This window comes from Candidatus Nealsonbacteria bacterium DGGOD1a (assembly GCA_022530585.1).
Taxonomy (GTDB): domain Bacteria; phylum Patescibacteriota; class Minisyncoccia; order Minisyncoccales; family UBA5738; genus UBA5738.
In genome coordinates, this window is the sequence record CP092821.1 from 862,772 (window position 1) to 1,093,457 (window position 230,686).

Consider the following 230,686-nt stretch of genomic DNA (forward strand, 5'->3'; position numbering starts at 1 on the left):
AGTTTCTTGAAATAATTTTTGTTTTCGTCGCCGAAAATCTTGGTGAGTAAAGACATAATTTTCAATTTTCAATTTTCAATTTTTCCGCCAAAGGACGGATCCGCCTCCGGCGGACATTGAATTTCCAATGAACCAATTTCCAAGCAAAACAACTAAAAAATTGGCAGAAAATTGAATATTTAACTATCTAATTTTGATCCTCTTAATTGTAGACCAATTTATAAAAAAAGAAAGACCGGCAAGGTTATCACCGGAAAAAATTAAAAATCAATATTTTCTTTTTTTATATTTACCTCTGCATATGGGGCAAACTTTCTTGCCCCCAACTTTGGGATGCCCATTTTGGCAAACCCAAATAAACTTCCTTTTACTCATCCTCATCCCCCTGTTTTTTTATTAAATGTCTATTCGACCCGGAAGATACACCTTCCGGATACCACTTCTCATCGTCTTGAAGCGGTACCTGATCGCGTCTTAGAAATTCTGTCATTATAGACCACTGCCAGTAGACTAAATTATTTCCGCGCTTTGTCAAGCATTTTTTCTTTGAAGTCCGTGATTTGCCTTTGCAAATCGTCACGCACCGCCACGACGGCTTTTTCCAGATCGTCGGCGCTTTTGGCCGCGCGCAATTTGTTGCGATGAAAAGTTATCAAAACCTCGGCGCGGCAAATATCGCCCTTGCGATGGTGCAAAGTTGTGCGGCCCACTTCAACAACCGCCTCGATTTTGGAAACCAGCGACGGATCGTCGACTTCTTGCAGCAAGTCGAAATATTTTTCCAGCGACCCGATCTTTTCCTCGACAAACTCGCGCAACGACGGCGTCATTTCGATATTCTTGGTTTTAACGATTATATTCATGATTTTATCTGATTTCCTTGAATTGCGAAACGCTTTGCATTTGGGGTCTAACCCTTGCTGCCTGTCCCGAGTATTCCCGAGGGATAATCGCAAGGGTTAGACCCCTTCAAAGCATTTGAATCCAATGGTTTCGCAATTCAAAGGAATTTAATAATTCCGCAATTCAAAACGATTTATAAATGATTATACAAATTAAATACAAATTATCAAAACGGATTATTCCGCTTTTTTATTAAAAATCCGCTTTATTTCGCGGCTTATCGACAACAAAAGAATATTTTAAACAAATATTCTCTTGTTGTTAAGATTGCTTTAATTATTTGTTGGAAATCTTTTTCTTGCTTTTCCGATTCTTTATCTTGGTCTCTTTCGAAGGCCGTTGTTTTTTTCTCTTGGGGACTTGAACCATATTTTTAATTAAAGCTTTTTATTTCCTCCCGTTCGGCTCAAAGAAAACTATCTCTTCTTTGCAACCTTCTTCTTCGCTTTCGGTTTTGCTTTCGGTTTTGCCTTAGCTTTTTTTGCCGCCATGGTTTTTAAAATTATTTTAAAATTACTTCTAAAAATTTTCGACCGTTATTTTTTTGCTCGCGAAATTTTTGTTAAAAAAATTTCGCGACAACTGTTATATTTATTTTTTCATGTCGCGAAACTTTGTCAAGTGTGGATAACTAATCCACGAAAAAATTAACAAATTTTTTCGTAATTTTCAATTAACAATTTTCAATTTTCAAAAATACTTTGCTATCTGTTTGAACATTGACAATTGAGACATTCATTAAAAATTGGAATTTGAAAATTGAAAATTAATTTTGTTTATAGGATTTCAATCTCTTCTTTCATTCCCACGCCGAATTTTTCTTTGGCCGCGGATTTTATTTGCGCGATGATATCTTTGACATTTTGCGCGGTCGCGCCGCCGCGATTCACGATAAAATTGGAATGTTTCTCCGAAACTTGCGCGCCGCCGATCAATTTGCCCTTGAATCCGCAGTCATCGATTATTTTTCCGGCAAAAAATCCCGGCGGGTTGACAAACACCGAACCGGCCGAAGGATATTCCAGCGGTTGAGTGGTCGATTTTTTGGCAAGATATTCATCCATTAACGATTTGATATCTTCTCGATTGCCTTTTGCCAGCGAAATATCCGCCGCCGCGATCACCAAATTTTTGTCGTGTTTAAATGCGCTTTCACGGTAAGAAAAACCGCACTCCGGCTTCCCAAAAACTTTTTCTTTGACGCCTTTCGGCAAAATTTCGATCACCCTCACCTTGCGGACGCATTCGGAAATCTCGCCATGAAACGCGCCCGCGTTGCCCCGGATCGCCCCGCCCGCGGTTCCCGGTATGCCAACCGCCCATTCCATTCCGGTCAGTGAACGCTCCAGCGCGTAACGCGCGAGCGCGGCCAGCGGCGTACCGGCGCCGACGGCAAGCAAAACGCGCGCGCCCTCCTCTTTGACTTCAATCGAATTATTTTCGATTTTTAATACCATGCCCGGATAGCCTTCGTCGGAAAACAAAACATTGCTGCCGCCGCCCAAAACAAAGAACGGGAATTTGTTTTCCCGCGCCGCTTCCACTCCGGCGATTATTTCGTCCGTATCGCCCGCCGCGAACACCACTCGCGCCGGTCCGCCGATGCGATAGGTACAGTATTTATCCAACGGCTCGTTTTTTTTGATCGTCGACATAAAAAAGAATCAATATAAGAGCGTGGAAAAACTATTTTCAGAACGAAATTTTCAGATTTCGAGCGAGAAAAATGAGGAAAGAGAAGGCATACTTGGCTTAAAGTCTGCCGCCGACTGACGAATTTTTCGCAGCCGAAAGATGGAAATTGCAGTTGAAATATAGTTTTTCTACGCTCTCAATATATAAAATTATTCGTTTGAACCCGCGGCTCGGGATTGAATCGCGTTTATTTGCTCCAATATCGTTTTTGACTGGGCATTGTTCGGGTAAAGATCATAGGCCTGCCGGGCCAGGACCGCCGCTTCGTCCGGTTGCGATTGGTAAAGTTTCGTCCGGGCCAAATCCCAATAACTTTGCTGGTTTTTCGGCGACAGTTTTTGGGCTTTTTCCAGCGCGTCCCAAGCCAGAGTTAATTTTGATTTGTCGAATTTCGACCAACTGTTGTAAACCCGTCCCAATTGCAAATATGATTGGAAATCAAGAGGCGATTCCCGGACGCTGTTTTCCAGTTCCCCGGCGATAAATACGAATGTTTCTTCGATTTGCTTTTGGGTGAGCTTGCCGGGAATTCCTTCGGTTTCCATTGCCTGAATCCATTGGCTGGCAAAAAATAATCTTATTTGGTACCTTCCCAATGGCGACGATCCCAGCGCTTCACGATAAAGCTGCATTCTTTGAGGCGATCCCAATATCGAAGAAGCGGCCTGAACGGCGTCATAGCCGGCCATCGCCGGACCCAAAACAAAAAAATTAAAACATATGATGCCCGCTCCCGCCGGCGCCAAAACTTGCCACCATTCAAACGACTGCGGCCAAACTTTTTTTTCTTGCGATCCAAAACGGTGAAGCCACGCGATGAATCCCAAACACATAAACCACATCAAATAACTCGCCACCATATCAAACACGGTCAGGTTTTGCAAAAAATACGCGCCAAGAAGCGCCGTGAACACGCCGGCTTGGACAAAATCAATCTTCCCCGCCAAATAGCCCTTCCACAAAATATACAGCGCGGCGGCGAAAACCAAAAGATAACTCGCCAGACCGATCACTCCCGTTTCATTCAAGGTGTCAAAAATTATATTATGCGCCCGATCATACCAGATCGCCGATGAACACTCGGGAGTTCCCAAACACGGATTGTAATATCGCGCGAACACCAAATTAAAATTTTCCGGCCCCCACCCCAGATAAGGCCGCTCCAAAAATCCCTTCCAGGCGATATCCCAAACCACAATCCGCGCGCGGATCGCGCCTTCGCCGAACTTTGAAGCCACCGCCGAATGAATCGCGCTCCCCTGATTGAAAGAAAAAACCACGATAGCCGTTCCGGCAATTCCCGCGCCGAGCAAAACCAGCAATCCCGCCGCCTTTAACGCGATCTTTTTCCGAGTTGACATCCATAGAATTCCCAAAAAAGCCATTCCCGCCAAAAACGCAAGTTTAACGCCGCGGGCGCCGCTGTCAATGACATCGCGAATCAAACCGTCGCGCGGATATTGAAAATTGCCGTTGACAAGGCTGTTCCAACTGCGGGTGTTTTCAAAGAAAAGGCAAAATACCATTATCAAAAATGCCGCGCCGAAAAAAATTTTTAAATTTTTGTTTTCATCGAATTTTTGCGATAAAAACAAATACAGCGCGATGAAAATATTGAACAAAAGATAAGCGGCCCAGAAAGAATCGTTACCGATAAACCCGCCGCCGCGCGATGTTTCGCGCAGATCAAAGATCGCCTGCACTCCGATAACCAGCGCGACTCCGACGCCGGCGCCGAACAACCGCCGCCAATCTCTTTTTTCAAACACCGACGATATAACGATCATAAACGCGGTTAAATGAGAAAGCATTAAAATCCCGCCCATCCGTTCGAATTTCGACCAAAAACTGGCCGAAAAATCCGCGCCAAAAATCGCGGCGGCGAAAGATACGGCCCAAAACAACAGCGCGGCGGCGATCAACGGATTTTTTAGATCCGGCCGGTACTCCTTCCATCGCCAAGCGAGAGCAACCCAAATAAAAAACACCATTTCGGCCAACGCCATAAAATAAATTCCTTTGGGCCCCACAAACGGAAAATAAAAATTCATGTTCTTTATGAATGGCGTCAGCAACAATAAAAATATTCCCGCTTTTATTGAATTTATAAGATATTTAGGATCCATTTTGGTATGAAATTATAAAAATTACGCGGCCTCTTTAAAAAACAAATCATTGAGATCCAGCCTGGCGATTGCCGTTCCAAACACAGGTTGGAACCAGTGAAGAAAGCGCCTTGCGAATTGGAATTTCGCCGTTTTCGATTGCCGCGGCCAGAGAATCAAGATTCGCGCGCAATCTTGCCTCATCAACGCCGGAGAGCTTGGCAATAAATATTTTTTGGTTCTGGGTGGCCACCACGCCTTCCTCGGCGGTCAACAATTCCTCGAAAAGCTTTTCTCCGGGACGGATACCGATATAAACAATCGGGATATCGACATCGGGTTCGAATCCCGAAAGCCGGATCATTTCCTTGGCCAAATCCAATATCTTGACCGGCTTGCCCATATCCAAAACAAACACTTCCCCGCCCTGCCCCATCGCCCCGGCGCGCATCACCAAAAGGCAAGCCTCGCTGGTCAGCATAAAATATCTCTTCATTTCCGGATCGGTCACTTCCACCGGACCGCCGCGCCGGATTTGTTCGCGAAAAATCGGAATCACGCTTCCGCGGCTTCCCAAAACATTGCCAAACCGCACCGAAACAAACTTGGTCGAGTTACGGCCGTTCAACAACTGGCAAACCATTTCACCGATACGCTTGGTCGCGCCCATCACCGAGGTCGGATTGATGGCCTTGTCAGTGGAAATGAAAATGAATTTCTCGACATTGTTCGCGATCGCCGCTTCGCCCAAAATTTTCGTGCCAAACACATTGTTGCGCACCGCTTCGTCGATATTCTCCTCCATTAACGGCACATGCTTATAGGCCGCGGCGTGAAAAATTATTTGCGGCTTGGACGCGGCAAAAACCTTGCCAACTCTCTCTTTGTTCTGGATATCGGCGACAAATTCTTCAACGGCCAGCCCGGAAAAATATTTTTTCAATTCCGCGTTGATATTAAATATCCCGGTTTCATCCTGATCGAAAATAACCAATTTGGCCGGTTTGAATTTGGCCACTTGCCGGCAAAGCTCGGAACCGATTGATCCGGCCGCGCCGGTGATCATCACCCTTTTGCCGGCAATGAATTTCTCGATCATATCGGTTTCCAAAGATACCGGGTCGCGCTCAAGCAAATCTTCCACTTCGACTTTTCTGATATCCGACAATGAAATGTTTCCGTCTATGATCTCGCTCATCGGCGGCACCACCTTTATTTTCTTTAAACCGGCTTTCTTGGCCATGCGCACCGCCTCCTTAATCAGCTTGGACCCCGACGGCAACGCGATAATTATTTCCTCCACCCCATAATTCGATACGATCCGGGGAATATCTTCCAGTTTGCCCAAAACTTTTATGTCATGAATGATATTGCCCTGCCGCGATTCGTTGTTATCGACAAAACCGATCGCGCGATACCGGCCGGCGGCGGAACTGATAATACTCCGCAACAATTGTTCGCCCGCGTCGCCCGCGCCCGCGATCAGCACCCGGGTCTTTCCCTCGCTTGATTTAGGCTTGAAAATATATGAATAAATCCTCTTGGCGAAACGCAGTCCGCCGCAAAAAATAAAAATAAAGAAACAAGCGATAAAAATCGTCGACCGCGGAAATCCCGAAAAGAACTGGAAGTCCTTGAACGCGTACAACACCGCGGTTTCCAAAAGCAAAGCGGTCCCCGCGGCGCGCGTAAGCGCGACCAGTTCCTGGGTGCTGACATACGACCACAAAAAAGAATACAAACGATTGGCCAAAAACGAGGGCAGATAAAAAATCCAGCCCAAAAACACCAAACGCGCGATCATGACAAAATAGTGCCCCGGAATTTGCGCTTCGAAACGCACCATGAATGCCAGCCAAACCGAAAATGCCACCAGCGCGGCATCGACGGCGAAAAATAAAAACTTTTTATACTTTTGCAACAAGTTGGCCATTTTTTATTAAAATTCCCTCTTTCAAGATTGCTTCTTATTGTCTTGCGCGTAAAAACCTCTGACGCATTTGATCACATAATCGACTTCCGAATCCGTCAATTCCGGGTAGATCGGCAGCCGCACTAATTCCTTGGCGATCTTTTCGGTGACCGGCAGATTAAAATGTTCCAAACCAAGGCCCGGCATTTTATGGTTGGGCGTGGTATCGCGCACCAGCAATTCAACGCCTTTTGTTTCCATATATTTCTTAAACTTCCAGATATCGTCCGTTTTAATAATATATTCCTGATAAATCTGTTTTGGCTGCTGCACCGGCAAAACAACCGGCAAATCCTTCAATCCCTGATTATACCTCATGGCGATTTGGCGGCGGCGCTTCAGCATCCGCGGGTAATATTTTATCTTGATGTTTAAAATCGCGGCCTGAATATTATCCAGTCGGGAATTATACCCCCAATCCATTGTCTTGGGCGCTCTTGGCTGATGGCCCAAAAGCGCGTTCTGGGTGATGTTCCAGTGGTTGCGCAAAAGCAAAAGTTTTTCGTAAACGCTCCTGTCGTTGGTGATGATTCCGCCCGCATCGCCCGCGCCGCCCAAAGTTTTGGGCGAAATGAAACTGAAGCATCCCGTATCGCCGAATGTTCCCGCTTTTTTTTCCCCCAGATATGCGCCCAGCGCCTGGCATGCGTCTTCCACCACCCAAAGATTGTGTTCTTTGGCGATCTTCATGATCCGCGGCATATCGCAAACTTTGCCCGAAAGATGCACCGGCACAATACCCACGGTTTTATCGGTGATTGCCGCTTCAATTTGGTCAACATTCATCAAGCCGTCTTCGCCCACATCAATCAATATCGGCTTGGCGCCCAAATGAACGATTTCCTCAATGGAAGCGATGAAAGTGTGCCCCACGGTGATCACTTCGTCGCCCGGTTTGCATCCCAGCGCCCGATAGGAAATTTTTAACGCGTCCGTGCCCGAATTAACGCCCACCGCATATTTTGCCCCGCAAAAATCCGCCAGATTTTTTTCGAATTTATCGCAATCCTCGCGCAAAATAAAATCCCCTTTCGAAAAACACTTGTCCAGCGCCTTCATTATCTGCGCCTTATGATCCTTATAATACCGGCGGTAACTCGAATTAATAAAATCAACCTTCATTTTTTTAAAATTATATTTTCAATACTTGATTATAAGCACAAAACCAACCAAAAATGAAGCCCGCGCTAAACTTGCGGGGCTTCTTGTCGCAAATTCCGGGAGATAAACCCGCGACAAAAAACTTGACAAATTAAAAATTTAGTCATATTATTTTATCCAGCAAGCTCAAGGAGGGCTTAATTTGAAAATAAAACAAATTTACGATCAAGGCACCGATTCCCGAAAAGAAGATTTATTTGTCGACTTTCCGGGGAAAATAATGGGCGTTCTTGACACCGGCAGCGGCGTTTTTATTCCGCCCACCAAACCGCAAATGTTTTACGGTATGACCGGCGGACAATACACCGGCCAGCTCATTAAGGGCTCGATATTGGCCGGCATAATCACCAAAGAAAATCCACGGTACATCTTGAAATCTGCCAATATTGATCTAGCTTTGGTTTTCCAAGACCATAATCTGAACTTGGAAACGCCGGAAAACAATCCGTTTGCCAGTTATGCCCTCGCCTTTTTCAATAACAATAACATTGAAATAATCCAAGGAGGCGATTGCCAGTTCATCTGGCAAAGCAAGGACGGCTCCGTTGGCTGGACAAAAAACCAAACACTGGTTTATGACCGCGAAAATTTGCGCTTGATCACCGATTTTATGCGCAAACATAACGGCATGCGCAACACGATGTGGCAAGAATTCGGCCCTATCTTAAAAAAACGGCGGCGAGAATACTTCAATTCGTCCATGGGAAAATTTTCTCTACTCAACGGCCAGCCGGATTTTTACAAGTACTGGCAAGCGGTTGAACTCGATGCCGGCAAAATCGAGACACTGATCGGATACACCGACGGCTTCGTAATCCAGGAAAAAACCGCCAATATGGCAAAACTAGCCCCGCAAATTTTGGAAACATGCCAAAATTATGGCTTGCAAACATGGCTTGATGAAACCCATCGAACCGCCAAAGCAAAAGAAAGTGAAACCCACATTCCGCTTCCCGAAGCTACTGCAATCGCCATCGAATTTTGAAGCTCCCAAACTAACCATTTTTGAGCTTTTTTCTTTACGAAAGTTGAAAGTGTGCAATCAAAAATATATTTTCCAAATGTATTTCGTCGAGCGGGGTATGAACCCCGCACGACGACCAAAGGGGGCACCCCTTTGGAATCCTCTTGGTGCACCCCGGGGCAAAGCCCCGAGGTATTGCACTCAATAAATCACCGACATATTCTTCTAAATTTAGCATATGCTAAATTTAGAAGACAAAGGAATTGCAAAATCCAAGCCACTGTTTAAAGTATCCCAACTGTTAACTATGACGACGGAAATCAATTGATGCGGAAATGCCGGCGAAGCGGTGCATCGTCCTCAATTTGGATCGCGGTAATAATTTTCATCTCTTGCGATTCAAGTCCAAAAAAGTCGCGCAGCAATTGCATCTCTTTGGCAAATTCATACGGACAAACCCAAACGCTCTTTTGCAATTGATACAGGCCCAGTTCCTTTATTTTGCCGCGCAGCGCTTCTCTTTTTGTCCCCTGTTTGTTTGCAATATCAAAAATCAGTATCCGCCATTTTCTATCCCATTTTTTCGCGGTCTTTATTTTAAGATCATTAATCTTATACTTGCCTGCTTTTTTCTTTCCTTCATCGGTAAGGTAAATGTACATTTGGTTGCCGCGATAAACAACTTTAACCAAGCCCCTCTTTTTTAGATAATAAAACGCATTATAAAATTTCTTTCCGCTATCCTTATCGTGGCCAAACAATTTTCTGTTACTATAACTGCAAACATCGCGGCGAAAAGCGCTTATCGGCCTTGGCTGCATCGCGAAAAGAAGAAATTCCCCGGTTTCTGCCAAATTTTGTAAAATCGCTTTAACAGTTTCACCTCTGGGATTTTTCATATTTTTAATCTGACTTTTAAAAAAACCGACCCAATAAATATAATTATAACTTATCTTCTAAATTTAGCATATGCTAAATTTAGAAGACATATCAAAAAAGCGGATTGTTTGTCCGGGTAATGGCTCACAATCACCTAAAACAAACCAAAATGTTTGAAAACTTCGAGGATGCCGTTTTGGTCTATGTGGGGGCCGAGGAAATTGCGGTGCGGGTCGTTGGCAATGGCGGTGGCAATGTTTTGTTTCACTTTAGGCAGAGCGTTTTCGAGAGTGGCGCGATAGCCGCAGAGTTTCATAAACTCCCAGTCAACAACGCCGTCGCCCGCGCCCAAAACACTTTCGAAAGATATGCCCAGATGCTTGATAAGCTTAGATAAGCTGGCCACTTTCGACACACCCGAAGGCACAAAAAAACCGTAATAATGATCGGTCAAGAATAAATTGTTTCCCCATAACAGCTCAATCCTTCCATTGAATTCGGTGATAATCTCCGCCATCGCCGTTTCAGCGCTCTTGTTTTTGGAACTGCCCGACATATAAATACTTGAGAGTCTTTGATGCTCTCTTCCAGCGAATCAACCACCTGCGGCAAAGTTTCGATCGAAGCAAACAACAACTTGTTGATTTCATTATCGGTCTGGTTTTTCTAAACATAATATTTTTCTGCGGTGGAAAAATATGTGACAATATTATTTTCAAGCAACCGGCGCGCCAGCCGGCGGCAATCGCTTTGCTTAATGGTTTTGCACTGCAATACATCTTCCGAAAACGGATTTGTTATCAGGCAGCCCATCTCGCCGATATGGAAATTATCCAGTCCGGCGGCTTCAATCACATATTTCATCGCCGGAGTATAAAACGGCCGGCCGGTGCATAAAATTACCGGAATCCCGCTTTCTTTTATGGCTTTAAGCGCGTTGACAATTTCCAAACAAGGCATCGGAAAATTCACCCCGTTTTTAAAACCGACCAAAATACCATCAACATCCAAAACCACTGCTTTAATATTGGAATTCATAAATTAATTTAGCTTAGCACAATCAATAAAAGCCCGGCGATCACACCGGCGATACCAAGCATTTTTTGCTTGGTGAATTCGTCGCCGAAAAGTTTGACCGCCAGCAAGCTCACAATCGCCACGCCGGTTGTCTGGATGGCGTTCACATAGCCCATATTGGGCGCGGCCACAAACGCGTTCCACATCAGCACATTGGCAATTCCCGACGCCAAGCCCAATAAAAACAACAAACCGAATTGTTTTTTATGTTTCAATAACGGCAATTTTTTGCGCCGAATTTCAACGCCCCAAATCGCCACCGCAATGGCTACCGCCCAGAACAAAAATGCGGTTTGGTTGATATCCAAAAACATATTGGCATACTTTACCGCCACCGACCAGCCGGCATAGCAAAAAAACGCGATAAAGGACATCCTGATCCAACGAGAATTATGCAAGATTTTGCCGCCGGATTTTTTGCCTGCAATCAGCAGCTGGCTGGCCAGGATCAGCGCGATACCCGCGATCTTGCGCCAGGACAATTCGCCGCCGAACATAAAAATCGCGGCCAGCGTCGTCAAAACCACATAGCTTTTATTAATCGCTTGGCTGTAACCGGGATTGGGCGCCAGATTCAGGCCGCGCACGCTGGCCGCGTTGCCAAAATAAACGCAAAGACCGGCGAATAAAACCAGCCAAATATCCGCTTTCGCGAAAACATTGAACTCCCCTTCGGGCACCGCGAAAACAAATACCAAAAGCGCCACCGCGTAGGTGGCGAGATTGATCACCGGCGCCGGCACGCCCGCGCGCCAATTATATTTGCTCAAAATACTGGTCGAAGCAAATAGCACTAAACTGATCAAGCTCCCGATTATCCAATTCATAATTTTTACAGACCGGCGAATTTTTTATAATTTTCCTTGCTGATCATTTCCACTTTGGCGTCCGGATAGGCGCGCGAAAACGCCACCGGCACTTTGCCCGGCCGCGATTTCCATTTGAATTCAAAGCCGGCGAGCTTGCCGCCGCGTTCCTCGATCAGATCGATTTCTTGTTTTTGCAATGTGCGCCAAAAATACATATTGGCGCCGCCATCGGTATTATTATCGCTTTTGACGCGTTCGCCGATCATGAAATTTTCCCACAACGCGCCCGCGTCCTGGCGCAAATCCAACGGATTCAAGTTATTGATCAGCGCGTTGCGGATGCCGTTATCGTAAAAATAGATCTTCCGATTGCTTTTGATTTCATTTCGCAAATTGCGCGAGAAAGAAGGCAAACGAAAAACAATAAACGCTTTTTCCAAAATTTGGATATAATCGGCAACCGTTTGCTTGTTGATCTCGATCAATGACGCCAATTCGCCGTATGAAACCTCATTCCCCACTTGCAATGCCAGCGCGCGCAATAATTTTTCCAAAACTTCATGATTTTTTATGTTCCGGTATTCCAAAACATCCTTGTAGACATAACTTTTCGCCAGCGTTTTCAGCGTCTTTATTTTTGCAAAATCGCTCTCAAAAACAACCCCGGGGTACATGCCGAAAATCATTCTGTTTTCCAAAATCCGGTCAATTTCGATTTCCGAATAGATTTCTTTCAATTCGGCGAGTGAAAAAGGATACAAATAAAATTCAATTTTTCGGCCCGTGAGCGGTTCAACAATTTCATTGGACAAATCAAACGACGACGACCCCGTGGCAATGATCTGCATTTGGGGATAATTGTCAACCATCAATTTCAAAGTCAAGCCGATATTGCGCACTCTTTGGGCTTCATCCAAAATAACCAGTTTGTTATCTCCAAAAAACAATTTTAATTCGGTCGAAGTTTTACCAGTGAGGGCATCGCGCACATCCGCTTCGTCGCAATTGAAATAAGCGGTAGCAATTTGTTTTTGGTTTTCCTGGATAAGTTTGACCAAAGTGGTCTTTCCCACTTGCCGCGGGCCGTAAATTACCACAATTTTACCCTTAAAGAGGGTTTTTTCAACTTCTGATTGGATTTTTCGTCTAATTAACATATAATTTGGCTAGTTAACTAACTGAATTATATATTAATTTAGCTAATTGTCAAGCCAGCGGCCAAATTATATGATAATCAAACCATTTTACCCCCTATTTATCAATTAATTTGGCCATAATCAACAGAAGTCGGAAACCTGCGGATAAATAATCAAGATCAAACGGTTTATAATCTTGTTTATAGCCGAATATAGCAAGGAGCCGGCGATGAGTAAGTTTCCAAGATAATGTTTTTCACTTCTTCGGGTTTTGCGGCAAGATAGGTTTTAAAATTGGGCAAATGAGCGAAAACCCGGGATTCTTCGTCTTCAGTGATCAAATTATGGGAAAATCCTAAAAATTTGTATTTCTCGCTCCCCTTCACGCCGATGATCTTCACATTCGCATTGTGCAAGCACACGGCGTTGCGCACCGCTTCAAACGGCCGGAAAGCGACAAAATTTATCATACTGTAAACATAGGGCTTCAAGCCCTCCAGCGCCATGCCCGCGGCAATCGTCATCGTGCTTTGCTCGGTCACGCCCAAATTAAAAAACCGATTTGGAAATTTTTTTTGGAACTCTTCAATGTAATTAAAACCCACATCCGGAATTATCAAAACGATCTTTTCGTCGATTCGCGCCAACTCAATCAAAGCATCGATGAATTCCCGGCGCGTATCCTGTTGTTTGATTATTTCAGCCATTTGTTTTTAATTCTTTTAAAGCCGCCTGGTATTCCTGTTCGGACGGCGCTTTATAATGGTATAAATTCTGCCCTTCCATAAAGCTCACGCCTTTGCCTTTGACGGTTTTGGCAATCGCCACGGTTGGTTTTCCCGCCACCGGTTCATTGATCGCTTTTTCGATTTGGCCAAAATCGTGGCCATCGATCTCGCGAACATTCCAGCCGAACGCCCGCCATTTATCGCCCAGCGGCTCGATATTCAAAATTTCGTCCACGCCGCCCATGGCCTGCAAGCCGTTGCTGTCGACAAACACCAAAAGATTGTCCAAACCGTGCTGGCGCGCGATCAACGCCGATTCCCAAGTGGTGCCGATCTGCATTTCGCCGTCCGACATCACGGCAAAAATTTTCCCGCTTTCTTTTTTTGTTTTTTTGGCCAGCGCGAATCCCACGCCGAACGGTAAACCAAAACCCATCGATCCGCCCGCGGCCGGAATTTCGGGAATTATCGGCTCGGCCAAACCGATGAATTTACTGCCCGGCTGGCAGAAACTATCCAAATCCGCTTCGGTGATCCGCCCCTTTTGCTTGAGAAAATAATAAAGCGATGCCGCCGCCCAGCCCTTGCTCAAAATCACCTTGTCGCGATCCAAGTCAATGTTTTCAAAAATCACCGCCAGCATATCAACACAGCTGTAATTGCTGCCGATATGGCTGGTTTGCGCCTTATAAATCATTTCCAAAACCCTGATTCGGGCATCGTTGGCGATTTTTTTATAGTCCGGTTTATCCATAAATTATTTTTCGCAATTTATTTTTTTAACTTTAACACAAAACCGCGATTTTTAAAAATATTCCCAAAAACAATCAAAAAGAGGGTTGACCCCTGTAAATTCAAACTAGGTTGGGTCTCCGCGAATTCAAGCAACGGATTTTGACAGAAATTCAAGGTCTTCCTGCGGCAAACGCCAATCCAACGCGCCGATGTTTTCAACGATATGCTCGGGCTTGGTGATACCCACAAGCGCCGCGCCATTGGAATTGCGGTCCAAAACCCAGCGAATCGCGGTTTGCGCAGCCGTTTTGGCGTATTTTTTTCCGATATCTCCCGCCCGTTTTGCCAATTCCAAATTTTGTTGAAACTTTTCCCCCTGCCAGTTCGAATACCGGCCGCGGACATCGTCTTTTCCGAATTTGAAATCCCCGGCGATCTTTCCCGACAGCAAACCTTGCGCCAGCGATCCGTAAGTGATTAAAGTGATTTTTCTTTCTTTGCAAAACGGAACCAGTTCGGTTTCGATGCCGCGGTCGATTAAATTATAAGGCGCCTGCGTTGATTCTCCCCGGCCGACTCTTTCGGCCCTCTCTATCAAACCAACCGGAAAATTGGAATAACCGATATGCATAATTTTGCCCTGTTCTTGGCATTTGACCAATGCCGCCATTGTTTCTCCAATGGATGTCGCACCGTCGGGCCAATGAATTTGATACAAAGGAACGCATTCGATTTTCAAACGCCGCAAACTGGCTTCCAGCGCCTCAACGGCGTATTGGGGGCTGATATCTTTAAAAGTTTTGCCGTCCGGGCCGACGCGCACGCCGAATTTCGTGGCGATCACGGCATTCTTGCGGTTTTCGCCCAAGGCCCGGGCCAAAATTTCTTCCGCGTGGCCCCGCCCGTAAACATCGGCTGTGTCAAAAAAATTAATCCCCAAATCCCAGGCCCGGCGCAACGCCGCGATAGAATCAAAATCATTGATCTTGCCCCAGCCGAAACCGCCGATCGCCCAAGTGCCCACGCCCAGACGGCTGATCTTTAAATTTGTTTTTCCCAAATTAACGAATTCCATTTTTTTTCTCTCCCAAGCTTCTCTTTTTTAAAAAAATTACTTTCACGATTTCCCAAAAAGTGAGCCAGATTATTTTGACATCGGTGAAAAACGAACTTTCTTTGGCGTATCTTATGCGCAATTTGTTTTTTTCCGGCTCGATCTTTTCCATATAAATTTTGTCCACATCTTCGCTGCCCAGAATCTGGTCCAAGTTAATGAACGCGATTGACGCATAATCGGTCATTCCGGGCTTGACGCTCAAAATCAGCCTTTCTTCTCCTTCATACAAATCAGTGTATTTTTTAACCTGCGGCCGCGGCCCGACGATGCTCATCTCCCCCTTTAACACATTGAATAATTGGGGCATTTCATCCAGCTTGTATTTGCGCAGCGTCCGGCCGATTTTAATGTTGCGCGGATCATTGTCCGCGGTCGACGGCCCGCCCAGTTTCTCGGCATCGACCACCATGGTGCGAAACTTTAAAATCTTGAATTGTTTGCCGCCCTTTCCCGTGCGCAAGCCGCGGTAAAACACCGGGCCGGGCGAATTCAATTCAATTGCCAGCGCCACGACAATCATTATCGGCGCGAATATGGCCAAACAAACCGCGGAAACAACAATGTCAAACAGCCGTTTCAACATATTTTTTATTCTTTGGGGTCCGACAAAACAAAAATCGTTTGCCACGCCAGCCATTGAATTCCCGGAATCTTCAACAAAACCGCGTCCACGATTTCAAAAAACCCGAGCACCGGCTTGAAAACCGGCGTATGCCGGAACGGTACGGCCAATAAGGCGGCCAGATAAAAAAATTTTATGTCAATTTTACCAAAATTTTTTTTGGCGGCGTAAATCGATTCTTTGGTCAAAATATGGTTTGCCTCCCATTCGGTTCGCAATTTCGGCGTCATTTTGCGGTAAAGCTGGAACACCGGATTATAGGCCAAGGGTTCACCGCAAATGACCTGGCCGCCGGGCTTCAAAACCCGCGCCAATTCCGGATAAACTTTTTTTAAATCAAGATGATGCAAAACTCCGGTACAAACAATATAGTCGAACGAATTGGCGGCAAATGCCATATTCTCCCCGTCCATCACCAAAAAGAGCGGCTTGTTTTCCTGCCCTGATTTCTGCGCCTTTTCGTTGGCGAATTTTATTGAGACATCGGAGATATCAATGCCGGTGATATCGGCTCCCAGCGACGCCAAAGAAACGCTCACATCGCCTTCACCGCAACAAAAATCCAGAAATTTTTTGCCCGGAGCAATCCTTTGCGCCACCCAATTATCAATATGCCGGCGGCTTTTGCGAGTTATTGAATAAAACTTTTTATTATCTGCGGCGGCCTCCGCGTCATCAGCCCGGCGCAACATATTCTTCAAATTGTTCGCGTGCTCCCTCTCTTTGATTTTTCGCTGTTCCATTTTGATATTATTTATTTCGTAAAGATTAATTTTAAAAAACCGTTCATTGATCCCAGCGCGTAAGCCAAATGGCGCGATCCAAACGCGACGGGCATCAAAAACGCGTAGCGCCAATCGCGCTCTTTTACGGAAATTTTAACAGAAAAAAACAAACTAAGCAAAATATAAAACGCGGCCAAAAACCACAAAACCGGCCAAAAACCCGGCCAAAAAAACCCGGCAACCGCGAATAAAACCGCAAATAAAAAACACGAAGCGGGCAAATAGTGCCTTAATCTTAGCGATTCCTTGGTAAATTTGCGCGAAAAGATAACCCATGTGCCGCCGTAAAAATCGTGAATAAAAAAATCTTTAAGGTCGGACCGCGCGTAATAGCGGCAAATAATGTCGGGAGCCAGCAATATTTTACCGCCGGATTTTTTTAATCTGACATTAAATTCCATATCTTGGCCGCGCGTCAATTTTTCATTGAAAAAACCTATTTTGTCGAAAATTTCTTTCCGGTAACAACCGCCAAAAACCGTATCCACCCATTTGGGTTCATTGGACTTCATGCGGAAATGGGAATCGCCCACGCCAAACGGACTGGATAAAGCCCGAACAATCGCCTTGCCCATTATCGTGCCATTTCTCGATAGAGTAATCATGCGGCCACCGACATTATCGGCACCGTATTCATTCAGATAGTAAACACATTTGGACAAATAATCATTTTGATAATCAGCGTGCGCCCCCATTATAGCGACAACTTCCCCCTTGGCACTTTGTATGCCGAGGTTAAAAGCAAATGGAGTGAATATTTTTTCATTATCCAGCATCCGAATCCGGCGGTCTTTTTTTGCGTAACTTTCCAAAATCCGGCGCGTGCCATCCGTACTGGCGCCATCGACAACAATAATCTCAAAACGGCCGCCGGGATAATCCTGCGCCAAAACCGCATCAAGACATTTTGCGATGTGCTTTTCCTCGTTGCGGCAAGGAATTACAATTGTTACCAATGGCAATGTAATTTTGTCCATACCATTACTTTAACCGATAAATCTCCAACCCGGCAACTTTTCCCATGCTGATATCGGGTTTGTTTTTTAAAAATTCAGGCGCGGCGCCGGCGGCCTTCCAAACAATATAATAGTCAATGTCGCAATCAAACAGTTGCGAACGCAAATCTTCCCGGCCAAGTTCGAAATTTGGAATACCGTAATACTGTCCCCGAAACTGAAACGCCAGATAAAGCGACCTTGACCATTCGGCATTGGAAGCGATTTTCCCGTTCACGCCGGAATTTTCCAACTGTAAATACATCCGCCGGTCTTCCCGGCCCGTATCCACGCGGGACACAAGTTTGTATATTGGCATCAGCGTAAAAGAAAAAATGGCAAAAAACAATACCGCCGATTTTATTTTCGGATTCTGTTTTAACCATCCAAAATCATCAACGATTTTCGCCGCCAATACCAACAGCAATATCTGCGCAACCCAGATATAGCGTTCTTCAATATGAATCGGAAGATACCCGGCCGTTAATATCAAGATCGTCAAAACCAAACAAATATGGTCGCGGATAAAAATCTTTCGCGAACCGCTTTTGAAAATTATAACGATCGAAATAACCAGCGCGGCCAGCGCCAACAGCGAAAACCGCCCGTAGATGCCGATGAACGCCTTTCCGGAGTTAGCGATCGCATTAAGCGCGTAATGCCGGATTTTTTCGTCGAACGGTACCTTTTGAGCCACCGGAACCGCGATCAATCCCGGATCATCCCACGCGCTCAACGAATATTCATCCGCCGGCGGCAGAAAGCCAAGATAATCCAGCGGATCTCCCTCCGCGCCCGGACCGTAGGCCGCCAGATTATACGCTCCGGTACGACCGATGGTGAATTCTCCGTATTTGGCGGAGATCAACGCGATCCAAACGCCGCCGATAATCGCGAACGCCATTGTTCCGGCGATAAAATTGCGGAAAATATTTTTTCTTTCCGCAACCGTTTTTGACCGCCAGAAGAAAATCGCGCCAAACAGCGCGAAATGAACAATAAAAAATAAAAAGGCGTAAGTTTTGGCAAGATACGCCAATCCGCCCAAAATGCCGCACCACAACCCGTAATTGTTAGCCATGCAATCCTCGCGGAAAATAAAACTTAAGTAAAAAATTATAATCGCTGACAACAACAAATCCGGCGTGGTCAGCGACACGGCGCAATAAACCGCGATCGGAACCAACGCGGCAATAATCATTTTTTTGGCGCGCCCGGCCAGATCAAAACAATCCAAAAGTTTATTTGACGCGATCAGCAATCCCAAACCGGCCAAAATGCCAACGATCTTCGCCGCGACCATCGCCGGAATCCCAAACGCGATAAAGATCGCGATCAACCAAGAATATAACGGGCTCCAAAAACCGTTGACCGCGGGCCAAAAATTTCCCGCGGCGTATTTTTGCGCGATCGAAAGATAGGCCAGTCCGTCGGTATTCCACTGGTAACGGTAAAAAAAGGCGAACAACAACGCCAGAGACAAATACACCACGGCCGATAAAAACTCAAACTTGTTAATTTTTTTAAAAATCGAAGCCATTGAATTTGTTGGCATTTAATTTTATTTCGCAATCACCTTGGCAATAAATATTTATACAAGCCTTCCATCAGCCGCATTTGGGTTTTGTAATCGTTTCTTTCCATAATCGTGCGGCGGGCGTTTTCTCCGATTTTGGTTGTAATCTCGCGATCGGATAAAATTTTAATGATATTTTCCGCCAACACGGCATAATCTTTAACCGGCGACAAAAAACCGTTCTTGCCGTTTTCGATCCACTTGCCGTTTTCTCCGGAATCGGTAACCGCCGGGGGCAAACCGCAAGCCATCGCCTCGGCCGTACTGCCGGCAATGCCCGAATCCGAAAGCGAAGTGGAAACATAGGCGTTAAAACTGCGAAACCAGCGCGGCAAATCATTGTGCGGAATGAATCCGGCGAAAATCACATTGCTTTCAATCCCCAAATCTTTTGCTTGGCGTTTCAATTCCGCTTCAAGCGACCCCCGGCCGCCGATAACAAATTTGGCGGCGGGAATTTTTTCAATCACGATCGCCGCGGCTTTCAACAAAGCGGGAATATCATAAATCGGCTCAAGACTGCGCACGCTGACAACCGAGGGGCAATTTTCAATACCCAATTTTTTTTGCAGTTCCTTGTCGGCCGGACCCGGACAAAAAATATCGGCCTCAACCCCGAAATTGACAATTTTAATTCTTTGTTCGGGTACTCCCAGCCTGATTATCGCGTCTTTCAAATGAAAAGCGTCGCAGGTCACCAAGTTGGCATCTTTCATTGCCGGCGCGATCAAAAGCCTCATCGCCGGTTTTCGCGCCGCGACCAAAATATCCGACCCCCATGCCGTGATCACCAGAGGATGGAACCCGGCAAGCCAAGCCAATACTCCGTTAACGCCCGCGTAATGAGCGTGCAAAATATCCGGTTTGATCTTTTTAACCAATCGGCGCACCGCCCGCGCGTTGGCGATAATTTTAAAACTTTTGAACCGGCTGTCCTTTATCAGATAAAATCTGACATTGGGCGGCAAAACGCCTTCCGGCTTGGAAGTCGATATCCAATCGATATTATGGCCGTTTTCGGCGAAATAGCTTATCCACCGCAGCGAATGCGGACTGGCCGCGTCGGCAATATAACAAATTTTCATGGTTTCAATTTTTTAAACAAATCAATCGCGGAATCCCGGTACAACCCGATATCGGATTTCCTGGGCAAAATAATTTCAAGAAAACTGTTTTTTGAAATGATCTTATACGCGATCGCCGCGCAAAAAAACATTAAACAATAAGTGGCATCGGCGGCCCAAGCCGCGCCGATTATTCCCCATCGAGATATAAAGAATATATTGAAAATAATACCGGAGAAAAACGCGGCCGCGCTGATATAGCTGACGATTATCTGCCGGCCGCGGCCGCAAATGTCGTTGGAAAGTATTTCCCAGCCGCAGTACGCGACAACTCCAATCAGCAATATCCGAAGCGGCTCCACGGCGTCGGCAAACGATGCCGAATACGCCAGCAAAATCAACGGCCGGGCAATCAGCGCCATAGCCAGAATCGCGGGAAAAATTATGAACATCACCGAACGATAAACCAGCGGCGTGAATTCCTTGAGTTTCTTGGGATCGGTTTCGGAAACCACGCGCGAGATCAAAACCGTGCTCACGGATTTGGCAAAAATCAGCAAACCCTCGGAAAGCGCGGCCGCGATCGAATACAAACCCACGGCCGCCGGATTCAAAAACGCGTTGATCAGAAAAAAGTTGACCCGGGTGCTCAAAAACGAAAAAATATGGGAAGGATAAATCTTTAATCCGTAGCTGAAAACATCTTTGATATAATCCCGATTGAGGCGCCAGTCAATTCCGCCCGCCTCTTTGGCCGTGGCGCGAACAAACAAAATATCGGCAATAAAAAATGACGCCGCGTAGGCCAAAATCGCGGCGCTGATCCCCAAATTTAAAAATTGCGGCAAAACCAGCACCAGCGCCAGAAGAACAAGGCTTTGCGATAATGAAATGCGATTGTACGCCCGGATATTTCCCAATCCGATCAATATATGGGAAAGAAGATTAAATCCCAGCGCCAACGGCACCACCGCGATCGCCAAAACGATATTCAAAAGCGCCATTCCGCCAAAGATACCGCCGAAAAAAATCCCGGCCAGCAGAATTCCGGACACCCCCAGCGCTCCCGCGGCAAGAGAAATAAAAACATTGCCGGCAATCACCTGTCCCAAAGGATATTTGTTCTTGCCAACGCAAAAAACTGTTGCCGTGGTCAATCCGAACAAAACGCAAGTTGTCGCCACGGAAGATAAAACCACCGCCAGCGAATAAACTCCGTTGCCCGCGGGACCAAAAATCCGCGCGATTGATATCGACACCGCGATCGTGCAAACCGCCGACAATATCCGCGTAATCAGGGTCGTTAGAGCGTTGGTTGAGAATGATTCTTTCATTTATGCAATGATTACGGCTGCGTCAAACGGTATTGAGTTGACCGTCGTCCTTGTCTTTTGCCAACATCAAAGCCAATCCCGACGGCATAATCATAAACCAAATCAGAACTATGTCTTCGATTTTCGAAAAAAACAACCAGCATATAATTAAACCTAAAGACGCCAACATCGCGAAACGCCCTCTCGCCTCAACCATGGCTATCAATCTTAATGCCGAAACGAAGAAAACCGCCGCGAATAATATCGCGCCGATAATGCCAATATCGGTCAGCAAACTTCCGAAACCGGTGACGCGCACATAATCCGGCAAGCCGCCAAGCGAGTTATAGACAAAATTCTGGCCCGGCAAAACCGGCAATGAATAATCCGGACTCATCTCAACCGTCGGATGGCCCGCCGCTTTCATAAACGGGGCCAAAACATAATGATGGGAGTTTATACCGTAGCCGAAGAAAAAAGTGTCAACACGCTGGCAGATCGCGTCAATCGATGCCCGAACAATCGCGAGCCGACCGGCATCGCCGGCATAGCTGAAAGTGGCGCTGGCAAACATTTGCGTGACGAAAAGAGCCAATTTTTCCCAATAAAACAACATTACCGAAACGACTCCGATCAAACCGACGGGAATAACTTTGCGCAACCCCAATATTGTCGGTGAAATAATAATATATATGGCAATCGCGCCAAAAACACCGCGCGATTCATAAACATACCCGGCTACCAAAGTAAGAATTAACACCGCCCAACCCAGCCATTGCTTGCCCCCGAATCCTTTTCGCAAATAAAGCAACGCCGCCGGAATCGTTACAATCGCCGGTAGCAACGCACCGTTCGGACCCGCCCATTGAAGGCCCTGCACCGTCAGGCTAAGATACGAAATTCCGAAAAAATATTGAATAATAAATCCGTGCAACAAATACGCGAGAAGGTAAACCGTCCAACTCCATAATATCGCGCGAATCAACACCGATTTTTTAGGTGCCGGCAAATCCGTGTTTGAAGTCAAAAAAGCCGCGGCAATAATTAAAACATAAAAACAAATCCACCTCAAAAGCAATATGTCCTGCCACAGGACCAACCCTCGGATGCTCTGAAAAAGCATATAACCGGCTAAAATAAAAAACAACGCCCAATGGATTTGCTCCAACTTCGTTTGAGATTTTTTAACGATTTTAACTTTTTTTAAAATCAAAGCCAAAACCGCTCCGCCGATAACGGCCGCCGTCAGCAATTCATCAACCAACGCAACGCAATAAGGCGTTTTCGGGATCATTATCAATCCCGCCGTGCCAACAGTAATGCAAACAAAAAATAACCAGAAAAACTTCGGCTTGCGCGCGATAAAAATGAATACGCAAACGGCGATTAACGCGTATATTGCCGGTATGATTTGCCAAATTTCCATTTTTTCCGATTAGTTAATGGTTGCGACCCGCTTGCCGAATTTGACTACTCCTTTCAACGCATTATAAAATCGATAATCGTTGGGAAAATCATTATAATCTCTAGCCGGCAAACGCATAATCGCTTCGAATTCATCCGGCGTTATGCCGAATTTCTTTATCACATATTCCTTGTCCCGGAAACTCATTTTTTTGTCGGCGTAAGGATCCGATTTCAAAAATTCCAACGCATCCGCGCGCGCTATTTGGCCGGCGCAGATGAGCGCCGAAAAATGCGCCCGGCGCTTGTCGATGCCGAATTTTTTGGGCAAAATATAACCTTGATAAAATCTTGTGTAAACCGATTCATAATGCTTTCCGCCATAATCTTTCCATCCAAATTTTTCAACAAGTATCTGTTTGGCCTTTTCTTTATCGTATTCAACATAATTCAAAAGCGGAAAAGCTTTAATACCATCGATTAGAGTCGCGTATGCAAGGTCAACCAAGCTTATGTGAGGAAATGTTTTCAATGCTTTGCCGCCATACATCTTTTGGATACTTTTAATCAGCCGCCAATCAATTTTAAAACGCGCCCAGCCAATGGGCATCACCGCTTCCGTGACGAGGTTGCTGCCGGTGATAATATATTTTATTTTTCGAGCGCGCGCTTCGCGGTAAAGCGTGGCCATAATCGCGTGATCGGTGGGAATTTCGCAATCAACGAGAGACGATTTGAAAAACGACAACTGCAAGTCTTTGAATTCCTCCCAATCAAGCACTTTTGTGTAAAGATCAATATCCATTTTCCTAAGAATTCTCTCGATGTTGTCCACCGCCAATTCGGAATCCCAACCATTGTCCAGATGAACCGCCAAAGGCCTCAAGCCCAACCGCTTGACATGATAAGCGACAAAAGAGCTGTCCACCCCGCCGCTAACGCCAATGATACAATCATAATCTTTGCCTTTCCCGGCGGCCGCGATCTTTTGCGCCACTGCGCGCAATTTTTGCCGCCCCTTTTCGTCATAATGAAGCTCTCGGGCAACGCGCTCAAAATAGCTTTTGCAATTGTTGCAAACGCCCTGTTCGTCAAAAATAATGCCCGGATCGCTGGTATCCATAACGCACCGGGAACAAATTTGGTATTTTCTTTCCTGTGCCATATTACTTATCGGCATTGTCGCCGTTCATTCCAAATCCGGGATGAACCGGATATTTAATCAAAACCGCCCGATTTTTTCCATAAAAAACAAACAGGCTCCCCGCGGCAACCGCGCTGGCGCCCGCCTCCAGCGCCGCCGCGAAATCGGAATTTTTCCCCGCGCCGCCGCAAGCAATCACCGGAATCGAAACCGAACCGCTCACCTTGTTGATGAGCTCAATATCATATCCTACCATAGTACCGTCGCGATCAATAGAGTTGAGCAATATTTCTCCCGCGCCCAGCCGCGCGCATTCCTCGGCCCATTCAACAACTCCCTTTCCGGTTCCTTCCGATCCGCCGCGCGTCATAACTTCATATTTTCCGAAAAAATTTTTTTTGGCGTCAATCGAAACGACCACGCTCTGACTGCCAAAAACCAACGCCGCGTCTTTGATCAAGGCCGGATTTTTAAAGGCGGATGAATTTATCGCCGCCTTTTCCGCGCCCAAAGAAAAAATCTGTTTCATTTGATCCACCGAATCGAGACCGCCGCCGTAACAAAGCGGCATAAAACATTCGTTGGTAATTTCCGAAATTTTTTTGTAATCAACCGGTTTCGCAAGTTTCGCCGCTTCAATATCCAAAAAAACAAGCTCGTCAACTTCTTTTTCGTTGAAAATTTTCACCGCGTTGATCGGATCGCCGATATAAACCGAATCCTTGAATTTTATCGTTTTGACCAGCCCGCCGCCCTTGAGAAGCAGTACCGGAATAATTCTTGTCAACAACATGTTTTTTAGGAGGTTTTCATAGATAATATCCATAAGATTGGTTGCCAGATTTGTTCCGGATTCCGTTTTTTCGACCGAGTGAAATTTGAAATGTAGTATTGGCTACATTAAAAATTTCGCGACCGAGGAAAAACGGAAGACGGGGCGAAGATGCAAGCAGGATGTGGATATTATTTATGAAAACCTCCTTAGTATAATTCGGCGAAATTTTTCAACAAGCGCATCCCGAATTTGTGGCTTTTTTCCGGATGAAATTGGACTCCCAGGATATTACCATATTCAACCGCCGAAACAAAATCATAACCGTGATTCGTCGCCGCAACCGCGTCGCGCGCGTCATCGCATACCAAATGGTAAGAATGAACAAAATAGAACCTTGCTTCTTTTTCGAGTCCCGAAAAAAGCTTGCTTTCTTTTTTCAAATTAACCGTGTTCCAACCCATATGGGGAATCTTTAATTTGCCGTCCCTTAACTCGTCGAAATTAAATTTTACCGTTTTCGCGGCAATCCAACCCAATCCTTTTCTTTTGCCCTCTTCGCTTTCGCGCGTAAACAACTGCATACCCAAGCATATCCCCAAAATTGGAGTCTTTTCTTCAAGCGCCTTCCCGTTAAGAACCTTGGTTAGCCCCGTCCGATCAAGCTGATCCATACCGGCATCAAACGCGCCCACCCCGGGAAGAATCAATTTCTCCGCCGCCGCGATTTCGCCGATATCCGAAGTAACTTTTGCCTCAAAACCGATGTGCTTGAGCATATTGGCCATCGACCGCGGATTTCCCATTCCATAATCAACAATTGTTATCATAAAAACAATTTTTATTTTTTATTTTTTTCAATACTTCCCGGGCGATAATATTTTCCGGATATCCGGTCGGAGTAAAAAAACGTTCCGCGATTTCTTTTCCTTTTTTTATCATTCCCGTTTTATAATTTTTGTCACTTCTTATTTTGTGAATTTCTTTGACGAATTCTCCCGCGGTCTTCACTGGCGATATGCCACAATAACTCACCAAATCCAACACACTTCCCATGTTTGGGCTTTCAATAATTATGTTGGGAATGCCAAGCGCCAAGCATTCAAGAAAGACCGTCGAAATAGTGGTCGCGTGAAGATCGGAAGCAACTAAAAGTTCGTAAAGGTCGATATCGCCGTCGGTAACAAATCTTGCCCGCGGATGGAAAAGAATATTGCCATAAGCCTGCCTCCAATCATCTTCCGCGGGATGAAGTTTTATGCAAATGAATAAATCTTCTTCCGAAATAGCCATAGTCTCTTCCATAATCCGCGCAAATCCTTCTTTCGGCAAATTTTCGCTTGAAACCACCGCCAAAAACGCATTTTCGTCAACTCCCAGCGCTTGGCGCACTTTTTTTCTTATCGCTTCTCTTCCGGACAAAGATTCCCTCATGAATTTTTCCATTCTCATATTCCCGGCGATAACAATATCCTTGGACGAAAACTCATTGCCCGAAGCCAAAATAATGTCTTTATATATCCGTCCATGCGCCATGAATTTTTCCGGAAGAGGCTTGGAAAATACATATTCTTGCGGGATGGAATAAATATATCCCGCATGCGCGTTGGTGATTATCCCGTGCTGCATTTCAATCGCCGGGATGCCCATTTTCTTCGCCGCGAAATTTATTGCCATCATCCCGGAATCATAGCTTGATGTTTCGACAATGACATCCGGCTTAAATTTTTTCAAGAAAAATTTCGCCGCCCATATTTGATACAAAACTTTTGCGTATGACTGGTTTATCAATCCGAAGATTTTATCGGAAATCCAATCCGAAGACGGGTAATCATGGCCAAAATCCGTCTGACGGCAAAGATTGTTGAACTCTTCCCATTGAACAATCACCGGCTTTTTTCTTGATTTCGCAAAATTGAAAATTATTGATACCGCGATGGCGGCATCAAAGAAAAAGGCTTCCTTGCGATGCAAAAATGAATGGAAATCATTGGCCATAAGCGAAGGCATTTCAATAACAATGGCACATTCTTCTAATTTCTGATAAACTGGATCAATGTTAATATCTTCGAACTTGCCATTCTTTGTTTTTTTCAAGTCACCGGAATAAGCAAGCAACCAAACCGGCTTTTTTTTATGGCCAGCGGCAATCATGGCAAAACTTTTTAAAGATCTTAATCCAAACGAAATCGTATTGATGAAATTGCGAACCGGAATCGCGCGATATCTCGAAACTTCTTTTTCGACGGCCGCAGAATTCAATTTTTCCAAAAGAGACAAAAAAAACTTATATCTGACAAACCACCAGATTGGAATGCCGCCGGCTTCAAGGCTGTACGCTCCGCATTTGGCTTCCAACAAATTCAATATTTTCAGAGCTTGAGCGTAGATTGGATCCATTATATTGATTAGACTTATGTCTTATAAAAAATTCACCAAAGATGTGGCGATTATGGCCATGGTACAGCTTTTTTATGCGCTGGAAGGAATAATCATCCTGCCCATTATAACAAAATTAATGGGAGCTGAAAATTACGGCGTTTGGACACAACTCCAAGTCACCATTACCCTCGCCGTTTCCCTTTTAACCTTAGGATTGCCATATACGCTAGTTAGATTCTTGGCCGGAGAAAAAAATAAAAAAAACATTCAAGACGGCATCTGGTCATCGTTGGCATTGGTTTGCGTAATATCCATTATCGCGGCTATTATACTGAATATTTTTCCCGAGCCTGTGTCTTATTTTTTCGGACAAAAAAAAATTTTTGCGGTCTTGCTGGCGGTCATCTTGCTATTCTCCGGTTTAAATGAAATTTTATTCAACATCTTCCGCGCCTTTCAGCAAATCAAGAAGTATGCTTTCTTTTTTATCTTCCAAATATTGGCAGAAATAATTTTGGTTTCTTTAACGCTTTTTTGGACTCACGACATACTAAACGCAATCCTTTCTCTTCTGGCGGCCCGTTTATTGACTTTTTTTATAATGATTTCTTTGGTTATAAAGAAAATCGGCGTGACTATCCCCCGTTTTTTAAGAATAAAAGACTATCTGACTTTCGGATTGCCGCTAATCCCCGGCAATCTTGCGACATGGATCGTTCAATCAAGCAATCGCTATTTAATCGGAATTTTTTTAGGAACCGTTTATGTTGGTTACTATGCACCCGCCAATATGCTCAGCAACGCAATCGCGTTATTCGCCGCTCCGTTAAGTTTCGCGTTACCCGCTAAATTATCCGAGCTTTATGATGGAAACAGGGCTGAAGAAGTCAAAAAATATCTTTTGTGTTCTTTAAAATATTTTCTATTGTTGTGTATTCCATCAGTATTCGGATTATCGGTTTTGTCCCGTCCGATCCTTGATCTTTTTTCAACGCCGGAAATTTCGCAAAATTCTTATTATATAGTTCCGTTTGTCGCGCTTGCCATGTTATTTTCCGGCATCTACGCGATCATTTCGCAGATTATCTCGCTTCTCAAGAAAACCCACATTACAAGCGCGATATGGCTAGCCGCTTCTTTAGCCAATATCGGATTGAATTTTTTATTCATACCCAAAATGGGAATTCTTGGAGCAGCCATAACAACTCTCATCACCTACGCATTGGTGTTGGCCGCGACCAGTTATTATGTTTTACGAAATTTTTCCGTAGAAATTGATTGGAAATTCATCTCAAAAAGCTTCCTGGCGGCGACGATAATGTCTTTTTTTCTAATATATTTTTCCCCCCATACCGCGATCTCGGCAATAATAACAATAGGCGCGGGCGCCCTGATCTATGGAGTTTTAATTATTTCGTTTGGGGGTATTGATAAAAAAGAAATCGACTCGCTAAAAAACATATTTAAACTATAAAATAATTTTCGGCGGAATAAAAAAATACATTGATGTCGGGGTATTAACCCCGCCATCAACCAACGGAAAAATCAAAAAACATTATCGCGCCGAACATAAAATTTTTCCCAAATTATCGCAAACATAATCGATATCGTCTCCCGCCAAATTGTTATAAAAAGGCAATGCAATCGTTGAACCGGAAACCTTCTCGGTAATTGGAAAATCATTTTCGCGGTATGAAAAAAGTTTTGCGTAAAAAGGCTCCATATGGATTGCGGGAAAATAATTGTTGCAAGAAATACCTTCCACCGCCAATCTCTTTATAACCGTGTCCCTTTGTTCTCGGGAAAATAACTTATCGTCAAGTTTGATAACATAAACAAACCAACTCATTTTAGTATCTATGGAAACATAGGGAATTCTCACGCATTTCATATTTTTCAGCCGATCGCTATAACGCCTTGCCACATTTTCCCGTTTTTCCAATATCTCGCCTATTCTGCCGATCTGGGCCACTCCCAGCGCCGCACTCAATTCGCTCATACGGTAATTATATCCAAGCATCGTGTGCGAAAGCCAAGCGCCGCCATCGCTCCGACCTTGATTTCTCATACTCCGGCACAAACACGCGATATTATCGTTATCGGTCAAAACCATACCGCCTTCGGCGGTTGTTATCTGCTTGTTAGGATAAAACGCCATAACGGCGCAATCGCCGAATGATCCCACTTTTTTGTTTTTATATTCCGCGCCGATCGCTTCGCAAGCATCTTCGATCACCGCCAGATTATGTTTTTTGGCGATAAACATAATTTTTTCCATATCGCAAGGATGGCCAAATACATGCACCGGCAATATGGCTTTGGTTTTCGAAGTAATCTTTTCTTCAATTTTTTCCGGGTCTATGCATAAAGTGCGCGGATCGATATCAACAAATACCGGTATGGCTCTTTCAAAAATAACGCAGTTTGCCGACGCAATAAAACTGAAAGGCGTTGTAATCACTTCATCGCCGTCTTTGATACCCAAGCTTCTCACGCATAAGTGCAAACCGCTGGTACCGCTGTTTACCGCTATTGCATGCTTAACGCCGATATAATCGGCAACTTTCTGTTCAAATTCTTTTATCCTGGGCCCAATGCTTAAAGTTGAAGTGGAAAGGACTTGGTTTATCAAATCAATCTCCTTGCGGGTAATATCGGGGTTCGAAAGAGGTATCGTTTTCAAATCCTGAAGCAGCACAACATCAACAATAACATTTTTATCATCAACAATCGGAATCAATTGAATGCCATTTTTTATCATCTTATCCAATATCTGGTCGGCCGGAGTTTGGCGGGTGGATGTTACCATATTGGTGTTCATTATTTCTCCAACCTTGGTCTGTAAATCCTTTCCCGACAACAATGCACGGCGTATGTCGCCATCGGTGATAACCCCAAATAATTTCTTGCCATCGCCAACGACAAAAACGCCCCGGACACCACTTTTATCCAAATTAGCCATTGCCTCCTGAATGGTGCTGTCCTCCTTAATGACGATGGAATCGATATTGGTATTCATATCTTAGCGCCGCTTTATTATTCAACTTACCGGCTTCATCACCCGCGCGGGAATGCCAGCCGCAATCACATTATCCGGAATATCTTCATTCACAAAACTAAAAGCGCCAACGGTGGAATTCTCCCCCACGGTAACACCCGGCATCACCATGGAATGGGATCCTATTTTGCAATTTTTTTTCAGAGTCACCCTTCCTTCCTTGTTGTCAATCGTCGATACGGAATAGATTGAGCAATGCGACCCGACCTGTACCGTTTCACCGATAACAACCCCGTTTTTGGCGTTAATGTAGGTAAATGCCCCGATATCCGAACCAAAACCAAGCGACAAATTATTTTTATGCTGAACAACCCAATTGTATTTCGTGGGTTTGCCTTCCTTAATCTGAGGATATTTCCAATTTTCAAATCTTTGCTCCATATTTTAATTCAGTAAATTATTTTCTTTTGCAATAAGGCTTGATTGATCGGGATATGCGCCAGAACTTGGGCGATTTTCACCCCGGCGAAACCGTTACCGTAAGGACTGCCGCATCTTTTAATTTTTTTTAAAAAAGCCTTATCGGAAAGAACTGTTTTAATTGCTTTGATTATCTCATTTTTTTTACAGACAGTATCAATGATGTTCTCCGACCGTTCCCGGCCTTCCTGCCTTTCTCCAAGATTAATCACCGGCAAATGAAACAACGGTGCTTCAATAATCCCGGAACTTGAGTTGCCGATAAGAACTCTGGAGAACTTCATAAGGCTTAAAAAATCTTTGCGGTCAAGATTTTTAAAAATTTTAATGAACGGATATTTTCGATAATTCTCAATTACTTTTATCATTTTTCTGCCGCCCGCGTCGGAATTCGGATAAATAACCATTGTCTGACAGCCCGTTTCCAGTATCGCTTCCATAGTCTCTTTCATCTGATTTGGAGCATCTTCGCCTGAAGTGGCGGGATGCTGGAGTACCATTAAAACCGGTTGGGAAAAATTCAAACTGTATTTTTTTTCCAGCGTTTCGGGCGCGCACAATTCATCATTTAAAATTTCGTCCAAACCGGGGGCGCCCGCGATAAACACCCGGCTTAAGTTCTCCCCCATTTTTACTATTCTTTGCGCCGATTTTTTAGTGGCGGGAAAATGAATATGAGACAGTTTCGTAATCGCGTGACGGCTTATTTCGTCCACCGTCGAACTGATATCTCCGCCATGTACATGGGCGACAGGAATTCCCGCATATACCCCAACAACCGCCGCTCCCAACATCTCGGCCCGGTCACCCATAATCAATATAATATCGGGTTTTATCCGGCTTATTTTTTTGGACAGTTGATCGATAAACAATCCGATGAATTTTGCCATGGATATGCGATTGTCTTTTTGATATGTCGCCAAAAACCTATGGACTTTGAATCCGTCTTTTTTAATTTCCTTGATCGTGCTCCCGAACTCCTTCATCAAGTGCATTCCAGTGGCGGCAATCTCAACCGAGATTCCCGGGCACCTTTGAACCGAGAAAAGCGTTTCCTTCATCAAACCATAATCCGCCCTCGTTCCGGATATATATAAAATTTTTCTTTTTTCTTTTTCCATACGAGAATTGTTTATTCCGCCAATTATTTTTATTCCAATCATCTGCCCGAAAATAACCGCCGATTATGAGTAATAAATCACTATATCATCTTCCGGTCATTTAACAATAATTAACGCTCGGCAAACCGGCTGGTTAGAAGCGATATCCTCGCCGAGAGTCAGTTTCTTGCCTAGCCTTATAAATGGCTTTTCAATAAATTTATATATGATTATCGAGACCAGAATTGTAACCGCAACGGAAAATGAAATAATAAAAAATGGGTCCACCGGCATAATTTTACCAGTAGCAATCTTGGTAATTTCCAAAATAAATGGATGCAATAAATAAATCGGATACGCCGCCAGGCATATGTTAGTCCACGGCTTTTTAACCGGTTTCGGCAAATCAAAATCGCTTTTCCAAAAAAGAAGCACGGCGGCGATTGAAAAAGCGGAAAAAAATATTCTGTTAATCCCTGTTGTTATCGCGATTGCGTCACCCCTCACATCAACAAAAACAAACAGCAAGACAACCATAGACAAAAATATAAAGTTGATTTCTTTCTTTATTATCAACCCTTTAAGATTATAATAAAGCGCAATTCCGGAAATGAATAGGAAGAGATTATTGAAAGGATTAATATAATTATTCCATTCGTTTACGAGGGTTGATTGGCTATTGATCTGGGAAAAAGAAAAAAATAGCCCGACAATAATAGCAAAAATGAAGAAAATATTTCCGTATAGGAGCTTTCTATTGTAGAGCAAAATAACAACGGGCGTCATCGCGTAATATACCATTTCGTTCCCAATCGACCACGCCCCATCGGATATATAGCGGCTAGGGTCAATAAATCCAAAAAGTGTCGTGAGATTCAGTACGATAGTGTAAAAATCAATCGGTTTTTGATTATAAACGGAAGCGACAACAAAAATGGCAACCGCAATCCACAATACCGGCCAGATGCGAAAAACGCGGCGAACAAGAAAAAAGATTGACGATTTAACGCCTTTTATGTAATCACCGTAAACAAGCGCCAAGCTTAAACCGGACAAAATAAAAAAAATTGAAACCGCATATATGCCAAGTTTTCCCAAAACAGTGCCAATCGGCACCACCGCGAATTCCCACGACACATAATGATACAACATGATCGAAATCGCCATTAAACCGCGCAACCAGTCCAAACTCTCAATTCTGTTGATTGATGGTTGAGTCATTGGAATTATAATCGCCATGCCGCCTCAATTGGAAAAACCGGCGGCATTCTGCCTCATTCGCAGTCGTCGAAGTTCGCAACCCTTGAAAATACTCCGATGAGCCGCGGATTCAAATAGTAAAAAAATCCAAGCCGATCGCGCTTGAATCGCAGATATCTATTCGGCGAATTTATCCCGCGAAATCAATTCGTTCTCGGCAATCGGCGCAACTGTTTTTTTGCCGACAATGCTTTGCAAAAATTTCGGCGCGATTCCCGTACCCGGCCTCTTGATTGCCAACATTCCCTCACCGATGATTTCGCCCGCCGCGATATCGCGGGTCGCGATAATGCTTTTCCGGGCAATTTTAGCGGTTTCCATTTCGCTTGGAGCGGGAATTTTCATCCCGCTTCCCAATGCCGCCTCAATATCCAATCCGAGAATGATATTTTCCGCTGATTCCCCTTGAGCCATCCGCCCCTCTACTCCCCGAATGCCATCAACCAATATCTTCAATTCATCCGGTTCCAAAGATGCTTTGTGGTCCGGTCCGAACATGTTACGGTCTAGCGTGAAATGTTTTTCAATCACGCGCGCACCCAAGGCAACCGCCGCCAGAGAAATGTTAATCTTTTCGGTGTGGTCGGAATAGCCCACCATAATGTCAAGCTCGTTTTGCATTGTCCGTATCGCCCGCAGATTAACTTCGTTAAGAGGCGTAGGGTAATTGGTCGTGCAATGCAAGATAACCAATTGTCGATTGATTGGCAGAATCCAGCCAACCGCTTCTTTGGTTTCCTCCATAGTCGCCATGCCCGTGGCAACGATCATTGGCAAGCCTTTTGATGCTATATACTCCAGTATCGGCTTGTTGGTCAAGTCGCCGCTGCCCACTTTGATTGCCGGGCACAACTCGGCCGCCAAATCAACATCGGCCTTGCACGAATGCGGCGTGGACATGAAAATAATACCGGCACGGTCGCAATAGGCTTTCAATTCGCGGAAATCTTCATAGGATAATTCCAGCCGCTTAAGCATTTCATACTGCGATTCAATCTTACCAATATTCTCTAACTGGTAATCCGCCTGTTTTGCGTCTGGCGTCACGATTTCTTCGGCTTTGAAAGTCTGGAATTTCACCGCGTCAACCCCGGCCCGCTTTGCCGCGTCAACAAGCTTTTTTGCCAAAAGAATATCGCCATTATGGTTCACCCCCGCCTCGGCAATAATAAAACACTGACAATCTTCGCCTATTGATTTATCGCCTATTTTGAAAACAGCCATACGCCTTAAGTTAATCTTTTAAATCCTTGGTGGGCAACTGGCCCTTTCAATAATTTATTCACTTTGTTTTGGTCGACGGCTTTTTTAATCAAAGCGAAAACCTCATCGACATTAACAAGGTACGCGTCCACATCTTTTGGCTTATGACTATAAGTCGCGTAAACGCTTTTGGACGCAAGATACCCCCTTTTCAGCATTTCTTGCGTGAACAGAGTGTGCATCGCTTGATTGTTCTCTCCGTAATCAAAAGAAAAAGTTGCCAACGAAGGAATGTTGAATGTTTTAACGGCCAAACCGTGTTTTTTGGCCGATTTCTGCCAACCGGCAGTTATCCGCTTGCCGATCATGCACAAATGCTTGGGAACTTTGTATTTTTGCATCTTCCTGATCGTGGCCAGCGCGGCAACCGGCCCGATCCTCTCGGTCCAGTAAGTGCTGGAAATGAAAGTGTTTTGCGCCGCGTCCATAACTTTTTTAGTTCCGATTATAGTCGCCATCGGATATCCGTTGCCCATCGCCTTTCCGAGCACCGCGATATCCGGATAAACTTTGGCGAGCATATGAATTCCTCCGACATTCATCCTGAACCCCGAAGTTATTTCATCGAAAATCAAAACAATTCCCTTTTGCGTCGCTATCCGCCGGATCTCCTCCAGAAAACCGACTTGCGGTTCGTGCTCTCTTTGCGGCTCCATCACGATCACGCCGATGTCGTTTTCCCGGACTATTTTTTCCAATTCTTCTATCTTGTTGTAATTAAACGGCAGTATTGTGCCCTTTAAAGCCCGCGGAACTCCGAGAGGCATAAGCCCAGGCATAAGCTGGCCATCCAAATTCTTGCTACCGGCCAAGTTCGCGGAAAGATACCAATCATGCCATCCGTGATAACCGCAAAAAGCGATGGTATCCTTGCCGGTGTGGGCGCGGGCTATCCGCACTGCCACCGCCAGCGCTTCTCCGCCCGTCCGCGCATATCGTACCATCTCCGCCCAAGGATGGAGTTTCAACAGCAATTTGGCCAACTCAACCTCTTCGGGCGAATTCAGGGTGCACATCGAGCCTTCATCAATCGCTTTTTTCACGGCCCGGTTCACATCGCTGTCCGCGTAACCAAGCGCGCAGGTCCCGACGCCCATATGCGACATATCGATAAGCTTATTTCCGTCCAAATCCCAAACTTCTATGCCCTTGGCTTTTTTGAAATAAGAAGGCCATTGGTCGGGCAAAAACATTTCCGATCTTTTCGAAAGCAGCTGATTTCCTCCCGGGATGATTTTTTTGGCTTCATTCCATAAAGCGGTTCCCTTTTTTATTTTTATTTCTTTTTTCATAGCGCTTGTTTTTGTTCTATCCTGTTCAATAATCGCAGAACCTTGATATCGTCTTCGAGCGTATTGGGAAACACACTCCGCCCGCTGACGGCATCGGCGAAAGTTTTCATTTCTTCGATGTACATTTCTTCGGTAATATTTTCGTTGTATCCGAGCGCCGCGGACAATTTTTTATAAGGAATGCTGATCCAGTTTTTTTTATCGGCCTCGTACACCTTCACGCAATCCTCGTCCCACCTCCAGAAAATTTGGGCTTTCTCCAAATTCAATGTCAAGCTCCTCGTCGCGTACCTTGAAACAACATCGATAAGCATGCTCCCGAATTTGTCGCCGAAGTCCATTGCGAAAGCGTAGGTATCGTCGATATCAACGCCCATATCCAGCGTTTTGCCGAAAAATCCGGTGATGTTTTCGGGAAGGCCCAGGATATCGGTGATCCAGGTCAGTTCAAAAGAAACCATTTCCCGGGCGCCGCTGGTTTCTTTTTTGCCAACGTAAAAATTTTTTATGCTCTCGTTGGGATGCCAATCGGGCAAATACTGGCCCAGGTAATAAACAAAATTGGTCACCTTGCCATACTCGCCGCCTTTGACAATTTCTTTGATTTTGGCAATCGCCGGATGAAACCGGAAAGTGCAGGAAGGCGCGATGAAAACTTTATTCTCCCGCGACAACGCGTCCAGCTCTTCCAGCCCCTCGATCAGAACGCTCGCTTCGACAAACGCGGAAATTTTCTTCTCGATCGCCAGTTTGATATATTCATTGTGCTTGTCGGGCGGCGTGGAGATTATAAGCGTATCTGGATTTTGAGCCAGCGCGTCATTCAGGTTTTCGAAAGTTTTAATGCCGTATTTTTCGCCAGCTTCATCGCGCTTCTCGCGGCTGAAATCAAAACCGATAACCTCCCCCGCATTTAAATACTGGAGGTTGCGAATTCTCCTTTTTCCCATTGAGCCCAATCCGATTATTAAAAATTTCATATTGATTTATTATTTAGTTTGTTTTCCATGATCGCCTCATTACATATAAAATCACATAAATCGTCAATCTCGTAATTTTGCCATCTTTCGATAAAATAAGGAATTGTTTTTTTCGTGTAGAATGTGCCGGTTTTTTTTAAAGCGTTTGTTTTCACGATATAAATCACCCCATAAGGGAAATAAGCCTTTGCCAGTTGTTGCCTCTGGTGAAACGCGTGTTTTGTTTTAACGAATGGAATAACGAAATCTTTTTCGATTTTTTTCGCTATCTGGGGTTTTTCAAGCTGGATGGCGCCAAGACTCACCAATGAATCCGCTCTCTCGTAATTTTTAATGAATAATTCGATTGCGTCGTCAATGTCGTTTTTCTTTCTTAAGGGAGATGTTGGCTCCAGTAAAACAATAATATCGAAACATTCTCCCTTTTCCTCGAACCATCCAATTGCATGCACAATCGCATCAAGCGTCGAGGAATTATCTTGAGCCAATTCTTTCGGCCTTAAAAATGGAATATCTGCCCCATATTTCTTTGAAATTACTGCAATTTTTTTGTCATCTGTGCTTACTATCAGTTTGTCTATATATTTGCTTTTTTTTGCATGTTCAATCGTCCAGGCAATAAGGGGCTTCCCCAATAACGGTTTTATATTTTTCCCCGGCAACCCCTTTGATCCGCCGCGCGCAGGAATAATGGCAATTATTTTTTGTTTTTTATCCGCCATATAATTAATCGACAAAAAAACTTTTCATTCCCGAAACAATCGATATATGGTCGGCGCGATCCAATTCGGGATAGATCGGCAAACTCAAAACTTCTTTGGCGGCTTGTTCGGAAACCGGAAAATCTCCTTCTTTAAAACCCAAATAAGCGAATGCCGGCTGTAAATGCAGAGGCGTCGAATAATAAACCATTGTCGGAACGCCTTTTTCTTTCAAATATTTCACCAGCTCGCCGCGGCGGGCCGTCCTGATCGTGTACTGATGAAACACATGCGATCCGTCATCGTTTATCGTTGGCAATCCGACACCGCATCCATCCAAACTTTCGTTATAATATTTCGCGTTGGAAATTCTTTTTTTATTGAATTCATTCAAATGCCGCAACTTAACCCGCGCGATCGCAGCCTGAATCGCGTCCAGCCGGGAATTCGTACCCAAAGCCAAATGCGTATATTTGTCTTCCGGCTTGGCGCCATGCGCGCGCAAAAGCTTGACCCTTTGCGCCAAATCATCGTTATCTGTCAGCGCGAAACCGCCATCGCCGCAAACGCCCAAATTCTTGGTCGGAAAAAGGGAAAAACAGCCGATATCGCCGATCGTCCCGACAAATTTTTCCTTGTATTTGGCGCCCACCGCCTGCGCCGCGTCTTCGATGACAAATAAATTGTGTTTTTTTGCGATTGCCAAAATCCCGTCCATATCCGCGGCTTGGCCGAAAAGATGCACCGGAATTATGGCTTTTGTTTTGGAAGTAATCTTTTTCTCAATTTCGTTTGGATCAATATTGAACCCGTCTTTTTCGATATCCGCGAAAACCGGTGTCGCGCCCGCGATCGCCACCGCTTCGGCCGTGGCAAAATAGGTGAACGCCGGAACAATGATCTCGTCGCCCGCGCCGATCCCCAAAGCTTTTATCGACAAAACCAAAGCGTCGGTACCCGAATTCAATGAGAGCGCGTGTCTGGCGCCGCAAAACTCCGCGATTTCTTTTTCAAAATTTTCCACTTCCGAACCGCCGATAAAAACCCCGCTGTCAAGCGTTTTTAAAACCGCCGCATCAATTTCCGCCTTCAAATTATGATACTGTTTTTTCAGGTCAAAAAAATCCATATTTTTATTGAGTGGGTGCCACCTTAATCCCCTTTTTAGAGTATCCTCGTTTGCAAACCAAGCAAGCCGCTTTGCCATTTTTAAAAACCAATTTATTGCCGCACTCGCACATCCACCCGGCCGGACGCGCCGGCACTCCCATCGCCAATCCGTAATCCGGCACATCGTTGGCCACCACCGCGCCCGCGGCAATAAACGCGTTTTTGCCAATCGTTACCCCGCACACAATCGTGGCGTTGGCGCCGATGGTCGCGCCTTCCTTGACCAAGGTCGGCTTCCACACGCCGTAAGCGGGAAAATCTTTTTTGGGATATTTTGCCCGCGGATGGGGGTCGTTGGTGAATACCGCCGACGGACCGACAAAAACATAATCTTCAAGCGTAACGCCGCCCCAAATATCGGTATTTGATTCGATCTTAACGCCATTCCCGATGTTTGCATCGGCGGCAATTAAGCAATTATGGCCGATCGTGCAATTTTTTCCGATAACCGCGCCGGCCAGCGCTTGGCAATTATGCCATATTCTTGTTCCTTTGCCAATCTTGGCTTGCGGCGACACTTCCGCGGTTTTATGAATGATAGGATCCATATAATTTTTCGATCAGTTCAATCGCCGGCAAGACATCGGCCGGCGTTATGCCTTTGCCTTTTTGCAAATCCCGGTAAACGAATTGGTGCAAATTTTCTTCGGCCAGATTTTCTTTGGCGGAAAAATTCACCGCTTCACCGTTGATGATAAATTCCCGCTTCCACGGTTCGTCGATCTTGGCGTCCACCGACACCCGCCAGTCGCATTCGTAATTCGCGCCTTTGATCGCACCCCGGCCTGTTTTGCCGTCAAAAAAATCCATTCTCGCCTCCAGAGCCGGCCCGAACAGGTACAGCAACAACTCGAAATAATGCGATCCCAACACGAACAGCGGGCCGCCGGATTTTTCCATATCGCCTTTCCAGCCGTCAAAATAATGCCGGTCGCGATACACCAAGATATCGATGTCAACTTTATATTTTTGGTCTTTCGTAATTTCCTTTTCCAGCCGCAAAACTTCGGGATGATAGCGCAGCTGCTGAACCGCGAAGATGTTTTTTCGAGCCGCCATATCTTTCACATCGGCTGATTTTATCGCCAGCGGTTTTTCCGACAACACAATTTTACCCGCGTCGTTGGCCGCGATCGCGATCGGATAATGCAAATGGTTCGGCGTCAAAATTACAACACAATCCGCGTCCGGATTTTTAACGGCTTTTTTCCACTCCTCTCCCCGGCCGTGGGTGATATCGCACACATCAACGATCTCGCCGCCGGTTTGCCGGATCGCCTCGAAATGTTTGCGGAAAATAAAGCCTGTACCGATAACAATGTACTTCATATTTTAGATGGTCTTGGTTATTTGTTTTTCGGCGCCGTCACTCCGAACCAAAAAACATTTTTGTAATCCCGCGATTTTATGGCGTTGCGAGTGTCGGCCACCAAGTTCGCTGATTTCGCCAATTCATCGTAATCAATACCGGAATGGTCGGTTAAAATCAAAACCAAATCGTAATTTTTCAGCGATTCCGGATTGTAATCAATGGATTCCATTTTCACCGGTTCCGTATTTTTTATCAAGTAATTTCCCGGAGCAATCGCGAATTCCCGAACGAACGGATCGTAATAATCGACAACCGCCCCTTTGCGCATCAAATCCGAAATCACTTCGCTCGCCGCGGATTCGCGCGGATCATTGATGTCTTTTTTATAAGCCACGCCAAAAACCAGGATCCGCGAACCCTTGATCGATTTGTTTTTCCGATTCAAAACCGAATTGACAAACGACACCGTGTAATGCGGCATTTGTTCGTTAATCTCGCCGGCCAGTTCGATAAAATGCGCCCAAAAATTATATTCCCGCGCTTTCCACGAAAGATAAAACGGATCCAACGGAATACAGTGCCCACCCACCTTGGGCGACGGGTAAAAGGCTTGGAATCCATAGGGCTTGGTCTTGGCCGCTTCAATCACTTCCCAGATATCAATCCCCATTTTGCCCGCGAGCATCGCCATCTCGTTGATCATCGAGATATTGACCAGACGGTAAGTATTTTCCAAAATTTTGGTCATCTCCGCCGCTCGCGCCGACGACACCGGATGCACATGCTTCAAAAACCGCGAATAGAAACTCGCCGCCAATTTCGTGCATTCCGGCGTGACCCCGCCCACCACCTTGCACACTTCATTGAGCGGCAGCTTGTTGCCCGGATCAATGCGCTCGGGCGCGAACGCCAGATAAAAATCTTTACCGCATTTCAAGCCGTTCTCTTCGAACAACGGCAACAAGACCTCGTCGGTCGTGCCCGGATAGGTCGTGCTTTCCAGAATAATGAGCTGGCCGGGACGCAGATATTTCCCGGCTTCGCGCGAAGAATCCCTGATATAGGAAATATCGGGAATTTTATATTTGTCCAGCGGCGTGGGAACGCAAATAATCACCACATCCGCGTCTTTGACCGGCGAGAAGTCAACCGAGGCCCTAAACTTTCCAGCAGCAATAATTTTTTGCAAATCCGCGTCTTTCACATCCTGGATATACGATTCGCCCCGATTGAGGGAATCAACCCGTTTCTGCTGGATATCCAAACCAAAAACTTGCATTCCGGCATTGGCAATTTCCACCGCGTGCGGCAATCCCACATAACCCATCCCGATAATCGCGACCTTCGCTTTCCCTTGATCGATCAAATCTTGCAGATTCATAATTTTAATTTGATGACAATATCTTGTTGATCTTGGCCTTTGTTGATGAACCCACATAGCCGGTGCCGGTCTTCAATCCCAACGGCGCGAGAATTTCGGCGGCGTATTTTTCCTGAAACCTGACCACGGCCGCCCGCGTGTCGATCGAAAACCGGCCCGTCACCGCGCCGCCCGGATAAATCGAATTTCCTTGCGATTTCAACACTTGCTGGAGGCAGGAAACCTGATTATGGTTCTCAACGCCAAAATATAAATCCGCGGTTATACTCCCGCACGAATAGCCGCCGGAAGGCAAAGCGGTTGCCGAAGCCGCCCGCGCCGCCAATATCGCCGAAACCCGCGCGATCTCTTTTTTTAAGACTTCAATCTGCGCCAGCAATGCCTGGATATTCGCGGCGCCGTTGGCGTCGCTTCCGGCATCCTGCCCCGAAATTACCTTGGGCGAAATTGAAATTTTAAAGGTATAGGATTGCTGATTCCCGGCCGAATCGTCAAACCCGGAGGTTTTCCCAGTCGCGAACGGCATCAGCGTCAGCGACGCGTATTGCCGGCCGAAATCCGATAAATTCAAAACGCCGGTACCGTCGCCGGCGATTTCCATATCTCCCAATTCGCATTCGCCTCCGCCGGCATAACAAAGCAGATAAGGAACGCGGAATTTCGCTTGGGCGGCGGCGGAAAAATCCAGCTTCAAACTGCCGTTGCCGCCCACGATCTTTTGCCAATTTCCGGAAAAGAAATCCGTGTTATACATCACCGTGAGCGACACCCGGTCGGAATTAGGCAAATAATTGATCCGGGGCGCTATGCTGAATGCCTGCAGGTCGGCATATTTGTAGCAGTACCGCGATCCCAAACGGCAATCGTTGGCGGAAAGCGCGATCAGCCAATCGCGAAACACGGCCGTAAAACCAATATCGAATCCGTTCTTTTGCAAAGCATAATCGATTGAAGCGATGCCGGTCTGGTTAGTGTTCATCGAATCGGTCAGAATTTTGATGCCGTACTGATCAACCAGATACTGCATAAACAAATGCGCCGCGCCGTAATTGGCCGGTTTGTTGGCCCACTCCACCAAACTTTTCGAGGAATCCGCCGCGAACGAACGCGTGCGCTGTTCAAAATTGCTTCCCGCGAACGGATTGTCATACCCCAAAATGGTTGACGCGTAATCGGCGCGCGCTTCATTGAGCCAAACATCATCCGCCGCGCCGCGCAAACGATCCTTCTGGTTAAAAGTTATCAAATGGGTGAATTCGTGGGCCAGATATGATTTTGCCAGCGGCGAATCGGCGAACCGGGTGTTAAAATAGATCATCTCGCGCTCGTTCGATAAAGGCGCCTGATATTTTGAATATCCGTCGCCGGTGTTGATATATCCCCCGGCATCTTTCACCATGGGATGGAACAGCACCGTGATCTTGCCGTCGCGATTGACCGACGGATTGACATCGCTGCCGAAAACCGAAGTGAGTTTGGGATAAATATTTTTTGAAAATTCCGCGTCCAAGTTTTTGAAATTCGCGCTATATTCAAGCTTGCCGGCGGAATCCAATCCGTTCCACCATTGTTCGTCGACATAAAAATATATCTTGTCCCCCACCCAAACCAAATCCGACAATATCTTCGTCCGCGCCGCGGAATCATAGGTTTTATCGATATTGAAAGTGTTTCTGTCGCCATAACTGTCGGCCCGAACAAAAACCGGCGCCAGCGCAAACGCCAGACCCACAACCGCCGCGAACAATAGATTCTTTCCGCCTTGCGATATCAATTTCATTTATACGCAAAATTTAATCAAAAAAACAATCGCCTCATAATCCAAGGCTATAATCAATTATATAATACAAAACCCCAAAAAACAAAAGAGCGGGCTCACCCTCTCTCTTTGCAAAAAACTTGGTAAAAACATCATTCACTTTTTGTTTTCGGCATAAAAACCAACAACCCCAACCAAAACAAATTTATTTCCTACCGCACCGGCTTGGGGTCGCTCACGCCATTGGGATCGCAACTGTAGACCACGATATCGCCGCCCGCGCTTGACCAAAGCCAATATCTCCCCGCCGGCAACTCAAATTCAGCATATTTTGTTTCGGAAAGACTGATTGTTTTTACCGTATTGGTAGTAATGTCTCTTTGCGAATCATATTCAGGCAAGGCGGAACTATCACCCATAAAAATAGCTGTAGAACCAGGCGATGATCCCGAAAACCCGCTATGAGGGAATCTCCTTGCGGTAATGTATAATCCCTCTCCATTGGTAGTAAATTCAGCAACTTGACCATTCATTTGATATGGCGAACCAAGCTCAACTTGGCTCTTTGGCTCGCAAGGCAAGGTCTCTAATCCTAGTGGTGCTAAAGGCGTAATTACTCCCTGTTTTAACTGATTAAACATCGCCAACAACACAATCATCGCGACAACCGTCACCACCGCAATTACTATCAGAATAATGCGCAAAACCACCTTTAATTTTTTGTTCATATTTTTTATTTATAGAAACTTTCCAAGTTTTGCGGCCAAAAACTCAACGGCCAAGCGGAATTGTAAAATCTTTGATTGCCGATTTTTTTCATCGGCAATTTTTGCCTGCCGGCCAAGTCGGCGATCCTTGCCGGCAGGACAATCTCAATTTCCATCTCGCCGGTTTTATCAATTTCCAAGCCGAGATTTTCCAGCTCGCCTTGCAGATAGAACCAATTTTTGTTTTTGAGCGCGGCGGCGCAAATTTTGCTGTTGCCGCAGAACTTTTTCTCCGGCGACCAATAGACAATCGCGCGGCTGATTTTCAGATTTTGCGCGGCGGCCAATTTTTCATATTTCCAAAAGATATTGTTTTCTTTGAAACTTAAACTGGCAACGGCAGTTTTACCGCCGGAAAAAATCAATTTTAACTCTATGTTTTTCGCCAAATTGTCTTTTGAAAAATCTCGCGGCAATTCAAATTGCCCGGCAATGGCAAATTCTTGATTTTTATTTTTCGCTTTTTGCCATTTGATGAAAGCGGTTTTGACGGCAAGCGACCGCAAGGATTGGCGCGGCTTTTCAACTTCGGCGCTTGTTTGCAAAACTTCTCCCGTGGTTTGATTTTTTGCCATTGCTTGAAACAGCTCTTGGCCTTCAAAGACCGGCAATTCCACGAAGACCCCGCCGTCTTCGTCGGAAGTCAAATTGCCAAAATTCGCGCCGCCGTAGATAATGTTAATTTTTTCTCCTTCATCAATAGCGATATTGTCAAAATAAACGCCATAACTCTCTCCCGCGCGCGGCAATCCCGGATAATTCACTCGAAATTGCTTGGCGATGCCCACCCCCGCGTCATTCTGGCTTTCCAAAATAATCGTGTGCACGCCGGGGTTCATTTCGGGTAAAAGAATTTCCGTATCAATAATTCCGTTTTCATCGACAATCGCTTCCCCGATTTTTTTCGGCTCGGAAAGAATCATTATCGGAACGATTGCGCCCGGAGCAAAACCGCCCAAGTAGAGACTTATCGTTTGCCCGGGCAAAATACCAATCGGGATATTGTTGATCAAAACTCCATTAACCGCGTCCATTACCGCTTGCCCCGCGGACGGCAAACAATCTTCCGCACCGGTTTTGTTGTGCGCGGCCAGAATATTGCAAGCGATAACATCATAACCTTTGGCATTGGGATGGAATAATCCTTTTGAGCGATCATAGCGTATATTCAAATTTCCATTTGAATAATCAACCAAGTTGGCTAAAATTATTCTCATCTGATCCGTGTTGCTTAAGTAATTTAACAATGAGGTTGATAAATTTTTTACTTGATTAAACGCTGTATTAACATCGCAATCCGCGCCACCGTCAAATACATTCAAGTGAACACCCAAGCATTGCTTCCAAGAATTATACGCCGCCAACAAGTTATCAATCAGCGCGCGGGACTGCGCGTCGCCGTTGCCGTCAAGATTGAGCAGTCGCCTGATTTCGGCGTTAAGGTTGGCTTCTTTGACGCCATTTGCCAACGCGGTTGCGGCATTGGCCGGACAAAGAGCGTTGCCGCCCAAAGAACTTTGCAAACTTGCCAGCTCCAGCCGCGGATTGCTTTGCGCAACCGCAAGCTTTGCTTGATTGATTTTTTCATTGATGGCATTCACTTTCCCGCGGGCATAGCCGATGTCTTCTTTGCGCAAACCCCCGCAATAGGAAAGCGATTTGGTGTTTCGGGGAAGAATGTCGGGATAATCCGCTTGAATCACGCGGGCCTTGGCAAAAGTTTGCAAAATTTTATTTTGCGCCCAAACTTCTTTGGCATAAAGCGCGTTGATCGCGGCATTGCTGTCAAATAAATTATCGTCAATATTCTTGCACGAAGCAAACATATCCACCAAAGTTTTGATCTCCGCCGGAGGATTGGGATATTCCTGTAACGCTTTGCGCAAGATATTGGGCAAAAGACAAGCTTGGATAATTTCTACGAATCCGGCACCGTTACCGCCCATGCCAACGGTAACCAAGTCCACATCAGCAGGAGTTAACCCGGCGTCATTCAGTTTGTTCAATGCTTGTTGAAGCTGTGAATCGGGCGCAATTTGATCGGCGGCCATATCGCCGATCACCGGCGGCTGGCTTCCATTTTCAATCTTTGCGCCGCTGCAGGTTAAATCGATCAAAACAATATCTTCGTCGTTCAATTCGGGATGGAATTTGTTTTTGTTGATTTTGGCATAGTTTTGCAGAGCGCGATGGCAAGAATTGTCGCCGGCAATCAATGTGTCGGTATAGGTGCCTTGCTCGTACCCGCGGGCAAGATATTCTTCGGCGCCCTCAATGGAATTCCCCGCGCCTTCGCCGGATTGGTAGGAATCGCCCAAAGCGACATAGACGAATTTGTCTTTGCCGCCGGCAATCTCGTAATTTTCAAACGGTTGGACCAGCGGGAAACTGTCGGTGTAGCCGCCGATCGGGCAAGCGGCATTGCCAATGCCGTCGCCGTCCGGATCTTCCGTTTGGCATTGGGGCTGGTAATTGCCCGGTTTGCCGCGATAAATTTTGTTTTGATATTTATAGCCAAGCTCTTCTTGCGAATTCCAGTAATTGACATAGTCTTGGTAGGGATACAGCGTGCCGTAGAAATCATTCAGATAGATAATGTTGCCGGCGCTTTGAGTACTCACTCCAGCCGACGAGTTATATTCCGCCGGCAGATTGATGTCATATCCGGTATTGTCGCGGAAGATATTGCGGGTGATTTCGGAATTGCCGGAACCATAGTTCACGATATATATTCCATCCAGATTGGATTCGATGATGTTGTTGCTAATCTTGGCTTCCCAAGCGCCGTAATTCAAGCGGATGCCGGCGCTGTTGGTTGCGCCGCGGATGGTAAAGCCGTTGATTTCAGCCGGACCCGCCGCCGTGATCGCCGACACGGCGGGATCAACGGCTTCGATAACCGTGGCGCCCGGCGCGGCATTTTCAGCTTTTAAAATAATCCTGCCCCCGAAAGCCACATTCTCGCGGTAAACTCCGGGCGCAACCAAAATCGTATCGCCATTACTCGCCGCGATGATCGCGGATTGGATGGTTTGGTATTCGCTATCCGGCGCAACGGTGAATGTTGCGGCAAAAACCGAATCCGAAAACGAAAGAGACAAAACGCTAACTATAAAAACCAATACACGCTTTTTTAAATTAAGCATCATATTAAATGATTATAATTATGATTTTATTGATGCGCATATTACAAATTACCAACAAAATTATTTCATTTTATCAACCTCGACAAAAAATTCAAGTTTAAGTTTGCGCAAGGTCGCACCTTGCAAGCTTGCAAGGTGCGACCTTGCGCAACTATTCCCTTGGGATTACCGCGGTAATGACCCCTTGTTCTTGATCCAGCTCTCGGTAAATTCCTTAACCGTTCTCATTCCTTTTCCAATATCATCGGATTTGGCAAAAACTTTCAATAGAAAATCTCTTGCCGTAACCGATGGAAAATTTTTAATTCCGATACTGTCCAAATAACTCGACCATTTGTAATTATTTAAAAATTCAATCGCGGCCTTCAAGTCCTTAACTCCCTCCGTCTTCCAATCCGCGTCGACAAGTTCAACCGGATTTGAAAATACATATTCCGCCAAATGAATGAATTGATTGTTGTCGCCGGCATGGACCGCTTTGAACCTGCCTTGGAACAACGCACCCATCCCTTTTCTTTCGTATCTGTCATTAAAATAACCCGTATAACTGTTGCTTAACTTTTTCATAAAAAGAGACACTCCATCGTTGACAAGCGGCCGTAAAATCAAATGATAATGATTCGGCATCAAAACAAACGCAATAATGTCAACCAGCAGTTCCCTTTTATGGTTTGACAAGGTCGCACCTTGCAAGCTTGCAAGGTGCGACCTTGTCAAACTTTTTTTCCGGCGATCTTGAATCCTTTGGGCCATTCTCACAAAATTGCGGTCATTGCATTCATAAAGAGAAAAAATAAAACGGTAATAATCGGAGTCATCCATAAAAACAATTCTTTTCTCTACGCCGCGGTTAAAGGTATGGTAAACTTCGCCGACAATAAATTCCCGTTTTGAATTTGGCATAAATTTATAATAACTAAATTATATCTAAGCCGAAAAAGTTGCGCAAGGTCGCACCTTGCAAGCTTGCAAGGTGCGACCTTGCGCAACTTTGTTTTGCTGGACGGCGTTGACAATATGGATTAGGGAAAACAAAAAGCCTCTTCGATTAGGAAGAGGCTTTTTGCTACGCCCGCCGCCGCGCAAGGCTTTGGCAAGGCACGCCCGTCCACAAGAAAGGCGATTTGGAAACTGCTATTGAAGGTACACCGCCGGGCTGATCCAAGTGGATTCTCCGTTCATGTAAGACGAGGAAGCACTAACAGGAGCAGCTGAAGTGTGGCCCCACGCAATACCCTTAATCCTTATGTCGTATGTACCCGGACCGCCACGAGTAACAGATGAGTTGGTGGTATTGGCAGTCACCGCAAAGTTTGCCGACGTTCCCGCCGCAATCTTATAGGTTGTGCCCACGGCAACAGTGCCGGACGGTTGGACAAAATTAACATCAGTCAGACGATAATGAGTACCACTCATAACAGTCTCAACGATGAAAGGATCAGTGGTGCTGGCAGTAATATACACATCACCCGTTACGGCCGCAACCTGGATATTGAAGGTCGCAGTCAGAGTTGAGCTGGCACCCGAGTACGAACCCTGCGTGTTGTCTGTGGTGATGCTGGCCAAAGTAAACACCGGGCCCTCGCCATAGACATACGCCGCATTGCTCGTCGCGGTACCAGTGCCGGTAAAGGCGGCACCGTTCGTTTTGGAACCAGAGATACTGGTACCGGTCACGGTAACAATATATGTGTATCCATCTTCAGTCGCGGTCGGAGATGTAACCGTCAACTGATCGTCAACTTTGATCGACAAAGTTTTGGTGGTATCTTTGGGAACCGTGTAGTTCAAATCAGAGAAAGTGGCGTTTCCACTCGTGGAACCAGGAGTTGCCGTTCCAATAACGGTACCGCTGTCATCAACCAAGTAAACCGTATCAGGAATCTGATTTGTTCCGGTTGTGCTCGCGAACATGATGTCGGTAACCGTTTCAATCAACATATCATCCTTGGTCGCTTTCACATCGAATGACATCAATTGCGCGCCAACGATATCTCCGTTGGAATCAGCAACGACATTGCGTTTTTTCGGCGAATTGGCGTTCAAGCTCACGGTCAGCGTGGCGCTTCCGGTTTGCGAAGCATTGACGCTGAAAGTCCGGTAATTGCCTGTCGTCCAAGCCGCCGCGTTGGCTAAACCGCCGTATTGATTCAAACCGGCCTGGTCAACCGCGCGCACGCTCGTCGCCGAAGGAGTGCCGATAATAATGTTCTGCTTGCTTCCCGCGGTCGTTACAAACAAACCGCTCGAAATGCCAGGCAAAACATCAACTTTGACGGTCAACACTTTGCTGGTATTCACCGGCACAACCACTTTGCTGGTAAATCCGGCAAGAGTGATCTGATAGTCGCTGGCCGACACTTTGGAAACCGTGGTGGAATTCAAAGCGCTGGTCGCAATTTCGGTGTCCCCATCATACAAATACACATTGGTAAAGTATGAATAAGGTTGAGAATTGAATCTCAAGGTAACGCGCTGGACATCAACATCCGAACCGGTAGCCTTGACTTTCAAACCCATCACCGCGACTTTGCTGTCGCCTTCATACGCCTTCACGCCATCGGCCGGGCTCGGATTGAGCGAAACCGTGATCGCGCCTTCCGTGCCGGTCTGGGTCACGCCAGAACCAGTGCTTGATCCTGTCGCGCAAGATTCGCCGGTCGTGGGGCTATAACCGGTGGTCGAAGTGCAACCAGCCGGCAAATTGCTGACGGTCGCGCAAGATTCGCCGGTGGTCACGCTGTAACCGGTGGTCGAAGTGCAACCAGCCGGCAAGCCACCGGTTGTTCCGGTTGTTCCGGTTGTTCCTCCGGTTGTTCCGACGGTACCCGCCAACATCGCGTTCAATTTCGCGCGAGTCGACGCACCGACGAATCCGGTTCCCGCGGTCAAACCGACCGGGGTCAAAACTTCCGCGGCATATTTGTTCTGGAACGCAACCACCGCGGTTTTGGTCAAACCGCCAAAATAAGTGGTTTCAAATCCCGCCGAACCAACACCTGTCGCCGCGACTCTGGTGTTAGTATCGGAATTCAACAAGGCTTGCAAACATTTGACATCGTTCCCGGTGGAACCAAGAGTCAAATTATTCGAAAAAGTGATACCCGTGCAAGCGGCGACATTCGTGTTCACTACGCCGCTGGCAGTCGTTCCTGACGAGGTGCCGCCCAATTGGCCCATCAAACCCGACAATTGGGATTGAAGAGCGGCAATCTGGGCCGCCAATTCTTCCGCGGTGGCCGCCTGCGCGTTGGACGCGACAGTCGTTCCCGCGATCGCCAAGGCAATCATGCCCGCGATTAATTTCTTGCTATTCATTGTTTATTTATTGTTTTTTACTAAGGTTTTTTAAACCTTTTTTAACTTCGGTCGCGTCAACCTTTGAATCCTCCCAGCCAAAGCTTTAAAGCTGTGAGCATCGCGACTGCTTAATCCTTTGTCCCTCCTTTCGTCGGGACGCGGGAGGGGTTTGAAAATCTTGATCAAGATTTTCAAACCCCTCCCGAAGCTTTTTTGTTATTACTTATTCAACGAACTGTTAAGATAGTAGTCAATTGCCTGGCCGTAATTGCTTTCGTCATAAAGTTTCTTAACTTGCGCCAGATCATTGGCCTGTTCTTCGGACAACACCGTGCCTTTCCTGAAATAATCAATCAGCGAGCCAACAATCTCCTGATCGGACGCGGCCTCGGAAACATCGCCGGTACTGGTGGAATTCTGTTCCAATCCCAGCACCCCGTAAACCTGTCTCTCTTTTTCGTCAATATCTTTCATCGCCAAACCGGCTTCTTTCACGATCGCGCCCGCGTTGGCCGGATTTTGCTTGACCATTGACGCCACTTCTTTCTTTGCCGCGGCCTTGGCGGTTTTGTATTCATAGAACGCCGCCGGCAAATTCTTTAATAAATTCTTTTGCGAGATCACATCAATCTCCTCAAGCCGTTTGGCCGCGAGCAACAAATTGGCCGCCGGATTTTTGTCCTGGCCGGTGGCAATCGCCATTCCCTTTTCGGTGGCCTTTTTTAACGCGTACAGCGGCTGGCCCGGCAACGCGCTTTGCGATGCCGCCACGGTTCCGCCCGCCAATCCCGCGATCAATAACCCGGCAAACGCCGCGCGATATTGAAAAACGAAATTTGACGCCAATGAAAGAAGCGACTGTTTATGTCCTATCGCTTCCTGTCCTAGAATCCGCGCCTTGCTCAAAACCGCCCAGTCCGCATCGGGTTTGATCTCCCTTAAAGTTCTTATTTGATTGATCAATTCTTTTTCGCCGTTCATAGGTTTTTTGAGCCTGATAAAGTTATGACGCAAAACCTTAAAAAATGTTACAGTGGGACAAGTTTTACAAGGTCGCACCTTGCACGATTGCAATCGTGCAAGGTGCGACCTTGTAAAACTTCTTAAGACAATTTAGTTCGCAGTTCTTTCATTGCCCGATGGAGCAAAACCCGGGTGGCTTCTTCAGAGCGATCCAGAAGGTGGGACACCTCCTTGATCGGCATATCTTCAAGGTAACGCCAGATGATGGCGTTTTGGTAATCTTCGTTCAAATCCACCATGGCTTTGCGCACGGTTTCCATATCCGAAGCCAGAACCGCTCGCTGTTCCAGATCAACCTTGGTATCAGCCAGCTGGCTCTCGACCAGCTCCGGCGAAACCGTTTGAATCTTGGCTTTGGCGCGGTAATGGTCGATCACCAAATTTTTGGCGATTTTGTACAGAAAAGCCCGCGGGTTTTTAATTTCATTCGGATTTGTTTTATAACTCTCCCATCCTTTGGCGAAAGTTTCCGAAGTCAAATCCTGCGCGATTTCCTTTGAATTCACGCGCAAAAAGACAAACCGGTAGATTTTTTCCACATGGTCGTCATATATCCGGCTGAATTTTCCCTGAATTTTATCCATAATTATCAAACAGCATAATTACCGCTTGTTTTATAAAGCGGCTTAATCAATCGTGTCCTATCAAATATATCACAATTCCCGACAAAAAACAAGCTAAAAGCTATTGACAAATCGGCGACACACTGATCTAATTTTATGAAATGTTGATCTTTAATTTATAGGCCGTAGTGTTGCGTTCGCCTGTTCTTTCGATCAACCCCTGTTTTAACATTGAACGGAAATCGCGGCGGATGGTTCTCTTGCTGATGGCCGGGAAAATTTTGAGAATTTCCCAAACCTGCGCGCTGCCGTTTTCCTTCAAAAATTCGGCAATCCGATTCTGGCGCGCGATCTGGCCGCTGGTTAATCCGCCCCTGTCGTCTTCATCGTCATCGTCATCGCTCTCGTTTTCTTCCTCGGACGGACTTTTGATTCCCCTTGCCGCCTTTGAAACCGAAACGACTTCAACCGTTTCCCCTTTTGCCGTAACGCCGGTTTGCGGTTCGTTTGCGGGATTATCCGTTGCCGACAAAACCGATTCGGGTACAATCATCGGCGCCGCCGACTGCCGAAGCTCCACGCTCTTCGGCAAAGGACAAATTATTCGGGCGTCCATTCTTCCCGCGGCCACCGACTCGAAATCCGCGGCCGCGGCTTTTGATTCGCCGTTTTGCGATTTTTCTCCTCCCAAGACATTTCTCGCTTCTTGACGCGACATTTCAATTTCATCCAAGGCCGGAACGATTCGCGCGTAATCGTTTTTCAGCTCGTTAATCTTTGCCGGCGAAACCCAATCCTGCGAAACCGCAATCTGGAAATAATCGTCCATCACCTCCAAAAGCCGCTTCAAATCATCCAAATAACCGTTATTTTCCATAACAAATTTGGCGATGATATCATCGGCGATCTCCCGCATCTTATAGCGCAGCGGCTCGCGCGCGGGAAAAAGAACGGTCAACCGGTAAACATCTTTGGCAAGTGTCGTAAGAGTATTTTTGTCCATAGAAATATTCCCCCCGTACATATTGTTATCTTGGATTGCGAAACCATTAAATTCAAATACCGTTGAAGGTCTAACCCTTGCGATTACGCAAGGGACAGACCCCAAAAGCCAAGCGCGACGCAATGCTCAAAGCATTGCAGTAGCAATGCTTTGAGCATTGCAAAAATATCCAACCGCGCAAACCGAGTATATTATTACTTTTACACTGTTTTTAAAATTTGTCCAAAACGGAAATCAATCAGTTTTCAACTCCGGGAGTTCCGCCCGGAACCGCGCTCGTTTTCCAGAATAAACTCGGCAGGCGCGCCATGGTTTTTTTGACCGCGTTATCCCCCGCCGGCCATTTGGCTGCGGCAAGAACCGAATCGCGCAACCGGCAATCCGCGTCAAAAAGATACAGCGCTTCATTCGAGTTCCCCAGACCGCCGGAATAGATTTTATCCGCGGTAATTCCAACAACCGATTCGTCATCGGTTCTTTCCAATAAATACAAACCTCCGACCGGTAAAATTTCACCTTCGCCGAACGAAATTTTTATTTTCCGGTTTTTATTCTGCAATTGCCAGCCGGAAATATCCAAATCCCGGCCGGAAACATTTTTCAATTCCATCCATTCGTCGCTGTAACTTTGCGCGGTTCCCATCCACGCCACTTCATTGATGATAATCTCTTTTTCCGGCGCCGGTTTTCCGGAAACTTCGCACCATTGAATCACCGGCTTTGCCGCCTTAACGGTCTTGGTTTTATCCGATCCCGTTTCCAATGTACCGGTTGAATTCGCGATCCGCGGCTTAATTTCGACCCATTGGCCGCCCGCGCCGAAAACCCGGCTCATATCCGCTCCCAGCGCCGCAAAACCAATCCCCTGCCGCGCCCAAATCAAGCCGCCCGCCAATAATCCGGCGGCCAATAATCCGACAATAACAATATATTTCTTCTCAACATAAAAAATCATTATTCCATTATACCAACCTCATTGATTTTAACAAAAAAACCGCAACCGCGGCCTTTTTCTCCAACCACAAAAAGAATCATCGCGCCCGCCGTTTTTCGGAACCCTGCGAGCGCGACGGCGCGAACACGAGGAATCCCGCCGCGGCGGGATATCCATGTTCCGAAAAACGGCGGGCGCGATGATTCGCCGCCTCTATAACCCGCTCAATTCCCTGATCTTGGAAATCGGGATCACCGACACCTTGCCGGATTTATCGATATCGCAAATGCCCATAATGTTGCCTTCGATATCAAACGCGGGCGCGCCCAGCGCCTCGGCTTTTTCATAGATATTGGTGTTTATCGCGTCGGGCGTAAAATCGCGGACCAATCCTTCATTGACAAAATTATCTCCCGATGCCAACATCCCGGCCAAAAAGACCCTTTCTCCCGGGTCGAGATCGTCCACCCGGTAGAACCCGGCCGTGGACCAATTGGCATTTTCCAATTTCAAAATCACCAAGTTGAGCGCCTTGTCCCTTTTTAACACCTCGAATGACGCGGTTTTTCCGGCCGCGGTTATTTTCGCGGTCGCGCCCGCGGGAAACAAATCGTTGGGCAAAACCGCCAAACCGTCCGAGGTCAAAATCACGCCGGAACCATAGCTTGCCGCGCCCTTGGCGCCGGTGACTTTAACGCCGATCACCGCCCCGAAAACCTTGGCCGCCGCGTCTTTGAGCGCTTTGTTTTCCTGAATGGTCGTGATTTTGTTTTCGGTAACGCGCACCGGCGGCAAGTTCTCCCCGTTATCCCGGTTGAAAGGCAACAGTCCCGCGCAATACGAAAACGCCAGCAAACCGCCCAGCGCCCCGCTCATCACCACCGCCGCCACCGCGGCCACTATCGTCGTCAATCGTTTGATTATCATAATATTTTTTCCTTTTTTACCTCAAAAAACAGAATCGCGCAATCGTTGTTTGTCGCAGCATATGCGCGATGTCTCCCCATTTTGCGAATTTACGCAATAAAGAACGCGCATCGGAAAAAATCAGACTTGGGCGTGCCAAAAAGAGAAACCTCGCAGATTCGCAAATATGGGAGGACATCGCGCATGAGCCCGCTGCAACAAACAACGATTGCGCGATCCGTACCGCTACGCCTCCACTTTCGCCGCCTTGCGCGTTTTGATGTTCCTGACCGGCGAGTTTACGACAATCTCGTTGTTTTGGGCGTCCACCAAAACATTATCGCCGTCTTTAACCGTTCCGGAAACGATTTTCAACGCCAGCGCGTCCAAAACCAGCTTCTGAATCACGCGGCGCAACGGCCGGGCGCCCAAATTGGAATCAAACCCGCGCTGGGCCAGCATTTCTTTGGCCGCGGCGGTTATTGTCATACGGATGTTCTTTGAATGCAAGCGCTTGTCGACTTTTTGCAATTCCAAATCAACGATTTTGGTTATTTCCTCTTTGCCAAGATAATTGAAAATCACGATCTCATCGACCCGATTTAAAAATTCCGGGCGGAAAGCCTCCTTTAAAACCGCCATCACCTTATCGTGAGTTTTTTCCTTGGTGATGTCTTCGGCGGATTGCATCGAAAATCCCAGCGACGCTTCCCGGGCGATGATATCCGACCCGATATTGGAGGTCATAATCAGAATCGCGTTTTTGAATGACGCCGTGCGGCCCTTGGCATCGGTCAAGCGGCCGTCTTCCAATATCTGCAACAAGATATTGAACACTTCCGGATGAGCTTTTTCGATTTCATCCAAAAGAACCACCGAATAAGGCCGGCGCCGGATCTTTTCGGTCAACTGTCCGCCTTCTTCGTAACCGACATAGCCCGGCGGCGAACCGACAATCCGGGAAACCGTGTGCTTTTCCATGTACTCGGACATATCCATCCGAATCAAAGCATTCTCGTCGTTGAACAGAAATTCGGCCAAAGCCTTGGCGGTTTCGGTCTTGCCCACGCCCGTCGGCCCCAAAAACATAAACGAACCCAACGGCCGGTTTTCTTCCGAAATTCCGGCGCGCGCCCGGCGAATGGCATTGGAAATCGCCGTAATCGCGGCCTCCTGGCCGATCACCCGGCGTTTTAAAATATCCTCCAAATTTTGCAATTTGCGCGCTTCTTCCTCCATCAAGCGCATCACCGGAATCCCGGTCCAGCGGGAAACCACCTTGGCCACATCTTCCTCGGTCACCTTTTCTTTGAGAATCGGCCGATCTTTCTGAAACCGCGCCAATTTTTTTTCGGCGCCTTTCAATTCCTTTATCAACTGGGGAATCTGGCCGTATTTCAACTCCGCCACGCGCTGCAAATTGGCGTGAGACTCCTCCCGCTCGATTTCAAACCGATAATCTTCCAATTGTTTTTTCAAAACTTTGATTTTGCTGATGGTTTCCTTTTCCGAATGCCACTTGGCTTCCAATGATTTTGACTTCTCGTCAAGATCGGCCAATTCGCGGTTAATCGCTTTCAATCGCCGAAAAGTATTTTCATCGCGATCGTTTTTAATCGCTTCGTATTCCACCCGCAAATGCTGGAGTTCTTTGCGCATTTTTTCCACTTCCGTGGGTTCGGATTCAATATCCAAACGCAGAGAGCTCATCGCTTCGTCCATCAGATCGACCGCCTTGTCCGGCAAAAACCGGTCGGAAATGTAACGCGCGGCCAAATCGACGCACGCTTCCAGGCCTTTTTCGTCGATCTTCACGCCGTGGTGCAATTCGTATTTTTCCTTCAAGCCAAGCAGAATCAATTTGGCATCCTCGACCGACGGCTCGGCCACGAACACCGGCTGGAACCGGCGTTCCAAAGCCGGATCTTTTTCGATATATTTTTGAAATTCTTTCAAAGTCGTGGCGCCAATGGCTTTCAATTCCCCGCGCGCCAGCGCCGGCTTCAACAAATTCGACGCGTCAATCGTGCCATCGGCCGCGCCCGCGCCCACCAGCGTGTGCAATTCATCAATAAAGAAAATATAGCGGCCCGCGGCGCGATCCATTTCGCGCAACAGCGCCTTGACGCGGTCTTCAAACTCCCCGCGGTATTTCGTGCCCGCAATCAACGCGCCCAAATCAAGCGAAATGATTTCTTTGTCGCGCAGGCTTTCGGGCGCCGCGCCCGAAACGATGCGCTGGGCCAAACCCTCGATAATGGCCGTTTTGCCAACGCCCGCTTCGCCGATGAGCACCGGATTGTTTTTGGTGCGGCGGCTCAACACTTGCATCAAGCGCCGAATCTCGTTTTCGCGGCCGATCACCGGGTCCAGCTTGCCCTGCCGCGCCAATGTGGTTAAATTGCGCGTGTATTTTTCAATAACCTGATATTTCGATTCCGGTTCCGGATCGGTAATGCGCTGGCCGCCGCGAACCTTCATCAATTCTTTAAGAACAGCCTCATAATCCAATTCGCCGGTTTCCGGCGTCGCGAAACCCCCGTCGGAATGAATGAATTCGGCTTTGTCCAGAATTTCCTTGGCCTTGGTTTGCGTGCTCAAAAGCGCCAGAAAAAGATGCTCCACCGAAATGAATTCATCGCCCATTTTGTTGGCCTCCTCGCGGGCTTTGTCCAAAACTTTGGCCATATCCTGCGTCAGATAAAACTGGCCGAACGCCTGCGGGCTGGCGATTACGGGCAATTTGACCAAACCCGAAACCGCCCGGCGCTTCATATTCTCGGCGTCGACCGCCAAACGCTCCAATAAATTGAGAATCAAACTTTTGTCCTGCGACAACAGAGACACCAGCAAATGCAAAGCATCGATCTGCTGCTGGTTTTTTTCGCGCGCCAAATCCTGCGCGTATAGGATCGCCTCTTGAGCCTTGTGGGTAAAATTAGCCGCTGAATTCATACCTTTAAAAACAATTTTCAATTTTCAATTTCCAATTTTCATTGAATTTTCAATGAAACAATTTCCAATTTTCAAACAGATAAAAATTTGTTCAAAAATCAGATATTGGAAATTTAACAGAAATTTAAAATTAGAAATTCTTGGCTCACTGGTTTTCGCTCCGGTCGCCCAATACAACATCCGTGTTTATCTGGTCGGCGCCCCGTTGAACCTTCAAAGTCACTTTATCACCCGGATTATATTTTGCAATGATTTGAGCGAGCGGATTGGTCTGGGCGATCTTCTCGTTGTTTATTTCAAGAATTATATCCTGGTCTTTCAACCCGGCTTTCTGCGCGGGCGATCCGGCGACCACCGAAGCGATTTTGCTTTTGCCATCGGAATCGCCGGTCGTAATCCAGGCGCCGTAATCCACCGGCAGCTTATTCTCTTCTTGAATCCGGCTATCGACGGCTGTGTAGTAAATCCCAAGATACGGATATGTGATCTTGCCCGTATTTTTCACCTGGTCGATATCGCGCTTGGCCACATTCACGGGAAGAACAAATCCGATGTTCTGGGCGCCGCTGGCCGTGGCCGTGTTAACGCCGATAACTTCACCTTTCAAATTCAATAACGGGCCGCCGGAATTGCCTTCGTTGATCGCCGCGTCGGTCTGAATCAAGTTATCCAAAGTTTCGCTGGTTCCGCCGCCGCCCGCGGTAATGGATCGTTGCAACCCCGAAATCACTCCCACCGAAACCGTGTTGTTGAATTCTCCCAGCGCGTTGCCGATGGCGATCACGCTTTGTCCGATCTGCAAATTAGACGAATCGCCCAATTTTACCGCGGGAAATTTTTGGCCTTCGGCACCGGTTATTTTAACCACCGCCACATCCTGGGTCGGATCAAGCGCCAAAACCTTGGCCGGATATTTTTTGCCGTCGGTGGTAATCGCGGTGTATTCGGCGCTCGAATCGTTCACCACATGTTTATTGGTTATGGCCATCCCGTCTTCGCTCACGATAAATCCCGAGCCCGCGCCCACCTCCCGGCTTTGAGTGCCTTTCTGGCGCATCTGCGGCACTTGGAAATTGCCCCAAAATCCGAACGGATCAAAATCGTTTGACGGCGCCGAATAATATTGTTCGTAAACCGGCACATCCTTGGTAATTATGATCGATACCACCGCCGGCGAATAATCTTTAACCACTTTAATCACCGCGTCCTCCTGGGTCGTCTGCGGCTCGTATATAATCTTATTCCCGCCATCGGACGGCAAAGCGGTTCTTTGTTCCGATTCCGGCAATGAAAATCTTTTTATCAAATCTTCTATTTGGCCGTGATAAAACGCGCCCAAGCCAAAACCGACAGCCAGCGCGAGGATCACGATAATCGCGATGATTAAGCTTCTTTTCTTTCCCTCCGGCTTGTTTTCAACCGCCTGCGTCGGCTCCATTGTTTTATTCTCGGTTGAATTAAGATCATACATTGACATAATCTTAATAATTTTCAATTTTCAAACTCCAATTTTTGCGCCTCGGGCGCAAAAATTCATTGAAAATTGATAATTGAAAATTGTTTTGTTACATAGCTCTATTCCCAAAGTTTCTTCGCTTCTTCCCAAAATTGCGGTTGATCGCGCTTTTCCTTCATCCAATACCACCACTCCGACCCCCATAAATAGAATGTGTCAAAGCCGGTGTTTTTGGCGAATTCGATATTGTTTTTGAATTGTTTGATGTCCATGGTCTTGGCATCGCTGTCGCCGCCATCGTAAAGCTGATTGGCCGCCCACGGTTCGGCCTGCAATTCGCCGCAAATAACTCGCTTTTTAAAAACCAAACCGATAATTTTGGATTTCACCCAATAAAACGCCGGCGGGATCGGATAGGTAATATAGGTTTTTATTTCATGAAAATACACCCGGCGGTACATGGTTACCGCAACGGTATCACCGATCATGGCGGCGTTGAACCACCACGAACCCTCCCCGCTATCCGATATTACAACACGACGCTTTTGCTCGTCAAGAGACCGCGCCAGCGCCGCTTCTTTTTTTAAAAAATCTTTGTCGATCCACGGACAATCGCCGAATTGAAACAGCGGTTCGTTTTCAACCTGCCAAGAATCCACCGCGGAATTACCGCGATAATGCAACACCAGCGCTTCCAGCATCGCCAATATCTTTTCCTGTTGCCGTTCCTTGCCGATGTTCTTGGCCCATTCGGGCACATGGCATTCGGGCCAGCGCGGCGTTTTCATGCCGATGGCCAGCATAACTTTGGCGTTATGGAGCTTTGCCTGTTCCATCTGCCAATCAAGATCGGAAAAATCATAAACGCCATCCTGCGGCTCGATCAAATCCCAGTGCGCCGCGATCTTTAAATTCTTGACTTTCAAATCATCCAACAGCGCCAAATAGGCCTCTTCCCAGTCCAACCCCATATCCTTGGCATGTTTTTGCGAAAACGCCGCCCCCCAAGTAATGTTTTTTGCCATAGCCGCTTTATACATATACAAAAACCCGATCGCCAAGGCTAATGAAATTATTACCAGCCATAAAACAATTTTCTTTCGCATTAGTATATTATACCAAATTTTTCCCATAAAAAAATTTGGCAATTAAAGAAAATGTCCATACATCGGATGTCTGGACATTTTAAACCGCGCCGAATTTAGGCGCGGGTTTAGTCTTTTCCCAAAAGATAAACGCTAAACATTATTCCAATCGTCGTAACTGATTTCGGCTTGTTTAAGAATTTCTTTAAGTAACGGCACGCCGATAGCATCGCTTCCGTGCGGCGACGGAATACTGACTTTCAAAGTTCCTTTTTTCATAAAGCGATGCTTTCCTCCGCTTAGCGGGCCTTCAAATCCCAATTTCTTGAACTTTTTTATCAAAATTCGGCCAGAAACGGGATTAAGCATATTGTTTTGTCAGAACTCGCTTTGTTTTAACTGACGGCGTTAATCCGGGGATTGAATCGCCATCGGTCAATTTCAACAATATCCATTCTTCCAGCACTTCTTGCAATCCCTGCCGGCAAATTTCCAATGTTTTTCCATCCGCCCAAACTCCTTTAAGGCCAGGAATTTCGCCAAAATAAGTTCCATCTTCCAAAATCTTATAGGAAGCTTTTTTAAATTGTGATTCTATGTATTGGGTAATCATATTGTTTATCAAATTGTTTTTTGATTATACAATTGGCCGGCGAATAGTCAATTCAACGCGAAAATGGCCAGGCCGAGCATTATCAAGGCGATGGCGGCGGCTTTTTGGACAACGGCGCCGGAATCGACTTTTTCCTTGAGAACGCCGGGAAGAAAAATCGAGATTATCGTTGAAAGAACGAACAGTGAAATATATTGTATCCCGGCCATGGCGTTGATCACCGGCACGCTGGCTTGAGGAGCAAGCGACACCGCCAGACTTTGAAGCAAAAACGCGGCGCCTCCCGCGATCTGCCCGATGAAAAACAGAAAATTGGGCCGGGCGGCTTTTTTGACGCTGTGGCGGCCAAACACGGTTTTGCGCACATCGCCGGACAAAAGGAAAGTCAGCGCCGCGGCCACGGATCCAAAAGCCACCAGCAAAAACCCGCCCAAAAAAGCCAACCGCAGATAAACCAATTTTGACAACACCACCGATGACGCAAAAAGCAATGATGCCATGCCGATCCACAAAAAACCGCTCCTTTTGAAAGAAATTCCCTTGGCCATGATCAGCCAACTGCCGGCGATCAGCAAAAAAAATCCCGCCATTTCTTTCAACTCCAGCACCGCCTTCCCTCCCGAAACCAGCGCGGTCAAAAAAAATCCGAAAATCGGCACCAAACTGCCGATGATCGGCACCACGCGCGACGCTTCAAACCGCCTTAGCGCGGAAAGATAAAAATAAGAACCGTATATCTGCGCCGCGCCCGCGGCAACGCCAATCAAAAAAAGCGCCGGCGCGGGACCGGCCCACGCCCCGAACGGCAAAAGCAAAAACGCGATCGCGCTCAAAATGCCGATATAGAACGCGTAAAGCTTGGGATTGGAGATCGACCCGCCCAATAAAATTTTGTCGATCAGCGCCGTCGCCGCAAGCAATATGTAACTCCCGATGGCAATGTATAACCAGAGCATGAGTTCACTTCGTAATTTTCAATTTTCAAATTCCAATTTTCAATAAATGTTCCAATTATCCAATGAACAAACAAAAATACCGCGTATTCGTTTGAAAATTGATTCATTGTCCGCCGGAGGCGGATGCGCCTCGGGCGCAAAAATTCATTGTAAATTGAAAATTGATAATTGAAAATTAATTCAGTTTTCCTTTGTTGGCCACCAGCCTTTCAATATGATAGGTTCCCAGCTTTTCGCCTTCGATAAATCCTTCCATCGCCGCCTCGGCCAGATAGCCTTGGAAAAGCCAGTCATCCAGCCACTGGCCGATACAGTTCATATCTCCCTGCTCGATGCCAAAACCGGAACGCAACAACCAGCTCTTGTTAAAATCCTCTTGCGAACCGATGGGCGGCGCGACGATGATCGGCACCCCCAAGGCCGAATAAAAAGAAAGTTCGCTGGGTTTGGTCCACAAAATATCGACTTTGCGCAATGTCTTGTTGAAACGGTTGAAATAATTTCCGATTTTTTCTTCAAATAAAATTTCCAGATTCGGATTCTTTTCCAGCCTCAAACCACGGGCCGCGTTTTGGAACAATTTTTTCAATTTTTTATTCGTTCCCGCCGAAAGAACCAGTTTCATTTTTCCTTCCCTTATCCGCGGGGCCAGCTGGCGCGCGATTTCCAAACCGATCTCGCTTTGCGCGCCCGCGCCGCCGGCGGAAAACATAATCGCCGGCAAACGGCCCGCGCTTCTGGGCAAATCTCCCAAAGTTTTTTTCGCCAAATCGCCGTATTTTGAAAGATAAATTCCGGCCGGATCAAGATTCGCCAGCCGGCGGCCGAGATCAGCCTTGGCAACATCCATTCCCCCGATAACATCCTTGCCCGAAAAGATATTGCCTTCAGGCAACGGATAACCGGTCAAAAATATCCGGCGCTTGGGCACGCCGTAAAGTTTGAGCCGGGCCGCCACGCGGGCGTTCGGCGCGCAATAATTAATGCGGCTGGACATCGGATCCAGCGCGGCCCACTGGCGGCTGACATCCGCATCGCAAACGACCAAATAAATATCTCCCGGATAATCGAATTCTTCGGCCATAAACGCCGCGATAAAAAATGTGGTTACCAGAGGCATGGGATTTTTGGCCAGTTTGGCGATAAAATGCCTTCCCCATCCTTTTTTTATCAAACCATAGGTACTTTTGGCCAAAATCGGCGGGCGCGATAAATCCTTATTGGGATAAAATTCGATTATCTTCTGGAACAAACCGTCGTATAAAGAAAACGCCGGGCCGCCGACTAACGGAATGCGTTTAAAGCGCGAAATCGCTTCATAAAAACGCCGGCTGTCCTCCCAAATTTTTTTATCGCTTTTGGGGATTCCCTGATAATCATTGGCGTTAATAATCTGTCCCCTGTGCGCCAAACCCTTGAGCGGATGCGCGGTGCGCTGGTGCCCGTAACCCATATTCACGCAAACCACCCATGCTTTGTTTGAAATTTTATTTTCCATTTTCCGCGTTGTTTTGAATCGCGAAATCGGGCGCGGTTAATCTTTTTCGCGGCGGCGCGGCAAAAGTTAACGGAGAACGGTTTCGCGATTCAAAGCCATTATTTAATCATATCAAAAAATCTTCGGCGCGCCAAAAAAGCGGAACCGCCCGATTAACAACGGGCGCGAAGAATTATTTTAAAAAATCCTGTTTTTCGTTTTCTTTGGCGCGCCAAGCGACAACCGCCAAAAAAACATAGGAAACGGCCAGCCAAATAAAATCGATTTGAAAATTTATCGCCGCGTACGGCAAAGCGCTGAAAAATTCGGCGACACCCAACAAATACGACAGCGCCAACCATATCGGGAAAAACAACAACCACCCCAGCGCGGAATTGATCGCGGCCGCGATTGCCATGACAAACCCATAAACAGTAATAAAGAAAACCATCGGCTCAACCAATAAATTGGTTATCGGAGCGTAGAACGGAACATAGCCGAAATTGTAAATCAAAAGCGGTAAAGTGAAAATTTCGGCCGCCAAAGTTGTCGCCAGCGGCTGGCGCGCCCATTTGGAAATAAAATCGACGCGCCGTTCTATCGGTTTGGCGAAATACGCCATTCCCAGCACCGCCAAAAACGATAATTGGAAGCCGATGTCAAAACGCAAGACCGGTGGATTTTGCATGACCATAAACGCGGCGGCAATAACGATAATCCGCAATGTATCGCCGGGCCGGCCAATGATTTGCGCGGCAATTATTAAGCTGCCCATGATCCCGGCTCGCACCGCCGAGGCCGGAAAACCGATCATCGCGATAAACAGCCAAACAAAAACCAAAGTGGCCCGAAGCGCTTTCTGACGCCACCACCCCAACGCAATCAACAACGGCGCGATAATTCCAGCCATTATCGTAATATGGGTTCCGGAAACTGCGGCCAAGTGCCGCAATCCCGCGATATTCAACTTCTCTTTCAACTTGGCGCAATCAGGATCCGCCTCAAGCTCTTTTGTCGAGCAACCGGCCAAACCGCTTTGATCACCCAGCAGAATCGCGATTAAAAGCGAGTTATGCGGAGACGGCAATGCCTGGCCAATCCCCTCTTTCAGCTTGTGCTTAATCCAAAACAATCCCGAATAAATCAAATTGCCGTTGCCTTCGGAAATCAATTCTATTTTCGGATAGCGCGCCATGGAATAGACTCCGTCCTTGGCTAAATAATTTCTATAATCAAAATCGGAAAAATTTTGCGGTTCTTGGAGCGCGGCAATAAATTTGATCCGGTCGCCGTAGCGATATTCCGGGTAGCGGTTGGCGATCACCAAGATTTTTCCGTTAATACCGCCCGGCTTCAGAACGATCTGTTGGCTCGCCGGACTCAAAATCGGATCGCCGGCAATGATGCCTTCGATCTCCGTGGTTTTGCCGTTAAACTCTGTCAGTTGGTTATTCTGCGCGGATTGCCAAACGCTTTCAAACCGCCAAAAACCAAAAACGAAACCCGTGATCATTATTCCGACAACGGCGGTTTTATGGTTGTGAGCCGCCAGCCCGGCCAAAAACAAAACCGCGGCGATCGCCGCGGCCAACCAAAACAAAAAAGGAGAAACCTCAACCAGCGACGCCGTTCCCACCCCGGCCAGCATCGCCAAACACCCATAAAGAAAAATTTGGGCGACAACCATATGTAATCAATACAAACGAAGTTGGATTTTCGCGATTTATTTTGCGATAGTCTGCGCACGCGACGGCGGAGCAAAAGCAAATTTTCAGCAGAAAATTATGCGCTATCGCAAAATAAATCGCGAAAATCCAATTCCCCGCCCATTATCGCACCCGGCAATCCGGCACAAACGGCTTTATCAATTCCAGCGCCTCATTGAAAAATTCCGGCGGCAACGGCCGCAGACTCTCGAATTTCGGATCGATCGTGCGCTCAGGCCGGAAATTCTGCAAAAAATACTTGGGTTTCCGGCCGGAAACTTTTTGGCCGATCCATTCGGCCATTTGCGCCAGATCATCGGTCGTGTGAATGCCCGGCGCGCAAGTGGTGCGGAATTCAAAATCAATGTCCGAGTTTTTCAATATGAAAATGCTTTGCTCGATAACCTCCGGCGACATTGGCGCGCCAAAAACCAGCGAATAGCGGTTTTTCGGCAATTTGATATCCATTGCCACATAGTCGATCAGCTTATTTTCGATTAATTCCTTCAACATTTTCGGATTCGATCCGTTGGTATCAAGTTTAACCTTAAAGCCCAAATCCTTTATCTTTTTAATCAAATCCGGCAAATCGGGATTCAAAGTCGGTTCGCCGCCGCACAACACCACGCCCTCCAGCAACCCCTTCTTGCCGTTTAAAAAAACGAACAATTCCTCCTGCGTAATTTCCGACTGCTTTGCGATCAATTCCGGTAGCACCAGTTCCCTGGAATAGCACCACGGACACCGGAAATTACATCCGGCCAAAAACACCGTGGCCGCCACCTTCCCTGGATAATCGATCAATGTTGTTTTCTGCAAAGCGCAAATTTTCATATTTTTCCTTCGTTAGCCATTAACTTCAAATAAAAAATAACATCTTTCAACAAATTTGACCGAACCCAATCTTTTTGCTTATTGTTCAACAACTCGCCCAAACCATCCAAAATATTTTTATTATTAAATTTTTCCAACTTCGCAATGGATTTTTCCAGCAAATCGCCATAAGTCATTTTTGACTTTTTCTCCACAATTTCTTTATTTATCGGCCACATATTTTTTTTGAAAAACCAAACATCAAAAATATCACGATTGGTTCTCCCCAGGCGATCGTACATCGCGACCAATTTGCAAGCGAACATATCTTCCTGGATTGCCACTTTCATCGGAATCCCCATATATGATTTCACTTCGTAGCGGGAATCAAAACAGCGATGATTGATTTCAATTTTAACATTTTGCGCGCTTTTTTGCTTGTCGCGGTATGAAAGCAAAAAAAACAAATTAAATCTTTTAATTCTGGAATCTTTAACGACTCCGTATTTTTGTATTATTTCTTTTATGCGGCCAAAAACATATTCTTTTTCCCCAACATCAAGCAAATCGAAATCCAAATCCACGGAAAAACGATCCAGCCCGTAAAATAAATATGCCGCCGTACCGCCTTTGAAACCCAAAAACGGGCCGACTGTTTCATCGGAATAAATATCGCGCAAAACTTGGAGCAAAACATCTTTGTGCGCCGCGATATTAAGCATATTATTGTTCGGATTTGAACCCTTTATAATATTGATCAACCTTTTTGTTCATTTTTTTGTTTTCGTAAATCGGCAAAATATCAAAAACTTTTTCCCAATTCAACGGCCCCATATTGTCAAAATGATAATCCTTGCTCCGATAAATTACATCCAAAAATGCCCGCTCCGACGTCGCAATGGAATATTCCCCCTCCTGATCAACGCCCGCGGGATTGGTCAAAACTCCTCTTTTAATCCTTGAAAAAACATACGCGGTATCGTCGCAAACAACTTCCCTCTTCGCATATGAAGCGACAAAAATCTGGGAATAATATTGAAAATTTATTCCCGCCTTGACCAACACTGTTTCAAAACTGATATACGAAGGCCTCAAAATATGGGTCGCCAATTCATATTTGTCGTAATTTTTATCCTTGGCGTAAATCCCGCGGCGCAAATGGATGAGCTTATTATTTTTAAGATACGAATGCAATCTCACCTGAATCGCCCCGATATTGGAGTCGCCCCAAAGCAAAACCACATCTTGCACGGAAAAAACGGTCTTCTTTGACCTTAACAAAATATCCAAAAAATCACCTTTCTGCGCTTTTTCTTGCATATATTTGAACCCAAGATTAGCTTTAAGCTAATGTGCAGTTTAATTATAGCAAAACAAAAAAATCCCGCAATCCGCGGAATTATCAGTTTGTGAAACCGAAGTAAGAATTTTTCTTACTTCGGTTTCAAATCATTGAGATTATACTTAAAAACTATTTCTTGGGATTTAAAAATTCTTGACACGCCCGCACCGTTTCTTCCCCCTCATTGTAAATTATTTCCCGCACATTGGCGGCAATTTTTAATCTTTCTCCCAGCAAATCAACTTCTTTCCTTATCTCTTCCGCTTGGTCGATGATTTCATTATCGGGTTTATTCATTTTTACTAAACACAAATCAATATAAAGCTTGGACATTCCCAGATAAAGAGCCCCGGCATTATTGGAAAAACCTTCAATATCCATATCCTCTATTTTTTCTGCGGCCTGCGCGATCGGCATTTTTCTTAATTCCTGCATTTGCCTCGCCATTTCTTCCATTTCAACAATTTCTCTGTTTAAATCTTCCACCGCCTCCTTTGCTTCATCCAAAACCTCTGTTTCATCTTTTTCTTTCTCAATTTCATCTCCAATCTCTTTTGGCATATTTTTTGTTATTATTTTTCTTTATAATACCCCCCCCCCGATTGCCAAAAGTCAAATTAAAAATAAAAAATCCTACCCAATTATTAATTTCCTATTATGTATTTTCAGCGATAGCAAAATTTACATAATGGTTATTTGATTTCGTAAAAACCGGTCGGGTCGGTTTGGCCGGCATACATCCGCAGAGTGCAGGGCAGATAGCCGCTGTTTTTGTTTCTGCCGCATTTGTTGCAGGTTTCGATTGCGCACTGGTTGCGTCCGCATAGGTTGCAGTTTATCATTTTGAATTCGTGTGCGCATTGTTGTCTTGTTTGCTGGCGAACGGCTTGCGTTTCCTCTTTTTTCTTTTTGCTTTCCAAATAGCGGTCAACCACTTCTTCAATGGTAAAATCGGCGAGAGAAAAATCCGCGCCCGCATCGGCAAATATCCGCTCCTGCTGGCGGATATACATTTCCGGATCCATCATATCGGTGAATCCCAAATCATAAAGCGCCACCATCGCTTTTTTTTGCAACAGCGGCTTATCGCCAAAATAATTTTTCATCAGCACCAGCGAATAGAACCCCAGCGGCGCGTTGGCCGGCATTTCTCCCGCCGCCAACTTTTTTTGATAATTTTCAAAATAAAGTTTCAATTGCCATTTGGGCAAATATATCTTGTTTCCCTTGCCGGAAACCAGCAATTTTATCAATCTTATCATTTGAAAAGCGGACGGAAAAGCGCGGCCGGTATTAAGCCAAAAATGCCCGGATTGCAAATTGGAAACGCCAAGGCCTTCAACCAATGCCCGATAGCATTGCGGCGTGTAATAAAAATACCATTTTCTGTCTTTTGGCATCATCGCCACTTCATTTATCGTCATATCAATATTACCGACAATTCTGGCGATTGCCGCTTCCCTTGCCGGCGCCGCGATAATATCAATATCTTCGGCTTCCAGAGGAATATTGTTCATCGCCAACTTGGCTTCAACACGATTAAATTTTTCCACAACCTCCCTTTTTAAATCCGCAGGCAATTCCTTATAAATAAAGACTAAATCGAAATCGTTGATTTTTCTTTCCGCATCCCATCGTTTTCGATCGCGGCATTTATTTTGTAAAATTAACGATGTCAGAATAACAAATTTGACCACTCCGCCTTTTATCGCCACATCTTCTTCGCCAACCATCGCTCGCAAATAATTCTTGACATTTTCCGGCAAAAGCTCAAAAATCTTGCCGGTTAGCGGGGCTGAATAAATTTGCCGTTTTTGAATATTCTCCATATTTTTTGATTATAGCAAAAATTTAAAATTTGAAGTTATTAAAAATTTTGGCTGGACATCTCAAACGAGAGCCAGCCCCTATTCATATTTTGGCACACCTTAGCGGCGCGCCGGTCCATTCCTAAGAAACAGCTTGCCGTTCCTTAGGAACATATGGCACCCGCCGATAGTATCTCGGCGAGTATGCCGGCGATCAAAGGTTATTGCCACCGAAGTTGCGTTTTCTTCGACTCCGCCACTTCGCTTCATCGGATTGAGGTGCACGGTAACATTCCACCGCTGGCTGGCGGCAAACATTACCCCATCAAGTAAATCAAGAACATTTTTCTTGAGATTCTTGAATTCCACTGCCTTCGGTTCTTCGTAATATTCCTTTGCCACGAAGCCGACCCATATTTTTCTTATCTCTATTTCCTTGCCGCCTCTTTTGATCTTGACCAGGTCGGTCTCGGCGCTGACCACATAAAGTTCTGCGTCCAGCAACGACTGGACGAACTTTGAGAGATCAACTTCCTCTGTCCACGGGAGCATCATCTCGCCGGGCATAGGAACCCATGCCGGTTGACTATCCCTAAGCCCCCTCTCCTGCATAATCCTTTGATATTCTCGCCTGTTAATAAGCCAAGCGGGAACCATCGTATCCCGCGGAAGATTTAATGTTAAATAAACCATCCGCGTATCCGCCTCAAGAGGGATAATGATGCTCTGTCTATTCGCAACTGGCTCAACCTTTGCCTTTCCGCGGGGAACATCCCGCAATACTACTGCTGCCATTTCAATCAATCCTCTTTAAATTTTCAATGGTATTATTATACACGAAATATATAATTTGTCAAGGGTAGCGGAAAAACAAAACCCGGCGGGCGCCGGGATTGGGATAGACAAAAATACAAAATGCGGTTTGGCGAGGTTAGACCTCGGCGAGTATCCCTCGCTTCGCTCGGGACAAGCTACCGAGGACTAACCTCAAATACAAATACAAAATTCGAGGTTTAGGCAATCGATTCTTTTTTCACTTTATATTCTTTGCGGTCTTTGTATTCTTGCTGTTTGCCCAAATTGAACTGGCCCACCGGGCGGAGATAACCCACCACCCTGGTATAGACTTCGCAGGGCTGTTCAATCGTGCACTTGGGACAAGTGAAATGTTCGCCTTCGATATATCCGTGGGTCGGGCAAATCGAAAATGTCGGCGTCAGCGTAATATAGGGCAAACGAAATTTCGTGAAAATCTTTTTCACCAATGATTTGACGCTCTGGATGTCGCTCAACCGTTCGCCCAAAAACAAATGCTGAACCGTACCGCCGTTATAGCGGCATTGGATGTCATCCTGCAACTTCAACGCTTCGAACACATCATCGGTAAAGTTTACCGGCAATTGGCTTGAATTGGTGTAATACGGGCTTTTCTTGGTGCCGGCCGCGGCAATGTCGGGATACTTGGCCTTGTCTTTCAAGCACAAGCGGTAAGCCGTTGATTCGCCCGGGGTGGCTTCCAGATTGTAAATGTTATTGGTTTCCTTTTGATATTCCACCATGCGCGCGCGCATAAAATCCATCACTTCCAAGGCAAACGCCCGGCCTTTGTGCGACGCGATGTTTTCGCCCAAAAAGTTCACCAGCATTTCATTCATCCCGACCAAGCCGATGGTTGAAAAATGGTTGCCGTAATAAGCTCCGCGCGACTTTTTGATATTGGAAAGATAGTGGCGCGAATAAGGATATAATCCTTTTTCAATGTAATTTTCAATCACCTTGCGCTTGAGTTCCAAGCTTTCCTTGGCCAGATCCATCAGATGTCCCAAGCGTTCAAAAAACTCTTTCTTGGTTTTGGAAAGATAGCCGATGCGCGGCATATTGATCGTCACCACGCCGATAGAACCCGTCAGCGCGCCCGAGCCGAACAATCCGCCACCGCCGCGATTGTGCAATTCGGTCAAATCAAGCCGCAACCGGCAGCACATACTGCGCACATCCTCGGGACTCATATCGGAATTGATATAGTTGGTAAAATAATTTATTCCGTATTTGGCCGTGGCTTCCCACATCGGCTCCAGCGCGGGATTATCCCAATCAAAATTCTTGGTAATGCTCACGGTTGGAATCGGAAATGTAAAAACGCGCTGATTTTTATCGCCATCCAGCATCACTTCGTAAAACGCGCGATTGAGCATATTCATCTCTTCCTGGAATTCGCCATAGGTTTTATCTTGCGGCACGCCGCCGATAATCACCGGCTGTTTGGCAAACGACGGCGCCGGAGTCAGATCAAGAGTAATATTGGAAAACGGACACTGAAAACCCACGCGCGTCGGCGTGGCCATATTGAACAAAAATTCCTGCATCGCCTGCTTGACCTGCAAATAAGTTAAATTGTCATAACGGATAAAAGGCGCCACCAAAGTATCGAAATTGGAAAACGAAACCGCGCCGGCAACCTCGCCCGCCAAAGTATAAATGAAATTGACGATTTGCCCCAAGACCGTGCGCAAATGCTTGGGCGGGACGGATTCCAGTTTTCCCGGCGTACCGCCAAACCCGCGGCGCAAAAAGTCATACAAGTCCCACCCGGAACAATAAGGCGCCAAAGTGTCCAAATTGTGCAAATGGAAATCACCCGATTCGTTGGCTTCGCGGATTTCTTTGGGATAAATTTTATTCAGCCAGTATTTCTTGACGGTGTAAGAAACCGCGTAATGGTTCAATCCCTGCAAAGAAAAAGCCATATTGGCGTTTTCCTGCACTTCCCAATCCATCTTTTCCAGATATTGGTCCACGCGCTCCATCGCTTCATCGCTGGCCACGGCCGCGTCGCGGATACGGCGGCGCTGTTCGCGGTAAAGAATGTAGGATTTGGCCGTGTCCACCAAGCCGTCCATAATCAAAACCTCCTCGATGATATCCTGTATTTGTTCAACCGAAGGAATGCCGTCGTTCTTGAACCGGCGGTTGAAAATTTTCAAAACTTCATCGGCAATCTTTTTGGCCTTGGCTTCGTCTCCTTGGCCGGTAGCCGTGACCGCTTTGAATATTGCGTTGATTATCCGGTCAAAATCAAAATCCACGATTCGCCCATCCCGCTTCTGCACTTTGGTGATTTTATTTTCCATAATGAACCTTTTGTTAAATTAAAAACGACTTAAAATCCGATCTATGGTTTGCATAAATCGGCAAACGGAGTTTTTCTATAAGAATATTTTCTATTTTACCCCACCCAAAATTCCCGTCAACCGCCAGTATTGTACAATGCAACCGCTCACCGGAGGCAAAAACACGCTGCCTCAGCAAGGGATTGCTATTTTGTAAAATTCCAATTTTTCTTTAGGATACCCGCCTTCGATAGCTTCGATATACCTTAATCGCCGATGTCGCGCAAACAAAAAGTCCGTTAATGTTTGGCCTCAACGGGCTTCAACCGCCAAGCATCAACCAGCTACTCATTCAAGCAACGCTTTGTTTGAATTTTTTGACCCGACAAACTCCGCCAAATTGATTTTCATAATTTCAAGATTGATAATATCTCCATTTTGATCGTAATTAATCACAACATTGTCTCTGCCGCATTTGTTATAATTCATATCCCACCGCACCTTTTGATGTGATAAGCATTACAAGCTTGAGGCCAGGGAATGTTCTTTTATCGACCTGTTTGCTGTTTTGAAGCACGACGATATTTGTTTTGTTAAGGAGTTTAACATAAGTCGCGTTTATCATGAAGGTTTTACTTGCGACTACGGTTTGGTTGGTAAGAACTGCCTGCGGATTGATCGGTATCCAGACATAAACGAAAGTCGATTGCGGAAGAGTCACAAGCGGCGCGGAGTCATACTGTATGCCGGTAAGCTGAGCGTATGCGAGCATTTTGTTGCTAAAAGACTTTTTTAACACAAGCTTGGTGGTGTGTCCCGCCTCATCTTTAATCATATACCCAGAAGCAGTCTTTGTCACAGTGACGCTTCCAAGATTGTCTTTACCTGCCACGAACAAGTCTTTTAATGCGATGTCTGCCATAATTTTTGCTTCCGGGGCGGTAAGGTCAATGTACAATTCCGCAGTCTTTGTTTCTTCAGTATTTCCCGCATTATCGGTCGAGCGATACTGCACGACATGTTTTCCCTCGCCTGCCAAGGTAAAAGGCATTGTGTATTTTTGCCATGTTGTATCATTGTCAAGTGAGTACTCTGTCTTTACAACGCCGGTTCCTTCCGCATCATCCTTTGCGGCAAAAACTATAGCAATGTCGGAGCGGAACCATATGGGGCCACCGGCACCGGAAGCAACGAGGGCAGTGGTGGGAGGTACAGTATCTGTATTCAGAGATTCGAGATGTACAATAAGCTGATTAAGCAGGTCAACATCTATTTGCGAAAAAAACCCGTCACCGTTAAGGTCCCCGCTACTAAATAGACCTTCATAATATGTATTGAGATCTTCCTGAAGTGCCGTAATGTCAAGTCCATTTATCTGGCCATCGCCATTGACATCGCCTAGCCCACCTTTTGCAATTTCCACGCGATATTTTATCACCCGTTCTTCTCCGGCAGGGATTGTCTCATCAAATTCTATTGTTGAGCTTGCGCCTCCCATGGCACCCATCACCCCCGCACCAAGGCCATAGAACCGTACCGAATACTCGCCGGGGAGCGGATTGGTAAGAAGGAATTGTTCAATCTTTCCATTGCCGCTATAGAAAGAACCCGGGATATCATTCAGTTCTCCCGTAGCAGAAGTATAGCCCATTTGCCGACCCAGCGGATCAGTGATAATAAAATCAACCGGATCAAACATGCCATGGAACCAATTCTTTATATTCGCAAATGTATTTTCTGTCTTGAGCGCATGCAGAAGCAATTCAGGAGAAAGCAAGGGAATCAAGTACTTCTTTCCGCCAAATGTAGCCTCCATTGACTCTAAATCATTCGGTATAAAACCTGCGCCATTTCGATAACCAACAGTTTCCGCCGCCCATTCCACCAACCCGACGCAGGTAAACGAATTATCACGGCCTTTTTGTGCCTCGGGAGAAAGCGTGTCGGATATTCCTTCGGGAAAGCTAAAATCTATAAAGCGAAAAGTGTCCCCCGTGCGAGTTTTAATAGCCGCCTCCATTGCCTCTGCAAGTTCTTCCGAAATTGGTATGTCTTCGGTGGCAACAACAGCAGTCGGCTCTCCGACAAACGCATCGTGCAAAAATGTTCCCTTGGAGTGTTGCGCTTGTACACCGTTTATGGACTGTACGCCTGCCCTTTCAAATCCGTCGCTTGATTCATATGTCCCTGTAAGATACCCGGGATGCGATTCATACACCAGGTTATTTATCTGAAATGCAGAATGGTCATAACCGGGTATTTGATCCTTTTGTAGGCCCCATGTGCCATCTTTCATATCATCATTTTTTTCGCGGAACAGTATTGATGGGCCAACCGACACAAATGAAACATTGTCTATGGCGTATCCCGCTGGTTCATCAGCTACGGTTTCAATTCTCCACCGTGCGATATTTCCTCCGGTTATAACAAAGTGTTCAATGCCGAATTGAGAGTTAATGCGCTGTCCAAGCACTTCACCCTTAGAATCAAACCACCGGATGCGTACCGAACCTATGTTATCGAAATAACCAGCGTCGAGAGAGAAGGAATGGACTACAATCGGCGTTACGCCGTCTTTTTTATCAACAAACCGGCCCTCTATCGCTCCCTGGAAAAGAGGAGAACCGGAAAGAACGGGGCTTGTCGGGTTTGAACCATCTTGGGTAATAAAAGGACTGGAACCACCAAAGATAATACCTTTGCCTTTGTATTCATCCGTGATAGCCGTCTCTACGGAAAATTCACTAAAAGTGATAATGTCGCTCACGATGGCATCCATTGCTTTAATTGAAATGCCTTGCCCTTTAGTACTCGGCGGCATATTTTGTTCTATTGCCTGCGCCGAACGCGCGGATGGAGAAGAACTTGGTATGGTAGCCCCGTATACCGATGGAACAAAACTTATTACAAACAACACGGGAACGACAAAAAATAACTTGGCCATATTTTTTCTATCCATTTTTTTTGTTTTTTTTATTTTTTTATTCAAATTAAGAAATCAATCGCAGGTAATCATTTTCCCGTTACTCAAGAGCGCGGCGGTACGAAGCGATGATATCGGTTAAAGTATTATTTGTTATACGAGCATCGCTTTACATATTCTACATCTCCACTGCGGACAACGGTGAGTTCGCAAGAATAACTGGGCAATATCTTCCCTTGGGACTCGATATCCACAAACCACACGCCTTCTTCCTTCCGAAAAGTGGTTATCCGCCATCCCGGGTATTTAGCCTCTTCTTCCGCACGCACAAGCTCGGCGCGAACCTCTGCAAACCCTATGGCAAAACGACCCGCATCAACAGCGGTGTGTATAGGGAATGCTATTGGAACATACGATTCCATTCCTTTCAGAGAGGAAATGGTTTCAGTGTAAGAACGCGAAGAATCGCGCTTCGCCACATACCAATACCCAAACACCACTACAAACAAGAACAATATTCCCCCAACAACTGAAAGAACAAGTCTGTTATTCATAGTAGTTAACAATTAAAGAAATACAGTTAAATGTCAAAGACAAATTGTTTGAATCCATCCAAAAAACTAACCGCATACCTGCTAGCGCCCTACCGGTTTTCGCTTCCGCACCGGAAACAATTTCGTGCTCATTCCTTGATTAAAAAATACTTCGCCCACAAAATGGCAAATCCGGATTTCGAGATTCGCGCTTCGGATTTATGATTTTTCAGAAGCCCGTGGCCACGACCGTGATCTTGATTTCGCCTTTGGGCAAAGTTTGGTCGTGAACCGCACCGAAAATCACCCGCGCCTGCGGATTGATTTCCGAAGTTATGATTTTTGCCGATTCTTCAATTTCGGAAAGACTGATGTCGGCGCCGCCGGAAACATTGAATAACACGCCCTTGGCGCCGCGCGCCGGAACATCAAACAGCGGCGATTCAATCGCCGCCCGGGCCGCCGCTTCGGCCCGCTTTTCGCCTTTGGCCCGACCGATGCCGAAAACCGCGCGGCCGGAATCTTTAAGAATCGATCTCACATCCGCAAAATCGACATTGATTATGCCCGGCGATAAAACCAAATCCGAAATGCTTTGCACCGCCTGGCGCAAAATTTCGTCGCAAATCCAAAACGCGTTGGTCAAAGTCGTGTTGGGATTAAGCGTTGCCAGCAATTTGTCGTTGGAAATCGAAATCAGCGAATCAACCTTGCCCTTGATTGAATCAATGCTTTCCTGGGCGACGCGCTGGCGGTATGAACCTTCAAACGAAAACGGCCGGGTTACCACCGCCACGGTTAACGCTCCCGAATTTTTGGCGATTTCGGCAACCACCGGCGCCGCGCCCGAACCCGTACCGCCGCCCAAGCCGCAAGCGACAAAAACCATTCCCGCGCCTTCAATCGCTTTTTTTATTTCTTCGCGCTGTTCTTCGGCGGCTTTGCGGCCCATTTCCGGATTCATGCCGGTTCCCAATCCCTGCGTCAGTTTGCGGCCAATCTGGATTTTGGCGTCGGCTTTGACCTTTTTCAAATCTTGATAATCGGAATTCAGCGCGACCAATTCCACGCCGCGGATACGATCCTTTTCCATCCTTCCGATCGCGTTGCACCCCGATCCCCCCACCCCCAGCACTTTTATGTTGATTGGATTAAACATACCCTGCAGAAATTTAAAGTTAAAAAATCAAAATAAAAAATGACAATTTAAAATTAAAAGTTCAAAATGCGCGGACATTTTACATTTTGCATTGTCATTTTGATTTTTGATTTTTACATTTTAAATTTTCGTTACCACCCTCCCGGAAAACCCCGCGACCGCTCCTACGGTATGAATATCTTGAAAAACTTTTTTATTTTGTCCCAGCCATTGCCGTTCATCGAGAAACGCGGCGAAACGCCTCCGCTCTCATCCTCCTGCTCTTTCCACCCCGCCGCGGCCAATCCGCAGGCCGCCGCCAACGCCGGATCCTGATCGATATTGTCAAACCCGCGCGGCACGCCCACGCTCACGGTCAATTGAAATGTTTTCCTTGCCAGTTCCTCGATACGCGGCAATTTCACTCCGCCGCCGGTGAGCACAATGCCCGCCGGCAATTTTTTATCGCGGCTGATTTTTTTCAATTCCTTATTCGCCAATTCAAAAATCTCGGCCACTCTTTCCTGAATTATTTTTGAAATCAACCTTTGCGAAAAAATCGCGGCTCCGCCGTCCCGTCCCCGGCTTGACCCGCCCAAGTTTCGCGAAAACGACGGCTGTCCGGCATTGGAAGAGTGTTCCTTCGCCTCTTCCCCTCCTTGTTCCGCGCTCAGATAAATCTTTTTGTCGCCGCCCTTGAAAACGCAAATTCCTTTTTCTATTTTCAAACGCTCGGCGGTTTCAATATCAGTCTTGGCGCCGATGGCAATATCGTTGGTAATATTCGACGATCCGACCGGCAAAACGGCCATATGCAGAAGATCGCCTTCTTCATAAACCGCAAGACTTGATGTGCCGGCGCCGATATCCAATATCGCCACGCCCAATTCTTTTTGCTGATCGGACAGCGCCGCGGCCGCGGCCGCGATCACCGACGGCGCGCGATTCAATATCTCCAAACCGCCTTTTAGAACCGTTTGATCGGAATTTCTCAAATAAGGAGTGAACCCCGCCACGATCAAAACCTCCGCTTCCAACCTCACTCCGCGCATACCGATCGCGTCCTTCACTCCGCTTTCGCCGTCGACCGCGAATTCGCGCGGATAAACATCGACGATTTCCTTGTTCGATGACAACGAAATCGTGCGCGCCGCCTGCAAAACCCGATCGACATCTTCGGCGGAGATATTGCCATCGGCCCGGGAAACCGATACCAACCCGTGGGAAGGCGTGCAAAATATATGGCTGCCGCCCACGCTGATATACGCCCCGGGCAACTTGCGGCCCACCGCCAGCTCGGCGTCTTTGACAACTTCTTGCACGCATCGCGCCGCGGCTTCGACATCGACCACCACTCCGCGCCTCACTCCCCGCGACGGACGCTGTCCCGCGTAGATAGTGTCCAACCCCTCTCCGGCCGCCTTTTTCTGGGCCACCACGATCTTTATAGAACTGGTACCGATATCCAAACCGGTAATTAGTATTGGAAATTTTGCCATGAAACTAAAATTGTAAAATGTAAAAATCAAAAATCAAAATGACAATGTAAAATCATAAAATGTTTTTATCGCGGCATTTTAACATTTTCCCCGCCAAAGGACGGGTGCGCCTATGGCGCAAATTGTCATTTTTCATTTTGATTTTTTAACTTTAAATTTAAAAACATCTTTGAATTGCGACAAATAAAATTGTTCCTTTCGTCTCATTTCAATCGCCGCCGCCTTATTTTTTTCGTGGTCATAGCCGAACAGGTGCAGCATTCCGTGAACCACAGCCCACGCCAATTCGTATTCCGCCGAAACTCCGGTTTCCCGGGCGTCGTCTTTTACCTGTTTGGCGCAGATGACCAATTCCCCCAATACCCGGGGGTGTCCGCAGTCTTGGTCCGCATCTTCTTCGACAAACGATAGGACATCGGTTACCTGGTCTCTTTTGCGGTATTTTTTGTTGATCTCGCGAATTTTTTTCGGACCCGCGATCACAATCGAAACTTCAACATTGCGGGCATCGGACACATCTTTTGCCTCCCCGCCGATAACGGCAACGGCGGTTTTTTTTACCAGCTTCTGATTTACCGCCGCTTTAACCAAGCTATTTATTTCAACATTAGTTTTCATTAAAAATCTCCCCGCGCTAATCAATTATTTTAACAAACAAAAAAGGCGAACGCAATCGCCCCGGCCATGCGTCCCCGGGCATGCGCCTTAATTCGTGAATTTCAAAGTGGAAATCACCGATTGATAAACCCGGTCCTCGTAATCGTCAATGCCGCCGCACTCAGTCGATGATTCGTTGGCCAAAAACCCGAATTCGTAGAATTTTTCGCCGTTTTCAAGAAAAACCGCGCTGCCGCTAAATCCCATCCCTGCCGTTTCATAATCAATTTTCTTGGCCGGTTTGCCCGCCACGGAAATATCCGCCCGGCCGTCAACCGTCATTCCCATAAGTTGGCCATCGACAAAATCAGCCAGCGAGCCGCGGGCGGCGCTTTCCAAGAAATAGAATATTCCCAGCGAAAATCCGCCATCGGTCTTTTCCAATTTCGGGCATCCTTGATCGCCGGCCGCGAAAACCGGATATTGGAATTCAATCCCAAGCCGCGCGTCGCGCCAAGTTTCGTTTTTAAACCCATTCTCCAAAACCGGCGCGGCGGCTTCAGGGGTTGTCGCGGATTTTTCGCTCGGCGCCGTTGTTGTCGCGACCTGTTCGACCGCAACCTCTTTTTGCGGATGGCGATAAACATTGAAATAAAAATCCGCGGCGAACCAAACGCCCGCCGCCAACCCCAAAACAATCAATATGAAATTGTAATTAACCCCCTTTTTCCTCCTCGCCATAGATTTAAGTTAGTAATCCCATTGTACCACCATCGCCCAAAAAGTAATACCCGATCGCGGCGATATTTCCATTCATAAGGAATTGGCAACCGCGCAAACAATCACAAAACTATGGCGCGCAAAGGGTTAGCATTTTGCTTGATTTTAACTTATTGATTTATTTGCGGTACTTGAGTATCCGGTTGCGCCAAAGAAAACGACTCAACATTTTCAATGTAGCCGATCGGTATGCAGCTGCACGGCTCGCTAAAACTCTGACCGAAAACATGACCTCTGATTTCCACTTTTTTGCCAACATATTGCTTCACTTCGTCGCATCTGTTTTTAAATTCCGGAATATCGAGAAATTCGGCAAAATTAGATTCACCATCCCCTCCATCATAATCCAGTTGGAAATTACAAGCGCCATCCTCCATTAAATCACCGCTCACTGTCATATTTCCTTGATCGGTATAATGACTTTGATCGGTATCATAACTTTTAACATTATTTCTGTTTACGAAATAAAAATACGCACCAACAACAATCGCCGCCAGCGACAGCACGATTAAAACACCGACAAACATCGCAAACCCGTTTTGATTTGATTTCATAGTTTTTTGGATAATTGGGCAATTGGCAAAATTAATCGCAATTTCGCCATATTTTACAAAAATTACAAAGACAAGATTCGGTTTTTATCCGAGCATGCCGGATATTTGCCATCGGTTGTTGCGTCTTCGGCGCAAAATCCCAGAAGATCGGCATAAACTTGAGAATTTCGCAGATCGATTTCATAGCTGATCACGGCGCGATAACCCGTGCCGCAAGCGCGGCAACCGGTCGTAATGTCAAAAGTAAAAACAAGCCCGCCGGTTTTATCCAATCCGATCCGTTCACCGTTGGAAAATGAAACTTCCCGGCCGGGCGGAAATTCTTCCGCCAAACGGCCGTTATCGGAAATTTTTGAAAAATCGGTCGCCATCAAGTACCAGATATTTTCACCAACATCATACAAAGCGAACTGATGATTGCTGTTGGCCGCCAGCGGATTCAAAACATCAAGGACGGCATAATATCCGTTTTGATAATCGCCATAGCCGATATAATTTGCCATCAACCCCCAATCCGATTCGCGCCAAAATTCAATCGCGTCTTCGCCGGCGCCAAGTTTTTTTAACGCCGCAATCTGACAGTCGGCCACGCCGCCGGAACATCCCTGAATCTCGGCAAGCTGGCCGGCGTCCCAAGCAATATTGAAAATCGCGCCGGAACTGAAAACGCGCGAAAGCTTTTTCGGGACAATTGCCGCTTCCCGCCTTCCCGCCGCCAAATCATTTCTTTCGGGCGGCGGGGTTTCGGTTTCGGATTGGCTTTGTTCCGGCACGGTTTGCGTTTGATAAATCCAAATTCCGACGCCGGCCGATGCGGCCGCCAAAACAACCAATCCCGCCAACAATATTACATTTTGTTTCATGAATTGATTTTTATTCGTTTTAATTTTATTTTACCAGACATAAACAGCAAAAAACAGGACCAAGTCCTGTTTTAAAATCTTTCGCGGATTAAGAGCGGTTATCCGCCGCCGATGATTTTGATGGAATCGATGATCTTGCGCGTTTCATCATCAACCGAAAGGGCGTTGGCGCCGTAGCCGGCGAAAACATAAACAAAATAACCGGAATCGGTTTCAAAAGTATAGAACGGACCGGCGCAAGCGCCGGTTAACGCCAAAGTCGGCTGATCGCTGGCTACTTTGAAAACCTTTTTGGAATTGAAATCAAGCGTGCTTATCAGCGATGCGGTCGAAAAATCGCGCACCATCATAAAATCTTCGTACAATTGGGTAAACAATCCCTGGGATTCTCCGCCCCCGGGTTTTTTGCCCGCGATAATCCGGATATCGGCGCAATCATTATCGCATTTTTTATAGCTAAAACCGCATTTTTTATTGTTCAATTCCGCGCTCATCAACCCTTTGGCATAGCGGTCATAATCAACATCAAGCGACCAGTTCGCCGGATAATCCATTGAAAATCCATAAATATCTTCGGCGAAATTTTTCCATTCCCGATCATCCGCCCGCGCCTCATATAGATTTAAAAAATTAAAAAAACGAATTCCAACCAACGCGAAAACCGCCAGCGCCAGCGCAATCAAGACCATCCTGTGTTTTGACATCAAAGCCATAACTTCTTTTACGGCCGCGCCCATATTTTTATTTCCTTTCTCATCCGGCATATGAATTATACTGGCCGATCAACAACCAAAGCGCGGACGCGGCCAAAATAACAAAAAACGCGACCATTAGCGCGATTCCCTTGCGGCAACCGCACGGCTTTCCGAATTTTGAAAATTGCTTTTCCATAACGATGATTTTAACATAACATCAAATTTTATTGCAACAAAAAACAGGATTTCCCTGTTTTTTCCCGATTTTATTTTTTTATAATCTTATTTTGAATTGCGAAACGCTTTGCATTTTGGGGTCTATCCCTTGCGCTTGTCCCGAGGCTTTTGCGAGGGGTAATCGCAAGGGTCAGACCCCTTTAGAGTATTTGAATTTAATGGTTTCTTAATTCAAAAAATCTTATGTTTTTATGACAGCGCTTCCTTGACCAGCTTGCTTACCAGTCCGGTATCCGCCTTACCCTTCATTTTGGGCATCAAAATTCCCATCACCTTGCCCATATCTTTGACAGCGGCCGCGCCGCTCTGCGCCACGGCTTCGGATACCAATTTTTTGATTTCGTCCTCGCTCAATTGTTCCGGTAAATAGCGCATCAAAATCGCAATCTCGGCCTTGGCGCCTTCGGCCAGATCGACGCGGCCGCCCCGGTCGAACAATGCCAGCGAATCTCTTAATTTTTTGATTTCCGCCGAAACCACATCGACAATCTCTTCGTCGCCAAGCGTTGCCTGGGCGATATCTTTGCCTTGCTTGTTGAACAAGAATTCCTTATCTTTGGTTTTGTTCAAAATCGCGGCCTTGAGCATTTTCAGAACCGAAACAACCGCTTCATCTTTGGCTTTGAAAGCGGCTTTGAAATCGTCGTCGATTTTATTCTTGAGCATAGTATTTAAATCGCAAGGGCGAATTATTATTCGCCCCTACCGTGATTTTAAATTCGTATTCCGGTTAAAAAAGTCGATGATGACCGTTTAAGATTTCTTCATCTTCTTGATCAGGTCGTATTTTTTCTTGGTTTCCACTTTGCGCAACGCGGATTTTTTCTGCATATTGTCGGATTTCACGCGCTTGACAAATTGCCGCTTGCGCGTTTCCAATAAAATACCGCTCTGTTGCACCGCCTTTTGAAAACGCCTCATCATCGCCTGCACATTCTCCCGCTGTTTTCTTTTGATTTCTAAAGCCATTGTATTTATTTTATGATTAAATGTTTAAATTATTCTATGATTTCTAGCCGACGGCAAACGGCAATTCTTGGCCGCCCACCAAATGGATGTGCAAATGACCAACGCTTTGGCCGGAGTCTTTGCCGCAATTGACAATCAAGCGGTAACCGCTTTTGTCCACCCCCTTGATCTTGGCAATTTCGGGAATCGCCAGCATCATTTCGGCCAGACATTCCCGATCATCCGCGCTTGCCTCTTGAATATTGGCAATATGTTTTTTGGGAATTATCAAAGTATGCACCGGGTACACCGGCTTGATATTCTCGAACGCCAGCGCGAAATCGTTTTCAAACACAATTTTGGCCGGTATTTCCCCTTTGATGATTTTGCAAAAGACACAATCCATAGTATTGCTTAAATTTGGCAGGATGTCAACCATTTTTACTTCTTAAATCTCTTTTTGATCTCGCCCACCACCGTGCCCAGCTTCAGGCTTTCCTGCTTGCCGGTTTCCATATCGCGCAGAATAATCGACCCTTCAAGCGCTTCTTTCTGCCCCAAGAGCAAGGTGAATCTGGCGCCGTATTTATCGGCGATTTTCAATTGCGATTTGAGCGAATCGCGATCAAACGATTCTCCGGCCGAAATGCCGGCTTGGCGCAATTCCTCGAACAGCTTCAAACTTTTCTTCTTGCCCAAAACTCCCAATTGCGCCAAAAATACTTTGGCTTTTTTCTCCTCGCCCACTTTGATATCGGCGGCCTTCATCGCCAGAACGATCCGATCGACCCCCAAAGCGCCGCCCATGGCCGGCGTTTCCTTGCCTCCCAGAACTTTCACCAATCCGTCGTAACGGCCGCCGCCGCCCATGGCCATCTGCCCGCGGCTATCCTGCCCGCCTTGGTAAATTTCGAAAACCGTGCGCGTGTAATAATCCAAACCGCGCACCAAATAGGGATTGAGCCGGTAAGGCAAGCCGATTTCTTCCAAGTATTCCAAAACTTCTTTAAAATGACTTTTGCATTCTTCGCAAAGATGATCCACGATCTGCGGCGCCTGCGCGCGGACGGCTTGGCATTTGTTCTCTTTGCAATCCAGCACCCGCAAAGGATTTTCTTTGACCCGGCGCTTGCAATCCGCGCACAAAGCCGATTCGCGGCCGCGCAAATAACCGGCCAAAGTTTTGCGGTAATACGGCCGGCACAACGCGTCGCCGATGCTGTTGATTTCAATGGCGATATTCCCCAGCCCGAGTTCCTTTAGAATATTATAATAAATTTGAATGATCTGCGCGTCGATGATCGCGCCCGTTTGGCCAAAGACTTCAAACCCCAACTGCCAAAACTGCCGGTAACGGCCCGCTTGCGGCTTTTCGCTGCGGAAAAACGGCCCGTAATACCAAAGCCTGACCGGCTGGGGCCAGTTGGCCATTCCGTTTTCCAAATAAGAACGAACGATTGACGGCGTCCCCTCGGGCCGCAGAGTCAAATTATCTCCGCCCCGGGTCTTGAGCGAATACATTTGTTTTTGCACGATATCGGTCGTGGCGCCCGTGCTTTTCACAAAAAGATCGCTGTCTTCCAAAATCGGCGTTTCAATGCGGTTAAAATTATAAAACTCCGCGATCTCCTTGGCGGTTTCATAGACTTTTTCGTAATATTTCTGATCATCCGGAAGAATGTCGTGCATACCGGTAACCGATTGGAATTTTGGTTTCATCGAACAAAGTTAAAAGATAAAAATCAAAATGAAAAATGACAATGTAAAATTAAAAATTATCAAATTTTAAAATTGTTTCATTTTAAATTTTGAACTGTCATTTTTCATTTTGATTTTTACATTTTTAATTTTTAGTACTTCGGTGTTTCAAACAAGGATATCTGGTCCAGCGGCCACAAGCGCACTTCCACCCGACCGATGATATCTTTTTTGGGCAGCTCCCCCCAATCTTGAGAGTCGGAAGAGTACGGCCGGTTGTCCCCCAAAACAAAATACTGGCCGTCGCCCAGCTTGTACGAACTCATATCCGGCGCTTTAAGATTCGACGGAATGTACGGTTCGCTCAATGTCATGGTTGTACCGTCAACCGCGGTAACAACAACATTGCCGCTTTTGATCTCCACGGTTTCGCCCGGAAGGCCGATCACCCGCTTGATAAAGCGTTTGGAGGTGTCTAAAGGATATTTGAAAACCACCACCTCTCCCCGCTCCGGCGCCCGGAACCGATAGGACAGTTCGTCAACGATCAAATAATCCGCCTCGTGGAAATTCGGCTCCATCGATGATCCTTGGATCACGAACGGCTGAAACAGAAAATAACGCACCGGAATCACGATGGCAAACGCCAAAACCACGATCTTGGCCACTTCCCAAACAAATCCGCCCGCGCTTTTGATTGCCGATGACATAATGAAAATTTGATTAAAATATGCTTTTATCATAACAAAAGAAAACAACTTCCGCAAGTCGTCCGATTCTGCTATAATTACTCAATTATGGAGCAAAAAACTATCTTAATCGTCGGGTTGGGCAATCCCGGGCAGGATTATCGCCGCACCCGGCACAATATGGGTTTTATGGCCGCGGACGCGTTTGCCAAAAAACACAATTTTGGCGATTTTGCGATGGTCGAAGATAACGCGATGGTTTCGGCGGGCGAATTCGGCGGCAAGACCGTTATTCTAGCCAAGCCGCAAACATTTATGAATAAATCCGGGATCGCGGCCAAGCGGTTGGCCAAGCGCTATTCCCTGTTTAAAAACAAAAAGTTTGACAATCTCTGGGTTATCAACGACGATTTGGACATCCCTCTTGGAAAAATAAAAATTTCCCAAAACCGCAACGCCGCCGGCCACAAAGGCGCGCAATCGATTATTGACCAAATGAAAACCAAAAATTTTGTCCGCTTCCGCGTCGGCATCGCGCCCCATACCGCGACCCTGAAAAAAATCCCCGGCGACAAATTGGTTCTAAAAAAAATCTCCCCCAAGGAGCAAATAGAATTCGACAAAGCTGTTGATTTGACCGTCTCGGCCATAGAAACCGCGCTGGCTGAAGGAATCGAAAAATCAATGACCGAATTCAACCAATAATTTAGCATTTTCAAGGTCGCACCTTGCCATAATCGGCAAGGTGCGACCTTGCACAAACTGCATTTTGGAAACAAAAAAAGACCAGCCCTTCCAAAAAATTAAAAATTTCTTGATAGTGTCAATGGTCTCTATTTTTTAACCTCCGACAACCCCTCCTTATTACTCATTTTTCATCTCCTCCTTATAAAATTTTTTGCAAGTTTAAAAATGGTGTATAGTAAAAAAGTGATGGATTACAACATCAAACATATCACTGAAGCCGATATTGAATTCCCCAATTGCTTGCGCACCATCCCCTCACGGCCCAAAGAATTATATTTGCGCGGTATTTTGGATCCGGTTAAACCGTGCGTGGCCGTGGTTGGTTCGCGTATCCCGTCCACCTATGGCAAGCAAGCCGTCCACGATATTGTGAGCGGATTGTCCCGCGCCGGCGTTTGCGTTATCTCCGGTATGGCGCCGGGTATTGATACCTTGGCTCATCAAACCGCCTTGGAATGCAACGGCTTGACCGTTGGCGTAATCGGCACCGGATTGGACGAAAAATCGTTTTTCCCCAAACAAAACCTTGACTTGGCGACAAAAGTGGTTAATACTGGCGGTTGTTTGGTCAGCGAATACCCGGCAAGCTTTAAAGCCACCAACTACTCTTTCCCCCAGCGCAACCGCATCATCGCCGGCCTGTCGCTGGCAGTTCTGGTCATCGAAGCCAAGGAAAAATCCGGTTCGCTCATCACCGCCGAATGGGGTCGCAAACAGCACAAACCGGTGTTCGCGGTTCCCGGATCGATCTACTCGACAAACTCCAAGGGCTGTAATTGGCTGTTAAAGAAAGGCGGGCTGGCCTGCGACTCCGCCTTGGATATTCTAAACGCCTTGGGTATCGCGCCAATATCGCCGAAAATCGCGGCAACGGCGGGTACCCCCGAAGAGCAAAAAATTCTCGACGCGTTAAAAAACGGAGCGTTGGATATCAATCAAATAATTCTGGCCGCCAAACTCCCCGCCCCAACCGTGATCGGCCTGATCCCGGTTATGGAAATCAACAATATCATCCGCGATTTGGGCAACGGGGAATACTGCCTGAACAATTAATTTAAAATCGAAAAATCAAAATGGAAAATGACAGTGTAAAATTTAAAATTATTGGATTCAAATTTTTTACATTTTAAATTGTCATTTTGATTTTTGATATTTACATTTTTAATTTTTATGGATCTCATCATTGTCGAATCGCCCACAAAAGCCCGGACTTTGCAAAAATTTTTAGGTTCGAACTATAAAATTCTGTCATCGTACGGCCATGTGCGCGATCTGCCCAAGGGCTCTTTTGGCGTTGATCTTGAAAATAATTTCACGCCGAAATACACCCTCACCGCCAAAGGCAAAACCACGATTAAAGAACTCAAAGCCGAAGTTAAAAAAGCCGACAAGATATTTTTAAGCACTGATCCGGACCGCGAAGGCGAAGCCATCGCGTGGCATTTGATCGAAGCCCTGAAACTGGACAAACCGGCCACCAAAAAAATTGAAGGCCCGGCTTATCGGCGCATTGAATTCCACGAAATCACCAAACGCGCCATTGATGAAGCCCTGCGAAACCCCCGGGAACTTGATTTTAACTTGGTCAACGCCCAGCAAGCGCGCCGCGTTTTGGATCGCATCGTCGGCTATCAACTTTCCCCTTTCCTTTGGAAAAAAATCGCCAAAGGCCTGTCGGCCGGCCGCGTCCAGTCCGTGGCCGTACGGCTCATTGCCGAGCGCGAACGCGAAATTGAAGCCTTCAAGCCCGAAGAATACTGGGAAGTTTTAGCGACCCTCAAAAACACCAAAAAACAACCGCTCAAAGAATTTGCCGCCAAGCTGGTGAAAATCAACGAAAAAGTTTTGGACAAGCTGGAAATCACCGATGAAGCCAAAGCGATTGATATTCAAAATGGCCTTGAAAACGCGCGCTATTCCATCGTCGCGATTGATAAAAAAGAAACCCGCAAGAATCCAAACCCGCCGTTCACCACTTCCACTCTCCAGCAAGCCGCGTGGCAAAAATTCCACCTCACGGCCAAAGCCGCAATGATGACCGCCCAACAATTGTACGAAATGGGATTGATCACCTACCACCGCACCGACTCGCTCAATTTGTCGGAGCAGTCGCTGGCGGCGGCAAAACAATTCATCATTCAAACTTACGGAGAACAATACCATCCCGGCGGGTACAACACCTACAAAACCAAAGCCAAGGGCGCCCAAGAAGCCCACGAAGCCATCCGGCCGGCCTACCCGGAGCAAACCCCGGAAATGGCTCAAACCGACAAAAATCTCACCCGGCCGCAATATAAATTATACGAGCTGATCTGGCAAAGATTTATCGCCTGCCAAATGACACCCGCGATTTTTGACGGCATGAGCGTTGATATTGACGCGATTGGAGTTTCAAACACGAATTATGGCTTCAAGGCCAACGGCCAAACCTTGAAATTCGACGGTTATTTGAAAGTCTATCCCTCAAAATTCGAACCGGTTGACTTGCCGGCGATGGAAACCGCCGAAGATTTGGAATTTATCAAACTTGATCCGACCCAGCATTTCACCAAGCCGCCGGCGCGCTTCAATGAAGCCAGCCTGATCAAAGCTCTGGAAGAATTCGGCATCGGGCGGCCGTCAACCTACGCGCCGATCATCACTACGATTCAAACCCGCAACTATATTGAAAAAGACGATAAAAAATCTTTCAAACCCACGGAAATGGGTCTGATGGTCAATGACATTCTGGTGGCGCACTTTCCGCGGATCGTGGATATCGGTTTTACCGCCAAAATGGAAGAAGAATTCGATGAAATCGCCCAAGGGTCGATGGATTGGGTAAAGATGATGCGCGATTTCTACGCGCCGTTCAAGGAAAACTTGGATGCCAAATATAAAGAAGTGGAAAGCAAAAAAACCCAAGTGGTCGCCACCGATAAAATTTGCCCCAAGTGCGGCGCGAATCTGGTGATTAAAATGGGACGCTTCGGAAAATTCTACGCCTGCCCCAAATTTCCGGAATGCAAGCACACCGAAAATATGGAACCGGCCAAGCCCGCGTTTGATGTGGAAATCCCCTGCCCCAAATGCGGGACCGGCCACATCGTGGAAAAGAAAACGAAAAAACGAAAAATTTTCTACGGCTGTTCGGCCTACCCCGATTGCGACTTCGCCCTCTGGGACAAACCCACCGGCGCCAAGTGCGAAAAATGCGGCAGCATAATGATCGAAACCAAACGCAAGCAAGTGAAATGCTCCAACAAAGAATGTTCAGCAAATGCAAAATTGAAAAATCAAAATGAAAAATGACAATTAAAAATGTAAAATTTATAATTCAATAATTTTAAATTTTACATTGTCATTTTGATTTTTGATTTTTACATTTTAAATTTTTATTTTTCTCTTGATTTTTCCCCAATTTCGCGCTACCCTACAATCATCAATTTGAAGATTGGCGGTGCATTATGTCATTGTTATCTTTAGTTCCTAACTTTTTGCCGAAGTGGTGAAACTGGCATACACGCAGCACTCAAAATGCTGTGAGGGCAACCTCGTGTGGGTTCAACTCCCACCTTCGGCACAAAAAATCCGCTCCATACAGGGCGGATTTTCGTTAAAGATTAAGGATTATTTTTCTATCTTAATCGCTTTGCCGTTAATCAGGGCGTCGGCGATTTTTTGGTGGGCGGATGCCAGAATGCGCGCGAAGGTGCTTTGCGAGGTGTTCATTTTTTGCGCGGCTTGAATTTGCTCCAATCCTTTCAAATTTTTCAAACGCAACGCTTCCATTTCTTCCAGCGACATTTCAACCACTTCCAAACAGCGCACGGGTATCCCCTGCGGTTTAAAATAATTGACTTCCGGATTAAATTTTATTCTGCGGCACAATCTGGGCCTGACCATAATTTTATAAAATTTTTCAAAAGGGTCCGACCCTTTTTAAAAAGGGTCGGACCCTTTTGAGATTAGCAACCGATTTACGGCTTTAAGCGTTGTTTTTCCGTTCCAATTTCCGCATTGTTAAAAAATTTATTCGCCGATCGATTTGACTAAATACATCATCAATATTCCGGCGATAAACACCGAAAAAGAAATCATTGATTTTTTAAAATTCATTTCTTTGCGAATTTCGGGCATCAAATCCGACGCGGCGATATAAACAAATCCGCCGGCGGCAAACGGCAAAAGATACGGCAAAGCGCTTTGCAAATGCGAAAAGAAAAAATAGCCCGCGATACCGCCGATCACCACGGTCATCGCCACCGCGTAATTGATCAAAAGCGCGGTTTTCTTTTTAAATCCCGAATAGACCAGCACGCCGAAATCGCCGATTTCTTGCGGAATTTCGTGAATCGCCACCGCCAGCGTCGTGGATATGCCCAGCGCGGGATTCACCATAAATGTGCTGGCAATCGTCAGTCCGTCAATAAAATTATGCACCGCGTCGCCCGCGAGATTCATATATCCGAAAGAATGTATTTCGCAGTCGGCTTTGTGGCAATGCCGCCAATGAATAATCTTTTCCAGCAAAAAGAAAAAAACGAACGACGCCAGAAACACGCCGAACAACAATTCCGATTCCAGCTCTTCGGCCGCTTCGGGCAAAAGATGCAAAAACGCGCCGCCCATCAAAGCTCCCGCCGACAGCGACACCAAAAACATTAAGATTTTTTCCAGAATTTCTTTTTTAAACATCAAAAACAACACTGCCGCCCAAACGCACAGAGTAATCGCAAAACTCGCCAAAATAATCATTAGTAAAATTGCCATTGATGTTTTTTTATTCCGATTCCAGAATACCGCGAAAAATCTTTTTTTTCAAACGGCAAGGTGCCGCAAGATTCCGCCTTGCGACACCGCAACCGGCCATTTTGATCATTTTTCTTTTTTCAGCGCGGCGATTTCCTCTTTTATCGCTTTCAATTCTTCTTCCAGCATCACCGCTTCTTCCTCCAGCGCCGCCGCCTCATTCTTGGGAGAAATAAATCTCCGGCGGCCAAATCCCATTCCCATTCCGCGGCCCCAGCCGCAACCGCCTCCCCAGCCCATTCCGCCGCCGCAAGGACCCATTCCCCTGCCGGTGCGCGGGCCTTGGCCCATCGGACCGGTTTGATCAAATCTCGGCATAATTTTTATTTGAAATCCTTATTAAGAATTCCAAATCGATTAAAATTTTTATTCTTTTTATACCCCGTCAGCTTGCCGCGGGGAACAAAAAGAATGAGGATTCCAAAGGAAACATCCTTTGGTTGATGGCGGGGTTAATACCCCGACATCAATGTATTTTTTATCCCGACCTTTTAAGACGCCTTAAATTATGAATATATATTCATAACAATGTTTTGTCAAGCCAAAAGGGCGATTATGTCATTTAAAAGTAGTAATGTCATACTTGCGTCCAAGTAGAAATGTCATACCTGGTATGATTGGTGGATAAAACATAACCCACCAATATGGAAAAAGAATTATTCAAGATGACGCAAAAAGAGCTGGACAGGTATGAAGTAATAAGAAAATTGATCGCCAAAGAAATCACTCCGGGCGATGCGGCCAAGCAGCTGGGGCGGTCGGTAAGGCAGGTAAAGCGATTGCGCAACAAAGTGCGGGAGAAAGGCGCCAATGGGATCATTCACGGCTTGCGAGGCAAGCAAAGCAACAATAAGACCGATCTTAAAATCTGGGAAAAATCCGGACAAATAATTTCAGAAAAGTATCCTGATTTCGGCCCGACCTTGGCGCATGAAAAACTGGTTGAGGTTGAAGGAATAAAAATTGGCAAGCAGACCACGCGCAATTTAATGATCGCAAAAAAGATTTGGATGCCCAAACCAAGAAAACAAAACCAGGAATTCCGCTGCCAAAGAGAACGCAAAGAATCGCCGGGCGAGCTGGAACAATTCGACGGCTGTTACCACTTCTGGTTTGAGAAACGCGGCGATGAATCTTGTTTGTTGGCCTCCGTCGACGATGCCACCGGCCGGATCACCCGGGCGGAATTCACGGATAGCGAAAGCGTCATCAATGTGTTTCAATTCTGGAAAGGCTACCTCCAAGAATCAGGCAAACCGATAGCCATCTACCTGGATAAATTCAGTACATATAAGATCAATCACAAAAATGCAAAAGACAACAGCGAAATGATCACCCAGTTTCAGAGAGCCGCCCGGGAACTGGATATAACCCTGATCACCGCCAACAGCCCGCAAGCCAAAGGCCGAATCGAACGGCTCTTTGACACTTTGCAGGACCGGCTGGTCAAGGAATTGCGATTGCGCGGCATCAGCGATATCGCCGCGGCCAGCAAATTCTTAAAAGAAGAATTCATTCCGGATTTCAATCAAAGATTTTCGGTGATTCCCAAAAAGAAAAACGATCTGCACCGGCAGCTGCCCGATTTTCAAAGTTCAAATCTTGACGCGATATTTTCCGTCCAATCGCAAAGGCGGGTACAGAATGATTTCACGATAAGGTTCAAAAACCAATGGATACAGATCGCCAAAGAGCAGATCGCCACCGTGCGCCGCAAGGATGAAATTTTGATGGAAGAGCGGCTCGACGGATCGCTGGCGATCCGTCTGCGGGATAAATATTTAAACTTCAAAATCCTGCCGGCCAAGCCGTTGAAAGCCAAAGAATTGATTGCCGCCATACCGGCAAAAAGAATCATCTCCAAGCCACCGGCGGATCATCCTTGGCGCAAACAAATCGCCGCTGAAATCGCAAAAATCAATTGTTAAAATATTTTTCCGGAAATAACAATACTAATTCTACAAAAGTCAAGTATGACATTTCTACTTAAATTCCGGGTATGACATTTCTACTTGTATTTGACAGCCAAAAGGGCGATTACATGGAATCGCCCCTACAAATCCAATTCATATTCCCAAATTCGGTTCGGATGTCAAATCATCAGGGCTGGCAACCGCCTCCCCCCTTTTAAAAGCAAAGTAGCCCGCGACTCCGGCCATGGCCGCGTTATCCATTGATAAATCCGCGCCGGGCGCGAGAAATTTCATATTCAGTTCATCAGCCGCTTTTTGCATTGCCTCGCGCAAAGCCGCATTGGCGCTCACGCCGCCGCCGATAATGATTGATTTGGCGGCAAATTCTTTGGCCGCCCGCGCCGTTTTTGAAACCAGCACATCAACGATCGCCTGTTGAATCTCAAAACTCATCATTCGCGGATATTCCGGCGATTTTCGCGTTTCTTCGTTCTGCTTTTGATGCGCGTACAGCACCGCGGTTTTCAATCCCGAAAAACTGAAATTGTAATTTTTTTGGGCAATCATCGGCCGCGGCAATTTGACTTTGGTTTCCGAAGGAGCATCTAAAAGGGTCGGACCCTTTTTATTCAAAAAGGGTCCGACCCTTTTAGAATATTTTTGGGCATATTTTGCAATCTCCGGGCCGCCGGGATAGCCCAAGCCCAAAATGCGCGCGGCTTTGTCAAAACACTCGCCCGCCGCGTCATCTTGGGTTTGTCCCAGCAATTTGTAATCGCCGATGCCGCTAGCCAAGAACAACAGCGTGTGTCCGCCCGAAACCACCAAACAAACCGCCGGCAAATAGTTTTTGGCAAATTTTTCTTCGCCGATTTTCAAAGTTATCAAATTCGCCAAAAAATGCGCCTCCAAATGATTGGCTCCCGCCAACGGCAAGTTGTATTTCTTCGCCAAATCTTGCGCGAAATTTATTCCCGTCCATAGGCACGGATCCAAGCCCGGCCCTTGCGTTACGACGATAAATTTTAATTTTGATAAATCAAATTTTTTTGTCGCGTCTTCAAAAACGAAAGGCAGATTTTTCTGATGCTCGCGTTTTGCCAAAAACGGATACACTCCGCCGTATCCGGCGTGCAATTCGGTTTGCGAAGAAACAACATTGGACAGCGCCTCAATCTTCTCCAATTTCCCCTTATCCTCCTTTGCCCGCAAAACGCTGATTGAAGTGTCGTCGCAAGAAGTCTCAATCGCCAAAAAATACAGTTCTCCGCCTTTTTTTGCAAATTGCATAATTGCTTTAAATTACGAAACCATTGAATGCGAATGCTTTAAAGCGGTCTAACCCTTGCGATTACGCAAGGGATAGACCCCAAATGCAAAGCGGTTCGCAATTCAAGATAATTGATAATTCATTGAAAATTATTTTATATTTTCCAAAGCCAGCTTCACCGCCCCGATGACCGGATCGCCAACAACCACAAAATCAAACTTTTTGGGATAATAGCGTTCAATCTCATTCATCGCGGTATCAGCCACCCAGCGCGATTTATAAACCCCGCCCGCCAGCACCAACGGCACTTGCTCAAAAAAACTAAGCTTGGCAGCGGCCACGCGCACCGACAGTGCGATTTCTCTTCCTGCAGCCAGCAAAATCGCTCGCGCCACTTTGTCGCCGCCGATTGCCGCTTCATCGCATAACACCGCCAATTTCGGCAAATCTGATTTGGAATCTTGATACACAAATTTCAGCAACTTATCAATGTTGTTAAATTTATATTTTTTAAACACAGAATCAACCAAACTTGTTTTTTCGCCCCGGCCATCTACCGACTCGGCAACCGCTTGCATAACCTGGCTACCAATCCATTCCGCCGCACCCTTGCTTACCCATCCTTGATTATTAACCAAAACCTCTTTACCATTATTCCAACCATGCGTCGCACTGCCAGTACCCGCAATCGCAACAATTCCATCTTTTCCGCTAGCGCCGGAACAAAACGCAATAAACTGGTCAGAGCCGATACTCACTTTGCCCTTAAAAATTTTCGCTATTTTTTTATTCTTTTTAAGTTCCTTGATAATCGCAACTTTTTCGTTTTTATATTCTTCTTCCATCGCCGGCAAACCGATAAAAACGGCAACAATCTTGGCGTTCTTTCTTCTTTTTATGAGATCATAAATTCCTTGGGCAACATTCTCCATCGCCAATTTTGCCCCCGCGTTGCGCACGCTTGACCCGCCCGCCGCCGACCGCGCGACAATTTTCCCGTCCAAATCCGCCAGCGCGCACGCGGTCTTCGTCCCTCCCCCGTCCACCCCGATGACAAATTCATTCTTTGTTTTTTTGCCAATTTTCCTGTTTATCATTTATTATTTATCAATTGATAATTGAATTTACTATCATTCTACCACACCACACCTCCATATAAAAAAAGGAAGCCAATACGCAATTATCGCAATTGGCCATGGAGCATTAAATACTTAAATTTCAATTATTAAATGCAATTCCTTGCTTCCAATAATTTCGAAAGATATTTTTTGCTCATTTAAAATCTTTTCTAAACTTTCTAACTGCTCCGATGTCATTCTTATTGTCATTTTATTTCTCTCCATCGCAAAAACAAAACACAACACACGGATTATCTCCGTGGTCTATATTTTGCTTGATATTTTTTACTTATCACGCCTTGCCGAAAAAGTCAAATTTTACCGTCGTCGTCCATATTGCGCGAAACAATGGAGCCGGCGTTGATTTGGCAATTTTTGCCGATAAAGCGGGCGGGCAAAATGGTCGCGCGCGCCCCGATTTTGGAATTTTCGCCGATGATCGTGCCCAGGGATTTTAGCCCCGTGTCAACTTTGGCCAATACTTTCACACCGTCTCTCTCCTTTTTCACCCGCGCGGATATCGGCTCCCGATCCAGCCGCACATTGGCGGTGATCGCACCCGCGCCAACCCTCACTCCCCGATCAAAAATCGAATCGCCGAAATATCCCGAATGAACATGGACATCGGGCTGAAAAATCACGCGCCCCGCTTCGCAAAGCGCGCCCACCATCGCGCCATTTTCCAAATCGCAATAATCGCGCACGATTGAATTGTTGCCGACAATGGAATTTTCGCCGATGTAACACGGCCCTTTTATCACCGCGCCTTCGTAAATTTTTACATTTTCACCGATAAAAACATTGCCTTCAATTGTCGCGTTTTTAGCGACCCAAGCGGATCTGGCAACCGTTTTTTTGGTCAGAAAATTATCAAAAAGATATTTCCGAACCTTAAACAAATGCCACGGGTATTTAAGCGATATGCCCTCATAATCTCTATCCAATTCCACGATACGGGAATCGTTTTCCTTGGCATAGGCCAAAACCGCGGCTTCAAACTCTTTATTAAAATGAACCGTGCCGATAACTTTTTCCAAATAATCAAAATACCGATTGTCCAGCAAATAAATACCGTTAATCTTGATGTTCGACGGCTCTTTGCCCTGTTCCGGCTTTTCAATCACTTCCAACAGCTTGTCTCCCTCCAAGCGGGCAACGCCGTAAAGCCACGGATCTTTGGTTTCCTGCCCGACCAGCACGGTTCTGGCGCCGGTCCGGCGGCTTTTCTCCAACATCTTTTCGGCCGCGCCTTGGCAATCAACGCTGTGCGCGAATACCACGAAAAATTGCCCTTTGATACGGCTTTTCGCCGCGATCATCGCCCCGCTCATTCCGTTCGCTTCCGGCTGGATCGCGTAGCTGATATTTTTAATTTCGGGAAAATTTTTCAGTTCTTCTTCGATATCGCGTTTCAATCCTTGCACGATAACAATATCTTCAACGCCGATTTTCCGCAAACCGTCAATCGTATACCAAATCAGCGGCTTGCCCATAATCCGCAACAAGCTTTTGTGCCTTGGATTCAGCGGCCAAAATCGCAACGACTCCCCCCCGGCCAAAATCACCGCCTGCAACGATTGATTGTTTTCTTTATTATTGTCTGCCATTTATTATTTATAATTTTCTTGAATTAAGAAATCATTAAATACGAATGCTATTACAGGGGTCTAACCCTTGCGATTACACAAGGGATAGACCCCAAATGCAAAGCGTTTCGCAACTCAAAGTAATTTATAGCTCGTGAGTTTGAAAATTTCCCGGATAATTTTTAAAATGTTGAAATCAAATGTTGAAATCAAATATCAACAGCTTAAAAACTTTGTTGATATTTGATTTCAACAGCGTTACAGTTTTAATAATTTAAAAATATTGGCAATAACTTTTTTTGAATCATAGGCAAACTTATTTTTTTTGTAAATATCCCGACCGATAAATTTATTTTTTGGCAAATCATCGTCAATTGACAGCAATTCGCCAATCTCGGGATTTTCTTTGCGATACGAGTTCAAAATATCATCATCAATAATTCCATTATGATACAAAACGAAATCCAATTCGCTACCCATATATTTTTCCACTTCGGCAGCGAATTTCGCAATCGTGAACCCATGCGTTTCCCCGATACGCGCCACCGTGTTGCTCACCAAAATCTTTTTACCTTTGGATTTTTTAAAAATCGCCGGTGCATCTTTTGGCAAAAAACACGGCGCAATACTGGAATAAAGATCGCCCGGACCAAGTATGATCAAATCGGCTTCCAGTATCGCTTTTTTTGATTCGGGAAACATTTTTGATTCCGGTTTTTGAAAAATTTTCCCGATTTTCAAATTTGCGTCATGATTTTCCGACAACTCAATCTCCCGCTCGCCCTCAAGAATATCGCCGTTTTCCATTTCGGCAAAAATATGGGTCTTATCAATAATCATCGGCAACGCGCGGTTATCTCCAAGTTCCATAAATTCCGAAACGATTGCCATCGCTTTGCGATGACTTTTTAAATTCAATTCCAAACAAGCGATAAACGCATTGGACAAAACATGTCCCGTATGCCCGACGCCAAATGACTCATTGCCAAAACGAAACGACCAAAGCTGTTTTTTCCACTTAGGCGCATTGGACAACGCTAAAACATGGCGACGAATATCTCCGGGCGGCAAAACCCCGAATCGTTCCCTGAACTGGCCGGCCGCTCCGCCGCTATCCACCATTGAAGTAATCCCCGTCAATTGTACCGGATATTTTTTCAGCGGTTCCAAAATCACTTTAGGCATTAAATTACCGCCGCCAATGCAAACAATTTTTAATTTTTTATCAATCGCCGCTTTTTTTTGTTTTTTTTGCGCCATCATAGACAAAATCTAATTTATTCCTTAGAATGTATGATAATCCAAAAATACCTAAAATTCAATCTCATGAGCCAAAAATTTTTAGTCAAAGGCGGCAATCCGCTCAAAGGCCAGGTAACAATTTCCGGCTATAAAAACAGCGCCGGGCCGGTTTTGGCGGCAACGCTTTTGTCCGAAGAACCCTCCATCATTTCCAACTTGCCGCTGGTCACCGATGTGCTCAACCAGATTGAAATAATGAACCAGATCGGTTGCGAAATTGAATGGATCGACGACCACACCGCGAGGATCAACGCCAAGAATCTGGATCCGCAAAAAATTCCGTTCGGAGTATTTCAAAAAATGCGGGTTTCCGTACTGCTCATCGGCCCGCTTTTGGCGCGCTTCCGGTCGTTCCGCGTTCCCCATCCGGGCGGCGACAAAATCGGGTTGCGGTCGATTTCCACGCATCTGGACGCGTTTGAACAATTCGGCATCAAAGTCTGGCGGGAAAACGATTCCTATTGCTTTGAAGCTCCCAAAGAGCTGAAACCCGCGCACATTGTTTTAAAAGAATTTTCCGTCACCGCCACGGAAAACGCGATGATGCTGGCCGCCGGCATTGAAGGCACATCAACCATCCAGATCGCCGCGGCCGAACCGCAAGTGCAAGACTTGATAATGATGCTGGAAAATATGGGCGCCAAAATCCGCTGGAGCCACCCTCATACTTTGGAAATCCAAGGTTCGTCGAAATTAACCGGCGCCAGCCACGCGATTTGCCCGGATCCGCTGGAAACCGGCACCTTTATGATCGCGATGGCGGTCACCGGCGGCCAAGGAAAAATAACCAACACCAACCCCAAAGCCCTTACCTTCTTTTTGGAAAAAATGAAAGAGATCGGAGTGAATTTCACCGCCGCCGACAATTCAATCACCGTCAATCCGTCAAGCAATTTCAAAGCCGCGCGCGTGCAGGTGATGATCTATCCGGGATTTCCCACCGACCTGCAACCGCAAATATCGGTCCTGCTCACGCAAGCGACCGGCAAAGCCGTTATCAACGAACCGCTCTATGAAAACCGCCTGCGCCATTTTGAAGAACTGCGCAAAATGGGCGCGGACATTGAAATCACCGATCCGCACCGCGCGCTCGTCTTCGGCAAAACCAATCTTTTGGGTACCACCGTCGACGCTTCCGATATCCGCTCCGGCACCGCGCTCACCCTGGCCGCGCTGATCGCCCAAGGCCAAACCGTTGTGGAAAATATCGCCAACCTTGAACGCGGTTCGGAAAAATTCGATGAAAAACTGCGCTCCCTGGGCGCGGACATTGAAAAGATAGGAGAATAAAAACATTCAATCATTTAATCATAAAAAATCCGGCTCATGCCGGATTTTTGCATCTTGCATTCCGTAGGGGCGAAACCATGTTTTCGCCCGCATTCAAAATTCCAATGCCTTTATTCCCCCGCCATTTTCTTCGCTAATTCAAAAGTTTTAATATTCAATTCCAAATGTCGGGGCGCCACCGACGATTTGATCGCGGCCAACATCGCGTCCGGCGCCAGCGGAATCAAATTTTTGAACGCCGCCAAACACAACAAATAAACTCCCGATACCGCGGCGCTTCCCAGTTCCTTTTGGCAAATAGCGTTGGCATCGACCACTTCGATTTTTTTGGTGAACTTTTTCAAATTACCAATGATTTCATCTTCGGCCAACAACGGCTTTCCCGGAATCATCACTTCGGTTTTATTGATCAAATACTGCGTCTGCGGTCCGGCAAAATAGGCGGCTTTCAAACATTCCTGCATCTCCAATCCCACGATCAAATCCGCCTTCTTGGCTTCCACCAAAGGCGACCAAACTTTTTTGCCGAATTTGATGTGCACCTCCACCGACCCGCCCCGCTGTGACAATCCGTGTAATTCGCTGGTTTTGGCATCCAGCCCGCTTTCAACCGCCGCCTCGGCCAAAATTTCCAAAAGCGTAATTAGCCCCTGCCCGCCCGTGCCCACGATCACGCAATTGAATGTTTTCGATTCGGTTTCTTTTTTAATCGGTTTAATATTTTTTTTAGTCGCCATAGTATTAATTTATAAAGGTAAGCTTTATGTCCGCTCACATCAATAACCTTATTCTATTAAAATTTAAATCGTTTTACAAATTAAAAAAGAGCATTGAAAAATCAATGCAAATGGTCTTCTTTAATTGGATATTCTATTAATTCAATACCCCTTGGCTCAACTCCAGTCATCAATTCTCGCGGCAAGTCATATCTCTTTAACACACCGCTTTTCCCTTCCCCCCTTAATATAGGGGTAATTTTAAGCTGGCAGCTTGGGCATTTTTTTAGTATTTCGCCGTTCTTTTTTATCTTGTATCCGCAATGGGGACAACTCAACACCATTCTGTTTCTATCTTTATCTTCCATTCTCATCCAATCCCTCACAAGCCGTTTTAAATTCGACCTCTCACATTTTCATCTCTCTCACGCCGAATTATAAACGAGCTATGATTTTTGAATACCACTTTTTTAAAAAATGTAAAGGAGGCAGGGATGTATGTATTTAAATACATATTTAAATATGTACGCGCATTGCATTCGTATTGTAGGGGCGAAACCATGTTTTCGCCCGAATTTTTAATCCCGAATCCCAAATTTCGGGAAAAACCAAAACGGGCGATTACACGGAATCGCCCCTACGGATACGAATACCAAATTCAAAATACGGGCGAATAATCATTCGCCCCTACTTTGGCGCCACGAATTTGCACGGGCGGCGGGCGATAATTACCGAAACTTCGGGTTTTTCCGTGAATTCTTTCACGGTCGCGATGAATTCTTCGGATTGGCCTTGATCGATGATTTTCATATTTTCCGGTTTGACCCCGCAAGCCAGCACCATATTTTCGATCGGGATCGGACGGGGGGCATCCGCCGAATCCAGATGCGGCTGATGGCCGGTCATCGCGGTGATATCGTTGTTCATAATGATAATCAAGGGATTTGAGCCATTGTAGACCGCGTTTAGCAGTCCTTCAATGCCGGAATGGAAAAATGTGGCGTCACCGATGAACGCGATCACTTTTTGATCCGTGGATTTTTTTATCCCGTGGGCGATGCCGATCCCCGACCCCATGCAAAACATATAGTCATAGAGCTCATGCGGCGGCAACGCGCCGATCATATAACAGCCGATATCGCCGCCGAAAATAACCTTGCTTTCGTCCACCGCCTTTTTCACCGCCGCGAACACCAGCCAATACGGGCATCCGGGGCACAACTGCGGCGGCCGCGCCGGCAACTCAAATTTCGGCGCGAATTTGGACATCGCGTATTTTTTGCCCGTGAATTTGGCGATCATATTCGCCGCGATCTCCGGCTTCATTTCGCCGATCTGCGTGCGCAAATCAACGCCGTGGATTTGCAATTTGCAATTTGTATCCTTGGCCAGCATCTGCACCCGGCGCTCCAGATACGGCTCCATCTCTTCGACCACCAAAACTTTCTTCAATCCTTTGATGAAATCCTTGATTTTCTTTTCCGGCAAAGGGTGAAATGTCCCCAGTTTCAAAACCGGCAAACTGACGCCCAGCTCTTGCATCGCCTCTTGCATATGCAAATAGGCCACGCTTGAAGTGATTATCCCCAATGGCTGTTTCTTGCCCTTAACAATCCCTTCAACGCGGTTGAGCTTGCTCTTCTCGAAATATTGCTCCAATTTTTCTTCCCGTTCCAGCATCTCTTTTTTCATTTCGTGCAGGCGCGGCATCATGGTCACATATTTGCGCTTGTTCTTCGCGAATTCGCCCTTCAAATTGATTTTTCGATTCGGATCAAGTTCGCCCAGTTCAACCAGCGCCCGCTGATGCGCCACGCGCGTGGTAATGCGAATGATCACCGCGGTGCCGAATTTTTCCGAAATATCAAACGCTTCCATCGTAAAATCCTTGCATTCCTGCGCGTCGGCCGGTTCGAGCATCGGCAAATGGCTCAACACCGAAAACGGCCGCGTGTTTTCTTCGCTTTGCGCCGAACTATGGCAACTCGGATCGTCGGCCAAAAAGATCACCATCGGCGCCCGCGTGCCGGTATAAGCCAAGGGCAAAAGCGGCTCCAAGGCGACATTCAAACCGAAATTTTTCATCGCCACCAACGATTTGAGGCCGGAAAAATTCGCGCCGATCGCCGCTTCCATCGCGGTTTTTTCGTTGCTCGAAAATTCAAACAAAAATTTGGGATCGTCCTTTAATTCTTTTTGCAGCGCGAAAAAATTATTGCCGATCTCCGACGCCGGCGTCCCGGGATAAGTGGAAACAAACTGCACCCCGCTTTCCAGCGCGCCGCGGATGATCGCCTCATTCCCCAGCAACATCGCCTTTTTGCCTTTTTGGTTTTCCAATAATTTGTTCATATAATTTTTGTTAACTTGCAATTTCCGGCAAATTGAAAAAATTCTTGATTTCAACAACGCCGTTTTCCGTATTTATTTTATCCTCGCCTTGCAAAGTAATCAACTCCGATTCTTTCAATTTGAATTTTTTCATGGATTCATCCAGTCCTTCAATTTCCCGAATTTTATTTTCCTCGTTCAAATCCCAACAAACATTGATCAATCTTTTGACCGCGCGCCCTTCCCGCACCACAAAATCGGTCTCCCGCTTATTTTGCCAATAAAAAATTTCATTGCCGCCTCTCTTCAAAGCCAAAAACACCGCGTTTTCAAAAACCCGGCCGATATTCTCGGAAAACTTAAAAGACACCGCGTTATAAATTCCAGTGTCGATACTGTAAAATTTTTTCGGTCTTTTTTGCTGTTGCGACAAGGAATAAGAAAAATAACTCACCGGCAGCATCAAAAAAACTTCTTCCAAATACGACAAAAATTTGTTGGCGGTGGGTTGCGGAATACCTTGCTTTTTCTCGGCCAAATAGCCCGACAACGGCAAGCCGTTTTGCGTCATTGCCAAAAGACAAAATTCTTTCAAGCGGCCGGCATCGCGGACTTTATAGCGGCCGGCGATATCTTTTTCGATAATGGCCGAATAATATTCTTTCAATAATTGTTTTTTTGTTTCGGCGTCGCCGCTAAGCGTTATTTGCGGAAAACCGCCGAATTCCAGATATTTTTGAAAAGCGTGGCGCAATTCCGCTGAATTTATGTTTATGCCGGCAACATCCGTTAATTTATCCTGGCCCTTGAACAATAAATACTCCCGAAAACTCAACGGATAAATTACATTGGAATAAATCCGGCCGGTGAGAGTATACCCGTATTCTTTTGACAAAAGGTGCGATGAAGAATCGGTGATATAAAACTTCACCTCGTCACCGCGGTCATAAACGCCGCGCACGAATTTTTCCCATTGCGGCACCATATGCACTTCGTCCAAAGCCACATAAATTTTACCTTGAGGCGAAAATTTTTCCCGGTAGGCCTGATAAATTTGCAGCAAAAACTTCAAATCAAGGTCGGACGCGAACGCCGGCTCTTCAAAATTGATGTACAAAATGTTTTGAACCGATGCGCCGTTTTCTATGATCTCCTTCAAGGTTTGCAAAAGCGCGGTTGATTTTCCCGACCGCCGCACCCCCGTGATCACGGATACTTCCTTTTGATCTCTTTGATTGAACAGCTTTTGAACATATTTGGGCCGCGCCAAACCGGTTTTGACCTCTTTTTGCCAAAAATTCCACTGGCTCAATATGCCGATTATTTCCTGGTTATTCATAAATATAAAAGTATACTTTAGTATTCCATATCTAAATACTAAAGTATACTTTAGTATTTGTCAAATCCCAACCCGGTAACTGCTCGCCGGGGTAATTGATGTATCGTGGTTTTTGACCGCGAATTTCACAACAATTCGCCTTGCCGAATAAGCTAACATTGCCAAAAAACCTAAACCGCCTACAATTTGGTTCCAGATAGCTCACCGGCAGTACGCTAAAATAAAAAATCTGTTATCCAATTTTTAGTTTTATTCAGTTCTAATTATTTTAACTTATTTTGCCGCACCGTTACCCCGATAGCATCTTGCTTTCAAAGAAATGTCTGTGATTTTGTCGCAGATGGAAATATCTTGTTTCGCAATACCAACCCCCGAATAGCACTTTTCTTTGTTGCTTTGGTCGGCGATTTCACCACATATTTCCAAGTTTTGTTCGACAGCCGCAATCCTCATAAAACATTCGTCTTTCTGGTATTTTGAGTTGCCATCATATACCATGATCATGTCGCATATCGCTGTATCTTTTCTGGCGACACCGATTTCTTTATAACACCAAACTTTTTCGGGTTCATATTTGATTTGATCGCAAATTGAAAGATCGTTTTTGGCAACGCCAACGCCCTCATAACAAAAATCTTTTTCCTTATTGTAATTAACCTCTATCATGTCGCAGATCGACAAATCTTGTTTGGCGATACCGATCTTTTCATAACAATAGTCTCTATCGTGTGACCGATTTGTCGCTTTTTTACAAATTGTCAAATCTTGTTTGGCGATACTAAGTTCTCGGTAACAAAGGTTCTTATTGTCTTGGTTCATGATCAACGGGCAAAGGCTTATTGAAAAGACCGCATTTAAAAAACCAAGTTGCACGAATGTGAACATTATTGCTCCAAACGCAATAACACCCGTCAGCAAGGAAAATGGAATAACTGATTTTATTAATTTTGGCAGCGTTTTTTCATTCAATGTAACAATCTGAGCAGACTCATTTTTGAATATTTTGCTTAAAAAAATAATGAGACCTGCAATATATGTGAATATCGAAATAATACTAATAACGAAAAGGAGCAATTCAATTGGGCCGCCGATTTGCGTATTCAGCAGGCGAGAAATTAAAAAGTTGGGATTATATTTGCAATACGAATCGCCACAATCATTATAGGTATTAAAAAAGACGAATAAAACTTGCGGTATCAAAACTAAAACTGTAAAAAATACCGGATAAAAAATCACTGATTTTTTTTGGTTCCAATTGAAAATTATCTTTAACGGCACCACAATACCCATGAGAAGGTAAAACAAAAAAGAAAGCGGAATTGTGATCAATCCGCTCCAACCATTAAAAGTTAATAAAGAAAACTGAAAACTCGCGTAGCAGTATATTATCCATAGCAACAAAAAAAGGATTGCATTGATCTTAAGCGACGGCTTTAACAACGGTTCGAAGATACTATTAAATTTATTTTTTTCCATGCTGTTCAGCATTTATTTTATTGCGAAACCTTGCAAATTTATTACTTCGGTGAGAATTTGCATAGCCTTCCCCCGTAAACTAAAATGGCATTTCAATTTTAGCATTTTGAATTGCCATTTTCCAATTCTTTTTATGGATTAAAGATATTTTACGAATTCGTCAACTGTCAAATCAAGCTGCCTGACAATTGCACGCAAAGTGCCTTTGGCCAAATCTTTATTATGCAATGGAACCACCGGCTGGTGTATAACATCGCCATCGCGCACCATAATCAAATGGCTGCCTTTTTAATGATGTTTTTTGAACCCCAATTTTTCCAAGGCCGCCACAACCTCTTTTGGTTTTAAAACCGGAAGTTGCGTCATAAATTTATGCCGGACAATAATTAATTTCCACGCTCACCTTGCTTTTTAAAAAATTAGGGTCAACATCTTCCGGAAAAGCGATTTTTCTATCAGCCAAGGTTTCCAAATACAATTCGATTGCTTCGCGTACATTTTTTTTCGCCTCGGCCAAATTCTTGCCCTGAGTGACGCAACCCGGCAAAGCTGGAACCTCAACCACAAAATAACCGGATTTTTCATCGGGAGTAAATAAAACAGTATATTCAAATATTTTTTTCTTTTTCAATAAGTTTGGCATATTTTTATGGTACTTTCAATCTCCGATTTGTCAACCAATTTTAGCTACTCCACCGTCACCGATTTCGCCAAATTGCGCTTTATTAAATCGTCAAAGGAACCAAAAACTTTTGTTTTCCAATATTGACATTCTTTTGATTCCTCTCTTTTTGAAAATTAAGCGCCACCGCTTCCGCCAACGCCTTTGATAAAACCGTCGGCACCGCATTGCCTATCTGCAAATTTCTGTCGCTTCTTGAACCGTAAAATTGATAAGAATCGGGAAAACACTGAAGTCGCGCGCCTTCGCGCGTGGTAAGGGGTCGCGACGCTTTTGGATGGATGCAACGAGAAGATGACGGCGTGCTTAAATTACGGGTTATCGTTGTCGCCGGACGATTCCACCAAAGACGGCAATAAGTATTTTTATACCCGGAAGCCGGTCTCAAATTCGCGGGCAAATCGCGAGGCGTTCCCCCATCGGGCAATAATTCCATTAACTTAACCAATTTTGGATTATTCATCGGAGCGTTATGATCCATTAACCTTTCGGGCGCGTTCATCCTTGCCGTTTTTTGAAAATCGTTTTGCGGTTGTGTCGCATATCCAAAACTTTCTTCTCCGGACTTTATAAAAGGCAAATCGCCAATTGCCTCTCCAAGCGTTAAATATGGTTTTAAATTATTTCCAAACAAATTTTTACTGCCATAATTGTCGCAATGAGTTGGTTCGGGATAATGAAAATTATTTTTTAATTTGGAACCGGTCAATATCATTCTTTCCCTAATTTGTGGCGCTCCAAAATCCGCCGCATTTAAAAATTCATATTTAACTTTGTAGGAAAGCGATTCAAAAAGCGAAATTATCATTTTCAACAATTCGCCATTTTTTATTGACGAAATTCCTCTAACATTCTCAAAAATAAAAAACTTCGGATTAAATTCTTTTAAAATACGATAATATTCTTGAAAAAGTTTTCCTCGCGGATCATCCGCCGATCTCTTGCCGATCGTTGAATAAGCTTGGCAAGGCGGACCGCCCACAATAATATCTATTTCATCCGCTCTCACCCCTAAATCATTTTCAACTTTTTGAGCATTAAAATTTTTAATATCATCAATATAAACCCTTACTGTCGGATGATTCAATGAATACGCCTTTGCCATATTTGGCAAAATTTCATTCGCGGCAACAATTTCAAAATTACCGTTATGGGCAAAACCATAGCTTAATCCACCCACCCCACAAAACAAATCAATAACTTTCAATTTTTTTTCCTCCATAAAAATCAATTAAAATTTATTTCGTCGTATTTTATAGGCTTTTCCGTAATTTTCCAAACAAAATAATTCTGATCAATCTCAAAAACTGTTTGCCCTTCCATTTGTTGCCTCGTTATCCAATTAATGCTGCTATCCTCGATTTCATTAAGTTTTACAAATGCCGCTTGCCCATTATACAGATCAAAATGAATCGCGATTGTTTGATTGCCGGTCTCGCGGAAATATCTTTTCGCCTCCAATACTTTATGCTGTTTAATGTCATTTATACCCGTAAAACCGGATTGAATTTCAATCCTTATTTTTTCTTTTTTGTCCAATTTTATTTCCAAATCGGCTTTCGGGGTTCGTTTAAATGAATCAACACTCTTAAAGTCATCATCGCCGATCAAATCAATTTTTGAAACATCAATTCCAAAAATCAAACTCACCGCTTTTAAAAAATAATTTGAAACAACTGTAAATTTTCTAGCGAAATGCAACTTTTCTTTTAAATTTCCCCTAATATTTTCACCCCGCTCAGCGCGGGATTTTTTGTATAATACCATGTTTCAGCGAAACTTCGTAGGCGGAGCGGTATCCCAGCGATTTCCGGTATTTGCCGTTAAGGATATGCAGGCAATCTTGGAATCTTTCCTCGGAGATGTTTTTCAAATCGGTTTTNTTGGGGATAAACCACCGGCGGACAAGCCCGATGCCATTTTCTACATGTGGTTTCTGCCAGGGACTGTGAGGGTCGCAGAAATACGCTGGCAATCCGAATTGTTCGTGCTCTTTGTTTTCGATGCCATTGTCAAAAGTCAGATCATCAATGCTCAAATCCAACAACATGCTTTTAACGGCCAGCCTCATTACGGCCGGTTTTTTGCTTTCAATCATCGTGCCGGCAAGCAGTTTCGAGGCTGGAACGCAAATGATTGCGCCGCTGTTTTGGCTGCCGGTTTTGGTCGGCGAAACAAACAGATCGCCTTCGGCGTGGATTCCTCGCTTTGGCCTCTTTTTGATGGAAATACGATTAGGAATCATTTCTCTTTTGGTTTTCTTTTTCTGTTTGCGCGGATGATATCGCTTGGTGCAAAGAAGCGGGCAATATGCCTGGCCCCAAGCGCTGTACAGCCATTTGTAGATGGCATTGGCGCCGACCCGCGGGTTTTGCTTTTCACGCTTCATCCGCCCGGCGATCTCATCCGGGGAGCGGTGGTCTTTCAACCCTTTGATGATTTGTTCCCTTAACTCCGGATATTGCTCAACCTTCATTCCCGGATGCTTGCTGTTTAATCTTTTCGCTCTTGCTTTCAGCTGGGCGGTCAGCGCCGAGTATTTGCCGTTCTTGCGTTTTCTTTTCATCTCCCGGCTGATGGCGCTGGCATCAAAATCAAGTATTTTGGCAACTTCCTCTTGTTTGTGGCCGGCATTCAACAGCGCTTCGATTCGATCCCGGTCGGTTTGCTTCAAATGGCGAAAATGCCGCTTCTTTTTTCGTTTTTTGCGGATTTGTTTTTTCATACAACTTCATTTTACCGAAGTTGCATTTCAAAAGAGAATTTTCGAACAAACCCGCGCATCCATGAAAAATAAACTTGCTCCGGTCGACGGCCTTGATTGTTCAATTTCGGCAAAATGCCGCTTTTGTTCATTATGCCGAAGCAATGATCAATATGTTCCTTTTTAAATGCTTTCAAATTGTCGCTTTTAATTTCGTTGGCAACCGTGCGATCTATTTTTTCAACAATATCGTAAAGACGGTTGTTTAATGATTTCACATAACCAAAATCAACGCCCGGAACAATATCTTTGGCGCCAAAAAAATCTTTGATGGCCTTTTGATTGGTAAATCCCAGCTCTTTTCTGTATTTGCAAAAATATTTCGCTTCAATCGTTATTTTTTCATTCATAACCTTATTCTACTCCACCGTCACCGACTTTGCCAAATTGCGAGGTTTGTCAATATCGCAACCGCGCGCAAATGCCACATGATAAGAAAACAATTGCATCACGATCGCGGTGAGAATCGGCGTGAGCATTTCCAAAGTTTTCGGAATATAAACAACCTCATTGGCAATCTCGGCAATTTCTTCATTACCTTCGGTTGCCACCGCCAATATCCGCGCGCCGCGGGCTTTCAATTCCATAATATTGGAAATATTTTTTTCATAGACCGAATCGCTGGGACAAATCACTATCACCGGATAATCGTTGTCTATCAGCGCGATCATCCCGTGTTTCAATTCTCCCGACGCCACCCCCTCGGCATGGACATAAGCCAATTCTTTCAATTTTAAAGCACCCTCCATTGCGATGGGAAAATTATATTTGCGGCCCATAAAAAAGAAACTGGAATAATTTTTATATATTTGGGCAATTTCTTTTAAATTAACGCAATTCTCAATCGTTTCTTGAGCCAATGAAGGAATTTTCGCCAATTCATTGACAATCCTTTGCCCCATCACCAACGCCATATTTCTTTGGCGGCCCAAATACAATGTAAGCAATGCCAAAACTGTTAATTGGGAAGTAAACGCTTTTGACGATGCCACTCCTATTTCGGGACCGGCATGATTATAAATCCCGGCATCGGTCTCCCGCGCTTGAGTTGATTCCACCGCGTTGGTAATACCAATTGTTAAAATTCCCTTTGATTTTGCTTCGCGAATCGCCGCCAGAGTATCGGCGGTCTCGCCCGATTGGGAAATTGCCAAAACTGCCGAATCTCTTTCCAAAATATTTTTACGATAACGAAATTCCGAAGCCGCGTCCGCATCCGTCGGCAAATCGGCATATTCTTCAAGCATCAATTCACCGATCAACCCGGCATAACGCGCCGTTCCGCAAGCCACAATATGAAGTTTTTTAATTTCCCGCAATCTTTCTCCGACCGGCATCAGACCGCCCAGTTTGGCGCTGCCTTCGTCGGGCAATAGCCGGCCGCGCAAGGAATTGGCCAAACTTTCCGGCTGTTCCATAATTTCTTTGAGCATAAAATGCGGGTAATCGCCTTTTTCCACATCTTTTAAATCCCATTCGATTTCCTGCGGCTGGCGTTCGGCGTATATTGAATAGCCATCGGCGGTGAGCGTGGCAATCTCGCCTTCGTTTAGATAGACCACTTTCTTGGTGTTGGCCACCACCGCCGCCGGGTCCGACGCCACCAAAAATTCATCCTCGCCGATGCCGATCAACAGCGGGCTTCCCGACCGCGCGGCCACAATCTTGTTGGGATCATTCTTGGCGATCACCACAAGACCGTAAGTGCCGCGCACTCTTGCAACCGCTTTTTTCACCGCGCGTTCCAAATTGCCGTCAAAATATTTTTCAACCAAATGCGCCAGCACCTCGGTGTCGGTTTGCGACAAAAATGCATGGCCTTCGGCTTCCAATTCTTTTTTCAATTCTTTGTAATTTTCAATGATGCCGTTGTGCACCACTGAAATCGCGCCCGCGCAGTCCAAATGCGGATGCGCGTTAACCTCGGTCACGCCGCCGTGCGTGGCCCAGCGGGTATGCGCGTGGCCAATGTTGCCGTTGATCGTCATTTCGTCCAATTCCCGGCCCGCGCCCGAAATCTTCCCCACCTTCTTGAAAGTGGAAAAATTTTTGTCCCGGCCATGGATGCAAAAACCAAAGCTGTCATAGCCGCGGTATTCCATCCGCTTGAGTCCCGATATCAAAACCGGAAACGCCTCCCTTTTGCCGATATAACCGATTATTCCGCACATATTTTCAAATGAAAAATTTAAATATCAAAATTAAAAATTACAATGCAAAATTAAAAATTATTTAATTTTAAATTTTACATTTTATCCGCCAAAGGACGGATGCGCCTATGGCGCAAATTGTCATTTTGATTTTTGATTTTTGCACTTTAAATTTAAGAAATCTTACATTTTACGATACACCACCCCCAATCCGCCGTAAATCTTGACAAAAATAAATAAATAGTTTTTTTATTTGACTCTGGCCGAGCCATTTTTTTATAATTTCGGAGTTTTTGATCGCATTTCTAAAAAGATTCAAACAAAAGCCACGCCCAGAGAGGGACGGTTAAAACCGGGGTTTTTTGATAAATATTTTTGGAAACGATTATTTTTTGCGCGGCTTTGGCCGTATTTTCAAATTCGGCAAATCCTTGGTATTCCCGCGGGTTTATCTGATTTGAATAGCAGCCGTTGACCAGCCAAACTTTTCCGTCTTTTTCCGATCTGAAATCAATTTCGCTGTTTTGTAAAAGATAAAAATTTTTTGCCCAATAATCGAAATGGCGCAAAATCAAATTTTCAACATCTCGGGCGTTATCGTCAAAAGAGCGGGAGAAAAATGGTTTTTTAAGCACCGGATCAAACAAATAAATCTTCATCTTTCGCCGCAACTGTTCTTTTGATTTTTCCGAAAATTGAGGCAAAATTTTAATCAAAAACGACCCTTCAAGGTATGACAAATACTGCTTAACGGTTAAATCGCTCACTCCCAAAATTTTTGCCAAATTATTAAAACTAAAATAGGAACCATTGTTATTGGCAATTTGATAAAATAAATTTTCCAGAAGCAACGGAACGCGAATCCGATACCGAGGAACAATATCGGCATATAGCACCGTCCTAACATAATTTCTCGCATATTCGGAAACCGCATTCGGATTTAAATTTTCATAAATTTCCGGAAAACCGCCACTGGCCAAAAATTTATCGGCAAAATGAGCCAAATTATTTCTTTGTTTGAAATTTTTCTCCACAATTTGGTTCAATTCTCCTTCTTTTTCATAATTGATTTTAAAGCAATCCAAAAATTCCGCAAAATTAAAAAGCGGAAGAAAAAAATTAAAAACTCGGCCGGTGAGTTTAGTGGAAAATTCCGAAGACAAAAGCCGAGAATTTGAACCGGTCACAAAAAATTTGATATTTTTATTCTTATCAAAATTAAATCTGACGAATGCTTCCCAGCTTTGAATGTTTTGCGGTTCGTCCAAAAAAACATATATTTTGCCTTGCGGATTTTTAAGCTCAAGATAACTTGCCAAGATTTGCGGCATGATCTCAACATTGTTTCGAGAAACAAAAAAAGGGTGTTCAAAATTAATATTCAAAATGTTTTCCCGGGGAACTTTTTGGGAAATCAAATGCCAAATGATTTGCGACATAAAAAACGATTTGCCGGCGCGGCGAGGCCCGGCCACGGCAAAAACCGCCCTGGTATTGATTTGCGCGACAAAACTGTCAAACAATTTGCGCTTGACTCCGCCGATTTCAAAATCAAGCCGCCACTGGTCGTTTTGCTCCAAAATCATTTCTTCAATATTCATATTATATTAAGAATAAAATATCAATAATTCATATTATATTAAGAATAAAATATTGTCAACGCCGCCGAGTTTAAAACATGTTCACACGACAAAGTTTATCAATCTTCCGGACACGAAAATGGTTTTCTTGATTTGACTCCGGTCGAGCCATTTTTTTATAGTTTCAGTGTCTTTGGCGATTGCTATCGCTTCTTGCTCTCCGGCATCTGCCGATATTGAAATTTTATCGCGCATTTTGCCGTTGATTTGAACGATGATTTCAATGGTATCCTCTTTGAGCAAATTTTGATCGGCCATTGGCCAAGGTTGCGCAAAAACGCTTTCCGGATTGCCGAGATTGCGCCACAATTCCTCGCAGATGTGCGGGGCAAACGGCGCCAGCAATAAAATCAATCTTTTTAGCGCGTCTTTGCCAACATTCTTTTTTTCGCTTTCCGCAAAATTCAAAAATTCCATAAACGCGGCAATCGCGGTGTTGAATTTCAGCTGTTCGATATCGCCGGAGATTTTTTGGTTCAATTTGTGGACTTTGCGCAAAATTTCATCGCCGCTTTTTTTATTATCCGCGCATTCTAAAACCAAATGCCACACCCGACCCAAAAATTTGCGGCTTCCCCGCACGCTGTCCGTGCTCCACGCGATCGCCTGATCAAACGGACCCATAAACAGCTCGTAAACGCGCAAAGTATCGGCCCCGAACTCCTTAACGATATCGTCGGGACTCACCACATTGCCTTTTGATTTGGACATTTTCTGTCCGTCCTCGGCCAACACGATCCCGATGTTTCTCAACTTTTGAAACGGCTCTTTTGTCGAAACCGCGCCGATATCAAACAAAACTTTATGCCAAAACCGCGCGTACAACAAATGCAAAACCGCGTGTTCGGCGCCGCCGACATAGAGATCGACCGGCATCCAGTATTTTTCCTTGTTTTTTGAAACCAACTCTTTGCCGTTGGCCGGGTCGAGAAAACGCAAATAATACCATGAAGAACCGGCCCATTGCGGCATGGTGTTGGTTTCTCTTTTCGCCGCGCCGCCGCATTTGGGGCAAACTGTGTTCACCCAATCCGCGATCGCCGCCAGCGGCGATTCACCCGTGCCCGTGGGCTGGTATTTTTCCACTTGGGGCAACCGCAACGGCAACTGATCTTCGGGTACCGGGACCGTGCCGCATTTATCGCAATGAATCAAAGGTATCGGCTCGCCCCAATATCGTTGGCGCGAAAACACCCAGTCGCGCAATTTATAATGAACGGTTTTTCGGGCGCTCCCCCGTCCCTTCAACCATTCGATGATTTTGCTTTTCGCCTCTTCCCAATCCAGTCCGTCAAACTGCCCGGAATTCACCAGCGCGCCGCCGCCTTCATAGGGAAGTTCGGCCGGGCCCGATTCGGGTCTGATCACTTCGATAATCTCCAGATTGTATTTTTTGGCAAAATCAAAATCGCGGCAATCGTGCGACGGCACCGCCATCACCGCCCCGGTTCCATAGTTCATCAAAACATAATCCGCGGCCCACACCGAGATTTCGCGCCCGTTGACCGGATTTATCGCGGTTATGCCTTCAAAGCGCACGCCGGTTTTATCTTTGACATCGCTGATCCGTTCCAAATCCATTTTCTGTTTGGCGGCTTTGACATAGCTCTCGACGGCGGCGCGATTCGCGATTTTATCCTTTAACTTTTCGACCAGCGGATGTTCCGGCGCCAGCACGATATAAGTGCATCCGAAAAGCGTGTCCGGGCGCGTGGTAAAAACATTGATTTCCTCTTCCAAACCTTTTATTTTAAATTTCACTTCCGCCCCCTCGCTTTTGCCGATCCAATTGCGCTGCATTTCAACAATCCGATCGGGCCAATCAAGCCCGGCCAAATCTTCCAGCAACCGGTCGGCGTAGGCCGTGATTTTCAGCACCCATTGGCGCAGGTTTTTTTTCCCGACCGGCGCACCGCATCGTTCGCAATTGCCGCCCACCACTTCTTCATTGGCCAACCCGGTCAAACACTTCGGGCACCAATTGATCGGCAATTCCGATTCATAGGCCAGTCCTCTTTCGAAAAGCTTCAAAAATATCCACTGCGTCCATTTGTAATATTCCGGATCCGTAGTGTTGATTTCGCGCGACCAGTCATAGCTCAATCCCGCCATTTTCATCTGGCGTTTAATGTTTTCGATGTTTTTGTTGGTCGAAATTTCCGGCTGGATCCCGGTTTTGATCGCGTAGTTTTCCGCGGGCAAACCAAACGCGTCCCATCCCATCGGATGCAAAACATCGAATCCCGCCATCCGCTTTTGGCGCGCCACTACATCGTTGGCCGCGTAACCCTTAAAATGCCCCACATGCAAACCCGCGCCGGACGGATACGGAAACATATCCAAATTATAGAATTTGGGTTTTTCGGAATCATCCGCGGCCCGATGAGATTTGGTTTCTTCCCAAAATTTCTGCCATTTGGGTTCGATTACACTTGGCCGATATTCTTCATTTTTATCGCAATTTTCTTTTTCCATGAGTTTAATAGTCACATGCGTTTCTCTAAATTTTCAATTTTCAATTTTCAGTTTTCGCGCCGCAGGCGCGTCCGTCCTTTGGCGGACATTGAATGGCTCAATATTTCAATGACCAAACGGAATACAATGCATTTGGTTGAAAATTGAATCATTGGAAATTCATTGGAAATTGAAAATTGGAAATTGGTCATTTTGCATAATATTTCTTTGCCAATTCCTCAAACTTACTTATCACCTCTTGGCCAGCTCCGATATCCGGATCGTCTTTAAGCGGCTTCCAGTTGGAAACCGGAATGGGCCAGCCATCGCGTTTTTCTTTGGAAAAATACGGCGGGGTCAGCACGCGAAAATACGGTTTTTCTTTCACCGTCGCCAAAACGATTTTCGCTTCCCAAAATTTTTCCAGCGAATCTTTCTCCAAAAGCAATTCCTCTTCCAGCGATTCCGGATCGGTGCGGAATTTCACTTCCACGAACACCGGCTTTTCGCGGTTTCCCATCACCACAAAATCAGGGATTGACGCGATCTTTTTTCCAAGATTGCTGTCCTTGCTGAATTCATCTTCCAACTGCACGATATTTTCCAGCATCGCCTCCGAACCCAAACGATACACCCGGCACCCCGAGGCCTTTAACAACCGCTCCACCAAACTCTCCGCCAGCTTTCCCTTAATGATATTTTCGGAATTCGTCATAAATTTTCAATTTTCAAACTCCAATTTTCAATCAATATCCCAAACTTCAATGCCTCAAACAAAATATATATTCGGCATTTTATTTGATTTATTGATTATTGAAATATTTTTTGAAAATTGAAAATTGGAGTTTGAAAATTGCGATATTCCGCTTATCCTTGATATTATACAAAAAAAGCCCTCATTTCAAGGCAAAATAAAAACGGCCAAAGAAATAATTATCTTTGCCGTTAACGGGCCAGACGAGGATTGAACTCATGGCATCCCTGTTGCAAGCAGGGCGTTCTGACCGGCTGAACTACTAGCCCAAGTGCTTATGTCCGATCGCGACACGGAACCCGCCAATGGTTATGGCGTATGCTATATCGCGTTGTTACAACACATAAGCATAATTTGGCCTCTTATCATTATTCCAATTGGTATCAGAACTCAATTCAGCCACGCCGGCAACTGGGCTCGAACCAGTGACAACTTGCTTAACAGCAAGCACTCTACCGACTGAGTTATGCCAGCTTCAATGTTCTGGTAAAACCCTATCAAAAACCTATCTTGCTGTCAATATCAAACGGAATACCAGCTGGTTTTGACTGAATCTCTTTCAATTTTTGATTCAGCGGTTTTTCTTTCAAATTATCGCCCTTAAAATCCGGGTCTTGGCGATAGATATTGAAAACTTCCAGTGCGATCTCTTCAACCTGTATCGCCAGATGTTCCTGCCCTTCTTCCCACACCGCATCCCCCAATTGCGCCAAAACAAACGCGGTGAAATCTTCGGGCTTATCAATTTCATAATTGTCAAACAATTCAAAAATTATTCCCTGCACGGTATCCGCGATCGAACCGGAAAACCAGCTTTGCGGAAAATAATTTCCGTAAAGCTGTTTATGGTCTTTCATTGTGGCGATCGTTTCCGCGGCAAAATCGCAACCGTCATCGGTCGCCTCTCCGCACGCGGGACAAACGCAATCTTTTTTGTGGGCCACAAACTCCGCCCCGCACTTTTCACAAGTCGTCCCCTGGTAATTCAAATGTATCGGCATAAATATATGTCAAATGTTAAATCCCGTATCCCAAAACCGCATCTTAAAACCAAAATCTAAAAATTTGATCCAATTCCAAGATAATCAGATTGCGGGATTTTCGTTATGGTTCTTGGATATGAGATTTGAGTTTTGAGATGTCTTTATTTCCTTTCCACGATAATCGTGCAGTTGGCGATCAATGCCGCCAGCGCCCCAACGGCCGCCAAAACCGGCGCCAGCGCCGTGCCGACAACCGCGAAAGTGAGCGGGATTTCCATCAGCGTATCGCCTTTGTCGTTAATGATGATTATCCGGCGCACATTCCCCTCTTTAATGAGACTCTTAACCTTCTCGATCATTTTCTCGCCGGAAATTTTAAACTCCTCGCGCTTTGTTTTTGAACCGCGGCTTGTCTCTTTTTCTGTTTTTGATTGCGTCTTTTTTGTCGCCATATGTTTGTTAATTATTGTTGCTTTAAAATAACATTCCAAATCAAATTTGTCCACAAAAATACAAATGCGGGCGAATAATCATTCGCCCCTACGGGATACGGGAATACAATTCGTCAATTTCCCAATTTAACGGGTTATTGATGATATATTCACGCACGCGATCCAAATCATCGTCATTGCGAATAATATGTTCATAATAATTCCTTTGCCAAATTGGTTTTCCCAACAATTTGGTAACGCCAATTTTATATCCTCTGATTATCGCCCCCACGGTTTTCGATGTCCCCGCATTTTGCATTTGTAGGGGCGAATGATTATTCGCCCGTTCCCGTTTCCATTCCCGATTTTGAATAATTATAATCCCATGGAAATGATTCGGCATCACCACGAATTCATCCAAAATAACAAACGGATAATGTTTTGGAATTTCGTACCAACAATTATTTACGATTTCCCCCGCCTTATTCAATTCCATCTTTGCATCCGCGATGCTCCCAAACAAACATTGCCTGTTTTGCGCGCAAACGGTGACAAAATACGCCCCGTCTTGCGAATAATCATAACCCTTAACCCGAATTGTTCTCCGATGATGAATTTCAGAATCGTACATATTTATTTTCTATCGCAATCCCACGGAAAAATGATATCGCTGTCAATTTCTTGGAAAAATGACGAAATGTCGTATTTTCTATCGTTCAATGATTTTACCTTGAACAGCGCGAAAAATGAAATACTTTTGAGCCGGCAATTTTTTTGCAAACAGTTTTTCAAAAGCCGCAAAGTTTTCCCCGAACGGATAATATCGTCAACGACCAAAATGTTTTTATCGCTTATCCAATCGCCGCGGTCAAAAAATATCTCGTCTTGCTTGTTGATATACGCCGCAATTAAGGGTTTATCAATCTTAGCCGCCAACAGCGCCGCCGGCACCAGCCCTCCCCGACTCACCCCCACCACAACCTCGACCTTATTCAAAAACTCCTTATTGCCGCCAATAAATCCATTTATCATCTCTTCAATTTCCCCAAACCCAATTTTTTTCATTTTCAGAAATTTACCGACATTCTCACATTCTCAAGAATGTTGGAATGTCATTTAATGATCAAAGATCAAATGATTTTGTTGGCCAGCAGATAATCCCTGACGACTTCAAAAATCAATTGGTGGCCCTCGGAATTCGGGTGCGCGCCGTCAAAAAGCAATTTTTTATAATCGTCTACCGCGAACTTTTCAAAAATTGAAATGTATTCCATGCCGTTTTCTTCGACTATTAATTTAATCGCCTTATCGTATTTTTTGACATATTCGTTGCGATACGATTTATCGGTGTCCCACGGCATCGGATCGACAATTTCTTGATCTATCATCGGCAAACCGATGAAAACTATCTTGTCGGATATTTTTCTTGCCAGATTGATCAATTTCTGCAAATTATTTTTAAATTCTTTAAATGGCACCTAAAAATCATTCTTGCTGTGTACAAAAGCGGAATCATTAACGCCAATCGCAAAAATAACAACATTCTCCCCCTCCGACAGCCGCAAGCGCGACTCGGATTCAAATCTCGCGGCAATATCTTGGCTTTGGTTTCCAGATATTGAGAGATTATATATAAGGATTTCCTCGCCATCGCCGGAAATGTATCTTTCCATCAAAAAACTGCTCAGCCGCCGAACCCATCCTCCGGCGGCATCGAAACATCCCAGAGAAATGCTGTCGCCAAAAATGAAAATATTTTCGTGCATTTTGTTAAACTTTGAATTGTTGTATTATACTAAATCTATGGCAATAACCAATAAAGTCAAGATTGCGGCCTTGTGCGCTTTAGCGGCAATCTTTTCCATTGTTACTTTTGGGGTTTTAACTGGCAAAACCTCGGGTTTTGATCTGGAATGGTCAAAAACGATCTATTCCCTCCGAACTCCGGTTTTGACGCAAACAATGTTCGCCGTTTCCTCAATCAGCTCGACTCCGACCACCGGGTTATTGACCGTAATCGTCATTGCCGCGTTTTGGTTGAAAAATCGGCGCAAAACCGCGGTCTTTTTCGGCGCGGCGCTCCTGGCCGGCGTAATCGCCAACAACGCAATCAAATATTCGGTCCACCGCTTCCGGCCCGATATCGCGCCCCTGGAAGACGCTTCGTTTTACAGTTTTCCTTCAGGCCATTCCATGAACTCGCTGGTTTTCTACGGTACCTTGCTTTATATCGCGCACAGATCGATAAAAAATAAATATTTGCTTGCCGCGATGGATATTGCCGCGATAATTTTTGTCTCTCTGGTCGGATTTTCCCGCATCTATCTGGGAGCGCACTTCCCCACCGATGTCGTCGCGGGATTCGTTGCCGGAACTTGCGTACTTTGCGCCGCAATCGAAATTGGAAACCGTAGGGGCGATTCCATGTAATCGCCCGTATTGGCATTTAAATGCGGGCGAAAACATGGTTTCGCCCCTACAATACAGGATGCGAACGGGCACGAACGGATACATGGCCAAAAACTCCATCGTAACCGGCGACAAGTTCGACCTTGCCTTCCCGAGCATCGACAATGCCTTGGGCGATCTCCGGCGTTGTCGCGCTTTCAAGATCGGAAACGGTCGGACCAAGCAGAACCGAAAACTCCGAACCGAACGCTTTGACCAGCTTCGCGTATTCGGCTTTAACCGCGGCATTCGCAACCATAACGCCCAAAACATCGGCGATTATCTCCTGCAACGGCACCAAGTTTTTGTAAGGTATCGCGCCTGCCGGTTTGTATCCCTCGGACTCTGTCGCCAATTCTTGGATACGGCTCAAAACTCCGATTGTCAGCGGCCGGTTGCATTTTGGACAAAGACCGTTTGTTTTCATCGACTCCCGGGGCGTCAACGACATACCGCAAGACCGATGGCCGTCCAAATGATATTTCCCCTCCTCGGGAAAAAATTCAATCGTGTATAAAAATTTTTTGGCGTCTTTTTCTTTTATGGCTTTCATTATTTCAAAATAGTCCGGCGCGCAGTCAAAAATATTCACCTCCCTTCCGATTTTTTCCGGCGAATGCGCGTCGGAATTCGACAACAAACAAACATTCCGTCCGTCCGGAATCCGCCAAAGCATTGCCGGATCCGCGGACAATCCGGTCTCGATGGCGTAAATATATTTCGCGTGATCGCCAAAACATTCTTCCAGCGAATCGAACCCGGATTTGGACCCGAAAACGCCAAACCACGGCGTCATCGCGTGCGCCGGGATCACCATACAATCCGGCGACGCGTCCAAAACCATTCTAGCCAGTTCCCGCGCGTCCAATCCAAGTATCGGACGGCCGTCCGCCGTCAAATTGCCGACCTTGGCCAATCTTGAATTGATGGTTTCGACAACTTCAAACGACGGCGCGAAAATCACAATGTGCACCTTGCGAACCCGATTGCCTTTGGAATAGATACAGCTGATTTCCGCGGTTAACAAAAAACGCGTGCCGCTCTTTGAATTTTTTAACGCGAAAAGACCCCGCTCCGCGTGGTCCAACAGTTCCTGTAATTCGGCAAACCACGCCGGATGGGTAAAATCGCCCGTACCCATCACTTTTATTCCCTTGACTCTGGCCCATTGGTCAAGCGAAACGATATTCATCCGAGGCGAAGTGGCGCGCGAATAATGCGAATGAATGTGCAAATCCGCGGCAAAACGCATATTATTTATGGAAAAATTTTATCTCCAGCATCCCGAAAATTATAAACACGAAGAGCATAAAAGCGGTCACCGATATCGCCAGAAAGTAATTCTGCAACCCCACCGCCACGCCGATGGCCGAAACCACCAGCAAGCCCGCGGCAGTCGTCAAACCTTCAATGCCGCCTTTGTCCCCTTTAAAAATCAGACCCGCGCCGATAAAACCGATGCCCGTGGTGATCGCCTGGATAACGCGCGGCAAATCGATCGGCGCGAAACCATCTGTTGCGTAAAGACTCATCGCCAGCATCGTGAACGCGCACGCGCTCAACCCCACCAGGCTGTAGGTCTGCAAACCCGCGCCCTTTTTTTTGGTTTCCCGCTCCAAGCCGATCAACCCGCAAAGCGCGATCGTAATCGCCAGCTGGGACAATGGTTGTAATTCAATAAACATATTTTTATAAATTATCTTGAATTACGAAACGCTTTGTATTTGGGGTCTATCCCTATGCTGCCCGTCCCGAGTATTCCCGAGGGATAATCGCAAGGGTTAGACCCCTTCAAAGCATTTGAATTTAATGGTTTCGCAATTCAAAAAAATTAAGTCCTTGCGTCGGGGTATCAATTTATGGCAATTCCAATTTTGCTTTTCTCTTTTCTTTTTCGACCAGATCAATCATCTTTTGCACCAATAAAATCGGATCTCTTTCGTAAACTATCTTCTTGATGCCGCGGTATGTGCCTTTCACCAATTCGCGGATTTTGTCCGCCGTGCCGCCCGAACCTTCCAGCACGCCGATCGGCTTTTTGCACTCAACCGCCGTGGTAAATTCGTGCAATGTTCCCATCCGACCGCAGACGATAATTATCGCGTCCGCGGATTTGGTCATAATTATATCCCGGCCGGAATAATCCGCCCCGGTATAAACCATCACATCGAAAACATCCATCGGCAAACGGTAACGCTTGATATGTTCCACTTCGGACCCCGCCGGCGAAAACCCGACATTGAACCCGCCTTCCTGTTTGCATCCTTGGGCGGAAAAATAAGGCACGCCGGTAGTGGCTCCCGAAACCAAAACGCAATGAGTCCGGGCGATTTCTTTGCCGATTTCTTTTGACAGCAAAATGATATTATCGCAACAATGGCTGATTTCCGCCGCGCCCGATACCGCGATTTTGTATTGCATATTAAAAATTTAAAGCTAAAAGCGAAAAACTTAAAGCATAACTAATAATCCATTCTAACAAAGAATAACGCCTTAAACAACTAAAAAACACCGATGCATTCGGTGCCTTTTAGTTGAGGGGAGCGATCCCTCGCGGAATCAGTCAAGCTATATAGTGCAATCTGGCAGAGACTGCGCGGCCCGCACTCAACCTCCTCCGCTGAAGAATCTTCTGCCTGTATTGGGTAAAAACCCTCATCCCCTCGCCTTCTTTTTAGCCGATTAAAAACCATTTGTCAAATTTTCAATTCACGAAATTTTTCCGCAACATTTTTTGTATTTCTTGCCGCTACCGCACGGACAAGGGTTGTTGCGGTCATATGAATTATTTTGGCTACCGTCGTTTTTTTGCCATTCATCAACTTTTTCCAACAATGAAGGCGCCACTTTCCAGCGGCCTCCGTCGTCGCAACGCAAACTGACGCTTTTTTGATTCAAACGCTCTATATTCCCAAACATTTTTCTTCCGCAATTCATAAAGCACACGCGATCGCCCGCGTTAAACCGCGTCATCGCGCCAAGCTGGCGCGCCCGTCCGAAAAGATTGATTTTGCCCACGATAAGCTTGTTGAGCTCAATCAGCTGGCTTTCATTCAACTCGTTTAACGTTTCGCGGTATTGATCGGGTAAATTGCTTGCCATACCGTTTTTTTAGCAAAATTTTTCGTATCGCGCCAGCACTTTTTTTGGATCGTGGAATTTTATTTCGCGAATATTGAATTTTGCCGGATCAAAATCCGATGGCTTTTCTATCCCGAGCCATTCCATCATATCTTCATGGCCGGGATTTTTGGTATTTTTTACCGCTTCTATCAGATCATAGTAGCCGCCGATTCCGCCGCAATCTTCCGGCGGCGCGGCCATTTCGCCGGAAATTATCGCCGGAATTTTAATTTTGCCGTCGTTTTCTAAAATTTTAACCGCTTCGATCTCGTGCATCCAGCTGTCGCCAAAATCGTATTCGTAATAGACTTTGGCGCCGATTTTTCCAAGATATTCTTTAATTTTGGCTTTACGCTCATCAACCACATCTTCGCCATCGTCGTATTCCGGATTTGGAATCGCGATCCGCGGATAGGGCGGCCTGGTATTATAAGGATCGACCGTAAAATATTGATGCAAATGGCTATCCTCCCAGCCAAGAACATCCTGAATCGCGACATTCAGCGCGAAAAAAGAATAATTTTCCGGCACGATGATTTCGCGCCAAATTTTGGGATCGGAACCGATCAAAATAATTCTTAATTGCAGCAGCCTGCCGTCCCCCGCGTTTTTTATTGAAAATTCGGTATTCCTGCGCCAAGTGCGCTTCCACCCGGATTCCCGAACAGATTTGATTTTATTCGATTTAACCATAATTGATTTTAAACATAACTAATATTTACTCCATCCGTTAATTACCTCTTGGAAATTTCGCGGTTTCTGGCTTTGCGCCTCCCAATCCTCTTGCTTGATATAAATCATTTGATATTTGGCGTTTTTCTGGTTAACATTCACATCCGCACACCATTGTTCAAGGCGTTTTATTTTCTCGATGTCGTCCAAATCCTCGCGCCCCTTTGTTTCCACGATACAATATTCTTTTGGCGATACCTTAACGATAAAATCGGGGTAATAATCAGAGATATTGCCATTGGCGTTTTTGTAATCAATCTTGAAGTGAACGGCAAAATAATTTTTCACATAAGAAATTATGTCCTCGCAATTTTCAAGAAAACCGGCAAATTCAAGCTCAAAGCGGCTATCGCCGACAACCTTATTGAATATGCTCTTTTGGGGCACAATGTACCCTTGATCCTTAACTACGAAAGGACGGCTTTTGCTAATCTTGATATAGTCGCGAATTTCGGCCTCGCCTTTATCAAGCACCGTCAGTTTATTGATTTCTTTCTTGAAAGTTTCAATAACGGCGCGGGTTGCTTCAATTTCAGAAAGATTGCGCAATGAATTCAAGTTTTCCAACTCAATCGGACTGTTGAATAAATAATTTTTGATAAATTCTTTAACTTTTCCATAAAGAATATCATAGCCGCTTATAAGGCGAAGCTCTTTCATAATTATCTGCGCAAAATAGCCGATAGCGCTTTGATAATTCGGAATAAAATTGCTGTCTAACTCTGTTTTATGGGCAATTTCACCGCTGGCAATATCGTGAAAAACGATTTCCCGCTTTTCCTCCTCGCTGAATTCTTTAATCTCGATTTTTTTATACTCAAAATTCACCGGCATTAATCCCGATAGATTTTTATATTCCCGGTAGATACGCGGCGTTAATACGGGAATCTCGATATCCAACTTTTCCATATCCTTCTTTAAGTTTTCCCGATCAATCTCAACCACTATCGGACACTTTGGCCCCGAACCTTCGCCCATTTGGCGATGTTCAAGCTCGACACCTTCGCTTTTAATCGATTCCACAAAATCCATGAAAGCATCTGTACCGACAACGCTCACAAATTCCGGTAAATCCGGGTCGCGATACATCCGGCGCAAACCACGGCCAAGCGTTTGCTCCGGCAAAATATTGCTTTTTGCCACATAAGCGCGAAGCCCGACAATTGTCGTTACATTTCGCACATCCCAGCCCTCTTTTAACATTAACACTGAAACAATCGCTTTGTGCGGGCTTTCCAAAGAATCGATCGCATTGGCAGCTTTCCGCAGCTCTTTCAACTCTTCTTCTTTCTTGCCCGTTGCGCTTTCCGAAATTTCACCATTGTCTTTCGTATGAATAACTAAAACCGCATCTTTCAAATCTTGATATGTGTTTTCAAGGTATTTGGCAACTTCATCGCAATTTTTCGTGTCATCGGTCATCACAAACAAAACTGCCTTTTTGCCAAGCTTTTTGTGTTCATCATAAACTTTCTTCCATTCTAAATATCCAAGATGAATATAATCTTTGTATTTTTCGGTGTAATTTGATGATTTGTGTTCCTGTAATTTTGCGCGACTGGCTGAATCAGGAAGCACCGGATGCTTTACCACATTTTGATGGATTGCCTCAACCAATGGATAATCGCTCACGGTTTGCACAAAAATCGACCCGTTGGTATGTTTCGGGGTAGCCGTAACATCAATTTGCAATGACAATGCGCCGCCTTTCATTTTTAAGCGGTTGTGGATATCGCCCACCGATTTAAACCAGCTCATCCGCGGATCGTGAATATGATGCGCTTCGTCGTTTAAAATCACCAGTCCGTCAACATTGCGAACAATATCGCCCAGATCAAGTTTAGATTCATTGGTCGCGCCCGCCGGTTTTTTACCCAAAAAATAATCAGCGGTGTTTGAATCGTCAAAGCTGGCGGCTTCGGTTGCGCCTTGATATACCCGATGAATATTTGTAAGAAATATATTGCCGGTTTTTCTAACCGTTCCGATTTCGTCCTGAATGTGAAGCGTCAACTGAAAATCATCGCGCCAATTCTGGCCGCAATAACCATTGTCTGGTAATATCGGATCCTGGAAAAAAATCTTTAATCCGTCAAAATCCGCGCGGATGCGATCAAGAACAATAATGTTCGGCGTAATGATTAAAAAATTGCGCGCCAAATCGGAATTTTGTTCGTATGTTTTGTGAAAATAACACCACGCCAGCATTAAGCTCAAAACCTTGGTTTTCCCCGCACCGGTGGCCATTTTAATCACATAGCGCGTCCAATCCTCATCAAACATTCCCGCGGAAACCGCGCCGGAACTATCGTAGCGAATAAGATCGTATTTATCCCTCGATTTAGCAACTTCATAAAGCCAGATCACGGTTTCCACCGCTTCGCGCTGGGCAAAATAATATCGGAAAAGCGACAATTTGCCGTCAATATTTTCAACCGGATGTTCGGTTAAAAACCACCAATTAAGCAACGCCTTGCTGGTTTCGCTTGCACCGTTATAACCGCCAACGCGCCACGCCGCTACCTTCTTACGCAACTCGGCAACCAACGGCGGCAACAGCTTTCCATAATCTTTGTCGCGCAAATTTTCATCCGCCGGAAACCACCGAATCGCCGGATCAAGAATTTCATAAGAATTTGTCGGAAAATTTTGATGTAATGCCATAAATTTCGTTGTACCAATAATTGTATCAATACTTTATTTGACAATTAACCAAATACTGATATGCTTAGGTTGTAGCCGCAAGGCTACCCTGCCCATGGATTTGGGTCCGATATCCAAACTCCGCCCTAAACAAGCGGGGAGTTTTTTTACAAAGGTAAAAACGCCATCAATTGCAAATAAACTTTTCATTTTGCACCTAAATCGACCTTAACCATCGTTATTTGTTTCTTCCTTGCGCAAATAAACTTCTTTCATCACCCATCGGCAATCTATATTTTACATTTCGCCTTGCACCCGTCCTTGGAATTATTGGCGTCAAAAGGCCCTGGCTAACCCATTTTCTAAATAATCTTGACACCTTTGAAGCATCATTGATATAGAGCAACTTTCGAGCCTCGACATTCGCGATGTATTTATTTCTATTTAAATAATCACAAACTTTATCCCATTCGCTCGGGGCTTTTTCGTTCAATAATATAACACGGACCGCATCTTGAATGCGAGGATACGTCAAGAAAATCGGCGGATACTTACTCGCCGCTTTCATTGTTTGGCGCATAGCTCGCACCCCCTCATTCTGATCAAGATTCGGCGGGTCGGGAAATTCCCGGAGATGCTTAACCAATAAATCATTTCTGTAACCATGTGCTCTTTCTATGCCGATGTTTGATGGCGTAATATTTAAAGGCAACAATCCCGGACTCTCGATTTCAACGCGATCTTCAAAAATTTTAATCTCTATGTCCCTTTTGGTATGATAATCGCGATGTATAATAGCATTAGTTATCGCTTCCTTAACCGCTCTTTCCGGTATCTGATAAGTGGTAACGAACCCCGATGGCACACGAATACCAGTCCGCAACAGCGTTAAAACATATTCATGGGTCTCGGTTATTTGTTTGGCAACCGGCCCGATAATGTTCTTTGGAGCCCCTATCAAATTCAAAGTTTCTTTTATCGTTTCCAAACTGCCCTCGTACTGAAAGACTCGGACAGCGCATTTGGTATCCAATAGATCATTGGGAAACTCCGCAAATAATAATACTGCCGCGCGCGTCGGATATAGCAAATCATCATTTCCTCTTCGAGCCAAGCCGGTTTTCTCTAAAACTATTTCAATGGGATCATCCGTTATCTCCCGCTTTTTGCGCCAAGAATCGTAAAACAGCGATTTTAAAAGCTTGAAATCAACCGAAACCAATTCTTTATCCGCCCGTTCAAATCCTTTAACATAGGCGAAATGAACCAATTCCTGCGGTGCAAGCAGTTTGTTGCCTTTTTCCAAACGAATGTATGCGTGGCCTTCGAATGACCTGAAACCATCCCCAACCTTGGGGATAAACAAAAGCCCAATTCTTGCATTTTTATTCGGAACTTCTATAAGTTTAGGCGGCCAGATACTGGAAATCGGCGGTGAAATTTTCCTTAATGACCTCCCTATCTCATCGTAAAGCTCAAGATTCTCTTCAATGCCGAAAATCCTATCCAATCCCTTCCGTTTGGTTTTCTGCGGATCATCAACGCCCAAGATTATCGTACCGCCATCGGTATTCGCCATCGCAACGATGGATTCTAATGTTTTATCGACACAATCATTTCTGCTTGCGCCAAGCCGTTTGAATTCCAGCGTTCGCGTTTCCGAAGGAATATTCAAGATATTTTCTATTAATTCTTTTTTTTCCATATCCTTGCTTCAATTATTTGACTGGCCAACTTGCGAACATTTTTCTCCTCAATTTTTCTGTTCATATTTCAGTCCTTATTTAAATACTGATTTAAATCCGTACTTCACCGATTTACAATCCCAGATAAAGAACTTCAAAAAATAACTCTGAAAAAACTTAACATAATATCGTATTATTTAGTTTCGCACTTTTCAATGATGCTCTCGGCTTTATTTTCGGCATTTATTTCGTTTTCGTCGATCCATTCATCTGCTTTAAATAATTTTCTAAAAAAATAAAAAGAAACAATTGCCCTATATAAAGTAATAAATATCGATTTTATCACATAAAAAGTAGAAATAACGGCAAGTAAAATAACCGCTATGCGAATATAGTCAGATTTAATCCCAAAAGTATCGTGGAATTCACCTGTGAAAATCGCAATCCATACTGAGATAATACCGACCAACAGTCCAGTATTTAACTTATTTTCAATTGCTTTTGCAAAATGGATTAACTCTAATTTAAGATCCGACTGATTGATATGCAAATTTTTTGATTGACGATAAATAGCAAGTTGGTCCTGTTCTGGCGGCACAAAAACGCTACCGATATCATGTGCTGAATGGTTGCGCCCTCGCTGTGTTTGTTTTGAAACATTTTTGCCCATCTATTTTATGTAAAAGGTGACCGATACCTTAAGAAATGTACTACTTGCGTCCAATGATTTCGCGTGAATAGAAAAAAAGATTTGCTTGCTGTCGATAGTATTAATAATTGGTATTTTTTTCGTAGTCCCTGCGCCCAGCGTATTGTCAAAATTGACTAACGATATTTTAACTATTTTATTAATACCATCTCCTTCTATTTTTATTGGCAATTGACCGTTTATGTTGCTGTCTTTTGTAAATAAAAATTCGAATGAAAAACCGGCAATTTTATCAATAACCAATTTGTTCTCGTATATATTAAAATCACCTGAATATAATATTTCATAATCGCCATCAAAAAATTTTATTTGCGATAAATCAATCATATTATTATATTTTAATCTCAATTATTTTCATCGTATCGTTACCGAAAATATCTACGACTTTTACCGCGATTTTGTGTTTCCCGGATTGCATTTCTTTGGCGACGCTCACCATTTCCAAGTTGCGGTCTTTTTTGGTGCGAAACGATTGCCATTCGTTTTCAAAGACGAAATCGCCGGTCCAAATTTCTTCAAATTCGGGAAGTTTGGCTTGGTGCGGATCAACCGTGCCGTCAATGTGCGGCTGGAGCGATTCTTTTTTCGGGACGCGGATAATTTCCTTTTTGCTTTCAAAGTCAAAATCAACCGCCCAATAATCAATCCAATCCGTCCATTCCTTTGTTAAATTTTCTCGCGTGGTTATTCCGTCTTTGTCTTTGGAAATTTTGATGATTTGGCCGTTTTCAACCAGCAATTTCTTGCCGCCGTTTTTTAAATTTTCCTCAACTTCCTTAATTGAATCCTGGTTATAGAAAACCGAAAAATCAGTCAGTTCAATCGAAACTAAATCGGCCTTGCCCCTCGTAGCTTTAGCGAAGTGGGGTTTTACTTCAATATACGAAACATCGTGGAATACCACTTGGTTTTTTTCAATCGCCCGTTTGTCAAAAACATCGCGCGGAATATATTTCAACGCCAAATCAATGCCCTTGCTTTTGGCAACTTCTTGGATATTCGGGAATAATCCCATTTCAAATTCAAACGCCAAAATATCGGCTTTGGTGATTTTCTTTTCCAAACATTCGCCGATCACTTCCTCAACAAAAAGCCGCGACACCAGCAAATTTATTGGCCCGATGGCCACCAAACGCGAGCTTTTCTTGCCGTGAAAAGTTTTAAATCCGTCAAACGCTTCGGCCTTATAGGCCGACAAAACCAAAGAAACAAATTCTTTTTCTTTTTGCGCGATTTGCTGTTGGATTTCCTCCTCGCGTAAATTAGGATTCACGCCGATATAATGCTGTCTTTCATACTTTCCAAGATTTAAAATCTCAAACGCCCGGAAATTCTTCCCATCTTTTTTCATCTGCCGCTGAACCCCGATCATCCGTTTGCGCGTGGTGTGAATCGCAAACTTCCCCAAATCCGACCCAATCCACTTCCGTCCCAATTTCTCCGCCGCCGCCAGCGTAGTCCCCGACCCGCTAAAAAAATCCGCCACAATATCATTCTCATTTGATGATGCTAAAATTATATTCTCTACAAGTTTAGACGGTTTTTGTGTGGGATAGTTAGTAAAATCCCCATCGTTTTTCATAATAATTGAAATATCCCATGTATCCTCAAGCCGTTTTCCTTCTTTCATATATGTTTTATATTCCTTTCCATCTCTATAAGTAATCTTATACCGTCCAAAATTATCTTCCTTATCAAAACGATTTATTGCCCCCTCCGAATAAGGTGTAAAAAGATGATTGAATATTGTATTCTCTGATTTTGAATAGCGAAGTATCGTATCATGTTTTCTTGAAAAATCCTTTTGAGGGGCCAAACTACCAGTATATTTCCAAACAATTTCATTTCTAAAATTCTCTTTATCAAAAATTTCATCCAAAACCAACCTCATATAACTATTTACTCGCCAATCGCAATGTACATAAATACTGCCATCGTCAGCCAACAAATCGCGCATCAGCGAGAGGCGTTCGTAAATCATCGCGATAAAACTGTCGGCACCTTTGCCCCAAGTGTCGCGATATGCCAATTCCTCCAAGACATTCGGTTTTTTGGTAAATTCCTCGTTACCAATTTCAATGTTCATTGAAAAATCCGCGCCCACATCAAACGGCGGGTCAATGTAAATCAGCTTAATGCCGCCTTGCGCTTCAATTTCCTGGCGCATTGGCCCGTTTTTCAAAGACGACAGAATCAATTTGTTGTCGCCCCAAATCAGCTTGTTCGTCCACCCCTTCAATTGCCGTCCGCGCGAATCAAAATCAAAAAGCGATCCTTGCAACCGCGCCTCCTTTTCACTCCGCGGCTCGTCAACCTGTTCAATCGTCTGAAACGGCAAAACCACATTGGTCACTTCATTTGTTTTTCCGTTCCACACCAATTCCACCTCGCGCTTATCCTCAAACAATAAAAACCGGTATTTATCCGGCAGCGGCCTCCCCGCCTCAATCAATTTAACAATATCCCGTTTTTCATTATCGGAAAGATTCATATTTTGTTTATGGCTGCATTTCTCTACACCTTAACTCTTTTACGATCATTTTTCAATTCCAAAATCCCAAACTCTACTCTCATTATAATGTCAAAAACCATGTCCGCAAAATAATTTTTCCTCTTTTGATACGCCAAAACATATAAAAATAGTGATCCCTCACCGGAGTGGCCAATGTTTGTAGTTTTCCGCCGCAAATTTTGCAAGGATTCACCTTGCCGATTACAGCAAGGAGAAACCTTGCAAAATTTGCTACCCCAGTGAAAGATTACTAAAAATACCCTTGACAAACCGCTACGAAAAGCTACAATCAGGGTATAAAAAGTCGGTAAATGTGCGGATAGCCATGGCCGATTTTTTTGTTTCTAAACGAGTATTTCAAAAATTCCGGGGTTGTTCTTATCGGCCATTTTTCTGTTTATCAGCCGCTTCATTATTGTTTGCACCTTGGTTGGCTTTTTGCAACCGCCGATTTTCATAGCATAAACGATATCCGCCATTATCGCCATACTGTCCGCCGTTTGTATATCAACATCGGCATTGAATTTATTCACCAAACTCAATGATGTAATTTTATTTCTATAATCCGCCCCCGTGATTCCTTCGGATGGCAACCCTATAGATTGCAATCTGTTATGCGCTTCTATTAAATATTTATCTTGATGCGAATCTGATTCCACGACAATTTTTCCGTTGTTTTCTCCAAGATATTTTTTCACGAATTCTTCCAAAATTTTGTTATAACTGCGCCGCAATATCGCGACATCATTCCATCCCAATTTTTTTGCCTTGTTCTTGTCCGTGATAACAAAAGCTGGCGACAGCTTATCGGAATTCAACAAAACGACAAATTCCGACCAGAATTTGATTTCCGTACTTTTATCTGTCAATATCGCAAACGGCCCCTTTTTTCGCAACATATCGCGACAATGAAACAATGTTTCTTCGTCGTTGAAAAACTTTTTCTTTAACTTTTTTATCGATTTATCAAATTCAAACTTGAAATTTTCGGGTAAAATCAAACCCGATAATACAAAATTTTTGGATGGATGATTGAAACTGGCCTTGCCAGTTTCGTCCAATGCCAACACTTTATAATCTTTCATAACTCTTATTATAATGTTGAAAATCGTGTTTACAAAATAATTTTCCCTTTTGCGATACATAAAAACATATAAAAATTTGACAATGTCCGGCATAACGGGTTATATAATAAGTGTAAGCGATTTGCTTACCAATCACGCGGTCCCGCTTTGGCGGGATTTTCGCTTTTATTTGAGCGGATACCGCCTTATCCCGGTATAGAACTTGCCGAAATTGATGTATTTGTCCTTTATCCGATGCAACTCGTCGGCAACCATTTCCCGCACTCCCACGATAAATATTTTCTTATTTTTAATTTTCAACCGCTCCAGTATGACCGATAAATCGCAATCGCCTGAAAATAACATTGCCGCGGTATTTTTTTCGGCGTCATCCATCATATCCATCGCTATTTCCACGTCAAAATTGCATTTCGGTTCTTCTATCGTCTCCATTCCGCATTCCTTGATTTGATCAATCAATTCTTTTATTTTGCCGTTCACCGCCGCGTTAAACAAATTTCTTGTCGCTCTTTTAAAAAGCAACGCTTCGCCGGGAGTTTTTTTGATAAATTTCACCGGTTTGTCGCGCAAAATCGCGCCAGTCGCCAAAATCCGCTTCTTTAAAATATCCGATTTCAGCTTCGCGTCTTTGTCGTACTCGTTTTTACCGTAGTAAATTTTCACTTCTTTGATGTTGGAGAATGAAAGTAATTGGGAAACAATATCCTTAATCCTGAATTTCCATCCCAAAACATCCTGCCAATGAAACATATTGGTTAAATCCAAATAAGCCGTAATCGCAGTTTCGTTCTTGATTCATTCCAAATAATCTTTCCTGACTATAAATTTGTTTAAAATATTTTGAGGAATTTCCATAATTTTATTCATAACGCGATCACTCCTTCCAATCGGTTATCACAATGCTTCGGCCTTGTTTTTTGACCACCACTTTTTGTTTCTCGCGCCAGCCCAGCTCAACGATGAAGTCGCGCGGGATGGTTATGGCCAGCGAGGTTTTGCCGCTTTTGGCGAGTTTTCTGATATTTTTATCCTCAATTTTTCGGTTCATATTGAAGTCCTTATTTAAATACTGATTTAAATACTTATTTAAATCAGTACCTTTAATTCATTGAATTCAATTTAGCTCTTTTGGAGATTTTTTCAATAAAAAAAGGCCATTCGGCCTTTTTTGGGTTGTGGTGCGCCCGACAGGAATCGAACCTGTAGTCTTCAGCTTCGGAGGCCAATATTTTATCCATTAAACTACGGGCGCGCGTTTAACTCTTTAATTTATCACGAGCTTAATTCTGCAACTTTTTGGCCACAATGTAAAGATTGGCCTCTCTTGAACCTGAATTTGAAACGCCGTTTCTTTCGATTTTAAAGTCCGCGGCAATTGCCGTTTTTTTTAATTCTTTCAAAGAAAACGCGTGGTGATACCGTTGATATCGATTTTGCCACGCAATGAAAAAATCGCCAAAATCAAGCGGTTCCCGCCCCAGCGCGATGTTAATTTGGGTTTTGGCGAAATTTTGAAACCTCTTCCATCGCCTCGCCTTTATCATTGAAAACGGCCGCAAATCCCAGACCGTAACGATAAAAATACCGCCGGGTTTCAAAACCCGCGAAACTTCTTTGAAAAACAATTCTCGATTTTTCTCCGAAGGAATATGGTGCAAGACCGCGATCGATACCGCCAAATCAAATTCATTCTCCTTGAACGGCAACTTGAGCGCGTCGGCAACCGCGAAATTGGCTTCGGGAAAATTTTTTTTGGCGATCGCAATCAATTTTCGCGAACTGTCGATGCCGGCATATTCCGCTTCCTTTTCCTTAAAAATCGGATAGTAACGGCCGTTGCCGCAACCAATATCCAAAACCCGGCCTCCCCGCTTGAAGAAATCGTCCGCCAGGAATTTCATTTCCGGCCAAACATAATTGCGCGTTTGGGAAAATGATTCCGCGAACGAATCATAATTTTCCCGCGTTTGCGCCAATAACTTGTCGGCGGCAGTTTTATCCATAAGTTGCCAATTTTTTGATTTCGTATTTTTCCAACCGCGCCACCGGAATCTGGTCAACCTGATTGTCGCCTTGGCTGACGATCAGCCGAAACCATGGCGTGAATGCTTCGGGATCCGCCTTCATATCGCGCCGGAGATCGTCAAACGCGATCCATTTCCATCCATCGGCTTCTTCCGGGTTTATCCGCGGATCGCCGTCGAAAATTCCATAAAGCAGATGATCGTATTCGTGTTCAATCAGATCACCGACCTTAACTTTATAAATAAATTCCACCCCCGCCTCTTTCAACGGCGTTAAAATCCCCATTTCTTCCTTTAAACGCCTCTTGGCCGCCATTATCAAATGCTCGCCCGGCCGCGGATGCGAACAACAAGCATTACTCCATAATCCCGGACAATGGTATTTTACCGCGGCGCGGCGCTGCAGAAGAATATCTCGGCGGGAATTGTAAATCATTATCGAAAAACAGCGGTGCAAAATCCCGCGCCGATGGACATCCATTTTTTCTCCGGCGCCTATCGGATTATTGTCTTCGTCAACCAATAAAATATCATCTTTGTCTTCCATAAGAATTTCCAATTATCAATTTTCAATTTACATTAAATTTTCAATGCTTGGATGGCCAAGTAAATACATCTCTTTCGTTTGATCATTGATAATCAAACCATTCATTGAAAATTGGAAATTGAAAACTGAAAATTATTCGATGATCTCAAATATCTTATGCGATTCGTGCGCGCCCTTGATTAAATGCACTTTGCCCGCGGGAACCGCAAAATATAGCGCCAACAAAACGATGGCCCGGGCGTTGGCCGCGCCGTTTTCCGGCTTTTCGCGCACGCTGACGCTAAAAGCATCCTGGCCGGTTTGCTTTACGCTTTCTTCTTTTGAACACGGATAAACATGGGCTTTGATCAACATGGTTATGGTATTTTGCCGTCGAGTCCGGAATTATGAATTCATCCCCTATTCTTCCGTAGCCAGCTGGCCGCACGCCGCTTTTATTCCCCGGCCAAAACGGTAGCGTTCGGTAGTTTCCAGATTCTCCCGCATCAAAATTGTCTTAAAAGCTTTTACCCTTTCCGGCGACGATGCCCCGTATTTTCCGGTCGAGTTATACCGAATCAGATTCACGAATGCCAGCTTGAGCGACAAACGCGATTTTATGAGTCGCGCAAGTTCCCGAGCGCATTCGTCGGAATCATTGACGCCATTGATCATTATATATTCAAACATCACCCGCCGCTTCGTATTTTGGACATAACGCAAAACCGATTTCATTATAACATCAATCGGATACTTGGCGTTCACCGGCATAATTTTGGAACGAAGCGCGTCGTTGGGCGCGTGCAAAGAAATCGCCAAATTCACTTGCAAGGGTTCGTCTATTATTTTCTCTATCCCTTCGGCGATCCCGCATGTCGATATGGAAATATGCCGGCCGCCGATATCAAGCCCCCGCCGGTCATTCATTATTTTCACCGCGGCCATCACATTATCATAATTCATAAACGGCTCCCCCATTCCCATGAAAACAACGCCGGCAACCCGTTGGTTTTCTTTTTTCAACAATCGCGCGAACAATAAAACTTGTTCAATTATTTCCATCGCGGTCAAATTCCGCTTGAATCCCATTTTGCCGGTGGCGCAAAAAGCGCACCCCATCGGACAGCCAACCTGCGACGACACGCAAACCGTATTGCGGCCCGCCCCGGCCTCTTGGCAACCGCTATGGCGCATCAAAACCGTTTCGATCTTCAATCCGTCGGCCAAAGTTATCAACGCCTTGGCCGAATCGCCGTCCCGAGAAGCAAAAATTTCCGCGCTAATATCCAATGGGCAACCGGCGACCAATTCCTGCCGCAATTCTTTGGGCAATCCGCGGGCTTGCTCCCAATCTTCGATCAGCGACCCGAAAACCGCTTCTCCGGCTTGTTCGGCGCGATAAGCTGGTCGGTCGGCCAGAATTTCGTTTAATTTTTCCAAGTTCATCGAATTGCCGCTTATGAGACTTTCACAAATAATCCAGCCACGCCAATGCCATCCCTTTTCGATATGTAAAAATACCGCCGTGGCCCGCATAAACCGCGGTCCCTTCCGGGATAAGATTGTCCAGTTTTTTAAGCGACGCGGCCATATCGCGGCTTGATCCGCCGGCCAAATCCGTTCTCCCGAATCCGTCTTCAAAAAGCGTATCCCCCATTATCGCAAATCCGTCGCCGAACAAACAAATCCCTTCCGGCGCGTGACCCGGAGTTTTTACAACCCGAATTCGCGATTCCCCCACATCCAGAATATCGCCTTCTTTCAAATTCGCCTTGGCTTTGACGCCGAATCTGTTTTCCAATTCGGCGTTCGCGCCGATATGATCAAAGTGGTTGTGGGTGTTGACGATGGATTTCACCGCCGCGCCGGTTTTGGCGATTTCGCCGATTATCTTCTCCGCCTCATCCCCCGGATCAACAACCATCGCCTCCCCGCTATCAATCAAAAGATAACAGTTTGTCTGCAACGCCCCGACCACAATCCGCTTAATTTCCATGAAATCAAGCAATTTTCAATTATCAATTTACAATTTCCAATGAATCTTCAATGTTTCAATGGTCAAAATAAAAATTCGGCATTCGTTTGAAAATTGTTTAATTGATAATTCAATGTCCGCCGGAGGCGGATCCGTCCTTTGGCGGGAAAATTGAAAATTAGAAATTGAAAATTGAATTTACATTCCAAACCCTCCCATCGACTGCATCTTTTTCGCCACCACCATCTGCACTTTTTTCATTGTATCGTTGAAGCAATCCTTAACCGCTTTTTCCTGGTCGGGAATGGAAAGCGAATCGTTCAAAACCACATCTTCAACCTCCAATTTGCCGTTCATAAAAATCTTAACCCCGTTTTTCTCCCCCTCGATCTTCTCGTTTTTCAGCGCGCTTTGTATCTCCTGCAGCTTCTTGATTTGCTGTAATTTTTCAAACATAATTTTTTATTAGTTATTATTATTTTATATTGCCATTATAAACAACATTATTATAAATACAAATTCATTACAACAATATCCAACAATTCGCCTCTATGCCGAAAATATTTTGGCAGAACCGCAACCTTTTTAAAACCCATTTTTCGATACAGACGAATAGCCGGCTCATTTTTGGCGATCACATCGAGAGTTATCATTTTAATACTCGGGTCAAGGCCGTTTTTTGCCATCTCAAAAATTTCGGCAATCAAAAAAGTTCCCAGCCCGATTCCCCGCCACTCTCGGGCGATCGATATGCCAAACAAACCGATATGCCCTTGCTTGCCGTTCATCCGATCGATACTCGAAACGCCGATAATTTTCTTTTCCGTTTCAGCCACCAAAAAAACATTATTTTTCTTTTTTATTTTTTCGATCTGGCTTTTAAGAAATACCGTTTCATCCCTTAGGCTGTATTTTTTGTTCACGCTCAAATAAACATCTTCTTCGATAAGATCGTTTATGTAATCGGCAAATTTTTTGGCGTCTTTCAAATCCTTCGGCGCCAATCTCCTGATTGTGATTTCTTTCCCGTCCAAAATTATCTTTTCCATGATTATCCGTTTTAACACGCGATATTTTGACTTTATCGCAAAATCATATAATTTCAAGGTATGGAAAACTCAATGGCAAAAATCATCGCCGAAAAGCTTGTCGAAGCCGATCCGCAAACCAAAACGCAACTGGAAGCGTTAAAGCGCGAGATTGCCAAGGAATTAAAAATTCCCTGCCCAAACAACATTTGGCTCCTATCCGCGCTTTCAGAGGGTCTAACCCTCTGTATCAGAGGGTTAGACCATCTGAAAATCAACCGCTTGAGAAATTTGTTGCGGGTGAGGCCGGTGCGATCGCTTTCGGGGATTGTTAATGTTTCGGTTTTGACAAAACCCTATCCTTGCCCGGGCAGCTGCCTTTACTGCCCCAACGAGCCGGGTTTTCCCAAAAGCTATCTTTCCGGAGAGCCGGCGGCCGAGCGCGCCAAACTTTTAAAGTTCAATCCCCATACCCAAGTGAAAAAACGGCTGGAAAATCTGGCGGCCGAAGGACACAGCATAGATAAAATCGAATTGCGGGTCATTGGCGGCACCTGGAGCTTTTATCCCAAAAACTATCAAGATAAATTCGTCGCCTCTTGTTTTGCCGCCTGCAATGCTTTGAGCATTGCGAAAAATCCGCAATGCTCAAAGCATTGCGAAAGAACAAAATCATTGGAACGCGAGCAAAAGAAAAACGAAACCGCCAAATGCCGGATCGTGGGAATTTCGGTGGAAACCCGGCCGGATTATATCAACGAGAAAGAAATCATTCAATTAAGAAAACTGGGGGTAACGCGCGTGGAACTGGGCATCCAAAGCATCTATGACGATGTGCTGGAACTCAACAATCGCGGCCATAAAATCGACGCGGCCGTCCGGGCGACAAAATTATTAAAAAACGCCGGCTTTAAAATTTCCTACCAAATAATGCTCAATCTCTATGGCTCGTCGCCGGCGCGCGATCTGGCAATGGCAAAAGAATTATTCGCCAACCCGGATTTCTGCCCCGACCTGCTGAAAATTTATCCGTGCGCCGTCCTGCCGGAAGCGCCGCTTTATGAAATTTATCAACAAGGAAAATACCGGCCGTATTCCGACAAAAAATTGATTGATGTGGTCAAAGAAATCAAAAAGATCACGCCGCCGTGGGTGCGTATTGAACGAATCATCCGCGACATCCCCTCTCCGCGCATCACCGCCGGCGCCAAAGGCATTTCCAATCTCCGCCAGATCATCGCCGCCGATATGGAAAAAGAAAAATGGCGATGCCGGTGCATCCGGTGCCGCGAGATTAAAGGAGAATATGACCCAAAAGAAAAAATTGCATTGGTTCGGCGCGATTATCAGGCGTCAAACGGCACGGAAATTTTTTTAAGTTTTGAGAATGAATCAAAAACAAAATTATTCAGCTTGTTGCGGTTAAGAATAACCAACGATGGTTCAAATCTAATCACGGGCAACACGGGCGAAAACATGGTTTCGCCCCTACGAATCGAAAACGATACAATGCGGGCGAATAATCATTCGCCCCTACAAAATACGGTGGCAATCGTAAGGGAAATTCACACCTATGGCCTGCAAACCGCGATTGACCAAAAATCAATTTCCGCCCAACACACCGGCTTGGGGAAAAAATTGATCAAAGAGGCGGAAAAAATCGTGCGCGAAGAATCCGGCGCAAAAAAAATTGCCGCCATTTCCGGCATCGGCGCCCGCGCCTACTGGCGCAAAAACGGGTATAAATTAAAAAATACTTATATGACAAAAAAAATGCGCGAACGAATTCGCGCCTGCTAGCGGCCGCCCCCCCCGGCGACGCCGCCTTTCAATTTTATTCTCCCAATGCTTTCGCCCAAGCCTTTCACGCTTGGGCCGTATGAGCAGATCCTGCCCATACCTTCTTAAATCGCTTTTTTCTTCCGGCGACATGCCGGAAATTATTATCATCGCATCACCTGATTTAATGATGCGTATTCTTTGATTTTTGTCAAGGTTTGCGGGCGCGCCAGCGGTGTTCAAGACGGCGGGTTTGCGGTTCGTCAAAACCGAAATGATGAGCGATTTCGTGCCAGACCACAAGCCTGACCAATTCCTTGATTTCTTCCGGCGCGCGCGCTTCTTCCTCGATCAATGATTTGAAAATCGTGATCTTGTCCGGCAGGCGGATGGCATCGCTTTTCCCCCATTGATTTTCCGGAATGCCTTCGTACAGCCCAAGCAAATTGCGTTTCGCCGGCCCGTCTTCGACAACAATCGCGATATTTTCCATCGCGTCCTTGATATTATCCGGCAGGCTTTCCACCGCCCGCGCCACCAACTTTTCAAATTCATTTATATCCATTTTTTAAATTCTTAAAATCGCTCTCCAATATTTTCTTGAACTTAACAAACCTGATGCCCGCGGCCGGATGGTAGCTGATGAAAAATTCACGATCCCCGTTTTCACGCCACTTTCCCCGCCAATCGGAAAATTTATCTTTGGGGAAAAATTTTTTGAAAGCCATATCGCCCAGCAAAATTATTTTTTTGGCGCCGGCCGAATCCATCTGGCGGGTTAAATAACCGTCGCACGCGGCAATTTCATCGGGCTTGGGTTTACGGTTGATCGGCGGCGTGGGCAAACATTTTACGATCGAAGTAATAAAAGTATCGCGCTCGCGATTGATTCCGGCCAAAGACAGCAATTCGGCTAACAGTTTGCCCGCCCGGCCGATAAACGGCCGGCCGGTTTTATTTTCGTTGGCGCCGGGCCCTTGGCCAATCACAAAATAAGCCGCGCCAACCGCGCCTTCGCCGGGCACGGTTTTTTCGCGGGTTTCGGCCAAGCGGCATTTCCGGCAAACCGCTATTTCGCAACTGATTTGCTCCAATTCGTTTTCCCTTTCCGATTTTTCCCGTTCGCAAGGGATAGCTTCTGATTGTTTAGACATTTTTGATAAATAAATCTACTCGGCGTGCGATATGCCAATTTCCCTTTTTGCGCGTTGTTGGAAGAATAATTTTTCATTTGAATTGGCCGGTTGAATGAACAAGGGTTAGACCCTTGTTCATTTTTTTAACAATTTGGAAACTTCACGCAATAAATCTTTGACTCTGTCCCTTTTTTCCCAAGTAAATTCCGGCTCTTCGCGGCCGAAATGGCCGTAATTGGAAGTTTTGCGATAGATCGGCCGCAATAATTTCAACTGGCGGATTATCCCACCGGGCGAAAGATCGAAAATTTTATTCACCGCTTTTTCGATTGATTCTTCATTAACCGTTGCCGTGCCGAAAGTTTCAACGCTGGCTTCGATCGGTTTGGTATCGCCGATGATATACGCCAAGCGCACAAAACATTCGCCCGCCAGCCCGGCCGCCACAATATTCTTGGCGATATAACGCGCCATATACGCGCCGGACCGATCGATTTTGGTGGGATCTTTGCCGGAGAAACTGCTGCCTCCCGACGGCACGGTGTTGCCATAAGTATCGATTATTATCTTGCGACCCGTCGCCCCGGTATCCGCAGACGGCCCGCCAATGACAAAACTGCCGGTATGATTAACGAATATTTTTGTATTTTCATCAATAAATTTACCGCAAACCGGTTTTATCGCTTTTTCAATAATATCGCGCTTAAGACGCGCCAAAGAAATTTTTGGATCATGCTGGCAGGAAACCACCACATTCTCGAGACGGCAAGCGGCATTATTTTTATACTCAAGCGTTAACTGGCATTTGGCATCGGGCCGCAAATGGAGAACTATCTTTTTCTTGCGAACCTCGGCCAAGCGCATGGCCATTTTTTGCGCCAGCGTCTGGCCCAAAGGCATCAATTCCAAAGTTTCCCCGGTGGCATAACCGGTGGAAATTCCCTGGTCACCGGCACCCTGCTTTTTGCTGCCGGCACGACGCACCAAACTGGAAACTTCGGCCGACTGGCGGTTGACGGTGTTAAAAATCGCCGCGGATTTGCAATAGAAACCGTATTCCTCTTTATCGTAGCCGATCTCGCGGATAATCTTGCGCACGAAATTATTGTAATCAACCCAAGCGAAGCTATTGATCTCGCCGCCGATAACCGCGTAATTATTGCCCACCATCACTTCACAGGAACAGCGGCCGTATTTGTCCTGGCGGATCACTTCGTCCAAAACCGCGTCGGCGATCTGGTCGGCGATTTTGTCGGGATGCCCTTCGGTTACGGCCTCGGAAGTGATAAAAAAACGGCGCATCTTTTTAATTCAAAGTGTAAAAATCAAAATAAAAAATGACAATGAAAAAATTATAAAATTATTTTGAATTACGAAATAGCGAATTTTGAAATCAATTTTTTTGCGTAATCGCGGAAATTTGATTTCAAAATTCGCGCGGTTACTGCCGCGTTTGGGGAAATTTGACTTCAGCTTTTGGGAAGTCAATTTTCACCAAACGCTAGTTTCGCAATTCAAAGAAATTATGCAATCGTAAAATTTTGACATTTTGCACTGTCATTTTTCATCGGGTAAGTAATTGTCTCCAGCCTCTCCTTAGCCTTGTCAATCTCTCCTTGGTTCATTTTACTCTGTTTAATGCCTTTTTCAATCGCGGACAAAGTGCGGTCATAGGTCGCGCGGTCAACCGGAAACGGCGTGCCATCCTTGCCGCCCACGGCAAATGTATATCTGGCCGGGTCTTCATAGGACGGCTTGGCGCCGTAAACAATTTCGGCCACCAGCGACAGCGCCCGGATGGTTTTCGGACCGATACCTTCGCCGGACAGCAAAGCGGCAAAGTTATCCGGCGCGGAAAAATGCGCTTTTTCGATTGTCTTTTTCAACCGTTTTATATCAAACTTTTCCGCGACGACCGGATGCCAGTGGAACTCCACATCATTCAGCTCCATATCGGTAAATCCGGGCAACCGGCCTTGGCTTCCCAAACTTTTACCGACGGGACTGGAAACCGCCGGCATATTTTTTGAAACTTTTCGCGCCGCGCTTTGAAAGTTTTTCAAAAACGCCGCCGGTTCAAGTTTCACCATATCCGAAGAAATTTCTTTGTTTTGTTTGCTCTCTTTTGCCGTTAAATTCAAGGGAGCCAACCGCGCGTCGCTGGCGATTCCCGAATGCGGCTCCTCGGTAAAGTCATCAACGCCATCGGACAGCCAGTGATACCGCCGCGCTTTCTGAACATCCGCATTCATCCCCTGCTGGATCACGGCCCACTTGCCGGAATTCGTGAACAGCAAATTGTGCGCGTAAATTGAAAATCCGTCTTGAATCAAACTTGAATCAACTTTGGCCGCCATTTTGCTGGCATTCACCAGCCCGTTGGTTTTGCTTTCTTCCCAACCAAGGTATTGCCCCCATTTTTGAGTTTCTTCGGGAGTTTTGCGCGACACGCGCTTGCCGCCGCAAATGTAAAATCCCAGATCGGTTTCAATGCCCCGCACCGCCTCTTTTAGCGCGCCCATCGTGGTTACGGTCAACCCCGAAGAATTCCAATCAAACCCCATCACGCACCCCAGCGACTGAAACCACACCGGATCCGACAGCCGCTTTAATAATTCCTCGGGCCCGAATTCTTCCACGATGGCAATCGAAATACCCCGCCCGAGGCGGGTCATTCGCTCAAACAGCCAGCGCGGGCATCGCCCCCAATCCAACGGCACTGTAGCTACTCCGGTGCGCATGAATCCACTTTAACCAAAAACCGGCGATTACGCCAGTTTTTTGTTAAAGCAATTTTCATTTTTCAAAATAAATGTCAAAACAAAAACGCAATTATTTTATGAATACCATACTATACATAAATTTTATCGCTAACAAAGCAAAAGAAAAACACTCAAAGGTATGTTTAAAATATTTTCGCCCGAATCAGCATCTCCGTTGCAAACCATTATCCCGAAACTTTTATCAGAACCGTATTCTTCCAAAAAATAGCTTATATGACTGTTGTCTTTTCCAAATGCCGCGCCGCTTTTTATTTCCACGGGAATCAATGTCTTGCCGATTCTTAAAATAAAATCAACTTCCCGCTTGCCGTCGGGAGTTCTGAAATAGCAAATATCGGCAATGCCGGCAAACCTTCGCAGAACATTGAACGCCAGCGTCTCGGCCAAACGGCCCTTATTTTCGCCTTTTAAATCCGCCGGCATTTTCGTGATCGCCTCGTATAAAACCGTATCCGCGGCATACAGCTTGGCGTGGGTGCTCCGCAAGCGCACCGGCTTGTTGGCAAATCGCTCCACTTTTCTGATCAATTCCGTCTGCAGAAGCAACGGCAAGGCTTCGGAAAGCGTGGTGCGCGTGGTTTTAATTTTTCCGGCAAGCTCTTCCAGATTGTATTCTTCCCCGGTACGGGCAAACACATAGCGCAAAAATTGATGAAAAATTTCCGGCCGCCGGATTTCCCGGACAAGCCTCAAATCTTCAAGCGTCACTCTTTGCACAAACTGAAGATCGATAAATTGCACTCTTTCGACGAAATCGCTCATCCCCCACAGTTGCGGAAAACCGCCATCCTTGGCATAATCGCCAACCAATTCATTCAGCCTTGCCGTTTTCTTCTCGCCCAACCTGCCAGCGATAAATGAAACCAACCCGGCCACGCCGCCTTTATCGGAAATATCAATCTGCAAATCAATAAGTTCCCGCGCGATATCGGCATATTCTCGATGATGAAACCGCAACCATTCCCTGAATGAAAACGGCGGCAAAGAAATATCCATCAAGCGGCCCAATAAGCTTTCAAGCGATTTGCGAAAAATCGTATGCGATGCCGAACCGGAAATAATAAAGCGTATTTGGTACTTTAAATCCACATAACGCTTGATATATAATTCCCAATGCGGCAATCTTTGCACTTCATCCAAAAAACAATATACGGGTTCTTTGATTTCAGATAATTTTTTTCCAAGCTTGATTTCCCAAAATTGCATTATCTGCTCGAAAGCTTCTCCCTGATTTTCCTGCGGCAATTGCTGAATAAAAGGATCGTCAAGAGAAAAGAAAAATATTTTTTCGGGAGATTCTCTTTTTTTGCGAAGCAGATATTCCACAAGCTGGCGCATAATCGTGGTCTTGCCGACGCGCCGCGGTCCGTTTATAAGCAACGCAAGCCCGTGTTTTGCTTCAATATGGTTGACCGCCGAAGAAAATACATCCCGCTTGAATTCGGGATTTTTCAATGCAAAACCCAAGCCGTTCCACCAAGGGTTATAAACGGCGATAGTTCTTTCCGATATGGTTTTATCCAATAAAACGCTATTTTTTGCCTTATTTTTGACCATATTATTTTATGTATAGTATACTATACATAAAATTTAAATACAAATCGCGCTCTATTTGTTGGCCAGGGGGAAGAAGACAAAGAAACGGGAGCCCATTCTTTCAATGCTTTCCAGCATAATGTCGCCGCCCATTTTGCGCGCCATTTCCCGCGACATCCACAAACCCAAACCGGTGCCGGGAATTCCGGAATTATCCTCGGTTTTCACGCGGTAGAACTGTTCGAACAAACGCTTCTGGCCTTCGGCGGAAATCCCGAAACCCGTGTCCTGCACCGTGACCACGCAGCGTTTCTTGGCCCGCTCGGTTTTCACGGAAACTATCACTTTGCCCGCGGGCGTGTATTTAACCGAATTTTCAACCAGATTGACAATTATCCGTTTAAAACAAACCGGATTGACATTGATCATAATCACCGGATTGGCCGGTTGGGTATCGCCCAGCATAGCAACCGGATTTTCGCTTTCAAATGTCAGCGCCAAGCCCTTATCTTCGGCTTTTTGTTTTATCCCGTCAACAATTTCCTTAACAACTTCCGCGACAACAATTTTTTCGGGCTTGAAATCGGTTCTCCCCTGCTGAAGATGCGAAACCTCGAGAATATCGGCCATCAGGTCGTTTAAATTTTTGATTGATATGGAAACGCGCTCGATATATTGTTTTTGATCGTCGGTGATTACCGCCGCCAATTCATCTTTCAATGCCTCGATATAAGCCATAATGACTGTAACCGGACTGCGAAGCTCATGGGTGGCCATACGGATAAAATTATCCTTGGCGACAATCTGTTCTTGCGACTCTTTGGCCAAAACAACATACCTAAACAACCGCGTGTGCTGAAAAACCAGAAATAAGCTGATCAAAACAATCACCGCCAGCAACAAATAGGATTGCCAGACCGCGATATTGATCGAATTATCAACGCTTTCAAACGATGTGTCGATGGAAATCAGCGCGTAAACTTCCTGCGCGTTCTCGTCAATAAAGGGCTGAATAATTCTCCAGCTCCTTTTATTGTTTTCTTTTATCCACCCGTGGATTTCGGTGCCGTTCGACCACGAATAAGCCACCAAACCTTCGCCGTTCAGCGAAATATCGGTGCTCACCACTTTTCCGACATTGCCGTTATTCTGCGCCGCGATCACTTTATAGTCTTTACCCTCGCGGATAATCACTCTTAAATTTTCGAATCCTTTGTTTTCTTCCGCGAAATTGCCAATCGTTTCCTGCAACGCCGCGACATTTTGCGCGCCTTTCGCGGGAAAATCCGGCAAAAGCAAGGAAGCGGCTCTGTCTTTTAACGCCGCCGCTTGCGTCTGGATATTGTTTTCGAGGACCGACTGAAACGATTGAATGGTAAAAAAAGTGTAGACATACAACGCGAACGGCAATAAAACGATCAAGGACAAAGAATACAAAATCGCCGGATTTTGTTTAATGAAGTAAAGCGCGTTTTTAATAAATTCTTTCATTTTATTCCGCCTTATCCGGCGATTTGGATTTTGTTTGTTTTTTTACCGCCAAACCGATAATCGCCAGCGCCGCCGCGAAAACCAAAAAGGCAATCAGCGCCGCCGCAATACCGAAATTGTTTTTTAATTTTTCCGTGGAAGAAGAAAGCGAAGCTTCCTGCCCAATCATAACCTTGTCGCCGATTTTCATAAACACCAAAATTTCGGATCGGGCTTCGATTTCGCCCGCGCTGTTGGTAATGGCCGCGTAAACTTCATGCTGGCCGTCATCCAAAGGTTTGTCCAGAATATAGTTCCAGCGCCCTTGCTCGTCGGTTTTAACCACCACGATCACCGGCGAAGAAAATATAAACAATGTAACATAGGAATTAGGCAAGCCCCAGCCTTTGAAACGAATGCCGGTTTTGCCGCCGGAAAGCGTTACCGTGCTTACCGGATCAATTTCATCAAAACGGTAAATATCGGTTTTTTTGGGAATCGATTCGCGCGGATCATGGTATTTGATATCGGTAAAATTATCCGATTTTAAAGGATCATAACCGTTGGCGACTTCGTCGCCGTCAAGAATGCCGTCGGCATCGGTGTCGGGATTAAGCGGATCGGCGCCCAGCAAAATCTCCTGCCCGTCGGTAAGGCCGTCGCCGTCGGTGTCTTTTCGCAGAACCGCCTGCTGTCTGATAATATCCTTTTCGCGGCTTGCCACCACGCTCTCAAAATCGTCAATTCTTTTAATAATATCGCTTTCGTTGCTTTTGCCTTTGACCGCGGCAAGAATCATCTCTTTTAATGAATTTTTTTCTTCCGTTTTTTGGGCAATCGCTTGCCGGATCGCGGCGATTTCCCGGTCGAGCCGAACCGATTGGCTTTTGTAATCTTCAAGTTTTTTATTTTTTTCATTCCGGATAACCGGCAAAATATCGTCGGGCAGCCGCGCGATTTCGTTTTGGATCAAAATTATTTGATCGTTTATCCGCTGTCTTTGGGCGATCTTATCGGCCAACAAATCGTCGAGCTGTTCGATCGCCTGCACCGCGGCGGCAATTTTGCGGATATTCTCTTCCATTGCGGAATCGCCCGCGGGCGAACCGGAATCAATAAAGCCGACGATTTGTTCCACTTCCCGGCTGATGGTTTTTTTATTTTCAACGATCGCCGTACCGCTTTGTTCTATATCCTGTTCAAGTTCATTTTTTTTAACTTCGTCAACCGGAACGGTAAAATTAATATCAATGAATATCTCGGTACTGCGATACTCATCGCCGGCGTGCCTGATAATCCGCGCGAAAAAAGCATAACTGCCATTGGGCAACGGATTGTTGGTTAAATCAATTTGATATTCCCAACCGCCGGCGGAAAATGTCCCATTGCCCAAATATATCGATCCGGAAAGCGAACCTCCCGAAGCATAGAACAAAACTTCTTTGGCGTCCGCGGTTTCAATCCGCAATTTAATCGCCGCCGAACCGGCAACCGCGGTGAGTTTGGCGTCTTTGGGCGGCAAAACCGCGGTTTCCACGATCGCGGATATCGTTTGTTCAACAACGGTCTGGTTGGCGTTTTGATTGTTTTCGGTCGGCGCGTTAACGCTTGGCGCCGCCGAAGTCGGCGATAACGGCAAGGCAGGCTCACTTGTTCCCGCAGGCGATGCGGACGGTTGAATCTCGGATGCCGCGCTATCCGTGCCTTCGGAAGGCGCCGCCGAAGTCGGCAATGACGGCAAGACGGGCTCACTTGTTCCCGCAGGCGATGCGGACGGTTGAATCTCAAATACCGCGCTATCCGTGTTTCCGGGAGAAACCGGAAGCGATTCATCGGGCGTTTCAATAATATCGCCGGTATTATCAACAATAATGACATCTCCGCTATCCGATCCCCAGCCTTCGCACGCGCTGCCAACGCACACCGCCGGCGGCGTTGTCGCATTCCCCACCGGCACTACCGCGGGTTTAACCAAATTCCCCAATTCAACCGTTTCAGGTTTTTCGGTATTGCCTAAAACCACGGTCTTGGGTTTTTCGGTATTGCCCAAAATTATAGTTTCAGGTTTTGACGCTTCATTCAAAACAATAAGCGCGGATTCGGCGGGATCCGAACTTTCCACGGCAATCGTTTCCTGCCCATCGGAATCAGCCGCCGCCACTGCCGCGGCGGCGGAAGTCACGGATTCCGCCGCGGCGGATTCGGAATCATTATTCGCCGCCGTCGCTTCATCCTGACTATCCAATATCGCGACCGCGGCGGCTTGGCTGTCGATTTGATCGCCGGAATTTTCCGCGCTCGCGACGCCAATATAACCGATATCGGTTATCACCGCCGCCGCGACATCTCCATTGTCGGAAGAAGATTGCGACTCGGTGTTTTCCGCGCCAACCGCCGGCGGCAAATTGCTCGCCGCGGGTTGTCCGTTGGGATTAACCGGGTTTGGCTGATTGTTTTCAGCGATATTCTCCGGCAACGGATTGCCGTCGGGCGCGGGGCCGGATGAAATTTGGTCAGCCGCGCTCTGCCGGGAAGACTCCAAAAGTTGACTCGTATAAACAACCGCCTCTTGGCCGCTCATTTTACTCACATCGCCCACGCCCGGAGAGGGATTCTCCGTGCTTGACCAAGGCCATACTTCGGGAAGATTGAGCACGGCATAAAGCTGTTGCTGCAATCCGCTGGTATCGGCATCGGGATCAAGCGCGAGCGCCGCGGCGATCAACGCGTTTATTCTTTCCGCTTCCTTTATCGCTTTCTCCCGTTCGCTCAATTCGCCGCCCTCGCCGGTCGAACCCGAATCGAGAAAACCGGAATCGCCGCCAAAAGAATCTTGGGCCCGAATGAAATCAATCGAACCGAATGTTTTAAAAAAAGAAAATCCGGCGGTCAACAACACCGCTAAAATTAAAATAGTCTGAAATTTCCCGGCGCGATTCAAAAATTTATTTTTAAAATCAAGCGGCATTTGAATTGTCGAATATATTTTTAATTATAACTTATTTCAAAGAAAACAAACAGAAAAATGACAAAAAATAATCCCTCGCCGGGAATGGCATTTCAAGGGTCTATCCCTCGTTAATACGAGGGTTAGTCCCTTGAAATTCACCTCGGATCCTTCTTACAAGGGTCTAACCCTTGTTGATTATCCCTCGGGGATACTCGGGACAGGCAACAGGGTATAGACTCTTAAATACAAAATCCCGGTAAAAAATTACAACATAATCCCTCGCCGGGAATGGCATTTTATTGCTCCCCCTTGCGCGCCCGCGCCGCGAACGCTCCGATAATAAACAGCGCGGCGGAAAGCGCGAGCGCAATCGCGATCGCGATCGCCAGGCTGAAATCGTTTTTTAACCTGCCGGTCGCCGAAACCTCCTCTTCCTGATCGGCAACCGCTCTGGCGACGGCATCGCCGTTTTTGGCAAACACCAATACTTCCGAGCGCGCTTCGATCCGGCCGGAACTGTCGGTCTGCGCCGCGTAGACGCTGTGCCGGCCGTCATCCAAAGGTTTGTCCAGAGTGTAGGTCCAGCGCCCTTGCTCGTCGGTTTTAACCACCACGATCACCGGCGAAGAAAAGATAAACAATGTAACATAGGAATTAGGCAAGCCCCAGCCTTTGAAACGAATGCCGGTTTTGCCGCCGGAAAGCGTTACCGTGCTTACCGGATCAATTTCATCAAAACGGTAAATATCGGTTTTCTTGGGCGCGGATGTTTGCGGGTCGTGGTATTTGATTGAAGCGAAATTATCGGGTTTCAGCGGGTCATAACCGTTGGCGACTTCGTCGCCGTCCAAAATGCCGTCGCCGTCGGTGTCGGGATTGAGCGGATCGGCGCCCAGCGCGATTTCCCGCTCGTCATACAGACCGTCGGCGTCGGTGTCTTTCAGCAACACCGCCTCGCTTTGCCGGATCGCGGCTTCTTGAAGAGAAATTTCGTTTTCAAAATCATCCAATACCTTTTGCGCGCGGCTTTCGTCGCCCCGCCCCTTAAACAATGCCCGAATCTCGCCGGCAAGCGCGTCCTTTTCTTTTTTCTTTTGGTCGATCGCGGCGTTGGTATCCGATATTTCGGATTCAAGCCGGCTTGCTTGATCTTGCAAATCGCCAAGTTCGCGCGTTTTGTCGCTTCTGATCAATTCAATGGCATTTTGCGGCAAATCCGCGATCTGGGTTTTAAGTTTTTCGATCCGGCCGTTCAAAGTTTGCAAACGGACGGTCTTGTCGGCCAGCGAGTCGTTGAGCCGGACGATTTCACCGACTGCCGCGGCGATCCGCCGGATGATTTCTTCGATTTTGATCTTGTCGCCGCCAAATTCCGCAACCGCTTTTTTGACCGTCTCGATTATCGCCTGCTCGACATTTTTCTTTCCGGCCGCGGTGACATCTTTGTTTTGAAAAAAAAGCCGGCCGAGATTATCGATGCCGACCCGGTCAACCGCCACGACAATATCAATGATNANNGGATTTTTTTCAGTGCGGAAAGCCGCGCCGTTCTGGTTAATCTGCGCCCAAAGCCGATAATCGCCGTTTGGCAAAGGACGGGTGTTGAGATCTATTTTGTATTTCCAAATACCGCCGGCATCGACAACCGCCGCGCCCAAATACAATGCCGCGGGCAGCGATCCGCCTTCAAGATAAAAATACACGCTGTCGGCGCCGGGAGCCGAAACCTGCAGATCGATCGAAGTCTGGTTTGCCGCGATCGCCAGCGGCAAGCCCGCCGGGCTGATGATTTGAAAATCCGCAGCCGACAACGGCAAAATCTGGTTTGCGGCAACATCGGTTCTTGCTCCCGCGGATTCCAACTGCGCGCCGTTGTTGCCGTTAGGCGCGCCGGAGCCGGTATAGACCGGCGAAGGAAAATAACTCTGGGCCGCGGAAGCGTTGGCATCGTTTCCGGCGCCGACGATTCCCAGCCCCAAAACATCGCCGGCCGCCGGAATGTCATCGCTTGAAACCGAATCCGCGCGGCGGGCGCAACCGCTCTCCGCGCACGGCGTCAGACCATTGGAAGATTGGACGAGTTGCGTTGATTGATTTGAATTTTCGTTCGTGTTTTCCGGAGAATTCCCCGAGTTGACCGCGGGCGAACCCCCGGTTCCCGGCGAACCAACCGTGCCGTTTGGCGTCCCGTTGTTGTTTGTATTTGTATTTGTTCCCTCATTTACATCCACATTGGCATTGGCACTTACATTTGTATTCACATTTGTATCGGCATTCACATTGGCGTTCCCCGTCACGCTTCCGGCAAGATCAAAGATGTCTCCGGACAATCGGTTTTCGTTGCCGCCGGCGCTGTGCGCCCGCAAATTCCCCGCGGCCTGCGCGAACTCCGGATTGGTTTCGGCGTATTTCTGCGCCTCGGGCGAAGCAAGATAATCATTCAACGCCTTGATGATCGCGCCAATATCCCCGCCGGCGGCCAAAGTTTTTTCAAAATCTTCTTTGAACCGGGCAACGCGTTGTTCCACCGATTCGCCGTCTCCCGCATCGCAAGTATCAACAGAAACTCGATGACCGTTGCTCCAATAAGTAATCACGCCGCAATCGGTAGGATCATAGCAGTTTCCCTGAACACAGCTGTTACAGTTATGCTGACTGCCATTTTCCCAAAAAGTATAAGGGCCGCAATCGGGATCGGGAATCCAAACATCCGCAGCATCCGCCGTTTCATTTTCGGCGGCGCGGATCATATCCGCGATACGGCTGTAAACGGCTTCCATATCCCTTTGGCCGACAACCGCTTCATACGAAGCAACCGCGGCGCGAAAATTTTGATTGATATCGGCATAATTCCGAACAATTTCCATATTGAGAAACAAACTTAATCCTGAAATTTGATTGGCCGGATACACGCCGGCCTCGAACAGCTTCGCCATATTAACCCGGAACCCGCCAATAACATCAATCAGAACATCTTTTTTAATCACATTTTTCAAATCCGCACTCCCCGGAGATGTTCCGTCCCATATCGTGCACACTTGCTCTCCTTTTAAATAATCGCAGGAATAAATTTCCGCCTTTGCCGTTCCCGGGGTTGTGAATAAAAAAAACAACAAGAAAGACAATATTGAAAAATTCGGCAATTTAAAATTCATCTGGATAAAAATTACAAGGCTGTTTGATTTATTATACATTATGGGTTTGTTGCCGCAGCCAACACAAACCGGCCGCAAAGCGGCCAGCTTGTGAATTTGGAAAAATTTTGCATTCTGTCTACGCGAGCGTTCCGGTGCGGTTTTGCTCCCCCTTGCGCGCCCGCGCCGCGAACGCTCCGATAATAAACAGCGCGGCGGAAAGCGCGAGCGCAATCGCGATCGCGATCGCCAGGCTGAAATCGTTTTTTAACCTGCCGGTCGCCGAAACCTCCTCTTCCTGATCGGCAACCGCTCTGGCGACGGCATCGCCGTTTTTGGCAAACACCAATACTTCCGAGCGCGCTTCGATCCGGCCGGAACTGTCGGTCTGCGCCGCGTAGACGCTGTGCCGGCCGTCATCCAAAGGTTTGTCCAGAGTGTAGGTCCAGCGCCCCTGATCGTCGGTTTTAACCACCACGATCACCGGCGAAGAAAAGATAAACAATGTAACATAGGAATTAGGCAAGCCCCAGCCTTTGAAACGAATGCCGGTTTTGCCGCCGGAAAGCGTTACCGTGCTTACCGGATCAATTTCATCAAAACGGTAAATATCGGTTTTTTTGGGCGCGGATGTTTGCGGGTCGTGGTATTTGATTGAAGCGAAATTATCGGGTTTCAGCGGGTCATAACCGTTGGCGACTTCGTCGCCGTCAAGAATGCCGTCGCCGTCGGTGTCGGGATTGAGCGGATCGGCGCCCAGCGCGATTTCCCGCTCGTCATACAAACCGTCGGCGTCGGTGTCTTTCAGCAACACCGCCTCGCTTTGCCGAATCGCGGCTTCTTGAAGAGAAATTTCGTTTTCAAAATCATCCAATACCTTTTGCGCGCGGCTTTCGTCGCCCCGCCCCTTAAACAATGCCCGAATCTCGCCGGCAAGCGCGTCCTTTTCTTTTTTCTTTTGGTCGATCGCGGCGTTGGTATCCGATATTTCGGATTCAAGCCGGCTTGCTTGATCTTGCAAATCGCCAAGTTCGCGCGTTTTGTCGCTTCTGATCAATTCAATGGCATTTTGCGGCAAATCCGCGATCTGGGTTTTAAGTTTTTCGATCCGGCCGTTCAAAGTTTGCAAACGGACGGTCTTGTCGGCCAGCGAGTCGTTGAGCCGGACGATTTCACCGACTGCCGCGGCGATCCGCCGGATGATTTCTTCGATTTTGATCTTGTCGCCGCCGAATTCCGCAACCGCTTTTTTGACCGTCTCGATTATCGCCTGCTCGACATTTTTCTTTCCGGCCGCGGTGACATCTTTGTTTTGAAAAAAAAGCCGGCCGAGATTATCGATGCCGACCCGGTCAACCGCCACGACAATATCAATGATTAACGGATTTTTTTCAGTGCGGAAAGCCGCGCCGTTCTGGTTGATCTGCGCCCAAAGCCGATAATCGCCGTTTGGCAAAGGACGGGTATTGAGATCTATTTTGTATTTCCAAATACCGCCGGCATCGACAACCGCCGCGCCCAAATACAATGCCGCGGGCAGCGATCCGCCTTCAAGATAAAAATACACGCTGTCGGCGCCGGGAGCCGAAACCTGCAGATCGATCGAAGTCTGGTTTGCCGCGATCGCCAGCGGCATGCCCGCCGGGCTGATGATTTGAAAATCCGCAGCCGACAACGGCAAAATCTGGTTTGCGGCAACATCGGTTCTTGCTCCCGCGGATTCCGACTGCGCGCCGCCGCTATCGTTAAGCGCGAAAGAACCGGCATAGACCGGCAAAGGAAAATAACTCTGGGTCGCGGAAGCGTTGGCATCGTTTCCGGCGCCAACGATTCCCAGCCCCAAAACATCGCCAACGGTTAAAATGCCATCGCTTGAAACCGAATCCGCGCGGCGGGCGCAACCGCTCCCCGCGCACGGCGTCAAACCATCGGAAGATTGGACAAGTTGCGTTGGTTGGTTTGAATTTTCGTTCGTGTTTTCCGGAAAATTTCCCGAGTTGGCCGCGGGCGAACCCCCGGTTCCCGGCGAACCAACCGTGCCGTTTGGCGTCCCGCTGTTGTTTGTATTTGTGTTTGTATTTGTGTTTGTATTTGTGTTTGTATTTGTGTTTGTGTTTGCGTTTGCGTTTGCGTTTGTTCCCTCATTCACATCCACATTGGCATTGGCACTTACATTTGTATTCACATTTGTATCGGCATTCACATTGACATTGACATTGGCATTTACATTCACATTGGTATTCCCCGTCACGCTTCCGGCAAGATCGGAAATATCTCCGGACAATCGGTTTTCGTTGCCGCCGGCGCTGTGCGCCCGCAAATTACCCGCGGCCTGCGCGAATTCCGGATTGGTTTCGGCGTATTTCTGCGCCTCGGGCGAAGCAAGATAATCATTCAACGCCTTGATGATCGCGCCGGTATCCTCGCCCGCGGCCAAAGCCGCCGCGAACTCCGCCTTGAACGCCGCGATCTTTAAAGCCACCTCGCTCCCCCCTCCTCCTCCGTCGCTGGTACCGTCAACGCTGATATCGACGCTACCGCCGCTTGAACCATCGCCAGCATCTCCAAATTGTGCACAAATGTTTTGGTTAGATACTAAAAAACCAAAAAATAATACAATGAAAAATAACGGCAAAATTAAAAAAGAAGAACAGTGTTTAAAATCAATAATTCTCATGATTTTTCCTGTAAAAAAGTAAATTATTTTATTATAACACAATTTAAAAACAAAAAACGGCCGATGCCGCTAATTATACATACAACCAATCTATAAAATAAATTTGGGAGGAGTTATAAGTCAACTCCTCCGAATTCCATTGTTTGATTCATTCTTTCAAATGAATCTGGATCGCCAAGAACATTTACCATAACATTCTTGGCAACTTTGATCGAAACATAATATCCCGGTTGGTTCAACCATGGATCTCGACTTACGAGATGTTTCACCGCTGGAAATTGCCCGGCAAAAAGAATATTAGTTACATTCACGGAGATATCCTTTCCGCCCGCAACTTCGACTAGTTTCTCCATGCACTGCTCATCAACTAAGACAGGATCATCTATTAACCGGTCATAGACTAATATCTCAACATCGCCAATAACTCGATTAACATCATCCCTAAAGATGACCGTCCTTGCATCGGCATTGCCTGTTATCTTATTCTTGGATGTGTAATGACCAAGGGAAGTCACTACCTCATCCCCGAGATCGAAACTTAGGTTGATAGGACCGTTTTCAAGCTTGATTTTATGAGTTTCTATCAATGGTCCTCTTTCGATGTTGCTATAGTCCACTGTTGTCGCAGAACACAACATTAGCATCACAAAGGGTAACATTACCCATACCAACTTCATAAACTTCATTTTCCCCACCTAATCCCGCGGTAATCTTTTTACTAAAACTTAGTGATTTAGTTTTTAAAGATCGCCGCTCTTTTTACTATTACTATAGTACACCATATACCCTGTTTCTGTCAAGCTTGACAATGATAATCGCTCACCGAGTATCTGTATTTTAAGGTCGTTCCTCGATGTAATCGTCGAGGTGCGACCTTGAAATAACTCTGGGTCGCGGAAGCGTTGGCATCGTTTCCGGCGCCAACGATTCCCAGCCCCAAAACATCGCCGGCCGCCGGAATGCCATTGTTTGAAACCGAATCCGCGCGGCGGGCGCAACCGCTCCCCACGCATGGCGTCAGACCATCGGAAGATTGGACGAGTTGCGTTGATTGATTTGAATCTTCGTTCGTGTTTTCCGGAGAATTCCCCAAGTTGGCCGCGGGCGAACCCCCGGTTCCCGGCGAACCAACCGTGCCGTTTGGCGTCCCGTTGTTGTTTGTATTTGTATTTGTGTTTGTCCCCTCATTCACATCCACATTGGCATTGGCACTTACATTTGTATTCGCATTTGTATCGGCATTCACATTGACATTGACATTGGCGTTCACATTCGTATTCACATTGGCATTCCCCGCCACGCTTCCGGCAAGATCAAAGATGTCTCCGGACAATCGGTTTTCGTTGCCGCCGGCGCTGTGCGCCCGCAAATTGCCCACGGCCTGCGCGAATTCCGGATTGGTTTCGGCGTATTTCTGCGCCTCGGGCGAAGCAAGATAATCATTCAACGCCTTGATGATCGCGCCGGTATCCTCGCCCGCGGCCAAAGCCGCCGCGAACTCCGCCTTGAACGCCGCGATCTTTAAAGCCACCTCGCTCCCTCCCCCTCCTCCGCCGGTGCCGTCAACGCCAACATCGGTGCTACCAGCCGATCCACCAACAGTATCACCCCCACCACCGCCAGCACCTATTTCTGCATTAACTCCTAAAATAACCAAAAATAATAATTGTAATAAAATTATAACTATTAAAAAATTTTTAAATTTATTTAATCCCATTTCTAATAATAAATTATTTTATTATAACATAAATTTAACCATCAACTATACAAGAATAAAAAACGGCCTTAAAGGCCAAAAAATAAAATCATTATCGTTTATTAAAAAAATTATTGAGAAGTTGTGTTCAACTTCTCAATTTCGGAAATGGTATTAAAAATCTGTTCACCCTCTGTAGCGTTCCTTGCCAATATCTCGAAAAGGTTGTTGCCTTCGAGAGGAACATCTATGACGATGCTCATCCCGTAGTCAAACGCCGCCACAGTTTTGATACCATTCCGCCCGTTAATTACCACAGCCTCCGTGGCAATAACTTTCCCTCCTTTTTTCTCCATATAGGAGGCAGCACTTGCCGCCCAGTCAATAGCGGCTACGCTATCAGATGGCCCAGCCTTCAATAATTTCACTTGTGTTACATCAGCCGACCCATCATTGTAAGTAATTTTATCTATCGCCTGCCATCCATCCACGCTAAGCATATTTTCTGGCATAGGGCAGGACTTATTGATTTCAATTTTTACCAGATACTCACCGTTTGTTAGCAAGCATCCATTCACTGGCATGCTCAAAGCAACAAAGCACGCCACCGATAGGAGCAGGAATGCTCCGTGATTCAATTGCATTCTACTATGCCTCCAGTAGCGCGGCTAAATTGATATTGATAAAGAGCAGCCGAGCTTGTAATTTATTACACACCTTTAACCATTTTTGTCAAGTTTAAGTATTGTAACCCCTCACTGGGGAGCAAATTTGTTGAGGTTTGACCTCGAGAATTTGTATTTTGAGGTCAATCCTTAACAAATTTGCGGTAAGGGCTGGCGCGAATTTGAAGGTCAAACCTCTCGCAAGCCGAGGATTGACCTTCAAATTCGCTATTTTTACTCCCCAGTAAGTGGTTACTGACAATGATAATCGCTCACCGAGTATCTGTATTTCAAGGTCGTTCCTCGATGTAATCGTCGAGGTGCGACCTTGAAATAACTCTGGCTCGCGGAAGCGTTGGCATCGTTTCCGGCGCCGACGATTCCCAGCCCCAAAACATCGCCGGCCGCCGGAATGTCATTGATCGTACAAAAACTTGACAAATCTTTAATTTAGATTATAAATTTTATTAAGGTGATTAATGTGATATATGAATTGTTCTTTTGGGCGGGGGCAATCGCGTTCGCCACATATGTAATAGCTGCTGTACAACCGTTATTGGCTGTAATCTTCATCAGATTACGCCATATTTTTTTATGAAAGGATCGGACCCTTTTGGAAAGTTCGTTCGTAAGGCACTAAAAGTTGATAGTAACGGTAAGTCAAATAACGGATTCTTATTCGTTTGCGACAAAAAATTTACCACCGGCAATATGAAAAAAGAAACAAAAAATTTAATAGATTTGCTCTTTAAGCATAATACTGAGCAGGGAGCAGAAAAGCAAAAATACGATGATAATGTGGCGTGCCTTTATGATGTCGCTTCTTATTTGGATAAGCACGGGATTCTTTCTCACAAGCAAATGTATTCGGTTCAACTTAATGGGCAAGATATTCCTCATTGTAATTTGGTTGCTTTCAAGCCATCTCGCTCGAAAAAATATATTATGCTTCAAGGGCATATTGATACAGTACCAGTGGGGGAAAAATATGGCTATAAGATTAAAGACGACAAATTGATTGGACGGGGTGCGGTTGATATGAAGGGTCCATTAGTGGGGATATTAGACGCTTTTATTAAGCTCTACAATCAAGATACTGAATACGCGCCGTATCTTTTAATTACTTGCGATGAAGAAGCAAATAATTTCAAAGGAATTAGAAATTATTTGGCTCGGCCTCATAAAAAGATCGCGTTCGCAATCAATGGTGAAGCGACGAATTTTAATTTTGCGACGAGAATGAAGGGGGTGTTGACTTTTGATATTTCAAAGAAGGGTGTAAAAGCAGGGCATAGTTCGTTGGCGAAAACGACTATAATCGAGAAAACAGCATATCTGATGAATTGTATCAGTCGGTTTGCGGATTTTGCGCGTTCTATTAAAAGAACCGGTTTCGGCGGAACAGTGTTTGCTTTCACGATGTTTCATTCTGGCGAAAAAGAAAATGTTATTCCGACTGAATTAAAACTTCATTTTCATTTAAGGATAGTTGAGGACGCAAAAGCATATTTGCCGACTTTTAAGACGATTGCGTCAGATGCTTTGAGAGGGTATACGACAAAAATTAACAGCATTGAACCTGTTTATATGCGTATGCCCGATGATGTTCGGGCGGCGATGAAAAAGGCTATTAAAATTAACGAAACGGCTTATCCTGCGTTGGCGGAGGCAACAGTAATGAATCAGGCAGGTATTCCGACGGTAATCTTTGGCCCCGGTGAAATGTCTCGCGCGCATAGAATTCCAAAAGAGGAACTCATAAAAATATCAGATATTGAAAAGTATTCGGAAACCATCCAAAAGTTTTTCAAATCATTTTAATATCAAAGTTCTTGGACAGCTTAAAGTCAAATATATCAAATCTGATTAAATTCGGGCGCGTAATCTTCATCAGGTTACGCCGTATTTTTTTGCAAACGATTTTCCCGTCAATCCCTCCAAAATCCCCCGCCAAACCCGAACGCCTCAAGAAGCGTTTTTTGTTTTTTGCTCGTCCACCAAACCAAAATTCCGCAGGTATCCGACCCCTGCTAATTTATTTCCCATCATTATACGGCCGTGCGAGACTTAGTCTCGCACAATTTAACTCGGAGCATGCTATAAGATGGCGAAAAAATAGAAACAGATATATTATAATTTAAACAAACATATGCAATTATCGAAAATTTTTACAAAGAATAAAAAAATCACAATAGGAGCAATTCATTTGCCGCCGCTTTTGGGTCATAAAGATTTTCCCGGATTTAACACTGCCCTTAAAAACGCCCTTGCCGATCTTAAAGCTTTCGAAGACGGCGGCGTTGATGGAATTATTTTTGAAAATAATTACAATATCCCGCATCAAATTGTCGTTGATTCTTTAACTGTAATCTCAATGACTTTTATCGGGGAAAAAATAAAAAAGACGAGCAGATTGCCTGTAGGCATAAGCGTTTTATGGAATGATTACCGTGCCGCGCTGTCAATTGCCAAAACGCTTGACCTGCAATTCATAAGAATTCCGGTTTTCGTTGACGAAGTGAGAACAAGTTATGGAATCGTAAAAGGAGAAGCCAAAAAAGTAATTGATTTTAGAAAATCAATCAATGCCGAAAAAGTGGCCTTGTTCACCGATATCCATGTCAAGCACGCGGAATTATTGTCCAAACACGATTTGCTGACTTCCGCGAAAATGGCCGTCAAAAATGGTTCGGATGCAATAATAATTACCGGAAAATGGACCGGAAACGCCCCTACCGAAAATAAAGTTGAAACCCTGCGAAAAAATTTGGGTTCATTTCCGATACTCATCGGAAGCGGAATAAACGAACAGAACATCAAACCGCTGTTTCGTTTTGCAGATGGCGCAATCGTAAGTACTTCGTTAAAAAGTGGAACAAGAAAACCCGGGCAAGTTAATGTGAAATCCTATTCGCAAAGAATAGATAAAAATAAAGTAAAAATGCTGGTCGATAAAACAAACTAGCATAAAAATAATTTGAGTTTTACCGCCAAGCCCGAACGCCTCAAAAGGCGTTTTTTGTTTTCCGCTCGCACGCCAAATACGGCTGTGCGAGACTTAGTCTCGCACAATTTAAGTTGATAAAGTTGCAACCGGAAATTAATACTTTTAAAATTACAGTCCTATTTTATAAACATTCGTTGAATTCTTCCAAAATATTTTTTCTTCAACGCCTTTTTCCAGCTCCAACGATCTAACCAATTCAATATGATTTTCGATTTTGCACATCGGCCAATCAGTACCAAAGATGATATTGTTCGGCCGGTCGGAAATCGTTTTTTTAAGAATTTCTTTTATCTTCTCCATTCCCCCGCTTTTTTCAACCACTTCCTCATCGGCCAAAGCCGCCAACTCAAAATAGATGTTTGGAATGTTTTTTGTTGTTTCGTAACAATAATCGAGTCTGGGCCAATAATAATGCGTAATAATGGTTTTCAAATTCGGATATTTTTCAGCCACTTGAACAATATATTTCGGATCATTCCACTTGGCGCATTCACTGTCACCCGAATTTTCTCCCGTATGGAACAAAACTGGAACACCCATTTTTTGACAAAGTTCGTAATACGGCAAACATCGATCGTCGATCGGGTAATAAGGATCATGGCCGGGAAAAAATTTAATTCCTCTAATCTTTCCTTTATCCAACAATTCTTTATATTTATTCAATTCGCCCGACCCCCTTTGGATAATTTGCGGACTGCCCAACAAAAACAGATTCCGGCGATCGCCGATCAACTCAACCGCCCTCTCTAAATCGGCGATACTCCCGCTGTTTTCAATATTGTCGGGAATGATAATCGCGGCCGATAAATCATTTTTCTCCATTTCTTCCAAAAACAGAGCAAAAGCCTCTCTTAAATTTTTTGCGTTGCTATTGTAAATGACCCTGCGGCAAGACCGCAGGGCGTTCGCAGCTACAATTCAAACAATCGTAACTGGCTCACATCTTTTGGTCTGCCTTGGTTTTGAATGTATCGCTCAATAACTTTCCTATTACCGCGTGCGCTGATCGTAGCGATATAATAGCCGTCTGTCCAGAACTCTCCACCCCAGAGTTCTTTTTTAATTTCGGGAACTTGCCGGAACACCTCGCGCGCGGTAATGCTTTTTATTATTTTGATAACCTGGTCGCCGGAATACTTCGGCAGGAATCTTGCCAGAATATGGGCGTGGTCTTGGTCGAATCCCACATGGCTGATCTCAATGGCGTACCGTTCCATAAATCCTTTCAGGCTCTCGACAATTGCGGCAATCACCTTTTCGTTCAGTAATGCTTTGCGATATTTGACCGTAATCTGGATGTGGTAATAACATTCGGAAACATTGTGGTACCAACGCCAGATATCCCGCTTTTCTTGCTCCATATTGGCTTATTGTAACACGGACGCGCTTTCGCGCGTGATGGTAGGGGGATATCCCCCTACCAAACCACCCCCTTAAGTTGTTCCCTGCGGCAAGACCGACAGGGTGAAAACATTATATAAAGAAATATGAACATGAGAATCAATAATCATAAAATTATTTTTAGCAATTTGGCAGTGCGGTTATTCTATCGCCTTTCTTTAATTTCGATTTCTTCTTTCGCAAAATCAAAAAGGGATACCTCGGGGTTCTGCCCCAGGGTAGTTTATTTTGTGAAATTCTGGATTGCCCGTGTCTTCACAGTTTATAATTCTTGCGCTTGCGCGAAATGTTAGAATAAATAAACCGGACGAAAAAGATATTTGCCGCCGCCCCGGCAATCAGCCGAATCAAAACAGCCGAAAATAATTTTGGAATCGGGGTATGATTTTTCAAAAACGCCAACCGAACGCGGAAGCGAATTTTTTGTTTTTGATTTTATTTCAACCGCGGTTATGTTTCCGCCTTCCGATTGCAAAATAAAATCCATTTCATTTTTCTTTTTATCACGCCAATAATTTAAGCCATAATCTTTTTTCGCCAGCTGGCCAAAAACCGCGTTTTCCAAAAGCTGGCCGCAGTCACCTCTCTGCTCAAACGGCCGGAAATCATTAACGATCTGATTGCGAAGCCCGGTATCGATAAAATATATTTTGGGATTCTTTACTATTTCGGTGCGTTTATTCTTAAAATACGGCAAAATGCGGCGGCTTACAAAAGTTTTTTCCAAAAAATTCATATACCGTTTTAAAGTCGGGTATGAAAATTCCGATAATTGGCCCAACTCTCCGTAATCGATCAGATTGCCAACTTGCAACGCCAGCCCCTTGATAAGCTTTTCCAATTTATAATCATCAATAAGACCCAAAACATCTTTAACTTCGCGCAAAAAAAATGTATTGTAAATATTTCTTAGGACTTCCTTCTTTTCTTCGCTGTCGGAAGAAATAACCACCCTTGGATAGCCTCCGTAAACGGCATATTCCTCAAAATATTTTTTAAACTTGTTGTGGATTTCCGCGGAAATTTCCGGGGCTTCCCCGCTCTCGATCTTTTGGCTTGACATTTTGTATATTCCGTTCAAACCCCGGTCTTTATAACTTAAAAACTCTTCAAAATCGAACGGGTAAAGATTGAAAATAAAAATACGCCCGACCAAATATTTGATCGCGTTAACCGACAAATCGATTGCCGACGATCCCGATATCAAAATTTTTATTTTCCGCGTATCGAAAATGTATTTAAGTTTTTTTCCGCCGTTTCTCGAATACTGAAATTCGTCAATAAACAGGTATTTATAATTCTTCGCGTAAAGATTTATAAAATCATCGATGTTCTTATTAAAGAGACCGAGAGCGACCCGATCTTCAAAACTGATAAAATTTGCGCCCGAAAGGCCGGAAAATATCTTTTTTAACATTGTGGTTTTGCCGCACTGCCGCGGACCCATAATGGCGATAATTTCCGGCTTATCGAGATATTTGTTAATCTTACCCTCTAATTTGCGCTTAATATACATAATTTCACTAAAATTTAACTATAGTTACATTTTAGTACAAACTAAAATTAATATCAAGTTCTTATTCATTAACCAATCTAGTACCATTAAAACATTTGGCGGGATTTTTTGACATTATACTCTGAAAGGGTTGGACCCTTTCAGAGAGTTCGTTCCTCCGGACACCTTCATAAAATAAAATTTGCAATGCTTTAAGCATTCCAAAAATAAAGCCCAATAGTGGATTGATACTACTCCGAAAATTTAAACGACATTACAGTTAATCAATCCCCCAAACTCCCCCGCCAAACCCAAACGCCTCAAAAGGCGTTTTTTGTTTTTCTCGCTCCCCCGCTTGAAAAAGCTCGCGATTTTATTTTTTGAAATTCTGGATTGCCCGTGTCTTCACAGTTTATAATTCTTGCGCTTGCGCGAAATGTCAAAACAAATAAATCATTAAAATGCGACATTATGTTTGAAATTTGATATTATCCAAAATAATGGATAGCAAATGAAAGAAGAAATTAAAATAATTCCAAAAAAAGAAATGCCTTCAATGAGAAGGAAAATTAACGCGCTGGCAAGAGCGTCTTATCCTGATTTTGTTTTATGGGAAAATGCCACATTGCAATATTGGGATAAAATATATTCCGATTTTATTGACTATCAGATTATTTTTTACGCGGGGCAAAAACTGGCGGCAATCGTCAATTCCATCCCTGTTTTTGTGCCGGACAAAACTATCTCGCTCCCCGACGAGGGATGGGATTGGGCTTTGGCCACCGGCTGTAATCAGCACGATGAAAAAATCAAACCAAACACACTCATAGGATTGTCAATAGTGGTTGCTCCAGAAATGCGCGGGGCCGGATTGGGCAAACTTTGTCTTTTGGAATTTAAAAATCTGGCCAAACGGAAAAATCTAAAAAAAGCTTACATCCCGGTACGGCCAACCAAAAAAGCCGACTTTCCAAAAATCCCTTTTGGCAAGTACATCAACAAAAAAGCCGACGGCAAATATCTTGATCCGTGGCTTAACTTGCATTACAGATCAGGCGGTAAATTTATCGGAATTTGCCGCAAATCAATGAGGACCGAAACGGACATTAAAACATGGGAAAGCTGGACCGGCAAAAAATTTGCCAAAAGCGGGAAATATGAAATTAAAGGCGCATTGAGCAAAATAATTATTAACAAGAAAAACGACAAAGGCATTTATCTTGAACCGAATGTCTGGATAGAACATACCGTTTAGCTTTTGAATATGGCTTTGGCTTAAACCTTGGGAAGATTATTAATGTCTTAGTAATTCGTGATCCTTAAAAAATCAGAAGGTTAGGCCCTCTGATTTTTTAACAAAATACTGGTTGCGAGTTGAGAGATTTCCGGCCTACGCGCCCGAGCTTAATCCCGTTGAATATTTTTGGGCGGCAATGAAAAACAAATATGTCTGCAACTTGCGGCCGCAAGGCCTGCCCGCCCTGGGGCGGGCGGTCAAATCCGGCAAACGCAAGATCGCCGGAGACAAAGAATTAATGAAAGGATTTTTAAAATCTTCCGAATTGTATTTATATGATATCCAATCTATTATGCGAAGATCGATAGTTTAATTCCGGTTCGCGGATTCGCGGCCGGCACGGATGGCCAGGCCGATCACGGCGATGGCGGCGGCAAGGGACAAAACGATCGAAAACACGGCCCAAAACATAAAATCGCTTTTGAATTCCTGCACATTTGCCGGCGGCGCGGCAATTTTATTTGTCGTCGCGCGCGCGACGCTGGCGCCGGCCTTGATGAAAACAAATTCTTCGGAACGGGCAACGATTTCTCCCGCGGTATCGGACAAAACCGCGTAAACCGAATGCCGGCCATCGGCCAAAGCGCGGTCAAGGATATATGCCCAACGACCGGAAGCGTCCGCCTTCACCATCGCGACTATCGGCACCGAATAAATATAAATCGCCGCGAACGCGTTCGGCAAAGCCCGGCCTTCAAAACGAATGCCCAAACCGCCGTCGCCGAGCTTGATCGTTTCGACATTTTCCACTCCGTAAATATCGGTTTTTAACGGCGGCGGCAAACGCGGATCGTTAAAATCGATTTTCGCGAATTCATCGGGTTTCAGAGGATCATAACCGCGGGAAATTTCGTCGCCGTCGAGCGCGCCGTCGCCATCGGTATCGGGATTTGAAGGATCGGCGCCCGTCTGAATTTCCCGATCATCGGCCAAGCCGTCGCCGTCGGTATCATTGAGAAGAGTTTCCCATTCTTTGATGTTTTCTTTTTCCTGTCGGGATATCTCATTTTCAAGATCGGCCAATATTCGGCCAACGCTTTCATCCCCGGCCGCGGCCGTTAAAATCGAACCGGTCAAATTACGCTTTTCGGCGATTTTTTGTTCCAAACCTTCCTCATCCGCCGCGATTTTGGCGCCAATCCGCATGATTTGGTTTCTGTAATTTTCCAGTTCATTTAATTTTTCATTTTTAATCGACTGCAAAACATTTTCCGAAAAATTAGCGACATCGTCTTCAAGCCGGCGAACACGGATGTCGATATCGCTTCGTTGCTCCTCGAGCTTTTCCAGCGAATAGCCAAGCTGTTCGATTGCCGCGACAATATCGGCAATTTGAAAAATGATTTCAACTTGGCCATTGCCGATTTTCGCGGCAATCGCGTCCGCGGCGGCTTTAACTCTCTGCCGGGAAAATTCCCGGCCTTGAACGATTGCTTGATTGCTCCGGCGGATATTTTCCGTGATTATGGCATTCCGGCCGTCGGCGGCGGCCGCTTCGTTGTCGATCTCAACCCTGATTGAAGAACTGTCGTATATTTTTCCGCTCCGATATATCCGGCCGCGGATATCGTAAATTCCGTTTGGCAAAATTTGTCCGTTGAAATCCAATTTATATTTCCAAATCCCTTCCCTTCCCGGCAAGGCTTTCCCGATATGCAAAACCGTTGCCGGCACCCGACCTTGGGCATAGAAAAAAACTTCATCGGCGTTGGCGGCTTTTAATTGCAACTCAACGCCCATTTCATCTTTTGCCGCCGCCGGCGCCGCTTCAAACTCCGGCAAAACGGCGGCCGCGCCAAAATCGATTTCACTTTCCGCGGCGTTTCCCGTATCGCCGGTACCTCCACCGCTCTCCCCGCCCGATAAAATTGGCGCGCTCAAATCGGCCCGCATACCGGTAAAATCCGGTTTTGGCGCGGAAAAGAAACCGCGCGAGCCCGGCAAAACGAACGCGCCGCAAACGAATGACAAAAACGCGATTGAAGATAAAATTGTTTTCGCGAAATTCATAATTATATTATACCTTGGACGGCGGCAATTTTGAAAATAAAGAGAAAAAGAATAAAATGAAGTTAATGTCCGCGAATATTAATTTTGACGCCGCTCTCTTCGCCCTGGCAAACATATCAAATGCCGCGGGATCGTTTTTGATTTATCTCGCCGCGGGGGTTTTGCCGTGTTTTCTCTGGCTTCTTTTTTATCTGCGGCGCGATCGGCACCCGGAACCGAAAAGGGAAATCATCTGGGTTTTCGGGCTGGGAGCTCTGGCAACCTTGCCCGCGGTTTTAATCGAAATTTTTCTGATCAATGTATTTGGATTTTTCGGCCTGCCCGGATACATCTCGCTGATCGCCACGAATATCGTTGCCGTGGCGTTCATTGAAGAATTCGCCAAATACGCCGCCGTCTGGATAAGAGAGGAAGCCGCCAATCAAAACCGCCATCTGGACGAACCGGCGGATTTTGTAATCTATATGACGGTCGCCGCGCTGGGGTTCGCCGCGGTTGAAAATCTTTTGTTTCTGCTTCCCACGGTGCGAGAACAACTGATGGGAAGCGCCACCCTTCTGAAAAACGGCGGCGCGGCTTTTTTGATATCGCTGTCGCTGTTCCGGTCGATAAGCGCGATTCTGTTGCACACCCTGTGCTCGGGAGTCATCGGCTACCATATGGCCGCGGCGTTCTGCCACAGAGAAAGAAAAATCGGCATATTGGCCGCCGGATTTTTCATTGTCAGTTGCTTGCACGGCCTGTATAATTTTTCTATAATGGAAAGCGAGAACAACATATTGTTTTTGTTTGTCCCGCTGGCAATAATACTGTCGCTGTCCTTGACTCTCTATATCCAATTCCAGTGGCTGTTGCGGATGAAAAGCGTGTGCAACATAAAAAATGCAAGATTAAAAAATCAAAATGGAAAATGACAATTCAAAGTAAAGTTACAAAATGTCAAAATCACGGCATTTTAACATTTTACATTGTCATTTAAATCTTTGATATTTACATTTTAAATTCACCATGTCTTTCCTTGAAAAACTGCAAAAGGGAATGCGCGAAACCGCGCCCGAGGAAAACGCGGAAAACGCCGGCATTGACAATATTGAAGAAAGCCAACCGCAAGAAATCGCGGCGGAAGCGGTTTTCGCTTCTTATAAAAGCGAAAACGCGGATATTTCCGGCAAAAACGACTCCCGCGGCCGGGAACCGGCGGCGGTAAAAAAAACCCGCGGCCGGCCGAAGAAAATGATCACCGCCAATAATTTGGATGAAATAACCGAAACAACCCAGCCACCCGCCGAAGATAAAGCGGCGGAAACGAAAAATTACTCTCAAAATGATCCCAAAAAAAATATGGCGAATAAAAAAATAATCGTAGCGGATGATGGCGCCGAAAGCCAGTGGCTGGACAACGAAGGCCGACTCGCCGTCAATGTTTACCAAACTGAAAACGATCTGGTCTTGCAATCGGCGATTGCCGGCATAAAAGTGGAAGACCTTGATGTGCTTATCGAAGACGATGTCATCACCATTAAAGGCAACCGCGCCAATCCCCTCGAAGAAACCGGCGATTACTTTATCGAAGAATGCTATTGGGGTCCATTCTCGCGCAAGATTATCCTTCCCGCGGAAGTTGATTCCTCCCGCGCCGACGCGGCGATGAAAGACGGCATCCTGACCATCCGCATCCCCAAAATCCAACGCGAAAAGAAAAAGAAACTCACCATCAAAGAATAATCCGAAAAAAACCACCTTTTATGGTGGTTTTTCTTTAAATCAAAATGTAAATATCAAAGATTAAAATAACAAATTATTTTGAATTACAAAACCCTTTGTATTTGGGGTCTATCCCTCGCGCTTGTCCCGAGGCTTTTGCGAGGGATAATCGCAAGGGTCAGACCCCTTCAATGATACTTGAATTCAATGGTTTCTTAGCTGGAGGAGAGATTTGAACTCTCACAGGTTTCCCCACCCCGCCTTTCTTTGGTGTCGAGAGGGAGACTCGAACTCCCATGGGTCACCCCACTAGCTCCTAAGGCTAGCGCGTCTACCGATTTCGCCATCTCGACATTATTATTATATTTCGGCGGGGCGCGTCTGCCGTTCCGCCACTCCGGCGTTTGTTTGCTCTATCAATTTATTTAAACCATTAACGCTGAAAAGTAAAATTTTTATTCTTTTTATACCCCGTCCGCTTGCTGCGGGGTATGAAAAGAATCAAAAATATATTTTCCAAATGTATTTCGTCGAGCGGGGTATGAACCCCGCACGACGACCAAAGGGGGCACCCCTTTGGAATCCTCTTGGTGCACCCCGGGGCAAAGCCCCGAGGTATTGCACTCAATAAAAAATGAGCCTTACGGCCCATTTTCAATTCGCGAAATAACTCTCGCTAACCATTGCTAATCGCGCTGAGAACCAGCGAAATAATACCTTTCGCCAGCAACGCCACCACAATGCCGATCGCGGCAAACATTATTCTCTGCCGCGCCGTGTTAATCTTTTCCGTATCGCCCGACGATGTCACAAAAGTATAACCGGCCCAGATCACATAAAATACCGCGATAATTATCAATATTCCAATCGCGTAATTCGCGACCGTGTTAAGGGTCTGGTCAAGCGGCTGATCCGACATTTTAACATTTTTGCCAATATCTCCCGCCAAACTGCTGTCGGCTTTCGGCGTAATGGAATCAGCGGCAAAAATCAACGCGGGCGCCATCAATAAACTTAACAATAAAGAAGCGATTATTTTTTTCATTTTTTTGCTTTAAAACTGTTACTTTAATATCTATATATTTATTCTAATCTCCGGCAACGAAATTTGCAATAGCCCGCAAATCGCGTTTTATTCGGTTTGCTCAACCTCCTGCTCCGAACCGCTTGAAGTTGAACTCCCTTGGCCGGATAAACCGGTGGCGATGCTCACGATTGTCGCCGCCAACCCGGCCACGATCAAACCGATAACCGCGTAAGTGATGGTTTTCTTGGCGGTTTCGGTTTTTTTCTCGTCGCCGCTGGAAGTGACATATTGAAACGCGCCCCAAAGAATCATAAATACCGAAGCGATAATCACCGCGCCGAAGAAAAGATTGCGCACATTGATCAAAACTTCTTCAAGATTGACCTCTTTTACTTCTTGGCCGATCGCGCCGACGCCGGTATCGGCCGCAAAAATTAAAGCTGGGATCAATAATCCGATCGCGGGTACAATCAATTTTTTCTTCAAAAAATTTTTCATATTTATTTATTAGTTTTGATTATTCGCCTTCAACGCCCAAAATTCCCTTGATAACCGCCACAAATGTGCTCGAGAGCGCGATGATCACCAAGCCGACCAAAGCGTAAGTGATTTTTTGCCGGCCTTCTTTGATTTTAGTGTCCGCGCCGGCCGCGGTCGCGATCTCAAACCCGCCCCAAATAATGAAAATCGGGCAAATCAGCAGCGCGAGTCCGAAAACGAAATTTATCAATCCTTGGATGATATCGGTCAAATCCTTATCGCCCAAAGGATTGGTAATCGTTACCGTGTCGCCGGTTTCCTCCGCCGCAAGCGCCGAATTGGCGCAGGATAAACCAATAACCGCGGCCGCGACAGTTTTGGAAAACATTTTTTCAAGATATTGCATATTTTATTGTTAGACCTTGTTCATTTTTTCTCGAAAACCATGCCAAAATGGAAACTCCCGGCTTCAAATTCGCTTGCCAAGGCAAAGCCCGCGGCCCGGGCGATATCTTTAACCTCTTGGGGCGATATCTTGTCCGCCGGACCGATTGCCGCGTTCTTCGCGTTCTTGTTCCAGTCGACCGCCAGAACCTTGCCGCCGGTTTTCAAAACCCGGAATGCCTCGGCGAATATCGCTTTTTTATCGCCGGCCTGGAACAACAGGTTGCTCATTAACACCACATCCAATGAATTGGCAAGCAAACGCGAAACTAATTTTTCAACATCTCCCTTAACGATTTCTATGTTCTCCAGATTTTTTATCCTAGCCTTGCTGCGCACCGCCGACAGCGATTCGTCCAGCAAATCAATGGCGTAAACTTTGCCATTCACCAAAACTTCGGCCAGCGCCGCCGCCCATTCCCCCGAACCGCAACCAAAATCCGCGGCCAGCATATTCCTCTTCAGCTGCAGCCGCTCGGCTAAAATTTGTCTGGGATTTACAAAAGAGGAAACCATAAATTAATAATTTGGTTGCCTAATTACTTTAAATTGCGAAACAGCGAATTTTGAAATCAATTTTTTTGCGTAATCGCCAAAAATTTGATTTCAGAATTCGCGCGGTAACCGCCGCGTTTGGTGAAAATTGACTTCCCAAAAGCTGAAGTCAAATTTCCCCAAACGCTAATTTCGTAATTTAATTTAATTATATTTTACCGCGGTCAAAATTTATATGCAACTGGCGCTGGCCACTTTGTCCCCTTCGTCGAGGCGCATTATGCGCACGCCCTGCGTGGCCCGCGACAACTTGGAAATGCCTTCGATCGGCACGCGGATCACTTGGCCCTTTTTGGAAATCACCATCAGCTCTTCCTCGTCGGTGAGCATAAACGAAGTCACCAGATCGCCGGTCTTGGCCGTGATCTCGGCAACCTTGATGCCCGAACCGCCGCGGTTTTGCATCCGGTATTCCTTGATGTTGGTGCGCTTGCCGTAACCGTTTTCCATCACGACCAACACCAGCCTTTCAAGCGGCTTGCCGTCGGCGCCGACAGCGGGTTTCGCCGGCACCACATCCATTCCCACCACTTCATCGCCGCGCTTCAGAGTTATTGCTTTAATCCCCGCGGCTTGGCGGCCCATCGGCCGCGCCTGGCTTTCCTTGAAACGCACCGACTGGCCTTTTTTGGTAACCACGATAATCTCGTCGCCGCCGCCGGTTTTGGAAACTTTGCGCAATAAATCGCCTTTTTTCAAAGTAATCGCGATCAAACCCGAGCGCCGGATATTGTCGAATTCGTCAAGACTGGTCTTTTTGGCCACGCCGTTTTTGGTAACAATCAGAAGATATTTATCGTTGTTATCCTGCCCTTCTTTGGCTTTCGCGGCTTTTTCTTTGTCGGTCAACGATTTTCCCAAAGACATCGTGTAAAGCACTTTTTCTTCCGGCCCCAATTCCAAAAAATTAACCAGCGCCCGGCCCTTGGCCACGCGCGCGCCTTCGGGAATTTCATAAGCAAGCGTCTGGAAAACCCGGCCCGTATCCGTGAAGAATAATATCCGGTCGTGCGTGTTGGCGATCAGCGACTGCTCAACAATGTCATCGCCCACGGTCTTCAAACCGATGATACCCTTGCCGCCCCGTTTTTGAATCTTGTAAGTCGTGGGGTCGATGCGTTTGATATAACCCGAATTCGTCAAAGTGATCGCCACTTCTTCGTCGGGAATAAGATCCGCCTCGGAAATCTCGCCGATTTTATGGGCATAGACTTTGGTGCGGCGGTCATCGCCATAGGTTTCCTTGATTTGAATAAATTCTTTTTTCATCACCGCTTTAATCCTGGCCGGACTGTTCAAAATGCCGGTATAATCTTTGATCTTCGCCAGCAATTCTTTCAATTCGTTATCAATCTTCTCCCGTTCAAGCTTGGCCAGCGCCGCCAGTTTGGTTTCCAAAATCGCGTTGGCTTGGATTTCGTCGATCTTAAAGCGTTTCATCAAATTATTGCGGGCGTCCTCGCGATTTTCCGATTTGCGGATAATGCGGATCACTTCATCGATATCGGCCAAACATTTCACCAAACCTTCCAAAATATGCGCCCGTTCTTTGGCTTTGTCCAGTTCAAATTGCGTGCGGCGGGTGATCACCTGCCGGCGATGATTCAAAAAATGCGTCAAAACATCGGGCAGATTCAAAACTTCCGGTTGAATACCGTCCACCAAAGCCAGCATATTCAAATGAAATGTCCGCTGCAGCGCGGTAAATTTATAAAGCCGGTTTAAAACCTTTTGCGGCTGGGCCTCGCGCGTCAAATCAATGGTAATCCGCATACCATCCTTGTCCGATTCATCGCGCACATCTTTCACGCCGTCGATCTTCTTTTCCGTAACCAGCGCGGCAATTTGTTCCAGCAAACTCGACTTCTGAACCTGATAAGGAATTTCGGTGATGATGATTTGGTAACGGTCGGTTTTTTCGTTCTGAATGATTTCGGCTTTGCCGCGGCAAACAATCGGCCCCTTGCCTTGCGAATAAGCCGCGATGATTTCGCGACGGTCAAAAATTTCGCCGCCCAGCGGAAAATCGGGCCCCTTGATGAATTGGAACAAATCTTCCGTGGTCGCTTTGGGTTCGTCAAGCAAATAAGCCAGCGCGTCGCAAACCTCGCCCAAATTATGCGGCGGGATGTTGGTAGCCATACCCACGGCGATACCCAGCGAACCGTTCAATAAAAGCTGCGGCAAAGGCGACGGCAAAACCGACGGCTCCTTGCGGGTGCCATCATAATTTTCAACAAAATCAACCGTATTTTTATCAATATCTTCAAGAGTCGCCTCGCCGATGCGCGACAAGCGGGCTTCGGTATAGCGCATCGCCGCGGCCGAATCGCCGTCAATCGACCCAAAGTTGCCTTGGCCCTGCACCAAGGGATATCTCAAAGTGAAATCCTGCGCCAAACGCACCATCGTGTCATAAACCGAGCTATCGCCGTGAGGATGATAACGGCCCAAAGCGGAGCCGACCACCGTGGCCGATTTGCGATATTTGGCCGTGTGGCGCAACCCTTCCTCGAGCATCACATATAAAACGCGGCGTTGAACGGGTTTTAACCCGTCGCGCACATCAGGCAAAGCCCGCGACACAATCACCGACATCGCGTAATCAATGTATGAATCCTTCATCATTGAAACTATCTCGGTCGATTTGACTTGCTCAAACTCCAGTTTTCCCTGGTCTTTATCCGATTTTTTCGATTTAGCCATAAACGGTAATCATAAAATCATAAAAACATAAGAGCATAAAAATACAAATTTGGTACTTTATTTTTTTGTGATCTTGTAATTTTATGATCCTATACTTTTATGATTTTATGATTTTACGGGTTCAGCACGATGATTTTCGCTTCTTCGGCCGCGATTTCTTTTTTCTTGATCGTCAATTTCGGCAACGGCTCAAGTTGTCCCACTCCGGCGGCTTTCAAAAATTCTTTAAGGTTGCCGGCATCGAGTTTCAATTTCGGAATTTCATAATTCATCGGAATGGCAATGCTGGGTTCGATCTGCGACACAATCTTGAGCGCGTCTTTGGCGCCAATCTTTTGGCCGTCGCCCACGGGAAACATCAAAATATCGATGTTGCCGATCTTTTCTATCTGCCCTTGCGTCAATTCCGCTTCTTTCAGATTCCCCAAATGGCAAAGCTTCATCTCTTCGGTTTCAATGGTATAGATCACGCTGCCTTCTTTGCCCGTCTGCGCGAGCGCTTCCGCGGTTTTGCCGAAATTGGAATTGATTCCCCGGATATAAATATCTTTTATTTCGTATTCCCCCGGCCCGTCAACGACAAAAGCGCCGGCCGCGGCTTTTTTTATGTCGGACGGATCGGCGGTGTAATCATGATTGGTCAGCAAAACCACCTGGGCATCGGTTTTGAAAGATCTCAAACCGGTTTTGGCTTCATTTAAAGGATCCGCCAAAACCGTGATGTGCTCCCCCTTGCCCTTGGCGATAATCAATTCAAAACAAGATTGCCCGTGCCAAATTATTTGCATAAATTTGTTTCCGATTCAAAAATCACGCTTCTCCCGTTTAGACGGGACAATCTTTGATTTTAGCACATTAAAAAATCTAATTCAAACGCTTTCGCCCGACCCGAAAATTACGCGCGAAAAACCGCCCGGACGGCAAACCTGTTATTTTCCTTTGCGCAAATAATCTTGAATTTCAATATAGACGCTTTCGATCCTTCCGGGGAAATCCGCGATATCGCAATCGTTATCAACCGTAAAGTTGGCCATTTCAACGCATTCTTTTATCTGCTGGCTTGACGACAGTTGCGATTCCAGCTCATCGGCTTCAAACTTCTTAAACTCCTCGAAACTGATGATCTCCTTTTCGTTCTTGCGATTCCTGTCGATTATCCGCTTGAATCTCGTTTCAACGGGAGCGTCAACCGCCGTCAAAATAAAATTGCCGGCTTTCTTGAGTTCCTTGATTTCATTTGGATTTCTGATGCTGGTGACAACATAATTTTTGCTTTCATCCATCCGGTCCAAAGCAAGCTTGGCAAGGATCCCCGGACCGGAAATTTCACGCATCCGGTTGCCCACATCGTGCAGATTGTGCCGCGCCAACTCCAATCCCTGCCGCGCGGTTTCTTCGCGGATGAAATCCGAAAGCGAAATATGAATGAATCCTTTGTTGGAAACGATATATTGCGCAAACGTATCTTTCCCCGAACCATTGTTCCCCGTAACGCCGATAATCATAATTACTAAATCCGAAGCGCGAAATTCGAATATCGAAACAATATCGAATTTCCAAAATCTGAATGACCAAAACGGAATTCCATTTTAATCATTTTTAATTTCGATATTTGATATTGTTTCGGATTTCGATATTCGATATTCGGATTTTACAGTTTTATTTAAGTCTTTCTTCAATCTCCTTTAAAATTTTTGCCGCCAGATCTTTGCCGCCCAAACCGAGCGCCAAACCCACCGCCAAGGAAATCGTCACCACAATACCCACGAATATCGCCAACACCAGCGGCGCGATAATTTTTAATTGGTATAATATCGCCAAAACCGCCAGAGTCCAAATCGTGCCCGACACGCATTTGGACAAAAAACGGGAATAAACGAATTTATCTTTTCCCAAATTGTCCGCCAAAGTCCTCTGGGAAAAATCCGCGAAAAACACCGCCACCGCGAAGATAATGAACGCGATAAAGATATTAAAGAAATAAACTACGGCCGCGCTCAAAAGCTGGCTCAACTGCGCCAGTTGCAAAATGCCGGCGCTCACCATCAGAAAAAACAACAACACCCAAACCTCAACCGCCTTGCCGAACAATTTCGCGATGGTCAAATCGCGCCAAACCCGGCCAACCGGCTCATCCCAACCCAGCCGCTTGATAGTCTGGTTTAACTTGGTATTGCCAAAAACCTGCGCCGCCTTGTTGCCGATCTCGTAGGCGAAATACCAGCCGAACAATCCAATCGCCGCCGCCGACGCCAGATCGAACATTGAATCGGAAAATCTTCCGGCAATGTAATTCAATATATTTTCGAACATGAACTTAATAAGATCATACGATTATAAGATCATTAAATCATAAATCCAAATTTCTTTTTTATGATTTTATGTTTTTATAATCTTGTGATTCTATGATTTTTTACCATTTTGCTTTATGCAATCCCAAATCATACCCGAATCGATTGAACAATAGATGCAAAAAGAATGTCATTATGAAAACCGCCGGCCACACAATCAAATCGCCGGACAAATAACGGCCGATGTAAGGCTCCAGAAAAATAAAACTGCCGATCACATAGTTAGTCTGGTCCCAGGGCATAAACGACGCGCCCGGCGCCAAATTCAACCGCCGCTTGATAAACGCCGCGGCCAAATCCCCGGTCACCGCTCCGCCGGAAATCAAGAAAGCGAACGCCCAGAGATTTACCGATTTGTAGTCGAGAATCGAAAGCTCTATGGCCCAGGAAAATTTATACAGCCACCATTGCAACAGCGCTACGCCCGCGCCCACCGCCATGGCTCCGATCAAACCGCGCCAGGTTTTATGATCCCCGAATATCCGCTTGCCCCGCCAGCTCTTGCCAAAATCAACCGGCTTGGCGAAAAAATCAAATGCCTTCGCGTTCCTAAGCAAAGGCGGCGTCATATTGGCAAAATATGCCGGCAAAAAGAAATACAAGCACGAAATTAAAAAAATAAAATCAAAATCCATATCCGACCGCTGTTTATTGATACAATACAACTATATGCTAAAATTTCAAATATGATCAAGTGCGACCTGCATATCCACAGCAAATATTCGTTCGACGGCATGGCCGATCCCAAGAAGATCGTCGATCTGGCCGTTAAGCGCGGGATTCAATGCATTGCCGTCGCCGACCACGGCAACATCAACGGTTCGTTAAAAGCCGCCGAATACGCCAAAAAAAATAATCTGCCCATTCTCATTATAATCTCTGAAGAGGTTAAATCCAAATCCGGCGATATCCTCGGGCTTAATATCAAAGAATCGATCCCCGACCACTTATCGGCCGAAGAATCGATCGCGCGCATCCACGGCCAAGGCGGCCTGGCCATCGTGGCCCACCCTTTCGGGTTGTGGTGCGGCTTTAAAGACAATCTGGAAAATTATCTTGGCCAAATCGACGGCATTGAAATTTTAAACTCTTCGGTATTCAGCGGCAACGAAACCGCGGCGGCGTTCGCGAAAAAGCACAACCTGCCGTTTACCGCCGGCTCCGACGCGCATTTTGCCAACCATTTCATCGGTAAAACTTGGCTGGAATTGCCGCTTGATTATTCGCCAACTCTCACCGCGGAAACGGTTATCGCCGCGATCAAACAAAAAAAAGGCGCGGCTGGCGGCAAAATGGCCTCGTTTATCGAAAAAGCCATCGACCACCCTTTCCGCACCCTGGCGAAACTGAAAAGTTTAGTAAAAAAATAAGTAAATTGCTTTGAATTGCGAAACGCTTTGCATTTTGGGGTCGTTCCCCTGTGTAATCACAGGGGTGCGACCCCTTCAATAGTATTTGGATTTAATAGTTTCGTAATTCAAAGTAAATTAAAAATTTACAAAATTTAACTTTCCAAAAAATTTTCCGTAAGTAACGCTTTATTTTAAGTTCAAATTTATCAATTTTTTCCAAAAATGAAATTTATGGAATATACTCCATAAATTTAAAATTCAACCGCCGGACACATTTTCAAAATGCGAGAGCTTGAATTTGGGGCCGAGGAGTTTTTGCACCAACATTGAACGGTCGTCGGGCAAAAGCTCCACGGCAATCACATCGATTTGCCATTTGGAATTAAGCGGAATTCGATTCTTTATCAGCCACATTTCCGCGGCTTTGGCGATCTTCCATTTTTTCGTTTCATTAACTTTATCCTGCGCCAAAAATTTGTTGTTGGCTTTGATGGTCTTCACCTCCACGAACGCGAAAACATCGCGTTTTTTGGCAATAATATCCACTTCGGCGATTTTGGGACCGTGCGACGCGCGCAAGAAATAATTTCTCTCCAAAATTCGGTATCCCCTGCTTCGCAGATAATCCGCCGCGATTTTTTCACCCCGCGCCCCGGTTATTTTGGTATTTGCCATATTCATTGTCAAGCCGGACTTTCAAGCGCCGGGTATTTACCAAGGAAATCGTAAAATATATCGCCACAACCAAAATAATAATGGCGATAAACGCCGCCAAGCCGATGAAATTGTTATAGGCTTCCCACCACGGTTTCCCGAAAAAATCCTGTTTCACGGCCGGTAAAACCGACAATGTCCGCAAAAACCGGCCCGGCGATAAATTTTCGGCCTTTCCTATCGCCAAAACATAATTACCGCTGTTGCCCGAATTATAAACCTCAACCCGATAATTTCCGGCGGACGCCGGCACTTCATATTCCGGCCCTTTAACATAATAATCGTTGGCAAACGGTTCGTATGCCACCAGCCAAACCGCATCGTCGCTGTTTAATGCCGCCAGTAATTTCCCGTCTTTATAAACTTTTGCTGAAAAATCCTGCCGGGCGCCGTCGGCTTGCGGCGACAACAAATTCAAATACAACAAGAACCGTTTGGCCGAATCGATCGAATAAACCGCCGGCTTGCCTTGCAGCCAGCCATAATAAGTTTTAGAAATTTCCGGCTCATCGACCGTGATCCCGGAATTACTCCCCGCCATATAAGGCAAATACGCCGAAGCCGGCGCGGCCATGGCAAAAAAACAAACAAAGATCGCCAACGGCAAAAATCTTTTTCCCATATGATTACAGGATACCAAAATCGCGTTTATTGACAAATGGGTCTGTTGCCGAATTGGCTTCAGAACGAAATTTTCAGTTTTCGAGCGAAAAGAATGAAGAATGAGGAGGCATATTTAAGCTAAATCCGGCGGCGAATGATGAATTCTTTGCCGCCGAAAAATGGAAATTGCGGTTGACAACAGACCCAAACAGCCGTTATTAAAAATATATTCCATTTTATAGCGGCATTTTTTACGCTATAATGATTTTGTATTTGGTTCTATATTCTAAATTACGCCCCAATGAACGCAACAAAAAAACTGGCCGCCGCGTTATTCTTTCTCATTGTCGCTTCGTCGTTCACGATAACCGGCCTGGCCAAAGAAAGAAAAATCTCCGCGACCGGCGACGACCGCAAAACCCCCGCGTTTGTTTTGTATTACGGAAACGGCTGTCCCCATTGCGAAATCGTCGAAGAATATCTTGATCAAAACGACCCGGAAAATAAACTGGGTGTTGTTCAAAAAGAAATTTGGAACAATCCGGCGAATAAAAACGAAATGGTTGAACTCGCGCGCGCCTGCGGCCTGGATATGGGCAAATTGGGCGTGCCGATGCTCCAAGACGAAGAAACCGGCAAATGCTATGGCGGCCAGACCGACAAAGGATCGGATGAGATCATAAATTTCTTGGCACGGAACAAATAACACGATGTTAAAAAAAACTTCATTATTTCTGGCTTTGTTCGCGGGATTGGCCGCCGCGCCGAAAACGCTGGCGGTTTGTCCGGCTTGCACCGTGGCCGTGGGCGCGGGCATCGGAATGTCGCGCTGGCTGGGAATCGATGACTCGATCACCGGCTTGTGGCTGGGCGGATTTTTGCTGTCAATCAGTTTGTGGACCATCGACTGGCTGGACAGAAAAAAAATCCGTTTCTTGTTCAAGAAATTTTTCGTGATTCTGGCTTACTACGCGTCCGCGATCGTGCCGCTCCATTACGCCGAAATCATCGCCGATCCAACGGCATTCGCTTGTTCCTGCGCCAGCGATAAATTGATGCTTGGGATTATCGAAGGCACGGCCGTGTTTTTCTTCGCCGCCAAACTGTACGAATTTCTGAAACAGCGCAACAACGGCCATGCCCATTTCCCCTTTGAAAAAGTGGCTTTCCCGGTTGCGTTTTTGCTTGTTTTCACCATACTTTTCTATTTACTAACCAAATAAACAATGGAAACAAAAAATGCCGGCCCGATCAAAAATTTGGATGAATTCGTCGCCAAATTCGACGAAATGAAAAAAAAGGACAAGATGGATTTGTCCAGCGATCAAGACCTGACCGTGGCCATCATGAATTTGATCGGTATTGAAGAACATTTCTTTTTTACCGCCGAGAAAACCGGCAAAAAAGAATACTATGATTTCCTTTATGAAGTGCGCGAGATGCGCAAAGAGTTGCTAAAGAAAATCGTGGGCGAACCCGAAGGCGAAATTTGGTGCATCTCCAAGCACCTGCTGGCCGCCTCCTACCGCCTGATGGAAGTGGGTACCAAACAACTGACGCTTGGCAAGAAAGAAGAAGCTTACCGGCTTTTTGAAAAATCTTTCAAGTGCTACACCCTCTTCTGGGGTTTGAATATGGGCGTTTTAAAAACCGGCGACATAAAAAAAATCGACGACGAAGCGATCAACAAACACGACGATAATCCCCGCGGTTTCATGGGCAAACTCGGCGCCATGGTCAAAAAAGCCATCAACTGTTGCATTGAATAAATTGGGTTCTTGCGTCGGGGCATTAGTCCCTCGCGGCCGGATTGCCGGCCGATGTTTCAAATGATCGTTCCCGCCTCAAGCAAACCAAAAAATACCGCCATGCGATTATTCCGCGCCCCGAATCTTTTTTTCCAAATTCTTCAATTCATCGGCAAATTCCCCCATCGAGATCCGGTATGCCAGATAATTCGGAAACGCTATTTCGGTTCCCGACGGCAATTTTATTTTTATTCCTCCATTTTTCTCCGGCGCCGGCGAAACTTTATTTTCCTGTTCGTCGAAACCGCCGCCTAAAACATTCTGCGGCTCTTCGCTTTCCGGCGCGCCGCCGATTTCCGGGACATCCAACCGCCCGTCTCTGGCGATTCCGGCGAAATTTATCGTTTCAACAAAATTGGCCGCGGCAATCGCCGCGGCCTTTTGCGTTATCCCATAATCCGCGGTCAATACCGCTCCCAAATTATTGGGCAAAAAATCGCCGGCAAATCGCGCGACCAGCGCCCGGTAAAGCGCCGGTTGCAGCGCCGCGGCGCCGATTTCGATAACGCAATTTTCTTCAGGATATTTAAAAATCGCCCGGGCGCGGACGGTAACCGAATAACGCCCGGCGAAACGCGACAATAATCCAAAATGAACCAGCGCGCCCACCTTGCCCGAAACCGCGCCGGAAAACGAAGCATAACCCAATCCCTGCGCCAGCGCGGCGCGCGAATGCGGCCCCGCTCCCAGATTTTCATAGATTTTCTTGGCCGCCTCGACCGCCCGCGGCAGAGACAGCAACGGATACGCCGCGCTGCGGGATTTTTTCGCGGTCAAATTCCGCGCTTTAAATTGTTTTCCACTGTTTTTGACCATTATCAATAATTTTATCTTTTTTTATCTTATCAAAACCAACTCCGGAGCGCAAATTATAAAATCCGCTATGTCTTACAACCAAAATTCGCTTCAATCCCCAACTCCAACCACTTTTCCACAGGGTTGAGGATAAAATAATTATTTTTATCTTATTTTAAGATAAAATATGGAAACCAACCATGTGATTTGCCTGTGGATAAAACAAAAACCGCCGGTGATGGCGGAGCACGAAACCATATTTCAAGGTCATCTAATCAATGCCTGCATCAACACAACCCCTTTGAAAAAGCGCTTGCACTGCGTAGCTTTAGCGAAGCAGTGGACCTGACCGGGCTCGAACCGACGACCTCTTCGATGCCATCGAAGCGCTCTACCAACTGAGCTACAGGCCCATTATAATTTTGGGTATTTCCAAAAGTTCCCTTACAATATCCGCGGAAAAATAATCAATGCGGCAAACGCCCTTATATTCTAATTTTTTTGACGGTTTGTCAACCGTCCTTGGATCGATCCTTGCCTCATAAAATTGGTTTAAGGGTATTTTTGTAATATTCGCCCAAAAATGTTCCAATTTTTGAATATTTTGATCTGCCCTGCATTGAACTGTGCAACGAAATTTTTTTTCATCCAATTTATAAACCCTTCTTAACAAAGATAAAAATAAACCGATCGTTAAGGGATCTGAATTTCCAAAATACAAACAGTGCCTTACATTTTTTCCGCCTTCCCCCAGATACAACATCGCCAGCGCGATTTTCGCGGTATCCGCGCTTTTTATCACATCTGGCAGATGCCGATTAATTTCTCTATACCTTTCAATTTTCCGCTCTATTTTTTTATGGATGGCAATCACGGCGAATTTTCGCGCCTTTTGCAATGTAAACAACTTATACGCGGTCAACTTTTTCCCATAGCCAGACGGCAAAGGTATATCTTTGCACCATCCCGAGAGTGTGCTTTTGGGAATTTTAACATCTAGCAAACCGCATATTTCTTTATATGTTTTCCCATCTTTTCGCAATTTGATCGCTTGTTCTCTAAATTGTTTATGCATTGATAATATCGTACCATAGATTTTATCAATGTGGAATGAATTCAATTTTTCTATCAAAACAAAAAACGCATTCCGACGCTAATCGTCAATTTTCAATAAATCAAATTTGTGGTGGGACGCCAATCCCACGATTAGTGCAGTGCCCCTGCCAGGAATCGAACCTGGATCTAGAGCTTAGGAGTCTCTCGTTCTATCCATTGAACTATAGGGGCGGATACCTCCCGCCTGCCGGCGGGATAATTTTCAATTTTCAATTTTCAAATAAATACAAACAACGCGAGTCAAGGGAAGCTTAGCAAAAAAATGGCTTGTTGGCAACGAAATTAGGTGATAAAATGGCTGATAATCCGATAATCCAAAACAAATGCCAAAACAAAGAATAACCCGCTCGCCGATCGTTTCGGTTGCCAAGAAAGTGTGTCCGGCGGTAATCACCATTGTCGTCTCCAAAGATGTTTCCAAAGTGGAAGGATTTTATTTTGTGCCGCTGGGAGACCAGCAAACCGTAATTCCCAAGATCAACAATTCCAAAGAAAAAACCAAGATCGGCGGCGGATCGGGATTCGTCATTTCGCCGGACGGATATATTCTCACTTGCTCGCATGTGGTTGACGATGTCGATGCCAGCTATACCGCGATTATCGACCCGGAGCATAAATATGCCTGCCAAGTTCTGGCCAAAGACCCGCTAATCGATGTAGCGATTCTAAAAATCAACGCCGAACGGTTGCCAAGTTTAACAATGGGAAATTCGACAAAAATACAACTGGGCGAAGATGTGCTGGCCGTGGGCAATCCCATGGGAGAATTCGACGATACCCTATCAGCCGGCATCGTTTCCGGTTTGAGCCGCAAAATCACCGCCTATGGCGGAAGCAAAATGCAGGAAACCAGCCTCCGCGGCCTGATCCAAACCGACGCAGCCATCAACCCGGGAAATTCCGGCGGGCCGCTGGTGAATATGAACGCCGAAGCCATCGGCATCAATACCGCCATGGTTATGGGCGCGCAAAATCTGGGATTTGCCATCCCGGTCAACTATGCCAAAAAGATGCTTGACGAAGTTCTCAAATACGGCAAATTAAAACGGCCGTTCATGGGTATCCGCTATGTGATCCTCAATGCCGAAATCACGCAGGCCAACAAGCTTCCGGTTGACTACGGCGCCTTGATCGTGCGCGAAACATTCGGCGAACCGGCGGTGATCCCGGGAAGCGCCGCGGACCTCGCCGGGTTGAAAGAATATGATATCATTTTGGAATTCGGCGGCCAAAAAATCTCCAATGAACGGCTGTTAACCGATATTCTGCAAGATTGCAAAATCGGAGACGAAATTCCAATAGCGGTGATGCGCGACGGCAAGATCATCAAACTTGGCATCCGATTGCTGGAAAAAAAGAGCTGCTAGAATTTTCCCGCAACATAAAAAACGGCCTTAACCCAAGGCCGTTTTTAAATATCCAACTATTGCTGTTGCCTTGCCAATTTGGGCGCGACAATCGCCAGGTAAATGGCGGACAATCCAACCAGATCGTAAACGATTTTGGCAACAATCGGCGCCGCGCCGAATAATTGCGCCACCAAATCATAATCAAAAAGGCCGAATAATCCCCAATTCAAACCTCCCGCGATCACCAAAACAAGAGCCGCAATGTCGAGCCAATTAAGTTTCATAAATTTAAAAAACATTAATGAATTTAATAATACCCGACCTTTCGATTATTGTAATATATTCTTGATTTCTGACAATGATTTGATTTTTTTCCATGCGATTTTTTCCAATTCCCGATCATAAGGATAAATCGCGATTCCATGCCCGGTGAGCTTAAAAGCTTCAATGTCGTTTCGGCTGTCACCGACAAAAATTACTTGCCGGTCCGGCACATCCAGCTTCCGCGAAAGTTCTTTTATTTGTCTGGCTTTCGTCGGCCCTTGTTCGCGGCCGTAATTGATTTTCGCGAGCGCTCCGCTATTGTCAAAATCGAATGACGCATGGCCAAAAAAACCATCCGCTTCCACCTTTTGCGCGACAATATCCAGATAAAGATCGATGCTTCCTGAAATCAAATACACTCCATAGCCCGACTGCTTGAGATAATCAACCGTTTCTTTTGCGTCATCCCTTAAAGAGATTTTATTGAAAATATCTTGAATATTTTGTTTGGAAGCTTTGCCGCTCTCAAAATACATTTTTTCAAGACAATCGACGCCTTCCTCAAACGGCATCGAACCATTTTCGGTTTTTTCATATATTTCAACCACCTTTTCAACCGGGCAACCCAAATTACCGGTAAGAAACGCCCACGAAGATTTGTTTTCGGTCAATGTTCCGTCAACATCAAAACAAATCAGTTTTTTATTAGACATATTATTCAAAATATTTTAAAATTTCCGCGCAAGAATCGGACCGCGCCGCTCCCTGTCCGGCGCGCGGCATAATCAATATCTTTTCAACCGCCGCGACGATTTCATCCGGCGCAAGCGCCAACACGCCATAGCCGTATTTGGCAATAAACTCCGCGTTGCGTTCTTCCTGGCCCGGAATCGGATCGGTCATAATTATCTTCCTGCCAAGCACCAGACACTCCGAAATCACCAATCCCCCGGGCTTGCTGATCACCGCGTCGGCAATTTTCATATATTCGTCGATGCGGTTGGTCCAATTAACCAATTTAAAATTTTTTCGCGGCGGGATTTCATTTTTGATTTTTTTATAAAGATCATTATTGCCGCCGCAAACCATTACCAAATTTATTTTTTCTTCGCGTTCCAGCAACCCTTTGATAACCGGAATTACGAAATCCTTTGACAAGCGGCTGATGAATGTCACCGTTTTAAAACCATTGCCAAACCCAAGCTTGCGTTTCAAGCCGCTTTGATCGTAGCGGCCGTAAAATTTCTGGCCGACGGGTATGCCGGTAACGGCAATTTTTTGTTCGTCCACGCCCACCCGGATCAAATCGTTCTTAACTTCGGGAATCGCCACGAAATACCGGTCGATCAGCGGCACATTATAATAAGAGTGGCCATGGTAATCGGTGACCACAACCGCCATCGGTATTTGAGGATAAATTTCGCGGCACACCGGCGCCACCATGGGCGCGGGGATGACATTGGTGAAAATAACTCCGTCCACGGCTTGCCTTCTTAAATAACGGCCAATGCGGCGCCGGAACAATCTCTGGAATCCGTTCGCTTTGCGAAACGCCGAAGAAACCATCTCTTTGTCGAATGTTTCATAAACCGCGCCCCAAATCGTTGGCAAACGGTCGTTGGTAATGTCATAAAAAATTTCGAAAAATTTGCCGAGTCCCGGTTCGATCTCGCAAAGGTCGACATGCCTGATCTTAAAATCCGGCAAATTATTTTTGGCATAGTCTTTCAACGCCTCCGCGGCTTTAATATGGCCCCACCCGGTTTTCATTGAGATCGCCAAAATCTTTTTCATATTCTTCTAAAAAATAACGGCGTTATTGTTTTTGTAATGATTCGCAAATTTTAAAAAATCTTGCGACCTTCCCCGCCACAAACAATCAGTTTTCCGCAACAACTAACCTTTTACACAAGATTTTTTAAAATTTGCGTGAGCCCCATTACAAAAACAATAACGCCGCGCCCGCGTCACCCATGTCGGTCGATTTTCTCCCTTTCTTCCAAATACAACATCAAATCGGCATCCTCTTTTTGATCAATTCCATTCACGGAAAATTTCACCGGACGGTTGAATATCTTGCGCTTGGTTTCTTTGACGCGGTTTACCACTTCCTTGTTGAGCAAGTGTTCCACATCTTCATCTTTCCAAGTCTCGGCCAGCAACTGCCGCCGCACATATTCAAACGACATCGTCCAAAATAACTTGGTCTTGGCGGCGCGATTATCCGCGATAAAATAAACCCTCCCCCAGTAAAGCCGGTTTTTTATATCCGTCTTGAATTTTTCCTTAATTATTTTCATCTTAATTCCGCCGCGATTAGTAATACACTGCTAATTAAATTACCCCTCTATTTTATTCTTCCCCTTCTCCACCGCCGCGAAATAATTCTTCCGATCTAAAATTAAAAGTAAAAATACAACAAATACCAATACTAACGGCCAAATCAAAAATATATTTTCCAAATGTATTTCGTCGAGCGGGGTATGAACCCCGCACGACGACCAAAGGGGGCACCCCTTTGGAATCCTCTTGGTGCACCCCGGGGCAAAGCCCCGAGGTATTGCACTCAATAAATATTATTATTTAATTTTCTATGATGCAATTTTTGTTTTAACGGGAATTTGGATTTTGTATGATGTCTTATCCATTGAATATTTTTAAATTATTTTGCGCCCATTTCCTCCTTAATCTTATCCGCAAGAATCATTTTAACCAAAGATTGATATGGCACATCCCGCTTATTGGCGATTTCTTTTAATTTAACAATCATATTTTCCGGCAAACGAATGGAAATTGCGCGAGTGGAAAATTTCAAATTGGAAAATTGGGCATCGGTTTTTGCCGCGCTCCAATCAATATAATCGCCACTGTCGTTTTTAGCCCAAAACTCCCGCTCTTCATCTTGGGATTTAAATTTCGGGATAACTTTAAGTTTTTTATTTTTACCGTTCATATTGTTTCAAGTAAATGTCCCTTTCGTTTTTGTTCATCGAGCGGGACGATATAACGCGTATTTTAAAATTTCTAATCGTAAACACTTCAAATAAAAATCTGCTTTCGTTGGTACGGCCAAGGGCGTAAAAACGCTTTTCGCCATCCAACGAATGTTTGTCGTCCGATTGGATCAAAAGCGGCCGATTGGCAAATATCTCCTCGCATTCCCAATGTCAAATGATAATAGAAATGTCATACCCTGAATTTTTTTAGAAATGTCATACTTGGAAAAATTTTTAGAAAATTTCGCTTTCAAGAAAATACCTTTTCGTATTCTTCCAGCTTGGCAAACTTTCCGCGCCAGGGATGGTTCGGCGCCGGAGTGCGCGCCTTGCTCGCCGCAATAGCCACCGGCAGCGGCTCAGCCGCCTTTTGCGGCTTGGCCGGCAAAAGCTTGAAATTCAAGTATTTGCCGCGCAATCTGATCGCCAGCGATCCGTCAAGCCGTTCTTCAACCAGCGCTTTTTCTTGCCGCCGGATTGTTAATGGCTGTTCTTTGCTTAATTGATACCAATGATTTTTGAATTGAATGGTAAAGTCATTTTTCACTTGCCGGGTTGACTGGACCGAGAATATCGCGTCCAAATTCGATAATTCCTTGTCGGTCAGTTTGCGATGCAGATCGGTCTTGATTTTGGGAGCGACGGCGAATCTTTTGCCGTAGTCGCCGGCCCAGAATTCTTCCAAAAACTCATTGGCTTCTTCAACAGTGGAAATGTTTTGCAAGCGCAATTCCTTTACCAGCCGGTCTTGGAAGGTGCCGAAAGGATTCTCCACCCGGCCTTTGGCTTGCGGACTGTGGGCGGTGATCAGGGCAATATCCAATTCTTTGCAAGCCCTTTGAAATTGCGTTAACAGCTCATGATTGTCTTTGGCGTTCTTGTGGTTGATTTTGTAAGTGCTGAATTTGTCCAAGTAGATGGCAATCGGCTTGCCGTATTTTTGAATGTATTCCTTCCAGTAGGCAAAGACATCTTGAATGCCTTCGCTTGTGCCGAGTTTGAGCTTGACCGGCTTGCCGGTGGCATCGTCAATGCCGGAGAGCAGGCAAAATTCCCCGCCGCGACCTTCAAACCAGAAATGGTAGCAACCGTCAAACTGGATCATCTCGCCGAAACTGTCCTTGCGTTCCCTTTGGGAGCGATATTGTTTGTTGCGCTTTCGTTTTTTGGGAATCCAGATTTTTTCTTTGATCATCAAGTTTCGCGTGGCGGCCGGGCCGATATCCAGACGATGGATTTCCACCAGCTTTTCATGGGCGAATACGGGACCGAAATCAGGGTAATTTGTTTCAATTATATCTTTGGCTTCTTGATACAATGCCGGATCGGTTTTGTGGTTGCTTTCCCTGCCTCTTAATTTGTGAATGATGCCTTTGGCGCCATTGGCGATTGTTCTTGCCTTCAAACGCTTTACCTGCCTTACCGACAGAGATAATTGCTTGGCCGCGTCCGTGCCGTTGATCAATTTGGCAATCAAATTCTTGATCACTTGATACTTGGCTAAATCTTTTTGCGTCATACCAATAATTTCTTTTTCCATGGTTGATGGGATTAATTTATTAATCCCATCATACCGCGAGGTATGACATTTCTATTATCACCGTACTATGACATTACTATTATTAAATGACATCCTCGCATTCCCAAAACAAAACTTTGTGTTTTGTCCAATTTTTATCAATATTGCCGCTATCCCAATCAAATCCCTGGATATCGCTAAAATCAAATTCATTCATTGTATATTATGATTATATACAAATACAAACTACTTTGTCAAGTCGCCATCCCTAGCTAACAACTTCCATTAGACACATTGCCGGAATCAAACCAATTAAAAAACTCATAAAGGCTGTTTTTGTTTTAATGGGAATTTTAATTTTGTTTGAGGTTTGGTTCATATTCAGTTTATAGAGGTCGCACCTTGCCGTAATCAGCAAGGTGCGACTTCCCAAATTCACAGCGGGGTGTTCCCGTGCTTGCGCTGAATCTTCTCTTCGCGCTTGGTTAATAACGATTCCAGCAATTTGGTCAGAATCGAACGGGTATCTTTGGGATTGATTACCATATCCACCTGGCCCATTTTCGCCGCTTCGAAAGCGCTGTTCAGCAGTTTCATTTCGTTGATTTTTTCCTGCTCGAATTTGGGCGCGTCATTGCGCTCCGCCAATTCGCGGCGGTAAATAATTCCCACCGCCTGTTCCGGCCCCATCACCGCGATCTGCGCCCCCGGCCAGGCAAGAACGCAATCGTAACCCAAAGCGCGGCTGGCCATGGCAATATACGCGCCGCCAAACGCCTTGCGGATAATCACGCTGATCTTGGGCACGCTGGCTTCGGCATAAGCGTACAAAACTTTGGCGCCATGGCGAATAATCCCGTTGTGTTCTTGATTGGCGCCGGGAAGATATCCGGAAGTATCAACCAAATTGACCAATGCGATGTTAAAGGAGTCGCACAACCGCACAAACCGCGCGATTTTGTCCGAAGAATCAATATCCAAAACTCCGGCCATCGTTTTGGGCTGGTTGGCCACCACGCCCGTGACATAACCGCCCAAACGGGCCAAACCAACGATCGCGTTAACCGCAAATTCCGGCTGGATCTCAAAAAATGAATTTTTATCGAAGATCTCTTCGATCACCGCTTTCATATCATAGCCTTTGCCGCCGTCTTCGGGAACAATGTCTAAGAGTTTGGCATTGTCCTCTTTTTCGAACAGCTCCGCCAAAATGCTTTTTGACCGCGGCGCGTCATCCATATTGTTCTGCGGCAAATAACCCAGAAGTTTTTTAACGCCGGCAAAACAGTCTTTCTCGCCGGCACAGCGGAATTGGGCGCAACCGCTTTTGGCGCAATGAGCGTTGGCTCCCCCCAGCGCGTCGAACGATACCTCCTCGCCGGTAACCTTTTTAATCACTTCCGGCCCGGTGATAAACATTTGCGAAATGCCGTCGACCATAAAAACAAAATCCGACAATCCCGGCGCGTAGCACGCGCCGCCGGCCGACGGCCCGACGATAACGCTGATTTGCGGCACCACCCCCGAAGCCTTGACCATCGCGTTGAATATCCCCGCGTAACCGTCCAGACTGGCGATGCCTTCCTGAATCCGCGCGCCGCCCGAATCAATGATACCGATTATCGGACAACCGATCTTGCGCGCCCGATCAATCACTTTAATAATTTTTTTGCCGTGCATTTCGCCCAACGAACCGCCGCCCACCTTGGTAAAATCCTGGCTGTAAACGCAAACCGGCCGGTTGTTGATTTTGCCAAAACCGGCGATCACCGCGTCGCCCGCGGCTCTCTTTTTGTCCAACCCAAAACGGGAAAATCTTGTTTCCGCGAACGGATCAAACTCCACGAATGTTTCCGGATCAATCAGCGCGGCAATCCTTTCCCGCGCCGCCATCTTCCCTTTTTGATGCTGCTTTTCGATCAATTCGGAGTTTTCCAACCCCTCCAAGTTTTTGTTTAATTGTTCGATTTCTTTTTCAAAATTCATTGTAATTAATTAAAATTTTATTAGCTGATCGTTTTAAATATCTGTTGCAACTGGCTTATACTATGCTCTAAAATTTGATTATTGTCAATGGTCTCGCCCAGTTCGATCTCAAGCGAAGTCGCATTCGCCAATTCCGCCGGAAACGCCCCGATATTGGTATTCACGCCAATCCCGATCACCGATGATTTCACTTCGCCCGCGATTATATTTTCCGTCAGAATTCCGCAAATTTTTTTGCCGTTAAGATACACATCGTTGGGCAGTTTTACGAACGGTTCCACTTCGAATCGGTCTTTGACGGTTTGAGCCACGGCGAACGCCGCCAAAATTGTCAAAATCCGCAAATCGTCAACATTGCTCTTGGGCAGAATCACGGAAAAATACAGCCCTCCTTGAGGCGAAAACCAAGCATTGCCTTTCCGGCCATAGCCGTTGTCTTGCTTTTTGGCGACAACAATGGTCCACGCCGCCGCCCCCCCAGCCGCCAGTTCCTTGGCCCTGACGCTGGTGGAATCCAGATTATCAAATTTTTTAATATCTAAATCCATAAAAATTATGCCAGAACGATAAGAATATCGCCTTCTTTGACTTTTTGATCTTTTGCGACTTTGATTTCTTTGATTTTGCCGCCGGTTTCCGATAAAATTTCATTTTCCATTTTCATCGCCGAAAGCGTAAGCAGTTTTTGCCCCAATTTTACGATATCGCCCGCGTTAACGGATATTTCCGAAATCGTCCCGGCCAAAACCGCTTTGACTTCTTTTGACGAAAGGTCTCTTTTGGGCAGGATTGCCTGCGGTACCACCGCCGCCGCCTGAACCGCGTCAAACGATCCGTACGAAAACTCTTTGCCGTTGACAACAACCTTCATGGCTTGTTCGCCTTGGTCAATGATTTCCACATCATAATCCTTGCCTTGATTGTTGAATTTGAATTTCATGGTTTTTGGCCCTTATTCTTCGGGGTTTGCCATCCGCCCGGATAAAACCCATTTTGAAACCGCCGGCTCATCGCCCAAAGATCCATTGAAATTTTTTATTTCCCGATATATCGCGCGCGCGATATCGGCAATCGCCTGTTCTTCGATCTCCTTGCGTCCGCAAACGACTTTTTTCTGCAAATACGGCTTGAGCATCAAATCCTGGACAATGCCGCTTTTCTCAATGAAATTAGTGTAAAAATTACCGCTGATGAAATCATCTTTTTCCAACAATAATTTGAAAAATGGAATCGTGGTGGCAACACCCTCGATAACGGTTTCGGAAAGCGCGCGGCGCAACTTGGTGATTGCCGAATCCCGATCCTTTCCGTACGCGATCACCTTTGCCAGCATCGAATCAAAATAGGGATAAACCTCCTGGCCGTCCTGCAAGAAACTGTGGACAAAAACCCCCTGGCCTTGCGGAGGGATGTATTTTGAAACCGCGCCCGGCGAAGGAATGAAATTTTTTCGCGGGTCTTCGGCGTTAACGCGCACCTCGATGGCCCATCCGCTCTGATAAACGCTTTCCTGGCCGAACGACAGCTGTTTGCCTTCGGCGATCCTGATCTGCTGCTCCACGATATCGATTCCGGTAACCGCCTCGGTAACCGGATGCTCAACCTGAATCCGCGGATTCACTTCCATAAAATAATAATTTTTGTCTTTATCCAGCAGAAATTCTATCGTGGCCGCGCCGCGATAACTCAAATATTGCGCGATCTTAACCGCCCAAGCGCCCATTTCGGCGCGCAAACGATCGTCAATCGCCGCGGAAGGCGATTCTTCCACCATTTTCTGGAACCGGCGCTGGATCGAACATTCGCGTTCGCCCAAATGCACCGCCTTGCGGCCGTCGCCCAAAACTTGGAATTCGATATGTTTGACTTCGGGCAAATATTTTTCCAGAAAAAAATCAATGTCGTCGAAAGCGCCCGCAATCTGCCGCTGGACTCCCAGCGACAGCGTCATCATTTCCTCATAATTCATCTGGCCGTTAACCACGCGAATACCCATCCCGCCACCGCCCCGCTGGGCTTTGATGATAAATGGCGGCTTGATGCGGTCGGCCCATTTGATCAAATCTTTTTTGCTTTTTATCGATTGGTCGGAGGCCGGAACCGTGGGAATGCCGATTTTTCTGGCGATTTTTTTGGCCTCGATTTTATCCTGCAAAGTCCGCAAGGTCTTAAAATGCGGCCCGATGAATTTTATCCGGCTGCGATCGCACATCAAAGCGAATTGCCAGTTCTCCGACAAAAAACCATAACCCGGATGGATGGCGTCGACTTTGGCCTTTTTGGCGATCGAAATTATTTTTTCTTTATCGAGATACCCCGCCGAACCTTCTTTCTCAAGATAATAAAATTCATCGGCCAATGATGTTTCCAAAAAATTTTTTTCCTGGCCGGGCATCGGGCACAAAACCACGGTTTTAATGCCCATTTCACGGCATGTCCGCAAAATGCGCAAAGCGATTTCTCCCCGGTTGGCAATAAGAATTTTTTTAATTTCCATTTTCTTTTAACAATTTCCGCACCTCATCTTCAATCCGTCCGGAAACACCGGCGCAAAGTTTGCGGTATTCGAACGACTCCTTGTCCATTTTTCCCGCGGCCGCGATTTCAGGACCGAAAATCAACGGTTTGCCGATATTTATTCGCGCCGCTTTTCTGAATTTCAACCGGCCATGGGGCGGCATCAATTCCTGGGTTCCCTCGATGGCCACCGGCAAAACGGGAACGCCGCTGTCCAAATGCAATTTGCCTACGCCTGATTTGAAATTGCGCATTACTCCGTCATACGCCCTCCCGCCTTCCGGATAGATCACCACGCAATATCCGCGGCCAAGCATTTTTATCGCCGTCGCGACCGCGTCTTTCTTTGATTGATCGCTTTTGCGGTCGATCGGAATTATCCCGCCGTAAAAATAAATAATGTTGCGCCACAATTTTTTAAAACCCGCGTACTGGTCGACTTGGGCGATGAAAGTAAATCTGCGCGGCGTGGTGATATAGCCGCTCATAAACCAGTCCATATGGCTCAAATGATTGGAAGCCAAAATAAAGTTGCCCTTGGGAATATTATTCCCGCCCTTGATGTCTTTGATCAGCAAATTCCTGACCGCTCCCCCAAGCAACATTCGCGATAAAGTTGAAACGAAAGTATTCATCGAAAAAATTTAAAATTAAAATTCCACAAAAAATTTTGCCTTAATTTTACATTTTGATTTTTCAATTTTAATCTTTTAACAATTCTCTAACCGCTTCCTCAACCTTTTTGGCAACATCAACGCAAAGCCCGTAATAGGCTTGCGATTTCTTGTCCAGCAATTCCGCCGCCTTCCTTTCTTTGGCAAAATCAAGAGGTTTGCCGATTTTTATTTTTACGATTCTTTTCGCCCTGAATTTCTCCCCCGGCGCCATCAACTCATAAGTGCCAAAATGCGCCACCGGCAAAACGGGAACGCCGCTCTCCAGATGAAACCGGCCCACGCCCGGCTTGAATTCGTGCAATTTGCCGTCGCGCGACCGCGTGCCTTCCGGATAAACTACCAAGCAATAACCTCTTTTAAGTATTGTTTGCGCGGCCATCGCGGCTCTCTTTTTTGATTCGTGATCGTTGCGGTCAACCGGAATCACCTGGACCCACCAATAAATCAAGTCGCGCAAAAATCCTTTGATCCCGGTCATTTTATCCACTTGACCGATAAAAGTGAATCGCCGCGGCGTCAGAATCGCGCCGTCAATCAGCCAATCAATATGGCTCAAATGGTTGGCCGCGTAAATAAAATTCCCTTTAGGAAAATTTTCCCGGCCTTCCACTTCCTTGACAAACATCCTTTTAATGCATTGCCCGGGGAAAAGCCACGCGATCGTTGAAACCGTCTTTTCCATCTTTTTATTTTACCAAATCCGCCGCCGCCGACAGAATTTTTTGGGTATCGGCAATAATTTCGTCAACAATCTCCCGGCAAGTTTTTATTTCTTTGATCCCTCCCGCGCAAGTGCCGCACAATAGCGGCGACAAATCGGCGTTCGCGCCGCCTTTGTTGCCGGCGAACCGTTCAGATTTGATTTCTTCGGGGAACGGATTTTTTTCCTCGATCTTGCGCACCGATTCAACGAATTTGTTATTGATCATCCGTACCGGATGGCCGGTAAAACGCGCCACCACCGCGATATTCTCATCGGCGGCGTTAATCACCGCCTTCTTATAGCTTTCGCTCACCTGACACTCGGTCGCCGCCAAGAATCGGGTGCCGATCTGTACGCCATCGGCGCCCAAAACCATTGCGGCGGCCATTGCCCGTCCGTCGCAAATTCCGCCGGCGGCGATCACCGGAATATCTTTAACCATTCCGGCGGCCTGCGGCACCAAACACATTGTCGTGCTTTCGCCGATATGCCCGCCGGATTCAAGCCCCTCCACCACCACCGCGTCCGCACCCGCCTGCTCCATTTTCACCGCCAAACGCGCGTAAGGCACCACGGGAATAATTTTAACGCCCGCCTGTTTCAAAAACGGCATTAACGACACCGGGTTGCCGCCGCCGGTGAACACAACCGGAACTTTATTGGCAATGATCGCCTTGACCAGTTCGGAAACATTCGGGTTTTGCAATAAAAGGTTCACGCCAAACGGCTTGCCGGTCAACAGCTTGGTTTTTTTAATTTCTTCATCCAGCCAAGCGGCCGACGCGAATCCCGATCCGATCACGCCCAACCCCCCGGCATTGGAAACCGCGGAAGCCAGAACCGATTCCGAAACGCCCGCCATGCCGCCTTGGATGACCGGATACTTGATATTCAAAAGTTTTGCGAGTTTATTGTTTTCAAACATATTCCAAATTAAAAATGTAAATATCAAAAATCAGTTTGGTGGGCAGTTTTACTAAACTGATAATGACAATTTAAAATGTTAAAATGCCGCGTTTTAAAAATTTTGCGATTTTGCATTGTCATTTTTCATTTTGATTTTTCAATTTTAAACAATCAATGGTTCTTTGGCCAGAATCGCGTTGGCTTCTCCGACCAATTCTTTGATTAATTTTTTGACCGTGGTGATTTCTTTCACGCGCCAGACATTTGACCCGGCGAAAACAATACCGTTCTCGACATCGCCTTTGCGCGCGTTCTCCAGCGCCTTCAAAATACAATAGCTCTTGTCGCAAACCGGCCCGATACAGCCCTGACATTCGGCGGGGTTGGGCTTGGGCGCCGTACCGGCCTCCACTTTATCCGAAAACGGCGTGCGGATCGCGCGGCCGGGCAACCCGACCGGCGAATGGACAATGATGCTGTCTTCCTTTTTGGCGTTAATATGCGCTTCCTTGAATTTGATGTTGGCGTCGCATTCTTCGGTGGAAACAAAGCGCGTTCCCAATTGCACTCCCACCGCGCCCGCGCGCATCATTTCCACGATATCGGCGCCGGTGAAAATCCCGCCCGCCGCAATCAGCGGAACCTTAATGCCCGCCGCCGCGACTTCTTTTAAAATATCGATCATTTTGCGGAAAGGGATTCCGTGCGGGAATCCAAGATGTCCGGCCGCGTCCGCGCCCACGACAATGATTGCCGCCGCGCCCGCGTCCTGCGCTTTCTGCGCGACTTTGGCCGAAGAAGCCAGGGAGAATATCGGAGTGTTGCTGTCGCGCGCCATTTCAAAAATATCTTTTCGGAAACCCGCGCCTTGGACGATCAAATCAACTTTTTCCTCAATCGCGGCCTGAACCAATTGTTGGAAACGGCCAACCACCCCCATAATGTTGATGCCGATCACTCCGTCGGCGCCGGCAATTTTCCGCGCCTGGCTGATTTCGCTTTTCAATTCTTCGGGATCTCTCATCCCGGAAGCGGCCACAAGCCCCACGCCGCCCTCTTTGGCCACATTCCCCGCCAAATTGTGCAATGACACGCGCACCGCCATTCCGCCCTGAATAATCGGATATTTAGCCGTCCAGTGCGCGATTTTTAACGGCGGCAACTCATAAAGTTTCGCGCCGGTCTTTTGCGCCGAAGTAATCGCCGAAACCGGCTGAACCGCGGCGCGGTGAACAAAATTCCGTTTCATTTCTTCCTTATCCATAACCGCCACGGAAAATCTGACCTCGCATTTAAGAACGCCGCCCACATACGCCTCGCCGACAAAATTGGCGATCTTTGAATTATAAACCCCCAAGAGCTGGACCCGGTATTTTATCCGATCGCCGGGAAGTATCGGCGAATAAAACATCGCTCCCCGGACCTGATAAGCCAGCAAATGTTTTTGCTTGTGGCTGTCGCCCAATTTCGTCCTCAACAAAAGCGTACCGGTCTGGGCGACGCCCTCAACCACCAAAACTCCCGGCATAATCGGAAAATCAACGAAATGCCCCTTAAAATAAGGATCCAGCGATAAAGTTTGTTTATAGCCGACAATAACATCCCCTTCTATTTTCTCGATTTCATCAACCCACAAAAAAGGGTCGTCGTAAGGAATTATCTGTTTGATTTGTTCTTTTGTGTATAACATATTTTTTATCGAACCCGCCCCGCCGGGCCAAAACCGGCGCGGAATTTGCCGAATTTGATTTGTACCATAAAAGTGCCGGCAAAGCAATCTTCACCGCCGCTTAATATTATAGCACTTAGTATGCCAAAACGGTCAATTATGAATACAAATAATCCCGAGTCGGCGGCAGATCATTGTTGACTCCATTGGTAAAAGTTATCTGATACAATCGATTGCCGGCATTCTTAAAAGCGACCGCGCTGCCGTTCAAATAAAGCCGCCACATCCGGATGAATTCCTCGGCCCGGATCCGATCTTTTATTTCTCGGGCCAAGACATTCTTCACTTCGGCGCCGGCCGCTTCAAAATTAGCGATCCAAAGATCAAGCGTTTTGGCGTAATGCATCCGCAAATCTTCGACATCATAGAAAACCAACTCGGCTTTATTCATCGCGTCGGCAATCATTGCCAGCGTCGGAACAAACCCGCCCGGAAAAATGTATTTGGCGATAAACGGATCGGTCGCTCCCCCGAATCGGGAACCAATGGTGTGCAAAACGCCGATACCCGAAGGTTTAAGCGTCTTTTTAACCATTGAAAAAAAATCCGGATAATAGTTTTTCCCCACATGCTCGAACATTCCGATGGAAACAAACTTGTCAAAAACTCCCTGGACTTGGCGGTAATCTTTCAAATAAACCTTTATCTTGGCGCCCAAATTATTTTCTTTAATCTTTTGCGAAATGTATTCGTATTGGTTTTGCGACAATGTGCAACCGACGCAATCGGCGCCATAATTTTTCGCGGCGTGAAACATCATCCCTCCCCAACCGCAACCGACATCCAGCAATTTCTCTCCGCCTCGCAAGCAAAGTTTCTTGCAAATATAATCGTGTTTGTTCGCTTGCGCGATCTCCAGACTGTCGAAGCCGTTTTTAAAATACGCGCAGGAGTAAGTCATCGCCGGGTCAAGCCATAAAGAATAAAAATCATTGCCGATATCATAATGATATTTGATATTCTTTTTTGAATCGCGGGCCGCCGCGCGCGCCAAAATCGCGTTTGCCAACACCCGGAGCTTTACCCCCGGCGAGATGTTCCGATTAAGATCGCGCCAATGATCGTACAGCCCCAGCATCGCTTGCATATCTCCGGCAACCTCGATATTGCCGGCCATATATTCCTCGCCGAAACCCAATGTGCCGGCCGACAAAAACTTCTTTAACGCGCTTTCGCGACGAAAGATAATCTTGAATTTTTCCGTCCCCCGCCCATATTGTTTTTTTGTTTCATCCCAAAATTCGACCGAGAACGGCGTATGCGGCGCCCGTTCGCTGATGTTTTTAAGAATATCGTCTAAAATATTATCCATATTTTTTGGTTATTCTTATGCCCGACCCGCTTTAATTTTGGATTGAACAAAAATCACAGCCACAAACCGCCGTCGATATTGATGATGTCCCCGGTCACAAAACTTGCTTCGCTTGAAGCCAGAAACGCGATCACATTCGCCACTTCTTCGGGCTTGCCGGTCCGCGCCAATGAAGTTAATTTTTTCACCATCGCCTTGATGTCTTCGGGCATCGCCTCGGTCATTTTCGACTCGATAAATCCCGGGGCCACCGCGTTAACGCGCACGCCGAATTTACCGACTTCTTTAGAAAGCGTCTTGGTAAATCCAATGATGCCGGCTTTGGCCGCGGTGTAATTGGTTTGCCCGAAATTGCCCCGCAATCCCGAGAAAGACGACATACTCACGATATTGCCCTGATTGGCGATCAGCATCGGCAACGCGGTTTTTGAGCAGTTGAAAACGCTGGTCAAATTGATGTCAATCACGCGCTGCCATTCTTCCACGGTCATTTTCGCCAGCGTCCGGTCCTTGGCAATGCCCGCATTATTGATCAGAACATCCAAACGGCCGAATTCGGTTTGGATCGCGGCCATCATTTTTTCCACATCATCGTATTTGGAAACATCGGCCATAAAATATTTCGCGTCCGGCGCGGCCGCTTTTTTGGCTTCCTCAACCGCCGCCTTTAAATTTTCCTCTTGTGCCGCGATATCGTTAAACGCGATTTTCGCGCTCAATGAGGCGAATTTCAACGCGACCGCGCGCCCGATTCCCTGCGACGAACCGGTGATTAAAACAACTTTCCCGTCAAATATGTTTGCCATAGTTTTAATTAAAAATGTAAATATCAAAAATCAAAATTATGAGGATTCCAAAGGAAACATCCTTTGGTTGATGGCGGGGTTAATACCCCGGCATCAATGTATTTTTTTATTTTTGATTTTTCAATTTTAAATTTAAAAGATTTCCGCTTGATATTGCACCTCCTTCACGCTTCTCCCCGCCACCGGTATGCCGGCGGCGGGAATGTCTTTTATTATTTCCGGTATTTTAAACGACTGCGCCGCCTCGTTGAAAACCCGGTCCAGATTCCGGCCGGATTTGGCAGCCAAAACCAACCCCATAAAAGTGGTCAGTTTGTTCGACCGCTGGACATATTCGGCCTCGCCAATCGTGATGATATTTTTCAACACCGGTTCCAGGTTCGCGGCAATCTCCGCGTCCGAAGACAAATATTTTTGGCCCAGATAATTTTCTTTTTTCAAAATTTTGAAAAGGTTTTCCGCGGCGCTTGCCCGCCCGATCTTTTCCATCGCCAGGTTAATCACCAAGTCCGCATCCAAAACCGGCTTGGCGATTTCAAAGTTGCCGGATTTGACGAATTCGGCCGCGGCCAGATCAAGCGCGCTCACTTTCAATTTGGCTCCGGCATCGATCAAACCTGATTTTTGCGCGATCGCGACCACCGGCACTTCGTCAAAGCTTTGCCCGGCCACGATAATGTTTTCCGGCTCAACTCCGCGATCGATAAGCATTCGCAAAACCGCGTTCAAAAATTCCGGGGATGTGTTGTCGCGAAAATAACCGTGGCTCGGCTTGGCCAATGTGGGCAGAACCACGATTTTTGAACCTTTGCCGACATTGATGCCTCCGGCCAATTCCAGAACTTTCTCGATCCCTTCCCGAATATCGTATTTCACGCGCCATATCGCCACGGCGCCGGCATTCGGTTCGAATTTCAGTTCATCGCCGGTTTGGTATTCGATTTCCGATTTGTGGCCCCATGTGTTGCCCGCTTCGTCTCGCAAGAGTAAAATATAATACGGCACATTGGGATGCAAAAGCGTCGGAATCGCCACTTTGATCGAACCAACCACCCGCGCGTTCCCGTTTTTCATTTTCTCCGGCGGCGCGAAACAGTAAGGACACTCCGCCAAAGGATATTCCCACCGCCGCTTGCATTGTAAGCATTGATAAAAAGCCATAAGTGTTTTATCGTTAGTATGTTTAACTACCTTGAATTACGAAACGCTTTGCATTTTGGGGTCGTTCCCCTGTGTAATCGCAGGGGTGCGACCCCTTCAATAGCATTTGGATTTAATAGTTTTGTAATTCAAGGTAATTATAGATTTTAATTCTGCAACTTTTAATTTAAAATGTAAATATCAAAAATCAGTTTGGCGGGCAGTTTTACTAAACTGATAATGACAATGTAAAATTTAAAAATGTCTGATTATAGATATTTTAACATTTTAATCTGTCATTTTCCATTTTGATTTTTCAATTTTAATTTTTGATGAGAACCTATTTTTTACCGGAAAAATCGCGGACGAAAATGCAAAAAGTCTGGGGCAAGCCGCTGTTCGGAACCGAAGAAGAAATCAAAGCCCGCTATCAAAAGATATTGGACAAAAATAAATACAAGACCGTGATCACCGTGGGCGATTACTGTTCGCATCATTTGCCATCCGATATCAAAATTTTCGACAAAAAAGTCCGGCGCAAAGCATTCGCTCAAAAACACGAATGCTCCCTGAATGTTAAAAATCCCGCCGGCACCATCCAAAAAGAAAGCTGGGATGCCATTCGGCAAGCAATTAAAAAAAGAGTCAATGTTTGTGTTGACGGCGAAGAAGATTTGCTGGTGATCCCGGCGGTGATTTTGGCCAAACCCAAAACTTTGGTCGTCTACGGCTACCCCAACAAAGGTATTTGCCTTTTGGAAGCCAACCTGAAAAACAAAACTATCTTCCGCCTTATCCTAAAAAAATATTTTGCCACTGAATCCAAGCGAGGGTCTATCCCCCGTTAACGCGGGGGTTAGTCCCTCGCACCCATTAGCGCGATGGTAAATTTAATTTTCGTCAACATTGACCCCAACATTAAAATTTGATAAACAATCATAATATGTTCATTCACAACTGAACAAATTAACAATATTAACCTCTGGTAAGTGATAAGTTATGGCGCCAAGAATCTTTGAAAAAGGATTTTTCGCGCCATAACTTACGGAGATGCCTTCATTTCCGCAAAATGGTGAATGTATCGCCGAACTGAACAATACCAATGGAGGTGTAAATGAGCCTTCTACTTATGGTGGCGGCGGTCGCATTGGCTCTTCTCTTGAGCCTCAACAACAAGGACGCTATCGTTGCCGTTGCACCGCGACCACCCGGATTAGCCGCTCCGCCCAACGCCGGCATGCATAATGGGATGAGGGGCTTAATATCTAGAATAAGATATATATCGCTTGAGAGATTATTCTGCAATCTACTGGCTCTGGCCGACTACATGGAGGAATATTTAGGCATCCGCAGATGCACAAATCGCTTTGATGCCTCTGCCCTGTTGCTCAACCTATCCAGAATCGTATCTCCAAAATTCGCCACCATAAATCTGAGATCCCAAAGCGGCAAACCAATGACAAGCTCTACCTTTGTCGCCAACGCCGCTACGCGGATCATTTCCTTCGTAGGACAGATTACGAGCCACATGTTGCCGACCGGAGACAAACGGTCGGACTGGGTCTAGCCGGCCCGTGAGAAATCATAAGTCAACAAATTTTTTCAAATTTTTTTGGACAATGTTGGCTTTTTCTTTTTTCAAAAAGCACCATGAGATTTATAACAAAATTGCGCCGGATAATCCGGCGCAATTTTGTTTTTAATTCCAAAAAATCATTTTTTAATGATAGCAACAATCGCCGATACCGCAAAAATCGCGACGAAAGTATAGGCAACCTTGATGAGCAAATCCTTTGCCGCGGAATTTTCTATCACATCCCAGATCGCCAGTATCGCGATTGATAATGCCACCGCCAAAAACAATGTTAAACAAAACAACGCTACCGCTTTGATGTTTTTTAACATTTTTTTATTTTTTATTCTCGCGCCAAAAACCAAACCGGCGTAATTCTAAACTACTTTGAATTACGAAATTGTGTTTTGCATTATTCTCCCTTTGGAAAAGGGAGCACTTTGAGCGAAGCGAAAAGGAGGGATTTGAAGTTTGAATTAAGGAATCCTCCGGCGCCGCCGTAGCAGGGCCACCTCCTTTTCCAAAGGAGGAATAAATTCGTTTCGTAATTCAAAGAAACTAACAAAATTAGATAGTCAGAGATTGAAATATTTTTCGACAATATTGGCAAATTCGGACAGATCGTTTATGTCTTCAATTATCGCCTTATAAATAATTCCGAAATCAAGATTTTCATAATCGTGAGCCACGACATTGCGAAATTTTGCCATTTCAACCAATTTTTTCTCCAATTTTTGCGGAATAACTTTCTCCTCACCCAAAATATAAAAAATTTCTGAATATGTCCCCGGTTTGCGAAAATCTTTAAACGAAATCACCGCTTCTCCCAAATCGAGCGCCGCCTGGCACGCCAAATACAAATACCTTTCCGCCGAACCGCGCAAAAACACATCCGATTTAATTTCTTCAATGGAATATTTTTCATAATTGCCAAGTAATTTTATGTATTTTTTTACCGCACTGATTTTCCTTATGACAGTATTGATATCAACCATATTATTTTGCGAAATTAAACCTTAGAAATGATTCCCTCAAATCAAAGTACTCGCTCATAATTGCCGTTTCCACGGCAACTTTGAAAAATTCCTTTTGGAAAAGCAATATCCCGTCTTTGATCGCGGCATATTTGAGAAAAGGGCTTTCGGTGTCATTGATCACCGCCACATCAACGGCGTTGGTCTGTAATATGGAAGTCAATTTGCCAATCAAATATAATTTGATATCAAATCTTTTTTGCGCATCATTTTCATCCAAATAAACCGCGAAATCGTAATCGCTCAACGGTCCCGCGTCACCGCGCGCTTGCGAACCGAAAATATACAGCAATTTTACTTGCGGATATTCTTGGCACAAGTTTATTATTTTTTCTATAATTTCTTTGGATAACATATTGCTCTATCTCAACATTTTACGATTTTTTGAAAATATGCACCGTCACGCTTCCCCCCGCGCCGCCAATGTTGTGCGTCAGGCCGATTTTGGCGTTTTTCACTTGGCGTTCGCCGCAATTGCCGCGCAATTGGTTGGTAATTTCGTAAATTTGCGCCAAACCCGTGGCCGAGATCGGATGGCCCTTGGCTTTCAACCCGCCCGACGGATTGACCGGCATCGCGCCGCCCATATTTATTTTGCCTGAACGAATCAACTCCCCTCCTTTTCCGGGCGCGGCAAATCCCAAATCTTCATAGGACAAAAGCTCCACCGAAGTGAACGCGTCGTGAATTTCGGCGACATCAATGTCGTCGGGCGACAAATCCGCCGCCGCGAACGCTTTTTTGGCGGCGATTTGCGTGGCGGCAAAATGCGTCATATCTTTTCTTTCAAAAGTCAAAATATAGTCCGTCGCGAATCCCGAACCGATAATTTCAATATCGGTTTTATCTTTGGAAACGATCGCCGCCGCGCCGCCGTTAACCGACAGTGAACAATCCATCAAGCGCAACGGTTCGGCCACAACCGGGGAATCCTTGATCTTTTCCATGGTTACCGGCCGCTTATAGTAATACGCCTTAGGATTCAATACCGCGTTCTGGTGATTTTTGAACGCGATCAATTCCAAGTCTTCGTGCAAACCTCCGTATTTTTGGCAGTATTGCTGGTAAACCAGCGCGTTTTGCGCCGGAAACAACAACCCCTCGGTTTGCTCAATCACCCGCTCGGCGGCGGACAATATCCAATCAGTGGTCACTTCGGCGCGGTTATCCACGAGTTTTTCGCCGGTCAACACCAAAATATTTTTAAACTCCTCATCGCGCAACAAGCGCAACGCCGTCCAAAACGCCGCGCCGCCGCCGCCGCAAACCGACGGCAATTCAATGATCGGCACATTGGTTTTAAACAATCCCGACAGCAAAGAAACCTTGTGCGTCTGGTGTTCCCCGCCCGCGGCGCTGGAAACCGCGGAAAATGCAATCGCGTCAATGCCGGACATATTCATCTTGGCGTCTTTTAAAGCGTCGATCGCCGCGTCATAAGCAAACGCCCACCAAGGCTTCTGCGTATAATCAAACCTCGTCATCCCCACCCCCTTGATATAAAATTTTGGATTCATAATAATTTTTTCTGTTTTGCTTCTATTTTTTTCAAATCCTTTAAAATTATCTCTATTTGCTTCTTTAAAACCGGTAAATCATCTTTAATTATATTCCAAACTCTTTCAGCATTGATACCAAAATATTCATGGATCAACCTATTTCTTAATCCACAAACATCCCTCCATGGTATCTCTGGATATTTTTTTCTAAACAATGTTGATGTATGGTTTGCCGCTTCACCGATTATTTCCAGTTTTCTGAAAATCGCGCTTTGCTTTTCGTCATTGTTCCAAAAATCTTTTTTACTGACCCCTTTCGTAAATTGCTCAACACTCTCAATACACTTCATTATGTCGAAAATGTAATTTTGTTGAGTTCTTTTCATGTCAAATCAAAAAATTAAAAAACTGGTATCTGCTCTTTCATTATTTGATCCTTTAATAAGGGATGCAAACATTCATACTCAACCAAATCAACTTTTCTTTTTAATTTTTCCTCGAGCTCGAATTCCAACCGGATAAAACCAAGCAAGCTCATCTTTTCCGGAACTTCCACCAAAATATCGATGTCGCTGTTTTTCTTTTCTTCCCCTCGCGCGAACGAACCGAAAACCGCGGCTTTTTTGACCCCGTTTCTTTTCAGAATTTCAACAATTTTTTCCCGAGTTCGCTTGTTTATCATATGCCATTATCCTATCCAAAAACCGCCAAATTGGCAAATCAAGCTTTTTATGTTATCGTAAACCCGTTGAAATTCAATTTGATAATTGAAAATTGAAAATTGCCCCGCTTCAACGGGGCGTCCCGCCCCCGTAGTTTAATGGATAAAATACAAGGTTGCGGACCTTGAGACTACAGGTTCGATTCCTGTCGGGGGCACAAGAATCAAATTTTCGGGTAAAAGCCCGATTTTTTGTTGCGCGGCGGCTAACGCCGCCCATTCATTTCGGGGCTCCCCGCTGATTTTTTTGGCGGAAAGCGAGAGGTTCGAGCCGAAGATTTTTTTGGCGGATGATTTTTTGGCGGAAAGATCGGAATTTTCGGCGATTTCCCGCATATTTTGAGCGTCTTTTAACCATTGGCGGAGAGGTTCGAGCCAATTATTGCCGCCCTTCTCGATTTCGATGATTTTTTCCTCCAGCGTTCTTTTGGCGGAAATAAGCTTGGCTTTTTCTGCGCGGTAGGTTTCCCGCTCGATGTCCTGTTCAAGGTAAGCGTCCAAAAGCCGCTGGATTTTGATTTTCAGATTTTCCAGTTCCGCCCGCGATTTTTCAATGAAGCTGGCCGAAGATTGGGCCAGCTTCCGCTCGTCTCCGTTTGCCATTGCAAACAGCCGCTTTGCCCAGTTTTCGGACAAAGCGAATTTTTCAATTTCTTGCGACAGCTGGCGGTCGAGTTCTTCTTCCCTGATAAACGGTTCGGAGCATTTGACGGATTTTCTTTTTCTGGTGCAGCGGTAATAGACATATTCGTGGGTGTTGCCGTTTTTCTGGTGTTTGGTTTTTCTTTCGGCGGTGATCGCCATTCCGCAAGTGCCGCACCGGATCAAGCCGCAAAACGGCCGGGGGTCGTTTTGGGGCTGGCGATGGATATGCGTCCTTTGTTGCAATACTTCCTGCACTTTGTCGAAAAGCTTCTTCGGGATAATCTGCTCGTGTTTGCCTTCGTGAAGTTCGCCGGAATAGCGGAACAATCCGCAATAGAACGGATTGGAAAGGATAAACGATACCCTCGAAAGGTGGAGAGGTTTCTTGCTTTTGGCGGTTATGCCGTTTTCGGCGAAAAAGGCGGCAATGTCTTCAAGGCGTTGGTCGCCTTGGGAATACATCTCAAAAGCCTGCCGCACTATCTTTGATCTTTTCCGGTCAACGACAACCTTTTTTATCCGCACATCGTTTAAATAGCCCAATGGCGCGATGCCCGGATAATCGCCGCGCCGCACTTTTTCACGCTGGCCGCGCTTGGTATTCGCGCTTAAATCCAAAATGTATTGGTTGGCCATTCCAAACTCTACGCTCATCATCAATACATTATCGGCGGGGAGATAGCCGCGGTCGTTGGTTTGGATGTGCTGGATGATTCCTCTTTGCAAAAACCAGCTTATCTGCCCGCCGTCAATCGGATTGCGGGCCAGCCGGTCAAGCTTCCAGCAGATTATGCCTTGCGCTTCGCCCTTTTCAATCCGCGCCAGCATATCGGAAAATATCGGTCGGCCCGGAACCTTAGCTGATTGTTTTTCAACAAAGGTTTCAACGATATGCAGGTTTTCCCGTTTGGCAAAAGCGCGCAACTCGGAAAGCTGCGCGGCGATGGATAAAACCTGCCGGTCTTCGGTATCGGTGGATTTGCGGGCGTATAGGAAATAATTAAACATGGTGCTATAATTATTGTAATTTATCTGTAATTTATTATATATAAAATTTTATAAGTATGTCAAAAGAATCGTCAATTATTGGAAAAGCTATCCGAAAATATAGACAAGAAAAGAATATGTCGCAGGAAGCTTTGGCGCGGGCGGCCAATTTATCCCTTCCTACCGTGGTTAAGATTGAATCCGGGGAAACGCCGAATCCAGGTATCGAAACAGTGAAAAAAATTGCGGACGCACTTAGCGTGCTACTTGATGATTTAATGAAATAAAATTATGGATAAAAAAATAGTCAGAGAAAAATTAAGTTTGCTTAGAGGAACTATTATTTCAGACGCAACTGTGATAGAGAGAGCACTTGGCTGGAAATTAAGAGTATATTTTTTCCCAAAAACCAATCAACAAGCCGCTGATTTTCTTTATTATATTATAGAAACATCCCACTTCAGTTTTGATAAAAAAATTTCACTTTATGAACAAATTCCATATTTTAAGAAATTAAAACAATACTCAAAAATAAAAACCTCTTTGAGGTTTGTTCAACAATTAAGAAACGCGTTAGCTCATTGGGATTTAGATGAAAAAATGAGCAACGAGAATGAAATTATAATTTATAATCCGAACACTTTTAAAAAAATAAAACTAAATGATGAGATAATGGAGAAATTTCAAGAACACGAAAAAATTATTTTGAAAGCGTTTGGTTGGACGCAAACTTTTAAAGAAAAATATGGAAAATAAACAAAAACATCTCGAATTTATACAAGGAATCATTGCCAGAATGGCTGGTAATTTATTTTTCCTAAGGGGTTGGACGATTACTTTGATAGGTGCATTGCTCGCGTTATTTTCAAAAAACAATAGTCCTGATTATGTTTTTTATTTTCTTATAGTTGTTGTCCTTATTTTTTGGATTTTGGATGGATATTTTCTTTCACAAGAAAGATCGTACCGTGATTTATACAATTATGTTAGAAAATTAAAAGAGGAAGAAATCGATTTTTCAATGGAAATTAGCGAATATCAAAAATACAAGAAAAACACTTTGATTTATTCAATGTTTTCTTCAACTCTTTTAATTTTCTATCTACCGCTTGTCGGAGCGGCAATCTATATTTTATTTAAAATAAAGTAAAAATATGGCAACAAAAAGACAAGTTTTTTATAGTTTTCATTACAAGCCAGATTGTTGGCGTGCTTCAATGGTGCGCAACATTGGTGCTATTGAAGGAAATAAGCCAGCTACTGATAATGATTGGGAAACAATCACAAGCCGAGGAGATGAAGCAATAAAGAAATGGATAAAAGATCAGATGCAGTATCGTTCATGTACGGTTGTCCTTGTCGGTAATAAAACTGCCAATAGGAAATGGATAAATTATGAAATAGTGAGGTCGTGGGATGCAGGAATGGGTGTTGTTGGTATATATATTCACGGATTGAAAAATAGCCAAGAATTAATTTCTGAAAAAGGAGATAATCCTTTTGATTATATAACCCACGGAAAAACCAAGAAAAAATTGTCTACGATTGTAAAATGTTACAATCCATCAGGAACCAATAGCAAAGAAAGATACGATTGGATTTCCCGAAATATAGCAAATGCAGTTGAAGAAGCAATAAAGATTAGGGATAATAATTAACCTTGTATATTTAGAAAAACTACATACATAACTGATTTTTAATTCCGCCAAAAAATCATCTGCCAAAAAATCTTCGGCATTTCGTTCTCGATCTTTTCGCTTTCCGCCAAAAAAATCAGCGGGGAGCCCCGAAATGAATGGGCGGCGTTAGCCGCCGCGCAACAAAAAATCGGGCTTTTACCCGAAAATTTGATTCTTGTGAATCTTTATGATTCAGCTCGAACTTACTTTAGCAAAAATTGTTGACTTTGGACAGGGTGAGGGGGCGGGTTATGCCCCCGACTAAGCTTCGCTTGCCCCTCCAAACTGCTGTTTTCCGGGGCGGCGCTCGCAAAGGGGCAGCCGGGCCCGAATCGGGGCTTGGCCAACGCATTTTAGCCGCAAGGTGGGGGGTAAAAGGGGGTATTTCGCATAAAAAAATATAAATCGAAGCCAGCAGGCTTCGCAAATTTTGATAATTTGATCGTTTTTTTGTTTCGGATTAAAACATCAAATAATATGGACAAAAATTTCCATTCGAATTAATATTCTTTCTAGAATATTTAAAACAGAGGAGGTGAAAAGACATGGAGCTTAATCCGTTGCTTATTGTTGCAATAATTATAATAATTATTGCGGGATACGCGATCGGTGAGTTGAAAAAGAGAGAATATTTATAGACCTTGCCAGCATTTCAAAGCTGGCTTTTTGTTTTAAAAATTTACTTATTGCGCGATTAAATCCTTGACACAGATTTATTGATTTGATAAATTCTAAATTAGCTTACCGCTCGGTAAGTAATGACATTTATTAAAACTATGGAAACAATTACAGTCCGATCCGAAGGTGTCGTTGGCGATACCAAAAAATATATCATCGGCACGGCTCGACGTCTTTTTTCAAAATACAGTTATTTAGGTGTTTCGATGAGCGATATCGCTAAAAAACTCAATTTTACTAAGGCCGCGCTTTATTATCATTTTACCGGCAAAGCCGAAATTTACGGGAATGTTCTTGATGAGGTTTTTAGTGATTTAAATTCGCTGATCCTTCAGGCGTTAAACGAAAAAACGGATGATAAAAAATTGCGCCGGGTAATCACAAGCTATCTTGTTTTTGGCTTGAAAGAAAAAAACCTTGTTAAAGCGCTGGTGTTGAAATTATCACCCAAGGAACGCGATACAACCGAGCACATCGCCCGTTTAAGAGAAAGGGTCGCTGGCTTGATTGAGCCTATAGTCAAAGAGGCTTTAGTGGACAAAAAATTGGCGGAAAAAACCGACAGCAAACTTTTGACATCCCTGCTTACCTGCATGATGGACGGGCTGCTTTTGGAATGTTCGTTTCTTGATAAAAAAATCGATCCGGAAAAAGTATCGGATCAAATAATCAAAATATTATTCCAAAACTAGCGCCGGTAAATTTATATGTTAAGCATCGTTATTCCCACGTTCAACGAAGAAAAATACCTCCCGCGCCTTCTAAAATCAATCGAAAGACAAACCTTTAGGGATTATGAAGTGATTGTCGCCGACAACGATTCAAGCGACTCCACGCGGGCAATTGCGAAAAGCTTCGGAGCGAAAATTGTTTCCGGCGGAATGCCCGGTCGGGGTCGCAATCAGGGAGCGAAAGCTGCCCGCGGCGAGTGGCTTTTATTTTTGGACGCTGATGTAGTATTGCCGCCCGATTTCTTGGGAAGAGCCATGACGGAAATCAAAAACAGCGATTTTTCCGTGGCAACATGTTTGATCGATCCGTTAAGCGATCGGCGAATCGACAAATTGTTGCATGGTTCGGTGAATCTGTATATGCGGGCGACTAGAAAATTTTTTGCCCACGCGCCGGGATTTTGCATATTTTGCGAAATGAAAATCCATCGAAAGTCGGGCGGATTTAACGAAAAAATAAAACTCGGCGAAGACATTGATTATGTCCACCGCCTGAGCAAAATCGCCAAGTTCGGTCTGCTCCGCAATGTATGTATTCCCGTGTCGGTGCGAAGGCTTGACGAAGACGGCCGGTTCAAAATCGTTGTCAAATACGTTGCCGCCGAAGTACATCTTATCTTTTTTGGGCCGATATATTCCGATAAGTTTCATTACACATTCGGCCATCGCTAAAATTACGCTTTAAGGACAATTTCAAAAATAACCAAAAATAAAATTATGCCAATGCAAATCAAGAATAACCTTAAGAAAGAAGCAGCTTTGGAAATCTTTCGTATTTTGTCGAAAAGTTCCGATGAAAACATAATCAGATTTGCTGCCATGGCAGAAACGCTCGCATCCCCGAATTACAAACCGATGATCGGAGCGGTCAGGGATATGTATGAGAAAAAGGGATCGGCCTTGGTTTTGACCAAAAGGATAATTCACGATGTGGATAAAAGATGCCAGGAAAAATTCCTGGAAAATTTCGTTTTGCCGGAACTACTGGAAAGGCTGGATAAAAGGGAAAAATCATTGATTCAGAGATCGGCCGCCCTTTTCACGCTTTTGATTTCCCCCTCAATGAGGTGCACTTTGCATTGCAAGGGATGTTACGCCGAGAATTACAAGAAAGAGGACGATCTTCCTTTTAATGTTTTGGACAGGGTTGTTAGTGAGGCCGAAGAAATGGGCGTGGCGTATTTTACCATTTTGGGCGGCGAACCGTTTATTCGGGAAGATCTTTTCGATCTTTACAAAAAGCATTCGGATTCTTATTTCGTTCCCTACACTAACGGCACGGTGATTACCGATAAAATTGCAAGAAGGTTACTTGAAGTTGGCAATGTCATGCCGCAATTCAGCGTCGAGGGATTCGAGGAAGATACGGATTTTAGAAGAGGCAAGGGTACTTTCCAAAAAGTAATGCAAGCGATGGATATTTTAAAAAAGAATAAAGTTCCATTCGGTTATTCGGTCTGTGTAACTAAGAAAAACGCGGAAGTCGTTATGTCCGACAAATTCGTCGATCTGATGGTAGATAAGGGAGCGTTAATGGGCTGGTATTTCCTTTACATGCCAGTTTGTGGCGATAAAAACACAGAATTGATGCCGACGCCCGATCAAAGGAATCGTCAAAGAATCCGCCGTGATTACATCCGGGCCAATAAACCTCTGTTCATAATCGATTTTTGGAACGACGCGCCTTATGTTGGAGGTTGCATTGCCGCAAAGCATTATTCCCATGTAACCAATTTCGGCGATGTCGAACCGTGTATTTTTACTCATTTCGCGCAAGCGAATATAAAAAATGTTTCCTTGAAGGACGCGATGGACTGTGATTTCTTTAAAGAAATAAGAAAACGCCAACCATACAGCCCGAATCTTTTAACGCCCTGTATGTTGATAGACAACCCGCAAGTCAGCCGGGAACTTTGTCAAACTTGCAAAGTTCGACCAACGCATCCAGGAGCCCAGACCTTAATGAACGAGTTAAAGGGCGACATTGACAGATACTCAATCCAAGTGCACCAGATTTTTGACAAAATTTGGGAAGATGAACATAAAAAATAGTAATAAAATTACGTTATGCAGTTATGCCGAAAGACAAACTAACAAAGCTTTTGGATATAAAATATCCGATTATCCAAGGCGGCATGGCCGGAATTTCGGAATCAATGCTGGTGTCGGCAGTGTCTAATGCCGGGGGCTTGGGCGTTATTGGTTCGGGATTTGCGTCTCCGGAATGGCTGGCCGAAGAAATTAAAAAGACCAAGACGCTTACCGATAAACCGTTCGGGGTGAATTTATTGATGCAGAATCCCCAAGTTGGCGATTTGGTTAAAGTGGCTGTTGATGCGAAAGTTCCCGCAATTTTTACGGGTGGCGGGAATCCTTTACCGTTGATGTTCTGTTTAAAAAAAGCGGGAATAAAAATAATTCCCGTAGTTCCTTCGGTGAGATTGGCGGTAAAAATGGAGCAGGCGGGAGCGGACGCGGTAGTAGTGGAAGGGCTGGAATCGGGCGGCCATATCGGAGAAAACACGACCATGTGTTTGGTGCCGCAGGCGGCCCACGCCGTAAAAAACGTTCCGGTTATCGCCGCAGGAGGAATTTGCGACCACAAAACATTCATTGCCGCTTTGGTTTTGGGGGCTGACGGCGTACAAATGGGGACGCGCTTTTTGGCCTCATGCGAATGCCGAATTCACGAAAATTACAAGAAAGCGGTTATAAATGCCAGCGACGAAGATATTATTGTGGTTGCTCGTTCGACCAAACATCCATTACGGTTGATCAAAAACAAATTCGCTGACCGGATTGATAAAATTGAAAGCGAGAAAATCGATTTGAAAACAGATCGTTTTTCGGGCGCGATGGTTATAAATGGCAATACCGATATGTCGCCGCTGTTATGCGGTATTTGTGCGGGCAGTATCCGCCAAATTAAAACTTGCGACGAAATTATCAAAGAAATAGTCGGCGAATCGAATCGGAATCCTAAATTTGTTGATGAATTTATTATGGATTGCCAAAAAGCTGTTAGCAATTAAACATCAAAACTATGGATACACTTGTTTCGATTGCTTCAAGAACGGTTCTTGCCTTTCCGATAAAGAGATTGCTTATCAAGAAAATAACCGGCCTAGAAAACATTCCCGAAAAAGGTAACTTTATTCTGGTATCAAATCATTTAAGCCATGTTGATTCTCTCATGTGCGGTTATTTGATGACACCGCGCAAATTTACTTTCTTAAGCCAAACCGATCAATATTCCGGGTTGAAAAAAGTTTTGCGAAATACCGTCTATTGTTGGGGCGGTGTGATTCCATTTAACCGCAAAGATTCTTTATCCAAGAAACAGGCAATTGCGACCGGAATAACAAAATTGCGCGAAGGTTATCGTCTTGTAATTTATCCCGAAGGCGGTAGATCGTACGATGGGATAATGCGCGAATTCAAACCCGGCGTAGCCGTAATACACTTGGAAAGCGGTGCGCCGGTGCTTCCGATTGCGCTCAAAGGAACACGCGAAATACTGCCGCCTCACGGCAGATTTAAAATAACGAAATCGGCGGAAATCACTATCGGGAGAATATTGGATTTTTCAAAGGAAAGGAAACAAGCAGTGAAATTGGATAAAAAATCAGAAGAATATCGCAAAATTTGCGATAATATCGCCAAAAAAATAGAAAATGAAGTTCGGGGTTTATTGTAATTTTTTAAGTAACGATATTAAAAAATCTCGAAAGTGCGGAATTTTACAATAAGAAAAATTTTTCAAAGTGGCAAAGCGAGTATTCAAAAAATTCGAGAGAAGCCAAACCCCGCCGAAATTCCGAATCGGCGCGGTAGATATGCAGATACTAAACGACCTGACCTCTTACCGGTTCTTGGACACAAAACAGATTCTAACGCTCCATCCCGACTATTCGTCGCGGACGGTGCGCTCAAGGCTGCAGCTTCTTTTCCATGCCGGATATGTGGATCGGCCCCGCGGCCAGTTTTCGTATTACGAACACCCGCATTTGATTTATTCTCTGGCCAAAAAAGGGGCCGCGCTGGTTTCTCAAAATAAGGGACTGCCGATTATGACCGACAGGCCCCATGAAATGGGAGTGTCTTTTATGCGCCATTCCCTGATGATTTCCAATTTTCAAGCGGCTCTGCGCCTTGCGCTCAAGAAAGCCGAAGGCTTCAAGCTGGCGGTATGGCGCGATCTGGGCGCGATTGACGCGGTGCAATGCGAAGGCCAAAGGCTGCCGATTGCGCCGGACGCATTTTTTACAATCGAATCCGACGACTATTTCCTGCATTTCTTTTTCGAGGCCGACCGCTCGACAATGGCCGCCGACAGAATGCTCAACAAATTCAAAGGATACTGGAACTGGAAGCTGGAGGGCGGGCACAAGCGGAAATTGGATATTCCCAATTTCCGCGTCCTGACGGTCTGCCTTTCCGAAGAGCGGGCGGAACGCTTGCGGCTTATCGCCGCGAAAGCGAACGGGCGGGAAACCGGAAGCGATACATTCTGGTTTGCCTGCGAAAAGTTGTACGGCTTGGAAAATCCCGACAGCATTTTGACGCCAATTTGGAGATCGGCGAAGGGCGGCAGTCCGCGCCACTTGCTCGAATAAAGGCCGATGGCGTTTTTTTATGTAAAACAAAAAAAATGGCGAAAGTAAAAGAAAGCGAAATCGTCGAAGAGTGGAGCGTTTTGATCGAAGGCGCGCAAGGCCATCAGCAGGAATTTTACCAGCTCATTGAAAACCGATTGGACGAGCTGCAGCCGCCCGCGCTTTCGGTTGCGCAAGAAAAAGTCTACCCTTCGCTAATAAGAAGAATGAAAGGCGACGGCAAGCTGTTCTTGATCATCAAGAGCAAGTATTTCGACGGCTATGTCGTTAATGTTTGCGCCCAAGAGTACGGCAAGCAATTGCTCATCGCTTGGTATCTTACCCAGCGCGTCAGCAAGTTTATGCAGTTTATGGCCGCCATGCCGGGCTTTGTCGTCGTCGCGATCTACCCGGTATATCTTTTGATACAGCTTTACGACAAGATCACGAACCGCCGCGTTACGCTGGAAAATATGGACTTGTTCGACCGGCAGGAATTGAGCGCGTTCGCCGGAACCGTCCATCATTGCGTATTGTTCGGATCGGAGAACGTCGCCGATGCCGTGAATTTCGATTTCTCAAAGGTTGACCGCAAAACAAGGGGTTTCCTGAACCTCGCATAACGCAATGTCCGAAGAACGGAACCGCCGGGCCTTGGCCCCTCTCAAGGCGTTTTTTAAAACTATGCTTGGAAAAAACGACAAGCCGCTTGAATCGGAAACGAAAGCGGCGTATTTGGAATATCCGCTTTGGCGGTTTCCGATTGAGAGGGGCCGGATGGGCTTGGGCTGGGTTGACGGCGCGCTGAATCCGGCGACCGGCCTTGTGGGCAACATCAAGGGAATCGATACGAAATACCGGAGCACCCATTTTTACGCCGTGGGCGCGTCCGGTTCGGGCAAGTCGAAATTCCTTGAATCGCTTATCATTCAAGACATCCTCCAAGGCGAGGGCTTCGGCGTTATCGATCCGCACGGCGATCTGATCGAGGACATAAAAGGCTGGCTGTATTTTTGGACGCAAAGGGATTTTAAAAAGGAGATTGTTTTGATCGACCCGACGGATTCGGAGAATACGGCCAGCTTCAATCCGCTGGAAAGGGTGGACGGCATTCCGCCGGAACGCTTGGCCGGACAATTGGTGGAAGCGTTCAAAAAGATATGGGCGGACGCTTGGGGCGAAAGGATGGCCGACATTATGCGCAACTCCTTGATCGCTTTGGCGGAAAACAATTTGACGCTTTTGGAATTGCCCCTGCTTTTGACGGAGCCGGAGGCCCGCAAAAAGATTTTGCAGAACGTCAAAAGCGTTTCCTGCCGCCAGCGTTTCAAATACTTTGAATCGCTGTCGGCCCATACTTGGCGCGAATGGCTGGAATCGACGCTTAACAAGGTGGACGCGTTCCTTTCCGATCCGGCGATCCGCCAGATATTCGCTTCTCCTAAAAGCTCTTTCAATCTGCGCGACATAATGGATAACAAAAAAATCCTGCTGGTGAATTTGAACAAAGGCAGATTGGGCGACAGCGCGAATCTGCTGGGGGCTTTGCTGGTAAGCAAAATCAAGATGGCGGCGTTTTCAAGAACCGACATCCCGCAAACCGACCGCCAGCCGTTCTACCTCTACATCGACGAGTTCCAAAACTTCGCGACCAACAGCTTTATCGAGATATTGAGCGAAGCCAGAAAATACAAGCTTTCCCTCATACTGGCCCACCAGAACCTAAGCCAGCTTTCCGACGATCTGCGGGATTCCATCCTTGCCAACTGCGGGATACAAGCCTGTTTTAGGGTGAACCGCCCGGACGCGCAGCTGCTGGCCCGCGAATTGATGGGGCCGATCTACCGCCACGTTCCGGGTTGGGAGTTGAACATCCAGTTTTTGCAGGAAGTCCCGCCCCGCTGCTGCTATGTCGCCAACAAGCCGGAAAACGGCATTGTCGGCATCCGCACTCTGCCCGTGCCTTCCCCGTGGGAATTTATGAGCTATGCCGACAACCAATGGGACGAAGAAACCTTCAATTCCCTTATACGGGAAATCGGGATCGGCGCGGGCTACACCCGGAGCAGGGAGGAAATCGAGCGGGAGTGCATTGAACGCGCCAGCGGCTTGATGGCCGGGGAAGAAGAGGAGGACTTTAAGCACCATAAGAGCGACGCCGAAGCGTAACCGGCGAAAGGAGGCCGCCCGGCCTTGCGTTCTTTGACGGCAGGAAAAGTGCGTTTTAAAAGTCCCGCCCCAAAGCGGGATTTTTAAAAGCCGGGCGGCCTCCTTGAGCACCCGAGCCGGAAATTTTCGGAAAGGCTTTTGCGGCTGAGCAAAAGGCTTTCGGGAAAAGCGGAGGAGCAAAAAGACATAGAAACCGGAGGAAAAAATATCAAAGTCCGCTGATAAGCGGTATTTGATATATGGCGAAGCCGGTTTTGCCGGAGGTTTCGTTAAGTGGCTTTTTGCGGGGGAGCGGTTTCCGGCGGCCCCTGCCTGCTTGCTTTCCGAATTGGGCAGAGAGTTTGGCATTGCGAGGGCAGCCGCGGAAAGGCTCAAAGCTTGGAACAGCCGCAAACCAGAGGTGCTGTTTCCCTGAAAGCCCGGAGCGGGCGGCGCACCGCCCGCGCAGGGGAAACAGCACCGGAACAAAGGCGCAGGCCTTGGATTAGGCACTGGCTTGGCTCGAATCGGGGCTTAAAAACTCTGCATTTACTCTGCAACTCCTTGGTTAAAAAGTCTGCATTCTAGATTGCAGACTTATTGCAGAGTAAATGCAGAGTTTTTCTCTGGCCAACGCACACCTTTTACCCCCACCTTGCGGCTAAAATGCGTTGGCCAAGCCCCGATTCGGGCCCGGCTGCCCCTTTGCGAGCGCAGACCCGGAAAACAGCAGTTTGGAGGGGCAAGCGAAGCTTAGTCGGGGGCATAACCCGCCCCCTCACCCTGTCCAAAGTCAACAATTTTTGCTAAAGTAAGTTCGAGCTGAATCATAAAGATTCACAAATTTTGCGAACAAAATTTGCAGTAATTAGTAATTTGTACTTAGTAATTAGAAGAACACAAAATACCCGGGTTACCAAAAGCAAAATTTCCCAAATTACCAATTACCCACACAAATTACAAATTCCGCGCCCTCCGGCGCGGTTTTTTAGTACATAACCGCGATATTATTCGTCACCCATAGCGCCTTCATATCTTCCACTTATCTAAACGAAAAAGAACTCAAAAAAATAAGAGTCCCTGGAGCGCTCGGCAATCCCATCTATGCGGGCATTTGTATAAGGCTGCGACCGTCTACCGCCAGCGACCCTGATTTGCACAAATCGCAATTATCAGCAGGATATTTTGGCACCTTAACGGTCGCTGTTGCAACCACAGAATATGGCCTTGAATCTTTATATGTTGCAGAATAATAACCTCTCCGTACTATCGGCGGTATATCTTCTGGCCTCAGAAACAATGTACCTATGAGTGGTCGACCATCCAATGTCAGTATTTTCCCTGGATATACCTGCTGCACATTGTCTGCAGTTGCCAATGTGGTCATAAGTTCTTCGACATTGATTCCTGTTTGCTCCTTAACCCAGAAACCATTCTTTTTCCACATTTGGCGCCCTTTTGAGTCTTTCTCCGTGAAAACATCCTCTGCGTCGATAATTCGCGCAACGCTTTCCAGAAGCTGTATTGAAGAACTCGAAGATCCAAAGACATACTTAACTGCGCCCAAATCTGCCCCGACGGCATCAAGACTTCTTACCAAATTTGATGCCGCTGCGTCTCGTCTCTTGTAATACTGCAGATATGGTCTGCTGTTGACAAAGAGACCGCTATGGTTCGGGATTACCTGATCGGCTTTCAACGACAGGATTCCATGCCGATTATCCGTCACGCCATACTGATGTACCACGCCAAAATGCAACAAATCTTGATAATAACCGAAGGGGTCGTCAATGACCACTATACCATCATTCCTTTTCATAGATATTCTCCTTTTAAAGTGCATTCTCTATCCAATACCAACCTCATTGCGAGGCAACCGCGCTTTTCTGTATTTACAAATAACCACCCACGCACAAATATTTTGTAAACTATAACAAATTGCTTTCAAAAATAAAAGACGGAAGGCCAAACGCGCCAACCGCCACTCAACGACAATCTGTTATTTCATGCCAGCTGCCTGGCAAGGTCTTCAATAACCAATGCCATCTCCTCAACAGTATTCTTTGACATTATTGCATCGCCCACTATCGCATGCCAATTCGGACCAGCCACCTCGTTTGCTTTCTGGACGCTACCACCCTGTTTGATTAGCCCTGGAGACATAAGCATGGAATTATCAACACCAAGAACTTCATCAAATATGGCGCGATACAATTTCATCTGTTCCAGCTTATTACCAGGAACCACGAAATGATCAACACCTTTTTCGGCAGCAATGCGGAACATCTTCGGAGGCACATGGTCAGGAATGAAACCTCCCTGACTAACCAAGAAATCGGGTATGGTCATTTCTGCTCCGAAAATAATATCAAAACCAAGTTCCCGGCACATATCAATCGTCGTTCTGATGGTTGATGGACCAACCCAAGGGAACATTATTATCGCATCAAATCCCGCACGCGATCCAACGCTTGCAATTTTTCTTAGCACCCTATCGACATCATTGCCGAATTTTTGAAGATCCAAGATTCTGATTATCTCGCTATCCAGATTGTTCAAAACACGAGTTACTATCGACGCACTATTCTCCAGCACAGGTGTTGCGCCAATCTTCACTGCCGTTACTTGATCAAAATGTTTATCCTTGGCTGCATGTATCGCCAATATCAACATTTCAAGCAATCTCAGCGTTTCATCATCAAATCCCGGGATAAGACCTTTCTTGTTACCTAAAAAACTTTGCATACTTTCATCCCCTATTCCCAATATTTTTTCAAACAGCTATCCCAAGCTATACCCAAAAATAACCATCTTATCTTCGGCTATTTTAGACTAAGGTACATTAAACATTTAAAAAAGTAAACAAGGCAGGCAAGAGTTATTCTTGCCTGCGGGCGGTTTTGCGCCATTGGTACAATAGCAATGGCGCGATAACCGCGGCAGCGCCGGATACCAGCCAGACGTTCGCGATCGAACCGTGCTGGAGCATCGCGCCGCTGATCAGGAAAGCCGTGATCGAGCCGGCTTGTTCGAAAAACGAGCTGGCCGAACCGATCGTGGCGCGCTGGGATTCTTTAGTGATCGCGGCCTGCAAATAGGCCTGGCGCGTCACCATGAACGCTCCCCGAGCGCCTTCGTGGACGATGTAGAACAATAGCGACACGGCAAACACCGGCACGGTTGCCGCGGCGACCATTGCCGCCCCGATCAGAAGATGGGAAACCACCAATTCTTTTTCCTGGCGCTGCGCGTCATTTTTGGCGAAGAATTTTTCGGCGATTTTTGCACCGGCAAAATTAACCGTGAAAAACGAAAAGCACAATATTCCCAGGATTTTCGGATCCGGCGCGATCGGCGCGTAAAACGGCTGCCAATAAAGATTGGTGGTCGCGGTCGCGAAGCATAGAAGAAAACCCAGCGCGCAAACAAATTTCAATGTTGCGCTTTTGGCCACCAAAGTCAGATTACCGCCGCCATAGGCGGCGGCTTGATGAGCGGGACTCCCTCGAAGGGAGTTGTCCCGATATCAAGCCTTGGGTGTTAAATGTATTTTAATCGGTGCTACTTTGACATTGCAAATGGTCCTTCGTCTTCGTGGTCGCGCTGTTCATGGATATATTTTCTGATCTGTTCCAGTTCGAAGCCGATCGTCGATACCGCGCAGCCTTTGGCCCAAAAATGTTCTCCGGTAAAGTTTTTCTCTTTGCCGCACAGCCTTGCCACCGCAATGGCGCTTTTGCCTTTCAGATATCCGACAATCGAAGCGACCATGTGTTTGGGCGGGATGGAAATACACATATGCACATGGTCAGACATATTGCTACCTTCCAATATTTCACATTCCTTTTGTTTTGCGAGTTCGTGGAATATTTCTCCCAGCTGTTTTGCCAAAGATACGAACAATACTTTTCTTCTTCGTTTTGGAATAAATACGATATGGTATTTGCAATCCCATTTTGTGTGCGATAGACTCTGATACAAGGTTGACATGTTGTGTAATTCCCAAGGCTCGCTCACAAGCCGCCTTGTGGAATTATACACCATACCCCTTTTGTTCTCTGGGCAACGGTCAAACCGGCGCAAGCCTCACCGCTGAAAGCGGTGGATTACGCAATGTTATTATTTAAAACGATGTAAATCTTGCGATAGCAAAAATTACATTGTTTCAGGTTATTGACAATACCTATCTAAAATATATAATTTAGATAGATTATAAATAAAACCTATGCAAACAATGTTGAGCATCAAAATTGAAAAATCGCTCAAAGACCAAGCTCGGAAAACCGCGCAAGATTTAGGCGTGTCTTTAAACGCGGTCATCAACCAGCACATAAAAGAATTCGTTAACACCCGCGAGATATTTTTTACTGAATATGAAATGCCAAACGCAAAAACGCAAAAGATATTAAAAATGGTTGATAAAGATATTAAAAATGGCAAAAATATTGTCGGTCCTTTTAATTCTGCCGAAGAATTTATAAAAAGTCTGGAAGAAAAATAATATGCGGATAGCTTATCACAAAACATTCAAAAAAAGTTTTGAAAAATTATCCGCTGAATCACGGGAAAAATTCCGGCAAAATATCAAATTATTCACCATTGATCAATTTGACCGACGGCTAAACAACCATATTCTCAAAGGCGAATTCGCCAATTGCCGCAGTATTAATGTCGGCGGTGATTTGCGTGCGATTTACAAACGCATTGGCAACGAAGAATTGCTTTTTATAAAAATCGGCACCCACCACGACCTCTACGGAAAATAATCGCTACCCCACTCTACCCCGTGCCCCACGTGATTTTTTATTACACGATTCTTGCATCTTGCAAATTAAAAATTTTGATATAATATCACCCCAAGCAAACGAATCAGTATTTTTTGCGGCTCTTTTTAAAAAACCGCGCTGTTCGTTTAAAATTAGGAGGAGGATGGAGATGGATACAAAAAGAGAAAAACCAGCACCAAAAATTACAGTCGAAGGGCTTACGACTGTTCCAATAGGATTTGGAGAAAGCCAGAACCCAATGGAAGACGACCCCCGAATACCCAAAGTTTTTTTGAGCTTAATCAAAAGTCGCGGCGGAACAATCATCGGCTTTGAAGCCAAACCGGAAAACGATCGCGGCCACTGCTGGTGCACCAGAGTATTACACGGATTAAACAGGTGCGCCTTCACCGCCAACATACAAACCGGCGCCAATTATATAATTACTTTGAATTACGAAACTCCTAAAAAATGCTAAAATGACACCAGAGCCGGCGACTGGTAAATCGCCGACTCAACACCAACATGAAAGTTGTAATTCCATTTTACAACGAAATCAGGAAGGTGGTAAGTATTTTTTCACAACAATTAAAAATTGACAAGCTCACAAACAAAACCGGTCGAAAATTGGCGTTGCCGATAATCACAGTATTATCGCTGGCGATATTCAAGCAAGCCGGCGGTATCGCTACCAAAAAATCATTATTCACCATTTTCAATCTTCACAAAATCTGCTCTTACAAAACATTGGTCATGAGCATCAATCGTTGGGCAATTCTGGCATTGCGATTAATGTTTATCATCATGAGGATGAGCAAGAAAAACCAACACATTATCAAACATATTGATTCCACCGATATTCCCGTTTGTTTGTTCAAAAATGCCAACAAGAACAAAGTGATGAAAATGTTCGCCAGTTTCGGCAGAAGCGCAAAAGGTACCTATTTCGGCTTAAAAATGCATCTGATCGCGGATTTCAAAAGGCAAATACTGGCCATCAAATTCACTTCCGCGAATGTTGACGACCGCGATGTCGTTATCAAATTATCCAAGAAATTGAACGGCGTGTTCATTGCCGACGCCGGATATGTTTCCGAGAAATTGCAAAGAAAATTCCACCGCGCCCGCAAAAGAATTTTGCTGGTGAAAGCCAGGAACAACATGAAAAAAGTCATCACTCAATTCCAGAAAAAATTATATGATACCAGAATGATCATTGAATTGAATTTTCGCAATTTGAAAATGTTCTACGGGCTGATTACCAGCCTCCCCAAATCAGTGGACGGATATTTGTCCAATTATATCTACAGTCTGCTGGCTTATCAAATTATTTAGTTGTGAACCGTGAAAAAACTTACCGCAATCGAATGTTTTCCGCCAAACTCCGCGACGCGGGCAAGTTTTTGTTTCGTAATCGTTTTTGTTTAAAAGCGGGTTTCGTAATTCAAAGTAAAAAAAGTAAATTTAACGCCTTGCGTGATGAAAGTAAGCTCGTCCAAACGGCTGACGATAATTTCATCGATTTTGATATTTTCAAAAATTTTGTTTTTTATTCGGGTATTGCTGAATTTTTTTTGCGAAAACATATCGAAATCGATTGACCGCCGGTGGCCGATTTGCAACGCAATCGCCGTACCGCCGACCAACCCAAAACTTTTTGAAAACAATTTTAAAACCGGCAATAATTTTATTTGATTCTCTGTCAGAATTTCTTTATGAATTGCCGGCATATTTTTGAAAATACAAATTAAAATAATGTTTGACTTCTGGGCGCAAATTGCATCTTTTCTGCGCGGCTTGTTCTCTGAAAATTTCTGCCACTCTTTTAATGCCCAGGATTCTTATAACTTCATTCACGTCTTTGAAGTTGCCGTAGTTTAAAACCGCCTCCACGATCGATTCCTCGGAAAGCTTGTCGTATTGCATCGTTGACCAAACTAATCCCGGTCTTTTTTTTATGAATTCGTTTATTTCCGCCATAAGTCGATTTTAACATAAAATCGGCTTAAATTCTATATTTCGTCCCCTCTTTGGTGTCGTAGATCTTCACGCCCATGGAAAGCAGGCGGTCACGAATTTCGTCGGATTTGGCAAAGTCTTTCGCGGCTCTGGCGGCATTGCGATCGGCGATCAGCGATTCGATAAAGGCGTCGCTTTTGGCGGCATCGAATTTCATAAAGTCCATAAAAGAATTGATTTGGCTCAAGAATTCAAACGACCTGCGGCCGGATTTTTCTTTCATATTTTGACTGCGGATAAATTCAAACAAAATTGCAAATGCCTGCGGCGTATTGAAATCAACCGCCAGCGCTTCGTGAAATTTGGCCTTTGCTTCCCCCACCGCCGCCTCGTCATCGACATCATCGAAATTCGCATCCATTTTATTGAAAATAAATTCATCAATACGGCCCAGCGAATTTTTCGCCTGCTCCAGCGCCGCTTCGGAAAAATCAATCGCGGCGCGATAATGGTTGCCGATAAAAAGATAGCGCAGAACGCGGTAATCGTAAACTTTCAAAATATCGCGAATGGTTTTAAAATTACCCAAACTCTTGGACATTTTTTCCGAACCGATATTCAAAAATCCGGTGTGCATCCAATAGCGCACGAACGGCACCTTGCCGGTGATTGACTCTATTTGCGTGATCTCGGCTTCATGATGCGGGAAAATCAAATCGATCGCGCCACCATGGATATCATATTGCTGCCCGAATTCAATTTCCGTGATCGCGGTATCTTCAATATGCCATCCGGGACGACCCTTGCCCAATTCGGTTTCCCACGACGGCTCCCCTTCTTTTGAAGATTTCCACAAGCAAAAATCATTCCAGCCCCGCTTGAAATCGCTTTCATCGATGCGCGACACGCCATCGGTTTCTTTCAGCTCGGTGCGCCCCGAGAGTTTGCCGTAATCGGCGAATTTGGCAATCTCAAAATACCAACTGCCATCGGGAGCTTGATAGGCTAATCCTTTTTCAATCATCCGTTTTACCTGGCTCACGATATTATCGATATAATCCGTGGCACGCGCGTATTTAGTCACCGCGGTATTGCGCAACGCGGCCATATCGTCGATGTAGATTTTTTCAAACTCATCGGCCAAATCGCGCCAACTGATATTACGGTCTCTTGCTCTTTGGATAATCTTGTCATCGATATCGGTAATATTTACAAGGTAATCCACATCAAAACCGCTCCAGCGCAAATACTTCACGATAAAATCGAATTGCGTGTAGGTTTTGGCATGGCCCAGATGCGGAAAATCATAAACCGTGGGCCCGCAAACAAAAAATTTGATCTTCCCCTCCTCCATCGGCGCCAACTCGGAAACCTTGCGCGACATTGTGCTGTAAATTGATATTTTATTCATTGTTTTTTTAATTTATTCCGATTTTCCAAATTCCTTTTTCTAAAAACGCCTCTATCGTCTGGCGATTTGCTTTATTGATTACATTCGGATGTGAAAAATTATTTATTTTAGCAAACTCTTTTAAAGTTATTATTTTTTTGCCTTCCAAATAAGCAAGCCGTTTATGATAGCTGTTTAAAAGCGCCCGGGCAACAATTTCTTCCATTATCTCGGTTTTTCGCCCTGTATCAAATTCTTTAAACGCCTCGTAATATTTTTTTCTATCGATAAACTTGATATTTATCGGCACGAATCCTTCTCGAATAAGCAAATAATTATTCAACGCTCGGCCGATGCGCCCGTTGCCGTCAATAAACGGATGGATATGTTCAAAAGTCAAATGCAGGCGCGCGATTCTTTTTATGATGCTTTCGTTTATATTGGCGTTATAATCAATAATCATTTTTTCCAATTGCCCCGCCACCTCTTTGGGATCAACTGCGATATAGCTTCCCACCCTGACCCATTCATCGTTATTCCTGAATCTGCCCGCAACATCATCGCGAATATTTGAAAGAAGCATTTTGTGTAACAATAAAATCAACTCAATGTTCAATTCTCGCTCTTTGGCTTTTTTATTTATGTAAGAGACAACCCGCGCCAGATTTTTCGCTTCGAATATCTCTCTTTCGGAAATATATCTATCCAAATCTATCTGCAATAATATTTTTTCAGTTTCTTCAAAAGTTAAAGTGCTGTTTTCAATCGCGTTGGAATTATAAACTTGTTCGGCGATTTCCGCCTCGTCAATCAGTTCCAAAAGCGGTTGCTTGCCGGCCAATGCCGCATAATAACGCACGCGCAATTCATTGATTTTATTATAAACGCTTGATGTTTTTGCCATAGTTTAAATATACTATATTTTCACGATTTAAACAATTATAACCGTGAAAATGTCATTTAAAAGTAGTAATGTCATACTTGCGTCCAAGTAGAAATGTCATACCTGGTATGATTGGTGGATAAAACATAACCCACCAATATGGAAAAAGAATTATTCAAGATGACGCAAAAAGAGCTGGACAGGTATGAAGTAATAAGAAAATTGATCGCCAAAGAAATCACTCCGGGCGATGCGGCCAAGCAGCTGGGGCGGTCGGTAAGGCAGGTAAAGCGATTGCGCAACAAAGTGCGGGAGAAAGGCGCCAATGGGATCATTCACGGCTTGCGAGGCAAGCAAAGCAACAATAAGACCGATCTTAAAATCTGGGAAAAATCCGGACAAATAATTTCAGAAAAGTATCCTGATTTCGGCCCGACCTTGGCGCATGAAAAACTGGTTGAGGTTGAAGGAATAAAAATTGGCAAGCAGACCACGCGCAATTTAATGATCGCAAAAAAGATTTGGATGCCCAAACCAAGAAAACAAAACCAGGAATTCCGCTGCCAAAGAGAACGCAAAGAATCGCCGGGCGAGCTGGAACAATTCGACGGCTGTTACCACTTCTGGTTTGAGAAACGCGGCGATGAATCTTGTTTGTTGGCCTCCGTCGACGATGCCACCGGCCGGATCACCCGGGCGGAATTCACGGATAGCGAAAGCGTCATCAATGTGTTTCAATTCTGGAAAGGCTACCTCCAAGAATCAGGCAAACCGATAGCCATCTACCTGGATAAATTCAGTACATATAAGATCAATCACAAAAATGCAAAAGACAACAGCGAAATGATCACCCAGTTTCAGAGAGCCGCCCGGGAACTGGATATAACCCTGATCACCGCCAACAGCCCGCAAGCCAAAGGCCGAATCGAACGGCTCTTTGACACTTTGCAGGACCGGCTGGTCAAGGAATTGCGATTGCGCGGCATCAGCGATATCGCCGCGGCCAGCAAATTCTTAAAAGAAGAATTCATTCCGGATTTCAATCAAAGATTTTCGGTGATTCCCAAAAAGAAAAACGATCTGCACCGGCAGCTGCCCGATTTTCAAAGTTCAAATCTTGACGCGATATTTTCCGTCCAATCGCAAAGGCGGGTACAGAATGATTTCACGATAAGGTTCAAAAACCAATGGATACAGATCGCCAAAGAGCAGATCGCCACCGTGCGCCGCAAGGATGAAATTTTGATGGAAGAGCGGCTCGACGGATCGCTGGCGATCCGTCTGCGGGATAAATATTTAAACTTCAAAATCCTGCCGGCCAAGCCGTTGAAAGCCAAAGAATTGATTGCCGCCATACCGGCAAAAAGAATCATCTCCAAGCCACCGGCGGATCATCCTTGGCGCAAACAAATCGCCGCTGAAATCGCAAAAATCAATTGTTAAAATATTTTTCCGGAAATAACAATACTAATTCTACAAAAGTCAAGTATGACATTTCTACTTAAATTCCGGGTATGACATTTCTACTTGTATTTGACATTATAACCGTGAAAAACAGCGTTTTTGCGCTGTTTTTCACGGTTTTTCGCCGATTTTCATCCGAAAATATCATACACCAACCGCCAATGTTTTTTATACAAACCCTAATCCTGCTATAATCAAATCAACAAAAAACTATGGCAAAATTAAATTCGAGAACCAAATATCTGCAAATCGCGTTAAACGGCAACCTTGACGACGCGGAAAGAATCATCCGGCAACTGCCCGCCAGCGAGAGGATTATCATTGAAGCCGGCACGCCGCTGATCAAGCAGTTTGGCATTGATGCCGCGGCGCGGCTTAATTATTGGTGGCAAAAAAAACTTATCGCCGCGGGAATCGACGCGCCCGCTTATATCGTCGCGGATATGAAAACCATTGACCGCGGCGCCACCGAAGCGCGAATGGCCGCCGGCACCGGCGCTTCCGCGGCAATCGCCGCGGGACTTGCGCCGATAGAAACTTTGAACTCGTTTATCGGCGAATGCGAGATTTTGGGCATTGACGCGATGATAGATATGATGAATGTGGAATATTCTTTAAATATTTTGCGGCAATTGAAAAAACAACCCGCGGTTGTCGTTTTGCACCGCGGCGTGGACGAACTCACATTCAACAAAGAAAAACAAATCCCCTACCATGAAATCCAGCGGATCAAGGGAAACTATAACATCATGCTGGCCATCGCCGGCGCCGACACGCCTCGCGAGACGCAAAGATCTTTTTTCAACGGCGCCGATATCGCCGTGGTCTGGAAAAATTTTTACGCCGCCGATTCGAATACCGTTGCCATCGCGCAAGAATTCCTGCGCCAGATAAAGTAATTGCAGTAGCAGACGCTATCGATGGCCAACGGCATAATTCATACCGTAAAGATTCAAATCATCTTATCCCCGAGGAAATAATTCTATTCATTCTTTTTGGCGGCGCATCTTCTCCGGCGCGGAAACGCCAAGCAAACTAAGCGTGTTTTGCAAAACGATTTTCGCCGCCAAAGCCAATCCCAAACGCGCCCGGGCGGTTTTTTTATCCACGCCGATCACATGGCAATCGCGGTAAAATTTATTGAATTCCGCCGCCAAGCTTGCGGCGTACGAACAGATCCTCTGCAGTTGATAATCCTTGGCCGTATCGCCGACAACTTCCGGCAAGCGCGATAATTCCTTCATCAGGCCGATTTCGCTTTGATGTTCCAAACCGGCGAACAACGACGGCGAAACATTTATCTTTTTTGTTTTGGCCTTGCGCAAAATGCTGGCAATGCGCGCATGCGCGTATTGCACATAAAACACCGGCGAATCACTGGATCTTTGCTTGGCCAGCGCCACATCAAATTCCATCTGCGACTGTGAAGAATTCTGCAGATAGAAAAATCTGGCCGCGTCAACGCCCACTTCATCGATTAACCAGTTCAAAGAAACGATATTCCCTTCGCGCTTGGAAATCTTGCCGCCTTTGATGGTCACAATCTGGCAGATCAAAACCTCAAACTCGCCTTTATAACCCAGAATATCCATCACCGCCTTCATCCGCGGCACATGGCCTTGATGATCGGCGCCCCAAATATCAATGATTTTTTTATAACCGCGTTTGACTTTGTCCATATGATACGCGATATCGGAAAGAAAATATGTGGGACTGCCGTTTGACCGCAACAATACTTCATCTTTTTGGTTGAACTTGGACATATCAATCCAGTAGGCATCATCCCTTTCAACAACCAACCCCTTCTTCTTTAAGATGTCGTAGGTTTCCATCACCAGCCTTTCTTTATACAAACTTTCCTCGGACATCCAATTATCGAATTTTATTCCCAAGTCTTTAACGATGAATTTTTTAAGATCTTTCAAAACTTCTTGCGCCAAAAAATAACCGCCGTCGGTCTCGGAATGGATCTTGGAAAGTTTGGGTTGCAACTTGGCGATCTTTTCTTTTAAATACGGCGAAAGATACGCCTCCCCTCTTCCCAGCGCCGTCGCGCCTAAAGTCTGTATCTGTTTTGAAACTTTCGCGTCGTTGACATAATATTCCCTTTCCACTTCATAGCCGGCTTTTTGCAAAACATTGGCCAAGGCATCGCCATAGAACGCGCTCCGGCCGTTGCCCACATGCAACTGGCCCGAAGGATTGGCCGACACAAACTCCACCTGCGTCTTTTTCCCTTTTCCGATATTCACCTTTCCATAATCCGCGCACTCGTCCAAAATTTTCGCGGTTTCAACTTTCAAATAATCCGGCGCCAAAGTGAAATTGATAAACCCGGGGGCGGCAACCTCAATCTTTGAAAATATTTTCTTGGCCTTGGACGATCCGCCGAGTTCTTCGACAATCTTCCCCGCGATCTCCATCGGATTTTTCTTTGCCGCGGCGCTCAACCGCATCGCCGCATTGGAAGCGTAATCCCCATGCGTCCGATCCTTGCAAACGCCGGCCAGATCGTCCCCCAAAACATTTTTAATATCTTCCGAAGTTAAAAATCCTTCTCTCGCGAGATTCTTTAATGCCGCGTTAACCGATAAATTAACTTGTTCCCGCACCATAATTATTTTACTTTTAATAGATTTTAGTTTACCTTAAACTCTGATAAAATGAAAGAGATATGAAAGTGTTCGCCGAAAACAAAAAAGCCGGATTTAATTACAATATCGAAGAAAAATTCGAGGCGGGTTTGAGTTTGAACGGACAGGAAGCCAAAGCCATCAAAACCCGCGGATTATCCCTGGCCGGATCGTATGTGATCGCCAAACCCGGCGGAGTTTTTTGGATCGGCGCCAAAATTCCGGCCTATCAACCCGCCAACGCCGGCGCCGACTACCACGAAGAACGCGACCGAAAGCTGTTGTTGCGCAAACACGAAATACTGCGTTTAAACGGGATTGCGTCTCAAAAAGGCTTGACTTTTATCCCCCTTCGGCTGTATACTAAAGGGCATTACGAAGGTTCCGGCAAAATCAAGCTGGAATTTGGAGTTGGCCGCGGCAAAAAGAAATTCGACAAGCGCGAAACATTGAAAAAACGCGAAGTTGATCGGGAAATCGGCCGCACTTTGGGGAAAATCGGATAATTTCGAAGCACGAATATTCGAATATCGAAACAAGACTCAATCCTTCAGTAAATTCAGGATCGGATTTGTTTCGGATTTCGAGTTTCGAACATTCGAGTTTATGTTTCAAGGGGATGTAAGGCTTCGATGGGAAGCCGGTCTCGCGATCGCAAGCCAAGTAGCCGGATCTTGTAAAAACCGGCAAACTTCAAAAGTGCCAAATCATTCGCATTTAGCGCACCTGAATTAGTCTACGCTTAATAGCCGACTAAATCTGTCCGATGAACGGATTCTCCATTAAATTTATCGGGCATAACCTTTTGGAGATAGGGTTCTCTTCCGCCTTAAAGAGCGCCCGAAACAAACAAGGCGAAGAATCCAAGAATTTTGTCGGGTTTTTATCCTGGGTTCTCAAACAAACCGGACTAAGCTTGTAGATATCGCGCGCCACGGTTTTTCAGATACGGGTTCAAGTCCCGTCGTCTCCACAAAACAGCGGCAGATATTATATTTCATAAAAACGAGTGTTTAAAAAACCGCCTATCAACAATCAAATAAGAGCCGCGCAGGTAAGATTGATCGATGAAAACGATCATCAAGTGGGCGTTGTTTCACTGAGAGAGGCCTTGGAAATGGCCTACTCCCGGCACCTTGATCTGGTACAGGTTACCGACAAAGTCGCTCCCCCGGTGGCAAGAATCACCGATTACGGAAAATATCTTTACGCTCTGCAGAAAAAGGAAAAAAACACCCGCACCAGCGAAGTGAAAGGAATCCGGCTGACCTACAACATTTCCCCGCATGATATGGAAACGCGGGCCAACGCGGCGAGAAAATTTTTGG

General features: G+C 45.6%; 229 protein-coding genes, 8 tRNA genes, 1 other RNA gene and 3 pseudogenes (2 of these 241 cut by a window edge). 47 read left to right on the forward strand and 194 right to left on the reverse strand.

Features of this window, described 5'->3' with window-relative positions; genetic code table 11:
• The 6 genes from secA to L7H18_04305 all read right to left on the reverse strand — a co-directional run.
• On the reverse strand, positions 1 to 56 hold the 5' portion of the coding sequence (secA, locus tag L7H18_04280) for a preprotein translocase subunit SecA (GenBank protein ID UMX47633.1). Its footprint begins 2,377 nt before the window's first position; only the first 56 of its 2,433 coding nucleotides appear in the window; it begins with the start codon at positions 54 to 56; the stop codon falls past the left edge of the window.
• A 459-nt stretch (positions 57 to 515) separates the two neighbouring features.
• Entirely contained in the window at positions 516 to 863 is a 348-nt protein-coding gene (gene raiA / locus L7H18_04285) for a ribosome-associated translation inhibitor RaiA (GenBank protein ID UMX47634.1), read from the reverse strand.
• Between the two features lie 816 nt (positions 864 to 1,679).
• Positions 1,680 to 2,558 carry a UDP-N-acetylmuramate dehydrogenase gene (murB, locus tag L7H18_04290; protein ID UMX47635.1) on the reverse strand — a complete coding sequence of 293 codons (879 nt, stop codon included), beginning with the start codon at positions 2,556 to 2,558 and terminating at the stop codon, positions 1,680 to 1,682.
• A 189-nt stretch (positions 2,559 to 2,747) separates the two neighbouring features.
• Entirely contained in the window at positions 2,748 to 4,649 is a 1,902-nt protein-coding gene (locus L7H18_04295; protein ID UMX47636.1) for an O-antigen ligase family protein, read from the reverse strand.
• Positions 4,650 to 4,770: 121 nt separating this feature from the next.
• A complete protein-coding gene (locus L7H18_04300) occupies positions 4,771 to 6,636 on the reverse strand; it encodes a polysaccharide biosynthesis protein (protein UMX47637.1) in 1,866 nt (621 codons plus the stop codon).
• A gap of 21 nt (positions 6,637 to 6,657) precedes the next feature.
• Positions 6,658 to 7,797, reverse strand: a complete 1,140-nt coding sequence (locus tag L7H18_04305; GenBank protein UMX47638.1) for a DegT/DnrJ/EryC1/StrS family aminotransferase — start codon at positions 7,795 to 7,797, stop codon at positions 6,658 to 6,660.
• Positions 7,798 to 7,978: 181 nt separating this feature from the next.
• On the opposite strand from L7H18_04305, the gene L7H18_04310 reads away from it, so the two are divergent.
• Positions 7,979 to 8,821: a hypothetical protein gene (locus tag L7H18_04310; protein ID UMX47639.1), complete on the forward strand. Its 843-nt coding sequence runs from the start codon at positions 7,979 to 7,981 to the stop codon at positions 8,819 to 8,821.
• 299 nt (positions 8,822 to 9,120) lie between these two features.
• Here L7H18_04310 and L7H18_04315 read toward each other — a convergent pair whose 3' ends face one another.
• The 18 genes and pseudogenes from L7H18_04315 to L7H18_04400 form a co-directional block, all read right to left on the reverse strand.
• The gene (locus tag L7H18_04315) at positions 9,121 to 9,699 is read right to left on the reverse strand and encodes a hypothetical protein (protein ID UMX47640.1); all 579 of its coding nucleotides are present in this window, start codon (positions 9,697 to 9,699) and stop codon (positions 9,121 to 9,123) included.
• A gap of 134 nt (positions 9,700 to 9,833) precedes the next feature.
• Positions 9,834 to 10,639: pseudogene (locus L7H18_04320) on the reverse strand (HAD family hydrolase).
• A gap of 86 nt (positions 10,640 to 10,725) precedes the next feature.
• Positions 10,726 to 11,583 carry an EamA family transporter gene (locus L7H18_04325; GenBank protein ID UMX47641.1) on the reverse strand — a complete coding sequence of 286 codons (858 nt, stop codon included), beginning with the start codon at positions 11,581 to 11,583 and terminating at the stop codon, positions 10,726 to 10,728.
• Between the two features lie 5 nt (positions 11,584 to 11,588).
• Positions 11,589 to 12,722 (reverse strand): ATP-binding protein, encoded by a 1,134-nt coding sequence (locus tag L7H18_04330; protein UMX47642.1) that lies wholly within the window; start codon positions 12,720 to 12,722, stop codon positions 11,589 to 11,591.
• Between the two features lie 179 nt (positions 12,723 to 12,901).
• Positions 12,902 to 13,408 carry a hypothetical protein gene (locus L7H18_04335; protein UMX47643.1) on the reverse strand — a complete coding sequence of 169 codons (507 nt, stop codon included), beginning with the start codon at positions 13,406 to 13,408 and terminating at the stop codon, positions 12,902 to 12,904.
• Positions 13,401 to 14,183 carry a transketolase gene (locus tag L7H18_04340; protein UMX47644.1) on the reverse strand — a complete coding sequence of 261 codons (783 nt, stop codon included), beginning with the start codon at positions 14,181 to 14,183 and terminating at the stop codon, positions 13,401 to 13,403. The genes L7H18_04335 and L7H18_04340 overlap by 8 nt, the downstream gene beginning before the upstream one ends.
• 126 nt (positions 14,184 to 14,309) lie before the next feature.
• Positions 14,310 to 15,239: an aldo/keto reductase gene (locus tag L7H18_04345; protein ID UMX47645.1), complete on the reverse strand. Its 930-nt coding sequence runs from the start codon at positions 15,237 to 15,239 to the stop codon at positions 14,310 to 14,312.
• Positions 15,226 to 15,864, reverse strand: coding sequence for a sugar transferase (locus L7H18_04350; GenBank protein ID UMX47646.1), 639 nt, complete (start codon positions 15,862 to 15,864; stop codon positions 15,226 to 15,228). Before L7H18_04350 ends, L7H18_04345 begins: the two co-directional genes overlap by 14 nt.
• Before the next feature lie 5 nt (positions 15,865 to 15,869).
• Positions 15,870 to 16,646: a class I SAM-dependent methyltransferase gene (locus L7H18_04355; GenBank protein UMX47647.1), complete on the reverse strand. Its 777-nt coding sequence runs from the start codon at positions 16,644 to 16,646 to the stop codon at positions 15,870 to 15,872.
• Between the two features lie 11 nt (positions 16,647 to 16,657).
• Positions 16,658 to 17,665 (reverse strand): glycosyltransferase family 2 protein, encoded by a 1,008-nt coding sequence (locus tag L7H18_04360; GenBank protein UMX47648.1) that lies wholly within the window; start codon positions 17,663 to 17,665, stop codon positions 16,658 to 16,660.
• A gap of 4 nt (positions 17,666 to 17,669) precedes the next feature.
• Positions 17,670 to 19,238, reverse strand: coding sequence for a hypothetical protein (locus tag L7H18_04365; protein ID UMX47649.1), 1,569 nt, complete (start codon positions 19,236 to 19,238; stop codon positions 17,670 to 17,672).
• Between the two features lie 17 nt (positions 19,239 to 19,255).
• On the reverse strand, positions 19,256 to 20,344 hold the full coding sequence (locus tag L7H18_04370; GenBank protein UMX47650.1) for a glycosyltransferase family 4 protein: 1,089 nt from the start codon (positions 20,342 to 20,344) through the stop codon (positions 19,256 to 19,258).
• Positions 20,341 to 21,657, reverse strand: coding sequence for an oligosaccharide flippase family protein (locus L7H18_04375; protein UMX47651.1), 1,317 nt, complete (start codon positions 21,655 to 21,657; stop codon positions 20,341 to 20,343). Before L7H18_04375 ends, L7H18_04370 begins: the two co-directional genes overlap by 4 nt.
• Positions 21,658 to 21,679: 22 nt before the next feature.
• On the reverse strand, positions 21,680 to 23,062 hold the full coding sequence (locus L7H18_04380) for a hypothetical protein (GenBank protein ID UMX47652.1): 1,383 nt from the start codon (positions 23,060 to 23,062) through the stop codon (positions 21,680 to 21,682).
• Positions 23,063 to 23,071: 9 nt separating this feature from the next.
• Positions 23,072 to 24,205: an N-acetyl sugar amidotransferase gene (locus L7H18_04385; protein ID UMX47653.1), complete on the reverse strand. Its 1,134-nt coding sequence runs from the start codon at positions 24,203 to 24,205 to the stop codon at positions 23,072 to 23,074.
• A gap of 1 nt (position 24,206) precedes the next feature.
• Positions 24,207 to 24,977: an AglZ/HisF2 family acetamidino modification protein gene (locus L7H18_04390; protein UMX48453.1), complete on the reverse strand. Its 771-nt coding sequence runs from the start codon at positions 24,975 to 24,977 to the stop codon at positions 24,207 to 24,209.
• Between the two features lie 188 nt (positions 24,978 to 25,165).
• A complete protein-coding gene (hisH, locus tag L7H18_04395; GenBank protein ID UMX47654.1) occupies positions 25,166 to 25,786 on the reverse strand; it encodes an imidazole glycerol phosphate synthase subunit HisH in 621 nt (206 codons plus the stop codon).
• On the reverse strand, positions 25,770 to 27,356 hold the full coding sequence (locus L7H18_04400) for a hypothetical protein (protein UMX47655.1): 1,587 nt from the start codon (positions 27,354 to 27,356) through the stop codon (positions 25,770 to 25,772). The genes hisH and L7H18_04400 overlap by 17 nt, the downstream gene beginning before the upstream one ends.
• Positions 27,357 to 27,372: 16 nt before the next feature.
• Between L7H18_04400 and L7H18_04405 the strand changes: the two genes are divergently transcribed.
• Positions 27,373 to 28,812 carry a flippase gene (locus L7H18_04405; protein ID UMX47656.1) on the forward strand — a complete coding sequence of 480 codons (1,440 nt, stop codon included), beginning with the start codon at positions 27,373 to 27,375 and terminating at the stop codon, positions 28,810 to 28,812.
• Between the two features lie 81 nt (positions 28,813 to 28,893).
• Here the strand turns inward: L7H18_04405 and L7H18_04410 are convergent, their stop codons facing one another.
• From L7H18_04410 to lepB, 54 genes and pseudogenes are all read right to left on the reverse strand, one after another.
• A complete protein-coding gene (locus L7H18_04410; GenBank protein ID UMX48454.1) occupies positions 28,894 to 30,021 on the reverse strand; it encodes a DegT/DnrJ/EryC1/StrS family aminotransferase in 1,128 nt (375 codons plus the stop codon).
• Between the two features lie 57 nt (positions 30,022 to 30,078).
• A pseudogene (locus L7H18_04415) lies at positions 30,079 to 30,300 on the reverse strand (CBS domain-containing protein).
• 78 nt (positions 30,301 to 30,378) lie between these two features.
• The gene (locus tag L7H18_04420) at positions 30,379 to 30,777 is read right to left on the reverse strand and encodes an acyltransferase (GenBank protein UMX47657.1); all 399 of its coding nucleotides are present in this window, start codon (positions 30,775 to 30,777) and stop codon (positions 30,379 to 30,381) included.
• A gap of 8 nt (positions 30,778 to 30,785) precedes the next feature.
• Positions 30,786 to 31,937: a UDP-N-acetylglucosamine 2-epimerase gene (neuC, locus tag L7H18_04425; protein UMX47658.1), complete on the reverse strand. Its 1,152-nt coding sequence runs from the start codon at positions 31,935 to 31,937 to the stop codon at positions 30,786 to 30,788.
• A gap of 96 nt (positions 31,938 to 32,033) precedes the next feature.
• Positions 32,034 to 33,137, reverse strand: coding sequence for an acyltransferase (locus L7H18_04430; protein ID UMX47659.1), 1,104 nt, complete (start codon positions 33,135 to 33,137; stop codon positions 32,034 to 32,036).
• A gap of 156 nt (positions 33,138 to 33,293) precedes the next feature.
• Positions 33,294 to 34,400 (reverse strand): N-acetylneuraminate synthase family protein, encoded by a 1,107-nt coding sequence (locus tag L7H18_04435; GenBank protein UMX47660.1) that lies wholly within the window; start codon positions 34,398 to 34,400, stop codon positions 33,294 to 33,296.
• 5 nt (positions 34,401 to 34,405) lie between these two features.
• Positions 34,406 to 35,731, reverse strand: coding sequence for an aminotransferase class III-fold pyridoxal phosphate-dependent enzyme (locus L7H18_04440; GenBank protein ID UMX47661.1), 1,326 nt, complete (start codon positions 35,729 to 35,731; stop codon positions 34,406 to 34,408).
• A complete protein-coding gene (locus L7H18_04445; protein UMX47662.1) occupies positions 35,728 to 36,711 on the reverse strand; it encodes a Gfo/Idh/MocA family oxidoreductase in 984 nt (327 codons plus the stop codon). Before L7H18_04445 ends, L7H18_04440 begins: the two co-directional genes overlap by 4 nt.
• Positions 36,708 to 37,433 carry an acylneuraminate cytidylyltransferase family protein gene (locus L7H18_04450; protein ID UMX47663.1) on the reverse strand — a complete coding sequence of 242 codons (726 nt, stop codon included), beginning with the start codon at positions 37,431 to 37,433 and terminating at the stop codon, positions 36,708 to 36,710. The genes L7H18_04445 and L7H18_04450 overlap by 4 nt, the downstream gene beginning before the upstream one ends.
• Positions 37,434 to 37,437: 4 nt before the next feature.
• The gene (locus L7H18_04455) at positions 37,438 to 38,541 is read right to left on the reverse strand and encodes a DegT/DnrJ/EryC1/StrS family aminotransferase (protein ID UMX47664.1); all 1,104 of its coding nucleotides are present in this window, start codon (positions 38,539 to 38,541) and stop codon (positions 37,438 to 37,440) included.
• Between the two features lie 4 nt (positions 38,542 to 38,545).
• Positions 38,546 to 39,130 (reverse strand): acetyltransferase, encoded by a 585-nt coding sequence (locus tag L7H18_04460; GenBank protein UMX47665.1) that lies wholly within the window; start codon positions 39,128 to 39,130, stop codon positions 38,546 to 38,548.
• Positions 39,111 to 39,911, reverse strand: coding sequence for a Gfo/Idh/MocA family oxidoreductase (locus tag L7H18_04465; GenBank protein ID UMX47666.1), 801 nt, complete (start codon positions 39,909 to 39,911; stop codon positions 39,111 to 39,113). The genes L7H18_04460 and L7H18_04465 overlap by 20 nt, the downstream gene beginning before the upstream one ends.
• A gap of 17 nt (positions 39,912 to 39,928) precedes the next feature.
• Positions 39,929 to 41,275: a nucleotide sugar dehydrogenase gene (locus L7H18_04470; GenBank protein UMX47667.1), complete on the reverse strand. Its 1,347-nt coding sequence runs from the start codon at positions 41,273 to 41,275 to the stop codon at positions 39,929 to 39,931.
• A gap of 4 nt (positions 41,276 to 41,279) precedes the next feature.
• Positions 41,280 to 43,055: a hypothetical protein gene (locus L7H18_04475; protein ID UMX47668.1), complete on the reverse strand. Its 1,776-nt coding sequence runs from the start codon at positions 43,053 to 43,055 to the stop codon at positions 41,280 to 41,282.
• Between the two features lie 191 nt (positions 43,056 to 43,246).
• Positions 43,247 to 43,762 carry a hypothetical protein gene (locus L7H18_04480; protein UMX47669.1) on the reverse strand — a complete coding sequence of 172 codons (516 nt, stop codon included), beginning with the start codon at positions 43,760 to 43,762 and terminating at the stop codon, positions 43,247 to 43,249.
• A 5-nt stretch (positions 43,763 to 43,767) separates the two neighbouring features.
• Complete coding sequence (locus L7H18_04485; GenBank protein UMX47670.1) at positions 43,768 to 46,950, reverse strand: hypothetical protein; 3,183 nt, start codon at positions 46,948 to 46,950, stop codon at positions 43,768 to 43,770.
• A gap of 162 nt (positions 46,951 to 47,112) precedes the next feature.
• On the reverse strand, positions 47,113 to 47,850 hold the full coding sequence (locus L7H18_04490; protein UMX47671.1) for a transposase: 738 nt from the start codon (positions 47,848 to 47,850) through the stop codon (positions 47,113 to 47,115).
• Between the two features lie 231 nt (positions 47,851 to 48,081).
• Positions 48,082 to 50,265, reverse strand: a complete 2,184-nt coding sequence (locus L7H18_04495) for a peptidoglycan-binding protein (GenBank protein UMX47672.1) — start codon at positions 50,263 to 50,265, stop codon at positions 48,082 to 48,084.
• Positions 50,266 to 50,466: 201 nt separating this feature from the next.
• Positions 50,467 to 51,228, reverse strand: a complete 762-nt coding sequence (locus tag L7H18_04500; protein UMX47673.1) for a DUF5667 domain-containing protein — start codon at positions 51,226 to 51,228, stop codon at positions 50,467 to 50,469.
• A gap of 122 nt (positions 51,229 to 51,350) precedes the next feature.
• A complete protein-coding gene (locus L7H18_04505; GenBank protein UMX47674.1) occupies positions 51,351 to 51,854 on the reverse strand; it encodes an RNA polymerase sigma factor in 504 nt (167 codons plus the stop codon).
• A 133-nt stretch (positions 51,855 to 51,987) separates the two neighbouring features.
• Positions 51,988 to 52,836: a DeoR family transcriptional regulator gene (locus L7H18_04510; GenBank protein UMX47675.1), complete on the reverse strand. Its 849-nt coding sequence runs from the start codon at positions 52,834 to 52,836 to the stop codon at positions 51,988 to 51,990.
• Between the two features lie 238 nt (positions 52,837 to 53,074).
• Positions 53,075 to 53,791 carry a lamin tail domain-containing protein gene (locus L7H18_04515; protein UMX47676.1) on the reverse strand — a complete coding sequence of 239 codons (717 nt, stop codon included), beginning with the start codon at positions 53,789 to 53,791 and terminating at the stop codon, positions 53,075 to 53,077.
• Between the two features lie 192 nt (positions 53,792 to 53,983).
• Positions 53,984 to 54,697, reverse strand: a complete 714-nt coding sequence (locus tag L7H18_04520; protein UMX47677.1) for a hypothetical protein — start codon at positions 54,695 to 54,697, stop codon at positions 53,984 to 53,986.
• A gap of 225 nt (positions 54,698 to 54,922) precedes the next feature.
• A complete protein-coding gene (locus L7H18_04525) occupies positions 54,923 to 57,631 on the reverse strand; it encodes an AAA family ATPase (protein ID UMX47678.1) in 2,709 nt (902 codons plus the stop codon).
• A gap of 145 nt (positions 57,632 to 57,776) precedes the next feature.
• Positions 57,777 to 59,108 (reverse strand): trypsin-like peptidase domain-containing protein, encoded by a 1,332-nt coding sequence (locus L7H18_04530; protein ID UMX47679.1) that lies wholly within the window; start codon positions 59,106 to 59,108, stop codon positions 57,777 to 57,779.
• A 98-nt stretch (positions 59,109 to 59,206) separates the two neighbouring features.
• Positions 59,207 to 60,193, reverse strand: a complete 987-nt coding sequence (locus L7H18_04535) for a beta-galactosidase (protein ID UMX47680.1) — start codon at positions 60,191 to 60,193, stop codon at positions 59,207 to 59,209.
• Positions 60,194 to 60,325: 132 nt separating this feature from the next.
• On the reverse strand, positions 60,326 to 60,541 hold the full coding sequence (locus L7H18_04540; protein UMX47681.1) for a type II toxin-antitoxin system HicA family toxin: 216 nt from the start codon (positions 60,539 to 60,541) through the stop codon (positions 60,326 to 60,328).
• Entirely contained in the window at positions 60,534 to 60,785 is a 252-nt protein-coding gene (locus L7H18_04545) for a type II toxin-antitoxin system HicB family antitoxin (GenBank protein UMX47682.1), read from the reverse strand. The genes L7H18_04540 and L7H18_04545 overlap by 8 nt, the downstream gene beginning before the upstream one ends.
• Before the next feature lie 47 nt (positions 60,786 to 60,832).
• The gene (locus L7H18_04550) at positions 60,833 to 61,741 is read right to left on the reverse strand and encodes a hypothetical protein (protein ID UMX47683.1); all 909 of its coding nucleotides are present in this window, start codon (positions 61,739 to 61,741) and stop codon (positions 60,833 to 60,835) included.
• A gap of 175 nt (positions 61,742 to 61,916) precedes the next feature.
• A complete protein-coding gene (locus L7H18_04555) occupies positions 61,917 to 63,239 on the reverse strand; it encodes a hypothetical protein (protein UMX47684.1) in 1,323 nt (440 codons plus the stop codon).
• 172 nt (positions 63,240 to 63,411) lie between these two features.
• On the reverse strand, positions 63,412 to 64,905 hold the full coding sequence (locus L7H18_04560; GenBank protein UMX47685.1) for a ComEC family competence protein: 1,494 nt from the start codon (positions 64,903 to 64,905) through the stop codon (positions 63,412 to 63,414).
• Between the two features lie 142 nt (positions 64,906 to 65,047).
• Positions 65,048 to 65,758, reverse strand: coding sequence for an anaerobic ribonucleoside-triphosphate reductase activating protein (locus L7H18_04565; GenBank protein ID UMX47686.1), 711 nt, complete (start codon positions 65,756 to 65,758; stop codon positions 65,048 to 65,050).
• Entirely contained in the window at positions 65,755 to 66,459 is a 705-nt protein-coding gene (locus tag L7H18_04570) for a nucleotidyl transferase AbiEii/AbiGii toxin family protein (GenBank protein UMX47687.1), read from the reverse strand. Before L7H18_04570 ends, L7H18_04565 begins: the two co-directional genes overlap by 4 nt.
• A gap of 1 nt (position 66,460) precedes the next feature.
• The gene (locus tag L7H18_04575; protein ID UMX47688.1) at positions 66,461 to 67,057 is read right to left on the reverse strand and encodes a hypothetical protein; all 597 of its coding nucleotides are present in this window, start codon (positions 67,055 to 67,057) and stop codon (positions 66,461 to 66,463) included.
• Between the two features lie 151 nt (positions 67,058 to 67,208).
• Positions 67,209 to 67,640: a hypothetical protein gene (locus tag L7H18_04580; GenBank protein UMX47689.1), complete on the reverse strand. Its 432-nt coding sequence runs from the start codon at positions 67,638 to 67,640 to the stop codon at positions 67,209 to 67,211.
• Between the two features lie 131 nt (positions 67,641 to 67,771).
• Positions 67,772 to 68,908, reverse strand: coding sequence for a hypothetical protein (locus L7H18_04585; protein ID UMX47690.1), 1,137 nt, complete (start codon positions 68,906 to 68,908; stop codon positions 67,772 to 67,774).
• Positions 68,909 to 69,007: 99 nt separating this feature from the next.
• Positions 69,008 to 69,682, reverse strand: coding sequence for a hypothetical protein (locus L7H18_04590; protein ID UMX47691.1), 675 nt, complete (start codon positions 69,680 to 69,682; stop codon positions 69,008 to 69,010).
• Between the two features lie 218 nt (positions 69,683 to 69,900).
• A complete protein-coding gene (locus L7H18_04595; protein ID UMX47692.1) occupies positions 69,901 to 72,018 on the reverse strand; it encodes a ribonucleoside triphosphate reductase in 2,118 nt (705 codons plus the stop codon).
• Positions 72,019 to 72,345: 327 nt separating this feature from the next.
• On the reverse strand, positions 72,346 to 72,486 hold the full coding sequence (locus L7H18_04600) for a hypothetical protein (protein ID UMX47693.1): 141 nt from the start codon (positions 72,484 to 72,486) through the stop codon (positions 72,346 to 72,348).
• A complete protein-coding gene (locus tag L7H18_04605; protein ID UMX47694.1) occupies positions 72,476 to 74,986 on the reverse strand; it encodes a dockerin type I repeat-containing protein in 2,511 nt (836 codons plus the stop codon). The genes L7H18_04600 and L7H18_04605 overlap by 11 nt, the downstream gene beginning before the upstream one ends.
• A gap of 80 nt (positions 74,987 to 75,066) precedes the next feature.
• Positions 75,067 to 75,474 (reverse strand): hypothetical protein, encoded by a 408-nt coding sequence (locus L7H18_04610; GenBank protein ID UMX47695.1) that lies wholly within the window; start codon positions 75,472 to 75,474, stop codon positions 75,067 to 75,069.
• A 208-nt stretch (positions 75,475 to 75,682) separates the two neighbouring features.
• The gene (gene ftsZ, locus L7H18_04615; GenBank protein UMX47696.1) at positions 75,683 to 76,612 is read right to left on the reverse strand and encodes a cell division protein FtsZ; all 930 of its coding nucleotides are present in this window, start codon (positions 76,610 to 76,612) and stop codon (positions 75,683 to 75,685) included.
• Positions 76,613 to 76,776: 164 nt separating this feature from the next.
• A complete protein-coding gene (gene ftsA, locus L7H18_04620) occupies positions 76,777 to 78,090 on the reverse strand; it encodes a cell division protein FtsA (GenBank protein ID UMX47697.1) in 1,314 nt (437 codons plus the stop codon).
• 132 nt (positions 78,091 to 78,222) lie between these two features.
• On the reverse strand, positions 78,223 to 78,708 hold the full coding sequence (gene ybeY / locus L7H18_04625) for an rRNA maturation RNase YbeY (protein UMX47698.1): 486 nt from the start codon (positions 78,706 to 78,708) through the stop codon (positions 78,223 to 78,225).
• Positions 78,709 to 78,795: 87 nt separating this feature from the next.
• The gene (locus L7H18_04630; GenBank protein UMX47699.1) at positions 78,796 to 79,428 is read right to left on the reverse strand and encodes a hypothetical protein; all 633 of its coding nucleotides are present in this window, start codon (positions 79,426 to 79,428) and stop codon (positions 78,796 to 78,798) included.
• Positions 79,429 to 79,577: 149 nt separating this feature from the next.
• Complete coding sequence (locus L7H18_04635) at positions 79,578 to 80,021, reverse strand: hypothetical protein (protein ID UMX47700.1); 444 nt, start codon at positions 80,019 to 80,021, stop codon at positions 79,578 to 79,580.
• A 62-nt stretch (positions 80,022 to 80,083) separates the two neighbouring features.
• Complete coding sequence (locus L7H18_04640) at positions 80,084 to 80,884, reverse strand: hypothetical protein (GenBank protein UMX47701.1); 801 nt, start codon at positions 80,882 to 80,884, stop codon at positions 80,084 to 80,086.
• A gap of 98 nt (positions 80,885 to 80,982) precedes the next feature.
• Positions 80,983 to 81,648: a hypothetical protein gene (locus tag L7H18_04645; protein ID UMX47702.1), complete on the reverse strand. Its 666-nt coding sequence runs from the start codon at positions 81,646 to 81,648 to the stop codon at positions 80,983 to 80,985.
• Positions 81,638 to 81,775: a hypothetical protein gene (locus L7H18_04650; protein UMX47703.1), complete on the reverse strand. Its 138-nt coding sequence runs from the start codon at positions 81,773 to 81,775 to the stop codon at positions 81,638 to 81,640. The genes L7H18_04645 and L7H18_04650 overlap by 11 nt, the downstream gene beginning before the upstream one ends.
• 230 nt (positions 81,776 to 82,005) lie before the next feature.
• Positions 82,006 to 82,482: a GatB/YqeY domain-containing protein gene (locus tag L7H18_04655; protein ID UMX47704.1), complete on the reverse strand. Its 477-nt coding sequence runs from the start codon at positions 82,480 to 82,482 to the stop codon at positions 82,006 to 82,008.
• A gap of 87 nt (positions 82,483 to 82,569) precedes the next feature.
• A complete protein-coding gene (locus L7H18_04660) occupies positions 82,570 to 82,785 on the reverse strand; it encodes a hypothetical protein (GenBank protein UMX47705.1) in 216 nt (71 codons plus the stop codon).
• A gap of 43 nt (positions 82,786 to 82,828) precedes the next feature.
• Entirely contained in the window at positions 82,829 to 83,170 is a 342-nt protein-coding gene (locus tag L7H18_04665) for a histidine triad nucleotide-binding protein (GenBank protein UMX47706.1), read from the reverse strand.
• A gap of 35 nt (positions 83,171 to 83,205) precedes the next feature.
• On the reverse strand, positions 83,206 to 84,453 hold the full coding sequence (hisS, locus tag L7H18_04670; protein ID UMX47707.1) for a histidine--tRNA ligase: 1,248 nt from the start codon (positions 84,451 to 84,453) through the stop codon (positions 83,206 to 83,208).
• 161 nt (positions 84,454 to 84,614) lie between these two features.
• Entirely contained in the window at positions 84,615 to 85,172 is a 558-nt protein-coding gene (lepB, locus tag L7H18_04675) for a signal peptidase I (protein ID UMX47708.1), read from the reverse strand.
• An 87-nt stretch (positions 85,173 to 85,259) separates the two neighbouring features.
• On the opposite strand from lepB, the gene pth reads away from it, so the two are divergent.
• The 4 genes from pth (at position 85,260) to L7H18_04695 (ending at position 89,460) form a co-directional block, all read left to right on the forward strand.
• Complete coding sequence (gene pth / locus L7H18_04680; protein ID UMX47709.1) at positions 85,260 to 85,856, forward strand: aminoacyl-tRNA hydrolase; 597 nt, start codon at positions 85,260 to 85,262, stop codon at positions 85,854 to 85,856.
• A gap of 207 nt (positions 85,857 to 86,063) precedes the next feature.
• Positions 86,064 to 86,951, forward strand: coding sequence for a DNA-processing protein DprA (dprA, locus tag L7H18_04685; GenBank protein UMX47710.1), 888 nt, complete (start codon positions 86,064 to 86,066; stop codon positions 86,949 to 86,951).
• A gap of 117 nt (positions 86,952 to 87,068) precedes the next feature.
• The gene (gene topA, locus L7H18_04690; GenBank protein ID UMX47711.1) at positions 87,069 to 89,189 is read left to right on the forward strand and encodes a type I DNA topoisomerase; all 2,121 of its coding nucleotides are present in this window, start codon (positions 87,069 to 87,071) and stop codon (positions 89,187 to 89,189) included.
• Positions 89,190 to 89,376: 187 nt separating this feature from the next.
• Positions 89,377 to 89,460, forward strand: a tRNA-Leu gene (locus tag L7H18_04695).
• Positions 89,461 to 89,507: 47 nt separating this feature from the next.
• Here the strand turns inward: L7H18_04695 and L7H18_04700 are convergent.
• The 3 genes from L7H18_04700 to L7H18_04710 all read right to left on the reverse strand — a co-directional run bounded on the left by L7H18_04700 (position 89,508) and on the right by L7H18_04710 (position 91,007).
• The gene (locus L7H18_04700) at positions 89,508 to 89,783 is read right to left on the reverse strand and encodes a DUF134 domain-containing protein (protein UMX47712.1); all 276 of its coding nucleotides are present in this window, start codon (positions 89,781 to 89,783) and stop codon (positions 89,508 to 89,510) included.
• 126 nt (positions 89,784 to 89,909) lie between these two features.
• Complete coding sequence (locus L7H18_04705; GenBank protein UMX47713.1) at positions 89,910 to 90,650, reverse strand: ZIP family metal transporter; 741 nt, start codon at positions 90,648 to 90,650, stop codon at positions 89,910 to 89,912.
• 105 nt (positions 90,651 to 90,755) lie between these two features.
• Positions 90,756 to 91,007 (reverse strand): DUF5320 domain-containing protein, encoded by a 252-nt coding sequence (locus L7H18_04710; GenBank protein UMX47714.1) that lies wholly within the window; start codon positions 91,005 to 91,007, stop codon positions 90,756 to 90,758.
• A gap of 326 nt (positions 91,008 to 91,333) precedes the next feature.
• On the opposite strand from L7H18_04710, the gene L7H18_04715 reads away from it, so the two are divergent.
• The gene (locus L7H18_04715) at positions 91,334 to 92,617 is read left to right on the forward strand and encodes an ISNCY family transposase (GenBank protein UMX47715.1); all 1,284 of its coding nucleotides are present in this window, start codon (positions 91,334 to 91,336) and stop codon (positions 92,615 to 92,617) included.
• 138 nt (positions 92,618 to 92,755) lie between these two features.
• Here the strand turns inward: L7H18_04715 and tsaD are convergent, their stop codons facing one another.
• The 4 genes from tsaD to L7H18_04735 all read right to left on the reverse strand — a co-directional run bounded on the left by tsaD (position 92,756) and on the right by L7H18_04735 (position 97,839).
• Complete coding sequence (gene tsaD, locus L7H18_04720) at positions 92,756 to 93,892, reverse strand: tRNA (adenosine(37)-N6)-threonylcarbamoyltransferase complex transferase subunit TsaD (protein UMX47716.1); 1,137 nt, start codon at positions 93,890 to 93,892, stop codon at positions 92,756 to 92,758.
• Positions 93,893 to 94,021: 129 nt separating this feature from the next.
• On the reverse strand, positions 94,022 to 94,969 hold the full coding sequence (locus L7H18_04725) for a hypothetical protein (GenBank protein UMX47717.1): 948 nt from the start codon (positions 94,967 to 94,969) through the stop codon (positions 94,022 to 94,024).
• 332 nt (positions 94,970 to 95,301) lie between these two features.
• The gene (locus L7H18_04730) at positions 95,302 to 96,597 is read right to left on the reverse strand and encodes an NTP transferase domain-containing protein (protein ID UMX47718.1); all 1,296 of its coding nucleotides are present in this window, start codon (positions 96,595 to 96,597) and stop codon (positions 95,302 to 95,304) included.
• Between the two features lie 237 nt (positions 96,598 to 96,834).
• A complete protein-coding gene (locus tag L7H18_04735) occupies positions 96,835 to 97,839 on the reverse strand; it encodes a 2-phospho-L-lactate transferase CofD family protein (GenBank protein ID UMX47719.1) in 1,005 nt (334 codons plus the stop codon).
• 63 nt (positions 97,840 to 97,902) lie between these two features.
• Between L7H18_04735 and murA the strand changes: the two genes are divergently transcribed.
• Entirely contained in the window at positions 97,903 to 99,168 is a 1,266-nt protein-coding gene (gene murA / locus L7H18_04740; GenBank protein UMX47720.1) for a UDP-N-acetylglucosamine 1-carboxyvinyltransferase, read from the forward strand.
• A 110-nt stretch (positions 99,169 to 99,278) separates the two neighbouring features.
• Here murA and L7H18_04745 read toward each other — a convergent pair whose 3' ends face one another.
• The 21 genes and pseudogenes from L7H18_04745 to L7H18_04845 all read right to left on the reverse strand — a co-directional run bounded on the left by L7H18_04745 (position 99,279) and on the right by L7H18_04845 (position 118,654).
• On the reverse strand, positions 99,279 to 99,905 hold the full coding sequence (locus L7H18_04745) for an indolepyruvate oxidoreductase subunit beta (protein UMX47721.1): 627 nt from the start codon (positions 99,903 to 99,905) through the stop codon (positions 99,279 to 99,281).
• Between the two features lie 101 nt (positions 99,906 to 100,006).
• Positions 100,007 to 100,252 carry a hypothetical protein gene (locus L7H18_04750; protein ID UMX47722.1) on the reverse strand — a complete coding sequence of 82 codons (246 nt, stop codon included), beginning with the start codon at positions 100,250 to 100,252 and terminating at the stop codon, positions 100,007 to 100,009.
• A 319-nt stretch (positions 100,253 to 100,571) separates the two neighbouring features.
• A complete protein-coding gene (locus L7H18_04755) occupies positions 100,572 to 102,236 on the reverse strand; it encodes a thiamine pyrophosphate-dependent enzyme (protein UMX47723.1) in 1,665 nt (554 codons plus the stop codon).
• A 10-nt stretch (positions 102,237 to 102,246) separates the two neighbouring features.
• A complete protein-coding gene (locus L7H18_04760; protein UMX47724.1) occupies positions 102,247 to 103,554 on the reverse strand; it encodes an ATP-binding protein in 1,308 nt (435 codons plus the stop codon).
• A gap of 273 nt (positions 103,555 to 103,827) precedes the next feature.
• Positions 103,828 to 105,030 carry a hypothetical protein gene (locus L7H18_04765; GenBank protein UMX47725.1) on the reverse strand — a complete coding sequence of 401 codons (1,203 nt, stop codon included), beginning with the start codon at positions 105,028 to 105,030 and terminating at the stop codon, positions 103,828 to 103,830.
• A 370-nt stretch (positions 105,031 to 105,400) separates the two neighbouring features.
• Positions 105,401 to 105,673, reverse strand: a complete 273-nt coding sequence (locus L7H18_04770; protein UMX47726.1) for a type II toxin-antitoxin system HicB family antitoxin — start codon at positions 105,671 to 105,673, stop codon at positions 105,401 to 105,403.
• 82 nt (positions 105,674 to 105,755) lie between these two features.
• Entirely contained in the window at positions 105,756 to 106,934 is a 1,179-nt protein-coding gene (locus L7H18_04775; GenBank protein ID UMX47727.1) for a DNA cytosine methyltransferase, read from the reverse strand.
• 5 nt (positions 106,935 to 106,939) lie between these two features.
• Complete coding sequence (locus tag L7H18_04780) at positions 106,940 to 107,362, reverse strand: restriction endonuclease (GenBank protein ID UMX47728.1); 423 nt, start codon at positions 107,360 to 107,362, stop codon at positions 106,940 to 106,942.
• Positions 107,363 to 107,450: 88 nt separating this feature from the next.
• The gene (locus L7H18_04785; protein ID UMX47729.1) at positions 107,451 to 108,437 is read right to left on the reverse strand and encodes an IS30 family transposase; all 987 of its coding nucleotides are present in this window, start codon (positions 108,435 to 108,437) and stop codon (positions 107,451 to 107,453) included.
• A gap of 11 nt (positions 108,438 to 108,448) precedes the next feature.
• The gene (locus L7H18_04790; protein UMX47730.1) at positions 108,449 to 108,826 is read right to left on the reverse strand and encodes a type II restriction endonuclease; all 378 of its coding nucleotides are present in this window, start codon (positions 108,824 to 108,826) and stop codon (positions 108,449 to 108,451) included.
• A gap of 9 nt (positions 108,827 to 108,835) precedes the next feature.
• Positions 108,836 to 110,647: a glutamine--fructose-6-phosphate transaminase (isomerizing) gene (gene glmS, locus L7H18_04795; protein ID UMX47731.1), complete on the reverse strand. Its 1,812-nt coding sequence runs from the start codon at positions 110,645 to 110,647 to the stop codon at positions 108,836 to 108,838.
• Positions 110,648 to 110,931: 284 nt separating this feature from the next.
• Positions 110,932 to 112,227: an ATP-binding protein gene (locus L7H18_04800; protein UMX47732.1), complete on the reverse strand. Its 1,296-nt coding sequence runs from the start codon at positions 112,225 to 112,227 to the stop codon at positions 110,932 to 110,934.
• Positions 112,228 to 112,308: 81 nt separating this feature from the next.
• The gene (gene leuS, locus L7H18_04805) at positions 112,309 to 114,741 is read right to left on the reverse strand and encodes a leucine--tRNA ligase (protein ID UMX47733.1); all 2,433 of its coding nucleotides are present in this window, start codon (positions 114,739 to 114,741) and stop codon (positions 112,309 to 112,311) included.
• Between the two features lie 187 nt (positions 114,742 to 114,928).
• Positions 114,929 to 115,435 carry a hypothetical protein gene (locus tag L7H18_04810; GenBank protein UMX47734.1) on the reverse strand — a complete coding sequence of 169 codons (507 nt, stop codon included), beginning with the start codon at positions 115,433 to 115,435 and terminating at the stop codon, positions 114,929 to 114,931.
• Between the two features lie 234 nt (positions 115,436 to 115,669).
• Positions 115,670 to 115,743 (reverse strand) — tRNA-Ala (locus L7H18_04815).
• Between the two features lie 133 nt (positions 115,744 to 115,876).
• A tRNA-OTHER gene (locus L7H18_04820) sits at positions 115,877 to 115,948 on the reverse strand.
• A gap of 23 nt (positions 115,949 to 115,971) precedes the next feature.
• A complete protein-coding gene (locus tag L7H18_04825; protein UMX47735.1) occupies positions 115,972 to 116,475 on the reverse strand; it encodes a hydrogenase maturation nickel metallochaperone HypA in 504 nt (167 codons plus the stop codon).
• Between the two features lie 143 nt (positions 116,476 to 116,618).
• Complete coding sequence (locus L7H18_04830) at positions 116,619 to 116,909, reverse strand: DUF4342 domain-containing protein (GenBank protein UMX47736.1); 291 nt, start codon at positions 116,907 to 116,909, stop codon at positions 116,619 to 116,621.
• 88 nt (positions 116,910 to 116,997) lie between these two features.
• Positions 116,998 to 117,519 (reverse strand): hypothetical protein, encoded by a 522-nt coding sequence (locus tag L7H18_04835; protein ID UMX47737.1) that lies wholly within the window; start codon positions 117,517 to 117,519, stop codon positions 116,998 to 117,000.
• Between the two features lie 2 nt (positions 117,520 to 117,521).
• On the reverse strand, positions 117,522 to 117,953 hold the full coding sequence (locus tag L7H18_04840) for a phosphoribosyltransferase (GenBank protein ID UMX47738.1): 432 nt from the start codon (positions 117,951 to 117,953) through the stop codon (positions 117,522 to 117,524).
• A gap of 65 nt (positions 117,954 to 118,018) precedes the next feature.
• Positions 118,019 to 118,654 (reverse strand): annotated as a pseudogene (locus L7H18_04845) (GDSL-type esterase/lipase family protein).
• Between the two features lie 37 nt (positions 118,655 to 118,691).
• Here L7H18_04845 and L7H18_04850 point away from each other — a divergent pair.
• Entirely contained in the window at positions 118,692 to 119,318 is a 627-nt protein-coding gene (locus tag L7H18_04850) for a phosphatase PAP2 family protein (GenBank protein ID UMX47739.1), read from the forward strand.
• Positions 119,319 to 119,364: 46 nt separating this feature from the next.
• On the opposite strand, the gene L7H18_04855 is transcribed toward L7H18_04850, so the two are convergent.
• The 21 genes from L7H18_04855 to L7H18_04955 all read right to left on the reverse strand — a co-directional run bounded on the left by L7H18_04855 (position 119,365) and on the right by L7H18_04955 (position 137,399).
• Positions 119,365 to 120,588 (reverse strand): endonuclease Q family protein, encoded by a 1,224-nt coding sequence (locus tag L7H18_04855; protein UMX47740.1) that lies wholly within the window; start codon positions 120,586 to 120,588, stop codon positions 119,365 to 119,367.
• 1 nt (position 120,589) lies between these two features.
• The gene (locus tag L7H18_04860; GenBank protein UMX47741.1) at positions 120,590 to 121,021 is read right to left on the reverse strand and encodes an MgtC/SapB family protein; all 432 of its coding nucleotides are present in this window, start codon (positions 121,019 to 121,021) and stop codon (positions 120,590 to 120,592) included.
• Between the two features lie 172 nt (positions 121,022 to 121,193).
• On the reverse strand, positions 121,194 to 121,757 hold the full coding sequence (locus L7H18_04865) for a hypothetical protein (protein UMX47742.1): 564 nt from the start codon (positions 121,755 to 121,757) through the stop codon (positions 121,194 to 121,196).
• A 288-nt stretch (positions 121,758 to 122,045) separates the two neighbouring features.
• Positions 122,046 to 122,438, reverse strand: coding sequence for an SEC-C domain-containing protein (locus L7H18_04870; GenBank protein ID UMX47743.1), 393 nt, complete (start codon positions 122,436 to 122,438; stop codon positions 122,046 to 122,048).
• 9 nt (positions 122,439 to 122,447) lie between these two features.
• The gene (locus L7H18_04875; protein ID UMX47744.1) at positions 122,448 to 123,152 is read right to left on the reverse strand and encodes a plasmid pRiA4b ORF-3 family protein; all 705 of its coding nucleotides are present in this window, start codon (positions 123,150 to 123,152) and stop codon (positions 122,448 to 122,450) included.
• Between the two features lie 18 nt (positions 123,153 to 123,170).
• Positions 123,171 to 125,855, reverse strand: coding sequence for a DEAD/DEAH box helicase family protein (locus L7H18_04880; GenBank protein UMX47745.1), 2,685 nt, complete (start codon positions 125,853 to 125,855; stop codon positions 123,171 to 123,173).
• Positions 125,856 to 126,072: 217 nt separating this feature from the next.
• A complete protein-coding gene (locus L7H18_04885; protein UMX47746.1) occupies positions 126,073 to 127,539 on the reverse strand; it encodes a putative DNA binding domain-containing protein in 1,467 nt (488 codons plus the stop codon).
• Positions 127,540 to 127,712: 173 nt separating this feature from the next.
• On the reverse strand, positions 127,713 to 128,189 hold the full coding sequence (locus tag L7H18_04890; GenBank protein UMX47747.1) for a hypothetical protein: 477 nt from the start codon (positions 128,187 to 128,189) through the stop codon (positions 127,713 to 127,715).
• A complete protein-coding gene (locus L7H18_04895) occupies positions 128,190 to 128,555 on the reverse strand; it encodes a hypothetical protein (protein ID UMX47748.1) in 366 nt (121 codons plus the stop codon).
• Between the two features lie 4 nt (positions 128,556 to 128,559).
• Positions 128,560 to 130,719 (reverse strand): site-specific DNA-methyltransferase, encoded by a 2,160-nt coding sequence (locus L7H18_04900; GenBank protein ID UMX47749.1) that lies wholly within the window; start codon positions 130,717 to 130,719, stop codon positions 128,560 to 128,562.
• 365 nt (positions 130,720 to 131,084) lie between these two features.
• Positions 131,085 to 131,825 carry a hypothetical protein gene (locus L7H18_04905; GenBank protein UMX47750.1) on the reverse strand — a complete coding sequence of 247 codons (741 nt, stop codon included), beginning with the start codon at positions 131,823 to 131,825 and terminating at the stop codon, positions 131,085 to 131,087.
• Positions 131,826 to 131,990: 165 nt separating this feature from the next.
• Positions 131,991 to 132,575, reverse strand: coding sequence for an NYN domain-containing protein (locus L7H18_04910; GenBank protein UMX47751.1), 585 nt, complete (start codon positions 132,573 to 132,575; stop codon positions 131,991 to 131,993).
• Between the two features lie 124 nt (positions 132,576 to 132,699).
• Entirely contained in the window at positions 132,700 to 132,873 is a 174-nt protein-coding gene (locus tag L7H18_04915) for a hypothetical protein (GenBank protein ID UMX47752.1), read from the reverse strand.
• A 128-nt stretch (positions 132,874 to 133,001) separates the two neighbouring features.
• A tRNA-Arg gene (locus tag L7H18_04920) sits at positions 133,002 to 133,077 on the reverse strand.
• Positions 133,078 to 133,105: 28 nt separating this feature from the next.
• A complete protein-coding gene (locus L7H18_04925; GenBank protein UMX47753.1) occupies positions 133,106 to 133,828 on the reverse strand; it encodes a class I SAM-dependent methyltransferase in 723 nt (240 codons plus the stop codon).
• On the reverse strand, positions 133,821 to 134,396 hold the full coding sequence (gene idi, locus L7H18_04930) for an isopentenyl-diphosphate Delta-isomerase (GenBank protein UMX47754.1): 576 nt from the start codon (positions 134,394 to 134,396) through the stop codon (positions 133,821 to 133,823). The genes L7H18_04925 and idi overlap by 8 nt, the downstream gene beginning before the upstream one ends.
• Positions 134,397 to 134,528: 132 nt before the next feature.
• Positions 134,529 to 134,750 carry a DUF167 family protein gene (locus tag L7H18_04935; GenBank protein ID UMX47755.1) on the reverse strand — a complete coding sequence of 74 codons (222 nt, stop codon included), beginning with the start codon at positions 134,748 to 134,750 and terminating at the stop codon, positions 134,529 to 134,531.
• Between the two features lie 45 nt (positions 134,751 to 134,795).
• Positions 134,796 to 135,815 carry a 23S rRNA (adenine(2503)-C(2))-methyltransferase RlmN gene (gene rlmN, locus L7H18_04940; protein ID UMX47756.1) on the reverse strand — a complete coding sequence of 340 codons (1,020 nt, stop codon included), beginning with the start codon at positions 135,813 to 135,815 and terminating at the stop codon, positions 134,796 to 134,798.
• Between the two features lie 28 nt (positions 135,816 to 135,843).
• Positions 135,844 to 136,371: an MBL fold metallo-hydrolase gene (locus tag L7H18_04945; GenBank protein ID UMX47757.1), complete on the reverse strand. Its 528-nt coding sequence runs from the start codon at positions 136,369 to 136,371 to the stop codon at positions 135,844 to 135,846.
• A gap of 177 nt (positions 136,372 to 136,548) precedes the next feature.
• Positions 136,549 to 136,806, reverse strand: coding sequence for a YbaB/EbfC family nucleoid-associated protein (locus tag L7H18_04950; GenBank protein ID UMX47758.1), 258 nt, complete (start codon positions 136,804 to 136,806; stop codon positions 136,549 to 136,551).
• A 50-nt stretch (positions 136,807 to 136,856) separates the two neighbouring features.
• Positions 136,857 to 137,399, reverse strand: coding sequence for a GNAT family N-acetyltransferase (locus L7H18_04955; protein UMX47759.1), 543 nt, complete (start codon positions 137,397 to 137,399; stop codon positions 136,857 to 136,859).
• Positions 137,400 to 137,471: 72 nt separating this feature from the next.
• Here L7H18_04955 and L7H18_04960 point away from each other — a divergent pair, with 72 nt between their 5' ends.
• Positions 137,472 to 139,178, forward strand: coding sequence for a tRNA uridine(34) 5-carboxymethylaminomethyl modification radical SAM/GNAT enzyme Elp3 (locus tag L7H18_04960; GenBank protein ID UMX47760.1), 1,707 nt, complete (start codon positions 137,472 to 137,474; stop codon positions 139,176 to 139,178).
• 190 nt (positions 139,179 to 139,368) lie between these two features.
• On the opposite strand, the gene L7H18_04965 is transcribed toward L7H18_04960, so the two are convergent.
• The 13 genes from L7H18_04965 to L7H18_05025 form a co-directional block, all read right to left on the reverse strand.
• Positions 139,369 to 139,722: a metallopeptidase family protein gene (locus tag L7H18_04965; protein UMX47761.1), complete on the reverse strand. Its 354-nt coding sequence runs from the start codon at positions 139,720 to 139,722 to the stop codon at positions 139,369 to 139,371.
• Entirely contained in the window at positions 139,709 to 140,311 is a 603-nt protein-coding gene (locus L7H18_04970; protein ID UMX47762.1) for a uracil-DNA glycosylase, read from the reverse strand. Before L7H18_04970 ends, L7H18_04965 begins: the two co-directional genes overlap by 14 nt.
• Positions 140,312 to 140,428: 117 nt before the next feature.
• Entirely contained in the window at positions 140,429 to 141,595 is a 1,167-nt protein-coding gene (gene metK, locus L7H18_04975) for a methionine adenosyltransferase (GenBank protein ID UMX47763.1), read from the reverse strand.
• 221 nt (positions 141,596 to 141,816) lie between these two features.
• Positions 141,817 to 143,034, reverse strand: a complete 1,218-nt coding sequence (locus tag L7H18_04980; protein UMX47764.1) for a DUF763 domain-containing protein — start codon at positions 143,032 to 143,034, stop codon at positions 141,817 to 141,819.
• Positions 143,035 to 143,163: 129 nt separating this feature from the next.
• Entirely contained in the window at positions 143,164 to 144,633 is a 1,470-nt protein-coding gene (locus L7H18_04985) for an ATP-binding protein (protein ID UMX47765.1), read from the reverse strand.
• A gap of 51 nt (positions 144,634 to 144,684) precedes the next feature.
• Complete coding sequence (locus tag L7H18_04990) at positions 144,685 to 146,103, reverse strand: ATP-binding protein (protein ID UMX47766.1); 1,419 nt, start codon at positions 146,101 to 146,103, stop codon at positions 144,685 to 144,687.
• A gap of 1 nt (position 146,104) precedes the next feature.
• Positions 146,105 to 149,050 carry an Ig-like domain-containing protein gene (locus L7H18_04995; protein ID UMX47767.1) on the reverse strand — a complete coding sequence of 982 codons (2,946 nt, stop codon included), beginning with the start codon at positions 149,048 to 149,050 and terminating at the stop codon, positions 146,105 to 146,107.
• A 278-nt stretch (positions 149,051 to 149,328) separates the two neighbouring features.
• Positions 149,329 to 152,226 (reverse strand): Ig-like domain-containing protein, encoded by a 2,898-nt coding sequence (locus L7H18_05000; GenBank protein ID UMX47768.1) that lies wholly within the window; start codon positions 152,224 to 152,226, stop codon positions 149,329 to 149,331.
• A 79-nt stretch (positions 152,227 to 152,305) separates the two neighbouring features.
• The gene (locus L7H18_05005) at positions 152,306 to 154,843 is read right to left on the reverse strand and encodes an Ig-like domain-containing protein (GenBank protein ID UMX47769.1); all 2,538 of its coding nucleotides are present in this window, start codon (positions 154,841 to 154,843) and stop codon (positions 152,306 to 152,308) included.
• 113 nt (positions 154,844 to 154,956) lie between these two features.
• Positions 154,957 to 155,520 (reverse strand): hypothetical protein, encoded by a 564-nt coding sequence (locus L7H18_05010; GenBank protein ID UMX47770.1) that lies wholly within the window; start codon positions 155,518 to 155,520, stop codon positions 154,957 to 154,959.
• A gap of 119 nt (positions 155,521 to 155,639) precedes the next feature.
• Entirely contained in the window at positions 155,640 to 156,500 is an 861-nt protein-coding gene (locus L7H18_05015; GenBank protein ID UMX47771.1) for a hypothetical protein, read from the reverse strand.
• A gap of 170 nt (positions 156,501 to 156,670) precedes the next feature.
• Positions 156,671 to 157,039 (reverse strand): hypothetical protein, encoded by a 369-nt coding sequence (locus L7H18_05020; GenBank protein UMX47772.1) that lies wholly within the window; start codon positions 157,037 to 157,039, stop codon positions 156,671 to 156,673.
• Positions 157,040 to 157,456: 417 nt separating this feature from the next.
• Positions 157,457 to 157,645, reverse strand: a complete 189-nt coding sequence (locus L7H18_05025; GenBank protein UMX47773.1) for a hypothetical protein — start codon at positions 157,643 to 157,645, stop codon at positions 157,457 to 157,459.
• A gap of 270 nt (positions 157,646 to 157,915) precedes the next feature.
• On the opposite strand from L7H18_05025, the gene L7H18_05030 reads away from it, so the two are divergent.
• Both L7H18_05030 and L7H18_05035 read left to right on the forward strand, forming a co-directional pair.
• Complete coding sequence (locus L7H18_05030; GenBank protein UMX47774.1) at positions 157,916 to 159,025, forward strand: M20/M25/M40 family metallo-hydrolase; 1,110 nt, start codon at positions 157,916 to 157,918, stop codon at positions 159,023 to 159,025.
• 328 nt (positions 159,026 to 159,353) lie between these two features.
• Positions 159,354 to 160,169 carry a BtpA/SgcQ family protein gene (locus L7H18_05035; GenBank protein UMX47775.1) on the forward strand — a complete coding sequence of 272 codons (816 nt, stop codon included), beginning with the start codon at positions 159,354 to 159,356 and terminating at the stop codon, positions 160,167 to 160,169.
• A gap of 150 nt (positions 160,170 to 160,319) precedes the next feature.
• Here L7H18_05035 and L7H18_05040 read toward each other — a convergent pair whose 3' ends face one another.
• The 3 genes from L7H18_05040 to L7H18_05050 form a co-directional block, all read right to left on the reverse strand.
• Positions 160,320 to 161,033: an amidohydrolase family protein gene (locus tag L7H18_05040; GenBank protein ID UMX47776.1), complete on the reverse strand. Its 714-nt coding sequence runs from the start codon at positions 161,031 to 161,033 to the stop codon at positions 160,320 to 160,322.
• A gap of 89 nt (positions 161,034 to 161,122) precedes the next feature.
• Positions 161,123 to 161,572 (reverse strand): IS200/IS605 family transposase, encoded by a 450-nt coding sequence (tnpA, locus tag L7H18_05045; GenBank protein UMX47777.1) that lies wholly within the window; start codon positions 161,570 to 161,572, stop codon positions 161,123 to 161,125.
• Between the two features lie 329 nt (positions 161,573 to 161,901).
• On the reverse strand, positions 161,902 to 163,128 hold the full coding sequence (locus L7H18_05050; protein UMX47778.1) for an ATP-binding protein: 1,227 nt from the start codon (positions 163,126 to 163,128) through the stop codon (positions 161,902 to 161,904).
• Between the two features lie 490 nt (positions 163,129 to 163,618).
• Between L7H18_05050 and L7H18_05055 the strand changes: the two genes are divergently transcribed.
• Together L7H18_05055 and L7H18_05060 are read left to right on the forward strand one after the other, a co-directional pair.
• Positions 163,619 to 164,362, forward strand: a complete 744-nt coding sequence (locus L7H18_05055; GenBank protein ID UMX47779.1) for a hypothetical protein — start codon at positions 163,619 to 163,621, stop codon at positions 164,360 to 164,362.
• A gap of 178 nt (positions 164,363 to 164,540) precedes the next feature.
• The gene (locus L7H18_05060) at positions 164,541 to 164,717 is read left to right on the forward strand and encodes a hypothetical protein (GenBank protein UMX47780.1); all 177 of its coding nucleotides are present in this window, start codon (positions 164,541 to 164,543) and stop codon (positions 164,715 to 164,717) included.
• Here the strand turns inward: L7H18_05060 and L7H18_05065 are convergent.
• Positions 164,714 to 166,414: a hypothetical protein gene (locus L7H18_05065; GenBank protein UMX47781.1), complete on the reverse strand. Its 1,701-nt coding sequence runs from the start codon at positions 166,412 to 166,414 to the stop codon at positions 164,714 to 164,716. The two genes, L7H18_05060 and L7H18_05065, sit on opposite strands and share 4 nt — an antisense overlap.
• A 65-nt stretch (positions 166,415 to 166,479) precedes the next feature.
• On the opposite strand from L7H18_05065, the gene L7H18_05070 reads away from it, so the two are divergent.
• Positions 166,480 to 167,328 (forward strand): PrsW family intramembrane metalloprotease, encoded by an 849-nt coding sequence (locus L7H18_05070; protein UMX47782.1) that lies wholly within the window; start codon positions 166,480 to 166,482, stop codon positions 167,326 to 167,328.
• A gap of 94 nt (positions 167,329 to 167,422) precedes the next feature.
• Positions 167,423 to 168,139, forward strand: coding sequence for an Hsp20/alpha crystallin family protein (locus L7H18_05075; GenBank protein UMX47783.1), 717 nt, complete (start codon positions 167,423 to 167,425; stop codon positions 168,137 to 168,139).
• Positions 168,140 to 168,386: 247 nt separating this feature from the next.
• Here the strand turns inward: L7H18_05075 and L7H18_05080 are convergent.
• The 10 genes from L7H18_05080 to L7H18_05125 all read right to left on the reverse strand — a co-directional run bounded on the left by L7H18_05080 (position 168,387) and on the right by L7H18_05125 (position 176,316).
• Positions 168,387 to 168,471, reverse strand: a tRNA-Leu gene (locus tag L7H18_05080).
• Between the two features lie 323 nt (positions 168,472 to 168,794).
• On the reverse strand, positions 168,795 to 169,163 hold the full coding sequence (locus tag L7H18_05085; protein ID UMX47784.1) for a pilin: 369 nt from the start codon (positions 169,161 to 169,163) through the stop codon (positions 168,795 to 168,797).
• An 87-nt stretch (positions 169,164 to 169,250) separates the two neighbouring features.
• The gene (locus tag L7H18_05090) at positions 169,251 to 169,643 is read right to left on the reverse strand and encodes a pilin (protein ID UMX47785.1); all 393 of its coding nucleotides are present in this window, start codon (positions 169,641 to 169,643) and stop codon (positions 169,251 to 169,253) included.
• A 19-nt stretch (positions 169,644 to 169,662) separates the two neighbouring features.
• On the reverse strand, positions 169,663 to 170,031 hold the full coding sequence (locus L7H18_05095; GenBank protein ID UMX47786.1) for a pilin: 369 nt from the start codon (positions 170,029 to 170,031) through the stop codon (positions 169,663 to 169,665).
• 20 nt (positions 170,032 to 170,051) lie between these two features.
• Positions 170,052 to 170,585: a class I SAM-dependent methyltransferase gene (locus tag L7H18_05100; GenBank protein ID UMX47787.1), complete on the reverse strand. Its 534-nt coding sequence runs from the start codon at positions 170,583 to 170,585 to the stop codon at positions 170,052 to 170,054.
• A gap of 210 nt (positions 170,586 to 170,795) precedes the next feature.
• Positions 170,796 to 173,330: a DNA gyrase subunit A gene (gene gyrA, locus L7H18_05105; protein UMX47788.1), complete on the reverse strand. Its 2,535-nt coding sequence runs from the start codon at positions 173,328 to 173,330 to the stop codon at positions 170,796 to 170,798.
• 113 nt (positions 173,331 to 173,443) lie between these two features.
• The gene (locus L7H18_05110; GenBank protein ID UMX47789.1) at positions 173,444 to 174,118 is read right to left on the reverse strand and encodes an MBL fold metallo-hydrolase; all 675 of its coding nucleotides are present in this window, start codon (positions 174,116 to 174,118) and stop codon (positions 173,444 to 173,446) included.
• A 141-nt stretch (positions 174,119 to 174,259) separates the two neighbouring features.
• On the reverse strand, positions 174,260 to 174,835 hold the full coding sequence (locus L7H18_05115; protein UMX47790.1) for an AAA family ATPase: 576 nt from the start codon (positions 174,833 to 174,835) through the stop codon (positions 174,260 to 174,262).
• 154 nt (positions 174,836 to 174,989) lie between these two features.
• Positions 174,990 to 175,643 (reverse strand): hypothetical protein, encoded by a 654-nt coding sequence (locus L7H18_05120; GenBank protein UMX47791.1) that lies wholly within the window; start codon positions 175,641 to 175,643, stop codon positions 174,990 to 174,992.
• A gap of 100 nt (positions 175,644 to 175,743) precedes the next feature.
• Positions 175,744 to 176,316 (reverse strand): CDP-archaeol synthase, encoded by a 573-nt coding sequence (locus L7H18_05125; GenBank protein ID UMX47792.1) that lies wholly within the window; start codon positions 176,314 to 176,316, stop codon positions 175,744 to 175,746.
• Positions 176,317 to 176,367: 51 nt separating this feature from the next.
• On the opposite strand from L7H18_05125, the gene L7H18_05130 reads away from it, so the two are divergent.
• A complete protein-coding gene (locus tag L7H18_05130; GenBank protein UMX47793.1) occupies positions 176,368 to 177,051 on the forward strand; it encodes a PHP domain-containing protein in 684 nt (227 codons plus the stop codon).
• 240 nt (positions 177,052 to 177,291) lie between these two features.
• Here the strand turns inward: L7H18_05130 and L7H18_05135 are convergent, their stop codons facing one another.
• The gene (locus L7H18_05135; protein UMX47794.1) at positions 177,292 to 177,708 is read right to left on the reverse strand and encodes a YraN family protein; all 417 of its coding nucleotides are present in this window, start codon (positions 177,706 to 177,708) and stop codon (positions 177,292 to 177,294) included.
• Positions 177,674 to 178,369 carry a hypothetical protein gene (locus tag L7H18_05140; protein UMX47795.1) on the reverse strand — a complete coding sequence of 232 codons (696 nt, stop codon included), beginning with the start codon at positions 178,367 to 178,369 and terminating at the stop codon, positions 177,674 to 177,676. Before L7H18_05140 ends, L7H18_05135 begins: the two co-directional genes overlap by 35 nt.
• A gap of 282 nt (positions 178,370 to 178,651) precedes the next feature.
• Between L7H18_05140 and L7H18_05145 the strand changes: the two genes are divergently transcribed.
• The 3 genes from L7H18_05145 to L7H18_05155 are packed head-to-tail and all read left to right on the forward strand — an operon-like array spanning position 178,652 to position 180,119.
• The gene (locus L7H18_05145) at positions 178,652 to 179,056 is read left to right on the forward strand and encodes a hypothetical protein (protein ID UMX47796.1); all 405 of its coding nucleotides are present in this window, start codon (positions 178,652 to 178,654) and stop codon (positions 179,054 to 179,056) included.
• 4 nt (positions 179,057 to 179,060) lie between these two features.
• Positions 179,061 to 179,573 (forward strand): hypothetical protein, encoded by a 513-nt coding sequence (locus tag L7H18_05150; protein UMX47797.1) that lies wholly within the window; start codon positions 179,061 to 179,063, stop codon positions 179,571 to 179,573.
• A gap of 3 nt (positions 179,574 to 179,576) precedes the next feature.
• Positions 179,577 to 180,119 carry a hypothetical protein gene (locus L7H18_05155; protein UMX47798.1) on the forward strand — a complete coding sequence of 181 codons (543 nt, stop codon included), beginning with the start codon at positions 179,577 to 179,579 and terminating at the stop codon, positions 180,117 to 180,119.
• A 105-nt stretch (positions 180,120 to 180,224) separates the two neighbouring features.
• On the opposite strand, the gene L7H18_05160 is transcribed toward L7H18_05155, so the two are convergent.
• On the reverse strand, positions 180,225 to 180,974 hold the full coding sequence (locus tag L7H18_05160; GenBank protein UMX47799.1) for a hypothetical protein: 750 nt from the start codon (positions 180,972 to 180,974) through the stop codon (positions 180,225 to 180,227).
• 166 nt (positions 180,975 to 181,140) lie between these two features.
• Between L7H18_05160 and L7H18_05165 the strand changes: the two genes are divergently transcribed.
• The gene (locus tag L7H18_05165) at positions 181,141 to 181,302 is read left to right on the forward strand and encodes a hypothetical protein (GenBank protein UMX47800.1); all 162 of its coding nucleotides are present in this window, start codon (positions 181,141 to 181,143) and stop codon (positions 181,300 to 181,302) included.
• Here L7H18_05165 and L7H18_05170 read toward each other — a convergent pair.
• The 3 genes from L7H18_05170 to L7H18_05180 form a co-directional block, all read right to left on the reverse strand.
• A tRNA-Ala gene (locus L7H18_05170) sits at positions 181,294 to 181,366 on the reverse strand. The two genes, L7H18_05165 and L7H18_05170, sit on opposite strands and share 9 nt — an antisense overlap.
• Positions 181,357 to 182,028 carry a hypothetical protein gene (locus L7H18_05175; GenBank protein UMX47801.1) on the reverse strand — a complete coding sequence of 224 codons (672 nt, stop codon included), beginning with the start codon at positions 182,026 to 182,028 and terminating at the stop codon, positions 181,357 to 181,359. Before L7H18_05175 ends, L7H18_05170 begins: the two co-directional genes overlap by 10 nt.
• Before the next feature lie 140 nt (positions 182,029 to 182,168).
• Positions 182,169 to 182,240, reverse strand: a tRNA-Arg gene (locus tag L7H18_05180).
• Between the two features lie 152 nt (positions 182,241 to 182,392).
• Here L7H18_05180 and L7H18_05185 point away from each other — a divergent pair.
• Complete coding sequence (locus L7H18_05185; GenBank protein UMX47802.1) at positions 182,393 to 183,436, forward strand: trypsin-like peptidase domain-containing protein; 1,044 nt, start codon at positions 182,393 to 182,395, stop codon at positions 183,434 to 183,436.
• Between the two features lie 56 nt (positions 183,437 to 183,492).
• On the opposite strand, the gene L7H18_05190 is transcribed toward L7H18_05185, so the two are convergent.
• The 19 genes from L7H18_05190 to L7H18_05280 form a co-directional block, all read right to left on the reverse strand.
• Positions 183,493 to 183,702, reverse strand: coding sequence for a DUF378 domain-containing protein (locus L7H18_05190; protein UMX47803.1), 210 nt, complete (start codon positions 183,700 to 183,702; stop codon positions 183,493 to 183,495).
• Between the two features lie 45 nt (positions 183,703 to 183,747).
• Positions 183,748 to 184,395 carry an HAD-IB family phosphatase gene (locus L7H18_05195; GenBank protein ID UMX47804.1) on the reverse strand — a complete coding sequence of 216 codons (648 nt, stop codon included), beginning with the start codon at positions 184,393 to 184,395 and terminating at the stop codon, positions 183,748 to 183,750.
• A gap of 1 nt (position 184,396) precedes the next feature.
• Entirely contained in the window at positions 184,397 to 185,476 is a 1,080-nt protein-coding gene (locus tag L7H18_05200) for a glycosyltransferase (GenBank protein UMX47805.1), read from the reverse strand.
• 173 nt (positions 185,477 to 185,649) lie between these two features.
• Positions 185,650 to 185,982: a hypothetical protein gene (locus L7H18_05205; protein ID UMX47806.1), complete on the reverse strand. Its 333-nt coding sequence runs from the start codon at positions 185,980 to 185,982 to the stop codon at positions 185,650 to 185,652.
• A 362-nt stretch (positions 185,983 to 186,344) separates the two neighbouring features.
• Entirely contained in the window at positions 186,345 to 186,635 is a 291-nt protein-coding gene (locus L7H18_05210) for a BrnA antitoxin family protein (protein UMX47807.1), read from the reverse strand.
• Complete coding sequence (locus L7H18_05215; protein ID UMX48455.1) at positions 186,625 to 186,783, reverse strand: BrnT family toxin; 159 nt, start codon at positions 186,781 to 186,783, stop codon at positions 186,625 to 186,627. Before L7H18_05215 ends, L7H18_05210 begins: the two co-directional genes overlap by 11 nt.
• Before the next feature lie 145 nt (positions 186,784 to 186,928).
• Positions 186,929 to 188,218 carry an ISNCY family transposase gene (locus L7H18_05220; protein ID UMX47808.1) on the reverse strand — a complete coding sequence of 430 codons (1,290 nt, stop codon included), beginning with the start codon at positions 188,216 to 188,218 and terminating at the stop codon, positions 186,929 to 186,931.
• A gap of 82 nt (positions 188,219 to 188,300) precedes the next feature.
• Positions 188,301 to 188,414 (reverse strand): BrnT family toxin, encoded by a 114-nt coding sequence (locus tag L7H18_05225; GenBank protein ID UMX47809.1) that lies wholly within the window; start codon positions 188,412 to 188,414, stop codon positions 188,301 to 188,303.
• 218 nt (positions 188,415 to 188,632) lie between these two features.
• Positions 188,633 to 190,183 (reverse strand): acyl-CoA carboxylase subunit beta, encoded by a 1,551-nt coding sequence (locus L7H18_05230; GenBank protein ID UMX47810.1) that lies wholly within the window; start codon positions 190,181 to 190,183, stop codon positions 188,633 to 188,635.
• Positions 190,184 to 190,203: 20 nt separating this feature from the next.
• On the reverse strand, positions 190,204 to 190,731 hold the full coding sequence (locus tag L7H18_05235; protein UMX47811.1) for a biotin--[acetyl-CoA-carboxylase] ligase: 528 nt from the start codon (positions 190,729 to 190,731) through the stop codon (positions 190,204 to 190,206).
• A 5-nt stretch (positions 190,732 to 190,736) separates the two neighbouring features.
• Complete coding sequence (locus L7H18_05240) at positions 190,737 to 191,123, reverse strand: hypothetical protein (GenBank protein ID UMX47812.1); 387 nt, start codon at positions 191,121 to 191,123, stop codon at positions 190,737 to 190,739.
• A gap of 12 nt (positions 191,124 to 191,135) precedes the next feature.
• Positions 191,136 to 192,680 carry an ATP-grasp domain-containing protein gene (locus L7H18_05245; GenBank protein ID UMX47813.1) on the reverse strand — a complete coding sequence of 515 codons (1,545 nt, stop codon included), beginning with the start codon at positions 192,678 to 192,680 and terminating at the stop codon, positions 191,136 to 191,138.
• Positions 192,670 to 193,335 (reverse strand): 1-acyl-sn-glycerol-3-phosphate acyltransferase, encoded by a 666-nt coding sequence (locus tag L7H18_05250; GenBank protein UMX47814.1) that lies wholly within the window; start codon positions 193,333 to 193,335, stop codon positions 192,670 to 192,672. The genes L7H18_05245 and L7H18_05250 overlap by 11 nt, the downstream gene beginning before the upstream one ends.
• Before the next feature lie 67 nt (positions 193,336 to 193,402).
• Positions 193,403 to 194,059 carry a 1-acyl-sn-glycerol-3-phosphate acyltransferase gene (locus L7H18_05255; protein ID UMX47815.1) on the reverse strand — a complete coding sequence of 219 codons (657 nt, stop codon included), beginning with the start codon at positions 194,057 to 194,059 and terminating at the stop codon, positions 193,403 to 193,405.
• Between the two features lie 4 nt (positions 194,060 to 194,063).
• Entirely contained in the window at positions 194,064 to 195,005 is a 942-nt protein-coding gene (locus L7H18_05260; GenBank protein UMX47816.1) for a nitronate monooxygenase, read from the reverse strand.
• A gap of 144 nt (positions 195,006 to 195,149) precedes the next feature.
• Complete coding sequence (locus tag L7H18_05265; GenBank protein UMX47817.1) at positions 195,150 to 196,676, reverse strand: nitronate monooxygenase; 1,527 nt, start codon at positions 196,674 to 196,676, stop codon at positions 195,150 to 195,152.
• A gap of 136 nt (positions 196,677 to 196,812) precedes the next feature.
• Positions 196,813 to 198,027 (reverse strand): cyclopropane-fatty-acyl-phospholipid synthase family protein, encoded by a 1,215-nt coding sequence (locus tag L7H18_05270; protein ID UMX47818.1) that lies wholly within the window; start codon positions 198,025 to 198,027, stop codon positions 196,813 to 196,815.
• Positions 198,028 to 198,080: 53 nt separating this feature from the next.
• Positions 198,081 to 198,833: a 3-oxoacyl-ACP reductase FabG gene (gene fabG, locus L7H18_05275; GenBank protein UMX47819.1), complete on the reverse strand. Its 753-nt coding sequence runs from the start codon at positions 198,831 to 198,833 to the stop codon at positions 198,081 to 198,083.
• A 132-nt stretch (positions 198,834 to 198,965) separates the two neighbouring features.
• A complete protein-coding gene (locus L7H18_05280; protein UMX47820.1) occupies positions 198,966 to 199,994 on the reverse strand; it encodes a DUF362 domain-containing protein in 1,029 nt (342 codons plus the stop codon).
• 350 nt (positions 199,995 to 200,344) lie between these two features.
• Between L7H18_05280 and L7H18_05285 the strand changes: the two genes are divergently transcribed.
• Complete coding sequence (locus L7H18_05285; GenBank protein ID UMX47821.1) at positions 200,345 to 200,821, forward strand: DUF359 domain-containing protein; 477 nt, start codon at positions 200,345 to 200,347, stop codon at positions 200,819 to 200,821.
• An 865-nt stretch (positions 200,822 to 201,686) separates the two neighbouring features.
• On the opposite strand, the gene L7H18_05290 is transcribed toward L7H18_05285, so the two are convergent.
• From L7H18_05290 to L7H18_05315, 6 genes are all read right to left on the reverse strand, one after another.
• On the reverse strand, positions 201,687 to 201,878 hold the full coding sequence (locus L7H18_05290) for a hypothetical protein (protein ID UMX47822.1): 192 nt from the start codon (positions 201,876 to 201,878) through the stop codon (positions 201,687 to 201,689).
• Between the two features lie 243 nt (positions 201,879 to 202,121).
• Positions 202,122 to 202,541, reverse strand: a complete 420-nt coding sequence (locus tag L7H18_05295) for a DUF86 domain-containing protein (GenBank protein UMX47823.1) — start codon at positions 202,539 to 202,541, stop codon at positions 202,122 to 202,124.
• A gap of 1 nt (position 202,542) precedes the next feature.
• Positions 202,543 to 202,935, reverse strand: coding sequence for a nucleotidyltransferase domain-containing protein (locus L7H18_05300; protein ID UMX47824.1), 393 nt, complete (start codon positions 202,933 to 202,935; stop codon positions 202,543 to 202,545).
• 19 nt (positions 202,936 to 202,954) lie between these two features.
• Entirely contained in the window at positions 202,955 to 204,097 is a 1,143-nt protein-coding gene (locus tag L7H18_05305) for a thiolase family protein (protein UMX47825.1), read from the reverse strand.
• Positions 204,094 to 204,429 (reverse strand): DUF86 domain-containing protein, encoded by a 336-nt coding sequence (locus tag L7H18_05310; protein ID UMX47826.1) that lies wholly within the window; start codon positions 204,427 to 204,429, stop codon positions 204,094 to 204,096. Before L7H18_05310 ends, L7H18_05305 begins: the two co-directional genes overlap by 4 nt.
• Positions 204,430 to 204,479: 50 nt before the next feature.
• A complete protein-coding gene (locus L7H18_05315; GenBank protein UMX47827.1) occupies positions 204,480 to 204,761 on the reverse strand; it encodes a nucleotidyltransferase family protein in 282 nt (93 codons plus the stop codon).
• A gap of 124 nt (positions 204,762 to 204,885) precedes the next feature.
• Here L7H18_05315 and L7H18_05320 point away from each other — a divergent pair.
• The 15 genes from L7H18_05320 to L7H18_05390 all read left to right on the forward strand — a co-directional run bounded on the left by L7H18_05320 (position 204,886) and on the right by L7H18_05390 (position 216,284).
• Positions 204,886 to 204,958 (forward strand) — tRNA-Arg (locus L7H18_05320).
• A 199-nt stretch (positions 204,959 to 205,157) separates the two neighbouring features.
• Positions 205,158 to 205,934, forward strand: a complete 777-nt coding sequence (locus L7H18_05325; protein UMX47828.1) for a hypothetical protein — start codon at positions 205,158 to 205,160, stop codon at positions 205,932 to 205,934.
• Between the two features lie 135 nt (positions 205,935 to 206,069).
• Positions 206,070 to 206,309, forward strand: coding sequence for a hypothetical protein (locus L7H18_05330; GenBank protein ID UMX47829.1), 240 nt, complete (start codon positions 206,070 to 206,072; stop codon positions 206,307 to 206,309).
• A 200-nt stretch (positions 206,310 to 206,509) separates the two neighbouring features.
• Positions 206,510 to 206,719 carry a helix-turn-helix domain-containing protein gene (locus tag L7H18_05335; GenBank protein ID UMX47830.1) on the forward strand — a complete coding sequence of 70 codons (210 nt, stop codon included), beginning with the start codon at positions 206,510 to 206,512 and terminating at the stop codon, positions 206,717 to 206,719.
• A gap of 4 nt (positions 206,720 to 206,723) precedes the next feature.
• On the forward strand, positions 206,724 to 207,188 hold the full coding sequence (locus tag L7H18_05340) for a hypothetical protein (GenBank protein UMX47831.1): 465 nt from the start codon (positions 206,724 to 206,726) through the stop codon (positions 207,186 to 207,188).
• Positions 207,178 to 207,582 carry a hypothetical protein gene (locus tag L7H18_05345; GenBank protein ID UMX47832.1) on the forward strand — a complete coding sequence of 135 codons (405 nt, stop codon included), beginning with the start codon at positions 207,178 to 207,180 and terminating at the stop codon, positions 207,580 to 207,582. Before L7H18_05340 ends, L7H18_05345 begins: the two co-directional genes overlap by 11 nt.
• Before the next feature lie 4 nt (positions 207,583 to 207,586).
• Positions 207,587 to 208,090 (forward strand): TIR domain-containing protein, encoded by a 504-nt coding sequence (locus L7H18_05350; protein ID UMX47833.1) that lies wholly within the window; start codon positions 207,587 to 207,589, stop codon positions 208,088 to 208,090.
• Between the two features lie 797 nt (positions 208,091 to 208,887).
• Entirely contained in the window at positions 208,888 to 209,481 is a 594-nt protein-coding gene (locus L7H18_05355) for a TetR/AcrR family transcriptional regulator (protein UMX47834.1), read from the forward strand.
• A 15-nt stretch (positions 209,482 to 209,496) separates the two neighbouring features.
• Positions 209,497 to 210,192 carry a glycosyltransferase gene (locus L7H18_05360; protein UMX47835.1) on the forward strand — a complete coding sequence of 232 codons (696 nt, stop codon included), beginning with the start codon at positions 209,497 to 209,499 and terminating at the stop codon, positions 210,190 to 210,192.
• Positions 210,193 to 210,237: 45 nt separating this feature from the next.
• Positions 210,238 to 211,572 carry a radical SAM protein gene (locus tag L7H18_05365; GenBank protein ID UMX47836.1) on the forward strand — a complete coding sequence of 445 codons (1,335 nt, stop codon included), beginning with the start codon at positions 210,238 to 210,240 and terminating at the stop codon, positions 211,570 to 211,572.
• A 23-nt stretch (positions 211,573 to 211,595) separates the two neighbouring features.
• Positions 211,596 to 212,552 carry a nitronate monooxygenase gene (locus L7H18_05370; GenBank protein ID UMX47837.1) on the forward strand — a complete coding sequence of 319 codons (957 nt, stop codon included), beginning with the start codon at positions 211,596 to 211,598 and terminating at the stop codon, positions 212,550 to 212,552.
• Positions 212,553 to 212,563: 11 nt separating this feature from the next.
• Complete coding sequence (locus L7H18_05375) at positions 212,564 to 213,217, forward strand: 1-acyl-sn-glycerol-3-phosphate acyltransferase (protein UMX47838.1); 654 nt, start codon at positions 212,564 to 212,566, stop codon at positions 213,215 to 213,217.
• A gap of 67 nt (positions 213,218 to 213,284) precedes the next feature.
• Entirely contained in the window at positions 213,285 to 214,136 is an 852-nt protein-coding gene (locus tag L7H18_05380) for a replication-relaxation family protein (GenBank protein UMX47839.1), read from the forward strand.
• Between the two features lie 35 nt (positions 214,137 to 214,171).
• Complete coding sequence (locus L7H18_05385; GenBank protein ID UMX47840.1) at positions 214,172 to 214,738, forward strand: hypothetical protein; 567 nt, start codon at positions 214,172 to 214,174, stop codon at positions 214,736 to 214,738.
• Positions 214,739 to 214,799: 61 nt separating this feature from the next.
• On the forward strand, positions 214,800 to 216,284 hold the full coding sequence (locus tag L7H18_05390; protein ID UMX47841.1) for a type IV secretion system DNA-binding domain-containing protein: 1,485 nt from the start codon (positions 214,800 to 214,802) through the stop codon (positions 216,282 to 216,284).
• A gap of 1,081 nt (positions 216,285 to 217,365) precedes the next feature.
• Here L7H18_05390 and L7H18_05395 read toward each other — a convergent pair.
• The 4 genes from L7H18_05395 to tnpA (L7H18_05410) all read right to left on the reverse strand — a co-directional run bounded on the left by L7H18_05395 (position 217,366) and on the right by tnpA (L7H18_05410) (position 220,253).
• On the reverse strand, positions 217,366 to 218,082 hold the full coding sequence (locus L7H18_05395) for a hypothetical protein (protein ID UMX47842.1): 717 nt from the start codon (positions 218,080 to 218,082) through the stop codon (positions 217,366 to 217,368).
• A gap of 185 nt (positions 218,083 to 218,267) precedes the next feature.
• Positions 218,268 to 219,008, reverse strand: a complete 741-nt coding sequence (locus L7H18_05400) for a hypothetical protein (GenBank protein UMX47843.1) — start codon at positions 219,006 to 219,008, stop codon at positions 218,268 to 218,270.
• 133 nt (positions 219,009 to 219,141) lie between these two features.
• Positions 219,142 to 219,699 (reverse strand): hypothetical protein, encoded by a 558-nt coding sequence (locus L7H18_05405; GenBank protein UMX47844.1) that lies wholly within the window; start codon positions 219,697 to 219,699, stop codon positions 219,142 to 219,144.
• Between the two features lie 125 nt (positions 219,700 to 219,824).
• The gene (gene tnpA, locus L7H18_05410; GenBank protein ID UMX47845.1) at positions 219,825 to 220,253 is read right to left on the reverse strand and encodes an IS200/IS605 family transposase; all 429 of its coding nucleotides are present in this window, start codon (positions 220,251 to 220,253) and stop codon (positions 219,825 to 219,827) included.
• A 244-nt stretch (positions 220,254 to 220,497) separates the two neighbouring features.
• On the opposite strand from tnpA (L7H18_05410), the gene L7H18_05415 reads away from it, so the two are divergent.
• From L7H18_05415 to L7H18_05430, 4 genes are all read left to right on the forward strand, one after another.
• Positions 220,498 to 220,764, forward strand: a complete 267-nt coding sequence (locus tag L7H18_05415) for a hypothetical protein (GenBank protein UMX47846.1) — start codon at positions 220,498 to 220,500, stop codon at positions 220,762 to 220,764.
• Position 220,765: 1 nt separating this feature from the next.
• The gene (locus L7H18_05420) at positions 220,766 to 221,029 is read left to right on the forward strand and encodes a type II toxin-antitoxin system mRNA interferase toxin, RelE/StbE family (protein ID UMX47847.1); all 264 of its coding nucleotides are present in this window, start codon (positions 220,766 to 220,768) and stop codon (positions 221,027 to 221,029) included.
• 163 nt (positions 221,030 to 221,192) lie between these two features.
• The gene (locus L7H18_05425; protein UMX47848.1) at positions 221,193 to 221,507 is read left to right on the forward strand and encodes a hypothetical protein; all 315 of its coding nucleotides are present in this window, start codon (positions 221,193 to 221,195) and stop codon (positions 221,505 to 221,507) included.
• A gap of 47 nt (positions 221,508 to 221,554) precedes the next feature.
• The gene (locus tag L7H18_05430; protein ID UMX47849.1) at positions 221,555 to 222,364 is read left to right on the forward strand and encodes a transposase; all 810 of its coding nucleotides are present in this window, start codon (positions 221,555 to 221,557) and stop codon (positions 222,362 to 222,364) included.
• Positions 222,365 to 222,453: 89 nt separating this feature from the next.
• On the opposite strand, the gene L7H18_05435 is transcribed toward L7H18_05430, so the two are convergent.
• Genes L7H18_05435 through L7H18_05450 form a run of 4 tightly spaced genes read right to left on the reverse strand, consistent with a single transcriptional unit; the run spans position 222,454 to position 225,282 of the window.
• Positions 222,454 to 222,759, reverse strand: a complete 306-nt coding sequence (locus tag L7H18_05435) for a hypothetical protein (protein ID UMX47850.1) — start codon at positions 222,757 to 222,759, stop codon at positions 222,454 to 222,456.
• On the reverse strand, positions 222,743 to 223,009 hold the full coding sequence (locus tag L7H18_05440) for a hypothetical protein (protein UMX47851.1): 267 nt from the start codon (positions 223,007 to 223,009) through the stop codon (positions 222,743 to 222,745). Before L7H18_05440 ends, L7H18_05435 begins: the two co-directional genes overlap by 17 nt.
• A 25-nt stretch (positions 223,010 to 223,034) precedes the next feature.
• A complete protein-coding gene (cysS, locus tag L7H18_05445; GenBank protein UMX47852.1) occupies positions 223,035 to 224,399 on the reverse strand; it encodes a cysteine--tRNA ligase in 1,365 nt (454 codons plus the stop codon).
• Positions 224,400 to 224,406: 7 nt separating this feature from the next.
• Positions 224,407 to 225,282, reverse strand: a complete 876-nt coding sequence (locus tag L7H18_05450; protein UMX47853.1) for a Fic family protein — start codon at positions 225,280 to 225,282, stop codon at positions 224,407 to 224,409.
• Between the two features lie 138 nt (positions 225,283 to 225,420).
• Between L7H18_05450 and L7H18_05455 the strand changes: the two genes are divergently transcribed.
• Entirely contained in the window at positions 225,421 to 226,704 is a 1,284-nt protein-coding gene (locus L7H18_05455) for an ISNCY family transposase (protein UMX47854.1), read from the forward strand.
• A gap of 233 nt (positions 226,705 to 226,937) precedes the next feature.
• Positions 226,938 to 227,624 carry an orotidine 5'-phosphate decarboxylase gene (locus L7H18_05460; protein ID UMX47855.1) on the forward strand — a complete coding sequence of 229 codons (687 nt, stop codon included), beginning with the start codon at positions 226,938 to 226,940 and terminating at the stop codon, positions 227,622 to 227,624.
• A gap of 87 nt (positions 227,625 to 227,711) precedes the next feature.
• On the opposite strand, the gene L7H18_05465 is transcribed toward L7H18_05460, so the two are convergent.
• A complete protein-coding gene (locus tag L7H18_05465) occupies positions 227,712 to 229,340 on the reverse strand; it encodes an arginine--tRNA ligase (protein ID UMX47856.1) in 1,629 nt (542 codons plus the stop codon).
• A 59-nt stretch (positions 229,341 to 229,399) separates the two neighbouring features.
• Between L7H18_05465 and smpB the strand changes: the two genes are divergently transcribed.
• The 3 genes from smpB to infC form a co-directional block, all read left to right on the forward strand.
• On the forward strand, positions 229,400 to 229,864 hold the full coding sequence (smpB, locus tag L7H18_05470; protein UMX47857.1) for an SsrA-binding protein SmpB: 465 nt from the start codon (positions 229,400 to 229,402) through the stop codon (positions 229,862 to 229,864).
• Between the two features lie 109 nt (positions 229,865 to 229,973).
• Positions 229,974 to 230,334: a transfer-messenger RNA gene (gene ssrA, locus L7H18_05475) on the forward strand.
• Positions 230,335 to 230,367: 33 nt separating this feature from the next.
• Positions 230,368 to 230,686, forward strand: partial view of a translation initiation factor IF-3 gene (infC, locus tag L7H18_05480; protein UMX47858.1) — the 5' portion only. Its footprint extends 182 nt past the window's final position; only the first 319 of its 501 coding nucleotides appear in the window; it begins with the start codon at positions 230,368 to 230,370; its stop codon lies beyond the right edge, outside the window.

Bases quoted from the DNA above. Each gene is read 5' to 3' on its own strand.
- raiA (UMX47634.1), bottom strand. From the start codon at position 863: ATGAATATAATCGTTAAAACCAAGAATATCGAAATGACGCCGTCGTTG.
- murB (UMX47635.1), bottom strand. From the start codon at position 2,558: ATGTCGACGATCAAAAAAAACGAGCCGTTGGATAAATACTGTACCTAT.
- L7H18_04295 (UMX47636.1), bottom strand. From the start codon at position 4,649: ATGAATTTTTATTTTCCGTTTGTGGGGCCCAAAGGAATTTATTTTATG.
- L7H18_04300 (UMX47637.1), bottom strand. From the start codon at position 6,636: ATGGCCAACTTGTTGCAAAAGTATAAAAAGTTTTTATTTTTCGCCGTC.
- L7H18_04305 (UMX47638.1), bottom strand. From the start codon at position 7,797: ATGAAGGTTGATTTTATTAATTCGAGTTACCGCCGGTATTATAAGGAT.
- L7H18_04315 (UMX47640.1), bottom strand. From the start codon at position 9,699: ATGAAAAATCCCAGAGGTGAAACTGTTAAAGCGATTTTACAAAATTTG.
- L7H18_04325 (UMX47641.1), bottom strand. From the start codon at position 11,583: ATGAATTGGATAATCGGGAGCTTGATCAGTTTAGTGCTATTTGCTTCG.
- L7H18_04330 (UMX47642.1), bottom strand. From the start codon at position 12,722: ATGTTAATTAGACGAAAAATCCAATCAGAAGTTGAAAAAACCCTCTTT.
- L7H18_04335 (UMX47643.1), bottom strand. From the start codon at position 13,408: ATGGCTGAAATAATCAAACAACAGGATACGCGCCGGGAATTCATCGAT.
- L7H18_04340 (UMX47644.1), bottom strand. From the start codon at position 14,183: ATGGATAAACCGGACTATAAAAAAATCGCCAACGATGCCCGAATCAGG.
- L7H18_04345 (UMX47645.1), bottom strand. From the start codon at position 15,239: ATGGAATTCGTTAATTTGGGAAAAACAAATTTAAAGATCAGCCGTCTG.
- L7H18_04350 (UMX47646.1), bottom strand. From the start codon at position 15,864: ATGTTGAAACGGCTGTTTGACATTGTTGTTTCCGCGGTTTGTTTGGCC.
- L7H18_04355 (UMX47647.1), bottom strand. From the start codon at position 16,646: ATGGAACAGCGAAAAATCAAAGAGAGGGAGCACGCGAACAATTTGAAG.
- L7H18_04360 (UMX47648.1), bottom strand. From the start codon at position 17,665: ATGGACAAAATTACATTGCCATTGGTAACAATTGTAATTCCTTGCCGC.
- L7H18_04365 (UMX47649.1), bottom strand. From the start codon at position 19,238: ATGCCAACAAATTCAATGGCTTCGATTTTTAAAAAAATTAACAAGTTT.
- L7H18_04370 (UMX47650.1), bottom strand. From the start codon at position 20,344: ATGAAAATTTGTTATATTGCCGACGCGGCCAGTCCGCATTCGCTGCGG.
- L7H18_04375 (UMX47651.1), bottom strand. From the start codon at position 21,657: ATGAAAGAATCATTCTCAACCAACGCTCTAACGACCCTGATTACGCGG.
- L7H18_04380 (UMX47652.1), bottom strand. From the start codon at position 23,062: ATGGAAATTTGGCAAATCATACCGGCAATATACGCGTTAATCGCCGTT.
- L7H18_04385 (UMX47653.1), bottom strand. From the start codon at position 24,205: ATGGCACAGGAAAGAAAATACCAAATTTGTTCCCGGTGCGTTATGGAT.
- L7H18_04390 (UMX48453.1), bottom strand. From the start codon at position 24,977: ATGTTGTTGACAAGAATTATTCCGGTACTGCTTCTCAAGGGCGGCGGG.
- hisH (UMX47654.1), bottom strand. From the start codon at position 25,786: ATGATAACAATTGTTGATTATGGAATGGGAAATCCGCGGTCGATGGCC.
- L7H18_04400 (UMX47655.1), bottom strand. From the start codon at position 27,356: ATGGATCCAATCTACGCTCAAGCTCTGAAAATATTGAATTTGTTGGAA.
- L7H18_04405 (UMX47656.1), top strand. From the start codon at position 27,373: ATGTCTTATAAAAAATTCACCAAAGATGTGGCGATTATGGCCATGGTA.
- L7H18_04420 (UMX47657.1), bottom strand. From the start codon at position 30,777: ATGGAGCAAAGATTTGAAAATTGGAAATATCCTCAGATTAAGGAAGGC.
- neuC (UMX47658.1), bottom strand. From the start codon at position 31,937: ATGGAAAAAGAAAAAAGAAAAATTTTATATATATCCGGAACGAGGGCG.
- L7H18_04430 (UMX47659.1), bottom strand. From the start codon at position 33,137: ATGACTCAACCATCAATCAACAGAATTGAGAGTTTGGACTGGTTGCGC.
- L7H18_04435 (UMX47660.1), bottom strand. From the start codon at position 34,400: ATGGCTGTTTTCAAAATAGGCGATAAATCAATAGGCGAAGATTGTCAG.
- L7H18_04440 (UMX47661.1), bottom strand. From the start codon at position 35,731: ATGAAAAAAGAAATAAAAATAAAAAAGGGAACCGCTTTATGGAATGAA.
- L7H18_04445 (UMX47662.1), bottom strand. From the start codon at position 36,711: ATGAAATTTTTAATAATCGGATTGGGCTCAATGGGAAAAAGGAGAATT.
- L7H18_04450 (UMX47663.1), bottom strand. From the start codon at position 37,433: ATGGCGGATAAAAAACAAAAAATAATTGCCATTATTCCTGCGCGCGGC.
- L7H18_04455 (UMX47664.1), bottom strand. From the start codon at position 38,541: ATGGATTTTTTTGACCTGAAAAAACAGTATCATAATTTGAAGGCGGAA.
- L7H18_04460 (UMX47665.1), bottom strand. From the start codon at position 39,130: ATGGATCCTATCATTCATAAAACCGCGGAAGTGTCGCCGCAAGCCAAG.
- L7H18_04465 (UMX47666.1), bottom strand. From the start codon at position 39,911: ATGAAGTACATTGTTATCGGTACAGGCTTTATTTTCCGCAAACATTTC.
- L7H18_04470 (UMX47667.1), bottom strand. From the start codon at position 41,275: ATGAATCTGCAAGATTTGATCGATCAAGGGAAAGCGAAGGTCGCGATT.
- L7H18_04475 (UMX47668.1), bottom strand. From the start codon at position 43,055: ATGAAATTGATATCGCAAGGCGGAAAGAATCTATTGTTCGCGGCGGTT.
- L7H18_04480 (UMX47669.1), bottom strand. From the start codon at position 43,762: ATGAACAAAAAATTAAAGGTGGTTTTGCGCATTATTCTGATAGTAATT.
- L7H18_04485 (UMX47670.1), bottom strand. From the start codon at position 46,950: ATGATGCTTAATTTAAAAAAGCGTGTATTGGTTTTTATAGTTAGCGTT.
- L7H18_04490 (UMX47671.1), bottom strand. From the start codon at position 47,850: ATGCCAAATTCAAAACGGGAATTTATTGTCGGCGAAGTTTACCATACC.
- L7H18_04495 (UMX47672.1), bottom strand. From the start codon at position 50,265: ATGAATAGCAAGAAATTAATCGCGGGCATGATTGCCTTGGCGATCGCG.
- L7H18_04500 (UMX47673.1), bottom strand. From the start codon at position 51,228: ATGAACGGCGAAAAAGAATTGATCAATCAAATAAGAACTTTAAGGGAG.
- L7H18_04505 (UMX47674.1), bottom strand. From the start codon at position 51,854: ATGGATAAAATTCAGGGAAAATTCAGCCGGATATATGACGACCATGTG.
- L7H18_04510 (UMX47675.1), bottom strand. From the start codon at position 52,836: ATGGACAAAAATACTCTTACGACACTTGCCAAAGATGTTTACCGGTTG.
- L7H18_04515 (UMX47676.1), bottom strand. From the start codon at position 53,791: ATGATTTTTTATGTTGAGAAGAAATATATTGTTATTGTCGGATTATTG.
- L7H18_04520 (UMX47677.1), bottom strand. From the start codon at position 54,697: ATGATAATCAAACGATTGACGACGATAGTGGCCGCGGTGGCGGCGGTG.
- L7H18_04525 (UMX47678.1), bottom strand. From the start codon at position 57,631: ATGAATTCAGCGGCTAATTTTACCCACAAGGCTCAAGAGGCGATCCTA.
- L7H18_04530 (UMX47679.1), bottom strand. From the start codon at position 59,108: ATGTCAATGTATGATCTTAATTCAACCGAGAATAAAACAATGGAGCCG.
- L7H18_04535 (UMX47680.1), bottom strand. From the start codon at position 60,193: ATGCGAAAGAAAATTGTTTTATGGCTGGTAATAATTTCATTAGCCTTG.
- L7H18_04540 (UMX47681.1), bottom strand. From the start codon at position 60,541: ATGCTTAATCCCGTTTCTGGCCGAATTTTGATAAAAAAGTTCAAGAAA.
- L7H18_04545 (UMX47682.1), bottom strand. From the start codon at position 60,785: ATGATTACCCAATACATAGAATCACAATTTAAAAAAGCTTCCTATAAG.
- L7H18_04550 (UMX47683.1), bottom strand. From the start codon at position 61,741: ATGCTCTGGTTATACATTGCCATCGGGAGTTACATATTGCTTGCGGCG.
- L7H18_04555 (UMX47684.1), bottom strand. From the start codon at position 63,239: ATGGAAAATAAAATTTCAAACAAAGCATGGGTGGTTTGCGTGAATATG.
- L7H18_04560 (UMX47685.1), bottom strand. From the start codon at position 64,905: ATGGTTGTCGCCCAAATTTTTCTTTATGGGTGTTTGGCGATGCTGGCC.
- L7H18_04565 (UMX47686.1), bottom strand. From the start codon at position 65,758: ATGAAAATTTGCGCTTTGCAGAAAACAACATTGATCGATTATCCAGGG.
- L7H18_04570 (UMX47687.1), bottom strand. From the start codon at position 66,459: ATGCTTAATATCGCGGCGCACAAAGATGTTTTGCTCCAAGTTTTGCGC.
- L7H18_04575 (UMX47688.1), bottom strand. From the start codon at position 67,057: ATGCAAGAAAAAGCGCAGAAAGGTGATTTTTTGGATATTTTGTTAAGG.
- L7H18_04580 (UMX47689.1), bottom strand. From the start codon at position 67,640: ATGCCAAAAGAGATTGGAGATGAAATTGAGAAAGAAAAAGATGAAACA.
- L7H18_04585 (UMX47690.1), bottom strand. From the start codon at position 68,908: ATGGAGAATATTCAAAAACGGCAAATTTATTCAGCCCCGCTAACCGGC.
- L7H18_04590 (UMX47691.1), bottom strand. From the start codon at position 69,682: ATGGCAGCAGTAGTATTGCGGGATGTTCCCCGCGGAAAGGCAAAGGTT.
- L7H18_04595 (UMX47692.1), bottom strand. From the start codon at position 72,018: ATGGAAAATAAAATCACCAAAGTGCAGAAGCGGGATGGGCGAATCGTG.
- L7H18_04600 (UMX47693.1), bottom strand. From the start codon at position 72,486: ATGAATTATAACAAATGCGGCAGAGACAATGTTGTGATTAATTACGAT.
- L7H18_04610 (UMX47695.1), bottom strand. From the start codon at position 75,474: ATGAATAACAGACTTGTTCTTTCAGTTGTTGGGGGAATATTGTTCTTG.
- ftsZ (UMX47696.1), bottom strand. From the start codon at position 76,612: ATGTTTAATCCAATCAACATAAAAGTGCTGGGGGTGGGGGGATCGGGG.
- ftsA (UMX47697.1), bottom strand. From the start codon at position 78,090: ATGGCAAAATTTCCAATACTAATTACCGGTTTGGATATCGGTACCAGT.
- ybeY (UMX47698.1), bottom strand. From the start codon at position 78,708: ATGAAAACTAATGTTGAAATAAATAGCTTGGTTAAAGCGGCGGTAAAT.
- L7H18_04630 (UMX47699.1), bottom strand. From the start codon at position 79,428: ATGGCGAGGAGGAAAAAGGGGGTTAATTACAATTTCATATTGATTGTT.
- L7H18_04635 (UMX47700.1), bottom strand. From the start codon at position 80,021: ATGAAATCAAATCAAAACGGGTTTGCGATGTTTGTCGGTGTTTTAATC.
- L7H18_04640 (UMX47701.1), bottom strand. From the start codon at position 80,884: ATGAAACAAAATGTAATATTGTTGGCGGGATTGGTTGTTTTGGCGGCC.
- L7H18_04645 (UMX47702.1), bottom strand. From the start codon at position 81,648: ATGCCGGATGAGAAAGGAAATAAAAATATGGGCGCGGCCGTAAAAGAA.
- L7H18_04650 (UMX47703.1), bottom strand. From the start codon at position 81,775: ATGGAAAAGCAATTTTCAAAATTCGGAAAGCCGTGCGGTTGCCGCAAG.
- L7H18_04655 (UMX47704.1), bottom strand. From the start codon at position 82,482: ATGCTCAAGAATAAAATCGACGACGATTTCAAAGCCGCTTTCAAAGCC.
- L7H18_04660 (UMX47705.1), bottom strand. From the start codon at position 82,785: ATGGCTTTAGAAATCAAAAGAAAACAGCGGGAGAATGTGCAGGCGATG.
- L7H18_04665 (UMX47706.1), bottom strand. From the start codon at position 83,170: ATGGATTGTGTCTTTTGCAAAATCATCAAAGGGGAAATACCGGCCAAA.
- hisS (UMX47707.1), bottom strand. From the start codon at position 84,453: ATGCACGACATTCTTCCGGATGATCAGAAATATTACGAAAAAGTCTAT.
- lepB (UMX47708.1), bottom strand. From the start codon at position 85,172: ATGTCATCGGCAATCAAAAGCGCGGGCGGATTTGTTTGGGAAGTGGCC.
- pth (UMX47709.1), top strand. From the start codon at position 85,260: ATGGAGCAAAAAACTATCTTAATCGTCGGGTTGGGCAATCCCGGGCAG.
- dprA (UMX47710.1), top strand. From the start codon at position 86,064: ATGGTGTATAGTAAAAAAGTGATGGATTACAACATCAAACATATCACT.
- topA (UMX47711.1), top strand. From the start codon at position 87,069: ATGGATCTCATCATTGTCGAATCGCCCACAAAAGCCCGGACTTTGCAA.
- L7H18_04700 (UMX47712.1), bottom strand. From the start codon at position 89,783: ATGGTCAGGCCCAGATTGTGCCGCAGAATAAAATTTAATCCGGAAGTC.
- L7H18_04705 (UMX47713.1), bottom strand. From the start codon at position 90,650: ATGGCAATTTTACTAATGATTATTTTGGCGAGTTTTGCGATTACTCTG.
- L7H18_04710 (UMX47714.1), bottom strand. From the start codon at position 91,007: ATGCCGAGATTTGATCAAACCGGTCCGATGGGCCAAGGCCCGCGCACC.
- L7H18_04715 (UMX47715.1), top strand. From the start codon at position 91,334: ATGGAAAAAGAATTATTCAAGATGACGCAAAAAGAGCTGGACAGGTAT.
- tsaD (UMX47716.1), bottom strand. From the start codon at position 93,892: ATGCAATTTGCAAAAAAAGGCGGAGAACTGTATTTTTTGGCGATTGAG.
- L7H18_04725 (UMX47717.1), bottom strand. From the start codon at position 94,969: ATGATAAACAGGAAAATTGGCAAAAAAACAAAGAATGAATTTGTCATC.
- L7H18_04730 (UMX47718.1), bottom strand. From the start codon at position 96,597: ATGGCAGACAATAATAAAGAAAACAATCAATCGTTGCAGGCGGTGATT.
- L7H18_04735 (UMX47719.1), bottom strand. From the start codon at position 97,839: ATGATGGCGCAAAAAAAACAAAAAAAAGCGGCGATTGATAAAAAATTA.
- murA (UMX47720.1), top strand. From the start codon at position 97,903: ATGAGCCAAAAATTTTTAGTCAAAGGCGGCAATCCGCTCAAAGGCCAG.
- L7H18_04745 (UMX47721.1), bottom strand. From the start codon at position 99,905: ATGGCGACTAAAAAAAATATTAAACCGATTAAAAAAGAAACCGAATCG.
- L7H18_04750 (UMX47722.1), bottom strand. From the start codon at position 100,252: ATGGAAGATAAAGATAGAAACAGAATGGTGTTGAGTTGTCCCCATTGC.
- L7H18_04755 (UMX47723.1), bottom strand. From the start codon at position 102,236: ATGAACAAATTATTGGAAAACCAAAAAGGCAAAAAGGCGATGTTGCTG.
- L7H18_04760 (UMX47724.1), bottom strand. From the start codon at position 103,554: ATGAATAACCAGGAAATAATCGGCATATTGAGCCAGTGGAATTTTTGG.
- L7H18_04765 (UMX47725.1), bottom strand. From the start codon at position 105,030: ATGGAAAAAAATAAATTTAATAGTATCTTCGAACCGTTGTTAAAGCCG.
- L7H18_04770 (UMX47726.1), bottom strand. From the start codon at position 105,673: ATGCCAAACTTATTGAAAAAGAAAAAAATATTTGAATATACTGTTTTA.
- L7H18_04775 (UMX47727.1), bottom strand. From the start codon at position 106,934: ATGGAGGAAAAAAAATTGAAAGTTATTGATTTGTTTTGTGGGGTGGGT.
- L7H18_04790 (UMX47730.1), bottom strand. From the start codon at position 108,826: ATGAATGAAAAAATAACGATTGAAGCGAAATATTTTTGCAAATACAGA.
- glmS (UMX47731.1), bottom strand. From the start codon at position 110,647: ATGTGCGGAATAATCGGTTATATCGGCAAAAGGGAGGCGTTTCCGGTT.
- L7H18_04800 (UMX47732.1), bottom strand. From the start codon at position 112,227: ATGAATATTGAAGAAATGATTTTGGAGCAAAACGACCAGTGGCGGCTT.
- leuS (UMX47733.1), bottom strand. From the start codon at position 114,741: ATGGAAAAAGAAAATTGCGATAAAAATGAAGAATATCGGCCAAGTGTA.
- L7H18_04810 (UMX47734.1), bottom strand. From the start codon at position 115,435: ATGACGAATTCCGAAAATATCATTAAGGGAAAGCTGGCGGAGAGTTTG.
- L7H18_04825 (UMX47735.1), bottom strand. From the start codon at position 116,475: ATGCCGATACATTTGAATTACCAGGGGACGACTTGTGAAAAGTGCGGG.
- L7H18_04830 (UMX47736.1), bottom strand. From the start codon at position 116,909: ATGGCGACAAAAAAGACGCAATCAAAAACAGAAAAAGAGACAAGCCGC.
- L7H18_04835 (UMX47737.1), bottom strand. From the start codon at position 117,519: ATGTACGATTCTGAAATTCATCATCGGAGAACAATTCGGGTTAAGGGT.
- L7H18_04840 (UMX47738.1), bottom strand. From the start codon at position 117,953: ATGAAAAAAATTGGGTTTGGGGAAATTGAAGAGATGATAAATGGATTT.
- L7H18_04850 (UMX47739.1), top strand. From the start codon at position 118,692: ATGGCAATAACCAATAAAGTCAAGATTGCGGCCTTGTGCGCTTTAGCG.
- L7H18_04855 (UMX47740.1), bottom strand. From the start codon at position 120,588: ATGCGTTTTGCCGCGGATTTGCACATTCATTCGCATTATTCGCGCGCC.
- L7H18_04860 (UMX47741.1), bottom strand. From the start codon at position 121,021: ATGTTTATTGAATTACAACCATTGTCCCAGCTGGCGATTACGATCGCG.
- L7H18_04865 (UMX47742.1), bottom strand. From the start codon at position 121,757: ATGCAATACAAAATCGCGGTATCGGGCGCGGCGGAAATCAGCCATTGT.
- L7H18_04870 (UMX47743.1), bottom strand. From the start codon at position 122,438: ATGGCAAGCAATTTACCCGATCAATACCGCGAAACGTTAAACGAGTTG.
- L7H18_04875 (UMX47744.1), bottom strand. From the start codon at position 123,152: ATGGTTAAATCGAATAAAATCAAATCTGTTCGGGAATCCGGGTGGAAG.
- L7H18_04880 (UMX47745.1), bottom strand. From the start codon at position 125,855: ATGGCATTACATCAAAATTTTCCGACAAATTCTTATGAAATTCTTGAT.
- L7H18_04885 (UMX47746.1), bottom strand. From the start codon at position 127,539: ATGGAAAAAAAAGAATTAATAGAAAATATCTTGAATATTCCTTCGGAA.
- L7H18_04890 (UMX47747.1), bottom strand. From the start codon at position 128,189: ATGGGCAAAAATGTTTCAAAACAAACACAGCGAGGGCGCAACCATTCA.
- L7H18_04895 (UMX47748.1), bottom strand. From the start codon at position 128,555: ATGATTGATTTATCGCAAATAAAATTTTTTGATGGCGATTATGAAATA.
- L7H18_04900 (UMX47749.1), bottom strand. From the start codon at position 130,719: ATGAATCTTTCCGATAATGAAAAACGGGATATTGTTAAATTGATTGAG.
- L7H18_04905 (UMX47750.1), bottom strand. From the start codon at position 131,825: ATGAAAGATTATAAAGTGTTGGCATTGGACGAAACTGGCAAGGCCAGT.
- L7H18_04910 (UMX47751.1), bottom strand. From the start codon at position 132,575: ATGTTTCATTGGCAGGATGTTTTGGGATGGAAATTCAGGATTAAGGAT.
- L7H18_04915 (UMX47752.1), bottom strand. From the start codon at position 132,873: ATGAACCGAAAAATTGAGGATAAAAATATCAGAAAACTCGCCAAAAGC.
- L7H18_04925 (UMX47753.1), bottom strand. From the start codon at position 133,828: ATGGATAAAACTGCCGCCGACAAGTTATTGGCGCAAACGCGGGAAAAT.
- idi (UMX47754.1), bottom strand. From the start codon at position 134,396: ATGGAAGACAAAGATGATATTTTATTGGTTGACGAAGACAATAATCCG.
- L7H18_04935 (UMX47755.1), bottom strand. From the start codon at position 134,750: ATGTTGATCAAAGCCCATGTTTATCCGTGTTCAAAAGAAGAAAGCGTA.
- L7H18_04945 (UMX47757.1), bottom strand. From the start codon at position 136,371: ATGGAAATTAAGCGGATTGTGGTCGGGGCGTTGCAGACAAACTGTTAT.
- L7H18_04950 (UMX47758.1), bottom strand. From the start codon at position 136,806: ATGTTTGAAAAATTACAGCAAATCAAGAAGCTGCAGGAGATACAAAGC.
- L7H18_04955 (UMX47759.1), bottom strand. From the start codon at position 137,399: ATGGAAAAGATAATTTTGGACGGGAAAGAAATCACAATCAGGAGATTG.
- L7H18_04960 (UMX47760.1), top strand. From the start codon at position 137,472: ATGGCAAAAATCATCGCCGAAAAGCTTGTCGAAGCCGATCCGCAAACC.
- L7H18_04965 (UMX47761.1), bottom strand. From the start codon at position 139,722: ATGGATATAAATGAATTTGAAAAGTTGGTGGCGCGGGCGGTGGAAAGC.
- L7H18_04970 (UMX47762.1), bottom strand. From the start codon at position 140,311: ATGTCTAAACAATCAGAAGCTATCCCTTGCGAACGGGAAAAATCGGAA.
- metK (UMX47763.1), bottom strand. From the start codon at position 141,595: ATGCGCCGTTTTTTTATCACTTCCGAGGCCGTAACCGAAGGGCATCCC.
- L7H18_04980 (UMX47764.1), bottom strand. From the start codon at position 143,034: ATGCGCACCGGAGTAGCTACAGTGCCGTTGGATTGGGGGCGATGCCCG.
- L7H18_04985 (UMX47765.1), bottom strand. From the start codon at position 144,633: ATGGTCAAAAATAAGGCAAAAAATAGCGTTTTATTGGATAAAACCATA.
- L7H18_04990 (UMX47766.1), bottom strand. From the start codon at position 146,103: ATGAAAGAATTTATTAAAAACGCGCTTTACTTCATTAAACAAAATCCG.
- L7H18_04995 (UMX47767.1), bottom strand. From the start codon at position 149,050: ATGCCGCTTGATTTTAAAAATAAATTTTTGAATCGCGCCGGGAAATTT.
- L7H18_05005 (UMX47769.1), bottom strand. From the start codon at position 154,843: ATGAGAATTATTGATTTTAAACACTGTTCTTCTTTTTTAATTTTGCCG.
- L7H18_05010 (UMX47770.1), bottom strand. From the start codon at position 155,520: ATGAAGTTGGTATGGGTAATGTTACCCTTTGTGATGCTAATGTTGTGT.
- L7H18_05020 (UMX47772.1), bottom strand. From the start codon at position 157,039: ATGCTTAGCGTGGATGGATGGCAGGCGATAGATAAAATTACTTACAAT.
- L7H18_05030 (UMX47774.1), top strand. From the start codon at position 157,916: ATGAAAAAAGAAACAAAAAATTTAATAGATTTGCTCTTTAAGCATAAT.
- L7H18_05035 (UMX47775.1), top strand. From the start codon at position 159,354: ATGCAATTATCGAAAATTTTTACAAAGAATAAAAAAATCACAATAGGA.
- L7H18_05040 (UMX47776.1), bottom strand. From the start codon at position 161,033: ATGGAGAAAAATGATTTATCGGCCGCGATTATCATTCCCGACAATATT.
- tnpA (UMX47777.1), bottom strand. From the start codon at position 161,572: ATGGAGCAAGAAAAGCGGGATATCTGGCGTTGGTACCACAATGTTTCC.
- L7H18_05050 (UMX47778.1), bottom strand. From the start codon at position 163,128: ATGTATATTAAGCGCAAATTAGAGGGTAAGATTAACAAATATCTCGAT.
- L7H18_05055 (UMX47779.1), top strand. From the start codon at position 163,619: ATGAAAGAAGAAATTAAAATAATTCCAAAAAAAGAAATGCCTTCAATG.
- L7H18_05060 (UMX47780.1), top strand. From the start codon at position 164,541: ATGAAAAACAAATATGTCTGCAACTTGCGGCCGCAAGGCCTGCCCGCC.
- L7H18_05065 (UMX47781.1), bottom strand. From the start codon at position 166,414: ATGAATTTCGCGAAAACAATTTTATCTTCAATCGCGTTTTTGTCATTC.
- L7H18_05070 (UMX47782.1), top strand. From the start codon at position 166,480: ATGTCCGCGAATATTAATTTTGACGCCGCTCTCTTCGCCCTGGCAAAC.
- L7H18_05075 (UMX47783.1), top strand. From the start codon at position 167,423: ATGTCTTTCCTTGAAAAACTGCAAAAGGGAATGCGCGAAACCGCGCCC.
- L7H18_05085 (UMX47784.1), bottom strand. From the start codon at position 169,163: ATGAAAAAAATAATCGCTTCTTTATTGTTAAGTTTATTGATGGCGCCC.
- L7H18_05090 (UMX47785.1), bottom strand. From the start codon at position 169,643: ATGAAAAATTTTTTGAAGAAAAAATTGATTGTACCCGCGATCGGATTA.
- L7H18_05095 (UMX47786.1), bottom strand. From the start codon at position 170,031: ATGCAATATCTTGAAAAAATGTTTTCCAAAACTGTCGCGGCCGCGGTT.
- L7H18_05100 (UMX47787.1), bottom strand. From the start codon at position 170,585: ATGGTTTCCTCTTTTGTAAATCCCAGACAAATTTTAGCCGAGCGGCTG.
- gyrA (UMX47788.1), bottom strand. From the start codon at position 173,330: ATGGCTAAATCGAAAAAATCGGATAAAGACCAGGGAAAACTGGAGTTT.
- L7H18_05110 (UMX47789.1), bottom strand. From the start codon at position 174,118: ATGCAAATAATTTGGCACGGGCAATCTTGTTTTGAATTGATTATCGCC.
- L7H18_05115 (UMX47790.1), bottom strand. From the start codon at position 174,835: ATGATTATCGGCGTTACGGGGAACAATGGTTCGGGGAAAGATACGTTT.
- L7H18_05120 (UMX47791.1), bottom strand. From the start codon at position 175,643: ATGTTCGAAAATATATTGAATTACATTGCCGGAAGATTTTCCGATTCA.
- L7H18_05125 (UMX47792.1), bottom strand. From the start codon at position 176,316: ATGGATTTTGATTTTATTTTTTTAATTTCGTGCTTGTATTTCTTTTTG.
- L7H18_05130 (UMX47793.1), top strand. From the start codon at position 176,368: ATGATCAAGTGCGACCTGCATATCCACAGCAAATATTCGTTCGACGGC.
- L7H18_05135 (UMX47794.1), bottom strand. From the start codon at position 177,708: ATGGCAAATACCAAAATAACCGGGGCGCGGGGTGAAAAAATCGCGGCG.
- L7H18_05140 (UMX47795.1), bottom strand. From the start codon at position 178,369: ATGGGAAAAAGATTTTTGCCGTTGGCGATCTTTGTTTGTTTTTTTGCC.
- L7H18_05145 (UMX47796.1), top strand. From the start codon at position 178,652: ATGAACGCAACAAAAAAACTGGCCGCCGCGTTATTCTTTCTCATTGTC.
- L7H18_05150 (UMX47797.1), top strand. From the start codon at position 179,061: ATGTTAAAAAAAACTTCATTATTTCTGGCTTTGTTCGCGGGATTGGCC.
- L7H18_05155 (UMX47798.1), top strand. From the start codon at position 179,577: ATGGAAACAAAAAATGCCGGCCCGATCAAAAATTTGGATGAATTCGTC.
- L7H18_05160 (UMX47799.1), bottom strand. From the start codon at position 180,974: ATGGTCAAAAACAGTGGAAAACAATTTAAAGCGCGGAATTTGACCGCG.
- L7H18_05165 (UMX47800.1), top strand. From the start codon at position 181,141: ATGGAAACCAACCATGTGATTTGCCTGTGGATAAAACAAAAACCGCCG.
- L7H18_05175 (UMX47801.1), bottom strand. From the start codon at position 182,028: ATGCATAAACAATTTAGAGAACAAGCGATCAAATTGCGAAAAGATGGG.
- L7H18_05185 (UMX47802.1), top strand. From the start codon at position 182,393: ATGCCAAAACAAAGAATAACCCGCTCGCCGATCGTTTCGGTTGCCAAG.
- L7H18_05190 (UMX47803.1), bottom strand. From the start codon at position 183,702: ATGAAACTTAATTGGCTCGACATTGCGGCTCTTGTTTTGGTGATCGCG.
- L7H18_05195 (UMX47804.1), bottom strand. From the start codon at position 184,395: ATGTCTAATAAAAAACTGATTTGTTTTGATGTTGACGGAACATTGACC.
- L7H18_05200 (UMX47805.1), bottom strand. From the start codon at position 185,476: ATGAAAAAGATTTTGGCGATCTCAATGAAAACCGGGTGGGGCCATATT.
- L7H18_05205 (UMX47806.1), bottom strand. From the start codon at position 185,982: ATGAAAATAATTAAGGAAAAATTCAAGACGGATATAAAAAACCGGCTT.
- L7H18_05210 (UMX47807.1), bottom strand. From the start codon at position 186,635: ATGAACGGTAAAAATAAAAAACTTAAAGTTATCCCGAAATTTAAATCC.
- L7H18_05220 (UMX47808.1), bottom strand. From the start codon at position 188,218: ATGGAAAAAGAAATTATTGGTATGACGCAAAAAGATTTAGCCAAGTAT.
- L7H18_05225 (UMX47809.1), bottom strand. From the start codon at position 188,414: ATGAATGAATTTGATTTTAGCGATATCCAGGGATTTGATTGGGATAGC.
- L7H18_05230 (UMX47810.1), bottom strand. From the start codon at position 190,183: ATGAATTTTGAAAAAGAAATCGAACAATTAAACAAAAACTTGGAGGGG.
- L7H18_05235 (UMX47811.1), bottom strand. From the start codon at position 190,731: ATGGATTTAGATATTAAAAAATTTGATAATCTGGATTCCACCAGCGTC.
- L7H18_05240 (UMX47812.1), bottom strand. From the start codon at position 191,123: ATGAAATTCAAATTCAACAATCAAGGCAAGGATTATGATGTGGAAATC.
- L7H18_05245 (UMX47813.1), bottom strand. From the start codon at position 192,680: ATGGAAATTAAAAAAATTCTTATTGCCAACCGGGGAGAAATCGCTTTG.
- L7H18_05250 (UMX47814.1), bottom strand. From the start codon at position 193,335: ATGAATACTTTCGTTTCAACTTTATCGCGAATGTTGCTTGGGGGAGCG.
- L7H18_05255 (UMX47815.1), bottom strand. From the start codon at position 194,059: ATGGAAAAGACGGTTTCAACGATCGCGTGGCTTTTCCCCGGGCAATGC.
- L7H18_05260 (UMX47816.1), bottom strand. From the start codon at position 195,005: ATGTTTGAAAACAATAAACTCGCAAAACTTTTGAATATCAAGTATCCG.
- L7H18_05265 (UMX47817.1), bottom strand. From the start codon at position 196,676: ATGTTATACACAAAAGAACAAATCAAACAGATAATTCCTTACGACGAC.
- L7H18_05270 (UMX47818.1), bottom strand. From the start codon at position 198,027: ATGGATAATATTTTAGACGATATTCTTAAAAACATCAGCGAACGGGCG.
- fabG (UMX47819.1), bottom strand. From the start codon at position 198,833: ATGGCAAACATATTTGACGGGAAAGTTGTTTTAATCACCGGTTCGTCG.
- L7H18_05280 (UMX47820.1), bottom strand. From the start codon at position 199,994: ATGGCTTTTTATCAATGCTTACAATGCAAGCGGCGGTGGGAATATCCT.
- L7H18_05285 (UMX47821.1), top strand. From the start codon at position 200,345: ATGCAAAAAGTCTGGGGCAAGCCGCTGTTCGGAACCGAAGAAGAAATC.
- L7H18_05290 (UMX47822.1), bottom strand. From the start codon at position 201,878: ATGTTAAAAAACATCAAAGCGGTAGCGTTGTTTTGTTTAACATTGTTT.
- L7H18_05295 (UMX47823.1), bottom strand. From the start codon at position 202,541: ATGGTTGATATCAATACTGTCATAAGGAAAATCAGTGCGGTAAAAAAA.
- L7H18_05300 (UMX47824.1), bottom strand. From the start codon at position 202,935: ATGTTATCCAAAGAAATTATAGAAAAAATAATAAACTTGTGCCAAGAA.
- L7H18_05305 (UMX47825.1), bottom strand. From the start codon at position 204,097: ATGAATCCAAAATTTTATATCAAGGGGGTGGGGATGACGAGGTTTGAT.
- L7H18_05310 (UMX47826.1), bottom strand. From the start codon at position 204,429: ATGAAGTGTATTGAGAGTGTTGAGCAATTTACGAAAGGGGTCAGTAAA.
- L7H18_05315 (UMX47827.1), bottom strand. From the start codon at position 204,761: ATGATAAACAAGCGAACTCGGGAAAAAATTGTTGAAATTCTGAAAAGA.
- L7H18_05335 (UMX47830.1), top strand. From the start codon at position 206,510: ATGTCAAAAGAATCGTCAATTATTGGAAAAGCTATCCGAAAATATAGA.
- L7H18_05340 (UMX47831.1), top strand. From the start codon at position 206,724: ATGGATAAAAAAATAGTCAGAGAAAAATTAAGTTTGCTTAGAGGAACT.
- L7H18_05345 (UMX47832.1), top strand. From the start codon at position 207,178: ATGGAAAATAAACAAAAACATCTCGAATTTATACAAGGAATCATTGCC.
- L7H18_05350 (UMX47833.1), top strand. From the start codon at position 207,587: ATGGCAACAAAAAGACAAGTTTTTTATAGTTTTCATTACAAGCCAGAT.
- L7H18_05355 (UMX47834.1), top strand. From the start codon at position 208,888: ATGGAAACAATTACAGTCCGATCCGAAGGTGTCGTTGGCGATACCAAA.
- L7H18_05360 (UMX47835.1), top strand. From the start codon at position 209,497: ATGTTAAGCATCGTTATTCCCACGTTCAACGAAGAAAAATACCTCCCG.
- L7H18_05365 (UMX47836.1), top strand. From the start codon at position 210,238: ATGCCAATGCAAATCAAGAATAACCTTAAGAAAGAAGCAGCTTTGGAA.
- L7H18_05370 (UMX47837.1), top strand. From the start codon at position 211,596: ATGCCGAAAGACAAACTAACAAAGCTTTTGGATATAAAATATCCGATT.
- L7H18_05375 (UMX47838.1), top strand. From the start codon at position 212,564: ATGGATACACTTGTTTCGATTGCTTCAAGAACGGTTCTTGCCTTTCCG.
- L7H18_05385 (UMX47840.1), top strand. From the start codon at position 214,172: ATGGCGAAAGTAAAAGAAAGCGAAATCGTCGAAGAGTGGAGCGTTTTG.
- L7H18_05390 (UMX47841.1), top strand. From the start codon at position 214,800: ATGCTTGGAAAAAACGACAAGCCGCTTGAATCGGAAACGAAAGCGGCG.
- L7H18_05395 (UMX47842.1), bottom strand. From the start codon at position 218,082: ATGAAAAGGAATGATGGTATAGTGGTCATTGACGACCCCTTCGGTTAT.
- L7H18_05400 (UMX47843.1), bottom strand. From the start codon at position 219,008: ATGCAAAGTTTTTTAGGTAACAAGAAAGGTCTTATCCCGGGATTTGAT.
- tnpA (UMX47845.1), bottom strand. From the start codon at position 220,253: ATGTCAACCTTGTATCAGAGTCTATCGCACACAAAATGGGATTGCAAA.
- L7H18_05415 (UMX47846.1), top strand. From the start codon at position 220,498: ATGTTGAGCATCAAAATTGAAAAATCGCTCAAAGACCAAGCTCGGAAA.
- L7H18_05420 (UMX47847.1), top strand. From the start codon at position 220,766: ATGCGGATAGCTTATCACAAAACATTCAAAAAAAGTTTTGAAAAATTA.
- L7H18_05425 (UMX47848.1), top strand. From the start codon at position 221,193: ATGGAGATGGATACAAAAAGAGAAAAACCAGCACCAAAAATTACAGTC.
- L7H18_05430 (UMX47849.1), top strand. From the start codon at position 221,555: ATGAAAGTTGTAATTCCATTTTACAACGAAATCAGGAAGGTGGTAAGT.
- L7H18_05435 (UMX47850.1), bottom strand. From the start codon at position 222,759: ATGCCGGCAATTCATAAAGAAATTCTGACAGAGAATCAAATAAAATTA.
- L7H18_05440 (UMX47851.1), bottom strand. From the start codon at position 223,009: ATGGCGGAAATAAACGAATTCATAAAAAAAAGACCGGGATTAGTTTGG.
- cysS (UMX47852.1), bottom strand. From the start codon at position 224,399: ATGAATAAAATATCAATTTACAGCACAATGTCGCGCAAGGTTTCCGAG.
- L7H18_05450 (UMX47853.1), bottom strand. From the start codon at position 225,282: ATGGCAAAAACATCAAGCGTTTATAATAAAATCAATGAATTGCGCGTG.
- L7H18_05455 (UMX47854.1), top strand. From the start codon at position 225,421: ATGGAAAAAGAATTATTCAAGATGACGCAAAAAGAGCTGGACAGGTAT.
- L7H18_05460 (UMX47855.1), top strand. From the start codon at position 226,938: ATGGCAAAATTAAATTCGAGAACCAAATATCTGCAAATCGCGTTAAAC.
- L7H18_05465 (UMX47856.1), bottom strand. From the start codon at position 229,340: ATGGTGCGGGAACAAGTTAATTTATCGGTTAACGCGGCATTAAAGAAT.
- smpB (UMX47857.1), top strand. From the start codon at position 229,400: ATGAAAGTGTTCGCCGAAAACAAAAAAGCCGGATTTAATTACAATATC.